The sequence below is a fragment of the Methanoculleus horonobensis genome (assembly GCF_001602375.1).
GTDB classification, from domain to species: domain Archaea; phylum Halobacteriota; class Methanomicrobia; order Methanomicrobiales; family Methanoculleaceae; genus Methanoculleus; species Methanoculleus horonobensis.
Genome location: NZ_BCNY01000013.1, coordinates 226,268 through 422,072 on the forward strand (window position 1 = coordinate 226,268; position 195,805 = coordinate 422,072).

General features: G+C 60.6%; 191 protein-coding genes, 3 tRNA genes and 1 pseudogene (1 of these 195 only partly in view). 111 read left to right on the plus strand and 84 right to left on the minus strand.

Features of this window, described 5'->3' with window-relative positions; translation table 11 throughout:
• Both surE and rpiA read left to right on the plus strand, forming a co-directional pair.
• A protein-coding gene (gene surE, locus MCUHO_RS04105) for a 5'/3'-nucleotidase SurE (RefSeq protein WP_067073747.1) crosses the window boundary here: on the plus strand, nucleotides 1-228 show its final stretch. It extends 564 nt beyond the left edge of the window; the window shows 228 of its 792 coding nt (coding positions 565-792); the start codon falls outside the window, past its left edge; it ends in the stop codon at nucleotides 226-228.
• Between the two features lie 21 nt (nucleotides 229-249).
• On the plus strand, nucleotides 250-948 hold the full coding sequence (gene rpiA, locus MCUHO_RS04110; protein WP_067073751.1) for a ribose-5-phosphate isomerase RpiA: 699 nt from the start codon (nucleotides 250-252) through the stop codon (nucleotides 946-948).
• On the opposite strand, the gene MCUHO_RS04115 is transcribed toward rpiA, so the two are convergent.
• The 3 genes from MCUHO_RS04115 to acs form a co-directional block, all read right to left on the minus strand.
• Complete coding sequence (locus MCUHO_RS04115; RefSeq protein ID WP_067073753.1) at nucleotides 937-1,317, minus strand: ArsR family transcriptional regulator; 381 nt, start codon at nucleotides 1,315-1,317, stop codon at nucleotides 937-939. The two genes, rpiA and MCUHO_RS04115, sit on opposite strands and share 12 nt — an antisense overlap.
• Nucleotides 1,318-1,674: 357 nt before the next feature.
• Nucleotides 1,675-2,238 carry a TATA-box-binding protein gene (locus MCUHO_RS04120; RefSeq protein ID WP_067073756.1) on the minus strand — a complete coding sequence of 188 codons (564 nt, stop codon included), beginning with the start codon at nucleotides 2,236-2,238 and terminating at the stop codon, nucleotides 1,675-1,677.
• A 42-nt stretch (nucleotides 2,239-2,280) separates the two neighbouring features.
• Nucleotides 2,281-4,179, minus strand: a complete 1,899-nt coding sequence (gene acs, locus MCUHO_RS04125) for an acetate--CoA ligase (protein ID WP_067073759.1) — start codon at nucleotides 4,177-4,179, stop codon at nucleotides 2,281-2,283.
• 366 nt (nucleotides 4,180-4,545) lie between these two features.
• Between acs and MCUHO_RS04130 the strand changes: the two genes are divergently transcribed.
• Complete coding sequence (locus tag MCUHO_RS04130) at nucleotides 4,546-5,601, plus strand: hypothetical protein (RefSeq protein ID WP_161485878.1); 1,056 nt, start codon at nucleotides 4,546-4,548, stop codon at nucleotides 5,599-5,601.
• Nucleotides 5,602-5,696: 95 nt separating this feature from the next.
• On the opposite strand, the gene MCUHO_RS04135 is transcribed toward MCUHO_RS04130, so the two are convergent.
• The gene (locus tag MCUHO_RS04135; protein ID WP_011844235.1) at nucleotides 5,697-6,011 is read right to left on the minus strand and encodes a transcription factor S; all 315 of its coding nucleotides are present in this window, start codon (nucleotides 6,009-6,011) and stop codon (nucleotides 5,697-5,699) included.
• Nucleotides 6,012-6,136: 125 nt separating this feature from the next.
• On the opposite strand from MCUHO_RS04135, the gene artA reads away from it, so the two are divergent.
• Complete coding sequence (artA, locus tag MCUHO_RS04140; RefSeq protein WP_067073766.1) at nucleotides 6,137-6,961, plus strand: archaeosortase A; 825 nt, start codon at nucleotides 6,137-6,139, stop codon at nucleotides 6,959-6,961.
• A 592-nt stretch (nucleotides 6,962-7,553) separates the two neighbouring features.
• Here artA and MCUHO_RS04145 read toward each other — a convergent pair.
• Complete coding sequence (locus tag MCUHO_RS04145) at nucleotides 7,554-8,186, minus strand: CDP-alcohol phosphatidyltransferase family protein (RefSeq protein ID WP_067073770.1); 633 nt, start codon at nucleotides 8,184-8,186, stop codon at nucleotides 7,554-7,556.
• Nucleotides 8,187-8,328: 142 nt separating this feature from the next.
• Between MCUHO_RS04145 and MCUHO_RS04150 the strand changes: the two genes are divergently transcribed.
• Complete coding sequence (locus MCUHO_RS04150; RefSeq protein ID WP_067073775.1) at nucleotides 8,329-9,015, plus strand: RibD family protein; 687 nt, start codon at nucleotides 8,329-8,331, stop codon at nucleotides 9,013-9,015.
• 18 nt (nucleotides 9,016-9,033) lie between these two features.
• Here the strand turns inward: MCUHO_RS04150 and truD are convergent, their stop codons facing one another.
• Together truD and pth2 are read right to left on the minus strand one after the other, a co-directional pair.
• Nucleotides 9,034-10,305 (minus strand): tRNA pseudouridine(13) synthase TruD, encoded by a 1,272-nt coding sequence (truD, locus tag MCUHO_RS04155; RefSeq protein WP_067073778.1) that lies wholly within the window; start codon nucleotides 10,303-10,305, stop codon nucleotides 9,034-9,036.
• A complete protein-coding gene (gene pth2 / locus MCUHO_RS04160; protein ID WP_067073791.1) occupies nucleotides 10,302-10,664 on the minus strand; it encodes a peptidyl-tRNA hydrolase Pth2 in 363 nt (120 codons plus the stop codon). The genes truD and pth2 overlap by 4 nt, the downstream gene beginning before the upstream one ends.
• A 644-nt stretch (nucleotides 10,665-11,308) precedes the next feature.
• Here pth2 and MCUHO_RS04165 point away from each other — a divergent pair.
• The 13 genes from MCUHO_RS04165 (at nucleotide 11,309) to MCUHO_RS04225 (ending at nucleotide 23,896) form a co-directional block, all read left to right on the plus strand.
• Complete coding sequence (locus tag MCUHO_RS04165) at nucleotides 11,309-12,460, plus strand: NAD(P)/FAD-dependent oxidoreductase (RefSeq protein WP_067073795.1); 1,152 nt, start codon at nucleotides 11,309-11,311, stop codon at nucleotides 12,458-12,460.
• Nucleotides 12,461-12,523: 63 nt separating this feature from the next.
• Entirely contained in the window at nucleotides 12,524-13,162 is a 639-nt protein-coding gene (cbiM, locus tag MCUHO_RS04170) for a cobalt transporter CbiM (RefSeq protein WP_067073798.1), read from the plus strand.
• Nucleotides 13,162-13,512, plus strand: a complete 351-nt coding sequence (locus tag MCUHO_RS04175; protein ID WP_067073803.1) for a PDGLE domain-containing protein — start codon at nucleotides 13,162-13,164, stop codon at nucleotides 13,510-13,512. Before cbiM ends, MCUHO_RS04175 begins: the two co-directional genes overlap by 1 nt.
• A 30-nt stretch (nucleotides 13,513-13,542) precedes the next feature.
• The gene (locus MCUHO_RS04180; protein WP_067073807.1) at nucleotides 13,543-14,376 is read left to right on the plus strand and encodes an ATP-binding cassette domain-containing protein; all 834 of its coding nucleotides are present in this window, start codon (nucleotides 13,543-13,545) and stop codon (nucleotides 14,374-14,376) included.
• Nucleotides 14,373-15,188 (plus strand): cobalt ECF transporter T component CbiQ, encoded by an 816-nt coding sequence (gene cbiQ, locus MCUHO_RS04185; RefSeq protein WP_067073811.1) that lies wholly within the window; start codon nucleotides 14,373-14,375, stop codon nucleotides 15,186-15,188. The genes MCUHO_RS04180 and cbiQ overlap by 4 nt, the downstream gene beginning before the upstream one ends.
• Nucleotides 15,189-15,734: 546 nt before the next feature.
• Complete coding sequence (locus MCUHO_RS04190; protein WP_067073815.1) at nucleotides 15,735-16,049, plus strand: hypothetical protein; 315 nt, start codon at nucleotides 15,735-15,737, stop codon at nucleotides 16,047-16,049.
• Nucleotides 16,050-16,264: 215 nt separating this feature from the next.
• Nucleotides 16,265-18,235, plus strand: a complete 1,971-nt coding sequence (gene gyrB / locus MCUHO_RS04195) for a DNA topoisomerase (ATP-hydrolyzing) subunit B (protein ID WP_067073819.1) — start codon at nucleotides 16,265-16,267, stop codon at nucleotides 18,233-18,235.
• Complete coding sequence (gene gyrA, locus MCUHO_RS04200) at nucleotides 18,225-20,654, plus strand: DNA gyrase subunit A (RefSeq protein WP_067073823.1); 2,430 nt, start codon at nucleotides 18,225-18,227, stop codon at nucleotides 20,652-20,654. The genes gyrB and gyrA overlap by 11 nt, the downstream gene beginning before the upstream one ends.
• A 171-nt stretch (nucleotides 20,655-20,825) precedes the next feature.
• Nucleotides 20,826-21,395 (plus strand): DUF2178 domain-containing protein, encoded by a 570-nt coding sequence (locus tag MCUHO_RS04205; protein ID WP_067073828.1) that lies wholly within the window; start codon nucleotides 20,826-20,828, stop codon nucleotides 21,393-21,395.
• A 5-nt stretch (nucleotides 21,396-21,400) separates the two neighbouring features.
• The gene (locus MCUHO_RS04210; RefSeq protein ID WP_067073832.1) at nucleotides 21,401-21,619 is read left to right on the plus strand and encodes a helix-turn-helix transcriptional regulator; all 219 of its coding nucleotides are present in this window, start codon (nucleotides 21,401-21,403) and stop codon (nucleotides 21,617-21,619) included.
• Nucleotides 21,616-22,527 carry an ABC transporter ATP-binding protein gene (locus MCUHO_RS04215; RefSeq protein ID WP_067073837.1) on the plus strand — a complete coding sequence of 304 codons (912 nt, stop codon included), beginning with the start codon at nucleotides 21,616-21,618 and terminating at the stop codon, nucleotides 22,525-22,527. Before MCUHO_RS04210 ends, MCUHO_RS04215 begins: the two co-directional genes overlap by 4 nt.
• Nucleotides 22,524-23,582 carry an ABC transporter permease gene (locus tag MCUHO_RS04220; RefSeq protein WP_067073839.1) on the plus strand — a complete coding sequence of 353 codons (1,059 nt, stop codon included), beginning with the start codon at nucleotides 22,524-22,526 and terminating at the stop codon, nucleotides 23,580-23,582. Before MCUHO_RS04215 ends, MCUHO_RS04220 begins: the two co-directional genes overlap by 4 nt.
• A complete protein-coding gene (locus MCUHO_RS04225) occupies nucleotides 23,579-23,896 on the plus strand; it encodes a hypothetical protein (RefSeq protein ID WP_067073842.1) in 318 nt (105 codons plus the stop codon). Before MCUHO_RS04220 ends, MCUHO_RS04225 begins: the two co-directional genes overlap by 4 nt.
• A gap of 98 nt (nucleotides 23,897-23,994) precedes the next feature.
• On the opposite strand, the gene MCUHO_RS04230 is transcribed toward MCUHO_RS04225, so the two are convergent.
• Nucleotides 23,995-24,210, minus strand: coding sequence for a hypothetical protein (locus MCUHO_RS04230; protein WP_067073857.1), 216 nt, complete (start codon nucleotides 24,208-24,210; stop codon nucleotides 23,995-23,997).
• Nucleotides 24,211-24,338: 128 nt separating this feature from the next.
• Between MCUHO_RS04230 and MCUHO_RS04235 the strand changes: the two genes are divergently transcribed.
• Nucleotides 24,339-24,752: a secondary thiamine-phosphate synthase enzyme YjbQ gene (locus tag MCUHO_RS04235; protein WP_067073862.1), complete on the plus strand. Its 414-nt coding sequence runs from the start codon at nucleotides 24,339-24,341 to the stop codon at nucleotides 24,750-24,752.
• A gap of 118 nt (nucleotides 24,753-24,870) precedes the next feature.
• Here MCUHO_RS04235 and MCUHO_RS04240 read toward each other — a convergent pair whose 3' ends face one another.
• Complete coding sequence (locus MCUHO_RS04240) at nucleotides 24,871-25,134, minus strand: UPF0147 family protein (protein WP_067073866.1); 264 nt, start codon at nucleotides 25,132-25,134, stop codon at nucleotides 24,871-24,873.
• A 66-nt stretch (nucleotides 25,135-25,200) separates the two neighbouring features.
• On the opposite strand from MCUHO_RS04240, the gene MCUHO_RS04245 reads away from it, so the two are divergent.
• Nucleotides 25,201-25,575 (plus strand): Sjogren's syndrome/scleroderma autoantigen 1 family protein, encoded by a 375-nt coding sequence (locus MCUHO_RS04245; RefSeq protein WP_067073869.1) that lies wholly within the window; start codon nucleotides 25,201-25,203, stop codon nucleotides 25,573-25,575.
• On the opposite strand, the gene MCUHO_RS04250 is transcribed toward MCUHO_RS04245, so the two are convergent.
• Nucleotides 25,566-27,827: a DEAD/DEAH box helicase gene (locus MCUHO_RS04250; RefSeq protein ID WP_067073872.1), complete on the minus strand. Its 2,262-nt coding sequence runs from the start codon at nucleotides 27,825-27,827 to the stop codon at nucleotides 25,566-25,568. The genes MCUHO_RS04245 and MCUHO_RS04250 overlap by 10 nt on opposite strands.
• Complete coding sequence (gene glyS, locus MCUHO_RS04255) at nucleotides 27,824-29,554, minus strand: glycine--tRNA ligase (protein ID WP_067073876.1); 1,731 nt, start codon at nucleotides 29,552-29,554, stop codon at nucleotides 27,824-27,826. Before glyS ends, MCUHO_RS04250 begins: the two co-directional genes overlap by 4 nt.
• Nucleotides 29,555-29,861: 307 nt before the next feature.
• On the opposite strand from glyS, the gene MCUHO_RS04260 reads away from it, so the two are divergent.
• The 6 genes from MCUHO_RS04260 (at nucleotide 29,862) to MCUHO_RS04285 (ending at nucleotide 37,447) form a co-directional block, all read left to right on the plus strand.
• Nucleotides 29,862-30,470: a helix-turn-helix domain-containing protein gene (locus MCUHO_RS04260; protein ID WP_067073879.1), complete on the plus strand. Its 609-nt coding sequence runs from the start codon at nucleotides 29,862-29,864 to the stop codon at nucleotides 30,468-30,470.
• 62 nt (nucleotides 30,471-30,532) lie between these two features.
• On the plus strand, nucleotides 30,533-31,207 hold the full coding sequence (locus tag MCUHO_RS04265) for a metal-dependent hydrolase (RefSeq protein WP_067073882.1): 675 nt from the start codon (nucleotides 30,533-30,535) through the stop codon (nucleotides 31,205-31,207).
• A gap of 1,040 nt (nucleotides 31,208-32,247) precedes the next feature.
• Complete coding sequence (locus tag MCUHO_RS04270; RefSeq protein WP_084385918.1) at nucleotides 32,248-33,210, plus strand: sulfurtransferase; 963 nt, start codon at nucleotides 32,248-32,250, stop codon at nucleotides 33,208-33,210.
• A 777-nt stretch (nucleotides 33,211-33,987) separates the two neighbouring features.
• Nucleotides 33,988-34,962, plus strand: a complete 975-nt coding sequence (locus tag MCUHO_RS04275; RefSeq protein ID WP_067073886.1) for a TIGR00341 family protein — start codon at nucleotides 33,988-33,990, stop codon at nucleotides 34,960-34,962.
• Nucleotides 34,963-35,104: 142 nt separating this feature from the next.
• The gene (locus MCUHO_RS04280; RefSeq protein ID WP_067073890.1) at nucleotides 35,105-36,112 is read left to right on the plus strand and encodes a phosphate uptake regulator PhoU; all 1,008 of its coding nucleotides are present in this window, start codon (nucleotides 35,105-35,107) and stop codon (nucleotides 36,110-36,112) included.
• Nucleotides 36,113-36,193: 81 nt separating this feature from the next.
• Nucleotides 36,194-37,447 (plus strand): SLC13 family permease, encoded by a 1,254-nt coding sequence (locus MCUHO_RS04285; RefSeq protein WP_067073893.1) that lies wholly within the window; start codon nucleotides 36,194-36,196, stop codon nucleotides 37,445-37,447.
• Between the two features lie 5 nt (nucleotides 37,448-37,452).
• Here MCUHO_RS04285 and MCUHO_RS04290 read toward each other — a convergent pair whose 3' ends face one another.
• The gene (locus MCUHO_RS04290) at nucleotides 37,453-38,331 is read right to left on the minus strand and encodes a Clp1/GlmU family protein (RefSeq protein WP_067073898.1); all 879 of its coding nucleotides are present in this window, start codon (nucleotides 38,329-38,331) and stop codon (nucleotides 37,453-37,455) included.
• A 127-nt stretch (nucleotides 38,332-38,458) separates the two neighbouring features.
• Between MCUHO_RS04290 and MCUHO_RS04295 the strand changes: the two genes are divergently transcribed.
• Nucleotides 38,459-38,980 (plus strand): hypothetical protein, encoded by a 522-nt coding sequence (locus MCUHO_RS04295; RefSeq protein WP_067073901.1) that lies wholly within the window; start codon nucleotides 38,459-38,461, stop codon nucleotides 38,978-38,980.
• Between the two features lies 1 nt (nucleotide 38,981).
• Here the strand turns inward: MCUHO_RS04295 and MCUHO_RS04300 are convergent, their stop codons facing one another.
• Nucleotides 38,982-39,971, minus strand: coding sequence for a hypothetical protein (locus MCUHO_RS04300; protein WP_067073905.1), 990 nt, complete (start codon nucleotides 39,969-39,971; stop codon nucleotides 38,982-38,984).
• A 46-nt stretch (nucleotides 39,972-40,017) separates the two neighbouring features.
• On the minus strand, nucleotides 40,018-40,494 hold the full coding sequence (locus tag MCUHO_RS04305; protein ID WP_067073909.1) for a pyridoxamine 5'-phosphate oxidase family protein: 477 nt from the start codon (nucleotides 40,492-40,494) through the stop codon (nucleotides 40,018-40,020).
• 396 nt (nucleotides 40,495-40,890) lie between these two features.
• Here MCUHO_RS04305 and MCUHO_RS04310 point away from each other — a divergent pair, with 396 nt between their 5' ends.
• Nucleotides 40,891-42,276 carry a hypothetical protein gene (locus MCUHO_RS04310; protein ID WP_235808159.1) on the plus strand — a complete coding sequence of 462 codons (1,386 nt, stop codon included), beginning with the start codon at nucleotides 40,891-40,893 and terminating at the stop codon, nucleotides 42,274-42,276.
• 27 nt (nucleotides 42,277-42,303) lie between these two features.
• On the opposite strand, the gene MCUHO_RS04315 is transcribed toward MCUHO_RS04310, so the two are convergent.
• The gene (locus tag MCUHO_RS04315) at nucleotides 42,304-42,801 is read right to left on the minus strand and encodes a metallophosphoesterase (RefSeq protein WP_067073916.1); all 498 of its coding nucleotides are present in this window, start codon (nucleotides 42,799-42,801) and stop codon (nucleotides 42,304-42,306) included.
• 231 nt (nucleotides 42,802-43,032) lie between these two features.
• Between MCUHO_RS04315 and MCUHO_RS04320 the strand changes: the two genes are divergently transcribed.
• On the plus strand, nucleotides 43,033-43,224 hold the full coding sequence (locus MCUHO_RS04320; protein WP_011844272.1) for a hypothetical protein: 192 nt from the start codon (nucleotides 43,033-43,035) through the stop codon (nucleotides 43,222-43,224).
• An 18-nt stretch (nucleotides 43,225-43,242) separates the two neighbouring features.
• On the opposite strand, the gene MCUHO_RS12315 is transcribed toward MCUHO_RS04320, so the two are convergent.
• A complete protein-coding gene (locus MCUHO_RS12315) occupies nucleotides 43,243-44,481 on the minus strand; it encodes a GNAT family N-acetyltransferase (protein WP_084385919.1) in 1,239 nt (412 codons plus the stop codon).
• 9 nt (nucleotides 44,482-44,490) lie between these two features.
• Complete coding sequence (locus MCUHO_RS04330; protein ID WP_143706451.1) at nucleotides 44,491-45,906, minus strand: ATP-binding protein; 1,416 nt, start codon at nucleotides 45,904-45,906, stop codon at nucleotides 44,491-44,493.
• Between the two features lie 170 nt (nucleotides 45,907-46,076).
• On the opposite strand from MCUHO_RS04330, the gene MCUHO_RS04335 reads away from it, so the two are divergent.
• Both MCUHO_RS04335 and MCUHO_RS04340 read left to right on the plus strand, forming a co-directional pair.
• On the plus strand, nucleotides 46,077-47,666 hold the full coding sequence (locus MCUHO_RS04335; protein ID WP_011844275.1) for an NAD+ synthase: 1,590 nt from the start codon (nucleotides 46,077-46,079) through the stop codon (nucleotides 47,664-47,666).
• On the plus strand, nucleotides 47,666-48,346 hold the full coding sequence (locus MCUHO_RS04340; protein WP_067074534.1) for an endonuclease III domain-containing protein: 681 nt from the start codon (nucleotides 47,666-47,668) through the stop codon (nucleotides 48,344-48,346). The genes MCUHO_RS04335 and MCUHO_RS04340 overlap by 1 nt, the downstream gene beginning before the upstream one ends.
• 733 nt (nucleotides 48,347-49,079) lie before the next feature.
• On the opposite strand, the gene MCUHO_RS04345 is transcribed toward MCUHO_RS04340, so the two are convergent.
• Entirely contained in the window at nucleotides 49,080-49,259 is a 180-nt protein-coding gene (locus MCUHO_RS04345; protein ID WP_067073920.1) for a hypothetical protein, read from the minus strand.
• Nucleotides 49,260-49,366: 107 nt separating this feature from the next.
• Here MCUHO_RS04345 and recQ point away from each other — a divergent pair, with 107 nt between their 5' ends.
• The 4 genes from recQ (at nucleotide 49,367) to MCUHO_RS04365 (ending at nucleotide 54,511) form a co-directional block, all read left to right on the plus strand.
• On the plus strand, nucleotides 49,367-51,184 hold the full coding sequence (gene recQ, locus MCUHO_RS04350) for a DNA helicase RecQ (RefSeq protein WP_067073925.1): 1,818 nt from the start codon (nucleotides 49,367-49,369) through the stop codon (nucleotides 51,182-51,184).
• Between the two features lie 66 nt (nucleotides 51,185-51,250).
• Nucleotides 51,251-52,237, plus strand: a complete 987-nt coding sequence (locus MCUHO_RS04355) for an endonuclease/exonuclease/phosphatase family protein (RefSeq protein ID WP_067073928.1) — start codon at nucleotides 51,251-51,253, stop codon at nucleotides 52,235-52,237.
• A gap of 136 nt (nucleotides 52,238-52,373) precedes the next feature.
• Nucleotides 52,374-52,778: a pyridoxamine 5'-phosphate oxidase family protein gene (locus MCUHO_RS04360; protein WP_067073931.1), complete on the plus strand. Its 405-nt coding sequence runs from the start codon at nucleotides 52,374-52,376 to the stop codon at nucleotides 52,776-52,778.
• Between the two features lie 1,058 nt (nucleotides 52,779-53,836).
• Nucleotides 53,837-54,511: a flavodoxin family protein gene (locus MCUHO_RS04365; RefSeq protein WP_067073936.1), complete on the plus strand. Its 675-nt coding sequence runs from the start codon at nucleotides 53,837-53,839 to the stop codon at nucleotides 54,509-54,511.
• Between the two features lie 52 nt (nucleotides 54,512-54,563).
• Here MCUHO_RS04365 and MCUHO_RS04370 read toward each other — a convergent pair.
• Together MCUHO_RS04370 and MCUHO_RS04375 are read right to left on the minus strand one after the other, a co-directional pair.
• A tRNA-Ser gene (locus MCUHO_RS04370) sits at nucleotides 54,564-54,648 on the minus strand.
• A 39-nt stretch (nucleotides 54,649-54,687) separates the two neighbouring features.
• A complete protein-coding gene (locus tag MCUHO_RS04375) occupies nucleotides 54,688-55,773 on the minus strand; it encodes a hypothetical protein (protein WP_067073941.1) in 1,086 nt (361 codons plus the stop codon).
• 28 nt (nucleotides 55,774-55,801) lie between these two features.
• Between MCUHO_RS04375 and MCUHO_RS04380 the strand changes: the two genes are divergently transcribed.
• Entirely contained in the window at nucleotides 55,802-56,788 is a 987-nt protein-coding gene (locus MCUHO_RS04380; protein WP_067073945.1) for an archaeosine biosynthesis radical SAM protein RaSEA, read from the plus strand.
• Here MCUHO_RS04380 and MCUHO_RS04385 read toward each other — a convergent pair.
• The 3 genes from MCUHO_RS04385 to MCUHO_RS04395 form a co-directional block, all read right to left on the minus strand.
• Nucleotides 56,785-58,014: an ornithine cyclodeaminase gene (locus tag MCUHO_RS04385; RefSeq protein WP_067073949.1), complete on the minus strand. Its 1,230-nt coding sequence runs from the start codon at nucleotides 58,012-58,014 to the stop codon at nucleotides 56,785-56,787. The genes MCUHO_RS04380 and MCUHO_RS04385 overlap by 4 nt on opposite strands.
• A gap of 209 nt (nucleotides 58,015-58,223) precedes the next feature.
• Nucleotides 58,224-58,829, minus strand: coding sequence for an NTP transferase domain-containing protein (locus tag MCUHO_RS04390; protein ID WP_067073953.1), 606 nt, complete (start codon nucleotides 58,827-58,829; stop codon nucleotides 58,224-58,226).
• Nucleotides 58,817-59,740: a pyridoxal phosphate-dependent aminotransferase gene (locus MCUHO_RS04395; protein WP_235808160.1), complete on the minus strand. Its 924-nt coding sequence runs from the start codon at nucleotides 59,738-59,740 to the stop codon at nucleotides 58,817-58,819. The genes MCUHO_RS04390 and MCUHO_RS04395 overlap by 13 nt, the downstream gene beginning before the upstream one ends.
• Before the next feature lie 272 nt (nucleotides 59,741-60,012).
• Between MCUHO_RS04395 and MCUHO_RS04400 the strand changes: the two genes are divergently transcribed.
• The 4 genes from MCUHO_RS04400 to MCUHO_RS04415 all read left to right on the plus strand — a co-directional run bounded on the left by MCUHO_RS04400 (nucleotide 60,013) and on the right by MCUHO_RS04415 (nucleotide 63,733).
• Entirely contained in the window at nucleotides 60,013-60,192 is a 180-nt protein-coding gene (locus MCUHO_RS04400) for a ribbon-helix-helix domain-containing protein (RefSeq protein WP_067073974.1), read from the plus strand.
• 12 nt (nucleotides 60,193-60,204) lie between these two features.
• Complete coding sequence (ftsZ, locus tag MCUHO_RS04405) at nucleotides 60,205-61,332, plus strand: cell division protein FtsZ (protein ID WP_067073978.1); 1,128 nt, start codon at nucleotides 60,205-60,207, stop codon at nucleotides 61,330-61,332.
• Nucleotides 61,333-61,692: 360 nt separating this feature from the next.
• Nucleotides 61,693-62,553 (plus strand): coiled-coil protein, encoded by an 861-nt coding sequence (locus tag MCUHO_RS04410; RefSeq protein ID WP_067073983.1) that lies wholly within the window; start codon nucleotides 61,693-61,695, stop codon nucleotides 62,551-62,553.
• A 55-nt stretch (nucleotides 62,554-62,608) separates the two neighbouring features.
• Entirely contained in the window at nucleotides 62,609-63,733 is a 1,125-nt protein-coding gene (locus MCUHO_RS04415) for a DUF373 family protein (RefSeq protein ID WP_067073987.1), read from the plus strand.
• Nucleotides 63,734-63,776: 43 nt separating this feature from the next.
• On the opposite strand, the gene MCUHO_RS04420 is transcribed toward MCUHO_RS04415, so the two are convergent.
• Nucleotides 63,777-64,469, minus strand: a complete 693-nt coding sequence (locus tag MCUHO_RS04420) for a TIGR04283 family arsenosugar biosynthesis glycosyltransferase (protein WP_067073990.1) — start codon at nucleotides 64,467-64,469, stop codon at nucleotides 63,777-63,779.
• A 91-nt stretch (nucleotides 64,470-64,560) separates the two neighbouring features.
• Between MCUHO_RS04420 and MCUHO_RS04425 the strand changes: the two genes are divergently transcribed.
• From MCUHO_RS04425 to MCUHO_RS04435, 3 genes are read left to right on the plus strand one after another with little or no spacing between them, the layout of a single operon-like run.
• Nucleotides 64,561-65,634, plus strand: a complete 1,074-nt coding sequence (locus MCUHO_RS04425; protein WP_067073992.1) for a radical SAM/SPASM domain-containing protein — start codon at nucleotides 64,561-64,563, stop codon at nucleotides 65,632-65,634.
• Nucleotides 65,635-65,641: 7 nt separating this feature from the next.
• On the plus strand, nucleotides 65,642-66,427 hold the full coding sequence (locus MCUHO_RS04430) for a methyltransferase domain-containing protein (RefSeq protein ID WP_067073995.1): 786 nt from the start codon (nucleotides 65,642-65,644) through the stop codon (nucleotides 66,425-66,427).
• Nucleotides 66,424-67,113, plus strand: coding sequence for a TIGR04282 family arsenosugar biosynthesis glycosyltransferase (locus MCUHO_RS04435; RefSeq protein WP_084385920.1), 690 nt, complete (start codon nucleotides 66,424-66,426; stop codon nucleotides 67,111-67,113). Before MCUHO_RS04430 ends, MCUHO_RS04435 begins: the two co-directional genes overlap by 4 nt.
• Nucleotides 67,114-67,163: 50 nt before the next feature.
• Here the strand turns inward: MCUHO_RS04435 and MCUHO_RS04440 are convergent, their stop codons facing one another.
• The 9 genes from MCUHO_RS04440 to MCUHO_RS04475 all read right to left on the minus strand — a co-directional run bounded on the left by MCUHO_RS04440 (nucleotide 67,164) and on the right by MCUHO_RS04475 (nucleotide 72,343).
• Entirely contained in the window at nucleotides 67,164-67,607 is a 444-nt protein-coding gene (locus tag MCUHO_RS04440) for a hypothetical protein (RefSeq protein ID WP_067073999.1), read from the minus strand.
• A 232-nt stretch (nucleotides 67,608-67,839) separates the two neighbouring features.
• The gene (gene albA, locus MCUHO_RS04445; RefSeq protein WP_011844294.1) at nucleotides 67,840-68,115 is read right to left on the minus strand and encodes a DNA-binding protein Alba; all 276 of its coding nucleotides are present in this window, start codon (nucleotides 68,113-68,115) and stop codon (nucleotides 67,840-67,842) included.
• A 13-nt stretch (nucleotides 68,116-68,128) separates the two neighbouring features.
• Nucleotides 68,129-69,145: an aspartate-semialdehyde dehydrogenase gene (asd, locus tag MCUHO_RS04450; protein ID WP_067074002.1), complete on the minus strand. Its 1,017-nt coding sequence runs from the start codon at nucleotides 69,143-69,145 to the stop codon at nucleotides 68,129-68,131.
• 47 nt (nucleotides 69,146-69,192) lie between these two features.
• Nucleotides 69,193-69,366 (minus strand): 4Fe-4S binding protein, encoded by a 174-nt coding sequence (locus MCUHO_RS12320; RefSeq protein WP_011844296.1) that lies wholly within the window; start codon nucleotides 69,364-69,366, stop codon nucleotides 69,193-69,195.
• Nucleotides 69,367-69,427: 61 nt separating this feature from the next.
• The gene (gene dapB / locus MCUHO_RS04455) at nucleotides 69,428-70,186 is read right to left on the minus strand and encodes a 4-hydroxy-tetrahydrodipicolinate reductase (RefSeq protein ID WP_067074006.1); all 759 of its coding nucleotides are present in this window, start codon (nucleotides 70,184-70,186) and stop codon (nucleotides 69,428-69,430) included.
• Nucleotides 70,179-71,054, minus strand: coding sequence for a 4-hydroxy-tetrahydrodipicolinate synthase (gene dapA, locus MCUHO_RS04460; RefSeq protein ID WP_067074011.1), 876 nt, complete (start codon nucleotides 71,052-71,054; stop codon nucleotides 70,179-70,181). Before dapA ends, dapB begins: the two co-directional genes overlap by 8 nt.
• A gap of 10 nt (nucleotides 71,055-71,064) precedes the next feature.
• Nucleotides 71,065-71,253, minus strand: a complete 189-nt coding sequence (locus MCUHO_RS04465; protein ID WP_067074014.1) for a 30S ribosomal protein S17e — start codon at nucleotides 71,251-71,253, stop codon at nucleotides 71,065-71,067.
• Between the two features lie 12 nt (nucleotides 71,254-71,265).
• A complete protein-coding gene (locus tag MCUHO_RS04470) occupies nucleotides 71,266-71,814 on the minus strand; it encodes a thiamine-phosphate synthase family protein (protein WP_067074018.1) in 549 nt (182 codons plus the stop codon).
• A gap of 40 nt (nucleotides 71,815-71,854) precedes the next feature.
• Nucleotides 71,855-72,343: an HD domain-containing protein gene (locus MCUHO_RS04475; RefSeq protein WP_067074032.1), complete on the minus strand. Its 489-nt coding sequence runs from the start codon at nucleotides 72,341-72,343 to the stop codon at nucleotides 71,855-71,857.
• 240 nt (nucleotides 72,344-72,583) lie between these two features.
• On the opposite strand from MCUHO_RS04475, the gene MCUHO_RS04480 reads away from it, so the two are divergent.
• Nucleotides 72,584-72,766 (plus strand): hypothetical protein, encoded by a 183-nt coding sequence (locus MCUHO_RS04480; protein ID WP_235808161.1) that lies wholly within the window; start codon nucleotides 72,584-72,586, stop codon nucleotides 72,764-72,766.
• Here the strand turns inward: MCUHO_RS04480 and priL are convergent.
• Both priL and MCUHO_RS04490 read right to left on the minus strand, forming a co-directional pair.
• Nucleotides 72,763-73,767: a DNA primase regulatory subunit PriL gene (priL, locus tag MCUHO_RS04485; protein WP_067074038.1), complete on the minus strand. Its 1,005-nt coding sequence runs from the start codon at nucleotides 73,765-73,767 to the stop codon at nucleotides 72,763-72,765. The genes MCUHO_RS04480 and priL overlap by 4 nt on opposite strands.
• A complete protein-coding gene (locus MCUHO_RS04490) occupies nucleotides 73,767-74,510 on the minus strand; it encodes a DNA polymerase sliding clamp (protein ID WP_067074041.1) in 744 nt (247 codons plus the stop codon). Before MCUHO_RS04490 ends, priL begins: the two co-directional genes overlap by 1 nt.
• A 245-nt stretch (nucleotides 74,511-74,755) precedes the next feature.
• Between MCUHO_RS04490 and MCUHO_RS04495 the strand changes: the two genes are divergently transcribed.
• The 4 genes from MCUHO_RS04495 to MCUHO_RS04510 all read left to right on the plus strand — a co-directional run bounded on the left by MCUHO_RS04495 (nucleotide 74,756) and on the right by MCUHO_RS04510 (nucleotide 78,550).
• On the plus strand, nucleotides 74,756-75,367 hold the full coding sequence (locus MCUHO_RS04495) for an RlmE family RNA methyltransferase (protein WP_067074045.1): 612 nt from the start codon (nucleotides 74,756-74,758) through the stop codon (nucleotides 75,365-75,367).
• Entirely contained in the window at nucleotides 75,345-76,223 is an 879-nt protein-coding gene (gene moaA, locus MCUHO_RS04500) for a GTP 3',8-cyclase MoaA (RefSeq protein ID WP_067074048.1), read from the plus strand. Before MCUHO_RS04495 ends, moaA begins: the two co-directional genes overlap by 23 nt.
• 638 nt (nucleotides 76,224-76,861) lie before the next feature.
• Nucleotides 76,862-77,371 carry a hypothetical protein gene (locus MCUHO_RS04505; RefSeq protein ID WP_067074053.1) on the plus strand — a complete coding sequence of 170 codons (510 nt, stop codon included), beginning with the start codon at nucleotides 76,862-76,864 and terminating at the stop codon, nucleotides 77,369-77,371.
• A gap of 12 nt (nucleotides 77,372-77,383) precedes the next feature.
• Nucleotides 77,384-78,550: a M20 family metallopeptidase gene (locus MCUHO_RS04510; protein ID WP_067074057.1), complete on the plus strand. Its 1,167-nt coding sequence runs from the start codon at nucleotides 77,384-77,386 to the stop codon at nucleotides 78,548-78,550.
• A gap of 54 nt (nucleotides 78,551-78,604) precedes the next feature.
• On the opposite strand, the gene MCUHO_RS04515 is transcribed toward MCUHO_RS04510, so the two are convergent.
• Genes MCUHO_RS04515 through MCUHO_RS13105 form a run of 3 tightly spaced genes read right to left on the minus strand, consistent with a single transcriptional unit; the run spans nucleotide 78,605 to nucleotide 81,217 of the window.
• Nucleotides 78,605-79,729, minus strand: coding sequence for a glycosyltransferase (locus MCUHO_RS04515; protein ID WP_067074061.1), 1,125 nt, complete (start codon nucleotides 79,727-79,729; stop codon nucleotides 78,605-78,607).
• A 6-nt stretch (nucleotides 79,730-79,735) separates the two neighbouring features.
• A complete protein-coding gene (locus tag MCUHO_RS04520) occupies nucleotides 79,736-80,734 on the minus strand; it encodes a hypothetical protein (RefSeq protein ID WP_328585625.1) in 999 nt (332 codons plus the stop codon).
• A 21-nt stretch (nucleotides 80,735-80,755) separates the two neighbouring features.
• Nucleotides 80,756-81,217, minus strand: a complete 462-nt coding sequence (locus tag MCUHO_RS13105; protein ID WP_328585626.1) for a glycosyltransferase family 39 protein — start codon at nucleotides 81,215-81,217, stop codon at nucleotides 80,756-80,758.
• 406 nt (nucleotides 81,218-81,623) lie between these two features.
• On the opposite strand from MCUHO_RS13105, the gene MCUHO_RS04525 reads away from it, so the two are divergent.
• From MCUHO_RS04525 to MCUHO_RS04545, 5 genes are all read left to right on the plus strand, one after another.
• The gene (locus tag MCUHO_RS04525) at nucleotides 81,624-82,256 is read left to right on the plus strand and encodes a hypothetical protein (protein WP_067074063.1); all 633 of its coding nucleotides are present in this window, start codon (nucleotides 81,624-81,626) and stop codon (nucleotides 82,254-82,256) included.
• A gap of 142 nt (nucleotides 82,257-82,398) precedes the next feature.
• Nucleotides 82,399-82,470, plus strand: a tRNA-Arg gene (locus MCUHO_RS04530).
• Nucleotides 82,471-82,645: 175 nt separating this feature from the next.
• The gene (locus MCUHO_RS04535; protein ID WP_067074065.1) at nucleotides 82,646-83,119 is read left to right on the plus strand and encodes a nuclear transport factor 2 family protein; all 474 of its coding nucleotides are present in this window, start codon (nucleotides 82,646-82,648) and stop codon (nucleotides 83,117-83,119) included.
• 763 nt (nucleotides 83,120-83,882) lie between these two features.
• Entirely contained in the window at nucleotides 83,883-84,293 is a 411-nt protein-coding gene (locus MCUHO_RS04540) for a hypothetical protein (protein WP_067074068.1), read from the plus strand.
• A gap of 77 nt (nucleotides 84,294-84,370) precedes the next feature.
• Nucleotides 84,371-85,156: a DUF1828 domain-containing protein gene (locus tag MCUHO_RS04545; RefSeq protein WP_067074070.1), complete on the plus strand. Its 786-nt coding sequence runs from the start codon at nucleotides 84,371-84,373 to the stop codon at nucleotides 85,154-85,156.
• 77 nt (nucleotides 85,157-85,233) lie between these two features.
• Here MCUHO_RS04545 and MCUHO_RS13055 read toward each other — a convergent pair whose 3' ends face one another.
• Nucleotides 85,234-85,368: a hypothetical protein gene (locus tag MCUHO_RS13055; protein WP_268872788.1), complete on the minus strand. Its 135-nt coding sequence runs from the start codon at nucleotides 85,366-85,368 to the stop codon at nucleotides 85,234-85,236.
• 203 nt (nucleotides 85,369-85,571) lie between these two features.
• Between MCUHO_RS13055 and MCUHO_RS04550 the strand changes: the two genes are divergently transcribed.
• Nucleotides 85,572-85,928, plus strand: coding sequence for a winged helix-turn-helix domain-containing protein (locus MCUHO_RS04550; protein ID WP_067074073.1), 357 nt, complete (start codon nucleotides 85,572-85,574; stop codon nucleotides 85,926-85,928).
• A gap of 74 nt (nucleotides 85,929-86,002) precedes the next feature.
• On the opposite strand, the gene MCUHO_RS12585 is transcribed toward MCUHO_RS04550, so the two are convergent.
• On the minus strand, nucleotides 86,003-86,272 hold the full coding sequence (locus MCUHO_RS12585; RefSeq protein WP_153020002.1) for a MarR family transcriptional regulator: 270 nt from the start codon (nucleotides 86,270-86,272) through the stop codon (nucleotides 86,003-86,005).
• Between the two features lie 86 nt (nucleotides 86,273-86,358).
• Here MCUHO_RS12585 and MCUHO_RS04555 point away from each other — a divergent pair, with 86 nt between their 5' ends.
• From MCUHO_RS04555 to MCUHO_RS04565, 3 genes are read left to right on the plus strand one after another with little or no spacing between them, the layout of a single operon-like run.
• Nucleotides 86,359-87,387 (plus strand): tRNA-guanine transglycosylase, encoded by a 1,029-nt coding sequence (locus MCUHO_RS04555; RefSeq protein ID WP_067074077.1) that lies wholly within the window; start codon nucleotides 86,359-86,361, stop codon nucleotides 87,385-87,387.
• Nucleotides 87,388-87,395: 8 nt separating this feature from the next.
• Nucleotides 87,396-88,226, plus strand: coding sequence for a hypothetical protein (locus tag MCUHO_RS04560; RefSeq protein ID WP_153020003.1), 831 nt, complete (start codon nucleotides 87,396-87,398; stop codon nucleotides 88,224-88,226).
• Nucleotides 88,219-89,394: a BREX system ATP-binding domain-containing protein gene (locus tag MCUHO_RS04565; protein WP_067074087.1), complete on the plus strand. Its 1,176-nt coding sequence runs from the start codon at nucleotides 88,219-88,221 to the stop codon at nucleotides 89,392-89,394. The genes MCUHO_RS04560 and MCUHO_RS04565 overlap by 8 nt, the downstream gene beginning before the upstream one ends.
• A gap of 59 nt (nucleotides 89,395-89,453) precedes the next feature.
• On the opposite strand, the gene MCUHO_RS04570 is transcribed toward MCUHO_RS04565, so the two are convergent.
• From MCUHO_RS04570 to MCUHO_RS04595, 6 genes are read right to left on the minus strand one after another with little or no spacing between them, the layout of a single operon-like run.
• Complete coding sequence (locus tag MCUHO_RS04570; protein WP_067074090.1) at nucleotides 89,454-91,112, minus strand: HEAT repeat domain-containing protein; 1,659 nt, start codon at nucleotides 91,110-91,112, stop codon at nucleotides 89,454-89,456.
• On the minus strand, nucleotides 91,109-94,291 hold the full coding sequence (locus MCUHO_RS04575) for a PD-(D/E)XK nuclease family protein (RefSeq protein WP_084385921.1): 3,183 nt from the start codon (nucleotides 94,289-94,291) through the stop codon (nucleotides 91,109-91,111). Before MCUHO_RS04575 ends, MCUHO_RS04570 begins: the two co-directional genes overlap by 4 nt.
• A gap of 2 nt (nucleotides 94,292-94,293) precedes the next feature.
• Nucleotides 94,294-96,339, minus strand: a complete 2,046-nt coding sequence (locus tag MCUHO_RS04580; RefSeq protein WP_153020004.1) for a DUF1998 domain-containing protein — start codon at nucleotides 96,337-96,339, stop codon at nucleotides 94,294-94,296.
• 1 nt (nucleotide 96,340) lies between these two features.
• On the minus strand, nucleotides 96,341-98,848 hold the full coding sequence (locus tag MCUHO_RS04585; protein WP_153020005.1) for a DEAD/DEAH box helicase: 2,508 nt from the start codon (nucleotides 98,846-98,848) through the stop codon (nucleotides 96,341-96,343).
• Nucleotides 98,849-98,859: 11 nt separating this feature from the next.
• Nucleotides 98,860-102,249: a P-loop NTPase family protein gene (locus tag MCUHO_RS04590; RefSeq protein WP_067074104.1), complete on the minus strand. Its 3,390-nt coding sequence runs from the start codon at nucleotides 102,247-102,249 to the stop codon at nucleotides 98,860-98,862.
• A complete protein-coding gene (locus MCUHO_RS04595; protein ID WP_161485879.1) occupies nucleotides 102,242-103,030 on the minus strand; it encodes a hypothetical protein in 789 nt (262 codons plus the stop codon). The genes MCUHO_RS04590 and MCUHO_RS04595 overlap by 8 nt, the downstream gene beginning before the upstream one ends.
• A 163-nt stretch (nucleotides 103,031-103,193) precedes the next feature.
• On the opposite strand from MCUHO_RS04595, the gene dpdA reads away from it, so the two are divergent.
• From dpdA to MCUHO_RS04625, 5 genes are all read left to right on the plus strand, one after another.
• The gene (dpdA, locus tag MCUHO_RS04600) at nucleotides 103,194-104,918 is read left to right on the plus strand and encodes a tRNA-guanine transglycosylase DpdA (RefSeq protein WP_067074112.1); all 1,725 of its coding nucleotides are present in this window, start codon (nucleotides 103,194-103,196) and stop codon (nucleotides 104,916-104,918) included.
• A 192-nt stretch (nucleotides 104,919-105,110) separates the two neighbouring features.
• Nucleotides 105,111-107,378, plus strand: coding sequence for a UvrD-helicase domain-containing protein (locus MCUHO_RS04605; protein WP_067074117.1), 2,268 nt, complete (start codon nucleotides 105,111-105,113; stop codon nucleotides 107,376-107,378).
• 9 nt (nucleotides 107,379-107,387) lie between these two features.
• Nucleotides 107,388-108,347 (plus strand): PD-(D/E)XK nuclease family protein, encoded by a 960-nt coding sequence (locus MCUHO_RS12325; protein ID WP_084385922.1) that lies wholly within the window; start codon nucleotides 107,388-107,390, stop codon nucleotides 108,345-108,347.
• A gap of 217 nt (nucleotides 108,348-108,564) precedes the next feature.
• Nucleotides 108,565-109,716, plus strand: a complete 1,152-nt coding sequence (locus MCUHO_RS04620) for an HNH endonuclease domain-containing protein (protein ID WP_067074138.1) — start codon at nucleotides 108,565-108,567, stop codon at nucleotides 109,714-109,716.
• Nucleotides 109,704-110,081, plus strand: a complete 378-nt coding sequence (locus tag MCUHO_RS04625) for an HIT family protein (protein ID WP_067074537.1) — start codon at nucleotides 109,704-109,706, stop codon at nucleotides 110,079-110,081. Before MCUHO_RS04620 ends, MCUHO_RS04625 begins: the two co-directional genes overlap by 13 nt.
• A gap of 560 nt (nucleotides 110,082-110,641) precedes the next feature.
• Here MCUHO_RS04625 and MCUHO_RS04630 read toward each other — a convergent pair.
• Nucleotides 110,642-111,094, minus strand: a complete 453-nt coding sequence (locus MCUHO_RS04630) for an Hsp20/alpha crystallin family protein (RefSeq protein ID WP_067074142.1) — start codon at nucleotides 111,092-111,094, stop codon at nucleotides 110,642-110,644.
• A 703-nt stretch (nucleotides 111,095-111,797) separates the two neighbouring features.
• Between MCUHO_RS04630 and MCUHO_RS04635 the strand changes: the two genes are divergently transcribed.
• The 3 genes from MCUHO_RS04635 to MCUHO_RS12830 are packed head-to-tail and all read left to right on the plus strand — an operon-like array spanning nucleotide 111,798 to nucleotide 113,912.
• Complete coding sequence (locus MCUHO_RS04635) at nucleotides 111,798-112,988, plus strand: ATP-binding protein (protein ID WP_235808163.1); 1,191 nt, start codon at nucleotides 111,798-111,800, stop codon at nucleotides 112,986-112,988.
• Nucleotides 112,989-113,038: 50 nt separating this feature from the next.
• On the plus strand, nucleotides 113,039-113,704 hold the full coding sequence (locus tag MCUHO_RS04640) for a hypothetical protein (RefSeq protein ID WP_067074149.1): 666 nt from the start codon (nucleotides 113,039-113,041) through the stop codon (nucleotides 113,702-113,704).
• A 46-nt stretch (nucleotides 113,705-113,750) separates the two neighbouring features.
• Nucleotides 113,751-113,912: a hypothetical protein gene (locus tag MCUHO_RS12830; RefSeq protein WP_162839708.1), complete on the plus strand. Its 162-nt coding sequence runs from the start codon at nucleotides 113,751-113,753 to the stop codon at nucleotides 113,910-113,912.
• Nucleotides 113,913-113,952: 40 nt separating this feature from the next.
• Here the strand turns inward: MCUHO_RS12830 and MCUHO_RS04650 are convergent, their stop codons facing one another.
• Nucleotides 113,953-117,198 carry a UvrD-helicase domain-containing protein gene (locus tag MCUHO_RS04650; RefSeq protein WP_067074157.1) on the minus strand — a complete coding sequence of 1,082 codons (3,246 nt, stop codon included), beginning with the start codon at nucleotides 117,196-117,198 and terminating at the stop codon, nucleotides 113,953-113,955.
• Nucleotides 117,185-120,343, minus strand: coding sequence for a PD-(D/E)XK nuclease family protein (locus MCUHO_RS04655; RefSeq protein ID WP_067074161.1), 3,159 nt, complete (start codon nucleotides 120,341-120,343; stop codon nucleotides 117,185-117,187). Before MCUHO_RS04655 ends, MCUHO_RS04650 begins: the two co-directional genes overlap by 14 nt.
• A gap of 115 nt (nucleotides 120,344-120,458) precedes the next feature.
• Here MCUHO_RS04655 and MCUHO_RS04660 point away from each other — a divergent pair, with 115 nt between their 5' ends.
• The 3 genes from MCUHO_RS04660 to MCUHO_RS04670 all read left to right on the plus strand — a co-directional run bounded on the left by MCUHO_RS04660 (nucleotide 120,459) and on the right by MCUHO_RS04670 (nucleotide 122,434).
• The gene (locus tag MCUHO_RS04660) at nucleotides 120,459-120,878 is read left to right on the plus strand and encodes a hypothetical protein (protein ID WP_067074165.1); all 420 of its coding nucleotides are present in this window, start codon (nucleotides 120,459-120,461) and stop codon (nucleotides 120,876-120,878) included.
• A 636-nt stretch (nucleotides 120,879-121,514) separates the two neighbouring features.
• Entirely contained in the window at nucleotides 121,515-122,009 is a 495-nt protein-coding gene (locus MCUHO_RS04665; RefSeq protein ID WP_067074169.1) for a winged helix-turn-helix domain-containing protein, read from the plus strand.
• An 8-nt stretch (nucleotides 122,010-122,017) separates the two neighbouring features.
• A complete protein-coding gene (locus MCUHO_RS04670) occupies nucleotides 122,018-122,434 on the plus strand; it encodes a hypothetical protein (protein WP_048184624.1) in 417 nt (138 codons plus the stop codon).
• A 128-nt stretch (nucleotides 122,435-122,562) separates the two neighbouring features.
• Here MCUHO_RS04670 and MCUHO_RS04675 read toward each other — a convergent pair whose 3' ends face one another.
• Nucleotides 122,563-122,769: a hypothetical protein gene (locus tag MCUHO_RS04675; protein WP_067074177.1), complete on the minus strand. Its 207-nt coding sequence runs from the start codon at nucleotides 122,767-122,769 to the stop codon at nucleotides 122,563-122,565.
• A gap of 117 nt (nucleotides 122,770-122,886) precedes the next feature.
• On the opposite strand from MCUHO_RS04675, the gene MCUHO_RS13060 reads away from it, so the two are divergent.
• The 3 genes from MCUHO_RS13060 (at nucleotide 122,887) to MCUHO_RS04685 (ending at nucleotide 125,326) form a co-directional block, all read left to right on the plus strand.
• Entirely contained in the window at nucleotides 122,887-123,021 is a 135-nt protein-coding gene (locus MCUHO_RS13060; protein ID WP_268872789.1) for a hypothetical protein, read from the plus strand.
• 235 nt (nucleotides 123,022-123,256) lie between these two features.
• The gene (locus tag MCUHO_RS04680; protein WP_067074181.1) at nucleotides 123,257-124,366 is read left to right on the plus strand and encodes a Fic family protein; all 1,110 of its coding nucleotides are present in this window, start codon (nucleotides 123,257-123,259) and stop codon (nucleotides 124,364-124,366) included.
• 279 nt (nucleotides 124,367-124,645) lie between these two features.
• Entirely contained in the window at nucleotides 124,646-125,326 is a 681-nt protein-coding gene (locus tag MCUHO_RS04685; protein ID WP_067074187.1) for an HD domain-containing protein, read from the plus strand.
• 184 nt (nucleotides 125,327-125,510) lie between these two features.
• On the opposite strand, the gene sugE is transcribed toward MCUHO_RS04685, so the two are convergent.
• The gene (gene sugE, locus MCUHO_RS04695; RefSeq protein ID WP_067074194.1) at nucleotides 125,511-125,840 is read right to left on the minus strand and encodes a quaternary ammonium compound efflux SMR transporter SugE; all 330 of its coding nucleotides are present in this window, start codon (nucleotides 125,838-125,840) and stop codon (nucleotides 125,511-125,513) included.
• Between the two features lie 127 nt (nucleotides 125,841-125,967).
• On the opposite strand from sugE, the gene MCUHO_RS04700 reads away from it, so the two are divergent.
• Complete coding sequence (locus tag MCUHO_RS04700; protein ID WP_235808164.1) at nucleotides 125,968-126,192, plus strand: ferredoxin; 225 nt, start codon at nucleotides 125,968-125,970, stop codon at nucleotides 126,190-126,192.
• Nucleotides 126,193-126,450: 258 nt separating this feature from the next.
• On the opposite strand, the gene MCUHO_RS04705 is transcribed toward MCUHO_RS04700, so the two are convergent.
• The 4 genes from MCUHO_RS04705 to hxlB are packed head-to-tail and all read right to left on the minus strand — an operon-like array spanning nucleotide 126,451 to nucleotide 129,801.
• Nucleotides 126,451-126,984, minus strand: coding sequence for a DUF421 domain-containing protein (locus MCUHO_RS04705; protein ID WP_084385925.1), 534 nt, complete (start codon nucleotides 126,982-126,984; stop codon nucleotides 126,451-126,453).
• 58 nt (nucleotides 126,985-127,042) lie between these two features.
• Entirely contained in the window at nucleotides 127,043-128,080 is a 1,038-nt protein-coding gene (locus MCUHO_RS04710; RefSeq protein ID WP_067074202.1) for a M42 family metallopeptidase, read from the minus strand.
• Between the two features lie 7 nt (nucleotides 128,081-128,087).
• Nucleotides 128,088-129,194, minus strand: coding sequence for a pyridoxal phosphate-dependent aminotransferase (locus MCUHO_RS04715; protein WP_067074205.1), 1,107 nt, complete (start codon nucleotides 129,192-129,194; stop codon nucleotides 128,088-128,090).
• Nucleotides 129,195-129,201: 7 nt separating this feature from the next.
• Complete coding sequence (hxlB, locus tag MCUHO_RS04720; protein ID WP_067074209.1) at nucleotides 129,202-129,801, minus strand: 6-phospho-3-hexuloisomerase; 600 nt, start codon at nucleotides 129,799-129,801, stop codon at nucleotides 129,202-129,204.
• A gap of 542 nt (nucleotides 129,802-130,343) precedes the next feature.
• On the opposite strand from hxlB, the gene MCUHO_RS04725 reads away from it, so the two are divergent.
• Together MCUHO_RS04725 and MCUHO_RS04730 are read left to right on the plus strand one after the other, a co-directional pair.
• Nucleotides 130,344-132,962, plus strand: coding sequence for an ATP-dependent helicase (locus MCUHO_RS04725; protein WP_067074214.1), 2,619 nt, complete (start codon nucleotides 130,344-130,346; stop codon nucleotides 132,960-132,962).
• Nucleotides 132,959-133,675, plus strand: coding sequence for a metallophosphoesterase (locus tag MCUHO_RS04730; protein WP_067074218.1), 717 nt, complete (start codon nucleotides 132,959-132,961; stop codon nucleotides 133,673-133,675). Before MCUHO_RS04725 ends, MCUHO_RS04730 begins: the two co-directional genes overlap by 4 nt.
• An 18-nt stretch (nucleotides 133,676-133,693) precedes the next feature.
• Here the strand turns inward: MCUHO_RS04730 and MCUHO_RS04735 are convergent, their stop codons facing one another.
• Nucleotides 133,694-133,981 carry a putative quinol monooxygenase gene (locus MCUHO_RS04735; RefSeq protein WP_067074221.1) on the minus strand — a complete coding sequence of 96 codons (288 nt, stop codon included), beginning with the start codon at nucleotides 133,979-133,981 and terminating at the stop codon, nucleotides 133,694-133,696.
• Nucleotides 133,982-134,088: 107 nt separating this feature from the next.
• Here MCUHO_RS04735 and MCUHO_RS04740 point away from each other — a divergent pair, with 107 nt between their 5' ends.
• Entirely contained in the window at nucleotides 134,089-134,409 is a 321-nt protein-coding gene (locus MCUHO_RS04740) for a DUF3784 domain-containing protein (RefSeq protein ID WP_067074224.1), read from the plus strand.
• A gap of 63 nt (nucleotides 134,410-134,472) precedes the next feature.
• Entirely contained in the window at nucleotides 134,473-135,630 is a 1,158-nt protein-coding gene (locus MCUHO_RS04745) for a PQQ-dependent sugar dehydrogenase (RefSeq protein WP_067074229.1), read from the plus strand.
• Here MCUHO_RS04745 and MCUHO_RS04750 read toward each other — a convergent pair.
• The 5 genes from MCUHO_RS04750 to MCUHO_RS04770 form a co-directional block, all read right to left on the minus strand.
• Complete coding sequence (locus MCUHO_RS04750; protein WP_067074232.1) at nucleotides 135,611-136,210, minus strand: DUF2179 domain-containing protein; 600 nt, start codon at nucleotides 136,208-136,210, stop codon at nucleotides 135,611-135,613. The two genes, MCUHO_RS04745 and MCUHO_RS04750, sit on opposite strands and share 20 nt — an antisense overlap.
• A gap of 549 nt (nucleotides 136,211-136,759) precedes the next feature.
• Nucleotides 136,760-137,401, minus strand: coding sequence for an ArsR/SmtB family transcription factor (locus tag MCUHO_RS04755; RefSeq protein WP_067074236.1), 642 nt, complete (start codon nucleotides 137,399-137,401; stop codon nucleotides 136,760-136,762).
• Nucleotides 137,391-140,138 carry an alanine--tRNA ligase gene (alaS, locus tag MCUHO_RS04760; RefSeq protein ID WP_067074240.1) on the minus strand — a complete coding sequence of 916 codons (2,748 nt, stop codon included), beginning with the start codon at nucleotides 140,136-140,138 and terminating at the stop codon, nucleotides 137,391-137,393. The genes MCUHO_RS04755 and alaS overlap by 11 nt, the downstream gene beginning before the upstream one ends.
• Nucleotides 140,139-140,199: 61 nt before the next feature.
• The gene (locus tag MCUHO_RS04765) at nucleotides 140,200-140,517 is read right to left on the minus strand and encodes an SWIM zinc finger family protein (RefSeq protein ID WP_067074244.1); all 318 of its coding nucleotides are present in this window, start codon (nucleotides 140,515-140,517) and stop codon (nucleotides 140,200-140,202) included.
• Nucleotides 140,514-141,224 carry a Nif3-like dinuclear metal center hexameric protein gene (locus MCUHO_RS04770; protein WP_067074247.1) on the minus strand — a complete coding sequence of 237 codons (711 nt, stop codon included), beginning with the start codon at nucleotides 141,222-141,224 and terminating at the stop codon, nucleotides 140,514-140,516. The genes MCUHO_RS04765 and MCUHO_RS04770 overlap by 4 nt, the downstream gene beginning before the upstream one ends.
• Nucleotides 141,225-141,456: 232 nt before the next feature.
• Here MCUHO_RS04770 and MCUHO_RS04775 point away from each other — a divergent pair, with 232 nt between their 5' ends.
• From MCUHO_RS04775 to MCUHO_RS04790, 4 genes are all read left to right on the plus strand, one after another.
• Nucleotides 141,457-142,755: a PEGA domain-containing protein gene (locus tag MCUHO_RS04775; protein WP_067074249.1), complete on the plus strand. Its 1,299-nt coding sequence runs from the start codon at nucleotides 141,457-141,459 to the stop codon at nucleotides 142,753-142,755.
• 137 nt (nucleotides 142,756-142,892) lie between these two features.
• Entirely contained in the window at nucleotides 142,893-144,401 is a 1,509-nt protein-coding gene (locus MCUHO_RS04780) for a homocysteine biosynthesis protein (protein ID WP_067074252.1), read from the plus strand.
• Nucleotides 144,398-144,796: a 4Fe-4S binding protein gene (locus tag MCUHO_RS04785; protein WP_067074256.1), complete on the plus strand. Its 399-nt coding sequence runs from the start codon at nucleotides 144,398-144,400 to the stop codon at nucleotides 144,794-144,796. The genes MCUHO_RS04780 and MCUHO_RS04785 overlap by 4 nt, the downstream gene beginning before the upstream one ends.
• A complete protein-coding gene (locus tag MCUHO_RS04790; protein ID WP_067074259.1) occupies nucleotides 144,793-145,524 on the plus strand; it encodes a UPF0280 family protein in 732 nt (243 codons plus the stop codon). The genes MCUHO_RS04785 and MCUHO_RS04790 overlap by 4 nt, the downstream gene beginning before the upstream one ends.
• A 68-nt stretch (nucleotides 145,525-145,592) precedes the next feature.
• Here the strand turns inward: MCUHO_RS04790 and MCUHO_RS04795 are convergent, their stop codons facing one another.
• On the minus strand, nucleotides 145,593-145,985 hold the full coding sequence (locus tag MCUHO_RS04795) for a hypothetical protein (RefSeq protein WP_067074264.1): 393 nt from the start codon (nucleotides 145,983-145,985) through the stop codon (nucleotides 145,593-145,595).
• A 116-nt stretch (nucleotides 145,986-146,101) separates the two neighbouring features.
• Here MCUHO_RS04795 and MCUHO_RS04800 point away from each other — a divergent pair, with 116 nt between their 5' ends.
• The 5 genes from MCUHO_RS04800 (at nucleotide 146,102) to MCUHO_RS04820 (ending at nucleotide 149,100) form a co-directional block, all read left to right on the plus strand.
• Entirely contained in the window at nucleotides 146,102-146,383 is a 282-nt protein-coding gene (locus MCUHO_RS04800; protein WP_067074268.1) for a hypothetical protein, read from the plus strand.
• A gap of 5 nt (nucleotides 146,384-146,388) precedes the next feature.
• Nucleotides 146,389-146,913: a tRNA (cytidine(56)-2'-O)-methyltransferase gene (locus MCUHO_RS04805; RefSeq protein ID WP_067074271.1), complete on the plus strand. Its 525-nt coding sequence runs from the start codon at nucleotides 146,389-146,391 to the stop codon at nucleotides 146,911-146,913.
• On the plus strand, nucleotides 146,910-147,983 hold the full coding sequence (locus MCUHO_RS04810; RefSeq protein WP_067074274.1) for an ATP-grasp domain-containing protein: 1,074 nt from the start codon (nucleotides 146,910-146,912) through the stop codon (nucleotides 147,981-147,983). Before MCUHO_RS04805 ends, MCUHO_RS04810 begins: the two co-directional genes overlap by 4 nt.
• 117 nt (nucleotides 147,984-148,100) lie before the next feature.
• The gene (locus MCUHO_RS04815; protein ID WP_067074277.1) at nucleotides 148,101-148,622 is read left to right on the plus strand and encodes a transcription factor; all 522 of its coding nucleotides are present in this window, start codon (nucleotides 148,101-148,103) and stop codon (nucleotides 148,620-148,622) included.
• Complete coding sequence (locus MCUHO_RS04820; protein ID WP_067074280.1) at nucleotides 148,615-149,100, plus strand: HD domain-containing protein; 486 nt, start codon at nucleotides 148,615-148,617, stop codon at nucleotides 149,098-149,100. Before MCUHO_RS04815 ends, MCUHO_RS04820 begins: the two co-directional genes overlap by 8 nt.
• Here MCUHO_RS04820 and MCUHO_RS04825 read toward each other — a convergent pair.
• A complete protein-coding gene (locus MCUHO_RS04825; protein ID WP_067074283.1) occupies nucleotides 149,093-149,596 on the minus strand; it encodes a regulator of amino acid metabolism, contains ACT domain protein in 504 nt (167 codons plus the stop codon). The two genes, MCUHO_RS04820 and MCUHO_RS04825, sit on opposite strands and share 8 nt — an antisense overlap.
• Before the next feature lie 176 nt (nucleotides 149,597-149,772).
• Here MCUHO_RS04825 and MCUHO_RS04830 point away from each other — a divergent pair.
• Both MCUHO_RS04830 and MCUHO_RS04835 read left to right on the plus strand, forming a co-directional pair.
• A tRNA-Leu gene (locus MCUHO_RS04830) sits at nucleotides 149,773-149,857 on the plus strand.
• A 272-nt stretch (nucleotides 149,858-150,129) separates the two neighbouring features.
• The gene (locus MCUHO_RS04835) at nucleotides 150,130-150,660 is read left to right on the plus strand and encodes a YkgJ family cysteine cluster protein (protein ID WP_235808165.1); all 531 of its coding nucleotides are present in this window, start codon (nucleotides 150,130-150,132) and stop codon (nucleotides 150,658-150,660) included.
• A gap of 76 nt (nucleotides 150,661-150,736) precedes the next feature.
• Here MCUHO_RS04835 and MCUHO_RS04840 read toward each other — a convergent pair whose 3' ends face one another.
• Together MCUHO_RS04840 and MCUHO_RS04845 are read right to left on the minus strand one after the other, a co-directional pair.
• Nucleotides 150,737-155,074 (minus strand): HEAT repeat domain-containing protein, encoded by a 4,338-nt coding sequence (locus MCUHO_RS04840; RefSeq protein ID WP_235808166.1) that lies wholly within the window; start codon nucleotides 155,072-155,074, stop codon nucleotides 150,737-150,739.
• A gap of 380 nt (nucleotides 155,075-155,454) precedes the next feature.
• Complete coding sequence (locus MCUHO_RS04845; protein ID WP_067074293.1) at nucleotides 155,455-156,060, minus strand: helix-turn-helix domain-containing protein; 606 nt, start codon at nucleotides 156,058-156,060, stop codon at nucleotides 155,455-155,457.
• A 293-nt stretch (nucleotides 156,061-156,353) separates the two neighbouring features.
• On the opposite strand from MCUHO_RS04845, the gene MCUHO_RS04850 reads away from it, so the two are divergent.
• From MCUHO_RS04850 to MCUHO_RS04860, 3 genes are read left to right on the plus strand one after another with little or no spacing between them, the layout of a single operon-like run.
• Entirely contained in the window at nucleotides 156,354-156,881 is a 528-nt protein-coding gene (locus MCUHO_RS04850; protein WP_235808167.1) for a hypothetical protein, read from the plus strand.
• Entirely contained in the window at nucleotides 156,878-157,885 is a 1,008-nt protein-coding gene (locus tag MCUHO_RS04855) for a PIN domain-containing protein (RefSeq protein ID WP_067074297.1), read from the plus strand. Before MCUHO_RS04850 ends, MCUHO_RS04855 begins: the two co-directional genes overlap by 4 nt.
• Nucleotides 157,849-158,544, plus strand: a complete 696-nt coding sequence (locus MCUHO_RS04860; protein WP_235808168.1) for an HAD family hydrolase — start codon at nucleotides 157,849-157,851, stop codon at nucleotides 158,542-158,544. Before MCUHO_RS04855 ends, MCUHO_RS04860 begins: the two co-directional genes overlap by 37 nt.
• Here MCUHO_RS04860 and MCUHO_RS04865 read toward each other — a convergent pair whose 3' ends face one another.
• Complete coding sequence (locus MCUHO_RS04865) at nucleotides 158,545-159,402, minus strand: methanogenesis marker 8 protein (protein WP_067074305.1); 858 nt, start codon at nucleotides 159,400-159,402, stop codon at nucleotides 158,545-158,547. It lies immediately after the preceding gene.
• A 136-nt stretch (nucleotides 159,403-159,538) separates the two neighbouring features.
• Here MCUHO_RS04865 and MCUHO_RS12835 point away from each other — a divergent pair, with 136 nt between their 5' ends.
• The 3 genes from MCUHO_RS12835 to MCUHO_RS04875 all read left to right on the plus strand — a co-directional run bounded on the left by MCUHO_RS12835 (nucleotide 159,539) and on the right by MCUHO_RS04875 (nucleotide 161,784).
• Nucleotides 159,539-159,697: a hypothetical protein gene (locus MCUHO_RS12835; protein WP_162839709.1), complete on the plus strand. Its 159-nt coding sequence runs from the start codon at nucleotides 159,539-159,541 to the stop codon at nucleotides 159,695-159,697.
• Between the two features lie 9 nt (nucleotides 159,698-159,706).
• Entirely contained in the window at nucleotides 159,707-160,456 is a 750-nt protein-coding gene (locus MCUHO_RS04870) for a heparan-alpha-glucosaminide N-acetyltransferase (RefSeq protein WP_067074311.1), read from the plus strand.
• A 254-nt stretch (nucleotides 160,457-160,710) separates the two neighbouring features.
• A complete protein-coding gene (locus tag MCUHO_RS04875) occupies nucleotides 160,711-161,784 on the plus strand; it encodes a TerC family protein (protein WP_084385926.1) in 1,074 nt (357 codons plus the stop codon).
• A 30-nt stretch (nucleotides 161,785-161,814) separates the two neighbouring features.
• On the opposite strand, the gene ade is transcribed toward MCUHO_RS04875, so the two are convergent.
• Nucleotides 161,815-163,371 carry an adenine deaminase gene (gene ade / locus MCUHO_RS04880; RefSeq protein ID WP_067074315.1) on the minus strand — a complete coding sequence of 519 codons (1,557 nt, stop codon included), beginning with the start codon at nucleotides 163,369-163,371 and terminating at the stop codon, nucleotides 161,815-161,817.
• A 98-nt stretch (nucleotides 163,372-163,469) separates the two neighbouring features.
• Complete coding sequence (locus tag MCUHO_RS04885; RefSeq protein ID WP_067074317.1) at nucleotides 163,470-163,829, minus strand: hypothetical protein; 360 nt, start codon at nucleotides 163,827-163,829, stop codon at nucleotides 163,470-163,472.
• Between the two features lie 467 nt (nucleotides 163,830-164,296).
• On the opposite strand from MCUHO_RS04885, the gene MCUHO_RS04890 reads away from it, so the two are divergent.
• From MCUHO_RS04890 to MCUHO_RS04910, 5 genes are all read left to right on the plus strand, one after another.
• Nucleotides 164,297-164,911, plus strand: coding sequence for a M48 family metalloprotease (locus tag MCUHO_RS04890; protein WP_235808169.1), 615 nt, complete (start codon nucleotides 164,297-164,299; stop codon nucleotides 164,909-164,911).
• Between the two features lie 214 nt (nucleotides 164,912-165,125).
• A complete protein-coding gene (locus tag MCUHO_RS04895; RefSeq protein WP_067074322.1) occupies nucleotides 165,126-166,007 on the plus strand; it encodes a ParA family protein in 882 nt (293 codons plus the stop codon).
• 3 nt (nucleotides 166,008-166,010) lie between these two features.
• Nucleotides 166,011-168,872, plus strand: a complete 2,862-nt coding sequence (locus tag MCUHO_RS04900; RefSeq protein WP_067074325.1) for a methyl-accepting chemotaxis protein — start codon at nucleotides 166,011-166,013, stop codon at nucleotides 168,870-168,872.
• Between the two features lie 10 nt (nucleotides 168,873-168,882).
• Nucleotides 168,883-169,362, plus strand: a complete 480-nt coding sequence (locus tag MCUHO_RS04905; RefSeq protein WP_067074328.1) for a chemotaxis protein CheW — start codon at nucleotides 168,883-168,885, stop codon at nucleotides 169,360-169,362.
• 42 nt (nucleotides 169,363-169,404) lie between these two features.
• The gene (locus tag MCUHO_RS04910) at nucleotides 169,405-170,199 is read left to right on the plus strand and encodes a CheR family methyltransferase (RefSeq protein WP_067074333.1); all 795 of its coding nucleotides are present in this window, start codon (nucleotides 169,405-169,407) and stop codon (nucleotides 170,197-170,199) included.
• 3 nt (nucleotides 170,200-170,202) lie between these two features.
• Here MCUHO_RS04910 and MCUHO_RS04915 read toward each other — a convergent pair whose 3' ends face one another.
• Entirely contained in the window at nucleotides 170,203-170,460 is a 258-nt protein-coding gene (locus MCUHO_RS04915) for a hypothetical protein (protein ID WP_067074337.1), read from the minus strand.
• Between the two features lie 184 nt (nucleotides 170,461-170,644).
• Between MCUHO_RS04915 and MCUHO_RS04920 the strand changes: the two genes are divergently transcribed.
• Nucleotides 170,645-171,244 carry a hypothetical protein gene (locus MCUHO_RS04920; RefSeq protein WP_067074341.1) on the plus strand — a complete coding sequence of 200 codons (600 nt, stop codon included), beginning with the start codon at nucleotides 170,645-170,647 and terminating at the stop codon, nucleotides 171,242-171,244.
• Nucleotides 171,245-171,286: 42 nt separating this feature from the next.
• On the opposite strand, the gene MCUHO_RS04925 is transcribed toward MCUHO_RS04920, so the two are convergent.
• From MCUHO_RS04925 to MCUHO_RS04970, 10 genes are all read right to left on the minus strand, one after another.
• Entirely contained in the window at nucleotides 171,287-171,472 is a 186-nt protein-coding gene (locus MCUHO_RS04925; RefSeq protein WP_067074345.1) for a hypothetical protein, read from the minus strand.
• Between the two features lie 29 nt (nucleotides 171,473-171,501).
• The gene (locus MCUHO_RS04930; protein ID WP_011844389.1) at nucleotides 171,502-171,753 is read right to left on the minus strand and encodes a DUF7123 family protein; all 252 of its coding nucleotides are present in this window, start codon (nucleotides 171,751-171,753) and stop codon (nucleotides 171,502-171,504) included.
• Between the two features lie 247 nt (nucleotides 171,754-172,000).
• On the minus strand, nucleotides 172,001-172,615 hold the full coding sequence (locus MCUHO_RS04935) for a hypothetical protein (protein ID WP_153020008.1): 615 nt from the start codon (nucleotides 172,613-172,615) through the stop codon (nucleotides 172,001-172,003).
• Nucleotides 172,616-172,862: 247 nt separating this feature from the next.
• Nucleotides 172,863-174,698 (minus strand): DHH family phosphoesterase, encoded by a 1,836-nt coding sequence (locus tag MCUHO_RS04940; RefSeq protein WP_067074355.1) that lies wholly within the window; start codon nucleotides 174,696-174,698, stop codon nucleotides 172,863-172,865.
• A gap of 14 nt (nucleotides 174,699-174,712) precedes the next feature.
• Nucleotides 174,713-175,915 carry a potassium channel family protein gene (locus MCUHO_RS04945; protein ID WP_067074358.1) on the minus strand — a complete coding sequence of 401 codons (1,203 nt, stop codon included), beginning with the start codon at nucleotides 175,913-175,915 and terminating at the stop codon, nucleotides 174,713-174,715.
• Nucleotides 175,916-175,947: 32 nt separating this feature from the next.
• On the minus strand, nucleotides 175,948-177,144 hold the full coding sequence (locus tag MCUHO_RS04950) for a magnesium transporter (RefSeq protein WP_067074361.1): 1,197 nt from the start codon (nucleotides 177,142-177,144) through the stop codon (nucleotides 175,948-175,950).
• Between the two features lie 21 nt (nucleotides 177,145-177,165).
• Nucleotides 177,166-178,119: a ribonuclease Z gene (locus MCUHO_RS04955; RefSeq protein ID WP_084385928.1), complete on the minus strand. Its 954-nt coding sequence runs from the start codon at nucleotides 178,117-178,119 to the stop codon at nucleotides 177,166-177,168.
• Nucleotides 178,107-178,880, minus strand: coding sequence for a sugar phosphate isomerase/epimerase family protein (locus MCUHO_RS04960; RefSeq protein WP_067074366.1), 774 nt, complete (start codon nucleotides 178,878-178,880; stop codon nucleotides 178,107-178,109). Before MCUHO_RS04960 ends, MCUHO_RS04955 begins: the two co-directional genes overlap by 13 nt.
• Complete coding sequence (locus MCUHO_RS04965; protein ID WP_067074369.1) at nucleotides 178,877-179,428, minus strand: dephospho-CoA kinase; 552 nt, start codon at nucleotides 179,426-179,428, stop codon at nucleotides 178,877-178,879. Before MCUHO_RS04965 ends, MCUHO_RS04960 begins: the two co-directional genes overlap by 4 nt.
• A 146-nt stretch (nucleotides 179,429-179,574) precedes the next feature.
• Complete coding sequence (locus tag MCUHO_RS04970) at nucleotides 179,575-180,273, minus strand: anaerobic ribonucleoside-triphosphate reductase activating protein (protein ID WP_067074372.1); 699 nt, start codon at nucleotides 180,271-180,273, stop codon at nucleotides 179,575-179,577.
• Nucleotides 180,274-180,448: 175 nt separating this feature from the next.
• Here MCUHO_RS04970 and thiC point away from each other — a divergent pair, with 175 nt between their 5' ends.
• The 8 genes from thiC to MCUHO_RS05010 all read left to right on the plus strand — a co-directional run bounded on the left by thiC (nucleotide 180,449) and on the right by MCUHO_RS05010 (nucleotide 189,309).
• Nucleotides 180,449-181,723 carry a phosphomethylpyrimidine synthase ThiC gene (thiC, locus tag MCUHO_RS04975; RefSeq protein ID WP_067074376.1) on the plus strand — a complete coding sequence of 425 codons (1,275 nt, stop codon included), beginning with the start codon at nucleotides 180,449-180,451 and terminating at the stop codon, nucleotides 181,721-181,723.
• Nucleotides 181,724-182,573: 850 nt separating this feature from the next.
• Entirely contained in the window at nucleotides 182,574-182,990 is a 417-nt protein-coding gene (locus MCUHO_RS04980) for a carboxymuconolactone decarboxylase family protein (protein ID WP_067074381.1), read from the plus strand.
• A gap of 61 nt (nucleotides 182,991-183,051) precedes the next feature.
• Nucleotides 183,052-183,627: a 5-formyltetrahydrofolate cyclo-ligase gene (locus tag MCUHO_RS04985; protein WP_235808170.1), complete on the plus strand. Its 576-nt coding sequence runs from the start codon at nucleotides 183,052-183,054 to the stop codon at nucleotides 183,625-183,627.
• Between the two features lie 63 nt (nucleotides 183,628-183,690).
• A complete protein-coding gene (locus tag MCUHO_RS04990) occupies nucleotides 183,691-186,117 on the plus strand; it encodes a CDC48 family AAA ATPase (protein WP_067074387.1) in 2,427 nt (808 codons plus the stop codon).
• Nucleotides 186,118-186,201: 84 nt separating this feature from the next.
• Nucleotides 186,202-186,654 (plus strand): Hsp20/alpha crystallin family protein, encoded by a 453-nt coding sequence (locus MCUHO_RS04995; RefSeq protein ID WP_067074551.1) that lies wholly within the window; start codon nucleotides 186,202-186,204, stop codon nucleotides 186,652-186,654.
• 436 nt (nucleotides 186,655-187,090) lie between these two features.
• Nucleotides 187,091-188,188: a fructose-1,6-bisphosphate aldolase/phosphatase gene (fbp, locus tag MCUHO_RS05000; RefSeq protein ID WP_067074391.1), complete on the plus strand. Its 1,098-nt coding sequence runs from the start codon at nucleotides 187,091-187,093 to the stop codon at nucleotides 188,186-188,188.
• 537 nt (nucleotides 188,189-188,725) lie between these two features.
• Nucleotides 188,726-188,962 (plus strand): LSM domain-containing protein, encoded by a 237-nt coding sequence (locus tag MCUHO_RS05005; protein ID WP_067074554.1) that lies wholly within the window; start codon nucleotides 188,726-188,728, stop codon nucleotides 188,960-188,962.
• A gap of 5 nt (nucleotides 188,963-188,967) precedes the next feature.
• A complete protein-coding gene (locus tag MCUHO_RS05010) occupies nucleotides 188,968-189,309 on the plus strand; it encodes a helix-turn-helix transcriptional regulator (protein WP_067074395.1) in 342 nt (113 codons plus the stop codon).
• A 56-nt stretch (nucleotides 189,310-189,365) separates the two neighbouring features.
• On the opposite strand, the gene MCUHO_RS05015 is transcribed toward MCUHO_RS05010, so the two are convergent.
• Together MCUHO_RS05015 and MCUHO_RS05020 are read right to left on the minus strand one after the other, a co-directional pair.
• Entirely contained in the window at nucleotides 189,366-190,085 is a 720-nt protein-coding gene (locus tag MCUHO_RS05015) for a PP2C family protein-serine/threonine phosphatase (RefSeq protein WP_067074558.1), read from the minus strand.
• Nucleotides 190,086-190,153: 68 nt separating this feature from the next.
• Nucleotides 190,154-191,092, minus strand: a complete 939-nt coding sequence (locus tag MCUHO_RS05020) for a radical SAM protein (RefSeq protein ID WP_067074399.1) — start codon at nucleotides 191,090-191,092, stop codon at nucleotides 190,154-190,156.
• Nucleotides 191,093-191,365: 273 nt separating this feature from the next.
• On the opposite strand from MCUHO_RS05020, the gene MCUHO_RS12595 reads away from it, so the two are divergent.
• The 3 genes from MCUHO_RS12595 to MCUHO_RS05035 all read left to right on the plus strand — a co-directional run bounded on the left by MCUHO_RS12595 (nucleotide 191,366) and on the right by MCUHO_RS05035 (nucleotide 193,370).
• Nucleotides 191,366-192,277, plus strand: coding sequence for a hypothetical protein (locus MCUHO_RS12595; RefSeq protein WP_067074403.1), 912 nt, complete (start codon nucleotides 191,366-191,368; stop codon nucleotides 192,275-192,277).
• A gap of 118 nt (nucleotides 192,278-192,395) precedes the next feature.
• The gene (locus tag MCUHO_RS05030) at nucleotides 192,396-192,854 is read left to right on the plus strand and encodes a type IV pilin (protein WP_235808171.1); all 459 of its coding nucleotides are present in this window, start codon (nucleotides 192,396-192,398) and stop codon (nucleotides 192,852-192,854) included.
• Nucleotides 192,855-192,908: 54 nt separating this feature from the next.
• A complete protein-coding gene (locus MCUHO_RS05035; protein ID WP_067074408.1) occupies nucleotides 192,909-193,370 on the plus strand; it encodes a universal stress protein in 462 nt (153 codons plus the stop codon).
• On the opposite strand, the gene MCUHO_RS05040 is transcribed toward MCUHO_RS05035, so the two are convergent.
• Nucleotides 193,329-193,922, minus strand: coding sequence for an endonuclease dU (locus MCUHO_RS05040; protein ID WP_067074413.1), 594 nt, complete (start codon nucleotides 193,920-193,922; stop codon nucleotides 193,329-193,331). The two genes, MCUHO_RS05035 and MCUHO_RS05040, sit on opposite strands and share 42 nt — an antisense overlap.
• Nucleotides 193,923-193,961: 39 nt before the next feature.
• Here MCUHO_RS05040 and aglJ point away from each other — a divergent pair, with 39 nt between their 5' ends.
• Complete coding sequence (gene aglJ / locus MCUHO_RS05045; RefSeq protein ID WP_067074417.1) at nucleotides 193,962-194,888, plus strand: S-layer glycoprotein N-glycosyltransferase AglJ; 927 nt, start codon at nucleotides 193,962-193,964, stop codon at nucleotides 194,886-194,888.
• Here the strand turns inward: aglJ and MCUHO_RS05050 are convergent.
• Both MCUHO_RS05050 and MCUHO_RS12600 read right to left on the minus strand, forming a co-directional pair.
• A complete protein-coding gene (locus tag MCUHO_RS05050) occupies nucleotides 194,859-195,401 on the minus strand; it encodes an aldolase (protein WP_067074421.1) in 543 nt (180 codons plus the stop codon). The genes aglJ and MCUHO_RS05050 overlap by 30 nt on opposite strands.
• 283 nt (nucleotides 195,402-195,684) lie before the next feature.
• A pseudogene (locus tag MCUHO_RS12600) lies at nucleotides 195,685-195,805 on the minus strand (formyltransferase family protein); the annotation flags it as partial.

Consider the following 195,805-nt stretch of genomic DNA (forward strand, 5'->3'; position numbering starts at 1 on the left):
ACCCGCCTTGCCGAGAAACTCTTCTACACCGGCGTTGAGGAGCGCCTCGACCCGCGCGGCCGTCCCTACTACTGGATCGACGGGCCGCTGTACGAGGATGCGGAGGAAGGCACCGATGTGCACGCGGTGCAGAGAGGCAACGTCTCCATCACGCCGATCACCCTCGACTGCACGGCGTATGCCGCCGCGGACGAGCTCAAGGGCATCTTCGACGGCATGCATATCTGAGCGGGAGGAGAAGAGTACAGCATGAGTGCAGCAGAACAGGCGGCATCGAAGAGGAACGCAGGCTACCGCGCGGCAGAAGAGGTCGAGGACGGGATGGTCGTCGGGCTCGGCACCGGGTCGACCGTCTTCTTCGCGATGGAGCGGCTGGGCGAGCGGATAGCAGAGGACGGGCTCACCATCGTCGGCGTCCCGACCTCTTACCAGGCGGCCATCCGGGCACGCCGGTACGGCATTCCCCTCGCGAGCCTCGACGAGCACCCCGAACTCGATATCGCCATCGACGGGGCCGACCAGATCGATCCCGCTCTCCACCTGATCAAGGGGCGCGGTGCCGCGCTTCTGCGGGAGAAGTGCGTCTGCGACGCGGCGCGGAGGGCGCTCATCGTCGTTGATGGGACAAAGATGGTGGAGACCCTGAACGCGCCCGTGCCGGTAGAAGTGCTCCCGTTCGCCGTGGAGGCGGTCTCCCGCCGGCTTGCGGCGCTCGGTGCCGACCCGGTTCTCCGGGAAGGGGTGAAGAAAGACGGCCCGGTCGTAACCGACAACGGCAACTTCATCGTCGACTGCAATTTCGGGACGATCGCAGACCCCGGGCGCCTGGAGGCGGAGATCGCCTCGATCCCCGGTGCGCTGGAGTGCGGCCTGTTCACGGCCTACACGGAAAAAATAACGGTTATTATCGGTGAGGAGAAGGGTTGCAGCGTCATATCACTGCGTTGAGATGCATTCCCGCATCTTCTGGATGAGGTCTAACTGATGCCGGGCTTCCTTCTTCTTTTCTTTCTCGATTGTATCCATGATCTCCGTTATTGAGCGCGAGAGCGTGTAGATCTTCACCGGCCTTCCCTTGCTCTCCGACTTGCTCTCGCGGGTATCGATCCAGTCGCATTCTTTAAGGTAGCGCATGGCGATGCTGACTTCGGGCTGGCGGAGATCGGTGCCGCGCTCGATGTCCCGGGATGTCGCCTCCTCGGTATTTGCCAGGTATACGAGCACTTTGGAGACGTTTCTTTTGATGCCGATGCCCATCAAGAGCTCGGCGAGTTCTTCGTCGCGTGGCGTAAAATACCGTACCTTATCGGACCTCATCCATTCACCATCAGATAGTTATCTAGTGTTTTAAATCTAACTATAAAAATATTATTATTTCAATGGGAGATCTGGCGATTGTATCTGTTTAAAGTGAATGAATGAACCATCAAACCTTCGAGAACAATCTTTTATCCACCGGATCGCGCTTCCGCACGCGGCAGGAGGGTGCCCTCCGGAGAAGAGTGATGGCGATCGAAAGGACGGGGAAGTCCGAAAACGGCCAGCCGTGCCATCGGTCTGGGAGACTGTGGTTGCCCGGCTCCGCCGGAGATTCGAAACGGCCCTTATGGAAAACCAACGGCCCAATGGCCCTTATGGGTTGGGGAAAAAGAGAGAAGGATTATCAGACGGGTTTCAGATGAGCCCGAGACTGGAAAGTTCGGAGAGGATCCGCCGTACCGCACGCTGCGCATCCTCGGGCACCTTGCCGCCCGTGATGATCAGTTTGCCGGACCCGAAGAGGAGGACGACCACCTTGGGGTCATCGAGCCGGTACACGAGCCCGGGGAACTGCTCGGGTTCGTACTCGATCTTGTCCAGGTTGAAGCCCACGGCGATCTTATTGAGGTTGATTGGCGTCCCGAGGTCTGCGGATGTGACGATGTTCTGAATCTTATACTCCGGGTTCTCGGGGATGTCGATGTCGAGCGCCCGCAGCTGGTCGGCGAGGATATCCAGGCCGCGCGAGAGGCTGTCGATGCTCTTTGCGCCCGTCAGGACGACCTTGCCGGAACCGAAGACGAGCGCGGCGATCTTCGGGTCCTGCATCCGGAGAACGACGCCGGGGAACCGCTTCTTATTGTATTCCGCGTCCTTAAGCCGGGACGCAAGAGAGGGTAGATCAAGAGACTCCGTCACTTTCGCGGAAGCGACGATATTTTCTATCTTGAGGGACTCCTCTGGTCTGTGCTCATTCATATATATAGCATGCTTAAAAAAGGTATATAAAGAGTTGGTTTTCTACTCTTCCAATGTCGAGATATCACCGGGGTCCATACCCAGCTCCTGTGCTTTTAAGACCCGGCGCATGATCTTGCCGCTCCGGGTCTTCGGGAGCGAATCGACGAACTCAATCTCGGACGGTATGGCGATGGGACCGAGTGTCATCCTGACATGGTAGACGAGATCGTTTCTCAGCTTCTCACCGGGCTCCCGGCCGTTTCTGAGGATGACGAAGGCTTTGATGGTGTTCCCCTTCAGGGCGTCGGGTTTCCCGATGACCGCGGCCTCCGCCACGGCCTCATGGGAGACAAGCGCGCTCTCGACCTCGGCCGTCCCGATGTTGTGCCCGGCGACGACGATCAGGTCGTCGGATCGCCCGATCACCATGATGTAGCCGTCCTTGTCCTTCACCGCGAGGTCGGCCGCAGTGTAGCATCCCGGGACGGTGTTCCAGTACTTGCGGTATCGGTCGTCATCGTTCCAGATCGTCCGCATCATCGACGGCCAGGGCTCCCTGACGACCAGGAGGCCGCCCGTCCCCGGCGGGCACGGGTTGCCCGCCATATCGACGACGTCCGCGACGACGCCCGGGATCGGTTTTCCCGCAAACCCGGGGCGCATCGGCTCGCCGATCATCGTGGTCACCATATGCATCCCGGTCTCGGTCTGCCACCAGGTGTCCACGATCGGGCACCGGTCTTTGCCGATGGTGCGGTAGAACCACTCGAACGCCTCGGGGTTGAGCGGCTCGCCGACCGACCCGAGGACGCGGAGCGACGAGAGGTTGTAGCGGTCCGGCCACTCTTCACCCACCCGCATGAACATCCGGATGGCGGTCGGGGCGGTGTAGAAGATGGTGACGCCGTACTCCTCGATGAGGTTCCAGTAGGTGCCCGGGTCCGGGTAGTCCGGAGTTGTCTCGGCGATGAGGCAGGTTGCGCCGTTCAGGAGCGGGCCGTAGACGCCGTAACTGTGGCCGGTGATCCAGCCGGGATCGGCAGTGCACCAGTAGATATCGTTGTCCTTGACGTCGAAGACGTGGCGGGTGGTGTAGTAGGTTCCGACCATGTAGCCGCCGCAGGTGTGGACGATGCCCTTCGGGGATCCGGTGGTGCCGCTCGTGTACAGGATGAAGAGCGGGTCTTCCGCATCCATCGGTTCGGCCGGGCACTCCCGCTCGACGCCCTCCGTCAGGTCGTAGTAGTCCACCTCCATCTCGGGATGGAGTTCGACGGGCTTGTCGAGATCCCGCCGGAGAATGACGATCCGCTCGACGGAGGGCGCGTTGACGACCGCCTCCTCGACGATGTTCTTGAGCGGGATTGCCTTGCCCCGCCGGTAGGTGACGTCGGCGGTGATGACCACCTTAGCATCGGTGCCCGTGATGCGCTGGTTGAGCGCGCTGACGCCGAACCCGCCGAAGACGACCGTGTGGATCGCTCCTATCCGGGCGCAGGCGAGCATGGCGACGATCTGTTCGGGCACCACCGGCATGTAGATGCAGACCCGGTCGCCCTTCCCGACTCCGAGACGCTTCAGGCCGTTTGCGAACCGGCAGACGGCCTGGAAGAGCTGGCGGTAGGTGAAGATCCGCTCTTCCTCCTCGGTCTCTCCCCGCCACATGATCGCGACCTTGTTGCGCCGCTGGTTGTGGACGTGGCGGTCCAGGCAGTTGTGGGTGATGTTGAGTTTGCCGTTCAGGAACCACCTGGCGTAGGGATAGTTCCACTCCTTCACCCGATCCCAGGGCTGGAACCACTCGAGTTCTCTGGCGACGGTGTCCCAGAACCCGTCGGGGTCTGAAAGGAACTCCCGGTAGGCCTGGTTGTAGTCCCCGACCCAGGACTGCTCCCTGCAGTGGGCTTCGGGGGTATAGTACTTCGCCTCCTCGAGTTTGACATCAAAATTTTCCGCCATCCGTATACCTCGATTATACATTATTAATAATGTATATTATATCAACATTCTGGTTGAGGGGACGGATTCGCCTGAGGGTAAGCGGCAGGGAACGGTTGCCGAAACCGCACTGGAATGGCCGCGTCTGCGCCGGAGCATGTGGCGCCCGCGCCTATACTGGGGAATCGAAACCCGGGAGGGCCGGGCCGGCGGGCAGAATTGAGGTTTTGCCGGGGACGGGCGCCGCGCAACGAGAGTGTCCCCAGTATGGCCGCCGCACCACGAGAGGCCGCCGGAAGATCGTGAAATCGTCAGCGGCGGCCTTCGATACGCAGGGATAAATGCCAACCTTTTTGCCGGGCTCTTTTCCATATTCCATTGATCGCCATGCCCACCAGGGTGATTTCAAAGATCCTCTCCTTCCGGCACCACGACCGCATGGTTACCTTTGCGGAGCAGGCGCTCGACCAGAACAAGCGCCCCGCGGCGGTGAAGACCGCGCACGAGCGCGGGGTGCTCGCCGGGATGAACGATGCGGCCGACCGGCAGAACGATAGGCAGGCCTGCGAGTTCAACGGGCTCGCGGAGGGCGGGGGTGACGGGATGAAGGACCTGGAAGGGATCGGGCGAACGATAAACGAACTCGAGACCACTGCAATCGAGATCGAAAAGGTTGTAATCGGACTGCTCCGAACCACAAACCTGATTCAACGGCCGGATCCCATGGGAGTGATATTCTTCGCTCCAAATAACCAGTGGGACGAATTGTCCGACCAGGAACAGCAAAAACAGCGGGACGCGCTACGGAAGTATCAACGGTGGTACACGGTCGCCCACAGGTATGTCAGGGAGTATGTCCCCGAGAGGGTCGATGAGTTCAACCTGTGCTATTCCGGCGGTACGCAGGGGAGGTACGGCGTTATCGATTATATTCAGCTGGAACGGCTGCAATGGTCCCGCAATAAGTCTAGGATCATCGATGATTTCTGGCGTATCTTCGAGATTCAGAGGAGTATCCTCCTCTCTATAACGGATTTGACCGAAATAGAGCGAATAAACGTCCGGGAACTCATATCTTCGGATTTCATCGACCGCGAGATCGACGAAGCCGAGAATCTCTACAGGCTGGGCCACCATCGTGCCGCGGGGGTTCTTGCAGGGGTTGCACTTGAACGACACCTGAAAATGCTCTGCGACAGGTACGGCCTTGAGTACCTGAAGGAGGATATCGTCGAACTTCTGGTCCAGCGGTTGTATGAGACCGATTGTATCGATCGCGGGCAACTTGTGACCATTCGGCACCTTGCCGATATAGGGGAGAGATGCAGTCATCCAGGCGATATCACCGGCGAAGAGGTCAAAGAATCGATTGATCGGTTCAAAGAATTAATACGACAGAGTTCTCCGGCCGAACCCGTGCGGCCGCAGGATCAGATAGCGTAGTGGTGACAGGCCTTCGTGGAGTTGAAAAGAGCCCGCCAAAAAACGACAGAAAGAAATGCGCCCCAAAGGGGCATCAGAACAGTAACGTTGCCGAATCAATCGTACTCGCGCCAGGTCTTGCCGCAGGCGGTGCACCGGAAGAACCGAACTTCGCTCTCATCCGCCGCACGCAGCTGCCGCAGCCACCAGAATGCCGTCGTGCAGTCGCACTCCGGGCACTTGATGCTCGCGGTCGGGAGGGTCGCTATCTTGTCCTCTTCGTCGACGATGGTGATCTCTTTCTCCACGCGTTTGTCTGTCTTCTTTAACCGGTCGGAATCGTCGATCTCACGGATATAGCCGCATTTTTTACATTTCAGCTGACCACCGGACGATATCATCAGACCTTTGCACTGCGGACAGAACATCATTGTAATGAATGGGGTGGCAATCGCAATTAATTCTTGGTCATGCCGCATGATCGTTCCACACGAGAGGCGACCCGGACAGAACGGGTGCACAAATAATTATAGCCGGATACGCCGAAGGGTAAAGGATGAAGGACTACCTGGTGCTGATCTCCTGCATCTGTTTTCTCGCCTTTCTCATCCCGGGCAGGTACCGGAAGTACTTCGCACTCGGCGGGTGGATAAGCATCGTCGGATACCTCTTCCTCGAGCTCCCCCACTACTTCTCACTCAATAACTTCATGTACCCGGCGATAGCCGTCCTTTCGGTACCCTTCCTCTATATCACCGCAAAATACCTGCTCCGCGACGACCCCCGGGTGATGCAGGTCTCGATGATTGCCGCCGTGGCATTCCTGATCTACGCTCCCTTCGGTTACATGCCCGCACTCGGGAACTGGCTGATTGCAGCCGTCGCCGACCAGACCGCGGCGGCGCTCGCGGCGGTCGGCTACCCCGTAACCTTCCAGGCCTGGAACCTGATGGAGCGCAACGGGTTCCAGACCGAGATCATCCTCGCCTGCACCGGCATTCAGAGCATCGCGATCATGCTCGGGGTCGCCTGGGGCGTGCAGTCGACGCTGAAGCAGAAGATCGTCGGCTTCTTCATCGTATTCCCGACGATCTACATCCTCAATATCGTGCGGAACGTCTTCGTGATCGCGGCCTATACCGAACAGTGGTTCCCCTACCTGCCCGAGATCGCCGGCAACGGCGAACTCGGGTACGAGAGTTTCTTCTGGGCGCACAACGTCATGGCAGAACTCGGGGCTCTTGTCTTTCTCGTGGTCCTCGCCTACGCCCTCTTCATGATCGTGCCCCAGCTCGGCACCCTCGCGGAAAACCTCTACCGCCTCTACCGCGGCGAAGTGGAGCGGGTTGTCCGACCGAACGCGGGAAAGACCGAACGCTGACGCCGGGCGGGGAGTGCCCGGCAGCCGCATCCTGAGTGTCGTTCTTCGAAGACCTTCGGTCTTCTCATGCTCCTGCCCCGAAAACGCTTCGCGTTTTCTCATGCTCCTGCCGTTCCGGCAGTCGCACCCTTCGGCCAGTCGCACTTCGCGTGAGACTTCAGCTCAGGGAGAACTGAGGATCTCACGCGAAGCCGAGAAGAACGGTAGGAGGTTTACCTGGAACACCCTTCGCGGCTTCGCGCCCTTCGCGTGAGACTGTATTGTTATCCTTCGCAAGCAACTCACGCGAAGAACGGCACGAAGTCCGGTTGACAGGTAGAGTAACTTCCCTTCTCGGCTTCGCGTGAGTCGGCAGTAGAGGGTAATGACCGAGCCTTACGCGAAATGCAACTGCCCTACGGGCAGGAACTTGAGCACCACAAGGTGTGAAAGATGCGAAGCCGGGAAGGCCGAAGGGCCGGAGTTTGAGAAGCCATCAGGCTTTGAGGGACGACGCCCCGAAGGAGCACAGTTTGAGGCACCGTCAGGACGCGGACCGTGACGCCCACTCGCCACGCTTCACCTCAAGACCCGAAAAAGAGATACGAACCGGTCAGGAGTACCGGCGGTAGAGGTAGAAGACCCGCTGGGCCGCGGAGAGGTTCGTGCAGATCGCGATGAGGAGCACCGCAACCCAGAGGAGCCCGGTCACACCGCCGAGCACCAGCACGAGGATCGTCTCGGGCCTGCCGAAGAAGCCTACCCCCTCGAGGGGATCCTCGATCTTCCCGGCGACCCTCTCGGAATACCCGATCTCAGCATACGTGACCGGCTTGATGAAGGTGTTCATCAGCGACCCCGCGAGCGCCAGCCCCACGACACCGAAGTCGGCGACCGGCGGGACGTTCACCAGGTGGCTGATGATGGGGATGCCGGAGAACCCCACGCCGAGGATGACCGCCGCGTCGACGTATTTGTCGGCGATCCAGTCGAAGACCGCCCCGAACCGGCTCTCCGCATGATTCTTCCGGGCGACGTTGCCGTCCACCAGATCGAGGATCGCCGAGACGAACAGGAGCAGGCTGCCCGCAATGAAGTGGCGCCCGGCGAAGGCAAGTGCGCACGAAAAGCCGAAGAGCACGGAGAGCACCGAGACCTGGTTCGGCGTAACGCCCAGGCGTATAAAAAACGACGCGATTGGCTCCGTATATTTGATGAATTTCGGCCGCAGGGAGGTTATATTCATCGCATATTTTATCAGCCTGTATGGAGTTTAACCTTTGCTCTGCAGAGTGAAGCCGCAACACTTCACCCGAATACCGTTTACCGGCTAAAATCACCAGATTCATAAACGCTCCCGCCAGATAGATCACCGGGAACGAATTTCAATGCCAGAATACGACAGGCCGCACGTCCTCATGATGTCGGAGATCACCGTCGACGGGAAACTTACCCTGAAGCGCGGGGCTTCGAGCAAGATCCTCATGAAGTACATGGCCCCCGAAACCGAACTCCTCCTCCACAAAACCCGGGCGGAATACGACGCCATCATGGTCGGGGCGAACACCATCAGGATCGACAACTCATTCCTGACGGTCAGGCTGGTCGAGGGAAAGAGCCCGCTCCGCGTCATTCCAAGCAGCCGGGCGGATATCCCGCCGGACGCAAACGTCCTCGGACCTGACGCGAGAACCGTCATCGCCGTCAGCGAGGCCGCGCCGGCGGAGAATGTCGCCCGGCTCCGGGACTGCGGCGTCGACGTCGTCGTCGTGGGCGAGAAAGACATAGACCTGCCGGGACTGATGCGGGTCCTGAAGAGAGACTACGGCGTCGAGCGGATGATGATCGAGGGGGGGCCGACGCTGAACTGGTCGATGCTGAACCACCGCCTCGTTGACGAGATACGCCTTATTCACCTGCCGTTCATCGTCGGTGGCGCCGACACCCCGTCGCTCGTCGGCGGCATGCACATCGAGACCGAGGAGGAGATGTTCCGGCTCTCCTTGAAGCGCCACTACATGTGTGGGAGCAACCTGGTCACCGAGTGGGATGTTCTCTACCATCCCCGCGAATAATCCTTTTTCACCGAACGTCTAGATCATCACGTACGGGTCGGCCTTCATATACTCCCGGCAGACCGTCGTCGCGTAGTGGCCGGGAGGGAGCGTGAATCTGAGCCGGACGTCCGCACCGGATACGTCCGCCTCCACGTCGGCGGAGAGGCTGATCGGTCTCAGAACGCCGGCAAACGCCGTCTTCACGAACCGGGAGGCGCGCTTGAAGTCTCCGGCGTCGATGCCCGACTCGGCCATCAGTTCCTGCATCATCTCGTCCATCGGCCCGTGCGACACTATCGGTTCCGAACCCGGGATGAAGAGGGCGATCCGGCACCGGCCGCGGCGGATCTGCATCAGGGCCGCCTGCCGGTTTCGCGCGGAGACGATATCCTCGCGACCATCCAGAAAGAGGAGCCGGTCGCCGACTTCGGGATCGGTGAGCGACATTCCTGCGTCGATCCGGGAGGAGAGCGCGCGGTTGAAGAGGTAGGACTGGTATGCGCTCACCAGGAGCGAGAGGAGCTTCGGGGGGAGCGCCCGGAGCGCGCCGGCATAGTCGCCGGGGTTCGCGACGAGGTGGTTCGCCATCGCCCGCTCGTAGGTCATCCGTATGGGTAGGTCGGCGAGCGCCGCCCGGGCATCGTGGGTCTCGGTGAAATGAGTCCGGGCGCGCTGTCCCTCCTCCGACTCCCGGGGGTAGGCCCGGCCGATGTATATGGTCACGGCGCCTTCGTAGTCGCCCTTGAGGATCTTCTCGCCGACGAGGTGCGTGACCGGCCGGACGACGCCGAACCGCTGCAGCCCGTAGTAGTTCGGTATCCCGGCGGACGCCACCTCCGTCGCCGCCTGCACCCGCGCCGCGAGGCCGTCTTCGATGCAGTCGCGGATGGCGATATCGAACCGGTTGCCCGCGAGGCTGCCGAGGGAAAGCGAGTGCTGCGACCGCCCGACGACCTCAAGCGTGATATCCGCGAGGTGCACCTGTTCGACCGCTTCGGGCGGGACATCGTAGATCGATATGAACTGGGTGGTCACCGCGTTCTTGTCCTTCGTCCCCGCCCAGGCGATCCTCCGGTGGCTGATGCCGAGCCGCTTTGCAATCTCCTTGACCGCCCGCTGGAGTTCCCAGTTCGTCTTGATGAGCCGGCAGATGAGGTAGGGGCCGTCCGGGTCGGCGATCGGAAGCGGGAGTTCTTCGACGGCGAAGTCGGCGGGGCTTGCGCGGAGCCGCCCGCCGATACCGGGATCATCGGATGCGTAGTAGCGCATCCCGAGATCCACCTCAAGGGGATGGGGCGAGGGCATCATAGCAACGAGAGGTCTCCGGTGATACGGTCGAGGTCTTCGGAGCGAGCGGGGCCGAGGCCGAGCGCCGTCACGGTTCCCGGCGGAATCTCGGTCATCCCGGCGTCCTGGATGATCGACGCGGGGATGCCCGCCCGCTCCGCGATCGTCTTGAGTTCAAAGAGCTGCCGCTCGGACGAAGCCTTCAGCACCACTTTCTTCTGCCCTTCGTCGAACCAGGCCTTCTTTGCAATCTTGTCGGCCTTCTCGTACGCCCCGATGGCGGCGTGGGCGATCTGCGCACACTTCTTGCCGCAACTCATCTTGATGTCGGCGCGCACGACCAGGCACTGCTTCCACTTGAACTCCCGCATATCCGGCATTTCGTACTACCTGGGGCATGATCCGTCAAATACGCAGCTGTGGGAGCGAGGTTGGCAGGCCATGGGGTGCGATGGGCCGAAGGGTGCGACGTTCCGACGGAACGGAGCAGGAGCACCGAAGGGTGGGAGCAGGAGTTCGAGCACCGAAGGTGCGGGGGCGGGGGGCACACGATCGCACCTCTCTAGGCCATGTGGAGAGCCGTGCAGCGAGGAACCAGAGGGGGTTGTGTCTATTTACTCCAGCCGTTCGTTGGAACATTGCAAACCCCAGTACACGGATTTCCATTGGATATCGCCATAGGGGAGGGGCTGACGGGGAGGGGGGGCATGCTCCCCTCCCCTGTCCCCACCCCCCAACTGCGATATTCCCACGGTCCACTCTACGGGATTTCTCACGGTTTATCCTCCCGCTAATACCCACAAAAAAACGAAGATCTCCTCCTATTTCGGGCGACCGGTCTATTGCGTTCCCAGGCGTCGCACTCCCTATGGATCGCATGCCTGGATGTGACATGTAACGTTCCCACCATCCGCTCCCTTTTAAGTCACCGAACGTCCACTCTACTCAGGAACCAGCCCCCCGGCCTGCACCACAGGGACAGGCAGCCGGCGGCCGGAAACCAACTCGTGCGGGGCATGATACTCTGGTCTGGGATGTAGTCGTTGTGGGCGCAGGGCCTGCCGGGAGCGCGGCGGCGCGGGCGTGCGCGGAGGAGGGGCTTTCAACGCTCTGTATCGAGGAGCACGGGACGATCGGCTACCCGGTGCAGTGCGCGGGACTGCTCTCGGTCTCCGCTCTTGCCGAGTGCGGCGTCTCGAACCGCTCGATCCTGAACGAGGTAAGCGGCGCACGGATGGTCTCGGGTCTCGGAGGGGAACTCCTCTTCGATGCGGGGGTCACGAAGGCTTACGTCGTCGACCGGGGCATCCTCGACCGGGAGATGGCAGAGAAGGCGGTGGACGCCGGTGCGGAGTTCCGCCCAAAGACCAGCGCGTCGGGGATCAGCGGCTCCTCACTCCTGACCCGGGGCGTCCGCGGGCGGGAGGAGATCCCGTTTCGCCTTCTCGTCGCCGCCGACGGGCCGCGGAGCTCCGTCGCCCGCATGCTCGGCCTGCAGCGGCCTGCGCTCTACCTCGCCGGGGTGCAGGCGGAGGTTCCCTATGAGATGGATCCGCGCTACGTGGAACTCCACCCCAATGCCGCTCCCGACTTCTTCGGGTGGGTGATCCCGATCTCGGCGACCCGCGCCCGTGTCGGCCTCTGCGCCCGGGAGCATGCAAAAGACCACTTCGACCGGTTCATCGCCCGCTACGGGGGTAACTCGCTCCACCTCGCGAGCGGGGTCATCCCGCTCGGGGTCATGCCCCGGACATACGGACGGAGGGCGCTCTTCGTCGGCGATGCGGCGGGGTTCGCAAAACCCACATCGGGCGGCGGGGTTTACACCGGCGTTCGGTCGGCAAAACATGCGGCCGCCGTTGCCGCGGCCTGCTGTGCGCGCGGGGAGTTCGACGACGAGAGCCTCCGGGACTATGAGCGGCGCTGGAAGGAAGACTTCGGGAAAGAACTCGATATCGGTATGAAGGCACTCCGGATGCGCCAGAAGATGACGGCGGAGGATATCGACCGCCTCTGCCGGGCTCTCGACGATCCGGATCTCATCAGGACGATCGTGGAGCACGGCGATATGGATCGGCCGGGCACCCTGCTTCGCAAACTTGCCCTGAAACCCGCGCTGGCCAGGGCAATGGGCATACTTTTCGCATCGGGAGTACGCCGGATTCTTACCGGCTGAGATATGCGATGTGCTTAGTAATACATTTATACCAATACGTAATACAATCGCATCAGGTGTGTCATGCATATACCTGACGCGTTTATACCGATGGGGCAGGCCCTGGTCTACTGGGTCATCGCCCTCGTCTTCATCGCCCTCGCCCTCCGGTGGGCGCGGCGTTCGATGGGAGAGGAGAAGATACCGCTGGTCGCCGTGCTCGCCGCAGGCATCTTCGCCATCCAGGCGTTGAACATCCCCATCCCCTGGGGGACGAGCGGCCACATGGTCGGTGCGGCGCTCGCGGCAATCGTCCTCGGGTCGCCGTTCGCAGGAGTCTTCGTCCTGACGCTGGTGCTCCTCGTGCAGGGTATCATCTTCGGCGACGGCGGCATCACCGTCATGGGCGCGAACATCATCAACATGGGCGTCGTCGGAGGGTTCATCGGCTACTACGGGTATACCGCCATCAAACGCGTGATTGGGAATGCGTATGCCGCCGCCTTCATCGCCGCATGGGCGGCGCTCTTCATCTCCGCAATCCTCTGTGCCGTCGAACTCGCAATCGCCGGAACGTTCCCGCTGGTTCCAGCACTCACCGGCCTTGGGCTCTACCATGCGGTCATCGGGCTCATCGAGGGAGGCATCACCGCGGGCGCCCTCTACCTGATCGCCTCGGCACGCCCCGACATCCTCGAACACCCGACGGGGGTGAGCGTGTAATGGAGAGGAAGCAGTTCGTCGTCATCGGTATCGCGATCGCCCTCGTGATCGCGATTGCCGCGCCGTTCCTTGCGTCCGGAGACCCCGACGGGCTTGAGAGCGCGTTCTTCAGCATTTACGGCGCAAAGCCCTTCATGGGGAGCGAGCTCGATGAAGATGCCGCCGGCGCCGCAGAGGAGCAGGTAATAGCCGCTACCGGGAACGACTTCGCGTACGAGGCGCTCATGCCGGACTACAGCATCCCCGGCATGGATAAGGCCGGAGAGGTGCTTGCGGTCGTTATCGGCACGCTTCTCATGTTGATACTGGTCTTCGCCGTCGCGAGGGTCTCTGCACGGCCCGACAACTAGATACCTGAAAAACTCTCACTTTTTGCCATCATGCACCTGCTCGAGACCCGCAGTCTCACCCATATCTATCGCGGCAACGTCCACGCTCTCGAGGGCGTGAACTTCACCGCAGAGAGGAAGTCCCGCATCGCCGTCATCGGGCCGAACGGTGCCGGGAAGAGCACGCTCTTCAAGCACTTCAACGGCATCCTCAAACCCACGTCAGGCGAGGTGCTGATCAAGGGCGAGCCGATCACGAACGCGAACGTCCGCGAGGTCAGGAAGTTCGTCGGGATCGTCTTCCAGAATCCCGACGACCAGATCTTCTCCCCCACCGTGGAGCAGGATGTCGCGTTCGGCCCGATCAACCTCGGCCTCGACGAGACGACGGTCGCCCACCGTGTCGAGGAGGCCCTGCACCTCCTCGGGATCGAGGATCTGCGCGAGCGCGTGCCGCACCACCTCTCGGGAGGTGAGAAGAAACGGGTCGCCATCGCCGGCATCCTCGCGATGGAGCCGGAGGTGCTGGTGCTCGACGAACCGACCGCGGGGCTCGATCCCCAGGGCGTCACCGACCTCGTTCGCTTCGTCAACCGGCTCCCCGAGGAGTACGGCATGACGGTGGTCTTCTCGACCCACCACCTCGACCTCGTGGCGGAGATGGCGGACTATGTCTACGTGATGGATAGGGGAACGATCGTGGGCTCCGGGACGGTCGGGGAGGTCTTCGCCCGGCCGGAACTCCTCACCCGGACAAGGCTCGACGTGCCGCCCATACCGAAACTGATCCGGTCGCTCCGGGAGAACGGCGTCGCCATCGATATGGCCTACACCTACGAGGACGCGAAGAAGGCGTTCCTCGAAGCCTACGCGAGTCGAAGATGATCGACGACCTCTACTTCATCGAGAAGTACGCTTATCGGACAAGCATCGTCCACCGGCTGGACGCAAGGATAAAACTCCTCATAGCCCTCGCCGCCATCGTGACGATCGTGGCCGTGCCCTACTCGACGAGGGTCTACGCACTCGGCGCCATCCTCTTCGCTTTCGTCGCCGCACTCTGGGCCGCATCGCGTCTCCCGCCGACGGTCTACTTAAAGCGGCTCGCGCTCATCCTGCCGTTCGGGATCTTCCTGGTCGCGTTCCAGGTATTCGTCAAAAACCCTTATTATGATGTTTTCCATACGATTGCCGTCCTGCCGTTCGGGATCGAGGTCTATGCGGAGTCGGTAAAGTTCGCGTCGGTCCTCCTCGTGAAGTTCATCGTCAGCGTATCGTTCATCATTCTGCTCTCGTCGACGACGAAGATGCAGGACATGATCGAGGCGGCAGGAAGGCTCGGCCTGCCCCGGGAGTTCACCCTCACGCTCGCGATGATGGTCCGCTACATCTTCGTCTTTGCCGAGATGTTTACCCGGATACGAACCGCGATGGCGACCCGGTGCTTCGATCCCCTCGACCGCACCCTCCCCTACCGCTACCGGCTGAACCAGCTCGGCTACACGGTCGGGACGATCTTCATCCGGTCGTACGAACAGGGCGAACGCACCTTCACGAGCATGCTCTGCCGGGGATATGGGGCGAATGCCGGCCTGTATGTCAGGAAAAAACCCCTCCGCACCAGGGAGACCGTCTTCTTCGTCATGACGCTCGGCTTCATCGTCCTCTCTGCAGTTCTGATCTATGGGTCGGCGTAGGTCTGGTTGGGTGGGTCGGAAGCCTACGGGTTTCTCATACACCGGACGTTCTATCCGGTGTATCTTTGGCCAGTCATTCTCCGGCACATCATGAAGCCGTGCACGGATTTCCACCGAATATCGCGACTGGGGGTGGGGCTGACGGGGAGGGGGGGTGCCCCCCTCCCCTGTCTCTGTCACATAATAGGATACCTGTAACCCCCACCCCACCCGGCCTCCGGCCTCCTCCCCCACCCCCAGGGGTGGGGGCAGTTCATGGCGATAGGCGATGTCCCTATGGGACATCGCTGGAGAAGACCAAAGGTCTTGGACTGGCGATGTTCTTTCAGGAACAAAGTTTGAGCACCGCAAGATGCGAGATGTGCAGCCCCCACGACCCACTGATACGGGATTTTCCCTCGCTTCGGTTGATCAGCTCATCATAACTCGATACAAACCAATGATTGGGTTCAGACCAGCCAGATCCACAGACCCGGAACCGTTTCCTTGGCACCACCGACACGAGAAACCAGATCGTTCATATCCCCCGGCGGTGCATAGGGTGGTATGCCCCCAAAGAGCGAATTCGGCAGAGGGTTCGTCGTCAACCTGATGCTGCTTTCACGGCACTTCGGCCTGCCTCCCGAGCGAGCGTTCTATGGCGCCGCAGACCACCTCAACGACTTCACCATACCGGAACAGTTCCGGGGAACCGAGATCGAGGAACTCGTCGGGCGGCTCCGCAAGATGGTGATCTGGCACCAGCCCGGCACGCTGGACAGGGAAGATGCGGCCGACGTAAAACGGATCCTCAACCGTCTCGCGATCGCGGTCGATAAAGAACTCGGCATACCCGATCCGGATACGGGAAAGTACGATTGACGGGAGCGCATGCCTCCCGCCCCATAGCCGGGATGACCGGGAGGTCGGGGCTTCCCGGGCACGCCGGTATTGGAGCCCTGCCAATCCGTAAAACAACAGGATAACCCCGAAACAGGGAATTCCCCGGAGCCATATAATATAAGTGCTTATAAAACCAATATATACTGTGAATTTTGCTGCGATTCAGGACACCGCTTCTTCAGCGGAGGTCACAGATGACTGATACCTACGATGCCTCCCACATCACGGTACTGGAAGGCCTGAGGCCTGTGCGGGAGCGTCCCGCCATGTACATCGGCAGCACGGAGAGCCGGGGGCTGCACCACCTGGTCTACGAGGTCGTGGACAACTCCGTAGACGAGGCCCTCGCCGGGTTCTGCGACCGGATCCTCGTGACCATCAACCGGGACGGCTCGGTCACGGTTGATGACAACGGGCGCGGCATCCCGGTCGACCTCATGCCCCAGTACGGCAAGAGCGCGCTCGAGATCGTCCTCACCGTGCTTCACGCCGGCGGAAAGTTCGACAAGAATACCTACCAGGTCTCCGGCGGGCTGCACGGCGTCGGCGTCTCGGTCGTCAACGCCCTCTCAAGCTGGCTCGATGCAACGGTCTTCAAGGACGGCAACGTCTATGCGATGCAGTTCCGGCAGGGTCTGGTCGCAAAACCGCTCGCAAGCCGCCCGGAGACCGAACACGAGATGGAGGCCCGGTACGAGGAGCGCTACGGCGCCCTTGACGGAAAGCAGCTCGACTACAAGCGGCTCCAGGGAACCCGGATCACATTCCAGCCCGACCGCTCGATCTTCGAGACCGTCGAGTTCGATTACGATGTTCTGGATCACCGGCTCCGCGAACTCGCCTACTTAAACAGCGGCCTCACCATCGTTCTGCGGGACGAGCGCACCGGCGACTGCGTCACCTACTGCTTCGAGGACGGGATCCGGCAGTTCGTCGCTCATCTCGGCGAAGGGAAGGGGAGCCTCCACGACGATATCATCTACTTCCAGAAACGCGATCCCGAGAGCATGGTCGAGGTCGAGGTCGCCCTGCAGTACAACGACTCATACGCAGAGACGATCCACACCTACGTCAACAGCGTCAACACCCGGGAGGGCGGCACCCACCTCGAGGGGTTCCGGAGCGCCCTCACCCGGGCGATCAACAGCGCCGCCCACAGAAACAACCTCCTCAAGAACAACGATGCCCAGATCAAGGGTGAAGATGTCAGGGAGGGACTCGCCTCCGTCATCAGCACCCGGGTAGCGAACCCGCAGTTCGAGGGGCAGACCAAGATGCGCCTTGGAAACAGCAACGTCCGGGGCATCGTGGACTCGCTTGTCTACTCGTCGCTCACCGAGTACTTCGAGGAGCATCCAAAAACCCTCCAGGCGATCGTGGACAAAGCGATGGCGGCGGCCAGGGCCAGGGAGGCCGCCCGGAACGCGCGCGAACTCGCCCGGCGAAAGAGCACGCTCGAGTCGACCGGCCTCCCCGGGAAACTCGCCGACTGCCAGGAGCGGGATCCGGCGAAGAGCGAGATCTACATCGTGGAAGGAGACTCTGCAGGGGGTTCCGCAAAACAGGGCCGGGATCGGAAGTTCCAGGCGATCCTCCCCCTGCGAGGGAAGATCCTCAACGTCGAGAAGGCGTCGGAGCACAAGATCCTGAAGAATGCCGAGATCCAGGCGCTGATATCCGCTATCGGCACCGGAGTCGGCGACAACTTCGATGCGGAACGGGCCCGGTACCACCGGATCATCCTGATGACGGATGCCGATGTCGACGGAGCCCACATCCGGACGCTCCTCCTCACGTTCTTCTACCGCTACATGACGGGGCTCGTCGAGCACGGCTACATCTATATCGCTCAGCCGCCTCTCTTCCGGGTCGCCAGGGGCAAACAGGAGCGGTACGTCTACCGTGAGGAAGAGATGCGGGAGATCATCGCCGAGTGGGGCGAGAAGGGCGTCTCGATCCAGCGCTACAAGGGTCTTGGTGAGATGAACGCCGGCCAGCTCTGGAGCACCACGATGGATCCGGCCAACCGGATCCTCAAACAGGTCAAGATCGAGGACGCGATTTATGCAAACGAGATATTCGAGAAACTTATGGGAGAGAACGTGGACGCCCGGAGAGATTTCATCCGCAGGCATGCAAAGGAGGTGAGCAACCTTGACATCTGAAGGCGTCGTCCCGATCAACATCGAAGAGGAGATGAAATCATGCTACATCGACTACGCGATGAGCGTGATCATCGGGCGTGCCATCCCCGACGCGAGGGACGGTTTGAAACCGGTTCACCGCCGCACCCTCTTCGCGATGTGGGAGATGGGCAACACGAGCGACAAGCCCTACAAGAAGAGCGCCCGTGTTGTCGGAGACGTGATGGGTAAGTACCACCCTCACGGCGATTCGGCCATCTATGATACGATGGTGAAGATGGCCCAGCCCTTCTCCTACCGCCACACGCTGGTGGACGGCCAGGGGAACTTCGGTTCGATCGACGGGGACTCCGCTGCCGCCATGCGTTACACGGAGGCCCGGCTCACGAAGATCTCGGAGGAACTGCTCGCCGACATCGACAAGAAGACGGTCGACTTCGTCCCGAACTTCGACGAATCGCTCCAGGAGCCCAACGTCCTTCCGGCACGGGTTCCAAACCTCCTCGTCAACGGCTCAAGCGGGATTGCCGTCGGCATGGCGACGAACATGCCGCCTCACAACCTCAGAGAGGTCTGCGAGGCGACCTGCCGCGTCATCGACGAACCCGGCATCTCAACCGAGGAACTGATGCAGGTCATGCCCGGACCGGACTTCCCGACCGGCGGGATCATGATGGGCAACGCAGGCATCCGCGATGCCTACCTGACCGGGCGCGGGAAGTGCGTTGTCAGGGGCGTCGCGGAGATCGAGGAAGAGGGGCGGACACCGCAGATCATCATCACCGAGATCCCCTACCAGGTGAACAAGGCGCGCCTGATCGAGCATATCGCGAGCCTTGTTCGCGAGAAGAGGATCGAGGGGATCGGCGATATCCGCGACGAGTCCGATCGCGACGGCATGCGGGTCGTGATCGACTTGAAGAAAGGCGCCGCGCCCCAGGTGATACTGAACTTCCTCTACAAGCACACGGCACTCGAGTCATCCTTCGGCATCATCAACCTCGCGATCGTCGACCGCCAGCCCCGAACCCTGAACCTCAAGGAGATCGTCCACGAGTTCCTCAAGCACCGGGTGGACGTGGTTCGCCGGAGGACCGAGTTCGATCTCACGAAGAACGAGGAGCGGATGCACATCCTCCGCGGCCTCCTCGTCGCGCTCGACAACATCGACGCGGTCATCGCGACGATCCGGGGTTCCGGGACGACCGAAGAGGCCCTGAAGGCTCTGGTAGCGAAGTTTGCGCTCGATGAGGTGCAGGCGGACGCAATCTTAAAGATGCAGCTTCGGCGGCTTGCGGCGCTCGAACAGCAGAAGATTCTCGACGAGCGCGATGCAATTGCGGCGGAGATCGAGCGGTTGTCCGCGATCATCGCAAGCGAGGCAAGCATTCTCGCCGAGATCAGGAAGGAACTCGTCGATATCAGTGCGCGCTTCGGCGACGAGCGGAGAACCCGGATTGCGCAGGCAGCCGAGGCGTTCGACAGAGAGGACCTCATCGAGGACAAACCGATGCTGGTCTCGCTCACCTCCTCGAATTACGTAAAAAGGATCGATCTCGACACTTACCGGAACCAGCGGCGCGGGGGCCGCGGCGTCATCGGCATGGCAACGAAAGACGACGACGGGGTCGAGAAGGTCTTCGTCGCGAACATGCACGACAACCTCCTCTGTTTCACCGACAAAGGGAGGCTGTACTGGCTGAAGGTCTACGACCTCCCCGAAGGGCAGCGGGCAAGCAAGGGCAAGGCCCTTGTCAACCTCTTAAACCTCGACGGCGAAGAGCGCGTGACCACGGTGATCCCTGTGCGGGAGTACAGGCCCGACCACTACCTCTTCTTCGCGACGAGGGCCGGGACGGTCGCGAAGGTGGCGCTCGACGAGTTCTCGCGGCCACGGCAGACCGGGATCAACGCCATCAACCTCCGCGACGGCGATGCGCTGGTGGACGTGAAGGCGACCGACGGCAACCAGGAGCTGATCCTGACGACGAAGTTCGGGCAGAGCCTCCGGTTCCACGAGGAGGCCGTCCGCCCGGTTCACCGCAACGCCATGGGCGTGCGGGGGATCAAGCTCCGCCACGCCGATGCGCTCCAGGCGGTATCGGTGGTCGAGGAGGATCATCTCCTCACCCTCACGGAACAGGGCTACGGGAAGCGGACGGAGTTCGATGAGTTCCGCGGACACGGCAGGGGCACGCTCGGCGTCCGGAACATCGTCGTCGACGCCCGGGCAGGCAACGTCGTCGGGTCGATGGCGGTCTCCGACGACGACGAGATCATCGTGATGAGCGCGTCGGGCATCGTGATCCGGACGAAAGTTTCCGAGATCTCGATCCAGAAGCGGGGCACCCGCGGTGTCCGGATCATGCGGCTCGACGACGGCGACCGGGTCATCGGGTTCACGATCCTGGATTCCGAGGAAGAGGGGGAAGAGGCGTAAGCGCCCGTCCTCTCCTCTTTTTACACCATTTTTTCGGATCTCTGCGTGTCCTTCAGCCTCAGGACTGGCTGCTTTGATGCCCGGAACATACCGGCCCCCATAGAGAAGCGTGTCGCACCATATGGGAAGTTATTTACACAATAAGAGAAGTACTCGTTACATAGTGGAAGCATGAAGCAACGAACCTATCTCATCTGCGTCGTCCTGGTGGCAATCGGCCTGATCCTCGCTCTCGGGTACGGCCTGACATCCGCAAACATGATCATCCCGGTCATCGCCGTCGTCGTCGGTATCGGTATCCTGGCTCTCTGCCGCCGCAGCGTGACCGAGGTCACGGAAGACGAACTCTCGACGGTCCTGCACGGAAAGGCGGCGCTCAGCGCGCTCGAGGTGACCATCCTGGTCACTGCGATCGGGTTTGCCGTGCTGATGATCTTCTCGTTCACCGGCGGGACTGGTTCGACCCTGTCCAGATGCGAGAACGGGTCGATCCTGGTCGTCTACGGCGTACTCACCGCTCCTCCGGACCCGGAGTTTCTCTACAAGAACACCTACCTCATCCCCGACCCGGCGAACCTGACCATAGACGATATCGTCGCCCTCGACGATCTCTTTGCGGAAGGTCACCGCATCCGGGATACGACCCGCGCGTTCGGTGCAGCGCTCGGCGTGGTCACGGTGCTGCTGACTGCACTGTATGGTGCGTTTTTGTGGTACTACAACAGAAGGTATGGGACGTAGAACCGATGAAAAACAAGATCAAGGTCTTTCGCGCGATGCACGACATGACCCAGGAGGAACTTGCCGATGCGATCCGGGTCACCCGGCGGACGATCAACTCCATCGAGCGGGGGAAGTACAACCCCTCCATCGAGGTCGCCTACAGGATCGCGAAGACCTTTAACGTCACCATCGAGGAGGTCTTCTGCTTCGAGGACGGCGAGGATGCGGAGGCCGGGCGATGATCCGCTGCGACCGCCTGACCAAAGTCTACAACGGCATCGCTGCCGTGGACGACCTCTGCCTTGAGATCCCCGACGGCGAGGTCTTCGGGCTGCTCGGCCCGAACGGCGCCGGCAAGAGCACCACCATCCTGATGCTCGTCGGGCTCATCCAGCCGACCTCGGGCGCATGCTCCATCGGCGGGACCGAGGTCGCCGCCCACCCGATCGAGGTGAAGAAGAAGATCGGCTACATGCCTGAAGACGTCGGGTTCTACGCCGACCTCACCGCAGAAGAGAACCTCGACTACGCGGCGAGGTTCTACGGGCTCAGCGAGGCCGAGCGGAAACGGCGGGTCGACGACCTCCTCGCCCTCGTCGGGCTGGACGGTGTCGGGACGAAGGTCGGCGGCTACTCGAAAGGGATGCGGCAGCGGCTCGGCCTCGCCCGGGCCCTCGTCAACGATCCCGCCGTCGTCATCCTCGACGAACCCACGGCGAACCTCGACCCCCGGGGAGTGCTGGACTACCGCCGGATCGTCAGGGAACTTGCCGACCGGGGAACGACCGTCCTCGTCTCCTCGCACATCCTCTCGGAGGTGAGCAAAGTCTGCACCTCCGTCGTGATCCTCGCACGCGGCAAACTCATCGCGTCCGGCGACCGGGAGATGCTCTCGCGCGCCGCGCTACAGGACCGGGTGACGATCGACGTCGACACCATGACCCCGATGCCCCGGCTCACGAACCCGGAGATCCTCTCTGCGGAGTATTCGCAGGACGCCTGTTCCGCCCGGATCGTCGCGAAGCATGATATCAGCGGTTTCATCGCAGAGACCCTGTATGCCGAAGGTATCCTCCCCCGGCGGCTGGCGGTCGAGATGCCCGACATGGAGGATATCCTGCTCTCGTATTACGCGGAGGGGACCGCATGACGCAGGCGGCCTTGCGTATCATCGCGGGCAAGGAGTTCTCCGACCATCTCCGGAGCAGGCGGTTCCACCTCCTCTTCGCGATCCTGGCCGTCGTCGCCGCCGTCGGCATGATCACCGGAGCGGTCCAGTACTCGAAAGACCTCTCCGACTACAACGCGGTCCAGATGATCGCGGAGAGTGACGACGACCCGACGCTCGCCGGCAACCTTGCCGGGATGAAACCCTCCATCCTCTCGGCATACTCCCAGATGGGAATGCTGATGGCCGGTATCGGCGTGGTGCTCGGGATCGCGATGGGGTTCGACCTGGTGACCCGGGAGAAAGAGAGTAAATCCCTCAAAAGCCTGCTCGCCTACCCGGTGTTCCGCGACGAGGTGATCAACGGAAAAGCCCTCGGGGGCGTCGGCGCAATCGCGCTCGCGATGGGGGTCGTCCTGGTCGTCTCCGTTGCAATCATGGCCCTGTTCGGCATCGTCCCGAACCTCGACGAACTGGTACGCATCCTGGTCTTCGGGGTGACGTCGTTCCTCCTCGTCTTCACGTTCTTTGCCCTCGCCCTCCTGATGTCGACGGTCTCGAAAGACAGCGGGAGCGCCCTGCTATACTCCCTGATCGTGATGATCGTCCTCTCTTCGTTCGTCCCGATCTTCGCGTACACCCCGGTGTACTCGGCCGTCTTCGGCGACGTCCCCACCCCGCCGGGCATGTCCACCTACTCCTACCAGCAGAGTTCTTCGGCCTACACGGTGACATCGGTCGCGGTTTCATACAAATCCAACGATGCCGTAGACCCGGAAGCCCTCGTGGAGTACGAGCGGGCATCGAGAGAATATATGAACCAGAAACGGACGATCACCGATATCGTCACGCTCGTCTCGCCGACCGGCAACTACCAGACGATTCTCGGCGCTGCATCACAGCCTGCAGGGGATAATACCCCGGGACTCGGAAACCTCCTCGGCGCCCTCGCCTGCAACATCATCGCCCTGCTCGCGATGCCGGCGGCCTTCTTCGGGCTGGCATGGGTCCGGTTCATGCGGGAGGATATCCGATGACCGGAGCCCACTCATGGCTGGACAAGCCGGGCGTGGTGCTCATCATTCTCCTTGCCGGACTGACGGCGGCGACGGTCTCGAACATCGGCGGGAGGGAGGTCGCCGTCTATCTCATGGCGGTACTGGCGGTCGCGAGCGCAATCGTCGTGTACTTCGATGCGACGGCGATCGGTGCCGGAACCCGGGTAAAGACCGAACGGCTCCGCGATATCGAGACATGGAAGCCGGCCTCGTGGGCGATCTGGGTCGTCATCTTCTGGCCGCTCTTCCTGCCGTATTATCTCTGGAAGCGGAATGTGGTAAAGAACCCCTGAACCCCCACCCGGGAAGATGCTCATCCGACTGCAGGCCGGGGCCACGGGCCTGCTGACGCTCACGTCCCGCAGAGGTTCGCCGGACGCCTTCATGGAGCTCAGAACGCCGGTTTCGTGAAGTACCTGAGCGCCTCAGGCCGGTGCCGCTTGAGTTCCACAAAGAAGTACCGTGCGAGCTCTGGGTCGGAGTCGTCGATAGCCTGCTGCAGGGCGTGGAGCAGCCACCCCCGGATCTCCGGGTCCGCATCAAGCGTATTCATCACGACAACGATTGCCTCGTCTACATCCTGTCCATCGTTCCAGCGATAGGGCACCCGACACCATCTCCGGAGAGGAGATACCTGTCTCGCGCATAAAGCGTCTCCGGGATGTCCCGGTTCCGCAGGAACACGAGGTTTAAGTGACCCACAGGACAACAGGAGGTGCGGATGAGGTGTCCATAATGTTTCGTACGACAATCCGGGTAGATACGCACGGGGAGGGGGAGATCATCGACCTCACGCCCCAAATAGCACAGGCGGTCGCCGAGAGCGGTGTTCGGGAAGGGCTCGCGAACGTCTTCGTCGCGGGCTCGACCGCCGCCGTCACCACCATCGAGTACGAGCCCGGCGTCCTCTCCGATCTCTCCCGGGCGCTCTCGGTCATCGCCCCGGCCGATATCCCCTACGCCCACGATGCGGCGTGGGGCGACGGCAACGGCCGCTCACACGTCAGGGCGGCGATCGTCGGCCCGTCGCTCTCGGTCCCGGTCATCGCCGGTGCGCTCGCGTGCGGCACCTGGCAGCAGATCGTCCTCCTGGAACTCGACGTTCGATCGAGACGTGAGCGGACGGTATACGTCACCGTCATGGGCTGAGACGTTCGGCCCGGTTGCCGCACGACGGGTAAAAGGGGTCGGTGATCGGGCCGGTAACCCGGATAGTATCGCCCTGCTTCCCGGTCTTCACCGGAATCGCTCGGGAAGAATGAGTGATTTAGTCGAGAGGTACCGTCTCGAGTTGCGATACCAGCTCCCAGATGCGGGTCCGTGCATGAACCGGCATGTTCGGATCGTTGCTGATCTCGTCGATCATAGAGATTGCGGTTGCGGCGCGAAGACCGATGCTTCTCGATTCGTCCTGGAGAACCGATCTGGTCGAGTCTGCGACGCGCCTGATATTTCTTGGAATGGTGGAATCCTCACTGATATTCTGCAGCATCTGGATGCAGATCCGTATTGTTTCTTCTGGACTTGCCATTAGAATTACCCCTCTATTATTAATGGCATCCAGACATATATAAGTTCATTAAGGGAGTTCAACGAAATGACGGCTGATCAGGCTGACGAAGTCATGGCCGAGTATCTCCTCAAGGGAGGAAAGATGCTCGCTAAATCCTGTAAGGTCTGCGGCTATCCCCTGTTTGAGTATAAGGGAGAGACACAGTGCGTCGTCTGCCCGCTTGCTGCGCAAAAAGAGCCTCTTCCCGAAGCGGAGCCTCCTGCACCCGCACCGGAGTCCGGGCAGTCCTCTGCGCCGGCCGCACGGAAGGTGCAGGGCGAGGCCGCCGCCGAGATCGAGCGGACGATCGTCCACCTCTGTGAGCGGATCAGGGAAGAACAGAGGCCCGACGAGTGCCTGACCCTGATGAAGGCGGTCGAGCGGGGCGCGAGAGCCCTCGCACGACTGGGTCAGCGGTAAGATCTCCGGGCCAGATCCCATATCGCACGGGCGGTCTTCTCCCCGATCCCGTGCACCGCAGAGAGCTCCTCCGGTTCGGCATCGACGATCGCCTTGAGCGACCCGAAGTGTTCGAGGAGGAGCCGGGCGCTTTTCAGACCGACGTTCGGGAACGCAGAAAGCGCGTACTCCTGCTCCTCGCGGACCGAGCGGTACGACTTCTTCGGGTGCACCTTCCGCTCTCCCCGCTCGCTCCCCTCTCGCTGTGCAAGCACATAGAGCGTCTCGGCGGTGTCGTCCGCATCCCGCGTGCGTATCAGCGCGACACCCATATCGACCGTGATGGCCGCGAGCGTGCCCCGGATAGCGTTCGGATGGATATTCCTCACCGAATAGAGGTCGTCCTCCCCCTCGATGATCAGGACGGGACGCAGCACCGCGTCGGCCATCGCCTTGATCTGCCCGAAGAGGTCGCGCTCGACGAGGGTGTTCATGAAGTCCTGCACGGTCTTCCTCTCCACGAGGATGCGGTCGCCGACGGCGTAGTCGCCGACCTCGAGGCGTTCGAGGGTGATCGCCGTCCCGAGTTCGTACAGGCGCCCGACGACCCTCGACGACGTCTCACGGTCATCAACGGTGATCGCCGGCCCCGCAGGGGCAAACGAGAGAATGTCCGCCTGTCTGGTGACGGACGGAGCGGACGGGGCAGGTGCGGGATCGGGTGGGGGCGTGGGTGCAGTGCTCATCCCTTTGATCCCCGTCACCATCGCCCGCTCCCGGCTCTGGCTCACATACCGGAACGTCTCATCGGACGTGCCTTTCGTCACCAGCACGACGATCGTGCCGCTGCCGCTCCTTCCCGTCCGTCCCTTCCGCTGGATGCTCCGGATCTCCGAGGGGACCGACTCGTAAAAGATCACCATATCCGTCGAGGGGACGTCGAGCCCCTCCTCGCCAACAGAGGTCGCGATCAGGCACTTGAACTCGCCCTCCCGGAATCGGGCGAGGCTCGCGATCTGCTCCTTCTGCGAGAGACCCCGCTCCGCGTCCCGGGACGCCTGGCCGACAAACCGCTCGCAGGCGATGCCGGCAGCGGTGAGCGTATCCACGAGCGTCTGGACGGTGTCGCGGTAGGTGGCGAAGACGATGATCCGGCTCTCGGGGTGCGCCGCAAGCTGCGCCCGCACCAGTTCGCGGACGATCGAAGCCTTGGGGTGCAGTTCCTCCTTCCAGCCGGCGGCGGCCTCGACGAGGCTTATGTAAGCGGGATCGGCGACGAGGCGCTTGCTCGCCTTGCTCCCCGAGCTCGAGGCTCCTTCTGCGCCGAGCCGGGCGAGGTAGAGTTTGAGCGCCTCGCTTCCTTGCGTCTCGGCAAGCGATATGGCGTGCCGGAGTTTCATGCACTCGGCGTGCAGGGATGCCGCGATGAATGCCGAGGGATCGCGCGTCCGTATACGCTGCTGGATCTGGGCATTTAAGGCATTAAGCGCCTTCATCGAGAGCTTGTCGGGTTTCGGGACGCGGAAGTTGAGTTTCGCGAGCCGGCCAAGACGCGACTCCACGAGCCCCCGGAGGACGACGAGGGCCGCCTGCAGTTCTTCGGGCAGGTAGACGTCGACGTACTGGATATCGCGCTCGTGAATGTAGGGGCGGACGTCCTCGTCGGTCTCCACCCTCGTCTCGACCGCCTCGATCTGCAGGTTGTTGCAGACCTCCTGCACCTTCACCGGATCCCCGCCGGGCGAGGCGGTCATCGCGAGCAGCAGGGGATCTTTTGCCGCGGTGCAGTAGTGCCCGGCAAGGAAGACGTAGGCGTAGTTCCCCACCCCCCGGTGGCACTCGTCCACGACCAGCAGCACGACGTCGGCAAGGCTGTACCTTCCTGCCAGGCAGTCGTTCTTGATCACCTGCGGAGTGGCGAAACAGATCCGGCACGCCTCCCAGGCCCGCGCCCGCTCCTCCGGGGAGGTGTCGCCGGTGAACATGACAAAATCGGACTCATTCGGCTCGGAGCCGTCCCGGATGAGCAGGAACTGTTTGAAGAAACGAAGGTGCTGCTCGACCAGGGGCTTTGTGGGCGCAAGCACGAGGACTCTCCCGGGGTGAGAATAGAGGCGGGACGCTGCAACGATGAGCGCAACGGCCGTCTTCCCGAGCCCCGTCGGGAGGACGACCATCGTGTTCGCATCAAGCGCCCGGAGCGCGATGGAGAGTTGGTACCGCCGTTCCTCGATGCTCTCTGGCCGGATCAGCGGGTGGGAGACGTAGTTCATGCCCTGAGTTCACGAAACGTGGTGGTGCCGGAGATGAGTGCGGAGAGGATCTCGGACAGCCGCTCTATCGGTACCCGAACCTGCTCCATGCTGTCGCGGTCTCTCACGGTCACGGTGTTGTCTTCGAGCGTATCGTAGTCGACAGTGACGGCAAAGGGTGTCCCGATCTCGTCCTGTCTCCGGTAACGCCTGCCGATGGCGCCGGAGTCGTCATACTGGGCGAGGATGCGGCACTGCGTGAGCCTCTCAGTGATCGTCTGCGCGACGGTATCGAGGCCGTCCCGGTTCATCAGCGGGAAGACGGCGACCTGGATCGGTGCGACCGCCGGCGGGAGCCGGAGAACCTTCCGGATCTCGCCTTCGACCTCCTCTTCGGCGTAGCTGTGCTCCAGCGCAACGTAGATCATCCGGTCGATGCCGTATGACGGTTCGATGACGTGAGGCATCACCTCTTCGCCGCGAACTTCGACCTCCTCTTCCCGGATCTGGTAGAGATCGGCGGGGATGAAGAACTCCTCGCCGTCGACGGTGACCCGCGCACCGTCCTCTCCCGGCTCAGAGGCGGCGAGAGCGTCCGCGATTGCCTTCGCCTTGCCGCGATACCGGGGGCCGAGCACGCCCATGTCGGCCACGATCCGCCGCTTTACGACCCGTTTCGGCTCGTCGTAGGGGATGAAGACCGTCATCGAGGTGCCGGAATGCCCGGCGTGCGAGCGCAGGTCATAGTTGGTGCGGTCGGCGATGCCGACGATCTCGACCCATCCGAACCGGCCGGAGTAGACCTCGGCGTCCCAGCAGTCGGCCGCATAATGTGCCCGCTCATCGATCAGGTGCTGGCGGAACCGGAGTTTTGCCGGGTCGACACCGATGCCGGTCAGGATCTGGTGCGTGAGCGCGATGTAGTAGGCGACATACTCGTTCGCGACGAGGCCCTCGTCCACGGCCTCGCGCATCGTGATTGCGGCCGGCTCCTGGCCGTCGAGCTGCCGCGCGATGGTGAGGAGGGGTGCCATGTAGTCCGCGTAGCGGTGGAAGGCAGGGTGATCCTTACACTCCGGATGTACGAAGATCTCGGCTTCCGCCTGGGAGAACTCCCGCAACCGGATCATGCCCTGGCGAGGAGAGATCTCGTTTCTGTAGGACTTCCCGATCTGGACGGCGCCGAAGGGAAGTTTGTCCCGGTAAAAGCGCAGGAGCCGGGAGAAGTCGGTGAAGATGCCCTGGGCGGTCTCTGGCCGCAGGTAACCTTTCCGCTGCGAGCCGGGGCCGATGGTCGTCTCGAACATCAGGTTGAACGCAAAGACGCCCGTTTCGCCCAGGGGTTCCTTGCACGACGGGCAGGGGAGTTGATAGAGCGCCGCCTGAAGCGCTTCCGCCGAAAGCGTGCCCGCGTTGTGGATGCCGTTCTCCTCCGCGATGTGATCGGCGCGGAGATACTCGCCGCAGTGCGGGCACTGCACCATCTTGTCGGCAAACTCTTTCACATGACCGGATGCGACGAAGATTGCTTCATTCCCGACGGTGGGGCACTCGATCTCGTAGTAACCTTCCTGGAAGACGTAGAACGACCGCCAGAGATTCTCGACGTTTCGCTTCAGCATCGCTCCGAGCGGGCCGTAGTCGATGAACCCGGCGATCGACCCGTATATCTCGGATGAGGGCCAGACGAAACCACGTCTTCTGGCTACTTCCATGACTTTTTCGTAAATATCGCTCGTCTCGGCCATAGTCTTGCAGTACAGTTGAGCGGCGGTGCTAATAAAGAATAGTCCTCACCTCGCGCGGGATCACGATCCTTCGAGAAATGGGCGATGTGACAAAGGTTTTTTTCACGGCGGGGAATATCCCGGAAGATATGGTTACATCCACTGAAACGATCCTTCTGTTTTGAGAGTTTATATGGTAATGTTTAAATGTTAGCAGTTGTAATGTAGGGAACGTTACGCCCCGGCCCGGGGAAAACCTTTATATAAAGGGTCGTCATGGGTGACCCTCAGAACCAGACGGTGGAATACAGAACTGAGAGAGACGGACATGGCAGAAGATACCCGCAAGCAGCAGCTCCTCGAGCTGTTCACGACCATCACGAACAAGAAGACGATCGTCGAACCGATGAGAAAGGTTCACGGTACGCTCCGGGATCGCGACGCTGTGGAGCGCGAGATTGCCCTGATCATGCGGGAGATCCTCGATCGGGGGTATTTCAAGACCAAACTCGCCCCGCGGCAGCTCGCGAAGCTCGTGGTTGCGTACTACGACGGTAAGAACGACACCGAAATCGCGAGGGCGCTCGGCGATGAGAAGCTGAGCAAGACCGTGGCACGTGCTCGGGTTCGCCTCAAACTCTTCCGGGAGCTCGATTTCAAGATGCCGTTCGACCAGGCGGCGATGGGGGAACTTCTTGATTCGGGAAAGACCATGAAGGAGATCAGCGAGGAACTCGATATAAGCCCCTCGACCCTTCGTGAGTACCGCCACGTGATCGAGCAGCAGAGAGACACCACGCTCGACCCGTTCCTGGAACGTATCAGGGACGTCATGGAAGACCGTGATCTCTCCGAGATGATGACGCGGGGTGTCGCGAACGACGGCCTTAGCGAGGCGATCGACATCACCGAAGCGATCGACATGGGGGAGTTCTGAACCCCCGTCCATCCCCATAACCCACTGAACACTTTTTTAGTATTCGTGACGATCTCTTCTTCATGAGGTTGACCTGGCTTGGCCACGCGTGTTTCTTGCTTTCCGGATCGCGGACGGTCATCATCGATCCTTTTATCCCGGAGGGCTCTCTTGCCGTGGAGCCCGATATCGTTGCCGTGACGCACGCCCACGCCGACCACCTGGGCATTGCCGCGGAACTCTCGAAGAAGACGGTCGCCGTCAACGAGGTGGCGAAGTACCTGAAAGCAAAGGGCGTTCCCGCCGAAGCAATGAACCTCGGCGGCACCATCACCGTCGACGGCGTCCGGTTCACGATGACGCCCGCGCTCCACTCGTCGTGGCTGGAGGACGAGGGGGCCGGGTTCTACGGCGGTGCGGCCGCCGGATTCGTCATCACGATGGACGGCGTCAGCATCTACCACGCCGGCGACACGGCGCTCTTCTCCGACATGCAGCTCATCCGCGACCTCTACCGGCCGGACGTGGCGCTCCTCCCTGTCGGCGGACGTTTCACGATGGGGCCCGATGAGGCGATGATCGCGGCGCGGTACGTCGGCGCGCCGCTCGTGATCCCGATGCACTACGACACCTTCCCCGCCATCCGGCAGAACCTGGAGGAGTTCAAGCGAATCATCGAGCGGACGACGTCGATCCGGGTCACGCTGCTCTCCCCGGGAGAGAGCATCGAGGTCGGCCCGGAGGGGAGCGGGGAGTGAGAGGGGCCCGCGTATCTCCCACGATACTTTGCGGTTACAGAGAGTGAATACGGGGGGAAAGACACCTTCCAGCGGCATGCATGGCAGATGAGCAGAGGCTAACGGTTCACGCCCATAGTGCTCTCACGCTCCCGTCCTGCAGACAGTCGCGACCCGCACCTAACAGTGCTCACGCTCCTGTCCTGCAGACAGTCGCGACTGCAACGTCGCTTACGTACACGGATTTCCATCGAATATCGCCAATAGGGGGAGGGGCTGACGGGGAGGGGGGAGCATCCCCCCTCCCCTGTCTCTATCCCATAAAGCTCTACTTGTGACCCCACCTCACCCGGCCTCCGGCCTCCTCCTCTGCACCTGCGGTGCTCAAACTCCCGCCGTCCGCTCCGCTCCCGGCAGTCGTTCCCCGCCCCAGAGGGGCGGAGGCAGTGCGTGGCGATATGCGACTGGCCGAAGGTGCGATGTTCCGGAGGAACGGAGCTGGAACACCATTAGGTGCGAGGTGCGACTGACCGTAGGACAGGAATTTGATAAGACCGGAGGTCTTCGAGGCGTGAGCGATAGCGAACGTAAGCACCGTCAGGTGCGAGGAACGGAGCATGAGCACCGTCAAGGTGCGATACCCAATGGAAATCCGTGCACAGGCTTTGCAACAGAGTGAAGAAAAATCGTCCGTACGAAGATGCTTCGCACATCCAAACCCCCACCCTTCGGCGCCTGTTGAACCAGCGCACCAGCCTCCAGGACTCACCGCTCTAGCAAATGTGCTCGCCGGAGCGCAATACTTCTCCTCACCAGACCCCGCCCCCTCGAAGAACTTCGTTCTTCTCGTCCTCCTGCCCCCGCACCTCACACCTTCGGTGCTCGAACTCCGTTCCCATGGAACGTCGTTCCTAACGGTGCTCCAACTCCGTTCCGGAGGAACGTCGCACCTTCGGCCAGTCGCACACCCAACCCTGCACAAGGTATATGTGCTCTCAAGCCTCGATTGACGCGGGCTCACCGCCCCCCGGTGAGAGTATCCAGCATGAGGTGAGGGAAAAATGGAAGAGAAGATGTTTACTCCCGGCGGCATGGATCGCCTGCAGGCCACGAGCGACCGGGAGAATATCCCGTATCCCCGTGGGGACGGGAAGGTCAAACTGGTGAACTCGGAGTGGCTGGACCGCCACTTAAACGATGCCAACCTGACGGTCGTCGACGTCCAGCCGAACATACACGACTATATCCAGGAGCACATCCCCGGTGCCGTCCACCTGACCGAAGGCGTGCTCCGGGTATCCAACCGCGGTTTCCCGGGATCCTACAGTCCGAACGCCTGCATCCAGGAGTCGTTTCGGCGTGCGGGTATCGACGCCGACTCCCCGGTCGTCGTCTACACAGGGAAAGGCGCGTTTTCCGGCGCGGGCGACGGGCTCGGACAGACGATGATGGCCTACTCCCTGGCAAAATACGGCCACAACACCGTGTATATCCTCGACGGCGGAATTGATGCATGGAAGAGCGAAGGAAGGGAACTCTCGCAGGACTACCCCGCGGTCGAGCCGTCCACCTTCATCGCCGAGGTTCGTAACGACTACCCCATCGGATACGAGGAGTTCGTGCGGATCAAGGACAACGACGATGTGGTCGTGCTCGATGCACGCCCGGCAAAGGTCTATGAGGGGAAGGGGCCCTGGCGGAAGGCCGGGCATATCCCCGGTGCCGTCAACCTGCCCTGGAAGAGCCTGATGCACGAGGCGAATCCGGCACGGCTCAGATCCAACGACGAACTCGACATGATCCTGGAAGAGCACGGCGTCGACCGGAGCAAGACGGTCATCTGCTCGTGCGGAACCGGCCGGGAAGCCACGAACGAGTTTGTCCTCTTAAAATGGCTCTACCTCTACCCGAACGTTCGGATCTACGAAGGATCGTTCACCGAGTGGGTCACCTATCCGAATAACCCGGTCGTAGAGGGGCCGGAGCCCCGAGGGGCGAGCGTTGAGGCGGCTCCTGCACGATAACCCTTAAATGCCCGGGCAACCGGCCAAAACCTTTATTTTCTACATTTCCAAAACAGAAACCATTAAATGATAGAATGCACTAGATAGACCTAGAGAGATTTGGATCCACACAAGACACTTCCCCCCTTGACGTCGTCTTTTCGTGTATCCTCTTCTCTCTAAATGCGACGGGCCGAAGGGTGCGACGCTCCTTAGGAGCAGAGCATGAGAAGGCCGAAGGCCTTCGAGTCCGGAGCTCAAGAAAACACGAAGTGTTTTCGAGTTGCGAGGTTCCGCAGGAACCGAGCAGGAGCACCGTTCGGTGCGACTTGCGACGGGTCGGATCATCACAGGCACAAAACCGCATTTCTTCAAAAATCGCGCTCCACCGCAAGGCAGGTCTCCACGACCCATCACCGCGCTCTGCCGGGAAAACCGTCATTGGGACAAGCGGTGCCGGTTCGCCTCTTCTCCACTGTACTTCCGGGAAAACTTAATCTCATCCGCCGCCACTACTCTCTTCGTGGATAGCACTGTCGCCGGGATCGCTCCCGTGGACGACGAAGATCCCGCCGATCACACGACGGGGAACGCCTTGTCGACATTTCTCACCCCTAAAGACTCGTATTGTCACATAGCGGAGCATTGTCTCCATGCGCCTGCCGGCTGCCATGGTGCAGCACCCGCCTTTCTAGGATCGGCTCCCGGGGAGAGCCTCTGGCCGGGCACACGGCATGAAACAGATCGGGCACGGGAACTTGCGCGCATCGGCGGAGCCGCCGACGGCCGGACGGAGAGATGAAGAAGATCGTCGTTCACGTGCGCGAAGACGGGCACGAGAAGATAGAAGAAGTTCTCGAGGGGCTTCACTATACGGTATCGCTCGTCCAGGACGTCTACCAGATCACCATATACACGCCGAACGAGAACCTCGACGAACTGATCGAGAAACTCCAGGATGCACTCGATCTCCGGTACAACGAGAACATGATCGAGGTATCGGCGCCGGAGTTCGTCATCTCGTCGCTCCTGAAACGTGCCGAAAAAAAGGTCGAGGAGAAGGAAGAGAAGACGCCGGTCGAGAAACTGCTCGACACCATCCAGGGTTACGCCGAACTCGATCTCGAAAAACTCGCGCTGACCTCCATCGCCGGACTGGTAGCCCTCTCCGGACTGCTGCTCGACAACCAGACGATCATCATCGGGGCAATGCTCCTCTCCCCGATCATGGGCCCGATCTACGGGTTCTCCGTCTATGCCGGCCTCGGCAAGATCGAGAACGCCCTGCGCTGCCTTGGCGTGCTCGCGGCGCTGCTCCTGGGTGTCTTCATCCTCTCCGCAATCGCCAGCTTCCTGATCAACCTCGTCATACCGCTCACGATCACCGAAGAGGTTGCCACGCGCCTCGTCTTGAATCCAATCTACAGCCTGATGGCGGTCCTCCTCGGCTTCGCGGCGGCGGTGGCATTCAGCAAGGGTACAGCGGAGATCATCGCCGGGGTCGCCATCGCCGCCGCCATCATCCCGCCGACGGTGGTGGCCGGCCTCGTCCTGGTGATCCAGCCGATGAGCCTGATCACGTCCGGGGTGCTGGTTGCCGGACAGATCGTCGGGCTGATTGCAGGCGCACTCGTCGCCGTGGTCATGATGAAGATAGAGCCCCGGACTCCCCAGGACAAGGCCGTCGCACGGCGATACCGGATCGGGTCGATCGTAACCACCGTCATCCTCTTCACCCTGCTTCTCTGGATCACGGCGCTCATGTGGATGTAGCGGCGGCATCTGCCCGCCGATAACCGTACGGGCGGATATTCCCGAGAACGGCTATATCACTATAGTTACCCCCCGAACATATCGGGGGCGAATATAGTCCAGAGAACACATATGTCCTCCCGGCGCCAACGCCCACCAACCCATGGAGATCAGAAAAGTCCAGATCACCGGCGGTTTATCCTACATCGTATCCCTGCCGAAACAGTGGATCAGGGACGCGAAGATCCAGAAGAACGATCCGGTGGGACTGGTCGTGCAGCCCGACGGATCGCTCCTGATCACCCCGAAGATCGGCGGCGAGTCGGCCCAGCGAACCAGGGTCTTCGAGGTCGGGGCCGCGACCGACCGCACCTACCTGCTCCGCCTCCTTATAGGTGCGTACATTGCCGGCTTTGCGATCATCCGTCTTGATTCGAAAGGAAGGATGCCGCCGTTCATCCTGCAGCTCGTCCGGGAGTTCACGCAGATGGCGATCGGGCAGGAGGTGATCGGCGAGACCGACACCTCGATTACGATCAAGGATCTCCTCAACCCCGCGGAGATGCCGTTCGAGAACACCATCAGACGGATGCACCTTCTCGCGCGGGGCATGCAGCAGGACGCAATGGTCGCGATACGGGGGCACGATGCGGCTCTTGCGGACGATGTCGTCGCGCGGGACACGGAAGTCGACCGGCTGCACTGGCTCGTTGCGCGGCAGGACAATCTCATCATGAGCGACGCCACGCTCGCGCGCCGGATGGAGATCCCGGTGGCCCGGGCGGCGTACTGCTTCCAGGTGAGCAGGATCATCGAGCGGATCGCCGACCACGCCACCCGGACCGCGCACAACGCCCTCCTCCTGATCGACCGGGATATCGAGGCGGCGACGCTCGACCGCATGGACGAGGCAAGCGCGCTTGCCCTGCAGATCTTCTCGTGGAGCATGGAGGCGTTTCACACGGGAGAGATCGAGAAGGCGAACACGACGCTTGAGCGGGTGCGCGACCTCGAGGAGATGACCCGCGAGATCGATACCCGGGTGCTCCGGTTCGAGGCGGTGAAGGCGATCCCGACAGGGCAGGTTGCAGACAGTATCCGGCGGATCGGGGAATATTCCGGCGACATCTGTGAGAGCGTCATCAACTATACCGTCGGGCAGACGGCCTGAGGGCTCTTCGGCTCAGGGAGATCCTTTTTTCCGGTAGAGAGCAAACCAATCGGTTGCACACAGTTCTTCGCCGGCGATATCATGGGCACACTCATCCCGCTCGTCGTTCTCGTCATCGTCTTCCTCCTGATCGCGGTCAGAAAGATCGGGAACGTCGACTTCCGCATCTGGCAGGTGATGCTCCTCGGTGCGGCGGCCGTCCTCGCGACGGGATCGATCGCGCCGCTCGACGCGCTCGCGTCGATCAACCTCGACGTGATGCTCTTCCTCTTCTTCATGTTCGTGATCGGGGAGGCGCTCGCGTCGAGCGGCTATCTCCACCATCTCTCCTTTCGCCTCTTCTCACGGGCGGGGTCGGTCCGGCACCTGGTCTTGCTCATCCTCATCGGCGCAGGAGCCCTCTCGGCGCTCCTGATGAACGACACGCTCGCGGTCGTCGGCACCCCGCTGATGCTCTACTTCGCACGGCGGCACGGCATCCCTTCAAAACTCCTGCTGCTCACCCTTGCGTTCGCCGTCACGACAGGAAGCGTCCCAAGCCCCATCGGGAACCCGCAGAACCTCCTCATCGCGCTCTCGGGTGATGTCGCAAACCCGTTCATCACGTTCCCCCTCTACCTCGCCGCCCCGACGGCGATCTCCCTCCTGCTCGCCTATGCCTTCCTCTGCCGGGCGTTCCCGGACGAACTCAACTCCACCGTCCCGCTGGTTCACCGCGAGGAGACGATCTGCGATCCCGCTCTCGCGGCCCTCGCCCGTCTCTCGCTCATCCTGCTCGTCCTCATGATCGCAGTCAGAATAGCGGCGGTGATGCTCGTCCCGGGCCTCGATATCCCGCTGACCTGGATCGCGGCCGTTGCGGCCATCCCCATCCTCGCCGGGAGCGGGCAGCGGTTCGAGATCCTCCGCCGGATCGACTGGCCGACACTGGTCTTCTTCGCCGGCCTCTTCGTCCTCATGGCAAGCGTCTGGGAATCGGGGCTCTTCCAGCCGCTCGTAGAAGGGAGTTCGCTCGATCTCGGCGCCGTCCCGGTCATCGTCGCAACCGGCGTCGTCGTCTCCCAGTTCATCTCGAACGTCCCCTTCGTCGCCCTCTTCCTCCCGGCCCTCTCCCACCTCGGGACGTCCACGGTCGGGCTGATGGCGCTTGCGGCCGGCAGCACCATCGCCGGGAACATGCTGATCCTCGGCGCGGCCAGCAACGTCATCGTCATCCAGGGTGCGGAGAAGGAAGGCGAGACGCTGACGTTTGCCGAGTTTGCGCGGGTCGGCGTCCCGCTCACCCTCGCCCAGGCGGCGGTCTACATACTCTGGCTCTCGCTCATCCCGGCGTGAGGGACTCACCGCCGGAACGACTCGATCGACCCCGGAGCCGCCCCGAGAGCCAGGGAGACCGAACCGAACCGGACCGACGCGACGGCGTCCGGGTCGAAGGGCGGGGCGAAGATCTCGAGCCGTCGTCCTCCGGGATGCAGGTCTTCGACGATGCCGAGGGCGACGACGAAGTTCTCGGGGTCGTTGAGGGAGACCAGCCTTCCGCCGATCCCGCGGGGGTTTCCGAGGTCGGGCACCCTGCCCTGGAGACCGAGCCCCCGGAGCGAGATCTCCTGCGACTCTGCACCGGCAAAATAGACCCTGAAGCGTTCCTCGCGGTAACGCCGCCGGGCAGCGGCAGGCCGGACGACGACCGCAGGGGAGACCGCGATCCGGTGGACCGCAACCCCCGGATTGCGGGTGAAGTTCGCGAGCAGCCGTTCGAGCTCCCGCCCGCGCTGGAGGGCGACGATGCGGGTGGGGCGGAGGAGGTCGATCATCTGGAACTGGAACTCGACCCCTACCCCGCCGGAGACGAGCCCGGGCGAGTCGATGACGGTGACGCGAGCGGAGAGTTCGTCGGCCTTCTCGACGAGACGTTTTGCTCCCGTGATGGTCTGGACGAAGTGGCCGCCCGGGGACGTCGAGCCGACGAACCGGAGGTAGGGTTCCGACGGGTCGGGATAGACGGCCATCCCCTCGGTCGTCGGCGGCCCGATCCGGGACTGCCCGGTGTCGCAGTCGACGTATGCCGTCCTCGCCTGCACCGCCGCCGTATCGACGAGATACCGGCAGAGCGTCGTCTTCCCGCTGTCCGTCGCCCCGACGACGTAGACGCGTTCCCCGGCGTCCGACCCCCGGAGCGCCGAGGCGAGGTCTTTCCACCCTTCCCCGATGCTGATCAAACCGGTACGCCTCCCTGGAGGAACTGTTGCGCTCGAGAGTTATAGTGCTTGGCGCAACGCCTCCCGCACGAAGGCCGCATCCCACCCGGGAGAGGGTTTATCTTAAGGGGGTCCCTACCCGCAGGCCATGGACAGAACGCCAACAACCACCGAACCGGTGCCCGCAGCCCTCGGCAGGACGTTTCCCACCCTCATGGCAGCGTCCCTCTCCGGCAGGGTCGTCACCCTCCCCGACGACGCGGGAGGCGACGTCTCGCTCGTCGTCCTCGTCTTCCTCGAGTCCGCCGGGCCGATGGCGGAGTCCTGGAGCGGCCCCTTTGTCGGAGCGTTCACCGAGAATCCCCGGGTGAAGCCCTATCTCGTTGTGGTCATCGGGGACAGCCTCATCGGGAGTTCCCTCGCCGACAGAATCCGGCAGGGGCTCGCGGGCGGCACCCCGCCTGCAGAGCATGACCGGGTGCTGATCTTCCCGGAGGATATCGAGCGGTGCAGGCGGGCCTACGCAATCGGCGACCCCTCGCTCGCCTACATCTACCTCCTGGACGGGCGCGGGATCATCCGCTGGATGGAGAAAGGAACCGCAACGCCGGAAGGGCTCGCCGGCCTGCTCAATACCGCCGGAACAATGATCGAGCCGCTCTTCACGTAATTCACGGCGGGCGACGGCGGGCCGGCAGGACAGCGGCAACGAAGGCAAGCACGGGGCCAAGCACGAGCCCCGCCCAGGTGACGAGGCCGATAGCCCCGAGCGCCGCCATGGCAAGCCGCTCCCCGGTTCCGATCTGCCTGCGGAAGGCCACCAGGAGCGCCCAGATCCCGAGGAGAACGGGGATGACCGCGAAGGCACGGGTCAGGAGGAGAGCGGCCCCGGCGTCCGTTCCCACGGCCGCGATGGCCATCTGCATCAGGGTCATGGCGCCGCTCCCGATGGAGAGGAGACCGGCGATCGCTCCAGAGAGCGCGAAGGGAGAGAGGGATCGGCGGCGCCGGAGGAGCAGGGCGGCTCCTGCGGCAAGGACGGCGATCATCGGTGCGAAGATGAGGAGGAGAGGCTGCCCCTCGTGGCGGTGGATGGCGACGACGTCGATAGGCACCCGCACCCATTCTCCGGGGGTATAGGACTCGACGTAGCCGAGCGCGAGAGCGTAGTTTCCTCCCTCCCCGGGGGTGTAGACCGCGAGGATATAGTCGCCGGCCGCCGGCGCCGGCGTGTCGATCCGGCCGAGTTCGTAGAGTTTCGACGGCGTGAACGGTTCATACTCCGGCTGTTCCGGAAGACGCCCCGGCACCGCCGTCGCGCCGGCACCCTCCGGGAGAGCCACGTATGGCGGAACGGTGCCCGAGCCCTCGATCCCCGGCCCCGCGAGCACCATGCCCGGCACAAACCCGCCTGCATAAGGGACCTGAAGCGTCGCATATATCCGCTCCCCTTCCTCCATTCGGAACCGGTAGTACCGGGCGGCGGGGCCTTCCGGCAGGGTGCCGTAGATCACCCACGACTTCGTCGGATCTTCGACGACGAACGCCGCATCAGGCGACGACCCGTCCCGGGCGAAGAGCGGAACGTGAGCAAGGGCAGGGGTTGCGATCAGTAGCGCGATAAGAAGAACGGAGAGCGCCGGACGGCATCCCGGGGCCATAGCCGTCCCGTGTCTTCCCGGCTCATAAGGGTTCCGTCAAAAAAAGTTAGAGGTTCTTTAAGGCAACGATATCGGTCACGCCGGTAAGTTTCCAGATGTTCGAACGCTCTTCGGAGGCGATCGCCTCTATCGGCTCCTCCGGCTTGTGGCCGAGCGCTGCGAGGATGTTCTTCGAGAGGTTGTGCTCCTTGATCATATTCACGAACTTCTCTCTGATGAGCTTCTTCTCGATCGCGTCCTCGAGTTGCACCAGGTAGCCCTGCATCGTCACGAAGGTGTAGCAGGAGAGGTCGCCGGAATACCGCTCGACCTCAACGGAGACATACGGGTGCTGCCGGAAGAGGTCGTTCTTCCTGCCGTACTTGGTCGCCAGGAAGTAGAGGAACTTCCCGTCGAAGACATACAGGAACGGGGCGATATACGGGTATTTACCGCCCTGGAATGCGATACGGCTGAGAAAACCCTCCTCGATGAGTTTATCGTACTCCGCTTTATCCATATTCGGTATCTTCACGATCTCCATCAGGTATCCTCTTAACCCGGTAACCCGCGAGAGTACATATAGGTTTCCAAGGGAGAGAAGGCGGCGTCCCCCGGGTTCACCGTGACTGACCGGCAGCAGGCGCAATCACTATGAGATCAGACTCAAGAGCCGAGATCGAGGCTCGTGACCCAAACTGGAGCAGAGCCATCTGCTCCTCTCCATCGCAGGGCTTTCGCGGCTCAGGAGAGGCCGGGAGAGGTTCGCCTGTCGGCCGGTTCCGGCCCGGGTCTTCTGTGACGGCTTCGGTGCTGCCGGGTGCGTAGTCAGGCGATGGCGGATCTCCGGCGGTAACGGAAACGGTTTTGCCGGAGCGGTGTTTTTTCAAAACACGCAATATAATAATATTTATATATATTTGTTGAAAGAAAAATGCTCATGAGCAAGCACCATGAGAACGTCCTCATTTTCCTGGGAATTGCCGTTTGCGCGGGGTTCCTCCTTGCCATACCCGCCGTTGCCGGCTCAGGCCAGGGGCTCACGGCACTTGAGTCGGGAGAGTTGCTACCGTTCTCGCCCGGCAATCTGTCGGCGATAGGGGACGAGCTGGAGCCATCCGACCTTCCGAAACTCCCCGAAGAGGGGAACGCAACAGATGCAGCCACTGTACTCCCGGAGGAGAACGACACAACCGGGACCTTCCCGGTGCTCATGGATGAGAGGGACAACCCCGATCCGTTCACAGAGTTCCGGAACGGGGAGAACGTCTCCTCAGTCTCTGAAGAACCCCGCTTCGAGAGCGAACCGGAGCCGGTGACGCCTGTCAGTACCGGCAGTCCTGCTCCTGTGGTCGGGGCACTTCACGAGGGAACCGGCGGTTATGACGACGAACGGCTGGCCGGACTGGTCGACACCGCCAGCATCCGCCTGATGAGACTCTCGATGGCGCATGCCCACGCCCTCTACCTGCAGGACGCAGATGCCGCCGCCGCCACGGCCGACGAGCTGCACGCATTCTCCGTCAGGTTGCTACGCGAGGTGCAGCCGCTCCAGGTTTCACCGGAACGTCAGCCCTTCAAGGACGAGTTCGTCAGATCGCTTGAGGCCTACTCCGCAGCAAGCAAGACGCTCCTCGCCCCGGTAGATGCCGGCGATGATGCCGTCCCGATGGCGTTCAAGGATCTCGCCACGGCATCGGAGGGGCTTGAGAAGGTTACCCGGCAGGCCGCGGAGATACAGCCGGCAGATGCAGGTATCTCCACGATGAACGCCGCCCCCCTCGCAGCCCGGGCATCCGGGCTCCCGGCCGGCACAGGACCGGTCGTGGTCGCACCGCCCGAGAAGATTCTCCCGCTCATGGACCGCCACACCTACGACGATCCGGGCGCCGAGAACATGGTTTCGCTGCTCGCCGAGTCCACCCGAACCGCAACGGCATACCGGGAGGTTCCCGGCAATGAGTCGACGCCGACCGTCGAAGCGGGCGAAGGGCATAGGTTCCTCCTCGTAGCCGTCAAGTCGACCAACCTCGGGCACAAGGGCGACTCCGACCTCTACACCATCGAGGCGCCCGCAAGGGACGCGTTCGTCCTCGAATACGGGGGAACCACGGTTGCCCCCCTGGATGTTCCGCCCTTCACCACGCTCGGGGAGTCGTTCGACAAAAAGCCGCTTGAGCGGTACGAATCGCTGAAAGGCTACCTCTACTTCGATGTCCCGGATACGTTCGAGGTCTCGGAAGCGACGCTCAGGGCGGATCTCGGGTATGCCGGCACCCCGGCCTGGAGACTCGAAGAGAGATCCAGCGACGCGGAAGCGGTATAACCCGCACCACCTCTCTTTTTACCCCCCTCAGAGGGAGAGCAGTTCCACGTTCCGGGTTCCCGTATCCAGCACGGCAACGGTCGGCCGCCCGGTCAGGTACCCGCAGGCCTCTCCGGGATTGACAACCAGCGTCCCGCAGAGCGTTCTGACCTGCGCCTGGTGGGTATGGCCGTGAACCATGACGTCGAAGGCCTTCCGCACGATGAGCGCCTGCAGGAGTTCCCGGTCATCGCCGTGGAGCAGCCCTATCGTCATGCCGCCTGCGGTGACGGCGGCAAACGTGCCCCGCAGGCTGAGCCGGTCGTGCTCGGCGAACCGTGCCGAGAGGAGACGGTGATCACCGTCGTTGTTCCCGAGGACGCCGATCATGGGCGACTGCAGGTTCGCAAGACGCGGGATGGCAAACGGCGAGACGTAGTCCCCGGCGTGAAGCACCAGATCTACCCGTTCCCCGTTCAGCTGTCGTACGGCTGCGTCCACCATCTCGAGGCAGTCATGTGTGTCGGAGAGGATCCCGATGCGCATGTATGCATCCTTGGGCACCGTCACGATATATATGGCTGCCCATCGCCGCAGGGGCAGGAGAATGTATCCCTCTATTACGACCCTCAAGGATGCGCTTCTATACACATCTCCCCGGAAATCAGGAATATTAATACCTAATCCTGCTATTTAAAGCGCAAAATCTTTATAACGATGCCATCCGATACTGGAATGGGAGCATGCTCCCGGAATTATGCCGGGAGCACAGAACGAATGGATCTGCAGAGGGACAGCATGTGGGCGTACATCAAGTGCTCTGACGGCAGAACAGAGGAGCGGGAGTTTCCTGCAGGGGTATACATCGAGATCGGCGACATCCTCGAGGACGGGTCGGTCGTCATCGACGTCCCGTACCCCGACGAGATCGAAGAGGACATGGATTTTCCGGATCTCTACGACGACTGAAACTGACGGGGAGAACCGTTATCGCCGGAACCAGCCTGCGGCCCGGCGCATCGGCTGGACGTTCGCCCCCTCCATCTCCCCCAGGGCAAATGCGAACCTTGCCCGGATCGTCGGCGGAAGGTCGCTCTCGGGTATCGATATGAATCCATACTCCCCGTAGAAGTCGACGAGGTTTCTGACCGAGTGCATGTACAGGGTGTCGTGCTGGCACGCCTCGACGAGTGCGTCCATCGCCCGCCGGGCATATCCCCGCCCCCGGAACCTGGCGGGGGTGAAGACGCCGTCCACCTCATAGCCGTCCGGGTGCCGGCGGCACCGGGCGACGGAGACCAGCATGCCGTCGACAAAGACCCCGAAGATTCGATCCGTCTTCGGGTTCGCCTTCAGCTCGTGGTAATCGAGCCAGATCTCTTCTGCGAGCCCGAACTCTTCGCTCCTGAGTTCCCGGGTCTCGATCACCAGGCGGATAGAGACCGCCAGCACCAGCACCGGCTGTTTTACACACCCTATAACGGCACTCGTGACGCTCCCGAGCGGTGCGGCTCCTGCAGCGTCACGCCTCCCTATGCGCGGGATGGCAACCAGGGATGTGCCAAGCTCGTCCGCCACGGCGCAGATGGTGTGCGCCGGATCCCCGGCTCGTACCAGCGGCTCGAGTTCCCGCCCGGGGGCAGAAAGATTGTTTTTCAGGGCGGCGATCCGGCCGCCGGCCTCCCGTTCGGCCTCCGAACGCCCGGGTTCGACGACGTGCAGGAGCACCGCCGTTCCGTCCCCGGCAGCGCCCTTGAGGAGCGAACGGACTTCAGGTGCCGGATCCGCGAGATCGGTCGGCACCAGCAGCCGCGAGAAGAGCGCCTGCCTGTCACCTGCCGTCGATTGCGGTACGATCAGGACGTGCACCCGGGCGTCCCGGAGCACGGTGGCCGCAACGTTGCCGGAGAAGAGGTTCCGGAGAAGCCCCTGGTCTCTGACTCCCATTGCTACCAGGTTCGCCCCCGTCGCCAGGGCGGTCCGGAGGATCCTCGCCGGGAGATCAGTCCCGTCATCCTCCGCAACCACCACCTCGACGGGGAAGCCCTGCCGCTGCACCAGTTCCCGCATCCGGCGGAGCGCATCCTCATCGGCAGACGAGAGGGCTGCCGATCTTTGGGCGTGGACGAGGACGACCTCGCGGACGCCCGGAACCTCGCCGACCCGCTCCGCCATGGTGACGGAGGCCGCGGAGAAGTCTGTCGGAATAAGCACCTTTGCAAACATTCTTCTGCCTCAGATTATCCGGTATCCAGCCGGGGGCACGTGTATCTCGAACCTCGCCCCCCTGCCGGGCGTTCCGGTCTCCCGGATTGTCATGTTCGTGATGGCAAGGATCTCCCGGACGAGGAAGAGCCCGAGCCCGCCCTCGATGCCGACACCGTAGTCAAAGATCTGCTCCTTCTCCGCTTCGGGAATTCCCACGCCGTCATCCTCGATAGAGATCACGAGCCCGTCGTCCAGGATCCGGTAGGTGATGACGACCGACGATACAGTCTTCCCGTGCCGGGCGGCGTTCTCCAGCAGGTTCGAAAAGACCCGGTCGAGCATCGGATCGGCGAAGACCTCGAGCCGCTCTACCCAGGAACGAACCGATATTCCGGGAAGCACCAGACGCGACGTCACCTCCCAGATCACCTTCTGAACTGGCTGCCAGCCCGACGGCCGGAGGCCGAGATCCTGGTAGTCCCGGGTGATCTCTGCACGCCGCTGCACCACCCGAGCGTCCTCTTCCAGGCTCCGGAGATACCGGTGGATACCAGGGTCGTCGAACTCCCGCATCCCTCCGGCGATCCGCTCGAGGAGTCCCGATACTGCCGCGGCGAGATCGCTCCGGGTGAGATGGCCCAGCATATTCAGTTTGGCGTTCGTCCGGCGGAGTGCGTCTTCGGCGTTCTTCCGGGCGGTGATATCGACGAGCGTGAGGACGATCCGCTCGCCCGGGAGCCGGCCGGCTGATACGAGCACCTGGACGGCTGTTCCGTCGATTCGGAGAAGCACTGTCTCGTAGTCATAGAGGGTTCCACTGCGGTCGATATCCGCCGCTAGCGTTTCCCAGGCTTCTGGATCTTCGAAGAACCCGGCGACGTGCTTCCCGACCAGATCCTTCGTCGTGAAGCCGAGGAGCGCGGCGCCCACGTAGTTCGTCTCCTCGATCTGCGGCCCGGACTCGCCGGGGGCAATGATGAACGTTCCCGCCTCCGAGTTATCGAAGATCCCCCGGTACCGTTCTTCCTGCTCCCGCAGCCGGAGAGAGAGGAACGACACGACGGTGCCGACGGCGGCGAAGACTACCGCCCGCGAGAGCGCCGAGACGACCGCTCCGGCCTCTCCCCCGGTGAAGGGCAGGGCCAGCGCCAGGTACCCGAGAGCCAGGGCAAGCGAGAAGAGGATTCCGCGGCGGGGGAACCAGTAGGCGGCAAGGACGATCGGCAGGTACAGCAGGTGCGGGAGGACGATGGTGACGCCGGCAAGGAGGCCGGCGGCGTTTGCGATGAAGGCAACGAGAACCGATGCGGCAACCAGGAGGAGCCGGGTATCCCGGATTGCGGATCGGCGGCTGTACGAGGTCAGGCTGACCCCCCCCGGATACAGGTGCGCCACGCAACCGATGCGCCGGATCTCCGGCCGGGTGAGATCGCTCCACGGCATGCTCTCTGCATAGTCCTCTATAAGGCGCATTGACTTCCGGCCATTAAAAGGGGTATGGTCGGCGGGCGCGGGCAGTCAGGTGCCGGGAGACTTCCGTCCCGCGAGAATACGGCCATGCAAAGACATATGCCATCCGTTTCGCCATTACTGATCATAATCGGGGAAGTACCATGAAGATCTCACTCCTCCAGGTGAACACAGTCGTCGGCGACCTCGCCGGCAACGCCGGCCGGATTGCGGCGGGCACACGCGAGGCGGCCCGCCACCGACCGGACCTGATCGTCGCCCCGGAACTCTCCCTGACCGGCTGCCCGCCCCGGGATCTGCTCCTGCAGGCGGGGTTCATAACCCGGAGCCTCGCCGTCCTGGATGACCTGGCCGCCGGGCTCGCGGATGCCCCACCGGTGCTCGTCGGTTTCGCCGAGCCGAACCCCGCCGGAACCGGCCGACCGCTCTTCAACGCCGCCGCCCTCCTCCGGGACGGGGAGGTGCGGGGGACGTTCCGGAAAACCGCAATCTCCGGCAGCTTCGATGAAGGCCGCTACTTCGAGCCGGCGGCCGGGAGCCCCGGGACATTCCACCTCGGCGAGAGAACGGTCGGGGTCGCCATCGGCGAGGAGATCCGGTGCGGCGGAGAGGTGCCGGACGTGATCGTGAACCTCTCTGCGTCGCCGTTCGTCATCGGAAGACAGTGCCTGCGCGAGGAGATGTTCTCCCGGGCCGCGAAGGAGAACCGGGTCGCGATCGTCTCGGCAAACCTCGTCGGCGGGAACGACGACCTGGTCTTCGACGGCCGGAGCGTTGCTTTTTCCGCAGACGGAACCCTCATCGCCCGCGGTGCGGCTTTTGCCGAGGAGATCGTAACCATCGATCTCGCCCGCCCCGCCCCGCAGGCGGTCGCTCCCGACGACCAGGGGCCCGAGTCCGAGATCTGGCGGGCGCTGGTGCTCGGCACCCGCGACTACGTCCATAAGTGCGGATTTAGATCCGTCCATCTCGGTCTCTCCGGCGGGATTGACTCCTCGCTCGTGGCCGCCGTCGCCGCCCGGGCGCTCGGGCAGGAGAACGTCCTCGGGGTGCTCCTCCCCTCTCCCCACACCTCCGCGGAGAGCATCGAGGATGCCCGGGAACTTGCGGCGAACCTTGGTATCCGGGTGCAGTGCATCCCGATTGCTCCTATGATGGAGGCGTTCGACAGCGGCCTCGCGGACGTCTTCGCGGGGCTTGCCCCCGACATCACCGAGGAGAACCTGCAGGCCAGGATCCGGGCGACGGTTCTGATGGCACTCGCGAACAAGTTCGGCTCCATGCTCCTCTCGACCGGGAACAAGTCGGAGGTCGCGGTCGGCTACTGCACCCTCTATGGGGATGCGGCGGGGGGGCTCTCCGTGATCGCGGACGTCCCGAAGGGGATGGTCTACCGGATTGCCCGGTGGCTGAACGCCGAACGCCCCGTCATCCCCGAGAGGGTGCTCAAAAAACCCCCCTCAGCGGAGCTCCGGCCCGGCCAGACCGACCAGGAGATCCTTCCTCCCTACGACCTCCTCGACGCGATCCTTCACCGTCTTATCGACTGTCTCGAGTCGCCCGACGAGATCATCGCCGCCGGGTATCCCGAAGAGACCGTCCGGGAGGTCGCCGGAATGGTCGAGCGGGCTGAGTTCAAGCGCAGGCAGGCCCCGCCCGGGATAAAAGTGACCGACAGGGCGTTTTCCACCGACTGGCACATGCCGATCGCCGCGAAACCCTGGTGGCGGTGATGGCGGCGACCCTCACCGAGGATCTCATTCAGATCTACGACGCCCTCTTCGCGGCGTTCGGCCACCAGCACTGGTGGCCCGCAAAGACGCCGTTCGAGACGATGGTCGGCGCGATCCTCACCCAGAACGTCTCCTGGACGAACGCGGCGCAGGCCATCGCAAACCTCGAAGACGCCGGGATGCTCGACCCCCATCTCCTCGCCGCGGCCGATGCCGCCGATATTGCTCCCCTGATCGTCCCTTCCCGGTACTACAACCAGAAGGCGGAGCGGATCCGGGAGTTTTCCCGAGTCTATGTCAGGGAGTTTCGCGCCGACCCGGCGGCGATGGCGGCCATGGAGACCGGCGAACTCCGCGAGCGGCTGCTCGCCCTCCGCGGTTTCGGGAAGGAGACAACGGACACCATCCTGCTGTATGTCTGCGAAAAGCCGGTCTTCGTCGTCGATGCCTATACCCGGCGGATATTCTCGCGCTACGGCTTCCTCCCCGAAGGGGCGTCCTACGACCTGACGCAACGGCTCTTTGCCGAGAACCTCGAGCCGGACGCGGAACTCTTCAACGACTACCACGCCCAGATCGTGCGCCTGGGGAATACTATCTGCAAAAGATCGCCGCTCTGCGACCGCTGTCCCATCCGGGAGGTTCACGGGACGCTCCGGTGCGCCGTGGGGCGGGGGTGAAGGGTGTTAGGCCTTCTGTGGCGCGAAGGGAAGGGAGACGCGTATCACAGACTCTGCTGAAACCCTTTTTCGCTCTTCCCCTACCCCGACGGGGTTGATGCTGGGCCCGGCAGTCCCTAGGATCAGCCTTTTTCCTCGAACATCCCCATGCAGTGGACCGTGGTTGCCTGCGCACCTTCGCACCTTCGGTGCGAGGTGGGGCTGACGGGGAGTGCGATGGGCGGAACGCCCGGAGCTCGAGCACCCGGAGGGTGCGGAGTGCGAGCGAAGCGAGCTTGAGCACCGATAGGTGCGAAGGGGGCGTGCCCCCTCCCCTGTCTCCACCTTATGTAGCAATATCTGAAAATCCCACCCCGCCCGGCCTTCGGCCTCCTCACCCGCACCTGTGGTGCCTCAACTCCGCTCCTAACGGAGCGTCGTTCCCCGCCCCAAGGGCGGGGGCAGTCATGGCGATAAGCGACGTTCCGAAGCGCGACGGTTCGTAAGAACCGGAGCGTGAGCACCGAAGGTGCGAAGGAACGGAGCTGGAGCACCGTTAGGTGCGATACCCGGTGGAAAGCCGTGCTCTTGGATTGCAATCATCCGGGGTAAACAGGTAGGGATTCAGTAAAGCCATGTCGCACAGATCTCGCGGCTTCACACGAACTTGCAGAGCGTGGATGGTGATACGGTTCACGCAAAATGAGCGGGGGCTCTCCCGGGCCACCAGCGCCGGGAGAAGATCAATGCCCGCTCACTTCTTCCGGTAGATGTTCAGCCCGATCTTGATATCCTCGTGCCCCGGCACCGAGACGTTGCCCTCGGTCGAGGCGATCGTGATCGACTTTCCGCTTTTGGACACCCCGAACTCCTTTGCGAGATCCACCCGTATGGTGAGGACGCTGCCCTCGACCGTCATATCGACGTTCTTCATGCGTATCAGTGTGCGTCTCCGGGGAATATGCACATCGGTGCGGAGAAACAACAAACACTATCCCACCCCCCGCCCAACCGTACCAGCACATCGGGTATCGTGGCGCAATGGATGCGAAATACAGTGTTCTGGAGAAATATTTCGGTTACACGTCGTTCCTCCCCCACCAGGAAGAGATCGTCGACGCCGTCCTCGCCGGGCGCGACGTCCTCGCCGTCATGGCGACCGGAGGCGGCAAATCCCTCTGCTACCAGCTCCCCGCCCTCGTCTTCGGCGGGCTTACGGTCGTCGTCTCGCCGCTCATCGCCCTGATGAAGGATCAGGTCGACGGTCTCCGGGCAAACGGCATCCCGGCGGCGACGATCAACAGCTCGCTCGGGTATGGGGAGCAGAAGATCGTCGAGCGGGTGATCCTCGAAGGCCGCATCCGGATCCTCTACGTCTCGCCGGAACGGGCAGTGCAGCCGTTCTTCCTCTCGCTCATCGCAAAAGCGGACGTCCGGCTCATCGCCATCGATGAGGCGCACTGCATCTCCATGTGGGGCCACAACTTCCGCCCCGAATACCGCCGGCTTCGGGTGCTCAAAGAGCGGTTCCCCACCGTCCCCGTCATCGCCCTGACCGCGACCGCCATCCCCGCCGTCCAGAACGACATCGCGGTCGAGCTCGCTCTCTCGAACCCTGCCCGGTTCGTCGGGAGTTTCAACCGCAAAAACCTCACCTACCGGGTGGTGCCGAAGGCACGCTACTTCCCGAGGCTGGTCGCCTACCTGAATGAACACAAAAACGACGCCGGCATCATCTACTGCTTCTCCCAGAAAGCAACGGTGGAACTCGCGAAGAAACTGCAGGATAAAGGGTTCTCGGCGCTCCCCTACCACGCCGGCCTCCCCGACGCCGTCCGCGCGGAGCACCAGGAGGCCTTCTCCCGCGGCGACGTTGCGATCATCTGCGCCACCGTCGCCTTCGGCATGGGCATCGACAAACCGGACGTCCGGTTCGTCATCCACACCGACCTCCCGAAGGATATCGAGTCCTACTACCAGGAGACCGGCAGAGCAGGGAGGGACGGGGAGCCGGGCGACTGCATCCTCTACTACTCCCGTGGCGACTACGGCACGATCCGCTACATCATCGAGAAGGAGGGCGCCGATGCGACACAGAAGGACGTCGCCTACCGTAAAGTGGGGGCGATGCTCGACTACTGCGAGACTCCCGGATGCCGGAGGAAGTTCCTGCTCGCCTACTTCGGCGAGTCCTACCCGGAGGAGCGGTGCGGCGCATGCGACCGCTGCGAGACGCCGGTGAAGGTATTCGACGGGACGGAGGTGGCGGCGGCGGTCATCGCGTGCATCCGCGAGACAGGGGAACGGTTCGGCGCTTCCTACATCGCCGACGTCCTCGCCGGCTCGAAGAGCGCGAGGGTTCGCGAGAACGGGCACGACCGGCTTTCTGCCTACGGCTCCGGCAGGGGCTACACCCGCGACCAGTGGCTCCTCTTCATCCAGGAGATGGTCGGGAAGGGGTTCGTCGCGTCGACCGGCGGCCGGTACCCCGTCCTCGTTTCAAACGACCGGAGCCGGGCGGTGCTCGCGGGGAAGAACCCGGTGCCGCTCGCAGAGCCGCGTCCGGAGGGCGTCGTCGCGCCGGAAACCGGGGAGAAGGACTACGACGAACCCCTCTTCCTCCGGCTCCGCCGGCTCCGGAAAGTCGTTGCCGACCTCGATCACGTGCCGCCGTTCGTCGTCTTCCACGACCGGAGCCTCAAGGAGATGGCAACGTACTACCCGACCACCGGCGTTGCCCTCCTCGAGATCTACGGCGTCAGCGAGGCGAAACTGAAGCGTTACGGCAGGAAGTTCCTCGACGCCATCGATAAGCACTGCGCCGAACACGGGATCGGGCCGGAGCAGCGGAGAGGGTGACCCCCCCTCCCCAAACACCCCAAATCCATCCTCAACTCGATGTATTAATGAACGAGGAGCGCCAATATGCCAGGTACAAGGCATATGCGGCTCATTTCATGGAACATAGATCTCTTCCGCTCCGGCCTTAAGAGCGTGGAGAAGAAAGTCGAAGCGGTCTGTCGGCACTCGCCTGATATCGTCGCTTTCCAGGAGGTGACGGATCGGGCGCTGCCGCTCTTCCGGGAAGAACTGGAGAAGTTTGGACTGCTCCACTCCATCGACAGCCTTGCGCTGGTGGAGATCGCGCGGGTGGCCTATATGGCCGAACGACTGAACGACCTTCGCGCACGGGGCGCGAACGATCCCTTCCAGTTCGCGTATAACGTCTCCCGGCTCTCGGAACAGTACTATCCTCCCGGCGAAGCAAAGAGCTGCGGATGCCTGATCGCGAGCAGGTACCCCCTCACGCCGTTAAACCCGCTCGACTTCGATATCCCGTGGAAACAGCGGGTGGTCTCTGCCGTCGTCAGCGCACCGGCGGGCGAGTTCGAGGTTCACAACGCCCATGTGCCGACGGCGATCGGCACCCGGAGGAACGAGATCGTCAAGGCCGAGACGCTGGTCGGGATCTACCGGCACCTCGCCGTTCAGTCGGAGCGACCGCGGATCCTCTGCGGCGATCTCCATATCCCGGAGGCGGAGCTCCCCGACGGAACGATCGTTCCCTTCTACCGCGACATCATACCGGACAGAAATTACAACACCACGATCTCCGAGAGTGACGAGTACCTCGGCCGCCCGAGGAAGTGGTGGTACAACGCCGAGATGAACGTCCTCCCCGGTCTCGCGGAGTACGACCTCCCCGACGTCTTCCGGAGGCTGCACGGCTACCAGGCGAGGGAGTACAGCTGGTGCCCCGACCGCGGGCCCGAGGACGTCCCGAAGTGCAAACGCTACGACCACATCTTCGCGTCCGTGCGCCTCAACCCGACGGCGTGCTGGTATCTCCACGACCTCCGGGGGCAGGGGTTGAGCGACCACTCCGCCGTCGTGATGGACTTCGAACCGTGAGCGGGGGCGGCCGTCTACGGCACAGCCCCGGCCCGCATCGCACCTCACCGTAAGCCCTTCCAGCTTCACTGCAACCCCCGTTTTCGATAGGGCCTTTTTTAAACCTGCAGTCGAGAGATTATACCGGTGAAAATCGATGGTTGCACTTACTGAAGAGATGAAGACGGCGTTTCGCACGATGAAGGCCTTCCCGGTCGCCACGGCCTCGAAGGACGGCTGGCCGAACGTGGTGCCGATCGGGTTCGTCGAACTCGCCGACGACGAGACGATCTGGATCGCGGACAACTTCATGAAGAAGACGCTCGCCAACGTCCTGGAGAACCCAAAGATCTCCATCTACGTCTGGGGCCCCGAGACGAAGGGCTGCTTCCAGGTCAAGGGCGACGTCGAGATTCGGTCGAGCGGCCCGGAGTTCGAGAAGATGCAGTTCACCGTCCACTCGAAGATGGCGAAGGCCCCGGCAAAGACCCTCTTCATCGTGAAGATCCGCGAGATCTACGAGTGCTCCCCCGGGCCGAAGGCCGGGGAGAAGATCCTTTAACTTTTTTTTGGAATCCTGCCGGGATCTGCTACGGGCAATATCCACGGCCTTCTCCCAGGTTCTCTTGCGCCGCAGGTGGCAATCCATACACAGCTTTCCGTTGGCTATCGCCACTGGGGGAGGCGGCTCGCGGGGAGTGCGACGGTTCGTAGAACCGGAGCTCGAGCACCGGAGGTGCGAGGTGCGATGTTCCGACAGGAACGGAGCACGAGAAGGCCGAAGGCCTTTGAGGTGCGAGCGAAGCGAGCTTGAGCACCGGAGGTGCGAGGTGCGATGTTCCGACAGGAACGGAGCACGAGAAGGCCGAAGGCCTTTGAGGTGCGAGCGAAGCGAGCTTGAGCACCGGAGGTGCGAGGTGCGATGTTCCGACAGGAACGGAGCACGAGAAGGCCGAAGGCCTTTGAGGTGCGAGCGAAGCGAGCTTGAGCACCGGAGGTGCGAGGTGCGATGTTCCGACAGGAACGGAGCACGAGAAGGCCGAAGGCCTTTGAGGTGCGAGCGAAGCGAGCTTGAGCACCGGAGGTGCGAGGTGCGATGTTCCGACAGGAACGGAGCACGAGAAGGCCGAAGGCCTTTGAGGTGCGAGCGAAGCGAGCTTGAGCACCGGAGGTGCGAGGGGGGGAGCATTCCCCCTCCCCTGTCTCTCCCTCATAAGACTATATCTGTAACCCCCACCGCCCGCGCTTCGCGCTCCTCACTCGCACCTTCGGTGCTCAAACTCCTTCCCCAAAGGGGAAGTCGTTCCGCCCCCGGAGGGGGGCGGGGGCAGTGCATGGCGATAAGCGACGTTCCGGCAGGAACGACTGCCGCAGGACAGGAGTTTGAGAAGCCATCAGGCTTCGAGGAACGGAGCTCGAGCGCCGGAGGTGCGCAGTCCCCACGGTCCACTGCACGGGACTTTTCACGAACCCAAACGGTTCTGTCGATCGCCCACATAGGCTAGGATCACCAACCATCTCCCATACGTTCGCGCACCGCCTCACAGAGGGGACTGCCTTCCCGGTTCTAAACTATTTTCCCACACCGCCGCCAACGCTTCCTCAGGATTTGATGAAAAAATGAAGATTGCCGCAGTTGTGGGAAGCCCGCGGGGAGTGCAGAGCAGAACGAGAAAACTTGTGAACTTCGTGCTCGCCGGGGCTAAAGAAGCCGGTGCCGAGATCGATATTATCGACCGCGCCGATCTGCAGATCGTCGCCTGCACCGGCTGCGAGAGTTGCAACCTGGATGGGACGTGCGTCTTTGGCGACGACTTCCCCGCCGCGTACGACCGGATGCGGGATGCCGACGGGCTGGTCTTCGCCTCGCCGGTCTATGTCGACAACGTCAGCGGGCAGATGAAGGTCTTCATCGACCGGCTGGCGGACGCGATGCGCTACCAGAAGTTCGCCGGCAAGTACGGCTGCAGCGTCGCGACCACCGGGATCTCGGGAGGCGACGCGGTCGTCGGCTACCTGAACCACGCGCTCAACTACCTCGGGGTGACGACGGTCGGGGGGATGAGTGTCGCACTCGATGACGACCCGGAGGCGCTCGACCGGGCTGAACCGGCGGCACGCGATCTCGGGCGGCAACTCGTCCTCGCCGTCAGGGACCGGCCGCGCTATCCCGAGCAGGAGGTCGGGATGGCGGAAAATCGGGCGTACTTCGCCGGGATAGTCCGGGCGAACCGGGACTGGCGGCCGGACGAGTACGAGCGATGGGTACGGGAGGGCTGGATCGGGGAGGAATAATGTAACCGGCGAGGCTTCGCCGTAAAAGAGCAGATCCGTTCTTAACTGAATACGCCGGGAGGGAGATTTGAACTCCCGAGGTGCCAGGCACCAGTGGCTTTCAAGGCCACCGCCTTCCCGGACTAGACTATCCCGGCTCGCCTTAACCTATAGGTCACCGGACAAAAAAAGGTTGTTCATCCCCTGCGCGCGAAGACAACGGCAAGAAGCGCGAGGAGTGCGAGAGCAGCCGGGAGCGGTGCGGCCTGTGCAGGGGTGGGGGTCGCGTCTCCGAAGAGACCGGGCGCGGTCTGGCTCACCCGAACCGAGTCGGCGTTCGAGGCCGAGACCTGCACCGTGCCGCTGTCGGTGTAACTCTTAGGGTAGACCTTGACGTAGACCGGGCCACCCCGTGCGGCTACCTCCACGGATTCGGGATCGAGCATGCCCGTCTCGTCCACTTTATGGAGATTATTGTCCTCATCGATGTACTCGATCACCCAGTTGATACCGGCCGAGGTCACGATCTTCACGGTGCCGCTTCTGGTGTCGACCTCGAAGTAGGCCGGGGCGGCCTGGGTAGCGGGGGAACTCGCGGATATCATCGCCTCAGTCGGCATCGGCCCGGGTGTCCCGGCTACGACGAATACGGCGTCGCCGATGTAGCCTTTGGTATCGGAGAAAGTGACCTCGTACGAACCTCCTTCGGAGACGGGCACCTCAACGGAGAATGCTCCGTTCTTGTCGGTCGCGACAAACTTCGGCCCGTAGACGGTAAAGCCGACTCGTTCGACCCGGACCTGTACTCCTGCGTCACCGAGATCCGCGATCGAACCCCGGAGGTCGAGCGTGCCGTCGAAGTCCTGGTTGCTTGGAGAGTCGATCTTGAGCGTCCCTGACCGGTCGACCAGGTTGACGATCTGCTGTTTCTTCGAACTGCTCCCGAAGGTGGAGAGCGTGGGATCGACGATCTCGATCGAGTACTGCCCCGGTTCGAGGCCGTCCGTCTCGAACGACGTGGAGAACGACCCGTCATCCTGAACGACGATCGTCTTGCGGGCAATCTCGTGCTTCATGTACTGGGCACGGTATAGTATAACCTCCGTGCTGAACCCGGGATTGACCGTCGGTTTGGGAAGTCCCTCCACGGTCGTGGTGCCGGTGATCTCGAGTGTATCGCCGACATTCACCGTCTGCGGGGCACTGAATGAGATATATGCGGCCGATGCCGTACCGACGAGCATCATCGCGGCGATGATCGTCAGCCATGCGATCCTTTTCATATCATAACATCCTCGAATATGAGGTATAATGGTATCCAAATTAACCGAGAAGCCGCTGGCGTCCTGGCGGGGGAAAGACCGCTTCGAAGGGCGGATCCTCGATACGCTGACGGTTATCTTTCGAAGCGGCGGGTGCTCCTGGAACCGGTGCAGGATGTGCGGCTACCGGCACGAGCGGTATCCCGACCTTCCCCGGGACGAACTCGCCGAACGGATGATCCGCCAGGTCCGCTGGGTGAAAGAGAACTTCCGCGACGAGGACTACCAGGTGCTCAAGATCTTCACGTCGGGGAGTTTCTTCGACCCCGGCGAGGTTCCCCCCGACGTCCGGCGCGCAGTCGCGGAGGCGTTCCGGGGCAAGGCCGTGATCGCCGAGACGCGCCCCGAGTATGTCGAGGCCGACGCGGTTCGCGAGTTCCGCGAAGGGATCGATACCGGTGACTGGGACAAACCGCTCCACGTCGCCGTGGGCCTCGAGACCACGAACGATCTCATCCGGGAGAGGAGCATCGACAAGGGGTTCTCGTACGCCGACTTCCTCCGCGCCGCAGAGGTCGCCCACGCCGCCGGTGCGGGCATGAAGGCCTACCTGCTGATGAAGCCGCCGTTCCTGACCGAACGCGAGGCACGCGACGATATGATACGCTCGATCAGGGACGTCGCTCCCGTTGCGGACAGCATCTCCATGAACCTCTGCACCGTCCAGAGCAGAACCGAGGTCGAGCATCTCTGGAAGCAGCACGCATACCGGCCGCCGTACCTCTGGAGCGTCCTTGACGTGCTGATAAGTTCCCCGGTGCATATCCTCTGCGACCCCGTCGGCGGCGGGCAGATGCGGGGGCCGCACAACTGCGGTGCCTGCGACAGCACGATCGTGAAGGGGATCGCCGACTACTCGCTCTCCGGCGACGTCGGGCTCCTGCGTGCCCTTGCGGAGACGGAGTGCAGGTGCAAAGAAGAGTGGGAGTTCGTGCTGAACCAGGAAGAGCCGTACTGTATGCCGCTCACCCGCTAGCACTTCTCCTGTTTTTCAAGCTGCTCGCAGAGCAGCGGGAGGAACGTCCCCGCATCGCTCACGACACCGATCGCCTGCGTCGTGCCCCGGTCCATCAGTTTCGTCACCGATGCGGGGTTGATGTCGACGCAGACGGTCTTGACGTACGAGGGGAGGCAGTTCCCGACGGCGATCGAGTGCAGAAGCGTCCCAACCATCACCACCATCCCGAGATCGTGGATATGCCGGCGCATGACCTCCTGCGCCTCGACGACGTCCGTGATCGTGTCGGGGAGCGGGCCGTCGTCCCGGATGGAGCCGGCGAGCACGAACGGGATGCCCTTCTTCACGCACTCGTACATGATCCCGCCGGTGACGACCCCCTGGTCGACCGCGTTCTTGATGGAGCCCGCCCGCATGATCTCGCTGATGGCGCGGATGTGGTGCTTGTGTCCGCCGGTGACGAGCGTGCCCGTCTTGACGTCCATCCCGAGCGACGTGCCGAAGAGGTTGGACTCGATATCGTGGGTGGCGAGCGCGTTCCCCGCAAAGAGCACGTCGATGTAGCCTTCGCGGATCATCTTCGCGAGGGCGTCGGCCGCTCCGGTATGGACGATGGCGGGGCCGCCGACGAGCGCGATCTTCTCGCCTTTCTTCTTCGATATGAGGATCTCGCGAGCGATCTTTGCGATGATCGCCTCGCTCGGCCGCTCGGACGAGACGGTTCCGTGCATGAACTCGAACGTGCTGACCTTCCTCGGCCGCTCGGGGTAGACCACGCGGACCCCGGTCTCGCTGACGACGACGGCATCCCCCACCTTTATCTTCGATATCGGGGTGCAGAACGCCCGTTTCTCCGTCTCGTCGACGACGATGTGGCAGTCCATCTCGATACGCTCGACGGGCAACCATTCGTCCCGGTATTTTACGAAGGTCGGGTGGTTGGTGGTCGAGTAGAACCCCTTCGGCAGGATCCGGTCGCCCTCTGCCGGTACGAGGGTGACGTCGCCGATCTCGGGGGCGCGTGCGCCGAGCCGGTGCAGCTCGGAGAGGATGGCGTCGAGTTGATGATCGTTGGGCGCCGTCACGCGAAGCCGTGCGTAACTCGTGTCCGTCTTCAGTCTTCCGACGTTGAACGTGAGGATCTCGAATTCTCCCCCCATATCCATGATCCTGTCAAACACCAGGGTCATGACGCCCGAATCGATGATATGGCCCTCTAGTTCGATTTCCCGGCAGGATTCCATATGTAAGAGTTGGTGATTGTCCGATAATACAGTTTCCCCGGAGGATGCCGCCGTGCAACACGGTGCTCCCGCCCTCCGGCCGGCCGCCCTCCCCGCGTGGCGGCACGCCGCCGGGACTTTTGGGATACGCGCCAGAGCGGCGGTTTTCAAGAAGAGAATAAAGCTCCTGATGTCTCCTCAAACCACAGACCGGCCCGCCCCCCGGAGCCTTACTCGCCCCGCTTCCGGCAGAGGTACTCCTGCACCAGCGCCAGTTCCTCGCGGGTGTTGACGTTGAAGGCAAGCCGTCTGTCGTGCAGGAGAAGCTGCAGTTCATCCTGGGCCGCACCGGAACCGCCCGCCGTCAGGATGTTGATCCCGGCGGGACAGGCCGGGACGCCGTCGACCGTTTCCGTGTACCGCGTGCGGCAGCCGTGCTCCTCGCAGAGGTCGCGGGGCACCCACGTCGAGCATGCCGGCACTCCCGCCCGGCGCCAGGCCTCCTCGACACCGGCGACGATATCGGGCGCAAGGCAGGGGAGGTCGGAGACGCAGGTGAAGAACGGCGTTCCTTCCCCCTCCAGGTCTGCCGCAGCGGCGTTGATATCCTCAATGTAGCCGAGCCCTTCCGCCTCGTACAGGCCGACCCCCTGCGCCCGGCACCAGTTCTTGGTGAACGGCGTCCGGTACGAGGCGACCACGACCACCTCGTGGCCTGCGGCCGTGAAGGCGTCGGTGACGTAGGAGAGCATCGGCCGCCCGCAGATGGTGACCAGGGGCTTCTCGCCCATCCGGAGACGGGTGCCCTCTCCCCCGGCCATGATCAGGGCAAGCATGTTTCGAGCGCCTCGATGAGTTGCCGGTTCTCATCATGCGTCCGGACGGCCACGCGGATGTGGCGGGGAAGCCCGAACGACCGGCAGTCCCGCACCAGGATACCGCGGGAGAGGAGCCGCCCAACGAGCACCTCCGCCTCCATCGGGACTTCGATAAGGATATAATTCGCGGACGGCGGCGCATAGACGAGACCGAGAGCGTCCAGACGGCTGCAGAGCCAGGCCCGCTCCCGGGCAATCCGCTCCCGCGACGCCTCAAGGAGGTCGTAGTGCCGGAAGGCCTCGATCGCGAAGGACTCGGCGAACGCGTTCACCGTCCAGGGAAGGCGCATGGTCTCCACATTCTCGATGAGCTCGGGCGTGCCGAAGGCGTAGCCGAACCGGATGCCCGGCACGGCGAAGCTCTTTGTGAGGGAGCGCAGCAGAAAGAGGTTCTCGTCCGAGACGTCGACGACGCTCTCGCGCGGGTCGGAGAGTTCGATGAAGGCTTCGTCGAGGAAGAGGCAGGCACCCTGCCCGGCGACTCCATCAAGCACCCGGAGGACTTCCGCCCGGGCCAGAAGTTCCCCGGTGGGGTTGTTCGGGTTGCAGAGGAACCGGACGGTAGCCCCGCTCTCCTCCGCCGTGCACCGGGCACCGGCGAGCCTCACCGCCATCCCGTACTCGGCGAACGTCGGCGACTCGATACGGGCGGTATCGCCGGGTCCGAGCACGGCAGAACAGAACGCGCGGATCAACTCGACGGATCCGTTCCCGACGGCGACCTCTGCGGCATCGCGCCCGAATGTTCTGCCGATTTCCTCTTTGAGCGTCTCATAACGGTCGTCCGGGTAATCTTTCAGCGCCGAAGCGTCCGGAATCCAGGGGAACGCCGGAGGATACGGATTCACGTTGGCACTGAAATCAAGCACCTCGCCCCTCTTCCGGGTGCGGTGCCAGCGCACCCGACCGCCATGTTCCGCCCTTTTAGGGAGATTATCTCTCATATTCGTGGCAACTCTTTGAGGATACGTTGTCGGCTGCTATCCATAAAACCGTTATGTCGGGTAGAATTGCATATCGATAGGTATATATACCATCCGAATATTATTATGGCTTATCTGATGCAGTCAGACGAAAAGGTTACGATTGTCTGACAAATGACCGACAAGGGGCAGTCACATGTCAGATATGAGTGATTGAAATGATGGATCGGATTACAATCAGATTGCCACGGCAACAGGTCGAGATGCTCGAGAGGCTGGTGGAAGCCGGCGAATTCCCCACGGTATCGGAGGCTGTGCGGTATTCGGTCAGGGCGCTTCTTGAAAGGCATGGAAACCGTGTTCTACGTGAGGCCGACCAGATTTCATTCAAAGTTTAGGAGGTATTATTGATGCAGACGATCATCAACGAAGCGTTAAAACACGCAGAACGTGAGAAGTACCTGAAGACGGACATAGCAGAGGGAGAAGAGGACATCATCGGCCAGCCGCGTATTGTCATCGTAGGTTGCGGCGGTGCGGGCAACAACACCGTCAACCGGCTGTACCACATGCAGGTCAACGGTGCGGAAACGATCGCGATCAACACGGACAAGCAGCACCTGGACATGATCCAGGCCGATAAGAGAGTTCTCGTCGGCAAATCACTCACCAAAGGCCTTGGAGCCGGCGGGTTCCCCGATGTCGGCAGACGTGCAGCCGAGATGGCCCGGCCGACCCTGGAGAGCCTCCTCTGTGACGCCGACCTTGTCTTCATCACCGCAGGCATGGGTGGAGGCACCGGTACGGGTACCGCCCCGGTCGTTGCGCAGATCGCAAAGGAGCAGGGCGCCATCGTCGTCGGCATGGTCAGTTACCCCTTCCAGGTCGAGAAGGCCCGGCTTCTCCGTGCGGAAGAGGGGCTTGAACAACTCTCAGCCTCCGCCGACTCGGTGATCGTGCTCGACAACAACCGCCTCATCAAGTACGTGCCGAACCTCCCGCTCGGCCAGGCGTTCTCGGTCATGGACCAGCTCATCGCGGAGACCGTCAAGGGCATCAGCGAGACGATCACGGAGCCTTCGCTCATCAACATCGACTACGCCGATGTACGTGCCATCATGAGCAAGGGAGGCGTCGCCGTGATGCTCGTCGGCGAGAGCAAGCAGCAGAACAAGGCCGAGAGCGTCGTCCACGAGTGCTTGAACCACCCCCTGCTCGACATCGACTACCGCGGAGCCACGGGGAGCCTCATCCACATCACGGGCGGGAACGACCTGACCCTCCAGGACGCCGAGGAGATTGCAAGCTCCCTGACCTATGAACTCGACCCCCACGCGGACGTCATCTGGGGAGCGAGGGTGAACAGCGATTACGAAGGGAGAGTTCGCGTCATGGCGGTCATGACCGGCGTAAAAAGTGCACAGATCCTCGGAAGCCACCGTGCCTACGAACCGGTGTCGCAACGGTCCAGCAGCGCACCCACCGGCAGGCGCATAGCAGGGGACGCCCCGAGCGGGCACCTCATTGACTTCCTCTAAAATTCTCTACCCTCTTTCATACCTTTCTTAAATCGGAATCGTTCCACGGAGGCGTCTTCTACGCCCCTACGAAATACTTAAGAGTACAGATGACGTTTGAAATATAGACGTTCTTGTATAATCCCTCCAGCACGGGGTGTATTGTGCAGGGCACAGACCCACCGGGTCTGCGATTGCCAAAGTACCGGGGTTGAACACATGAGCAGACAGATGAACGACGGCCTCGATTTCCGAGTCCGGGAAACGTCTTTTCTTGTGGTGTGGCCGCTACACGAGCCTCCGGCATCTTGCAGCATACGGGAGCGGCCTTTTGCTGGCGGGGATATGAGACAGGTACCGAATGTCGAGGATTGGTAAAGAATGCTGAACGATCTGATTGAAAAGAGAAAAAAAGTCCTTGCGGAGTCTGAGCAGCACAAAGACCGGCGCAATGAGTTGAACGCGCTTGCCAGCAAAAACGCCCGTGAACGCAACACCTTAAACGCCCAGACCCGCGAGTTCGTCGAGGAGGCGCAGCAGCACAAGGAGCAGCGGGATAAGATCAACGAAGAAGTCCAGGCGCTGAAAGACCAGAGAAACGAGTACAACGACAAGGCAAACGCGCTCTTCGAGGAGATCGAGTCCTTCAAAAGAGAGCATGGCAACCTCCAGAACCGGGGCATCAAAGAGCTGCAGAAGCAGATCGAGCACCTGGAGTTCAAGCAGCAGACCGAGGTCTACAGCACCGATAAAGAGCGCGAACTTATCGAGAAGATCAAGCAGCTCAAGGCGGCGGCGAAGGACCAGGAGGCCGAGCTCGAACAGAACAAGGAGATGCGGACGAAACTCACCGATGCCCGTGAGTTTCGCAGGCTGGCTTCCGAGATCCACAAGGATGTCACCGAGAAGGCCGAGGCCGCACAGCAGCACCACGACCTGATGGTGGAGTCTTACAGGAAGGCCGACAAGTCCCGCGAAGAGGCCGATCAGGCCCACCAGCAGTTCGTCGAGGCCCAGGAGGCTGCGGACGAGGAGCACAAGCAGTTCATCGCCTGCCAGAAGGAACTCCGCGACTACGACAAGGTCATCTCGGGTCTCCGGAAGAAGACCAAGAAGACCAAGGTCACCAAAGAGCAGAAAGCCGTCCGGAAAGAAGCGGAACGTGTCTTCCAGCAGTTCCGTGACGGTGAGAAGATCACCACCGACGACCTGCTCCTGCTTCAGCGTGCAAAACTCATCTAATACTTTTTTATCGCGCTGCAAATCATTTAATAGATCCGAGGCGATGTTCTATTGAATGCCGAAAGAGCGGACGCTTGTCCTCTGTGTCGATCGCGATGACGATCTCGGGTTCAAAGCCGGGATCGATGGCCCCACCGTGGGCAGAGAGGCATGCCTCCATGCGGCGACCTCGCTTGCCCTGGTCGATCCCGAGGACTCCGACGTCAACGCCATCTTCGAGACGATCCGGCTCTACGACGAACTTGCAAAAAAAGGGGAAGAGGTCGCCGTCGCCGTCATCTGCGGCAACCACATGAACCTGCTCGAGGGTGACCGGCGGGTCGCGTCCGGTCTCGATGCAATTCTCTCCGCAACGGATTCTACATCCTGCATCATCGTGACGGACGGTGCCGAGGACGAGTACGTTCTCCCCATCATCCAGTCCCGGGTGCCGGTCAGCAGCGTGCGGAGGGTCGTGGTCAACCAGATGCCGAACCTCGAGGGGACGTACTACATCTTACGCAGGCTTCTCGACGACCCGAAGGTCTCGAAGATCGTGCTCGTCCCGCTCGGCCTTGCCATGCTCCTCTATGCCGTGGGATATCTGCTCGGGTACCCGGAGGGTGCGACCATCGTCGTCGTCGGTGTCATCGGCACCTACCTGCTCTTCAAGGGCGTCGGGATAGACGAGGTCTTCGGTTACCTGATCACCTCGCTAAAGGCGTCGCTCCACGGCGGGAGGTTCACGTTCGTCTCCTACATCGCCGCGATACTCCTCGGTATCGTCGGGGTCATCCTCGGGCTCATAAGCCTCCTCGAATACTACTCCCCGTTCGGGATCATCATCCAGCTCCTGGCGTTCATCTACGGTTCCGTTGCCTGGTTCATCGCCGCCGGCCTCGTGGCATCGGTGGGAAAGATCATCGACGTCTTCTTAAACGAGCGCGAGGCGATCCAGCGGGTGATTGCCCTGCCGTTCTTCGTTCTGGCGATCGGAGGCATCGCCTACGGGGCAAGCATCTACATCCTCTCGATCAGCAGCGAGATCTCCGGGTTCCCCATAACGAGCACGAGCGGTGCGCTGTATATCCTCTTCGCGATAATCGGAGGCCTCTTCTGTGCCTTCTTCGGCGTTTACCTCCAGTCGTTCCTGGGCCGGTGGGTCGATGAACGCGAACCCGTCCCGAACCGGTCGCACTGAAGGCGTAGAGAGGGGCCTTCGGACCCGGGACCGTCTCGTCCCCTCACTTCTCGACGACGTAGCGGATGAACCGCTTCGGCCTGATACCGACCGTATTAAGGAGCATAACCAGGATATAGACGGCACTCAGGCGATACTTCCCCATCAGGAGGTATCGCCGCGGCGATACGACGATGGGGAGGTCGAGCCGGACAAGCCTCCCGTGCCGGCGTGCCGCCCGCGAGAATTCCACGTCCTCCAGATAGGGCAGCGGCTCGTACCCCCCGATCTTAAAGAACGCCTCTCGTCTTACGAATATACCAAAATCCCCGAAGAACGTCTGCGTCTCCGCTGCCAGCAGGTTCCCGAACCGGCTTGTCAGGCGGAGCAGGGGGTCGCGGCTCGCGAACGCGTGCAAAAAGCCCCCGCCGATGACCCCCTCACGCTCCAGTGCCCGGCCGATCGCGTCCGGAGCACTCCGGGGGATCCTGCAGTCGACATGAAGGAAGAGGAGAGCGGTTCCCGTGGCGTGCCGGGCTCCGACGTTCATCTGGACGCCCCTTCCTGCCGGCGAGGAGAGCACGACGATCCTGTGGGCGAACGAACCCGCTCCCGCTTCGAGTGCACTGCACGTACCGTCCGTGCTCCCGCCGTCGACGACGATCAACTCGAACGAACCCTCGAGGTCGTCGATATGCGCCAGAAATTCAGGGATGTTCTCTTCTTCGTTGAGCACCGGCGTGATGATCGAGAGCATGCGTGAAGACCCCCTCCCGCAAAGGGCGCATCTCCGTCACCCACTTATATGATGATGCTTATGGTAGGGCGTGTTCTTCAGGGCTGCTGCCATGGATGCGGGAGGACGAGATCTCGATAGGATCGCCACCCGGGGCTGCCTCCATCCTGCAACGGATGAGGCGGTGCGATACTTCGAAGAGGAGCGGGTCTACTCGCTGCAGATCGAGTCGACCCTCGCCTGCCCGCAGGAATGCCGCTACTGCTACGCTCCGGCCGATGCCGCCCGGGTCAGGGATCTCCCCGCCGGGGATATCGCCACTGCTCTCTCTTCGGCGGCAGAGATGGACGTGAAAGCCATCGACTGGCTGGGGGGCGACCCGCTGGTCCGTAGGGACTGGTACTACCTCGCACAGCATGCCCGCGATCTTGGTTTTGTCAACAATATCTGGTCGAGCGGCATCCCGCTCGCCGACCCGAAGGTCGCGGAGCAGGCTGTCGCCGTGGCCGAAGGGGGTTTCATCTCCGTGCACCTGGACACCCTCGATCCGGGTATCTATGCCCGGCTCCACGATGGGGATGCCGGGGAGAAGATCCGGGCCATCCGCCGCGGCGTCGAGAACCTTGTCGCCTTCGGCAAACCCGCGGGCGAACTGGTCAACTGCATCACGTTCACGCGGCCGCTCGCGGGGGACGACCTTGCGAAGACGATGCGCTACTTCTGCGAGGAGGTCGGGACGGCGATCTGCCTGACGCAGATCTGCACGGTCGGCAGGGCATGCCGCCATCCGGAGTGGGTGCCGGAACCCGGGCAGATCCGGGACGCCTGCCGGGCACGGGATGCCATCTGCTACCCAGGTTCTCCCTGCTCGTTCGAGACGATGGACGTCAACAAGTTCTACTGCGGCAGCATGGTCTGCCTGACGGTGGACGGCGACGTCACGCCCTGTTCGGTCATCAGGAAGGGGTTCGGGAAGATCAGGGATCAGCCGCTCTCCCGGATCGTCGAAGAGCATCGGAGCGAGCTGCTCTTTTCGGGTATGCGGCAGCCGGGGCCGAACGCATCCTCCTGCACCCGGTGCGAGCAGAACACCGTCTGCTGGGGATGCCGGGCAACGGCATACTACGAGACCGGAGACCTCCTGGGCCCCGACCCGAACTGCTGGCGGGCGGCACAGGGAAGGTGAAGGGAATATGCCTGATATCACTATCGACGACGTCACGGCTGCCTACGAAGGAGCGGTCGGCGTCATCTGGGAGATGCTGATGGGGGAGGAGATCCACGTCGGCGGCGAACGGGAGACGGATGTCCTCGCGGAGTTAGCAGGCGTGAGCGCAGGTACCCGGGTACTGGACGTCCTCTCCGGTCTCGGAGGGCCGGCACGCCACCTGGCACACACCTACGGCGCGACGGTGACGGGGCTCGATGCGACCGGGCGGATGGTGAACGAGGCGGTCTTACGCACGGCAAACGTTGGCCTTCACGATCGCGTCACCTTCCGGCTCGGTAACGCTCTCGATATGCCTTTCAAGTCGGGGCTCTTCGACGTCGTCTGGGGGCAGGATTCCTGGTGTTACGTCACCGATAAGGACCGGCTGATACGCGAATGCCGCCGCGTGGCGGTGCCCGGCGGCACGATCGCCTTCACCGACTGGATAGAAGCCGGGACCATGAGTGCGGAAGAACGGCACAGCCTCAACGCTTTCATGCTCTTCCCGTACATGGAGACCCGGGACGGTTACCAGAGACTGCTCCGGCGGCACGGGTTTGCCCTGAAAGAATACGACGATCTCAGCGAGGATTTTGCGTCGCAGATGCACCGTTACCGGGACGCCCTCGCCGGCGGCCTGAAAGGCCGGATCGTCGAATACTTCGGGGCAGAGACGTTTCGGGATATGGAACGCGGCATCGGCCTCTGGGTGGATGCCGCCGACGAGGGGAAGGTAGGAAGGGGCCGGTTCGTGGGCAGAAAGGTATGATGCGGGCGGCTGCCGTCATGGCCCGGATGCCGGTTCCGGGAGAGGTGAAAAGAAGGCTCGTCCCGCCGCTCACGCCCAGCGAGGCAGCCCGGTTGTATGCAGGGTTCCTGCAGGACACCATTGAGCGGCTCGCCGGCCTCGAGGGGGTCCATCCATTCGTGGCCTACACGCCTCCTGCTGCAGACGGCTTCTTCTCCGGGGCTGCCCCCCGCGGGTTCTCCACCCTCCCCCAGGCCGGCGAAGACCTGGGAGAACGCCTTAGAAACGTTACAGCCACGCTCTTCTCACGGGGGGCAACGGCGGTCGTGCTCTGCGACAGCGACAGCCCCACCCTTCCCGGCCGGTACATCGAGGAGGCATTTCTCAGGCTCAATGAGACCGATCTCGTCATCGGACCGTGCGACGACGGAGGCTACTACCTGATAGGGATGCGGAGGCACCTCCCCTGCCTCTTTGACGGCATCCCCTGGAGCACGGCTCATGTGACGCAGCGGACGGTCGAAGCCGCCGAACGCCAGGATCTCTCTGTCTCCCTGCTCAAGCCCTGGTACGACGTCGACACGGCGGCCGACCTGGATCGCCTCTGCCGCGAGATGGCGACGCCACCGAAAGGCTCGCATCGTGCGCGCCATACCCGCCGGGCGCTTGCCGGGATCGGGCTGCTGCCGGAACGCCGCACCCGATAGACCCCCGGGTAGGCACCAGAAGATCGCCATCGCATCCGGCTTACCGACGGTTACGCAAAATAGCCGAGTCCGTCGGGGAACTCGCTGACGTCCTCGTAGTGTTTGACGTCCTGGGGGGTGATGATGGTGAGCGAGGGCACGACCACGCCGAAACCGTGCGCGGGGAACCAGTAGGATCCCTGCCCGTAGTCGTTCGACGCGTCCTTCACGCGCACCTCGATACGTTCGAGGTCGAGATACTGAACGGTGGCGTTGTTGAAGTTCAGTATCTCGAGTGCCTTCTGCCTCAAGTCGGACTTTCCAAGGAGGAGAACGAGGAACCCGATGCCGTCGTCTATCGTATAGTTCATGGTGACGACGGCATCCGCCTTATCCAGCCGGACGGTGACGTCTTTGACGGTGATGTAACTGTACCGCTCCTCGCCCGCCGCCGCCGCGGGAGCAACGAGGAGGGCCACCAGCATCAGCACCATGCCGACCGCCAACCGTTTCATAGTATAGCATATATGGAGCGGCTCTTAAAGCCTTTATGGTCGATCCGCACAAAATCAGCCGTATATGAGGCTGTCAGACATATAGGGCGCGCAGGATGGATTTTACCGGAGCGCCGAAGACTCCGGCTCACCGTGCAGGGCCGCCGCTGGAAACACCTCTCGAACGGAGAGATTCCATCGACACCCGGCCGCTACGCTCTCAGGGCGGGTATCAAAAAAGTGCTTCGGGATCTCACTTCGCATGAGTGAGAACGATCTCGATGCTTGATACGTTCGTTTTGCCGGTATCGGTGTCGATCATCTCGGTCGACGTGAAGATCTCTTTCTTGTCCACGTTTGCAAGGAACCGGTTGAGCGCGATCTCCGCCGTATCGACCGCACGTGAAATTGCCTTCCCCCGGGCCTTAATCGCGACTTCCTCCGCTCCGTTATTGAACTGGGTGACCACCGCAAGAACATAGTTCATGACCGGTTTGTTTCCCACGAATACTGTGTTGTCCTTTATCATTAGCCCACCTCGTCTAAAGGTACTTCCTCGAACATATCAGTTCTGCGTTGAGAACGGATGCGCCTGCGGCCCCACGAATGGTGTTGTGGCCGAGGGCAACGAACCGTAACCCTTCACGGATTCTCCCGACGGAGACCGTCATGCCCCGTCCGCGGTTACGGTCGAGCCGCGGCTGCGGACGGTCGGACTGGTCGAGGATCTCAACGGCCTTCTCCGGCTGTAAGGGTAGATTGCTGAAAGGGGACTTAAAGTTTGCGTAAGCTTTTTTCACCTCGGCAACCGGCTCCTTCACGTCGATCCAGACCGCAATGGTGTGTCCGTCGATGACGGGAACCCGGTGGCAGCTTGCGCTCACGCTGAACGGAGCCGGGGTTACCTCGGAACCGTCGAACGACCCCATGATCTTCAGTGTCTCGCTCTCCATCTTCTCCTCTTCGGAGCCGATATAGGGGACGACATTGTCGTAAATATCCATGGCGGAGACGCCGGCAAACCCGCCTCCCGAGATAGCCTGCATGGTCGCCGCACGCACGTCATGGAACTCGAACGACCGGAGGGGTGCAAGGGCCAGTGTAAGGACGATCGTCGAGCAGTTCGGGTTCGTCACGATGAACCCCTCACGTCCGCGATCCCGCTGGACGTCGATCAGGCCGAGGTGATCCGGGTTGACCTCCGGGATCACCAGCGGAACGTCCGCATCCATACGGTGCGAGCGGGCGTTGCTGCAGACGCCGATGCCTGCATCGGCGATCTCCGTCTCAAGGGACGCCGCCACCTCGGGAGGCAGCGCCGAGAAGACGAGGTCGCAGTCCTTCAGACTCTCGACGGTTGTGGGAGTGACGACGATATCACTGACGTTGTCCGGGTACGGCGCATCGAGGCGCCAGTTGACCACCTTGCCGTACGGTTTTCCCGCACTCCGCTCAGATGCGGTCAGCGTCTGGAGATGAAACCAGGGATGATCCGCCAGCAACTGAACAAAGCGCTGTCCCACCGCTCCTGTGGCACCAAGCACTCCTACATTTATCATAGACAAAAATATCTGTAGTGTAGGTGGTATTAAAAGAGTTGGTTTCTTTATTCCATGGAGATTGCTTCCGACGGGCACTCGTCGACGCAGGTTTCGCAATCAACACAGAGATCGACGTCTACTTTTGCCTTGCCGTCTTCCATGGTGATGGCTGAAGCCGGGCAGACGTCCACACAGGTTTCACAGCCGGTACACTTCTCAATATCAACAACTGCTGCCAATTTGGTTCCTCCGAACGTACATAGGTTACGACTACACCAAAAATAAAGTTCGCGTTCCGCATCACAGCCCGAGGACATCCTGCATCCCGTAGATGCGCGGCTCCCTGCCGACGACCCAGCGTGCGGCCCGGACGGCGCCCTGGGCGAAGACCGCCCGGTCGTATGCCCGGTGGGAGACCTCGATGCACTCGAAGTTCCCGGCAAAGAGGACGGAGTGATCCCCGACGATATCGCCGCCGCGGACGACATGAACGCCGATCTCTCCTTTCCGCTCGGTCTCGCCGACGCGGCCGTAGACCTTCTCGCGGCCACCGAGTTCCTGGTCGAGGATCTCGAGGATGGTCTTTGCCGTTCCGCTCGGGGCGTCCTTCTTGTAGCGGTGATGGGCTTCGGTGACCTCGATGTCGTAGTCGCCGAGCTCGCGTGCCGCTTCCCGCACGAGTTTCCAGAAGATGTTGACGCCGACGGAGAAGTTGCTCGATATCACCGCCGGGACGGTTCCTTCGACGGCACTCGCGATCGTCGCCCGCTGCTCGGGGGAGAACCCCGTCGTCCCGACGATGAGCGCCACGCCGTTCCGGGAGGCTGCTTTGATGTTCTCGACCGCAGCGGCCGCGACGGTGAAGTCGATCAGGACGTCGGGCTTCTTCTCCTTCAGGAACGCATCGATCTTCGCCGCCGGGACGACCTCGGTCTTAAAAAGCATCCCTTCCCGCACGTCGATGCCTCCCACGAGTTCCATATCGGGGGCTTCGTCGACGATCCGGCCGATGTTGGTGCCCATACGCCCCAGGGCACCGGACACGACTACCTTAACCATGGTTTACCAGCACCTTTCTCAGTTGTTCCGTCTTTGCTTCGTCGAGTTCGTCGAGCGGCAGCCTGACCGGTCCCGCGGCCATCCCGAGGAGTTCCACCGCCTTCTTCACGGGGATGGGGTTCGTGTCGATGAACATCGCCCGCATGAGCGCTGCAAGTTCGTAGTGCAGAACCCGTGCGCGGGCAAGGTCGCCGGCCCGGAAGGCCTCGTACATCCCGACCATCCGGCCGGGGTCGACGTTTGCCGCCACCGATATCACGCCCGCACCCCCGATGGCGAGGACGGGAAGAGTCATTGCGTCGTCCCCGGAGATCACGCTGAACTCCTCGTCCCGCGTCTCCTCAATGATCCGTGAGATCTGGGTGATGTCGCCGCTTGCCTCCTTGATCCCGACGATGTTCGGGTGCCTCGCGAGCTCGGCCACCAGGTCGGGCTGGAGGTTCTGCCCCGTCCGGCCGGGGACGTTGTAGAGGACGATCGGGATATCGAGGTCGGCAAGTTTCGTGAAGTGCTTGATGAGCCCGGAGCGGTTTGGCTTGTTGTAGTACGGGCTGATGACGAGCGCGCCGTCCGCACCCGCGTCCTTCGCCGATCGGGTCAGGCGGACGGCCTCTTCCGTGTTGTTCGATCCCGTCCCGGCAAGCACCGGCACCCGTCCGTTGACGACCTCGACGGCCTTGCCGATCACCTGCTCGTGCTCTTCGAACGTGAGCGTCGCGGACTCGCCGGTCGACCCGCAGGGCACGATGCCGTGAACCCCGCGCTGCAGGAGTGATTCTATGTTGGACTGTAATCCTTCAATATCGGGACTCGTTCGCGAGTCCCGGTAAAAAGGGGTAATGATTGCCGGAAGGATTCCCTCAAACATACAGTTTGGTTTAACGTCTCTTTGTATTTATCTTTCTTGAGATGTACCCGGCTACCCGGTTCCGGACGGTTTTGCTGTCGATCACGGCAACCTCGGCGACCGCGTGCTTATTCTCTTCAAAGTCTCCACTGAATCTGTCGCGGTGCTTGACGATCAGTTCTTCGCCGAGGTTCTTGATATATGACGGTTTTATTCCCATGTGGACCTACCCTTACAATTGTGCATAGATTATGCGATTCGACAGTTTAAGAATATTTTGTGCGACCGCGACCGGATCTTCCCCGAGAACCCGGATCATCGGCTCTTTCCCCACGGCCCCCCGATCGTAGATGACGTCGGGAACGCTCTCCCTGCAGCAGGAGGCGACGCCCCAGTCCATTGTCTGTACGCCCGGCGGTTCTTTCTCCCGGTCGAACGAGCAGACTTCGAAGAGGAGGTTATCGAGCTCAGGGAGGATTGCTTCCGAGAAGCGGATGTTTGCGGCGCTCCGGATGCGCGGGTCGAAACGCATGGCCGTGATGACGATCCGGGCCACGTGGTCGCTTGCCCCGAACGCGATCTCCCCGACGGGGTGCACCGCCTCGCCGAGCCTGACGATCCGGCCGAGGACTCCCGCCACGTCCTCTTTGCTCCGCGCATCGGGCAGGGCGTAGACGATGTTCATCCCGACCTCCGGGATGAGCCGGGCGTCCATCCGCTCGACGAGCAGCGCTACGGCCTCTTCCACGCGATCGATAACCTTGCCGCGCTCTTGCATCATGCCTTCTATCCTCGGTCAGGGAGCCATATATGGGTTGCGCTCAGCCGAGATCGAGATCGCCGCGGCCTTCCGTGAGCCCCTCGATCGCGATGCGGTAGAACGTCTCGAGATCCATGAGCGGTTCGATCATCCGGATCCTCTTGCGCTCGCAGCCGGCGGCAAACGACTTCTCCTTGAACTTCTTCTTCACCGTCCGGGGGGTGACCTCGTCGATCGCACCGCCCTTCACCAGGGCGCAGGCGATGATCAGGCCTGACGCGCTGTCCGCCGCCTGGAGCACAACCTCGACCGGCCGGACGTAATCCCCAAAGAGCATGTGGTTGTGGCGCCTGACGATATCCGCGATCTCTTCGGATACACCGTTCTCGATCAGAATCCGGTAACCCTCGACACCGTGCCGCTCCTTATCTCCGCCGACGATGTCGTAGTCGATGTCGTGCAGAAGGCCGATCACCTCCCACGTCGCGGCATCCTCGCCGAGATGCTCCGCGGCCTTCCTCATGACGGCGGCCGTGGCATGGCTGTGCATCGGGCCGAACGCGACCGGCCGAAGGGGGGAACGTGAGCACCGTTAGGTGCGAAGGGCCGTAGCAGCAGCACCGCAGGTGCGACTTGAATGATGTGGGACGGCGATGTCACGTAACGCCGGAGCAGGGCCAGTGCCTCGTCTCTCTCCATGCGTGCGGGATTGTCGGTCGGCCCGGATAAGCGTGTGGGTCGCCCCCGCCCTATGGATAGAGATATACCTGCACATCCCCCACCTGTTTACATGAATCTACGGGTTCTTGAGGTGCTGGCCGCATTCGGGTGTCTTGCACTGTTTGTCGTGCTGCTGGTGACGCTGCCCAATCTTATGGTCGGGATGGAGGGGCTCGCATACGTCGTCGCACTGGTCGCCTTCATTGCCGTGCTCAGTATCGCCGGCTACCTGATCGATAAAAAGGTCGCTTAACTCCGCTTTTTCTTTATATTTTTCTTGAGCCGGTAGTAACTCAGCGGATGGTTGACCCGGTCGCAGTCCTTGTCCCGGTTGGCACAGATCCCGAACGTGCGCATGGTGGCGCACGACGGCGGGGTATACTCGGTGCCGCCCCGGCCGGAGATGTGCTCCACCTGATACATCGTCATATCCGGGTCGAAGTCGGGAGCCCGCGCGAACACGTCCGCTATCTGCGCGACGTTCATCCCGATGGTATGGAGGAACGACGTGATGGCGAACCGGCCCATGTGCGTCAGGTTCGTCCCCGCGGTGATCGCCTGGATGAGCGCATTGATGCAGGGGGGGAACGCCTCCTCCCTGACCTCGCCGAACTGCTCGAGGGCCTGCTGCTGTTGCAGCGCGGCAATCTCGCCCGTCACCGGACTGAGGCGCTCGCAGATCCCCGTCGGAACCCGGAGCGGCAGCTGGTCGACGATGATTGCCCGGATCCGTTCCCGGACGAGTTCGTCGATCTCGCCCGCCTCAAGGTTCACGCCTCCCTGCCGGACGTTCCTGTTGACGAGCCGCCAGCGCTTGTCGCGCAGGTGCGGAACCAGTTCGACGTACCGGGTGACCGGCATCACGGCCGCCCCGGTATCGATGCCGACGCTCCAGGCAACGAACCGCCGTATCTCCGGCTCTTCGGTCGCGAGGAAGAAGGATGCGCGTTCGGCCTCGTAGCGGGCAAGGCGATCGATGAGCGACCGGTCGCCGACGCAGGAGACGAGCATCCGGGCAAGGGCGTAACTCGCGATCTCGAGCTCGGGCTTGAGGTTCCGGGTATCTTCGTCCCCGAACTCCTTTTTGAACGTGAGCGCGGCAACGACCCGTTCCTTTGCCCGCTCGAGCGCCCCTGCGCCGGGGCTGCTTGTGAGAAATTCCTCGAGCGACTCCACGTGCCGGCGGGCCAGCTCCTGCGATTCTTTCAAAAAGGGATATTTGATGAGTTCTTTGCGATCGAGTACGATACCCATCAATCGGCCTCGATCCGAGGAGCAAGGAGGTACTCGACGCGGCCGTTGCCGCCCGCAATGTCAAAGACAAACCGTACCGGGTGATCGATGCCGAGGTAGACCTCCACCTTCTCCGCGCGCGCCATGACGCGGCCCATGTCCTTCAAGTAGTCGATCGAGAAGAGAGAGCGGGCCCGCACCGGGTTTAACGCGACGAGTTCGTCCTCGCCGAGCGCGAGTTTGATCTGGTCGGTGTCCCCCTCCGCCTCCATGTAGAAGGTCATGGCATCGGGGTCGATCCCGAGCGCGATCTTGTCGGAGATGACGGCAGCGGCTTTGATGGCGTTGTTCAGCGCGTCGCCCGGAACGACCGCCTTACCGGGGAGGTCGATTCCCGGCGGGTTCGGATCCTTCCGGATGGTGTTGACGTCAAGGAGCGAGATGGAGTAGCGGTAGCCGCCGAAACTCAGTTCCAGTTTCCGCTCTTCATCGAGCAGGTTCAGGGTCACCGCGTCGCCCTTCCCCATCATCCCGATGATGTTCTTCATCTTTGCGATATCCAGACCCAGCTCCCCGGCCGTCGCCGAGAAAGAGTTGAACGCCGTGCTCTGGAGCTCCAGGGAGACCATGGCCACGTTTGCGGTATCGACGGAGCGTGTCCTGATCTGATCCTCGGCCGTGTGCAGGCGGCACTCCGTCACCAGTGCGGCGATCGCATCGATGGATTCCCGAAATATTTCTGCGTCAATCGTTGCCTTTAACATTGTGACCCCTTATTAAACTCTCGTTGAAAGTATATAATTACCCTATTCATTATAGTGCTTTACGATCAAAATCGGCAGACGGCTCATGACACCGGTCGCGGAGACGGTCGCGGCAGACACGGATCGCCCGTACTCCGGAACCGTATCATTGATGTTTAACAGCACCGAATACTAGACATAATCTTCTTGATCGTGCCGGCGGTGCAGACAGTTATCCGTCGACCTCAGGTGGAGGGTATCTTCCAATGGGTTCTCAATGGACTAAAGACAGCGTCTATCGAAAGGCGATGAAGGCAGGGTACCGGGCACGTGCCGCCTACAAACTGCTGGAGATCCAGCAGCGAAACGGTATCATCAGGCCCGACGATAACGTCGTCGACCTCGGGGCGGCGCCGGGCAGCTGGCTGCAGGTGCTCCGCGACCTGACCGATGGGAAGGTCATCGGCGTGGATCTCAATCCGATCGCGCCCATGGAAGGCGTCACCACCGTCGTCGGGGACTTCACCGACCCTCTCATCCAGGAGCGTATCCGCGAGGAGGCCGGCGGCGTCGTCAATGTCGTGGTCTCCGACGCATCGCCGAAACTCTCCGGCCAGAAGAGTTACGACCAGGCCCGTGCTATCGGGCTCGGCGAGGACGCACTGGCGTTTGCCTGCACGGTCTTGAAACCCGGCGGCAATATGGTGATAAAGTCGTTCCAGGGCGAGCTCTTCGGTGAACTGATCGCCGAAGTGAGAAAGCATTTCTATTCCGTCCGGGGCTACAGAACGAAGGCGTCGCGGAGAGGGAGCGCCGAGACCTATATTATCGCAAAGAACTTCAAAGGAACATGCGATGGTGCTGAAAGATCCTTATAACCGAACCGTAACCAACCTCCGGATCAGCCTCACCCAGCGGTGCAACCTGCGGTGCATCTACTGCCACGCCGAGGGAGAAGTGAGCCCGGAGGAGCAGATGAGCGCCGAGGATATCGCCGAGCTGATGCAGGTGGGCGCGCAGTTCGGGATCAGGAGCATCAAGTTCACCGGCGGGGAGCCGCTGCTCCGCCGCGACCTCGTCGATATCATCCGCTCGGTGCCCCCGGGAGTGGAGTCGTCCCTGACGACGAACGGGACGCTGCTTGCAGAGATGGCCGCGGATCTCAAAGAGGCCGGGCTTGCCCGGGTGAACGTCAGCCTCGACACCCTCCGCCCGGACCGCTACCGCGAGATCACGGGCAAAGACCGCCTCGCGGACGTTCTTAAGGGGATCGACGCGGCGATCGAGGCCGGGCTGACCCCGGTCAAGCTCAACATGGTGCTCCTCGACGGCATCAACGAGGACGAACTGGACGACTTCATGGCGTTCGTCCGGAGCAAGCGCGACGTCATCCTCCAGGTCATCGAGTTGATGGAGTTCAACGAGTGCAAGTTCCACGGGGACGTGGACGGCGTCGAGCAGGACTTAAACGACCGGGCGAAACGGGTCGTCACCCGGCGGATGCACCACCGCAAGAAGTACTGCCTCGACGGCGCCGAGGTCGAGGTGGTGCGCCCGCTCCACAACACGGAGTTCTGCGCATTCTGCAACCGCCTCCGCGTGACCTCGGACGGGAAACTCAAGCCCTGCCTTCTCCGGAGCGACAATCTGATCGATATCCGGGGCAAGCACGGCAAGGAACTCGAAGACGCCTTCCGCGAAGCCGTCGGCAGGCGGAAGCCGTTCTTTACATAACGATGTCTGCCCCGTTAGGGCGCGACGGACGGAACGTTCGGAGCGCGAGCACCGTAGGTGCGAAGGCAGGCGGAGTTCGAGAAAATTGCGCCGCAATTTTCGATGACGATGTTCAGCCCGCAACGCTGAACGGAGTTTGAGAAAACGCGAAGCGTTTTCGATGGCGATGTTCTGCCCGCAACGCTGAACGGAGTTTGAGAAAACGCGAAGCGTTTTCGATGGCGATGTTCTGCCCGCAACGCTGAACGGAGTTTGAGAAAACGCGAAGCGTTTTCGATGGCGATGTTCTGCCCGCAACGCTGAACGGAGTTTGAGAAAACGCGAAGCGTTTTCGATGGCGATGTTCTGCCCGCAACGCTGAACGGAGTTTGAGAAAACGCGAAGCGTTTTCGATGGCGATGTTCTGCCCGCAACGCTGAACGGAGTTTGAGAAAACGCGAAGCGTTTTCGATGGCGATGTTCTGCCCGCAACGCTGAACGGAGCTTGAGAAGCCATCAGGCTTCGAAGGCGACACGTGCCCCGTAAGGGTGCGACGCGTGCCCCGAAGAGGCAACCAGAGCCCCTCACCGCCCCGTATCACCGCCACTGTTGCGCGGAAGGAATACTTTTTGTACCTCTCTCCCCAATAGGAGAGAATATGCTGGAAATGAACGAGTACGTCCGCGTCATGCAGAAGCTGTACAGCAAATCGCTGATCCTGGAGAGCCCCACCGAGTTCCATCCGGTTCTGCACTTCTACTTTACCGACGCCCTCGCCCACATCGACTACACGCTCGGCATCCTCGCCTACAACTACATGTCGCCCCGGAATATCATGAGCATGGAATACATGCGGTGGCGTCTGGACGAGGAGAAGGTCGGCGACCGGGTGCACTTCCCGGGGTTCGTCAACTGGCTCAAAGAGGAGCAGCCGGAGAAGTACGAGGCGCTCCCGATGCTCTGGACCGGCGTCTACGGCGACGACGACCCCGCCCAGTACCGGAGCTTCCGGATCGTGCTCAACCCCGACGACAAAAAAGCGATCCCGGCCGATTACCTCTCGACGTTCATCGACGAGTTCTTCGAGCCGAAGTTCGTCAAACAGCTCTATAAGACCTCGTCGCTCGCCCGGCTCTTCGACGAGTATGTCCGGAGCAGATCGGCATAAGGAGACCACTCCATGGATGTCGCCCGACTCGCTTCATCGCTCATCCGGATACGGAGCGAGAACCCCCCGGGGAGCACGGCGGATGTCGTCGCGTTCATCGGGGAGTTCCTCGACTCCCTCGGGGTGAAGAACCGCATCGTCTCCCATCCCGGCGGGCGGGAGAACCTCGTCACGACCGGAGCCGGTTCCCGGCTCCTCCTCTGCGGCCACGTCGACGTCGTCCCCGCCATCCCCGACGACTGGACGCACGATCCCTACAGCGGAGAGGTTGCCGACGGTTACGTCTGGGGAAGAGGCGCCACCGATATGAAAGGGGGATGCGCCGCCCTCCTTATCGCCTACCGTGACCTCATCGAGAGCGGGGTGGAGCCGGACGTCCAGTTCGCCTTCGTCTGCGACGAGGAGACCGGCGGGGAGCACGGGATCCGGTCGCTGCTTGCACAGGGCCTGCTCGAGCCCCGCGAGTGCCTGATCGCCGAACCGACCCCGGAGACCAGCCCCGCGGTCGGCCAGAAAGGGCTCTACCGGGTCGACCTCTCCTTCCGCGGCAGGCCGGGCCACAGTTCGCTCTACCCCCTGGTCGGGAAGAGCGCCGTCATGGCAGCGTTCGATCTCATCGGCTACCTCCAAGAGGTTCACGCCCGCCCGTTCCCCGTCGGCGAAGACCTGCAGCCGCTCATCGACCAGTCCGCCCGGGTCTTCTCCGAGATCTTCGGGATCGAGGGAGGGGACGAGATCCTCACACGGGTGATGTTCAACCCCGGCCGCATCGAAGGCGGCGAGAAGGCGAACATCGTGGCGGAGCAGTGCCGGATGGAACTCGACCTCCGGGTGCCGTGGGGCTGCTCCCTCGACGAACTCCGGAAAGGCATCGCGGAACATGCGCCGGACGCCGTGATACGCGAGACGGACGTGGCCGAACCGACCCTGACGCCCCCGGATGCCCGGATCGTCCGGACGATCTCCCGCGAGGTGGAGCGGGTCTACGGGACGGTGACGCCGTTCCTCCAGTGGGCGGCAAGCGACGCGAAGTACCTCCGCGACGAGGGGTTCGATGTCGTGGAGTACGGCCCGGGAGAGATCCCGACGCTGCACGCGGTGGACGAGCGGGTCGGCGTGGAGCAACTCGAGAGGGTGGTGGATGTCTACCGCGGGGTCATCCGGGCGTACTCGGGGTGACCAGAGCCGCCGTCGACCTTAACCCGTTTTTTGTTCAAGCGGCGGGCACCCGCCTCAGTATGCTTCTGTCCACGTGTAGCGCCGGTTCACCATATAGTTCCAGGCAAACGCGACGAATATCCCTGCAAGGTTCGCGGCGAGGTAGTAGACGCCGGCAATATCCGCAAGGATATAGAGAACCCCCATATTGATGATGAGTCCCCCCATCGAAACCGCCTGGAACGATAGAATGCGCTGGATTCTTCGCCCGAACCTGAGGTTCCGCGCGGATTTGAACGTCCAGACGTCGTTCCAGACGAAGTTGTTCACGATGGAGAGTTCGATCGCGATTGCGGCAGAGACGAGGTAGTAGAGGCCGGCAACCTCGGTCAGGGCGTAGAGGAGTCCCATGTTGACGAGGATGCCGGAGAGCCCGACGAGCCCGAACCGGACGACCTTTGTCCACTCGTTCCAGACCGATCCTGTTCGGTGGGCGACCGCAAACCAGGCGATACCGCCGCACTGCCGGAGGTAGTCGATCATCGTGCCGGCCTGGAGTTTGCTCTCCCCCTCCTCGCGGTCTTTAAACACAAACGGGATCTCGACGAACGAGTCCCACCGTCCTTTGCCGAGAACCTCCATCAGGATCTTGTAGCCCCGAGGGGCAAGCGGGGCGCCGTCGACGACCTCGCGCCGCACGGCAAAGAACCCGCTCACGGGATCGGTGACCTCCGGGAAGAGGATGCGCCCGAACGCGGTGGCCCCAAGCGATATGATCCTCCGCTTGAGCGGCCACGCCTCGATGTCTCCGCCCTTCATGTACCTGCTCCCGATGACGATATCCGCTCCGCCCCGTATCGCCTCGTAGAACCGGGGGATGAGGTCCGGCGGGTGCGAGAAGTCGGCGTCGATGACCTGCAGGATATCCGAGCGCGCCGACCGGAATCCCTCGACGACCGACTGGGAGAGGCCGTGATCGTCTCTCCGCACGACCAGGCGCACGTTGTCGCACCGGTCGGCGATCTCCTGGACGATCGGGATCGTCCGGTCTTTCGAGGCGTCGTCCACCACCAGAACCTCGCCGCGGATGCTGCTTTGCCGGAAGACTTCGTTGACCGCTCCGATGATCGCGGCGATGTTCTCCTCCTCGTTGAAGGTCGGGATGATGACTGTCAGGTTGTAGGTATCGGTCGTTGCAATTCCCCCTTAAGCCAACACAAAGAGGTAGATCCCCATGCGCTGCCCGGCGAACTCTGTATTCTTATCAAGCCAGCCCAGCGCATCCCCGGTTGGGTCCACGGCGAGGATGTCGGTGGTCACGATGTAGAACGCACGACGGTCTGGATACTGCTCCCGGATCGTCTCAAGATCTTCTCCGGTATTCGCCCCGAGTTCGAGGGTTCCGTCGGTCGCGTTGCGGTAATAATAGTCGAGCGGTTGCGCCATGTAGGGCGGCAGCACGACGACGAGATCACTCTCTTCCGTCACCCCGCTTAAGTCCGCGGAGAATCCCCGCCAGTCGTTCTTCTGCGGCGTCGTGTAGTAGGTGGCAAGGAAGGGGGCGCTGACGAGAAATGCCGCTGCAATAGCAAGGTAGACCGCTCTCCGGTCCTTGACGAGGGCATGGAGTCCAGGATACGCCGACGCAATCCCGATGAAGTAGACCGGGAGGAGGTAGATGAGGTAACGCGGGATCATCGGCATCCGTGAGGAGAGGATGAGGCTCGCCGCCAGCGGGAGGACCATCATGAAGACGAGGAGGAGCGCTCCGTTCCGATCCTCGCGCCAGGTGAGGATGACGCCCACCAGGAAGAGAATGATGAACGGTACCAGGATGATATCGCTGAATCCCGATAACTGCTGAAGCGTCTGGTAAACGACGTCGGTCCCCTGGATACCATAGGTTGGAGCGGACGAAGTCCGAATAAGGAAGAGGCCGATGGTGACGATGAGGAGAGGGAGGGCGGCAACGATGAAGGCACCAAGCCCGATAGCCAGGTTTCTCGCGCTCCGTGGGTCACGCCGGATCTCCCCGGCTCGGGCGACCAGGGCATGGAGAACGAGGACGGCGACCGGCACGACGGCGTAGAAGTGCATCCAGAAGGCGACTGCGGAGAAGAGGCCGAAGAGAGCCCAGGAACGGGTCTCGTTCGATCTGCTCGCCCGCACGTAGAAGAGCAGCGCGAGGGAGAAGAAGAAGAGCATCGGGGCGTATGCCCGGGCATCCTAGGAGTAGTAGATGTGAAAGGGTGAGAACGCGAGGAGGGCGGCGGCGATGAGCCCGACGTTTCTGTCCCGGAACTCGGAGCCGATATAGTATACGACCGGGATCGTCAGGACGCCGAGGAGCGCGGGGAGGAACCGGAGCACGAACTCGCTCTCCCCGAAGACGAGCATCCCGTGCTCCAGCCAGTAGAAGAGCGGCGGGTTGAACTCTCCGCCCGCAGTGCTCTCCCAGATGCCGAGGAGCGACTGCCGGGCAAACGAGAGGGTCGAGGCCTCGTCGAGCCAGAGCGAGTTTCCGGCGAGGTTGTAAAATCGGAGGAGGAAACCTATGATGGTCAGCCCGAGGAGGGCCTGAACGTACCTGCTGGTTTTGATGGACGTCGCGATCGTATCGAACGGGGATGCATCCGGGCGTGCCGAAGTGGAAACGCCGGAATCAAGATCTCTTTCGTTATCGTGCACGTCTGCTTTGCGTTTGTTCTGTTTCCCCTGATTTTTGCCCATCGTTATCATCAACCGTTGGCCTTGTGCGCTGATATACGTTACTGGATTGATTCGCAAACGGGTCCAGGGGCGGGTAAAGATTTTCACATCGATTACTGCATGCTGCATCCGTTTCTACATGTAGTATCCAGAATGTAGCAGACGCATTTTGGCGGATATAGCATTTTTTGCCGGCAAACTCCCCTAAAATTAGCACGACCATCCTCTTTGAGTCTGTTCCTTTGGAGGCCGGGCTGACATAATCCCTAATCCGGCCGGGGTCCGGGTTATAGTACCCAGCTCGAATCCATATCGACCGTAGATAATATTTCACCGGGAATTCAAGCATAAAAACATATATATCCCCCTGGATAATCCCTCTACGATGAGCAAGGTGTATAAATCGCTCTTTGCAGCTGCAGTGATGATCCTGGTCCTTGCATCCGCGGGGTGCGCGGAGATGCCGGCGAGCAACGATCCGGGCTGGTCCGGGGGCCTTTCGCCGGAAGAGCAGGCCGGAGATGATGACGATCCCGGGTACCTGACCCCGGCAACCCCGTATCCGACTGCAACAGGCAGTATGGCCGGCCCCACGCTCAGCAGGCCGACGGAGACCCAGCCGACGCAGGACCCCTACGTGACGCTCTTCAACAAAACAATAGAGTTCAGTCCCGCTCACCCGAGAGACGCCTACTCCTTCAACCTGACCGCGCCCCCGCTCATCATCGAGTTCGACGTGGAGCCGAAGATGATCACGCGGGAGAAGCGTACCACGAGCGATTACGGCAGTAAAAAGGACATAGTCGTCAAACAGGAATATCCGAGCGAGGACTCATGGTTTTTGGTGACCGTCCGGGAGCGTGAGTCCGGCAAGATCGTGGCCGAGGACGGGTTCGGGAAAGGTTTCGGCACGGCGACCGATAAGCGGATGTACCTCGGCAAGTACGGGGACTACCTGATCGAGCTCTCGGGGAACGAAGCGAAGGTGCATGTAACGATGCGCGCCGGGGGCGTGTAGCCCCCCCGGGCAGATCGTCGAACGGGTTTTGCCGGGCGGATTCCGGCACCTGCAGCCGCCACCACGGCGTTCGGATCGCCTGGTGAGCAATCCTTTTTAACCTGAACAACCTAGTTGTTAGGGGAAAGACACTCATTCTTGTGTCCCGGTAGGGTAGTGGATATCCTAGAAGCCTGCGGAGCTTTTGACCCGGGTTCAAATCCCGGCCGGGGCGTTTTTCGATTTTGTGTTAAACCATTCATTTCAGGCCGTTTTTCGGATTTGGGGCTTCTTCGACAGGCCATCCCGAACCGGGTTCGGTCGCCCGGGGTTCATGGATATGGCTATCCGCCCGCAGCCAGTCCTGCCGCGACCATACTTTTATCAGCACCGCGGGGAGGGATACCCGTATGGCTGAGGAGAGTCGTCCCCCGCTGCCGCCGTTCACGTACGAAACGGCGGTACAGAAGGTTCGTATGGCCGAGGATGCCTGGAACTCCCGGGACCCCGCGAGGGTGTCGCTCGCATACAGCGTCGACAGCGTCTGGCGCAACCGGGCGGAGTTCGTGAACGGCCGCGAGGAGATCGTCGCGTTTCTGCAGCGGAAGTGGGCGAAAGAGCTCGATTACCGCCTGATAAAAGAGGTCTGGGCTTTTTGCGAGGCGCGGATCGCGGTCCGGTTCGCATACGAGTGGCACGACGACTCGGGGAACTGGTTCCGCTCTTACGGGAACGAGAACTGGGAGTTCGACCGGCAGGGCCTGATGCGCATTCGTCATGCCAGCATCAACGATCTGCCGATCACTGAAGGAGAGCGGAAGTACCGCTGGCCGCCGGGGCGGCGCCCCGACGATCACCCCGGGCTCTCCGACCTGGGGCTGTAGGGTTGTCCGGTAGAGGGCGGAACGGGGTCTCCGGGACCCGGACGGGCCATCGGCGCCGGAGCCGGCGGGGTCGTGGGCGGGGTGGTGGCGGTGATCGTGAGGGTGCTCGGCGGGGGTGAGCCCAGAGAGCCAGGATGAGTCACTGTTCCATACGATGTTTCCGGTGCATTGTTACATCCCGCCGGAGGAATGTGAGGTAGAAGGACAGTGCGTCTTCGCCCTGCCGTTCGGTCTCCGGTCTGCCAGGAGTACGGCACAGGCATACCGGCTGCAGTCGGCGGGAGCCGTGAGCCCATTACAACACGGCTATAATGGTAGTTTTAGGAGATTGGATGCACTTGCTCTGGTTTCGAGCATTCCCTGCAACCATGGATGAGCCCATTATGAGCCAATTGTGATTCATTTCGATCCCTTAGCGCAATCTGACGATCCCTCGCATTTTGTGTACCTCAACGAGTAGCACACGCCCGCTCCTGCCGTTCCCTCTTTACGGAAAATGCCGGTTTGAACCATCACTTTAAGATCTCGCGTTGCGGTCGCCTTCTTCGCATTATTGAGTTGTTGGTACACCTGGTTTGAGATAGAACCCTCTCTTCAGGTAGTGTACGGCAGCAATCTGCCGTTCATTCAGCCCGAGGGAATCAAGTCGCTCTCCATACGCGGAGGACGGTTCTCACACCCGTGATTATGGAAATAGTTATCTTTCTTTCCGGCGACCGTAGAATCATTGAAATGAACTAGTACTCCGGTGGAGGCTACCTGAATGAATTTGCGGCTCACTGATGATGAGATCGATGCGTTACTCAGAGAGGCCAAGCCGCTGCCGGGAGATTTCTCCAGGAGATTTCGCCCTAAAGAGAAGGGCGGCCATAAGGAGTACGAGATCGGTATAGAGGGTGCGAATCAATCCCGGTTCAGGTTGATATTCCGGCAAAGTCTATTCAATTCGCTGGACTTCTCCGTGATCCTCGGCTATATCATTCCAAACACAAACCAGGTGTTCCGGCTACGCCGATATACGGGAAAAGTCACGAACACACGAACAGGCTTGAGCAGGAGAAGTTTTATGATTTCCACATCCATACTGCAACAGAGCGCTACCAGACCGCGGGCTGGAACGAGGATGGGTATGCGGTTCCGACAGACCGGTACCCGGATCACCACGGCGCGCTGAAGAGCATGTTCAACGACTGCGGGTTTGAGGGTTCAGCGGTAACCACGAAGGATCTTACCGACTGGGGGATATAACCGATGGCAATCGAGGCAATCGAAGAGGAGTTTCGGAGGAAGGTCTGCAGCCAGATCCATCTCCGCCCGGAGGGTATCAACCGGTATCGGGTCTTCACACCGTTTGTCTTTGATGATGGGGATAACCTCGCGATCGTCCTGAAGGATGAGGACGGCGCCTGGACGCTGACGGATGAGGGGCATACCTTCATGCACCTGACCTACTCGATCGACGCAAGGGAGTTAGAGCGGGGAACCCGCCAGAAGGTGATCGCGAGTGTGCTGTCCCGGTTCGGGCTGGAGAACAACCGGGGCGAGCTCGCTATTCGCATCACGGGCGACCGGTTTGGGGACGCCCTCTGGAGTTTCATCCAGGCGCTGATCCGGATATCGGATCTTACGTATCTGTCGAGATCGCGCGTTTACTCCACGTTCCAGGAGGATCTCCGTGCGCTCATCGAGGAGGCCGTCCCTGAGGGGCGCAGGGAGTTTGACTGGCACGATCCCGAGCATGATCCGGAAGGGAAATACACCGTTGACTGCAGGATCAACGGCATGCAGAGGCCGATCTACATCTTTGCGCTCGCGAACGACGACCGGGTCCGTGACGCGACGATAAACATCCTGCAGTTCGAGAAGTGGGGGCGGCCCTTCGTCTCGGTCGGCATATTCGAGGATCAGGAGGAGGTCAACCGCAAGGCCCTCGCGAAGTTCAGCGATGTCTGCGATAAGCAGTTCTCAAACCTGCCGGGGAACAAAGACCGGATTATGCAGCACCTCCGGGATATGGCCGGGACGGCTTCCGGCTGAGGTTGCAGCGGCGTCCCGCTCTGCCCGGGGGAGGAATCCCCCTTTCGTCACGTGATAATACCCCCTGACCCGGAACGTCAGGCCGTCCCCTCCACGATTGCGATCTCCTCCTCGGTGAGCCCGTAGAGTGGGTACGCCAGTCGGCCGTGAGCGGCGGGGTGGTGGCGGTGATTGTGGGGGGATGGGCGGGGGGTGAGAGAGTGGAGAACCAAGCATTGCACCTCTGGAGCTACCCCAGTTACCGAACTACTGACGAATGTCCCATACTGCAGTAGGCATCCTCGTCATTAGTATGCAGTTGCAGGATAATAGGATGAAGGTTCCTGCCTTTGCCATTGCTAAGAGATATGATATGAGAGGGGTTTTCGGATTGATCAGGAAAAATTAAAGAGTCCTTTTATCAATAGAGGCAGTCATGCACAAGACGTTCTTTAGGCCAACCCGCAATGTTACCAAGAAGCAACCGAAACCGCATTTCGGAAAAGTCGATGCTCCACATTTTACGGCGAGCGAGCTTGAACCCATTCTGATCGATGTTTTACAGGGTTTCAGTGGTTCTGCCTCAAAAAGAACCATTGAAGCTGAGATTGAACGGAGGTTACTGAATGAGTTTAACCCAGCTGATCTCGAAAAGGTGGGTGAGGGGATCTCCAGATGGAAGAAGAATGTTCAATGGATCCGCTTTGATCTGGTTGAGAGAGGTATCATGAAGAAGGACTCTCAACGTGGTGTCTGGGAATTGAGTGAATTATCTTCATTAAAAACTGCTTGAAGAACAATCATCAGGTGGAACTGCCGAGAAGAGTTAATACCACTAAGGAGATCAGATAAAGGATTGGCCTTGAGTTATCGCGGGCCATCTTTGAGTTCTTGCCCAAGGCGCTGCAATATTCTGTTTGGATCAACAACTCGGTATATCTTTCGTCGGCTATCCTCTGGATCAACCTTCTTCTCCAACCACCCAGCTCTTACAAGATTCGGAAGAATCTGACCAACATACTTCTCTGTTTCACCAAGAATCTCTTCTGCTTCCTGAAATCGAAACTCTGAGGTGCCTCTCTCAGCATAGAGACGCGCAAATTTTTCGAGAAGATTTCTGGGAAGACTGCTGACCATTTCTTACCTTCATTGATTCGAAAAATACTTATATCTATGAGTAGTCTATTGCATAGTTAGACTATCAATACAGTGGAGTATTTGTTATGGCTCGGATATTTGTCATCGATACACCAACACGGCCGATTGAAACTCCAGTTCTCTTTCCGGTTAATAACACCGGACACCGGGGAGAGGGGAACGGTCCTGAGTACTGGACGGAAATACCAGACATGAAGACAATGTTACTGAATGCACATCTCCTGTACAAGAGTTCCATTCTCCAGACCCTTATGGCTGAGGGCCTCCACCGCCATTATACGCAGGACGGCGTCTTCTTCATTGATAGCGGAGGTTTTCAGAACCGAACATCTGATCTCACTATCGATCCGATTGAGATTCTCCGGATCCAGGAGAGCATCGGCGCAGACATTGCAGCAACATTGGACATTCCTGTTCTACCCCAGGAAAATACACTAACACAGAAACATGCCGAGACCCTCAGAACGTGCGTAAAAAACGCCCTAATTACCCTAAAACATCGAGAACGAGAGGATATGCTAATTTACGCATGCATTCAGGGAGGAGATATCCGGGCGATGCTCAATATGGTCGATTACCTGCAGAAGAGAGGTCAATTTGATGGATTTGCAATAGGTGGGCTCGTTCCAAAGCGTTCTAATTTCCAGCAGATAGTAGATACCATCTGGGCTGTCCGCAAACGGATCAGGGATGCACCACTCCATGTATTTGGGTTGGGAGGTCCATCCTACATCCCGCTTTTGGTTTACCTCGGTGTTGATACCTTCGATTCTTCATCATACTTAAGGGCCGGTTCGAAGAGAGTATACTTTGTTCCAGGGCAGGGGTCGGTAGATTTTCAGGACATTGGTAAATGCACATGGCTCCCCTGTGTTTGCCCGGTTTGTAGTGCACACCCATATAATGAAGTTCGTGAAGACCGGCGGTTGATTGCGTTGCATAATCTGTGGATGATCACTTATGAGATACGTAAGTTGAAGATCGCGATTAGTGAAAACTCGCTGGAACCGTATCTTGAACAGAGGTTGAAGCCAAATCCCCTTATTTACGGGGCATATCACTACGCGAAAGGAAAGATCCGAGGTTTTACATGAGAGCAAGCATGAGACCGATAACCTTAGGGAGGGTTGTCGAAACAGTGTATTTGAGTGAATCACAGGGCGACCTTGATGGTTCGCTGCTCCAGGAAAAATATGGAGTATCGCAACGCCGGGCAAAAGAGATCCTGAATGAAGTTGTCCGTATGGGGCTACTTCAAGGGGTGGCCGACCAATTTCAACCAACGTCGCTTGGGAAAGACCTGACCATAGCCGTACGCAAAGGAGCGTGGGAACAGGTGCATCAGGTTTTGCTGGAATATACCTTCTACTCTGACTTCTACAAAACACTCGTTCAGTATGGGCCGATCGAACCTAAACAGTTGCTGCCTCACCTCAAGGAGACCCCCTCCTCATTTAATCAGACGTCACTATCCGTTTTATGCGACTGGGTTGAGCGGGTCGGTTCGGCCCAGAGGAACGTGTTCACCAACGTCTACTATCCTGTATACGCGATGACCGCACCCATGCTTCCCGAGTTCCTCTGTGTTTACGGGGAGTTGAACACGAGGGCAGGGGCCTCTCTGCACCAGCGATACGTCGAAATTCCGAAGATCCGTGAGTTAGTGTGCGAAAGGCTGAAGATTCGGAGACGTGACTTCAATGAAGAATTTCTCCGACTTTACAGGAATAATATCGGAACTATTGAGCTGAGCGGAGCACCAATTACGACGCATGCCAAGGCTACATCAAAGCACATAAAATCTCTCATTTTCACAGAAATGCCCGACGAGATAACTATGAAGTTGACTTCCGAGCGTTTTTTAAAGGGAGTAGTGTGCGACTCAAAACAGTATTACTTTGTTGCGATACACGGGGGCGACATCATTGAATAACCCTCTGTTCCAGTCCCAAACGAAAAACTACAGCCGATTCGGACTTCGCGCAAATCCGTTTCCATATGCAGGAGTTCCTGACGATGAACCGAAGATCTACGTAGGGCAGGATGAAGTGCTCTTGACTATCAACTCTGTTCTCTCAACCACTATTCTGACAGGCCGTGCAAATCACCTCATCCTAACCGGTTCGTACGGGAATGGGAAGAGCCACACACTCAAATACATACATTCACAAATCTCTGCTCAATCTACCACATACGAGACACGGCCCTGTATCGGATACGTTGCGCAACCGGGCGAGACCTTCTTGGACATATACCGGGACTTTGTCTATGATCTGGGCTCGGACTTTATCCAAAGACGAGCGCAGGAGTATATCGGAAAAGTCGCGGTAGATCTTGTCGAGCAGGGCGTCATTGAAGGACCTATCGATCCCACCAACGGTTGGAAGAGTATCGAAAACGGCAGCATTCTTCTCTCCGAAGTGGTTCCGCATGCCTTTACCCGCCTCTCAAAGCATGTTCGGTTTCCGGATTTCGCCCGTGCGTTCATCAATATGGCTTATGAAGAGAATTCGCTGACATCCTGGGAATGGTTAAGTGGAGAGCCGATTGAGTATACGCGAAGAAGGGAGATGAGCCTGACATCGAATATTGATAAGCGGCATGCACCGCGGGCATTTAGTGCGTTGAAAAAATCTCTTGAACTCCTCGGGTATGCTCCTGTAATAATGCTTGTCGATGAGTTTGAGCATATCGAGAACCTTCAGGCGCGAACAAAGCAAGACGTCCTAAACTCGTTTAGGCACTTGATTGACATGAATCCAACAAACTTCTCTCTGATTATTGCATGTGCACCTGAGGTCTGGGAGAAGATGGTTTCGGAATATCATGCCTTTTCAGAACGAATTGGGAAAGAAGTCAATCTCAAGCCGCTTACTGCAGAAACTGTCAAGATACTCATCGTAGCATATCTCAATCGTGAGCGGACTACTCCCGCGAGGACAATCGAGCCATTTACTGATGAGTCGATCGAGCAGATCTTCAGATCTGGAAACGGAAATACACGCCGTATAATCACATTATGCGGCCAGGCGATGGATCTCTTCGCCAGTTTGGAGTGCGAAACAATTGATTCTACAGTGCTCCAGAGAGTTGTACGCTGACTTGTTCATTAGAACCGATCGTTTCTTTTTACAAGTGCCAGCAGGAAATACGTCTTCTTTTAAGTCATAGATAACAGTTCAAGGCTTTTTATCACTTCGTCCCGAACCGCTTTAGAACGGTCATCGCACAACTGTTGCAGCACAGGGATTGCCTGAGTGTACCCTATTTTTACTAATGTCCGTATTACCTCGACTCGAACTACTGACGTAGAATTGTGTAAGAGAGCGATCAGCGCAGGCCCGGCTGCGGTGTCGCCTATATCTCCAAGTGCTATGGTCGCATATCTCTGGATCTCACCTCTCGGATCGAATAAATGTTGAATCAGCGAGGGTGTTGCCCGTGAGTCTCGTATCTGTCCCAGAGCCTTTATTGCTGCAATACGATTTTCAAGCCGCTTTTGGTTAAGGACTTCAAGTAAGAAGGGCACTGCCTCATGCGATCCGATAGAACCAAGGGCACGGATAACATCCACCGACAGGATGACACCAACCTGCCCATACATGGTGATAAGCGACTCAACGGCTCGGTCATCCCTCAGGAGTGCAAGGGTTTTAATAGCTTCTTTCTGGACATTCGTGTTCTTTGAGGAAGTGAGGCAGTAGACGGCAAGATCGAAGACACCCGAACTATCAAGATAGTTCCTCAAACTCCTGAGTACATTCTGTATCTCCGTTGTTTTTGCAGTCTGTGACATAATGACGGTGTAGAATTCTGCAATTGCCTCATCCACCGGGCACTGCGAGACTTCCCGACTCGTGGTGGCTGTCCCTTCTGTATCTTGGATGCCCGATTGACCCGCTTCTGTAGGCACAATCGGTACTTCGTCGATCGATACGGATGTATCTGGAACAGGCATTGGCTCCGTCTCACGCACCAGAATAAACAGTGAATAAAAGAAATCCTCAGAAATTTTGAGCAATTCTGCATATTCCGACATGCGGTCACTATATTTGCAGAACCGAGTAAGATCCGAGAGAGCAATCACAGTATTATGCACATCAGTGAAGTCGAAAAACCCCTCACTGAATTTCCGCCGAATCACTTCGATGTCTTCATCGATCTTCTTCCGGGTAAAGCGATGAATAAGCAGGGTTTCTCCTTCGAATAATTTATTTCGAATCTTTTCATATACTCTTCTGTCCTTCGGAATAAATAGGGGGCCAAGCGCAGAAAGTATACAATCAGCATCTTGTTTGCTAATGAATTGATCAACCTTTTCTTTGCTAATGTCCCAGCAGTCAGCAACGGTCTCTCGAAAGGCATCCAACCCCTCAGTATATGGAAGAAATTGCAGTTGATCTGCATGCTGCGTGAGAAGAGAATCAAAATGCAAGAGGCTTAATCCAAGTGTGAGATCAAAGATTCGTGCCTCGATGGGGATGGGTAACAGTGCATATTGGACATTCCGGCCCTTACCATTTCGCTTGACACGTCCCACCCTGCGGGGTACAAATCCTTCGGCAATAAAAACAGGGTCTCGCATAGCGATCATGAGCGGTTCACGGATATCTTCTTTCGCGATGCCATATCTCCTTGAGAGTTCGTCAATAGTCCATGATGATGTCTTTAAATCGTCGATAAGCAGCTCGTATATCGGCTTCTCTAATACACGATAACTCTCGATCTCACTTACCTGCTCGGGTAAGACGATCCGATTGTTGGACACTAATTGTCGATTATATGCCAGTTTTCGCAGATCTCGCGTGCCTTCGATCATCTGTTTGAAATACTCCCAGATTGTACAGTCTCCTGTGGCGATATGATATCCCGAAGTATTCTGCTCTGAGAAAGAGTGTTCAGTTCACCGATCAGGATAAGGTGCTCCCGTGCTGCTGTGAGTAGCGTATAGAGAACTTTTGGATCCGTCAGCGGCCACCGAAGAACCCTTTCGGGATTTGCATTGACGAAACTGACAATGGCAGTCGTATATGACTGCCCGTTTAGCTGATGAGGCAGCCACACAGGAACATCTGTTATCCCATGCTCAACAAGTAATGACCGAATTAATGAAGCCTGACTGATGTAGGGTGTGAGTACTACACAGGATTCCCGATCTTGGAGGGCAGAGACCACATCTGCAACTCGTTCTGCCTCTGCCTGATTCACAAACATAAGATCCTGAAGTGCCTCAAGGAAGTTTGCCGGGATTGTGATCGCTACCGTTACGTTCTCATTCTTCCCGGCTGCAGGGCCAATCGGTTCCGACCGTTTGACGGTCAGTGTTCCTGATTTGACCGGAACTACAGACCCAACTGGATAATCACGGATCTGTTTTCCAGAAAGCCGGTTGATGGCAGTTTCAAGATGTTTGAGATCGATCTCTGTTTTGGGCTCCATTGAAAGTCGATATTCTGTCGTTACAGGTTCCATGGCAATCGTATACTGCGCATAGATCTTTGAACCGCTATCTTCCTGCCCGTGGACAGTCGTGAAACAGACATCCCCACCGTCTGCATCAGCATCGACGCGAGTTCTGGTCTGCCTCAACGCTTCTGTAATTTGACCTGGAAGATAGGGGAAGTGCTCTGAAAAAACGGCATACTCTCTCGACTCGAAGAAAGCATCGAATCGGATCAGTTTTTCAAACGTGCTGACACCGAGTCCTGCATTGCGTGCTTCCTGGCTCTTTAACGGAGATGCGACACGGTTCGCATCACCGATGAGGATACTCTGCTCTGCAAATGACTGAATATAGTGGCTAAGCGGTTCAAAGAGTTGTTCGGCACCGTCTGCAAGGACAAAGTCAAAGTAACGCTTCCTATCCGGGTCTCTCAGTAACTCGAAAACCCGTGATTGGAGCAGGAGATTGCGATCTGTAAGAATAATCGGCGAGAGGCGAATCCGCTCTTCAATCTCTTCAATGCTTTGCTGGTTGCCGATCTCCCATGAGCCGGGTTCTTCGGTAAACCCTGCTTCTTTGTTAATGACCAGGATCAGGTGCCGTTTCTTGAAATTCTGAACAAATTCCTCAATCTCCTGTAAGTTCCTCAGAATGACAAGAGTACGCTTCCCTGCATCCAGAGATGCGACCAGATCGACGGCGCATGCAACCTCTGAGTGGTGAGCAGGCATCTGAATAGCAATGACCTGTGCTCTTTCTAGAGCGGCAATTACGGCCTCTTTATTGTAGCGGGGGATGCGGTGTTCGGGAAGAAGCCTTCCTTTCTGGTAGGAGAGGGTTACCACTCTTTGAGAGCGTTGGATGAAATCAATGACACCAAGAAGTTTCCGGAAGATGGCGATCTCTACGTAATCTTTGACCAGTGTATAACGGTGCTCTGAGTTCAGGAATTCATCGGGGAGAGAGGCCAGAGTGGCAAGCTCGATCGTTGTTAGACCTATGGCATGCACCACTACGCGATACGAATACGCCCCACCTGCAGTCCGCAGCAAGGCATAATCACCAGGAGCAACATCAAGATGTGGAAGTGCTGAAACTGAATTCAGGTGCAGTATACCCTTTTCGTATCGACCTAACCTGAGATCCCCCGCTTGTTGACCTGCCAAGACACGCTGTTCTTCAGGAAGGGACCTCAGGAGCGAACCAAGAGAAGAAAGGAGTGAATGCTCAGCCTTTATTGCACCTCGGATCTTGTTGAAGTAGTCGATCTCATTGATATCAAAGTATGTCAACTTGGTCGGACACGTATTAATGAGCAGACACCTAGTAGATACAGTACCGCTCTCGTCTGACTCATAACACTCCCAGAACCGCTCGGTTTGGCAGTAATACTGACACGGTGGAAGGTTTTTTGAGAGTGCGTGGCCGGGATGGCGCTGGTGGGGGCATTCGCTACACCACTTGCTATGTGTGGTCGGTAATTGCATCCCTTCGCGCTGCAGGAGGACTTTGTTCCGTGCATTTATGATCTGGTCAATATCCAAGTCGCTCAGCGTAATCTCATGTAAATGACAGGGGTCCCCATCCTGCTCATCAAACCGAGCGGGTTGCGTGTACAGGAGGTATCCAGTGCGATTTCCCGAATTGAGATACGATGCAAAGAGGTATACCTGGAGCTGCATCGTATGCTCAGGCCGAACGTTCCACGACGTCTTCACCTCAACTGGGCGATTGTCGACAACAAGATCGATAATCCCGCCAAGACCGTATACATTGTTAATCTGTACTTCACTCCGGACCTCTTTCCCGGAGATGAGGGAGGATAACTCTTCTCGATATAAGGGCGTAGCGAGGTGATGGAAGACATCTTTTTTAATAGATTCAAGGGAGACCCCCGCAATAAGATGCAGTGCTGCATCCAACCGGAACTCTGTCCGGATCGCCTCATCAATTCTTTCCCGTAATATATGTTCCCGCTCTGCTGGGGGTTGATTACCGAGTAAACAATATGTCCCGTCACAAAGCATGGCAGCGAGGATGTGATGGACGAGATTGCCACGAGTTATATACTTGTCTGGGTATTTCAGGATGCTGTGCTTGACACTCTTAACGTAATCGAGATAGTATTTCCTCGGACACGTCCGGACGCTGATGATCTCCCTTGGCCCGACAGGAACAGACGGTGCAGGAAGGAGTATTCGCTCAACATTGATCCAGGTTGTCTGTCCCTGCTGGATGACGTAGCCTTCGAAGAAAACCTCTCCACCCGGGGCAAATAGGCGTTTAAAAGCTCCCTCATCTGGATTCTGACTATCAAAGAGATCCCAGAGCATCGGTGAAGTTGAGGGGTAGGGGATCCATTCGGGAACCATCCGCCAGACGGTAATTTTTACGTCAGTTCCTGGTGGAGATTCGAGATCAAGGACATACTTCGGGCCACCCCGGGTAGGCGAATAATAAGGGCCAGATGCAAGTGTAGCAGTGCTCTGAATGAAGTTTCTGTTGTATCTTGCCGGATCTGCATACAGATCAGCAGAGTCAACGTACGTGCTCATAATCACTGAACCTCCAGAAGCCGCGCTAAGAGGCGTTTATTGAGTAAGGTGGATTCAAACAGGTCTTGTCCATAGGAGGATGAGATCTCAATACACTCTGGACAACCGTTGATGCATGAAGGCATCATCTCCTCAATCCGGACGACTAGTTCACTGAGATCTCCTTTCTTTCGAGTACGATATTTCTCAAAGGCTGCAGTCGCTCGAGGATCGTAGAACATATCACCGGAGCAGTAGAGTAGAAGATCGATAGTTGTCGGTGTTCGATGGAGTTTTTTAAGAATATCGGTGTACCCTCGAATCAGCTCAGAGTAGAATGCCGCAATGTCCTCTGATGATACCAACCTATTTATATCGATTTTACAGAATGCAAGAAGATCCTCTCTCTTCTTTGCATGCAAGTTAAACCCATATTGCCTCTCGAATTTTTCTAGCGCCAGACGGAGGATAGTATCCTGATCAGAATCCAACCCGTTAAACCCCGCAGCAAGGAACTCGGGATCATATACCCGGAAGAGATCGTGTATGATTGATTCCGTGATATTGACATCACACAGCAGACTCTGTTCCAATGCTTTTCGGACGTCAAAAAGTTCTGGAGAAATACCCTGAAACTTCCGGAAGAGTTCTTTTGCAATGCCTGACCCTCCCTGGTAGCGATCATATGCATAGAAGGTCATGGTTTCCCCGTCAGACTCTTGCCAGTACGTCAACCCGTCTCCTGCAGATCCAAAGAACTGTTGGAGCCAGACTTGGATAGTTTTCTCCAGCGTTGCACAGAGGGTTCGTCTGCAGAACGCCTCCAGTTCATTGATGTCAAATGCACGGTTAAAAATATCCTCAAATAAAGCGTGGTTCTCGGTTAAGAGAGAGATCAGATCCTCCCTTCGAGCCGGATCGTATCCTGCTAGCCGTAATCGGGTCTCGTTACTGTTGGGGATCAGTTCCTGAAGGAGCAGTTCGATGTCAGGTGTCTCTTGGTCGAAAAGTTCTTTGAGGTTCTCTGCACGCCCTGTTTGGCGTACCCAGTAATCAAGGGCGACCAAGAGTTGATAAAGTCCATCAATGTCGTAAGTGCTGTCAAGAGGGGTCTGCTGGTATAGGACTGATTCATACAGTTGTAAGAGGACATACTGCATTCTAAGATCGTTCTGCAGGATTTCGTCTTCCTGCAGGATATCTGGTATCCTCTCAAAGAGATGTTTGAGAGAGAACTCGAAGACAGTGGCCTGTGAGAGGTGCTCGGTTCCAAGAAGCGCGTAGGTATTATCATTGTCGTGATAAAACCGTACCAACCGAGTAAGGGTATTTGTGGCTTTCCCAAAAAGATGGATGCAGTTTGCATAGTAACAACGTGCAAGGACAAACTTCTCCATATAGCCGATGGTCTTTATCAGGCTCTCTCCGGGGAACTCGATCACGCGTTCCGCAGGCCCTCCATAAGTCATGATATTTGTATAGAGGGGTGTTGAGAGGGGGTCTCGCGCAACCTCGATAGCGTTCCCGGTATCAGCGTGAGTGAGCAGGTGCTGCTCTTCATCCCAATAATACTTGGCATTTGCCAGGACTTTTTCAACTTTGACCTGATCGGGGAAGTAAATCTTTGCTTGTTGGACTGGGATATTGAGTGGGGAGAATGTCTCTGATTCTGCATAGATCTGACTGAGTGGCACTGACTTTTCGAATCGAAATGTCGGGTGAATATTTGCACATTCCAAGTGCTTTTCGCTCGGCGCCCAGATTGCTCTGTAGTGATGAAATCCCCAGCGTTTCTTATAGCCACCTGGCAGGAAGTTTGCAAGAATGAACTCCTTTGTTTCAGAACCTTCACTCTTCACCCGGCCACCGGACACATCGTGGATCTCAATGTTCCCTCCGACGTAGATTGGGATGAATGTTCCTGGGACATAATATGGTTTAACAACACACGGATCAACTGCGAAGAGATTTGGAGGGTGGAAGTAAGGATATGCATAGGATCTTGCCTGTAATGCTTTCCAGTATGTCAGAGCACCCAGTGCCCGTTCGTGATTATGCCTGCGCTCCATATCAGTTCTCCTCGAGGTAGTATGCGATCCGGTTCAATCGGTCGATAATGTCATCGACCGTCGTTTTGTTCTTGAGGTACCTGACTGTACAGTAGTACTTGCTTGTGGGATCTTCCACTCTCAACGGTTCAGAGCAGGAGGCAAAGTACTGCTTGATCATGTGGAGTTCCTGTTTCGCCACATCATACCGAAGGTTGAAGGTCTGACAGATGTCTATCAGTAAGTTCTCCTCCGTCTGCTCAATGAGACTGAGGGTCTCTTCCGTATCTACCTGATAGTAGACCTGGTCGAGGACTTCGATCGCATAACGGGTGCTGATATAGTCGTAGATGAACGACGTGATATGCATCGCTTTGATGTACCTATTTTCCGGGTCAATGGGGATCTCAAGTTTACTGTCGTGGGGATTGGTAAGGAACGAGGTGTGGTGAAAATAAAAATTATCTATCGGACGTGATCCAAGTACCACAACCGCAATGGGCATGTCGGCCGGTGATCGCCCACCCCGACCGATGCGTTGGATGAAACCCGGAATGTTCATCGGGGCCATATACTGGAATGTTCCGATAATACCCGGATGATCAAAACCAACCTCAAGGGCGGATGTCGTGATCATCATGTCCCATTCTTCTGAGTTTGGTTGCCCGCCTGCACAGTCCTGTGTTGTGCCGGATTTGTGAATCTGGATGCTCATCGGCCTATCATCGGTTTCCTGCATGACCCACCAGCACTCTCCATCGAGGTATGTCTGGCATCGGTTGATGTAGGGGTTCGGAGGCAGAGATCTGCATCCGACATGCGGGCACTGGCGGTTTCGAGATGTTTCCAGTCGTGCATCTGGGGTCCTTAACTGATAGAGGCGCCGATTCCGCTCGGCATCACATAACTTTTCCCCGAGTCGTTTTATAATATCGATGGAGTCAACGAATCCAATGATCCGGTTTTTCTCACTTGTTTTCAGCATGGTGTGGAAGAAACAGAAGGCAGTCTGAATCATTGCCGAGAGGTTTGTGGCAATGGTATAGTTTGTCTGTTCTTCCTGGCTTGCCTCCGGACTGAGCAATATCTTCCGCGGATGTGTTGCTTTTAAAAATACGATATACTCTCGACCCATTTCTTCTAATTCAACTTCATTCGGACAGATTACTTTTGCATCCTCAGTCGAGAAGAGGTTACAACAGAACTCCTTGGGTTTACCGACCGTGGCACTCGAGGCAATGAATATCGGTTCAGAACCACCCGAATGGCGGATCTTGTGGCGAAGCCGGCGAACAATGTTTGCGACATGCATTCCAGATTGATTCGTATAGATATGGGCTTCATCAAAGACGATGTATTTTGGAAGTATCTGCTTATTCCAGATATTCAACTTCCCCTCACGGTCCATTAAACGGCGATGGAGCGAATCAGGAGTGGTTATGATGATATCGGCTGTAGCAGTTTTTTTCACCACAAAATTAACTGTATGTGTTGCATCATCACAGCACACGAAACCATTTGGACCGGCCTGCAACGATCCGCTACACCCTTGATGCGGGCATTTTAGGGGAAGGTCTTCGGTCTTACCATGATGAATCCCTATACGGATTGGGTTCTGAAGGGTGGCGTTGACAGCATACACGTATTCGATAAGTCTTTGCAGTTGATCATTGCAGAGATCGATGCGTGGATAGACAAGGATTGCTTTGGTACCACGCTTCTCCTGTGTCAGCAATGCATACAGCAGGATTGGGAAAAGAAAAGCTTCTGTTTTTCCTGAGCCGGTACTTGATTGAATGATATATGAAAGAATTTCCGATGAAAAATCCTTAGATATTGCCGCTTGGAATAATTCTTGAAACCCTCTGAGCTGGAATGATGAAAGATTTATCTCATTATGCTTTTTATTGAACCGATTCTCAACCATCGATCGAAACGAAATGAGTGAATCTCTCGAATTTTTCTGTAAGAACGGACGAATATTTTCGTCTATCTGAACGGCATTCTTTACCATCGAAAGAGTTCGGATCGCCCGTACCAGAGGGATGTCCCTTCGTGGCCGAAGGCGACTTTTTACCTCTAATTTAACCATGTGCGCCAAACCGGGACTTGCTGTATAGTCCTCGTCAAACCTCTGCTTTAGATACGACAAGTAGCGAACCAGTTCTGCAATTCTGCTCCTCACCCGCTGCCTGTCATAAATGTATAAGAGATACTGCTCATCGACAAGTTCCTGGACGCAAGTGGCAATGATCCAGGTCACCGTCTCGGGTGAGGGAGCTGTCGGCGAACCCTTCATGTCAATGAATAGCGAGGTAATTAACGATCCGTGATTTTTGGTGAGATGATTTATGATATTCTTGAGACTGACAAAGCAGTCATAGTCTCCCCGATTGATATCATCCGCATTTCTGTCCTCGACATATTTGATGATCTGATACTTGACTGCCTCCCTGTTGCTCTTTGCCACCTCTGGTGTGCAGGGATGGGTCCATAACTTCTGAAGATCTTCGATACTTGTGAAGTCCACGACCGCTCGCCTCAGTGGCTCTTCTTTATTCGAATCTCAATGGCTTCGATATCTCCACGGACATAGAGACTCTGGAGGAATTTGAACGCCTTATCGACCGTGTAACTTTCAAGAATTGTATCAAGTGTCACACTACTCTGGGCAGAAAACTTCTCCATAAACTCATCTTCAGGCGTTTTTACCGGTTGCTCTCGTTTCTTAAGAGCATCCTGGAACTGTGAAACTTTCATTTCTGCTGTGGCAAAGTCCCACTCTCGAAGTGCCTCTTCCGCTTCATCCAGATACAGAAGGGTTTGTGGTTCTTCGGGCACTGACGCTCTATGGGCTGCAATCATTTGTTCATAGTTCTGGTAACTGTTCTTCTGCTTTACCAAGTTTCCTTTCAGTGTGATCAGCCCGGCATGAATCGACTCAATTATTCGGAGAGCATCTGCATATTTTCCATCGTTAAAGAGCGGTAAGTATTCGTGCGATTGTTTATTATTAAGATCAGCAAAATTCTCCAGATATCTGGGATTGCTGTATCCAAGTTCCTCAAGATCCGCTAAGAGTTCTCCTATTGCATTTTTAAGATCGTCCACTTGTTTTGCATATGAGATACAGGGTTCTTTGCTCGTCTCCCTGTCGCGAATCTCGCGTGTATTGATCTTGATAACGTTCTCGAGTTGATTCAAATAAACAGTGAGAGCACTAAAGTTTCCTTCCTTCAGTTTCTCTGAGGCCTGAGTGTAGAGATCGTCGATATGAGCCTGCCACTCTACATGCTCGTTATCGGTGATGATCCCACGCTCAAATGCCCCACGGATTCTCTCTTTAGTGAGATCCATTTGCTCTTTGTAGTTCGATAGAGTGGATGCATGCAACGTCCGTGTGCTTTTGATCTCATTGTTCACTGCGCTTTTGACATTCCCGATATCATCGAGAATGTTCTTCGCTTTGATGATATGATCGCTGCCGGGTTCAGGTTCAACAGTGAGTGGGTCGAGTCGTCCTTCCAGAGTCTCGACCTTTCGCTCGTAATCGCTTATTGCAATATTTAACCTCTCAGCATCGGTTAGAAGCGACCCCAAATCGCGTAGGGCTTCTTCACACTGTGTGACAAGCACATCGAGTTTTTGAGAGTGATCAAGAAGTCGGTACACGACGGAGGCATCTTCTTTGGCACCGGCGATCATCTCGAGTCTGACCAGCAGATCGATGTACCAATTGAGAAGTCTGAGTTCTTCTCCCGGAGAGCATTGCAATGTATACTGGCTCTCAAGATACTCCTTGATCTCGTCGAGAGTGGCATATTTTTTCTGAACAATGAATCCATAAATCAGTTTCCAGATGGGGTCCAAGTCCAGTGATGCAATCTGCCACCGTGTCCCATCCTTCTTGACAAAATGTTGCTTTAACAGACCATTAAGGGTTTCCGAGTCCAGATACGGCGCACTGCATTCTGTCCTCAGATCTTTCAGGGAGTAGGTCCGGGTCTGATCTTCAGCGAGCTTTTCGATAACTCGCCTGACACCCGGATCGTCGGGGAAAGGAATTACCTTTGTCAACACGAGCTGCTCCATCTCGTTTGCTATCCCAATGGAAGAGAGGAGACTTGACGTATCGATATCATCCGTTGTCTCCACCTCCGGATTGCCAAGGAGTTTGATCTTCCCCATCAACTGCTCATCAGGTATGGGAAGTTTTGTAGCCTCAATGGTTCGGATACTCTCTAAAAAGACGCTTTTCCCTGCATCTCTGAGATCGCGGCGGAACTTCTGATAGATAGGATCGTTTTCAAGTCTGTTCCCAAACTTCTTCTCAAGTGTGGTGGAATCGTACAGGACAGCACTGAACGTTGCCTGTTTTGACTCTATGAGGTTGATGAGACCATTATACAGACTCTCTGGGAATTCAACTCCTTTAAACGCCGTCAATGCAATGCTGTAGGGAATTGGTGAGTTCCCTATTCTACATTTTCCGATAATCACCAATTTATCATCAAAAATATGCCTTGACTTGAACTCGGCGTTCATTTCCTTCTGCAATATCTTCCAGAACCCTTTAGTCAACTGGTCTTGATATCGGCCTGGATTTGTCATTAAATCAATTAATTCGTAGTCTAGAGCCAGTTCTGTTTCAGAATCATATCGCTTGCCCTTAAAGATCTCGCTAATGACTTCCGGACTGATCGTGTAAAAAGTTTCTCCATCCTTATTCGTTTTCCGCTCGAGAATACGGGTTCCATGAATGGGTCGTGTGAGTGCTTCAGCAAATGCCGGCTCAGTAAAATCATCTTCCGTAACACTTTTCCCTTCTCCGATGAGAACGCCCATCAGAGTTGCAAAATCCTTTTCGAGCGCTTCATTCTCTGCTGCGATGTTCTGTCTGATCGACTCCAGGCGATTCCAATCAAGCACAATTGTCTTGTTAAAGAAGGACTCATGCTTCGCAAGGACCTGAATAATTCTGTTGCCATTAACCTCTTTTGTCCCACTTCGCAGCGTTTCACGAAGAGCTCTGTTAAATATTGCCAAGATCTCACGGGGATTTCCACCAACATTTCTTGTGACAACAGATATGACCTCTTGCTTGATTGGATAGAGCGAATCGCTCGGAACAACCCGGGCACTGTTCAGGCGATCAAGTATCATCGAGGTGGTGTCTTTTTCTCGCAGATTACCGAGCCGAATAGGTTCTTCTGGAGAGAATCGTTGCCAGAAGGCGTCGCCAAGTTTTCGATCGCCACCCTGCGAAGAGTCAACAATTGAGATCTTGCTCACGGCTTCCCGCGAGAATCCCATGATTATATGAAGCGGGGTGCCCAGCAGTTTATTGATCAGGTGAAGCAAGCTCTGAATGAAGTACTGTACCTGGTCATTATCGTCTGATTGGACAATATCCTCCGCCTCATCGATGAGGAGAAAGATTCCATGAATATTGTTGATCCTGGCATCCGCCATGATTCGGTTGAGGTTAGCGATGATATTCTCGCGGAGTTTCTCAAGTGCATAGGTAGGTTCCACGCTCTGGGCGGGTTCCACATCAGGAAGATTCTCAAGAGTTCCTCGTAGAGCTGGGACATTTTGTTTCAGCGTTTCAATGATATTTTCGTAGAGTTTGCGAAAACTGATGCCTAGATTCCCAAGATATATTGCAGTGACACCACTGCCGTACTTGCCGCTGATGATTTCCTCACGAAGTTTGATAAGGTGATGCGTTTTCCCGGTGCCATATTCCCCCATAATGAAGATCCGTTTCTGGAAATCCGCTTTTACGGCAGAGCGCACAAATTCATCCAATCGTTCAATCTGATCCTCCCGACCATACAACCCATACTGGATTGCCAATCGTTCATCGGCAATGATCGTCTCAAAAGGGTTCCGCATCAACCCAAGGTCTTCATATGATGTTTCAGGCATAGAAATTCAACCTCTGTGCAATATCCATGTTCATGGAGTACTTCCCATAACTCCCCGTCACAATTAACTCAGGAAGGAGCAACCGTACTGTTGAAAAATTGTTGTCAAATACCTCATAACTTACCGCATACTTTAAATCAAAGAGATCTCTCATGTCACTAGAACTCACAGTTCCGTCAACTGGGTTTACGTTTGCCTGATATTCTTCCACAAGGAGTTGTGCAAACAGAAGTGGGTGGATATATGTGAGTGAGTAACAATTTTCCTGCAGTTCAATCAGTTCTAAACGGAGCAAAGTTTGCAGGGCGAAATCAATTGTCGCCTGATTAAAGGTATGTCCATATACCTGTTTCTTGAGATACTCGGTTCCAACTTCCGCCCTGCGCGCCTTCCTTTTCTTGAATATAAATGCTAACATATCTCGGATTTCAGGAGAGAAATAGAGACTATTGGTCTGCAACATAGTGTAGACCATCTGGAGGTCATCCCTAACTTTTGCGGCATATAAGTCCTTCCCGGAGTATAGGTTGATTCCGGGATTCTGTATCGAAGAGGTGAGGATGAGTGCTGTGTCCTCCCCCTCTACAAACCCAAGTATCTCACGGATGTAGTACAGAACGTCATTTGTTGCCCCATCCCGGGACTTGACCTGCGCGTCCATGTCAGGATTAGTAAAATTCACAAGATGGTCAAACAGTATCTGCTTTGCGACGGGACCGTTCTTTCCGATGAACTCAATCGCAATAAGCATCTGCCGAGGATTTGCAGTCAATCTTCTCAATATTACTCCTCTATTCCGCTAATAGATGCGTATAAGTCAAGAACTTGTAAATACCTTTTGGATTACCGATCGGCAATGTAAAGCGGTCAATTTTGAGAGGAAAATACAGTTTCACCCCGCGTTGCTCTATTTTATCTGGAAGCACTACTAATAATAAAAGAAGATGAGATACTTCATCCCTGAATGGGACGATCGAGTTGACCCGGGGTTTGACTTTATCCGGGATCAGCACTCCCAGGCTCACAAAGAGGATGCGCTCAATAACGATACGTATATGTGGGATATCTTCGGCATTGAGAACGTTCCGTTTGATGGTGTCCTCGTCTCGATTGCGACCATACAGGAAAAAAAATCAAAATATGCTAAAATATTAGAGAATGGGATTCATCGCTTCTTCGGGCTTCCTCAGAACTTTGAGATTATGGCCGATTGTGGTGCTTTTTCGTATATCGATGAGCCAGTACCCCTCTACTCAACTTCTGAGGCTCTCCAGTTATATAGTGATCTCGGGTTCAACTATGGGGTGAGCGTTGACCACCTTGTTGTTCCAATGTATCGAGATCAGAACGGAGAGCGGATGCGGATAACATACAATAATGGGTTGGCAGCGTTTGAAGAATGGTCGAGAAAGTATCGGAATGACTTTCAGCTGATTGTTGCGGTTCAAGGAGAGACAGTCTCCGACTATCTGACGATGTATAACGACTTCATCAGACATGGTATCTCCCACCTTGCCTTTGGAGGGCTTGTTCGCTCACCCACAATTTTCCTTATCGAACTGCTGGACGCGTTGATCGACGAGATTCGAGATGCAAAAATCCGCCCGGAATACCTTCATTTCTTTGGACTTGCTCGATGTGACCTCTTCTCCAGGTTCCAGCAACTCGAAGAGTTTGGTATTCGGGTCGCGTTTGATTCAGCTTCATATCTCCGGAAGGCCTGGCTCTCATCTGCGAGCACCCAACTCAATTATATCACTCCGGATTGGAAAGGATACTCTGCAATCCGGATCCCAGAGAAATTGAAAGGGAAGAAGAAAGACCTTGTCCAGCAACCCGTGCTCGATATGGTAGGGCAGGAATGCTTACGAGCACTGCGAAGATACGATCAGGGATCGATTGATATTGAGGATGTGCTCAAGCCACTGACCCGCTTTAACTCTGCTATTCAGGAGAAGCCACGGGTGCTTGAATACTACCGACGGGTGCTAGAAGAGAAGCCCTGGAAGGCATGTCCATGTCCAATATGCAGGGAACACGGGATTGAAGTGATTATCTTCCGGGGAAACAACCGCAACCGTCGCCGAGGCTTCCACAATACCTGGGCATTTCACCAGATACTTCGGGATCCATCTTTGTGGACGAATTGTATCAAAAAAAAGCGGCCGGATGACGCATTCCAGTATGTCGAGTCGCTTGACTTCCTGCAGAAGGGGGATAACGTTCTGGTGATAACCGGGTGCACGAAGAAGAAGCTTGACTCACTCGGGAATGTGACTGCTCCTGCAAAGGAGATGTATCAGGGGATGGTATTTCGGAAAGTGCGAGAGTATGCCGAGAGCATGGGATTTGATTACGCCATCATCTCTGCAAAGTACGGACTACTCTTTCCGGATGACATGATTGAGGGGTATGAACAGGTCCTGCGGTCAAAGGCAGATATCAAGAGTCTCCAGCCTGCGGTTGAGGACCGTCTCGGCGAGATCATCGATCAGTACGATCAGATTATGGTCATTGCCGGAATGACTTATCGGATGGTGCTTGAAAATATCTGGGATGACAGATTTGTATTCCTCAAGGCGCGTGGCATCGGAGATCTCTGCAGCATTGTTGCACACTCCATTCCACTGCGGGATCGTTCGCTGGACGAGTTTGTCTCATCCTCATGAATACAATAACCTTTCTTCACGCTTAAAGTAGTAAGAGGGAATCCACGAATCCACTCTAATCTTACACGAGTTAACTACCACAGGAAGTTCTATTTGAATTGTAGCAGTAGTTAATGATACCAATGTTAAAACAAAAAGGGTAATAAGTTCCTCATCAATGTGTTGTCATAAGATACACTATAAGTGGGTGACATGCACTTCGACGAATTTCGGACGATCCTCCAACCGCATCTTGACTACGAGCTAGATCCGGGAAGCGAGCAGGGTCGCGTGATTATGCATGGTGAAAATCCAATGCAGGTGATTGCTGGACCGGGTTCAGGGAAGACTGAAACTGCTGTTCTCCGAGTGCTCGTCCTCATGTTCGTAATGGAAATCAATCCTAAATCGATCATCATGACTACCTTCACCGAGAAGGCAGCTAAGAACATGCGGGATCGGATCCTGACCTATGCAGGCTTCCTCTTCGATCAGTATCCGGACCTCCGCCACCAGATCAACATCTATGATCTCAGGATTGGAACACTTCACAGTCTATGTGCCGATATAATGCAAGAATACCGGTATACCGGCTACCAAAACTTCAGGCTCATGGATGAGATGGAGCAATATCTTTTCATTATGCAGCACTCGGACTTCGTTCAAGATCCTGACCGTTATTCCCCAATTTTCGAACAGTTCGATTATCTTTTCCTAGGGTATGACCCTTTAAGTGGAGTAAGAGGGTGGCGGGATCACCGTTACCCTCCAAATCAATGGCAGCGCACTCGAGCAGCTATGCTCCTTTTCAATCGGATCACCGAGGGTGTTATTGATAAGGATCGAATGAAGCGGGCAGGTCCTGCATGGGATCTTCTCACCGAAGCATACGATCAGTACCACCAGCAGATGACTCTGCACCAACGATGTGACTTCCCGACAATCCAGCAGATCTTCCTCGAATTTCTTAACTCACAAGTCGGCAGAAGGTTTATCGAAGGTGATTCTTCAGAACCAGAGATCCACCCGGGAGTCGCTCATGTCATTGTCGACGAGTATCAAGACACAAACCCAATCCAGGAGGTCATCTACTTCACACTCGCTCACAATACACGCAATCTCTGCGTCGTCGGCGACGATGACCAGGCGCTCTATCGTTTCCGTGGTGGAACAGTGGAATGCATGGTAACTTTCGATCATGCATGCCAACATTATTTGGGAGTGAGGAGCACCCCACGCTACTTGGGCGTGAACTACCGATCACATCCAACCATCGTCAACTATTGCGACGAATATATCCGTTCGTTCCCAGTGATGAGGATAGAAGGTGCACGAGTAGAAGGGAAACCACAACTAAGTGCAGGGAGTTCAATAACCGGAACTTATCCGGCGGTTGCGTTCATACGTGGGAGAACGATTGAAGACACTGCCCAGAATTTTGCTCGTTGTATTCGCTACCTGCTCGATAACCATATCATCGAGAATGCAAACCAATGCGTGCTCTTGATGCGCTCAGTGAAGGAGTCCCCAAGGAACGCCGGACATTTTGCTGATGCTCTTAGAGATCAGGGGATCCTCCCCTACAACCCGCGATCCCGGCAATTTCTTGAGCAGGAAGAGATTACCGTTGCGCTCGGAGCGTTCGTGAGTATTATCGACCGAAATCTCCAAGGCATTGGGGGCGTTCGGGGGCAGCATGTCAGAGATAACATCGGCCGCAAAGTTGAGGAATGGATCCGAGCCTACGATCGAGTCGCCGCGACCTCGCCTGCACTCCGAGATTATGTGGATGAGGCTCGGCAAGCTATCCAAACGAAAACCCAAGAGATATTCCAGAGAAGAGATCGGAAGACCAAGATCGGAGTGTCAATAGGTGATGTATACTATCACATCCTCGCTCACGAACCGTTTGGAGGTTGGCAGGAAGATCCTGAACGGACTTATCGTTTGGGACAACTTTCGGTTATCTTTGAGCAATACGCCTCGATCCCGTATCTGGATAGTCCGGGGTCATATCGCGGAGATCTGCGAGCCAGTCGAGACCGTCCAGCGATAAGCTTTGGTTGGTTAAAGGACTTCTACAACCACCTTGTGGGACGCCTTATCGCCTCAGGGATGAACGATCCTGAAGAGGAGGATATCATTGCCCCTCCGAACCGGTTGCCCATTATGACGGTTCATCAGGCGAAAGGTCTCGAGTTCGACTTTGTCTTTGTGTATGGTCTCAATCGGGATGTGGAGGTTGAGGAGGCAATCCGTTTGGAGGATGACTTCGAACCATTTCGGCAAACACAGTCGTACATCCACATGACCCAAGAGCAGCGGGCTGCTCAAGATATTGTACGGTTCTATTATGTTGCATACTCCCGGGCAAAATGGGCGTTGATCCACTTAGTACCAGAGGCTCACCTTCGAGGGACCCCGGGCTTTGGTATCATTGGTAGAGACCGGCAAAGATTCAGGATTGTACATCAACTTTAGGAAGAGATCATGCCGTGGGATGAATATAGGGATCTTTCAATCCAAGTACAACCAAGTAGAACAGCCTTACCGAAGTATAGTGTGACCGGAGATATCCTCTCATACCGGCGGTGCCCCCGCCAGTACGGCTTTTTTACGGTTCGCGGATACAAGTCGGCTCACCAAGTTCAACTCTGGTTTGGAACTATCATCCATCAGACGTTAGATAAACTCCACCTGCAATACAAGGGACTTGTCGATCCGACGATGCAAGGTAAGGTACCCACTGAAGACGATGTCGAAAGATACTTCAGACAGGTCAACATGAGCCTTCGAGCCCGAGGAATCCGTGGATATAACGATGATAATGAAATCCATGCTCTTGCAATTCTGCGTCGATTCAACGAATTGGAAGGTGCTCGGCTCTATCCGCATATCATCGACACGGAATGCGCGTTCCAGACTCAGCAAGAAACCTACGTCCTTGAGGGTGTCGTCGATGTCCTTCGTGATCTCACGCATGAGACTGTGCCACAAGGATATGAACCTGTTGAGATCTGGGACTATAAGGCCGGATATAACCCCTCTTCCAACAGGACCGAAACCAGGTCAAGATTATATGAGGATTATGAATTCCAAATGCTTGTGTACGCTGAACTTTATCGACTTCGAACCGGAATGTACCCCACGCGGGGGATCTTGTACTTCATGAACGAACTTGTGCAGAAGCGGGGGAAAAAGTCTGCTTGGGTTTCAGTTCCCGACAAACAGGCTCAGCAGCGTGCAATGTTGGTGTTTGATTTCACGGATCCAAAGATACTAATACGGATACAGGAAGCTATGGCTCAATATGGTCACATTGTTGCCGAAATCGAGCAACGCAAATTGACTAACCTGTGGCCTCCTTCAGACCATCCAGACAGGGATACCTGCGCCACCTGCGATAAGCGGTGGGATTGTGAGCATGGGACAACGCTGACTCCACCATGAAAGGAACCCCTCTATTTTATTTTTGCTCAACATGAATTTCGCTAGAACACTGAGGCGAACCCATCCGACAAAAAAGCGGCCACTGGCATCACGCTGAAGCCGAGAAACTATAACGGTTTCTCCCGGAACAACGGTGCTTGCCAGTAGAACCCCCTCCCCCTCCCCATCCAAAACCAACACCCATATCTCCCCGCCCCCTCAACCTCTCCCTCAACCAATGGATCTCGCCCAGTACCGCCGGATCAACACCATCATCGAGCGGGACAGCGCCGACGCGACCTACAAGTACGCCCTCCTCCGGGGCGTCATCGAGATCTGCCAGCAGTCCTCGCACCTGCGGGAGGACGACGGCGATCAGGTCTCGTTCCCCCTCGGTCTGCTCATCGAGAAGTGGCTGCTCTACTACTATCCCATCTTTGCAGCCCCGGCGTTCATCCCGCAGAAGAACGGGGAGACGCCGGACCCGGAGACCGGCAAGGCCGTCTCGTTCCGGAAGCACTTCGTGCCGGTCATCGACTACTACCGGGACCGGGGCGGGATCTCGGTCTTCTACAACGACTATGCCCGCGGCACCATGCCGGCCGGGATCCAGCCCGCGTTCCGGACGCTCGTGAAAGCGATCCGGAAGACCATCACCGAGATGCCGATGAAGCACCTCGGGTACTCGCAGTCAAAGGAGCACTACTCGGTCTTCGACTACGACCGGCCGCTCTACCGGATCTCCGGCGACGGCCCCATCGACCGGGCCTCCCTGATCGAGAACTCCGGCCGGTTCTCCCTCTCCCGCGACCTCTGCACGGTCTTCGAGCACTTCGGGGGGTTCATCTCCGGAGAGGAGAGCCTCTTGAAGAAATGGGCCGAGTTCACCGCGGCCGCGGACAAGACCGGGACCGTCACCGAGGAGTGCATGCTCTCCCTGCTCACGAAGACCCCGACAACCGAACGGGCGATCGCGGATGCACGAAACTTCTACCGGTCGGTCTTTGCGGAGGAAGGGACGCTCACCTGCGTCTGGTCGGGGAAGGCCATCTCCTCGCCGGAAGCGATGCACATCGACCACGTCCTCCCGTTCTCGGTCTGGAAGAACAACGACCTCTGGAACCTCCTCCCCGCTCTTGACTTCATCAACACTAGAAAACGCGACCGCATCCCCGACCCTTCGCTCCTCGAATCCCGGCGAGACTGCATCATCGGCTACTGGGACATCCTCCACGACCACGCTCCCCGCCCGTTCGAGCGGGAGATCGCGGTCTCCCTCCTCGGCCTCGAAACACCGGGGAGCGACTGGCAGGACCAGGCCTTCGACCACCTCGCCGAAAAATGCGCCTACCTCATCCACGTCCGGGGGTACGAAGCATGGGTGATATAGGCTGTCCCTTCTGCAACCCGCCTCCCGAAGACATAGTCCTCTCAAACAACCTCTGCTACGCCCGCTATGATAAGTATCCAGTCAGCCCCGGCCACCTCCTCGTCATCCCCTTCCGCCACGTCGCGGACTTCTTCGACGCGACCGACGCGGAAGAGATCGCCCTCCTCGCCCTCGTCCGCGACGCGAAAACCCTCCTCGACGACCGGTTTCATCCCGACGGCTACAACGTCGGCGTGAACGTGCGAGCGGCCGCCGGCCAGACGGTGATGCACCTCCATATCCACGTCATCCCCCGGTATGCCGGGGACGTGGAAGACCCCCGGGGCGGGGTGCGGGGGGCGATCCCGGAGAAGAGAGCGTACTGAGGAGCTGAGCGGAGATACCGGGAGGAATTTCACCACATCAAAAGGCAGATAGAGTGTTCAGCAGGGTCCGATCGAGAGGCTGCCCTACCCGGATTCAAGGGGGAGCGAGAGCAGCAAAGATGTTGAGGAGAAGCGCCTCCAGTCATCGTGGTCGTCCGGCCCTCCAGTATCATGGATAGCATCACTATCTCCAATCATTCTCCAATCATTCTCCAATCATTCTCCAATAGTGACTCTAAAATATTAACTCACAGGCGCCCGATGTGCCATTCCAGGCAGTATATTTGGAATCAATTCTCCAATAGACACCAATCATTTCTCCAATCAACAGTAGCCGGGTATAACATCCAACGCAATGTCCATCCAATAACGCAATGTCCATCCAATCGTCTCCACAAGGTCCTCGACCACGTCACGGGTGGCATCTCCCTCGCTGGACGAATCCGAACACTCTCCGGTCAATCCGATGCAACCGTTCCCGTCGGGCAATCAATCGCGCAGACAGTGCCTGCGTAATCCGCCCGGTTTGCTCTCCACCCCTCCCCCCGGTCTCCGCCGCCCTATCCTTCCCTGACCGGGATCTCGACCCCCTGACCGGGAGCCTTCCTCAACCGCACCGCCAGCACGCCGTTTCGGAGGGTGGCCGCCGCAGCCTCGTCCGTGACCTCCGCGGGAAGGTTCACGACCCGGGTCATCTCGCCGGAGAGCCGCTCCCTGACGGCGTAGCCTTCCCGTTCTTCCTCCTCCCTCTTTCGGACGGTGATCCGCAGCGTCATTGGGCCGGTGAGCCGTATCGCGACATCGCTGCTCTCCACTCCCGGGAGGTCGGCGACGACCTCGACCTCGACCTCGTCCTCGAGGTTCCGGATATCGACCGGGATCCCCGCACCCCGGATCACGGGCATCACCCGCTGCCCGGGCGCCGCCATCATCTCGTGGAGCCGCCGGTGCATCCCGCAGATCCCCGGGCCGAACGCCTTCTGAAACGGGCACGACAGTTCTCTCTCTTCCATACTCTCAACTCCTCCAGGTGCCATGCAGTCTGGATGCTCCCGCTCATATAAGTTCTTCCCGAACGTCCTCATGAGAACGCCGGACATGCCTCATTCCTCACTGCCCCCGGACTGGGAGGTCGTTGAAACGGCTCTCGGCCGGAACCGCGGCGAGCGAAGGCGCTTCTACGATCTTCCGCCGGGCGTCAACGGGCGCATCCGGGCCCGGGTTCCTCGCAGACGTCCAGCGGGAAGGCAGAAGCGCTCGCGGGTATAGTTATCGTCCCGGACATGCTCCACCTTCCGAGAGAGGCGCGTGAGCACGTCGCGGGCCTCCCTCTCCGCAAGGCTCCCCCACGTACACTCTGCAGAGACTGGGTTCTCGCCCGCCGTCTCGCCGCCCTGTAGGGCACGCCCGGCATCGCGGTGGAAGAAACCCTAATCGTGATCAGTACTGAGAACCCCGTATAATCCGTATCCATACCGGCCCGAACCGCCGCAGGAATTGCTGCTCCTCCAAAAGGTTGAATGCGTTCGGCCCATAGAGATCAAGACTCGGCGACCTGATAATCACCCGGCCGTATCGCCCGGCTCTCGCGAAGGCATCAGCCGCCAGGTGTGGTTGACGACGGCATCCTCTACCTCATCCAGGACTATTGATACCATCAGTCCACAGGTATATTTATGTGGACAAATTATAAATCCAATTTCTAATATGTCCATCATGATGCAGGGAATGATCCGGCGGGATGCGGAGGCGCAGATCCGATCGCTCGCTCTCGGCTTTCCGGCGGTAGCCGTCATCGGCCCCCGCCAGTCAGGCAAGACGACGCTCGTCCGGTCGGTATTCCCGCAGCTGCCCTACGTCTTGCTCGAGGATCCCGACACCCGCGCCTTCGCAGAGGAGGATCCCCGCAGCTTTCTTGCACAGTACGAGAAGACCGGGGCGGTTCTCGACGAGGTGCAGAGGGTTCCGGAGCTCTTCTCGTACCTCCAGGGAGTCCTTGATACGAACCGGAGGCCGGGACAGTTCATCCTCACCGGATCCCAGAACTTCCTGATGATGGAACGGATATCCCAGTCGCTTGCCGGCCGGGTCGGGATCGTCAAACTCCTCCCCCTCTCGATGGGGGAACTTGTCCGTGCCGGGATAGGGATTGAACGCTACGAGGATCTCCTCTACGCCGGCCTCTTCCCCCGCCCCTACAGCAGCAGCATTCACCCGCGAGACTTCTACTCGTCGTATATCCAGACCTACATCGAGCGCGACCTCCGCCTTCTCAAGCAGGTGCAGAACCTCTCGGCGTTCCAGACGTTCCTGAAGATGTGCGCCTACCGGTCCGGCCAGGTGGTGAACTACTCGTCCCTCGCCCATGACTGCGGCATCACCTACAACACGGCAAAAGAGTGGCTCTCCCTCCTGGAGACATCGATGCTGGTCGTCCAGGTCAGGCCCCATCACAAGAACTTCAACAAGCGGCTTATCAAGGTGCCCAAACTTTACTTCACGGACCCCGGCCTTGCTGCGCATCTGGCCGGGATACAGGGTGCCGACGACCTCGTTTACCACCCCCTGAAAGGAGGGCTCTTTGAATCGCTCATCATAACGGAGTTCCTGAAGTCCCGGTTTAACCGGGGCAAAGAGTCCAACCTCTACTTCTGGCGGGACAAACTCGGGCATGAGATCGACTGCATCATCGAGTATCAGGGGTGGGATCCCGTCCCGGTCGAGATCAAGTCGGGCAGAACGGCAAGTGCCGACTTCTTTGACGAGATCACGTACTGGAACGGGCTCTCCGGCAACGCCCCGGATCGCTCGTTCGTTGTCTACGGGGGCGACCGGTCCCAGCGCCGGGCGATGGGGCAACTGATCGGGTACCGGGATCTCGAGCCGATCCTGCAGTACCTGGCGTGATCGCCACCCTACCGGATCACTCTTTACCCCCCGGTCCCATACCCACTCCAATGCCCGACGACCGGGAGATCATCAGGAAGGCTCTCCATAAAGCCCGCGAACTCGGGGCGGACGTAGCAGGCGCCGTGACGGCCAAAAGGCTCGTCGACTGCCCCTCGGCGGTCGCGGACGGCCAGAGAGGCTCGCAGACCGACCGGGGCACCTACATCGTCTTCGGCCTCCACCACGGCCCGGAGCACCCCGAACTCGACCTCTGGGAAGCGGGCCGGGGGACGCCCGGCGACAGGATCCTCGCGAGAATCGGCAAAGACCTCGCCCGGTGGCTGCAGGAGACCTACGGCATCCGGGCCCGTCTCATCCCCTACCGGATCAGCGACGGCGGGATCTACCTCAAAGACGCGGCATGCATGGCGGGGATCGGGCGGATGGGACGGAACAATCTCGTCATCGTCCCCGGCTACGGGTCAAAAATCCGGTTCCGGGCGGTCTGGGCCGACCTGGACTGCCCCGAAGAACCATCACCGGAGGGAGAAGATCCCTGCACCGGCTGCGAGGGCTCCTGCATCCGTGCCTGCCCGATGGGCGCCTTCTCTACCGGCAAATTCAGCCGGGCGCGGTGCCTGGCGCGGATGGACGCCGACAAGAGCTCCGGGAGGGAACGGATCGACCACTGCCGGGCCTGCGAACTCGCCTGCCCCGCCGGGGACGAAGGATAGATCACCCGAAACACTCCGGGTGGAACCGGACGCTACAGAGGATACCATGAAGGTGCTCGTGAGAACCCCGGACGGGGTTGAAGAGGTCAGGGAAGTCGACTCCGACTGGGTCATCCCCGGCGACGTCCTGGACGACGGCTCGCTCGTCCTCGAACTCTGGGACGAACTCTCGGACGACGACTACCTGGCTATCGGCCTCTACGACTGAGCGGTGGGGCCGGGCTCGTTTCGGCAGGCGCCGGCCTCCATCACTCCGCCGGCCCCTCTTCAATCCCCCGGACCGCCCGCCCGATCTCGGCAAAGACCCGCTCCTCGTCCACCTCGATCTCCGCCCAGCGGTCGGCATCGACGAAGTAGAGGTAAGGAATGACCGGACCCCCGACGATCCGGGCGGCGGCGCAGCGGTAGATCGTCATCTGGATCGCATACTCCCCGGCGTCCCCCGGTGTCCCGGTCTTGTAGTCGATGAGCATCCAGGTGCCGTTCACCCGCTGCACCAGCCGGTCGATGACCCCCCTGAACGCAATCCCGTTCACCCGCACCGAGAACGGCACCTCGCGGTGGTCGCGGACGATCCCCCGCATCAGGGGCGATGCAAGGAACCGGGCGTAGAGATCCCGGTACTCCGGAGCCCGGGCGGGATCCAGCCCGTACCGCCGCAGCACCGCGGCGGGATCGCGGCCGCGGAAGACCTCGTGGACGGCGAGCCCGCGGGTCAGCGCCTCCCCCCCGGCGGCGAACCCCGGCAGCCGGGACTCCGCCGGGCCGCGGAGGTACGCCTCAAGCTCGCTCGCCGAGTAAGCCCGCCCCTTCTTCCCGTTGGGAGGAATGCCCGCCGAGACCTCCGCCGCGGGGACGTCGTCCGGCACCGGCAGCCGGACCGGGGCGGTCTGTGGCACCTCTACCGGGATCGCCGCGGGGTCGAGGGTGAGCGGGATGCGGAGCGCCCCGAGGACGGCTTCGCCCCGGGCGTAGATCTCATCGCAGAGCCCGAGAGAGTGCGCGAGCCAGGCCATCCGGGTCTTGCCGCCCGCGAGGCTCTCCGGGGCCGCGTCCGGCGTCTCCCCGCAGAGGATCAGGTGATCTTTTGCCCGGGTGACCGCGACGTAGAAGAGGCGTTTGCGCTCCGCCTCCTCCTTCTGCCGGTGCTCGTCCTTGAGGAGCCGGAGGATCGGCGTCTCCTGGCGCTCGTGATCGTCTGCCGGGTTCAGTATCGAGACCCCGAGCAGCAGCCCCTCCCCCACCATGATCGTGCCCCCGCCCGACCGCGGCGTCTCCGCGAGGTCGGGGACGACGACGACCGGGAACTCAAGCCCCTTCGCGGCGTGCACCGTCATGATCGAGACCGCGTCCGCGGCTGCAAGGTCGAGGGGGGCATCTCCCTCCCGGTCTCCGGCATCGATGGAGCGGCCGAGTTCCACGACAAAACCGGCGAGCGTGGAGGAGTCGGCATCCCGTGCAAGGGCGATCAGTTTCTCGACGTTCGCCGCGGCCTGCTCGCCCCCGGCCATCCCGCCGAAGACGAGGTAGATCCCCGATGTCTCGACGATCCGGCGAATGAGGCGGGCGGGCGGAAGCCTGCGGGAGAGCGAGAGCCAGTCGCGGAGAGTCCCCGCCGCCGGCTCCTCCGCCGCCTGCACCCGCTCCCAGAGAGAACTCCCCGACGATCGGGCGATATGAAAGAGCCGGGCGTCGGAGAACCCGAAGTAGGGCGACCGCAGCACGCCGTAGAGCGCCGCGTCGTCCAGGTGGTTTACGAGGAACCGGAGGATGTTGTAGAGGTCGTAGACCTCCTGACGCTCGTAGAACCCGAGGCCCGCGTGGACGTGGTAGGGGACGCCGTAGCGGGCGAGCGCCCACTCGTAGTAGGCGAGGTTCGTCCGCCGCTCGAGGAGGACGGCGACATCGCCGTAGCCCGCCGGCCGGACTTCCCCGTCGCGGCAGACCTGTTTCTCCCCCCGCTCGACGAGAGAGCGGATCTTTCGTGCCGCCATCTCCGCCTCGGCCCGGCGGCCGGCCGCCCGGTCTTTGATCTTTGGGGAGAGAAGGAGTTCGACCGAGCCGGTGTCGCTTCGGCGGAACGCACGCAGCGGTTCGTAGAGGAACTCCCAGGGGCGGCCGGCCTCCGCCATCAGGGCGGAAAAGACGGCGTTCGTGAACCCGACGATCTCGGGCGTGCTCCGGAAGTTGACGTCGAGCGCGACCGTCTCCCCGCCGAGACCGCGCTCGATCAGGTCGCGGGTGTGCGAGAACTGCGTGACGTCGGCCTCCCGGAAGAGGTAGATGGACTGTTTCGGGTCGCCGACGACGAAGAGGTTCGCGGAATCGCCGAGGACGGCGCGGATGATGGCGATCTGGACGGGATCGGTGTCCTGGAACTCGTCGACCAGGATAAACCGGAACCGGTTCGAAAAGTGCGCCGCGACGATATCCTCGCGGTCGCAAAAGAGCCGGTGGGTGCGGTTCACCAGGTCGTCGAAGTCGAGGCCGTTCCGCCGCCGTTTCTCGGCCTCGATCGCGTCGAGGAAGGCCGAGAAGACCGCGCCGAGGTCGCGGAGGAAGTCGAGCGTCGCCCGGGTGAAGGGGTCGGACGGACTGAGGGTGAGCAGGCAGGCGTCCGCGTGGTCGTTGAGGCACCGGTCGAGAACGCCGTAGGCCGCCCGGAGGTCCTGGAGATCGTCCCCCGCCCAGTTCTTCTTCTGTCCCATGTTCCTGCGGAAGCGCGACTCGTTGTGAACCCGGAACAGTTCGGCGACCGCGATCCCGCCGGCGAGGCAGGGCTCGATCGCCCGGAGGTAGGCTCCGGCAGTGTCCCGTTCGTCCGGGTAGCGGGCGGCAAGGTCCCGGAGGGTTGCGATTGCCCCCCCTGCGCGGGGGAAGAACTCCCCGGACGCCGCCTCCCGGTGCCGTTCCACGGCCGCCTGCCAGGCGTCGAGTACCTTCTCCTCGCTCTCCGCGAGCGCGGCAAAGAACGCTTCCGCAGCCCCCCGGCGGGAGTACAGCGCCTCGATGTAGTTCTTCAGTTCGTAGACCCCGACGGCACGGAGAGCGCCGATCACCGCGTTCCGGCACGATGCAGGCGGATCGCCGTGGATGAGATCGTCGATCGTCTCCTCACGGAGCCGGAACGCCTCCCGCTCGTCGAGGACGGTGAAGGACGGCCCCACGCCGGCCTCGAGGGGGAACTCCCGGAGAACCGAGGCGCAGAAGGAGTGGAAGGTCGATATCTTCGCCCATAAAAACTCGTCGCGAACCGCGTCCCACCGCTCGCCCTCCTTCTCCGCAAGCGCCTGGCGAACCCGGACCTTCATCTCGCCGGCCGCCTTCTCGGTGAAGGTCAGCGCGAGGATCTCCCCGACGTCGAGACCGGATTCGAGCAGGCTGAGGTACTTCTGCACCAGGACGTGCGTCTTCCCCGTCCCCGCACCGGCGGTGACACACTTGCTCGTCGCATGATCGAGCGCGGCCCGCGCCTGTCGTTCAGTCAGTCCCATCGATCTGCACCTCCGCGTTGAGCAGCCGCAGGGCGTCGAACCGGCAGACGGTCTTGAACCCGCAGTAAGCCGGGCAGGGGCCGGCGTCCGACCGGGGCGGGAAGCACCCGGCGCGTATCCCGGAGAGATACCGCTGTGTCCACGCGAGAGCGGTCCTGACCACCTCCCGGACGTCTTCGACCCCGTTTCGCTGCGAGCCGGGGAAGCAGGCAAAACAGTCCTGGAGCCCCGCGTCCCAGAAGACCGGCTGGTTTTTGACCTCTCCGCGCCGGAGGGTGTAGTAGGTGCCCGCGACCCCTTCCATCCCGGTCAGCCTCTCGACCGCGAGGAGGTAGAGGGGGAGCTGGAGCGCTCTCCCGGCCTCGATATCCCTGAGCCGCGGGTGCGAAGACCCGGTCTTGTAGTCGGTGATCATGAACCGCCCATCGGTCAGCACGTCGACCCGGTCGACCCTGCCCCGCAGGCGGATGGTCTCCTCGCCGAGCGGGATCGCGATCGCATCAGGCGTCGATAGCGCATCGACCTCCCCCGGCACCAGCGGGAGGCCGAACGAGACCTCGAAGGCGTGCGGGACAAAGCGGGAGGCCGCGATATCGGTCTCGTGCAGGAGGAACCGCTCGAGCACCCCTTTCCCCGCCGCGGGCGACCCGAGGAGGTGCTCCTTATCCGCGACCCATGCAGGGGTCTCGAACCCGAAGCGGCCGGTCTCCTCCCGGCCGGCATCGAGGAGCTGCTGGAGGGCGCCCGCGTAGCACGCCCCGGTGACCGGGCCGTTGCCGTCACACTTCCAGCCGGAATAGAACCGGTAGGCGATCCTGTGGACGAGGCTGCCCCGCTCCTGTGCCGTCAGGTCGGGATCTGCCTCGGGCAGCGGCGCAAGACCGAGAACCCGCTCCAGGTAGAACCGGAACGGGCAGTCGGCATAGGTCTCGAGCGCCGTCGGGGAGAAGACCGCTCCGTCGCCGAACCGTCCGGCGAGCGCCGTGACGATCGCCGGATCGTCCTCGAGCATCCCGTCGTAGGGGGAGTCGTAACCGGCTCTCCGGTGGTAGTTCTCGATGTTGAGCCGGTTGACGGCCTCGCGGACGGGGAGGGAGCACGGCATCCCGACGGGGAACTCTCCCCGGGCAAGGAGGGCGCCTGCCCGCCGGGCTGCCGCGAGCCCGGAGTCGGGGAACTCATCGCTCCCCCACGCCTCCGGGGAGAATGCCTCACGAACGGCGTCCACGAACCCGGAACACACCAGCGGTGTTGCTCCGTCGGCCGCGGGGTAACTCAGGTAGACCCTGGAACGGGCGGAGAGCAGGGCAGCGGTGAAGTAGTAGCGTTCTTCCCGGAGGATATCCTCTCTCGACCGCGTCCCGAGGCGCCGGGTCTCGGCGTCGGTGGTGAACGGGAGCCGGGTGGTCAGCCGCGGCATCGCACCCTCGACGAGACCGCCGACGAAGAGATAAGGGACGGTGAGGTGCGCAACCTCCCGGACACCGATCACCTGGACGCCGCCGCTGTTCCGGCGGCTGGCTGTCCGGGTGCCGGCGGCAACCTGCTCGAGCAGGGAGGAGAACTCCATAAGGGGCATCTTCTCATCCGGCAGCAGCCGGGCGAGGCGTTCGAGCGCCGTGAGGGTGCCGGCGAATCCCCCGAGATCCCGTGCTTCCTCCTCGAGGAGAGCGGGATCGCCCTCTTCCGGCATGACCGGTGCCTGCCACCGCTCGATGAGCGAGCGGTAGGCGGCGATATGGTCGGCAATCGACTTCGTCCCTTCGAGAGCCGAGAGGTCGGCGAAGAGCGTCCCGACGATCTTTTGTGCCGACTCTATCGAGGCCGCCTTTTCGGCGAGCCGGGACTTCGCGGACTCCGGGGTGTCCGGCCGTTCTCGCTCCTCACCGGCGGCGCGGGCGAGCGCGGCGAGCCGCTTCTCCCAGGTGGCTGCTCCGGCGGTGATCCGGGCCTCCCGGGAGAGTACGTCGAGCTCGCAGCCGCAGGTGATCGGCAGATAGGGGGAGGTCGCGAGAGCGACGACGCCCTCTCGCCGGTAACCGCGGGCAGGAACCGCGGCGACGTCGAGCAGCGCCCGGACGAGCGGCGATGTGGAGAGCGGCCGGCCATCGGACGCGGCGTACGGAACCCCGAAGTCGGGGAAGACCTCCTCCACGTAAGGCAGCGCCGATGCGAAGTCGGGGAACGCGACCGCGATCTCGTCCGGCCGCACGCCGGCGGCGACCAGATCGCGGATCTCCTGCGCGATCGCCCGGACCTCATCGAGCCGGTCACGCCGTTCTGCGAGGCGGATCCAGCCGCCGCAGTCAGCAGGCTCGAACCGGGAGAAGAGGGCGGCGAGGCGTGAGCGGTGAGTGCCCGGCGCATCGCCGGAGATGACCGCATCCGGACGCAGCCACTCGCCGTCGTCGGCAAAGACCGCCGGGTTCCCGGCGTAGGGGATTGAGTAATGAAATTCTTCTGCAGACTCCCGCAGAGCAAAAAGCAGGTCGCGTTCGAGCGGCATCGGCTCGAAGAGGCCGTAGACGAAGACCGTCCGTTGAGGTCGGACGTGATGGCTGCCGCCTGCCCGCGGCATCGGCTCGAAGAGACCGTAGATATAGACCGTCCGGAACCAGCCCGTGTCGGAGAGCATCCGGACCACGCGGGCAAGGAGCGTGCCCTCGTCGGCGAGGTCGTGCTCGTCGAGGAACAGGCGGTAGGCGTCGAAGAGGCGGGCGATCTCGACGCATTTGGCGGTCGCGAGGTCGCCGAGAGCGGTCGGGTAATCGACCTTCCGCATGAGGATGACTTCAAAAAGGGTCGCGAGGTCGTCGACCGCTCCCGTGCCGGAAAGAAGCGGATACCTGCCGGAGGCAAGGAGGCGGGCGAGAATGAGCCGGGACTCGGTTCCGGAGATCAGCGTCTCCGACGTCGCATAGTCGAGAAAGACCTTCCGGGCGAATCCCGGGAGGGTCGTGACCGTGTCGGCGACGACCGGGACGCCCTCCTCTCCGAGGCGGCGGACGATCTCCCGGGCAAGGTGAGAGGTCGGGACGATGAAGACGGTGCCGAACGGGTCGCGGGTTGCGGCTTTCCGGAACTCCGCGATGAACGCGTCGAGACCTTCTCCGGGCAACTGGCGGTACAGAACGGCGGGGGACATCCGGTGATCTTCCTAGGGAGAGTTTTGGGGTGGAGGAGGGATGAGTGTTGTTATTTGGGTCTGCGAGGCGACCGGGATCGTCCGGTTTAAGTGCGGCCAGAGATAATGAACGCTCATGGATCCGAACTTCTGCCGCCGCTACGCCGGCGACGGCACGCCGCCGTCGAACCGCTACTGCCGGGTCTGCACGGAGGTCGCCTGCGACCGGCTGTGGCGGCGGGTCCAGAGTCTCGCCGCATCAAACGGGGGGAGCCCGATCCCGCTCCCGGGGACACGGGCAGTGCTCTTCCCGAACAAGAACCCGGATTTCGTCCGGCTGCAGGTCAACTGCCGGTGGGGCCTCTCGAAGGAGGACTTCCTGCACTACGTCGCCACCGGCCACGCGGGGATGGGGCGGCGGGGGCAGCGGAGCGATCCCCGCGCATCCCCGAGCTGCACCCGGCAGGAGCCCTACGTGCAGGCGATCGTCGAACTGCTTGGCGGGATGGATACTCCGGAGATACAGGCGGTGCGAGAGGTGCAGAAGGGCGGATGAGCCGGGGGTGGTTCGTTGAGAAGCAGCCGCGTTCATGAGCGATGCAATCTGCAGGGCCACCTGTATGCAATGAAACCGGATAAGGCGAGGCAACAAGGCTTTCCGTGCAGCCCAAAAAAAGCCGCCGCCAGAGCGTATTTATGATCCTGATGAAGGAGGGAAACTGATATCGGCCCCTCAAAAGCAACGAGGCACAAACCGCCACATTATATATCACAACGAAAAGAACTGTAAATCAGTGTCTTATGTCATGCGATCTCCCTGATGAAGCGCTCTTTATTCTCAATGTTTTATACAAGGGAGGCACTTTCGGACGGATGCAGGCTACCATTCCGAAAAACTGTACAAAATTTATATAAAGAAATTCACGGGACGATCCAGTCTGTCCATTGAAGATACACTTCAGATCCTGATGAAGGACGGATATGTGGCACAGATCAGGAAAAAGAAAGTGAAATACTACATAGCCGACATGAAGAGCGCCATCTTTGCCCTGAAAAGCCATGGGTATAACGTCGTTGATGGGCGATATCGTAAACTCTGACATGATGCAAAATATTTTTATCACTTGCGACAATATCAGTTATCAGTACGCGTATAGCATTCTTGATCACTGCATGAGATTATGTGAGATCTATGGCACGCCCGTTTGAAGGATTGTTTGGAAACACCTGCGAGTTGAGAATTCTCGAGTTCCTCCTGCCGCTATCCGACCTGGAATTTAACGTTACCGAACTCGCAGAAGAGGCAGGCGTTTCGCGTGTCACCGCAGGCAGGGTCGTGAAAAAATTTGTTGCATGGGGCCTCCTGAACGTGGGTGCTGGAAAGGTCCCTCTCTACTCGATTAATACGGATTCTTCGATTGTGCGGCGCATTGATGACCTGAACAATGCCCTCATCGAGAAAATGCTCGGTGAAGAACGGCTTAAAGAAATCCACGAGTATATTCAGGACAGGGATGTCAGCGCACCCCCGAACATCTCCGCAGAGGAGGGCTGGATCTCCGGGTATGCGCCTTTTGAGGGTGAAGCCTGGGGGGGCAGTGTCATTGGAGCGACATCTGTGCTCGTCCCACCGTGTGCGGCTGCAGATAGCATCTATGGCGATGAGCATCCGAGATATTTCCAGTGAGGGAAATTATGTCAAGGCAAGATTTCTTTAGAAAGGAACTCGTCACCGAATTGCGGCGGGTAGAAGCGATGATGCGAAAGGAAGAAAACATTGAGAAAAAAATTTACTATTTCTCTGCAGCATATGGCATTACTAATCGCACGCTCCGCTATGCATTCACTGATGACTACCTCATGGCTGATTTCGTCCTCAATACTTGTTATACGGGATTGATGGATCGGTTTAAACGCATTCGTTCCGGCGATAGCACAGTCCCACTTGAAGCGAGGCATTTTGAAAAAATTCAAGAAGGAATGAGGTTGCTTGCCGATGCTTTCGACGAAGGTACATCGATCCTCAAACCTCTCGAAGCCATACTGACCGCTACCTTCGCAACATCAGGCCCGGGGAATTATCTGCGGGAGAAAGGAGATCTACAGATCTAATCCAATAATCCCATTTTCAAAGATTTCCACTCCGTCAAAGATCTTTTTTTACAGCACCAGAAGAACGAAGCAGCCTGCTAACACATCCCGACGCTTGGCCCAAGAACGCCACCCGCCACGCCGCACCCTCACCCCCAGCCCAGGCAGTACGCCAGCACGACGACCAGCAACACCACGGTTCCGTTCCGGAGCACCGTCGAGACGAGCATGATCTCCGTTCCCGTCCGCACCCCGAAGATCGCGACGTAGGAAGAGCCGAGCCAGCGGATGCTCCGTGTCACGCTGGTGAGGACGTTGCCGACGAGCAGGGTGAGGAAGATCTGCTGCCAGGTCATATCCCCCGCGGCGAGCAGGGCAGTTTGCGCTGTACTCCGAGATGTTCATCCGGAGGACGTAAACGTCCTCCCGCGGGCCCGGCAAAACCTATATCTCCGGGCGGGAAAGGGGTCTTTATGCCGACCTGCAGCGACTGCGCCCTCTATGCGAAGAAGACCGGAACCGACGGAGAGTGCAGCATCAACGGCCCCGTTCCCGCCAACCGGGATGCCGGGCGGTGCCCTTCCCGGACGTTTCGGCCACGCGGATGATGTCGTGAGGCTTTGACTGATCGAACGGCATGCCTGTATCCACCGGGAGCGGATGCCTTTGCGTAGCCCGGCCGGAGTGACCGTTAGAATAGCGCCGGCATACGGCGAACGCTGCAATCGCAAACAATCAACGTTAATACTCCTCCGCACCACCGGATAATTATATGAAGGATCTCCGGCAGATCGCCAGGTCTCCTGTTCATGGGGGGTTCAAAGCCATCCGTGAGGAGGCGGCATGACGGCTGCACCCTACGTGCCGGAACCGCTGCCCCCGGCCGGCATCGACTGGGAGATCCATATCCCGCAGATTGCGTCGGCGAACCGCGCTCTCGCCCGGTACGACGGCATCCTCCAGGCGATCCCGAACCCCGAACTCCTCCTCTCGCCACTCCTGACACAGGAGGCGGTGCTCTCCTCGAAGATCGAGGGGACGCAGGCCTCGCTCGAGGACGTCCTGAGGTTCGAGGCGAATCCGCGGGAGCGGATCAACGACAGAACCCTTGCCGAGATCCAGGAGATCATCAACTACCGGGAGGGGCTGAACGTTGCGGTCGACGCCCTCAAGGCCCGGCGACTGGACACCGCTCTCGTCTGCAACCTGCACCGCATCCTGCTCGCCGACAGCCGGGGCATGGACAGGGAGCCGGGGTGCATCCGCACGATCCAGAACTTCATCGGCCGGGACGCTCACATCGAGCGCGCGATCTTCGTTCCGCCCGCACCGGAAAGGGTTCCCGGGGCGCTCGCGGACTGGGAGGCCTACCTGCACCGCGAGGAGAAAGACATCCTCGTCCAGCTCTCCATCCTGAAAGCGCAGTTCGAACTCATCCACCCGTTCTGCGACGGCAACGGGCGTATCGGGAGGATGCTCGTTCCGCTGATCATGTACGAGAAGGGGCTGATTGGAAGCCCGATGTTCTATATCAGCGCCTACCTCGAGCGAAACCGGCCGGTCTACTACGAACGGCTGCTCGCGGTCTCCCGCGAGGGGGACTGGAACGGCTGGATAACGTTCTTCCTCCACGCCATCGAGGAGCAGGCGGGGGCAAACGGCCGGAAAGCAAAGGCGATCCTCGACCTTTACGACGAGATGAAGCGGACGGTGCCGGAGGTGACCCGGTCGCAGTATGCCGTCGCCGCGATCGACGCGCTCTTTGCGACGCCGATCTTCATCCCATCCGAGTTTTACGAGCAGACCGGGATACCGAAGAAGACGGCAAACCGGCTCCTCCAGCAACTCCGGGAACAGGAGATCATCACCGTCGTCGCCGAGGGCGGGGGACGGCGTGCCACGACCTATATGGTTTCGCGCCTGCTTGCCATCACCGAAGAAGACCGGTTGTGAGTATTCTGATACCTGCAAACCCGGTTGCGCATATCAAAACCCCGATCCGGTATACACAAACCATAGTTCCGGGAACGTTTGTGGGTCATCTACGATCCGCAACGGCGTTTTTGGGACATGAACTCCGCAATATGGCCCACAAATGTCGTTGTGGGACACCGGCGACAGACAACGCCCGGCCGCCGGAACCGGGATCTGCAGCGCGGGGATGGCTGCATGAGGGTGGGAACAGGACAGCCGAAAGCGAATCTTTTCGATCCCGGAAGATAAAGATCTGCCATGGATGAAGAGACGGCCGCGATGCTCGACCACGTCAGAACAGCGCTCCCCGAATCCGGTGCGCATGGGTTCGACCACACCCTCCGGGTCGTGCGCCTCGCTGAAGAGATCGGTGCCCGCGAAGGTGCCGATATGGCGATCCTCATCCCGGCCGCCCTCTTCCACGACATCGCCCGGCCCCTCGAGGAGGAGACGGGCGCCCCCCACGAAGAAGAGGGAGCGCGGATGGCGGAGTCCTACCTCCGCTCTGTCCGCTATCCCGAAGACCATATCCCGGGCATCGTCCACGCCATCCGTGCGCACCGGTACTCCTCGGGCATCGCCCCACAGACACTGGAGGCCCGGGTGCTCTCGGATGCGGACAACCTGGACGCGATGGGTGCGGTCGGGATCGCGAGGACGTTTATGCAGGCCGCGACGCTCCGGCAGGAGGGGAACGGGAGCACCCGGAAAGGTGCGACTGGCGACCTCCCCGAAGGGGAGGGAGTTCAAGAAACCCGAAGGGTTTCGACTGGCGGCATCGCGGACGCAACCGCTCACTTCCACGACAAACTGCTGAACCTCAAAGACCGCATGTACACAACGACCGCCCGGAACATCGCCGGGGAGAGGCACGCACTCCTCGTCGCGTTTCTCGCGGCCCTGGAGGACGAATCTTCCCCCTGGAGGATAAAGGGATAATTAACTCATATCCGGGCAGAATTCTCCCACAGATACCGAATCAGCGCCACATTCCTCATCGGAGCCGTAATCGCCGCCGGTGTGATCCTCCTCGCGACCGGCATCCCGGCAACGGCCCGCCGAATGGCCGGCATTCGTCGCCTGGGACTGGCCCCTGGCCTGGGTGCCGCCGGAACCGGCTCCCTCACGCATCCGAGCAGAACTTCAGTCCCACGATCCCTGCCACGATCAGGAAGAGGCAGAGGAGGCGGGCGACACTCCTCGACTCGCCGAAGATCATGATCCCGGCGATGGCCGTTCCGACCGCCCCGATGCCCGTCCAGACGGCATAGGCTGTCCCGATCGGAAGGCCGGAGAGCGACCGCGAGAGGAGGTAGAAACTTCCGACCATCAGGATGATGGTCGCCACCGACGGCCCAACCTTCGTGAACCCTTCGGTATACTTGAGGCCGAGCGCCCAGCCGGCCTCCAGGAGCCCGGCAAAGAAAAGGGTTATCCAGGCGGTACTCTGCATGATTCCTCTTTCATTTGGTTCGGAAAACGTTATACTTTCTCTGCGAAGATCATACGGGCCGTCCGCTTCCGTCACGTTTAACATGGAGGAATACCCTCCCGGAGATCCAAAGGAGGTATGGAGTGTGGTGAAAATAACCATCGACAGACCGGGATGCATCAGCTGCGAGTCGTGCTGGACGCTCTGTCCGGACGTCTTCGAACAGGATCCAAACGACGACCTGAGCTCGGTCACGGAACAGTACCGGGTCAACGGCAACCCCGCGGAGGGGGAGGTGCCCGACGACCTCACCGACTGCACCGTGGAAGCCGCCGATTCGTGCCCGGTCACGGTCATCGTCGTCGAAGAATGAGACGAACCGGGCGCCGGCGGGTGTATCGGCGCCGAACAATTGTTATGCTCATGGCCGGACAAGAACTATAACCTTCGAGAGCTATGACGGGTTTTGCCTGAGAGTGGGGTCAACCAGAAGGCACATCATCATATGGTGCAGCGGGTTCACAGGTCAGAACGGTTACGGCCTGCGAACACAAAAAAACACTGCACCATGAACCGAAATGTGCCCGGGCGTAAGGCCTTATCTCTCGGGCACACTGTTTTCACCGACCCGTTACCTGCGTGGCCGCGCCACATCGACGAGTGATCCCATGCCGTCGCTCTTCTGAAGCACCGAGAGGTTCCCGTTCGTCTCGAGGACGATCGCGTGGACGCTCTCGAGGGATGCAACCCCCTCCGACCGCAACGTCTGCCGGATCTCGCCTTCGGTGATCCGCTCCTGCAGCATTGCGTCATGCAGGAACTCTCCGTCATAACAGAGGAGGCGGGGCTCCGACTTCACCGCCTTCTGCACCCTCTCCGACCGGACGGACGACCAGGAGACGGCGTACTGCAGCACGACCAGGATGCCGAGGGCGAGCACCCCCTCTGCAAGCGAGACGTCCCTTGAGACGATCGTCGAGGCAAGGATCGAGCCGACGGCCACGTTCACGATGAAGTCGAAGGCGTTCATCGACGAGAGCGTCCGCTTCCCCGAGAGGCGGACGATGATCACGAGAGCCACATACGCGCATACCCCGACGATCAGGACCCGCACCAGGAAGGCAGGGTCGCCGAAGAAGATCTCCTGCAGGAATCCGTCGCTCATACCCCGCACTGCACGGGGGACGGCATAGCACTTTCTGCAGGCGGGCAGTCAAAAAAAGTTAGAGCGCGGGTCTGCTCTTCAGCGCCTCGACGAGGAGCCGGATCCCCGCCTCGACATCGGCGGTATCGACCACCTCGACCGGGGAGTGGATGTAGCGGGCGGGGATCGAGAACGGGATGCTCGGGATACCGCCCCGCTCCAGGTGGATGATCGTCGCGTCGGTGTTCCCGCCGGTCCCGACCTCGAGCTGGCAGGGGATGTCGTTCTTCTCCGCGGTCTCGCGAAGCCACGCGGTCATCCTCGGATCGGCCATCAGCCCGCGCCCGCTCGCGCTGACGAGAACCAGAACCGGGCCCTTGCCCATCTCGACGCTCGCGTCCTTCTTCTCGATCCCGGGATGGTCGCCGGGGATGGTGACGTCGGTCGCGATGGCGCAGTCGGGGTTTAAGGAGTAGGCGCTCACCTTTGCTCCCTTGAGCCCCAGTTCCTCCTGGACGGTGAAGACGCCGTAGATTGTGTGAGGCGACTCGGTCTGCTGCAGTGCCCGGATCAGCATCGCGACACCGACCCGGTTATCGAGCGCTTTGCCCGTGACGCGGGTGCCGGCGAGTTCCGTGAACTCGCGGTCGATGGTGATCGGGGTGCCGATCTCGATCCCGAGGTTCTTCACCTCCTCCTCGCTCACCGCGCCCACGTCGACGAACATGTTCTCGATCTTGACCTCCTTCTTGCGCTCCTCCTCCTTCATGACGTGGGGAGGCTTTGCGCCGAGAACGCCCATGACCGGGCCGTTCTTCCCGTGCAGGATCACCCGCTGGCAGTAGAGCACCGGCCCGTACCAGCCCCCGATGGAGACGACCCGGATGAACCCCTTCTCGTCGATGTACTGCACCATCAGGCCGATCTCGTCCATGTGGGCGGCGAGCATGATCGAGAAGTCGCCGCCGCGCTTCACGGCAACCAGGTTCCCCATCGTATCCTCGCGGAACTCGTCGACGACACCTGCAAGCTCCGCCCTGACGATATCCCTGATCTTTCCTTCGCTGCTCGAGACGCCGTGGGCGTCGGATAGCTTCCTGAGTAACTCTTTCACCATGCTTCTCTCACCCCATCAGTTCCCCGAGACGCCCGACCGCACGGGAGAGATTCTCCCGGGAGGTCGCGTAGCTGAATCGCGCATATTCGGGTGCCCTCGAGCCGAACGCCGAACCCGGCACGATGATGACGCCCGCATTGACGGCCTTCTCGATAAGGTTTCGCCCCATCGGGACGAACATGTAGAACGCGCCTTCCGGCCGGGGGAAATCGAACCCGAGACCGGTCAGCCCGTCGTAGAGGAGATCGCGCCGGGCGCGGTACTCGTTACGCATCCGCACGACCGGCTCCTGGTCGCCGGTGTATGCGGCGAGCGCAGCATACTGCGAGATCGAGGTCGCGCACGCCTGGGCGTACTGGTGCACCTTGAGGAACTCCGGGATGTAGTCCTCGGGTGCCGCAAGGTAGCCGACCCGCCACCCGGTCATGGCGTAGGTCTTGCTCGCGGCGTTGACGGTGATGACGTCCTCGCCGAACCGGGCCGCACTGACGTGCTCTTTCTCGTAGATGAAGTGCTCGTAGACCTCGTCGGAGACGACAGTGACCTTACGATCGTTTGCATACTCCACGAGGGCGCGGATCGACTCCTCGCTCTCGACCGCGCCGGTCGGGTTCGCGGGAGAGTTCAGGACGAAGACACGAGCACCGTCCATCTGCTCCTTCGCCCGCTCGACGTCGATGTGCAGGGTCGCGTCGAGCCCGACGCCCTCGGGCTTTCCGCCGGCGATGGCCGCAAGCGCGGCGTAGGAGACGAAACCCGGGTCGGTGAAGAGGACGCGGTCGCCCGGGTCGACGAGCGCCTCCATCACGAGGTGGAGCGCCTCGCTTCCCCCCGCCGTGACCAGGATCTGGTCGGGCCGGCAGGCGAGGCTGTTCTCACGCGCGAGTTTCTCGCAGATAGCCTCACGGAGTTCCACGATTCCAGCGTTCGGGGTGTACCCGGTCCTCCCCTCCCTGATGGCGGCGATCGCGGCCATCTTGATGTGGTCGGGGGTATCGAAGTCCGGCTGCCCGATGCCGAGGTTGATCGCGTCCGGCCCTCCGGCTTCGAAGAGCTTGCGGATCCCCGACATCTCCACCCCTTTGACCCGGTCGGCATATCTGTGTTCGGTCATAGTAATCTCACTCGATGTTCGCGTGGCGGCACTGAAGGTCTTCGGGCCGGCACTGGGTGATCTCCATCAGCCGGGATATGATCGCGTCCGCAAAGACCATCGCGGTCGTCTCGAAGATGGTGCCGAGCGGTGCGAACGACTTGTGCTCGCCCATCATCTGCCGGATCTCGAACTCCGCAGACTCGTCGGCCACCTTATCCCGCTGGCTCTCGATGATGACGATGCAGTCGGCAATCCGGCCGATCCTCGAGTCTTTCTTCGAGGTGATGAGGCAGATCCTCCCGCCGATCTCCTTTGCGGTCTCGGAGATATCCGCAACCGTCTTGGTCGCGCCGGATCCGGAGAAGACGATAATGACGTCTCCCGACTTCATGGCAGGAGTCACGGTCTCCCCGACGACGAATGCAGAGAGCCCGAGGTGCATCAGGCGCATGGCAAATGATTTCGCTACAAGCCCGGAGCGCCCGGCGCCCATGGTGTAGATGCGGTTTGCGTTCAGGATCTCGGCGAGGAACGCATCGATCTCGTCGTCGGACATTACGTCCGCAATCGTCCTGATCTTGGTCGCCATCAGCCGCATCATATTCTTAACCGGGTGATTTGTCATCGTAGTTCAACTGTTAGGTTTCACCAGATCATACATTAGAATATCCCAGACGCCCCGGAACAGGGGTGACCGCCCTCTCCCCCCCGGGGTTTGCCGGAACCCGGCACAGGAAGGGAGAACGATTGCCGAAAATGACGACAACACGCATCATCCAGCCGGGAGGGGGACGCGGGTTGCGCCCGGCCGTTCCGGGGGATCCAATATCACTTAAATCGGGCAATAAATCCAATATTAGCGCAATAAACCCGCAGGATATCATCCACCCACCACGACCTACCGCTCCAAAAGATGCAAAAGGCTATTTCTGATGATTGCAAAATAGATACAAAATTCGGCACAACGCTCCGGCCGCAACAGGAGCAATATAGCTGCCAGAACTCATTTCTGCAGCATCATACACCCACTTCGACGCCATATCGCGCTGATGTTGGTAAATTCTTCCGGACAGAGAGCGGATCAGGGATTACGCAGGTCTGCCGGTCCCCGCATCGATATGCGGGAGGGCGCACGGCGGGACTCAAGGGACGACAAGAGGTAACAGGATGGAGACGCGGCCGGAAAGGCATTCGAACGAGGAGATCCTCGAACTCCTCGACGAGAACGTACAGGAATGGTGCATACGAAGACTGGACGGGCGGTTCACCCCGCCGCAGCAGATGGCGGTCCCGTTCATCCACGAGCGAAAGAACGTCCTCATCTGCTCGCCGACCGGATCGGGAAAGACGCTCTCGGCGTTTCTTGCAATCATCGACGACCTCTTCGTCCGGGCACGGGCGGGGGCGCTCGAAGACAGCGTCTACTGCCTGTATGTCTCGCCGCTCAAGTCGCTTGCAAACGATATCCACAAGAACCTCAGCCAGCCGCTCGAGGGAGTCGCCGAGATCGCCCGCGAGCGCGGGATCGATCACGCCCCGCTCCGCCATGCCATCCGGCACGGGGACGTCTCGCGGGCGGATAAGGCGAAGATGGCGCGAAAACCCCCGCACATCCTCAACATCACCCCCGAGACCCTCGGGATCCTCTTAAACTCCCCGAAGTTCCGCGAGAGCCTCCGGACGGTCCGCTGGGTCGTCGTCGATGAGATCCACTCCCTCGCGGGCTCGAAGCGCGGCGTACACCTCTCGGTGAGCCTTGAACGGCTCGAGGAACTGGTGAAGGAGGCGGGCGGCGGCTTCACCCGGATCGGGTGCTCGGCGACGATCGAGCCCCTCGCCGAGGTCGGCCGGTTCCTGGTCGGCGCCGGGCGCGAGGTGGAGATCGTCGATACACGGTTCGCGCGGGAGTTTGACTTGAAACTCCTCTGCCCGGTCCCCGACCTGATCGACACCACCCCCGAAGACCTCGCGCGGCACCTTTACTCGACGATCCACCGTCTCGTCCAGGGGCACAGCAACACGCTCGTCTTCACGAACACCCGGAACGGCGCCGAACGGATCCTCTACAACCTCCGCGCCCGTTACCCCGAGTGCTACACGGAGGAGAACACGGGCTGCCACCACGGCTCGATGGGAACGGACGGGCGGCTCTCCGTCGAGGAGCGGCTCAAGTCCGGGAGGGTGAAGGTGGTGACGACCTCGACGTCGCTCGAACTCGGGGTCGACATGCCGCACGTCGACCTCGTCCTCCAGGTGGGCTCCCCGAAATCCGTCGCGGCGCTCCTCCAGCGGGTCGGGCGGGCCGGCCACCGCCTCGGCGAGGTGGTGAAGGGGCGGATCGTCGTCCTCGACCGCGACGAACTCGTGGAGTGCGCGGTGATGCTCCGGGAGGGGCAGAACGGGTTCGTGGACCGGATCCACATCCCGGAGAATTGCCTGGACGTTCTCGCGCAGCACGTCTTCGGGATGGCGCTCGATGGGGAGACGCGGATCCAGGGGATGCTCGAGGTGGTCCGCCGGTCGCACTGCTACCGCGACCTCGAGGAGGAGGACCTGATGAGCGTCGTCCGCTACCTCGCCGGGGAGTACGCGGGGCTCGAGGAGCGCCGGATCTACGCGAAGATCTGGCACGACGCGGAGGAAGGGACGGTGCGGAAGCGGGGGCGGAACGCCCGGATGATCTACTTCCTGAACTCCGGGACGATCCCCGACGAGTTCTCCTGCGACGTCCTCACCCGGGACGGGGTCTTTGCCGGAAACCTGGACGAGAAGTACCTGGAACGGATGAACAAGGGCGACGTCTTCGTCCTCGGCGGGCGGCGCTACCGGTTCGCCTACCGGCGGGGGGGAAAACTCTACGTCGACCCGACGACCGACCGGCCGACGATCCCGAGCTGGTTCTCGGAGAAACTCCCGCTCTCGTTCGATCTCGGCCTGCACGTCCTCCGGTTCAAGGAGATGATGCTTCGCGCGATGGAGACGGCCGGAACAGAGGAGATCGTCGAGACCCTCCTCGCCGACTACCCCATCGACGAGAACAGCGCCCGGAGCATCTGCGCGATCTTCGAGCAGCAGGTGCTCTATATGGGCGACGAAGCCGTCCCGACGTTGAAGCGGATCGTCGTCGAGGAGCAGATCGACCGGGAGAACCATCGCCGGCTCTACTACTTCATGACCAACTACGGGCTGCGGTTCAACGACGGGTTCTCCCGGATCGTCGCCTTCACGATCGCCCGGGACGTGACGACGAACGTCTCGGTCGGGATCAGCGATACCGGGTTTCTGGTCTCGATCCCGCTCGAGAAGCAGGTCGATCCCGCACGCATTCTCCAGGGCATCCGGGCCGACGAGTGCAACGAGATCCTTAAGGAGGCCGTCGGGGATACCCAGCTCCTGAAGCGGGTCTTCCGGATCAACGCCGCACGGTCGTTCATGATCCTCCGTAACTACATGGGCCGGCGGAGAAGCGCCCGGCGCCAGCAGGTGAGCGCCGATATGCTGATCTCGTTTGCCAAACGGCTCGACGGCTTCGCCGTGATGCGGGAGACCTACCGGGAGGTGATCGATGACCGGTTCGAGGCGGAGAACATCCGGCGGATCGTCGACGGGATCGGTGCCGGCGAGATCGAGGTCGCCCTGACCCGCGCCGCGTCCCCGAGCCCGCTCGCGTTCGGGATAGCGACGCTCGGCGTCTCCGACGCGGTCTACGCGCAGGACAAACTCTCGATGCTCCGCGAGTTCCAGCGCCGGGTGATGAGCAGCATCGGAGGCGAGGCGGCGGCATGAACGCGGTCACGGAGGCCGACCTCCTCTCCCGGTTCGGCTTCTACAAGGGCGCGCTCTACGTCAGGGAACAGTCTCTCTGCGTCGTCTCCGACGTCCATATCGGACTTTCCGAGGCGCTCTACCGGCAGGGCCTCCACTTCCCGCTCCACGAGGAGGAGACGCTCCTCGAACGGTTCGAGGCGATCCTCGGCCGGTTCAAGCCGGAGGTCTTCGTCCTCGACGGGGATATCTTCCACGCCTTCGACCGGGTGAGCCGGGACGTGAAGGAGACGTTCGAGACGATCGTCGCGACTCTGAAGGCCAGGTGCGAGGTCGTCCTCGTCCGGGGCTCGCACGACGTCATGCTCCCCGCGATAGCGGGAGGGTCGGTCGAGCGCTACGACCGCGGCGGCTACACGGTGGTTCACGGCGATCAGGCGGTCGACGACCACGGGACGCTCATCATCGGCCACGACCACCCGGCGATCGAGATCGATATGGCCCGGTTCCCCTGCTTCCTCTATGGCCGAGCCGTGGCCCGCGGGAGGGATATCATCGTATTGCCCGCATTCAATCCGCTCTCCCCCGGCGTCATGATCAACTATGTAAAGAGCCGGGACTTCCTCTCGCCCATCCTCCGCCGCGTGGATGCAGGAAGCCTCCAGCCGGTGGTGGAGGTCGACGGCGAGGCGGTCGTCCTCCCGCCGCTCGCCGGCATCCGGCGGTTCGCGTGAAGAGAAGGGGGAAGAGGCTCAGACAACTTTCCGGTACAGACCGATATCGAGCGGCCCGGCAAACAGGGGCCCCGCTCTCTCCCCGAAGCCTTTGAAGTGCGCCGTCTCGTTGTGGGAGTCGATTGCGGCCCGATCCTTCCAGACCTCGATGAACGCGAACTTCGCGGGGTCAGCGAGATCCACGTAGAGGTCGTACGAGATATTTCCGTCCTCGCGCCTGCTCGCATCGACCAGGTCCCGGGCTATTTCCATGAACTCATCGCTCTTCCCGGATTGTATGCTGCACCGTGCAACGATCGTGATCATACAGTGTCCCTCCGCGCCCGTGGTGCTGCCGCAGAGATGATAAATCTGCGCATCTGCCGGCGAATACCGGAACGCTCTAGCATCCGCCCCTCAAACAGGATCATCGTGTGGATCGCAAACATTCTCGGGGGAGCGGTCGTGCTTTTTTTGGGATCGTCGTCCGGGCCTTCAACGCGAGCGGCCTCATTGCAGGCTACAATACCGCCCCTGCAGAGGAACGGGCGAGATACGACGAGAAGGTGCTGGCGAGGTTCACAGGCAACCTCCTGATCGCCGCATCCGCCCTCCTTCTTGCCGGAGGGGTGCTGCCAATCGTTCCCGGTATGTCGGCCATTATGGCCGGCATATCGTGGCTGGTATTTCTCGCGATCGTCATCGGGGGCGTCGTCTCCATGAAGACCGGAGACCGGTTCAAACGTCAGGCATAGCGGCCGGGCTGCGTGAGTAACCCCTATATATCCTCCCCGCCATCCGGAGTCCGGAGATGATGTATGTCACGCCGGACCATTCTCATCCTTGCCGCGGTTGCGACGATTGCCCTCCTCGGGATCGCCGTGGCCGTCGTGATGCCGCCGGGCGGCGGCACCGCCGGAACCCTGCCGCTCGATACGATCGCCCTCCCCGCAGGGTTTGCGATCGACGTCTATGCCGGAAACGTCACCGGGGCGCGGTCGATGACCATGACCCCGAACGGGACGCTCTTTGTCGGGAGCCGCGGCGCAGGGAACGTCTACGCCATACCCGACCGCGACGGCGACGGGAGAGGCGATGAGGTGATCACGATCGCAAGCGGTCTCGACTCCCCGAACGGCGTCGCGTTCCAAAACGGCTCCCTCTACGTCGCCGAGATCAGCCGCATCCTCCGCTACGACGGGATCGAGGCGAACCTCGATAACCCGCCGGAGGCCGCGGTGGTGAGCGACGCCTTCCCGGACGAAGCCTCGCACGGGTGGAAGTTCATCGCGTTCGGCCCCGACGGGAACCTCTACATCCCCGTGGGCGCCCCCTGCAACGTCTGCGACCCCGAAGACGAGCGGTTCAGTACCATCTTCCGGATGAACCCGGACGGAACCGATCTCGAGATCTACGCCCGGGGCATCCGGAACACCGTGGGGTTCGACTGGCACCCGGAGACCGATGAGTTATGGTTCACCGACAACGGCCGCGACTGGCTCGGCGACGATATCCCGCCGGACGAACTGAACCGGGCGCCGGAGAGCGGGATGCACTTTGGGTTCCCCTACTGCCACGGCACGGCGATCCCCGACCCGGAGTTCGGGGAGGAGCGGTCGTGCAGTGAATTCACGCCCCCCGAGCAGGAACTCGGCCCGCACGTCGCTGCACTCGGGATGCGGTTCTATGACGGCGGGCAGTTCCCGGAAGAGTACCAGAACAGGATCTTTATCGCCGAGCACGGCTCCTGGAACCGGGCGGAGCCGATCGGCTACCGGGTGACGATGGTCAAACTCGAGAACAACACTCCCGTCGCCTATGATGTCTTCGCGGAGGGCTGGCTCCAGGGAGGCGACGCCTGGGGTCGGCCGGTGGACGTCGAGATCGCGAACGACGGCTCAATCCTGGTATCGGACGACCGGGCGAATGCCATCTACCGGATAACCTACGGAGAGGTCACTTCCCCCTCCGGATGACCCTTCCGAAGGAGAACGGGGTCGGGCCCGGCAGGGTTGCCGGGAACGTCCCCTCCGCCGCTCGCCGGACGTCCTCGATCGAGTAGAACGCCTTGGGGTTGAACTCGTGGATGGCGTCCTCCACGTCGCGCATGTTCTTGCGCTTGACCACCGAGAAGATCACCTTGCCCGGCCCCTGCTTCCCGTGTGCGTCGAGGACGGTCACCCCGTAACCCGCGGCGCGGAGGTAGTCGATGAGGTTCGTCGCGTCGCGCTGGGTGATGATCCGGATGAGGGCAAGCCCCATCGCCAGCCGCTCCTCGACGAGCATTCCGATGTAGTTTCCCGTGGCGAACCCGGCCGCGTAGGCAAAGTAGTTGAGGGGGTTCGTGAGGTTCTGAAAGATCTGGCCGACGGCGATGATCCAGATGAAGACCTCGGCGAATCCGAGGATAGGGGCGACCACCTTCATCCCACGGGAGACGAAGATGATCCGCATCGTCCCGATGGTGACGTCGCAGATGCGTGCGAGGAAGATGAAGACCGGGACGACGACCAGGGAGAAGATCTCCGGGTCGATATCCGGGACGACGCCGAGCATGGATCATGGTTGACGAGCAGGTGATATATTATTATCCATATTCAAATATATGTCGGACACAAAAAATTTCATAGAACCAATATCTTGGGATATCAGATGAAATTGTCGGGATAAAAGGAGAGTATACCCCGCAGATGTTACGGAGAGGCGCGGTATCGGGATCGTCGCCCGCTCCCAGATAGGGGTTCCTCTCCCGGGAGCCCCTGAAGCAGCCGGAACTCGGCCCGCCGTCCGTGCGAGCGCAGGATGTCATGAGACCGTCGTAAACCGCATTCCGGCCACGTTCCCGGGCAGATTCGCCCTTCAGCCCGGAATATGGCCGGAATCGCCATGAGATAGCCTTATGGTATCAGGGTCCAATCAGGCACAGTGTGGTGATATACCATGCCGAAATGTTACAGCTGCGGAGCGGAGATCAACCCGAAGAAGACGCGTTGTCCGAGATGCGGAGCAAAAGTCGAAGCAGGAACCGGAAAACAACCGGAAGCGGGAGTTGCAAGGGGGCGGCGATAAAGACCCTCTAAACCCCCTCATCTGACCCTTTTTAGATCATTTCTCTTCTTCTTGGTAGCGCGGGGATGTGCGCCACCAGTAGTAGACCTCGTAGGCGAGCAGCGCAAGCAGCACCACGCAGGCGCCGAAGAAGAAGCCCATCACGATGTCGTGGACCGGCAGCGCCCCGGCACCGTCCAGGGCAGGGACGGGAGACTGGAGCGTCGAGGCATCCTCGCCGGTCCCGCCGGCGTATTTATCCCCGTTCTCGGACATTACCCGTGAGACGGGCGTAGAGCCGCCGAACGGCAGCAGCGCCGGGAGGATCGACCAGAGCCCGATGCTCGCGAGGACGACGATCCCAAAGAGCGTCGCGTATTTCTGCAGCACCGACCGGAGATCGCTTGCCGGCGATGCGATGATGAAGACCTGGTTCGCAAGGCCGTAGACCTTCACCTCGCGTCCCTTCTCGCTCCAGCGGGTCTCCATGACCTCGAGAAGCCCGGCGTCGAGAAGGTTCTCGATGTGGTAAGAAGCGGTGGTGATGGGGATCTTCATCCGCCGGGCGACCTCCGACGACGTCAGCGGTCCGCCGCCGAAGGCCTGGATGATCGCGTTTGCCGTCTGGCTCGCCATCGCCCGGGCGATCTTCTGTGTCTGTTCATCGCCCGGCTGGATAACTACAACATCATTCGCCATGGAGTGCTTCGATGATTCTGTTGCGCCCGTGCTCGAGCGCCTCCTCGAGCCGGGAGGCTTCCGGGCCTGCGCCCTGCGCAAGGTTCGGCTTGCCGCCGCCCTTCCCGCCGAGGATGCCGCAGACCTCCCGCACGATATCAACGGCGTTCACCGCCGGGGCGCCCGACGTCGCCACCACCTTCGCGGTACCGTCGCCCGACGCAAAGAGCGCCACGCCGCCCTCTTCGGCGACGGTCGTGGCGAGTGCGACGAGTTCCTTGTGGGTCGCATCGAGCGTTCTGACGACGACCCGGACACCGTCCACCATCTCGCCGTCGAGATTCTGCATCTCGAGGTCCACCACTTTCTTCTGGAGACGCTCGATATCTTTCTTCTGTTCCTTCCATTCCGAGAAGAAGCGCGTTACCGTCGCCGGCAGGTTCTCGGGCTGGACGCTCACCACGTCGGCGGCCTCCTGGAGGAGGTCGGCCAGGTGCTGCACGGCATGCACGGCGGCGATACCGGCCGCAAAGACCAGCCGCTCGACGCCGTCCTGGATATGCTCGACGCCGAGAACCCGGATCGACCCGATCTCGCCGGTCGTCCGGACGTGCGTTCCAGCACACGCCTGCACGTCGGCGCCGACCTGCACCGTCCGGATCTCCCGGCCCGGCGGGACGCCGCCCTGGTAGAGGCCGAACCCGTACTTCTGCTCGGCCTTCGTCCGCTCCTCGACGTGGATGTAGACCGGCGTATCGGCCATGACCAGCCGGTTCGCCTCAATCTCGATCCTCTTGAGTTCGTCGGGCGTGATATGCTTGTAGTGCCGGATATCCAGGCGGGAAACCTCGCTTCCCTTCTGGGCGCCCGCCTGATGCACGTGGACGCCGAGCACCTCCTTTGCGGCGCGCAGGAGGACATGGGTCGCCGTGTGGTGGCGCATCAGCGACCAGCGGCGTTCCTCGTCCACCATGCCCTTCACCCGTTCGCCGCGCTTCAGGCAACCGCCGGTGACCCGGTGGAGGATCACCTCGCCGAGTTTCGTGACCTCCTCCACCCGCACCATGTTCTCGGACGTCACCAGGGTGCCGGTATCGGACGGCTGACCGCCGCCCTCCGGGTAGAAGAGCGTCTGGTCGAGCACCGCTATCCCGTCGAAGTAATCCAGCACCATCGCCTCGAACTCGACCTCGTTCGGCAGTTCGTAGTAGAGTTTCTTCGTCGGGGGGAGGGAGACCGCACGCTCGCGGTAGGCGTCGAGCGGGTCTTCCCCTTTTGCCTCCTTCTGCGCCTCCGAGTGCGTCTCGGCGATCAGCGAGTAGAAGTTGTCGGGGATCTCCACGACGGCGCCCTCGGCGGCAGCGACCTCCTTGACCATCTCGGGCGGGATGCCGTGCGAGTCGTAGAGGGTGATGACCTCCTCGAGGGGAACCCGGGAACTCTTTGACTTGTAGTTCCGGGCAAGCTTCTGGACGATCCGGGCTCCGCGCTCGAGCGTGCTTGCATACCGCGCCTCCTCGCTCTCCACGATCTCCCGTACCGCGTCCGCTTCCTGCTCGAAGTTCTCGACCCCGACAACCTGCATCTGTGCTTCGATCAGGTCGGCGAGATCCTCGTCCATCGAGAGGTCGTTCATCATCCGGAGCGTCCGGCGGAGCACGAGTCGTGCAAGGTAGCCCTCGCGAACATTCGAGGGGACGATGCAGTCCCCGAGCATGTAGGCGAGGCAGCGGGTGTGGTCGGCGATCGAGTAGACCTTCTCGATCGGCACGACGATCCGCTCAAGCCGTTCGACCGGCACGCTGATCGCATCGGCGACCTTCCTCCGGAGGTTGTAGAGGTTCGTCCCGGAGATGTCCATCACACCGGCGAACCGGGCGCTGAGCCCCATGATCTTCGTGAACTCCGGGTTGTCGAGGAGATCCTCGAGATGGGCCGACCGCATCAGGCGGCTCACCATCTCCGGGAAGACCGCATCGTAGATCGTCGGCGAACCCTTCGAGGCCCAGACGAACCGCTCAAGGCCGTAGCCGGTGTCCACGATATTCAGCCGCATCGGGTAGTACGGCACCCCGTTCACGTCGACGGGCGGCTGGTCGGTCTTCTGCCGCCCGAGGTTCATGAAGACCAGCGTCGCGACCTCAAGGCCGCCGATGAGCACCTCAACGGATGCCCCGGCGTTGCCCCCGCCGTACCAGGGATGCTCCTTGTAGCTGACCCGGGCGGGATCGCCGCCGATGGACTTGATGAACTCGTCACAGAGAGCGACCGTCTCGTCTTTCCAGTAGATCTGCTCTTCCGGGGTGTTGAAGGCGTGGTGCGCCATCATCTCAAAGAGCGTCAGGTGGCGCCCGGATCTCCCTACCGAGTCGAGGTCGTTTAACCGGATGCAGGGCTGGGAGATGGTCAGCGGGTTCGCCGGCGGAGGAACGACCCCGCTCGTGACGAACGGCTGAAAATCGGCGATGGATGCGATGGTGAGGTAGATGTCGTCTCTCCACCGGGCGGCTACAGGATATCGTTCGAGGCGTGTATGACCGTGCCGCTCGAAGAACGAGAGGAACGCCTCCCGCATCTCACTAACATTATGGGGTTTGAAGACCGGGTTGCCGATGAAGTTATACGTCACGCACGGGGCGTCGCCGCAGAACTCCTGTTCGGGGTCCCGGGTCCAGAAGGCTGACCCGCAACTCTTGCAGACCTTCCGCTCAAACCCCTCAGACTTGAAATAATCGAGCGTATATTCTTCCTCGAGCATTGAAAATCACGCAGCATAAATTGGTATGATTGTGACCGATATAGTTGTTTGTGCGTATTGTTTAAGTTTTCCAGGTATCCTGATACCAGAGGTCATAGGATTCATATAATCCCGTCCTCTCGGCGATGCGCACCGCAAGGATGTGCCAGCATTCGCGCCCCCGGAAGAGGAAATCGCTGCAGGTGCAGAAGTCGCCTTCGACGATGTACTCGCTGCTCCTGCCCACCACGACGAAGAAGTCGAGATAACGCTTCACCTGCCCGGCATCGACGGCTTCGAGTGCCTTTCTCCCTCGCTCGCCGTATACACGCTCGATGCAGGTGCGAAACTCCGGCGTCAGCGCCCGGTCGCGCTCGATCTTTCCCCAGATACCCCTCATGAAACTACCACTACGTGTGGCGGATCAGGGATATAATGCCACCCCATGCGGGACGCGAGAGCCTCCATGGCCGGAGCCTCGAGCGCGTAGTGAGTGGCCTCCAGGCAGGGGATGGGCGACGCACGGACAACGCTGTGCTTCAATTCCGCCGAGAGGAACGCCTCCGCCCCGAGACCGACGGCCTCCCGGATCAGGTCGGGGTCGAACCCGCTCCCACCCACGACGGCGAGGCGCCGGATCGTTCCCACCTCGCCGTAGACCCGGATCCCTCCGCCCGGAAGTCGGCGGGCGATCTCTTCCGCGTCGAGGGAGCAGTTGCCGACGAGGCCGGCGGTCATCCGCTCCATTCCGGTGAAACCGAGCCGGGCCGCGAGGACGTCGTTGACGCCGCCCTCGGCATGGTCGAAGTTCGTGTGCATGACGTAGAGATTCATCTCGGCGGCAAGGAGCGTCCGGAGCAGGCGCGAGGTCGGTCCCCGGACCGCCGTGACCGGGCTCCAGAGGGGAGTATGATGGACGATCAGCACGTCCGCGCCGGCACGGGCGGCGGCATCCACCACCTTCTGCGTGGCATCGAGCGCACAGCAGACGGTTCCGATCTCTTCTCTTCCCTCGACGACGAGGCCGATCCTCCCTGTATCGTACTCCTCGGCCAGTTCGGGCGGGGCAACCTGCTCCAGTGCGGCGATGAACCTCTCGATATCCATACAGTACCTCGTATGATTCTCACAAAAATAAAAGGGTGGACGAGAACACCGCCCTGCACTCCCGGCCCGGTTCCTCCCGTCGAATAAATTTTCGTTTCCCGGGAGGTTTTGGATATTATTCGAGAGCAAACGGGTTATAATCATATAAAGGAGGCGGGCAGGGAATAGATCAAATCGAAATAATTATCCCTGAAAAAAACGAGATTCAATCATCGTCTTTCGGAGACAGAACATGCTGAGACCTCTTATTATCGGAACAATACTCCTCGTTCTCTGCGCCGGCATCCCCGCCGTTTCCGCACTGGGAGGAGATGAAGGATGGTACCGCGTTCACTGCAACGTGGACGGTGCCGACGTCTACTTTGACGGACAGTACAAAGGAACCACCTACGGAGGGGCGCTCGACGTCCCGGTCTACACCACCGGGTCGCCCTACAACACCTTCCGGGTAGAGAAGAGCGGCTATCAGTCCTACACCGGCAGCCTGGCCTCTGACCCCGCAGCCGGGGAAACCGTGGACGTCTACGCGACGCTGCAGCCGGTCGAGACCGCCGGTTCGATCCATGTCACCTCGAGCCCCTCGGGTTCGGCCGTTTACTTAAACGGGAACTACCGGGGTACTGCACCGCTCACGATCCAGAACCTCGTCCCCGGCACCTACTCGCTTGAAGCCGATCACACGGGCTACCAGTCCGATTACGCCACCGTCACGGTCAGGGCGGGGCAGCAGTCGAACGTGCAGTTCACCCTGACCCCGATCGAGCAGTACGGCTCGATCAAGGTCACCTCCAGCCCGTCGGGTGCATACGTCTACATGGACGGCACCTATAAGGGCAAGACGCCCCTGACGCTCACGAGCGTCTCGGCGAAGAAGCACAACATCGAACTCGATCTCTCCGGCTACTACGACTGGATGTCGAGCGTGACCGTGAGCCCCGGCGTGACCAGTTACGTCAACGCCCACCTGACGTCCGTCCCCTCCGAGACCACCGGCGCCATCGACGTGGTCTCCTACCCGGCAGGCGCGGACGTCTTCCTCGACGACAAGTACCAGGGCAAGACTCCCACGGCAGGAGTGTATGCGATCTCGAACGTCGCGGTCGGATCCCATACCGTGAGAGTCGCCCTCTCCGGCTACCTGGACTACACGACGTCGGTCGTCGTCAGCGGAGCGACCACGAGCCATGTCACCGCGACGCTCCAGCCCGGCCAGCAGCCGACCTCGACGGGCTCGATCTCAGTCACCTCCTCCCCCTCCGGAGCCGAGGTCTACATCGACAACGCCTATAAGGGCATCACCCCGCTGAACCTCGACGGCGTTGCCGCCGGCACCCACGCGGTCAGGGTGGCGCTTGCAGGCTACGGCGACTGGTCGACCACCGTTCAGGTCGGTGCCGGAAGCACCGCCTCGGCCTCGGCCTCGCTCTCGCCCGTGCCGACCCAGGCACCCCACGCGGGCGTGGCTCCCTTCGCCGTGATAGGCGCGCTCGGCGTCCTCGGACTCCTCGTCGCGCTGCACAGGCGGGACTGAACCACAAAGAACCCACACTTTTTTTGGGAGGTGCAAACCTCCCCGGGTTATCGCTGCCGGTAGCGCTCATACCCCGACCCGATATTACCTAAAGTAATAATCAACACCTATAAATATTCCAAAATGAATATACGTTCATGGAAAAGTCCCTCGACCTCATCAATGCCCGGATACGCGACGGTACTGCACGAGTGGTTACCGCCGAGGAGATGCCGGGCATCGTCGACGAACTGGGAGAGGAAGGGGCACTGGCGGAGGTCGACGTCGTCACGACCGGGACGTTCGGGGCAATGTGCTCTACCGGTGCCTTCTTCAACTTCGGGCACGCCGACCCCCCCATCCGGATGGAACGCGTCTGGCTCAACGACGTGGAAGCATACGCAGGAATCGCGGCGGTCGACGCCTACCTGGGCGCAACCCAGGAGGCCGACACCAAAGACCGGTTCTACGGCGGCGCCCACGTCCTCGAGGAACTCGTCGCCGGAGGCACCGTCGAACTGCGGGCGACCTCCCGCGGAACCGACTGCTACCCGCGCCGGAGCATCACGACGGAACTGCTGCTCGAGGACATGAACCAGGCGATCATGGTCAACCCGAGGAACTCCTACCAGAGTTACAACGCAGCCTCGAACACCACCGACCGGACGCTCAACACCTACATGGGGACGCTCCTCCCGCGGTGCGGCAACGTCTCCTACTCCGGCGCAGGAACCCTCTCGCCGCTCGCGAACGACCCCGGCTTCCGGGTCATCGGGAGCGGTGTCCCGATCTTCCTTGCCGGGGGAGAGGGCATGATCGTCGGAGAAGGCACCCAGCACTCCGCCGGAGGCGGGTTCGGGACGCTGATGGTGTCCGGGGACATGAAGCAGATGCGCCAGGAGTTCCTGCGCGCCGCGGTGATGAACGGCTACGGCGTGACGATGTACGTCGGTGTCGGCGTCCCGATACCGGTGCTCGATACCGGGATTGTCCGGGGCACCGCGGTCCGGGACGAGGATCTCATGACCAATATCATCGATTACGGCACGCCCCGGCGCGACCGGCCGTCGCTTGCGAAGGTCAGTTACGCCGACCTCAGGAGCGGCTCGGTCGAGCTTGGCGGTGAGACGGTCAGGACGTCGTCGCTCTCCAGTTACCGGCGAGCACGGGCGGTAGCGACGGAACTCAAGGACTGGATCGAGCGGGGGAAGATGGAACTTGCGCTCCCCACCCGCCGGATCGACACGACGAAGCGTGCGAGGCCGATGCGGGAGACGGCCGTCACCCCCCGCGTCCGCGACATCATGAACCGGCAGGTGATCAGCATCACGGAGGACGAGGAGATCCGGGTGGCAGCAAAGCGACTCCTCAAAGACGAGACGAACCACCTCCCGGTTCTCGACGGGAACGGCACGCTGGTCGGGATCATCACCACCTACGACGTCTCGAAGGCGGTGGTGACGGACGGGAAACTGCGGCAGGTGAAGGACATCATGACCCGGAAGGTGATCAAGACGACGCCCGACGAGCCGGTGGACGTCGCCGCCCAGAAACTGGAGCAGAACAATATCAGCGCCCTTCCCGTAGTGGACGCGACGAACCGGGTGGTCGGCATCCTCTCTGCGATCGATCTCGGGAAACTCTTCGGCGGGAGGCGGCGGCGATGAAACTCCTGCTGATCTTCTCCCGGAAAGGGAAAACGGATCCGGGAAGAGAACCGGTGATCGCGCAGGTGGTGAAGGAGACCGGCGTCCTCATCAACGTCGAGAAGGCCAACATCGACTCGATGGCCGGCGAAGTGCTGATCGACGTTCCGGACAGAGACGCCGACCTGATCCGGCGGCGCCTCGAGGAGATGGGGGTCACCGTCCGCGTGATGGAGAATGCCGTCGTCCTCGACGAGGAGGAGTGCATCGACTGCGGGGCGTGCATCGGCGTCTGCCCCCAGGAGGTCTTCTCCTTCGACGCCGAGTGGCGCCTTTCCGTGAGCGCCGAACGTTGCGTTCTCTGCGGCAAGTGCATCCGGGCGTGCCCGCACGGCGCCCTCTCGCAACAGGGATGATCCGGGAGCACTTCGAGTTCCGGCAGACGATCACGACGATCCTCGCGGACGATCCCCTGCATATCGAGGCGGCGAAATCCGGGATGCTCACCGCCCGGCGGGAGGTCGAGCGGCAGATCGCCGGCGACCCCTATTTTTCGGCAACGCTCGAGCCGTATACTCCAAAAAACCCTGCTAACGTCCCGGCCAGCATGGCCCGGGCCGCTGCGGAGGCCGGGGTCGGGCCGATGGCGGCGGTGGCGGGCGCCATAGCCCGGGCGGGGGTGGAGGCGATGGTCGAGGCCGGCGCGGCGTTCGGCCTGGTCGACAACGGGGGCGACATCGCTCTCGTGAACGACCGCGAGGTGACGATCGGCATCTATGCGGGCGGATCACCGTTGAGCGGACGATTTGCGTTCCGGGTTCCTCCGGGCGAGGAGATCCTCGGCATCTGCACCTCGTCGGCGACGGTGGGCCCGTCGATCAGTTTCGGCACCGCCGACGCCGTGACGGTCTTTGCCCCCGACGTCGCCGCCGCGGACGCATGGGCGACGGCGATCTGCAACAGGATCACGGCCGACGACACCTCCGTCCTCGACGACCTTCCGGGAAGAGGTATCCGGGGCGTGCTCGCCGTCATCGGCGATGCAGTCGTCCGATGGGGAGACCTCCCGCCGATCGTCCGGGCAAGGGTGGACGAACGACTGATCACCGCCGGCAGCGACTGGCAGTATTATGGCAGGAGCTGAAGAAACCCGCAGGGTTTCTGGCCGATCGCCGGTCTAGTGCGGGTTTCAGTTCGCACGAAGCCGACGCATCAGAGGCACTCCTCTATGTAGCGGGCAATCTCCGCGTATGCTCCCGCGCCGCTGAACCGTGCGAGCGTCCTCTCCCCGTCGGTGAGGAGAACGACGGGCTTCCCGCCTTCCATCAGAAAGATCACCTCGTAGAGGTCGACCTCGTCGATGACGAGCCCCCGTGCGAGGTCGGACGCCGCGTGAAGTTGCAGCCGCTCCATCGTCAGTTCGTCCGGCGTCTCCCGGAAGTAGTAGTAAAAGACCTGATATGCATTGAGGAGGTCGGAGGAGAGCAGCGCCTCCCGCGTCTCGTCATCAAGCGTATCCAGTATCTTCGCGAGAAGCTCTTCGTCGTCGTCGCTTGCCTCAAAGAGGCTCTCGGCAAGTTCCGCCAGTTCCTTATAATCGACCATACCCGATTTCCACCTGCAGATCCAATCTCTCGCACCGGCAAACCGCGCCGATAACGGCCGGCAGAGCCGGAACGGTGCAATAAACTATATCGGTCTCCCCGGAAAAAAGAATAGGTGTGCGTGAGGAAGATCTGGACTGGGCCGTATACCACCGGATTCCCGAAACCGGCGATATCACGGTCGAAGACCTGGTAGAAACCACCGGATTCGAGTCCGGTGCGGTGACGGCATCGCTCGAGCGTCTCGAACATCATCTTCTCATCAGAAAGTCGGGGGAGACGGTGCGCCTCCTCTCCATCCAGGAGTCGCTGATCGAGTGCCAGTGCCGCCATACCAGAGAAGACCTGCCGTTTGTCATCGAGAACGGCGTCATCCGGGCGAAGGGGAGAGAGGAGTGAGCGGCATGCCCGAAGTAGCCGTGCTCCGGATAGGCCACCGGCCCGAACGCGACCAGAGGGTGACGACCCACGTCGGGCTCGCGGCGCGGGCGCTCGGTGCCCGGGGGATGTACCTCGCCGCAGACGATCCCGGTGTCGCTCTGAGCATAACGGACGTGGCAGACCGGTGGGGAGGAGACTTCTTCATCGAGAACGACGTCAAGTGGCGGCGGTGTATCCAGGACTGGAAGGCCGCCGGCGGCAAGGTCGCCCACCTCACGATGTACGGGCTCCGGATGACCGACGTCATCGACGATATCCGCACAGAGGAGCGGGTGCTCGTCGTGGTGGGGGCGGAGAAGGTGCCGGGCGACATCTACGGGCTCGCCGACTACAACGTCTCGGTGACCACCCAGCCCCACTCGGAGATATCGAGTCTCGCCCTCTTCCTCGACCACCTCTTCGAGGGAAAGGAACTCAACCGGGAGTACCCGGACGCGAAGATCCGGATCGAGCCGACCAAGGTCGGAAAGAAGACGGTGGAGCGGTGAGGGGCCGGGTTCTGGTTGCAGGGTTCGCCACGCGGCACGTGGCGCAGTCGGCCCGCCGGGCCGGCTACACGGTCTACGCCGTCGACCACTTCTGCGACCAGGATCTCGGCTGGTACACGGAGGACTGCATCTCGTTCGACGAACTCGACGAACTCCCGGAGAAGATCGCCGAATTCGCCATCCGCCACCCGGTCGACGCGCTGGTCGTCGCTTCTGGTGCCGAGACCGTCGGGACGGCGATCCCGCTCTGCGGCACGCCGCCCGCGAAGGTGGAGCGGTTCCTCGACAAACTTGAGATCCAGCGGTTCTTCGAGGGGCTGGACGTGCCGGTTCCGCCGCTTGCGGAAGGCGACCGCTACCCGGCGATGGTCAAGCCGCGCCGGGGAGCGGGAGGATGGAGGAACGCGGTCGTGAGAGCGGAGGAAGAACTCCGCCGGTGGGAGGAGGCCTGGCCGGACGTGCCCTATATCGCGCAGGCCCTCGTCGACGGGATTCCGTCGAGCGTCTCCTGCGTCGCGGACGGCCGACGTGCGCGGGCGATCGCGGTCAACCGCCAGATCCTCCGGGGCGGGGGGGAATCCGCGCACGGGTTTGCCGGGTCGCTCACCCCGTTCTCCCATCCCCTTGCCGGGGAGATGATCGCGGCGGCGGAGCGGATTGCCGCTGCAAGCGGGTGCGTGGGATCGGTCGGGATCGATTTTGTCGCGGGAGAGAAGCCCTGGGCGATCGAGATCAACCCCCGGTTCCAGGCCACCCTGGACACCGTCGAGATGGCGACCCAGAAGAGCGTCTTTGCCATGCATATGAACGCCTGCCGCGGGGTGATCCCGGCAGCGGTGCCCGCGCCGCGGCAGGTCGCGATCAGGCGGATCCTCTTTGCCGACCGGGACATGCGGCTTGACGCCGACCTCTCGAACCTTGCGCCCCGCGTCGCCGATATCCCCTGGCCCGGAACCGAGTTCGAGGAGGGGCACGCCGTCGCGAGCGTCTACGGCTGCGGCGCAACAGAAGAGGAGGCGTATGCCGACCTCGAGAGGAACACCGCGGCCGTCCGAAGGCTGATCGGGTGATGAGCCTGCCGCCCGAGGACGGGAAAAGTGAATTAAAGGTTAAGAGCAGAGTATGGTAGACATCGATGCAGTATATATACTCTTATACGTTTATCCAATTACAGGAGAGATTTGACCATGGTATCCGTCACTGAACTGTTGAACGATCCGGCGATCAACGCCTATGTCCTGCGCATGATCGGGGAAGAGGGAATCGAACTTCTCAGACGGTTCCCCGAAGGAGGAGAGCACAGTGACGAGGAACTTGCCGAGATGACCGGGGTCAACCTCAACACCGTCCGTCACACCCTTTATACGCTCTATGAGAGGCGCCTCGCCGAGTACCGGCGGCTGAAGAACACCGAGACCGGCTGGCTCACCTACCTCTGGCACCTCCGCCTCGACCGCGTCCACGACGTGCTCGAAGAGCAGGTCCGGGACGTGCTCGAACACCTCGACACCCGGCTCGCCTACGAGGAGAAGAACGACTTTTACATGTGCAAGAACTGCAGCGTCGTCTACACCTTCACGGATGCGGCGAACTGGAACTTCGAGTGTCCGAACTGCGAGGAGATGCTCGAACATTTCGACAACGAGCTCATCGCCGTCGCTCTCAGGAAGAGAATCGACAGGATCAAGGAGAGCCTCGGGAGTGCGTGAAGAGGACTGCATCGGTCTTCTCAGGCGGGCGGGGTGTTCCGACGGGGTCATCGCACACTGCCGGGCGGTGCGCGACCTTGCGCTCGCCTACGCGTCCGATCCCCTCGTAAACCGCGACCTGGTCGAGACCGGCGCCCTCCTCCACGATATCGGCCGGGGGGTGACGCACGACCTCTGCCACGCCGAAGCAGGCGGCGAGATATGCCGGTCGTTCGGTCTTGACGAAGCGGTCGCCGCCATCGTCGAGCGGCACATCGGGGCCGGGCTGACGGCCGACGAGTCTTCGCTGCTGGGTCTTGCCCCGCGCGACTGCATGCCCCGGACGCTCGAGGAGAAGATCGTCGCCCACGCGGACAACCTGGTGAAGGGAACCCGCGCCATCGTGCTCGAAGAGCGGCTGCAGCACGCAATCGACCTCCCGCGCAGGCAGAGGAAGCGGATTCGCCGGCTTGCGCAGGAGATGGAACTCTTCAGATGACCAGCCGGTTTACCTGCGGGAGCGCCCGCATCTCTTCGTAGACCGATGCCGGGATCCGCGGTTCGTCGACGATCATCACGAGTTTCGGCTCCTCCGCGAGGTAAGGGTCGGTGACGAAGATCTGGCGGATGGAGAGGTTGTGCTCGACGAGGACTTCCACCGCCGCGCCGACGATCCCTTTCTGCTGCGCGTCCTTCGGGTAGAGCGTGATGACCGAGAGGCCGAGAGCCTCGGCGACCCGGGTGAGGTCGGGGGCGGCGCGCATCCGGAGGAAGACCTCGCGCAGTTCGGGGTTCTCGAGGATGCGGCGGGCGGTGGCGTCGACGACTCTCCGGTCGGTCTCGATCGCCCTGCCGATGTGCGTCGCGGGGATCTCGATCCCGTTGCAGACGATGCGCCCCTCTTCGTTGATGCCGAACCCGTTCTCCAACAGGAACCGGACTACCCTGCCCTGGGACGGCGAATCGGCAAACTCCCGTGAGATGTCAGCCCACATGCGGGAGCGTTGGAACTGGACGCATAAATACACATCGAAGGCGGTTCCGGTGCGCTGGGGTACAGGTATCGCAGGAGGGATCCGCCCAAACAGTTCCCTGTCCCGCGCCCGCGGAAGCCCGGGTTCCGGCAGAGCAACCTATTTTATGTTGCAGCGCATTGTATAGAGAAGAACAGGCGAGGGTTGCCAAGCCAGGTCAAAGGCGCCAGGTTGAGGGCCTGGTCTCGTAGGAGTTCGTGAGTTCGAATCTCACCCCTCGCATTCGATTTTGCCAAAATGCAGTTTTGCTCCGATTTCGGTCCGAAAGAGATCTCCGTCGGAACCATGTAACCTGCATATCCCATGCATGTCCTTTCTCAGGCGTCTGGATCGCACTTTGGGCAATCCGGCAGACCCGCACAGGTTGCCGGGAACCGGGCGGCTTATCCGTGACCGGACAATTCTCCAGCAGGTATTTCATCGTTGCGACGCGTAATATCGAATAACGAGCATGTTCGCAGATCAACCGACCGGAATCCGGGGAGACAACCACCATGGCGTGTAGGTGCTGCCAGTGCGGCAGCTGCTGCAGCAATATGAGAAACGTCCACATGGTCATCGAAGAGCGCGGCGACTACACCTTCGTCGTGCGTAACGCCTACACCGGGGACGTGAAGGAGGTGCGGGTCGACCCGGACAAGATCGCGCTCTTCGAGGATACGAGCAGCATCGCGGAACTGCCGGACGCATGCCCCTTCCTGAGGTTCGAAACTCCCGGCGATTCTCCTGCTCCGTCCCACGGGAACGTCGCATTCGACGGGAAGAAGGGAAAGGCATGGTGCACCGTCCACCTGACACGCCCCGAGATCTGCCGCGATTACTGCTGCTGGCGTCTCCTCATCCTCGATTCGGAGGGCCGAAGGGCCGGGCGCGTGATGTACCAGACAACGTTCCTCCCGGACACCGATGAACTCCGCCGGCTCTGGGAACAGGTGCAACCGACGCTGAACGGGCTCACCGGCACCGAATGGGACGATGCCGTCATCGATATTCTCACGGCAGCCGGATACCGCGTCCGCCGGTAACTGGCGCGAGACTCAAAAAAAGCCGGGGGATGCTGCAAGTTTCCGCCGAAACCGTGGGAAAAGAGTCCGGGCCCGCCTACAGGTCGCCCGTCTCATCCCCCGCCCGCGCCCGGATCCGCTCCACAGCATTCTCGGCGGCTTTCCGGGCGTACCAGTCCTCGTCGTCGAAGATGCGCTCGAGAGGAGCGATTGCCCGTGCATCCCCGATCTCAGAGAGCACGTCCGCCGCACGTTTCCGGACATCGCCGTCCGGGTCGCCGAGTGCGGAGACGACCGGATCCACCGCCGGGGCTCCTATGGTGATGAGCGCCGCCGCGGCCTCCCGCCGGACACTGTAGTAGTCGTCGTGGAGGAGGTTCATGAGCCCCGGAACCGCACGCGGGTCGCCGATCTCGCCGAGGATCATCGCCGCCCGCCGCCGGATGCTGTCGTCGCGATCGTCAAGCACGCGCACCAGCAGTTCGACCGCGGCCGTTCCTGCCCGGGCGAGATCGCCCCATCGCTCCTTTGCGATCAGGTAGACGATCGTCTCCTCCTCCGGTGGCGACCATCCCAGGCGGTCGAGGGCGTCCGCGACCCCGGCACGGACACGGAAATGCTCGTCGGCGAGCGCACCGGGGAGCAGGCGTGCCGCGGGTTCGCCGATCAGCACGAGCGCCGCCACCGCACCCTTCCGGGACGCCTCGTTCCCGTCCCTGAGAAGACGCAGGAGCGGCCTGACCGCCGGTTCGCCCATCAGCCCGAGCGCCCGCACCACGACACGCTCCAGGCGCTGGTCGTCGTGCAGGAGCGCGTCGATCAGCGGCTCGATGGCCGCCGGGTTCCCGATCTTGCCGAGCGTCGCGGCCGCTCCCATCCGGATTGCCGGGGGAGCGACGCAGAGAGCCCGAACCAGCGGTTCGACGGCCGGATCCCCGATGCCGACGAGCGCCCGCGCCGCACCCAGGCGGATCTGCCAGTCGCGATCCTGGAGAGCGTCGATGAGCGGAATGACTGCCGGTTCACCGATCATCTTGAGCGCCTCGACCGCCTTTCTCTGCGTGCCGTCCTGCTCGGTGCGAAGCTCATCGATCAGCCTCGCGACTGCAGGAGCCCCGATCATCCCGAGTGCTCGTGCCGCGCCCACCTGGATTGCACTGTCGGGATCGTTGAGCGTCCGGATCAGGGGCTCGACCGCACCGGGCCCGATCCCGGCGACGGAAGCCCACTGCTCCTTCGCGATCAGGTAGCAGACGGTCTCGCTCTCGGTCCGCGGCTCCCATCCGGCCCTGCCGAGAACCTCCGCCGCGCCCAGCCGCACCAGGTAGCGTCCATCGTTGAGCGCCTGCGTAAGCAGATCGGTGACCGGGCTCCCGAGGCGGGTGAGGACGTCGATTGCCCCGAGCCTGACGGCATCGCCGGGGTTCCCCAGCGCCCCGATGAGGGGGGCCGCAACCGCTTCCCCGAGACCGACGAGTACATCTCCCGCCCGCTGCCGGATCAGGGCATCGTCGCTCCCGAGCGCCTCGACCAGGGCATCGAAGGCATCCTCCCCCATCGCCTCGAGGATCCCGGCTGCCGTCTGCCCGATCTCGGGGTGCCCGAGAACCGGGACGAGCGCGCCGGCCGCAGAACCCCCGATCCTGACCAGTGCTCCTGCAGCCGTCTTCCGGAGCCGGGTCTTCTCCAGTGCCCGGATCAGCGGTTCCACCGCCGCATCCCCGATCGCGACAAGCGTCTCTACCGCCGGATCGCGGAGCGCCTTTCTACCGAGCAGGAGGAGCAGCGAGGGAACCGCAGGGGCCCCGATGCCGGCCAGCGCCTCCATTGCTCCGGCCTGCACCGCCGGATCAAGGTCGCCGAGCCGGGGCACCAGGAGATCAACGGCGGGAGCACCGAGACCCACGACCTCCGGCCATCGCTGCAGCGCGATCAGGTGGACGATCTCCTCCTTCGTCCCCCCTTCGGGAACCCACCCGAACTGTTCGAGGACTCTTGCGGCTCCCATGCGGATCGATGAGTTCTCGTGGCCGAGCGCGCCGGCAAGTGGCTCGAGTGCCGGAGCGCCGATCCCGGTGAGCGCCGCTGCCGCCCCCGCCTGCCCGTCGCCCTCCTCGCCGAGGAGAGGGATGAGGGCGTCTACCGCAGGCGCACCGATCCCTACCAGGGCATCGACGGCCTTCCGGTGAAGGCGATCCCTGCCGGTTCTGACGAGTTCGACGATGGCCGGAACCGCCTCAGGCGTCCCGAGTCGGCCAAGAACCTCGACGGCGTTCTCCCGGGAGGCCCCGGTTCCATCTTCAAGCACCTCAAGGACGGGCGCCACGGCCGGTTCCCCGATGGCTACGAGCGCATCCGCCGCCGCCGGGGCGACGGCCTCATCGGCGAGGGCAGCCACGAGCGGCCCTACCGCCCCCGGATCGCCTATCTCGCCGAGCGTCGCCGCAGCCTCACAGCGGATACGGTCGTCGTCGCCGTTGATTACCCGGATCAGCGGATCGACGGCCGGCGAGCCCATCAGAGCAAGTTCCGTCCATTCCTCCCGGGCAATCAGGAACCAGGCCCGTTCGGCATCGCTCCAGGGTTCCCAGTTCATCCTGCCGAGAATCCCGGCGACCCGGGATCGGATACGGGACTGCCCGGACGTCAGTGACTGGATCAGGGCCGGTACCGCCGGCTCGCCGTGGGCACCGAGAACTTCACAAAGCGCCTCCACCGTCTCCTCGTCCGTGGAGTCCAGGGCGCGGATGCACCCCTCGGTCGCCGGTTCGCCGATCTTCGCCAGAGCCGCCGCCGCCGTTCTGCGGAGGGAGGGGACGGCGAGCAGCCCGATGAGCGGCTCGACCGCCGGAGAACCGATCTCCGTGAGCGCCATGGCCGCCAGGGGACGGATCTCGTCACCTGCTTCGTGCAGAAGTTCGACCAGGGGACCGACCGCGGCCCCGCCGATCTCCCCGAGAGTCCGGGCGGCGTTCCACCACACCCCCCTGTCGGGAGACCTCAGGATGTGAATGAGAGGTTCGACCGCGGTTTCACCATAGTCCGCGACATCGAGCCACGCCTCGTCGGCGATCAGGTAACGTATCGCACCGGCATCATCGGGGGCCTTCCATCCAAGTTCCCGGAGGACGGAGGATGACGACCTCCGGATGCTCCGTTCAGACGCACCGAGGGCCTCGATCAGGAAGGGGGCGGCTTCGTCGCCGATCTCCCGGAGCGCGTAGCGGGCACCGAACTGAACCTCGCCGTCGCCGTCGGCAAGTGCTGCAATGAGAGGCGGCACGGCGGGACTCCCGATGCGGACGAGCGTGGCTGCCGCCCCGATCTGCGCCGTAACGTCCCCGAGCGCAGCAATCAGCGGAGGGATCGAACCCTCGCCGATCAGGGCGAGGGCTTCGGCGATGCACCATCGCCGCCCGTCGTCCGCAAGAGCAAGCGCCCGGACCAGGGGATCCACGGCATCGGCTCCCCGCTCTGTGATGGCATCGACGGCTCGCCCGCGAACGTCGGCATCGTCACTCCCGAGGTCATCGATGAGCGACTCTATCGGGCGTTCATCGTCCCCCTCCACAGTCTCACGGGCAGGGAGAGAGGCGGTCACGGCCGCCGGCTCTTCGTCTGAGAGATCGAGATCGGCAAACCCGGAAGAGGGGTCGAGATCTCCGTCGCCGAACCCGAGCATCTGCATGAGTTCATCGTCGCTGAGGGAGTCGGGGTGCGGGGCAGGCAGGCCGTCCTGAACGCCGGACATACCGTCATCCGGATCATCCGGTTCTTCCGGTTTCTTCGGATCCTCTGGATCCTTCGGTTCCTTCGGATCCTTCAGATCCTCCGGTTCCTCCGGTTCCTCTGGTTCCTTCGGATCCTTCGGTTCCTTCGGATCCTCCGGATCCTTCGGTTCCTTCGGTTCCTTCGGATCCTCCGGATCCTCCGGAAACGAAAAGGCGGGGAGGGCTTCGGCCTCGGGGTTCTCCGGAGGGAGGGAAGCGAGATCCCCGGGGCGGTCCACGGGGGAAGGGGCGGTAACCGTTCCGTCCGGCGAAACGAGTTCATTGAATCGCTGGAGGGCATCGGGGATCCTCTCAAGCCTTTCAAGGATGTTCGTACCATCGTCGGCCGGGCCATGCCCGGTCGGAGGTGTCTCGACGGACTCACCGGCAACCGGGGATTCGGGATCGTCCTCACTACCGTTCTCTTCGGCACCCCTCTTCATCCAGCGCCGGATAAATGAAGAGCCGTTCGGCCCGAAAAGCCCGGCCAGGCTCACGATGGGGCATACGGGCTCGACCGCCGGTATACCCGGAACGTCCATACCGGGCTGGAGAAGGAAAAGGCATACGATACCGAAGATCACGCAGATCAGGGCATACGACGTCGGAAAAGGTTCACGGCCGTCATCGAGTCCGGGAACACTCCCATCCGCAGATGGCGACAACACCATCACCACATCGTGGATTCCGGCTGCCGGATCAGCGAATTGGCGGTCCGGGAATACTCGTCGGTCCTCGATGCACATAATGAAACCTTTACGTCTAAAAATTAAATATGTTTGTTTCTCTAGCCCGGGAAATAAAAAAATATTTAAATATTACCTGTTTCAGGAACAGATATTAGCTCTCCGGGCCCCAGGGACTCCGGGCCGCGCCCGCACCGAACCGATGAGGCGTATCAGATGGTGGTCACGGGTATGATGCTGCACGGAGCGTTGCAGCAACGTGACCGATCAACCGCTATCTGCGGCATGGGCATCCGGAGATGTGCGGCCCGGCTGCCGAATTGATCCCATGGCACCTGAATGTAACTACGAACGGCCGATCAGAACCCTTCGTTCATGATCCGGGTGAGTTCCGAGCGCTTGATCCGCCAGGTGCCTCCGCACTTGACCGCCGGAATCCGCTCCTCCCGGATGAACTCCCGGATCCGCCCGGGAGTGAAGTTCAGGGTCGAGGCAACGTCGTCGACGGTGAGCATTGCGTCGCCTGCATTATAGCGGTGGTCGCACCCGATCGTCTCCCAGTTCTCGTCGGGCAGCATGATGGTGATGACCGGTTCGCCGTCGTCCCCCGGGGAGACCGCGGCCTTGAAGGTCAGGGTGGGAACAAGGCCGTTCTGGTAGAGACTGACCTGAAACTCGAACACTCCCTCGGTCGTCGTGCAGGCTCTGGCCCTGAACGCATGAAGGGTGTCCCAGAGGTTCTCCGTAACAGTCTCCTGCGGGATATTCGGGAACGGAACCATGCTCTCTGCGACCCGTGCCGAGACCGCAAGGGGAAGGGTGATGCCCAGATCCCTTCCCATACGGGTGATCTCGATCAGATCGCCGTCCTCGATGGCGTCCTGGCGTGTCTTGCTCTGCTGTTCCGGGTCGGCAAGCCCCCAGATCTCTTCCGGTTTCCGCAATTGCACTCTTCGCATCTCCATGGGTCTATCTCTCCGGACTAATTTCGCGCTCTACTATACCACTATAGGGATATCGATCTTAAAATATTTACCAAATATTTCGCAGTATTTTCCGATTTCTTACGAGCTAAAGGCGTATTTAGGAGAGCCCCGGAGCGAAATGCAGCCATGATCCGGCAAGAACCGTCATGCAACTTCAGAGGACGGGACTACCTGACCAATAATCCAAAAATAACGAATACGGGGGCTCTAAATGGTTCCCGTGAAGTCCGATCCCGGGAGGGGTGCTCCGACAAAGCCTATATAGCATCAGGGTGAGTCTTGAGGCAGTGATTGCCCCCGTGACCACCGCTTCCGGCGACGCCTACATAGCACTTCTCGGACGCTCGACATGGGCGCTCGTCAACGCTTACCATGCAGTCTTGCGGGAGAAAGGGTTGCGCCCCGAACGGGTCATTGTCGTCACCGAAGAACCCTACGCGCAGGAAGCATCGATCGCGGCCGAAGCAATCGGAATCGTCTCGGAGGGATACGGGTTCGCCCCCGCGATCGCAACGGAGATCCTGCCGGAAGCGGACTTTGTGCGGGCCGGGCAGACGATCAGATCGCTCTCTAACGACCTCATCCGGCAGGGGCTCCGCGTGGCGATCGACATCACCTCCGGCAGGAAGGTCACGGTCGCCGGGGCGCTGATCGCAGTCTCGGTCGCGGGACTCGATATCCGGCACATCTATTACCTCGCCATGAAGAACACCGACGACGTTGCAAAACCCTACATGATGATCCCGCACCAGATCCAGCAGATCCGGGACATCATGGAGGATGCGGGTGCGAGAGAATGAACGATGCGGTCATCCGGGAGGACGAACTGCAGGTTCTCATCAACGGCCTCGACGAGATCCGCGTCACGTACCCGCTCTACGAGGGCGATATCCTGGTCGCACGTCCAGAAGGAGCCGGATATTCACTCGAACTGCCCGCGTCCCGCGAGACCTTCCAGGACTGGATCGCCGAATACGAGCAGATCTCCACGGAGCTTCCCTCTTATGGCGATCTCCAGGAGTGCATGTTTGCAAGCGGGGTCGCCCGTTACGTGAACCAGACCGCCTTTGATGCGATGCTCGCATCCTACGGACAGCTCAAGAAGGCCGTCTTCTTCGGCCTGGATACGAACCTCTTCTACCACGGGTTTGCATCGAACAACCCCCGGATCGATCACGCCTCGTACCTGATCGTCGATACCGTCCGGGACGAGATCGCGTATGCCATCAATCGCAAGTACCCGGCAAAGACGATCGGGGAGATGACGGCACTGGCGCCCGACTGCCGGGAATATATCGTGGAACTCGAGAACAAGCGGACGAAGCGGTCGCGCAAAGCGGCGTATCTCGCGCTGAAGGAGTACCGCACCATCCGCGACCGGGCGACGGAGATTGCGGCGCCGGGCCCGCATACGCACCTCTCCGAGGAGAACGACCATAACATCGTCCGGGCGCTCAGAAGGTTCGAGGAGGAGCGGTACGCCCTCCCGGTTCTCCTGACCGCCGACATCTACATGGCCGACCTCTGCATGGCCGAGGGGCTCGAGTACTTCTACTTCGACCGCCCATATAGGTTGGAGGCAACAACCTGCACGGCGTCGGCGTTCCGGCGGCTGCTCTTCAACATCGCCGCCGTCTTCGGGTTCGTCGACTGCAACGGCATCGCGATCTTCGGGGAGTACGGCGGGAAGGGCAACGACCTCGACGAACTGAAGGTCCGTTTCCGGGACGACGAGGCGTACCGTGCATTCATGAGGGAACTCAAGATATGCAGAAACCTTACGGCACTCGGCATAACGCGGTAGAGGCAATCCTCTGCGATATGGACAACACCCTCTTCGACCTTGTCGGAGCAATGCGGGAGGCGTGCCGGTGCGTGATCGATCATCTCGGAACCGGCGACCCGGAAGCGCTCTTTTCGCAATTTCTCCGGGGAATTCACGGGTTCGAGGATCACGAGAACATACGCGACTACATGAGCGAACTCGGGGTCTATGAGCCCGGAACGTTCGAGGTCTGCTGCCGCACCTACGAGGACGTGAAACTCGGTCTGGTCGAAGCCTACCCGGGCGTCGAGGAGACGCTCCGGGGCCTCCGGGACGCCGGGATCTCTCTCGCGGTCGTGACCGACGCGGAGGCGCCCCAGGCACGCCGGCGGCTCGATAAGACCGGGCTCATCGACTACTTCGAGACCGTGGTGACCCCGGAGGTCTCGGGCAGGCGGAAACCGGAACCCGACTCCCTCCTCTACGCTCTCCAGCGGCTCGATGCCTCCCCGGCGCGGGCGATGATGGTGGGGGACAGCCTGATCCGCGACATCGCACCGGGGAGGCATCTCGGGATGGTGACCGCGTTCGCCGCCTACGGCGACTGGCGCGACGGCAGCGTGACGGATATAAAGGCCGATATCGTTCTGGCCGAGTTCGCCGAACTCGCGGGCCACGTGGGCATTACGGGCCGGTGATCAGCGGAGCGGCGAGGGCGATTGCGATCCCGGCACCGGGAGGCGCGCTCCATGGACGATGACCTGCTGGTCGGTCTCCGCGACTTTCCCGAGGATGATTGCCTTCCCCGCGGCCGTCATCGCGAAGACCGGGATCGACGTCCCCGCCTGCAGGAGCGCGGTCTTCGCCGCCTCCTCCCGGACGTACCGCGAGGCGCAGGCGGTGAGGAGATCAGCCGAGCGGGCCATGAGGGCGGCGTCCTCCCGCGAGAGCCCGGTCGTGTGGACGGCGACGATCACGGCATCGGGGAACCGCTCCCGGATAGCCGCCGCCTCGACGGCAACGGCGGTGGTCACGGCTATCCGGCGATGGCCGAGTTCTGCCGCCAGGGCGACGCCGGCTGCCTGGTCGATCGCGGCGGTTGCCGGATCGAGGACGACGCCCCCGTTCTCCTCGATCCGCGCGATCACCTCGCGGATCGGGCTCGTCTTCACGAGCCCCGACATCCGGCCGCCGATCCCCTGGATGAGGGCGGGGTTCGTCGCAACGAGCGTTCCCGCCCCGTCGGAAGCGATCACCGCGGCGTCGAGGTCCCCCCGGCGGACGGCGCTGCTCAGGAGTTCCGACGCCCCGAAGATGACGAAGTCCGGCCCGGCAAGAACCTCGCGCTCCGGCGTGCACATCCCGAACGACCTGATACGCCCCTCGATGTTTCGTTTGATCGCCTCCGGCGTCATCTCCGGAACAGGACAGGCGAACCGCCGTGCCAGCGGGCAGTCCTGTATCTGCGGCGTCCCGACCTCGACCACCCGGCCGTCCCGGATCACGACCCGGCATCTGCCGGCGGCCTCTACGATATGTTCGTCACGTTCGCTCATGAAAAAAAGTGGAACCGGCAGGGGAATAATGGTGCCTCCCCCCCCGGCCCCGGGGTAAACTCTTATCAGATGAATCCACCATGAAATTGTAGGCAATTCATGATACGCTTACAGCATCAAGGCGGGGTGAGGGGAGATGGGCAGGATCTGTAGTCCGTTCGTCGTGATCGAGTGCAGCCGGCAGTGCGGCTTCTCCCGGCTCTACAACGAGCCCACCGAGGAGCAGGAGAGAGAGATATCCGATACGAAGACCTGCCCAGGCTGCGGCGCTTCCGTCCGGCGAAGGCTCTTCTGACGGAGAATCATGCCGGGAGAACGTTACTGGGAGATCGACCTCGCACGGGGCGTCGCCATCGTGACGATGATCGTCTTCCACTCGGCCTTCGATCTCAACTTCTTCGGCGTCCTGCCGCTCGACGTCTCCGGCGGATTCCTCCGGATGCTTGCCTACCTGACCGCATCGACGTTCATCTTCCTCGTCGGGGTCTCTTTCACCATCAGCTACGCCCGGACCTCGCGGCGGCTCGAGGGGCGCAGCCTCACGCTCAAGTACGTCCGGCGCGGCCTCACCATCTTCGGCTACGGCCTCGCCATCACCGCCGTCACCTGGCTCTTTCTCCCTGACGTCTACATCGTCTTCGGCATCCTGCACTTCATCGGGCTTGCGATCCTGCTCGCGCCGCTCTTCGTCCGGCTCGATCCGGAGAAACTCATCATCACGAGCATCGCCTTTCTCATCGCGGGCTACGCGGCAAGCCTCGTCTCCGGCCCGTGGCCGCTCCTCTGGCTCGGCATCCGGCCGGAATCCTTCGCGAGCCTCGATTACGTCCCGATCCTCCCCTGGTTCGGCCTCGTCCTGGTCGGGATGGCCTGCGGCCGTCTCTTCTACCCGGACGGAAAACGGAACTTCTCGATCCCGGTTGCGGAACCGGCGCTTGCCCGGCCGCTCGAGTTCCTGGGCCGGCACTCGCTCGTCATCTACTTCCTCCACCAGCCGGTGATTCTGCTCCTGATCGCGGTCCTCGCGCCGGGAGCGGTGACGGGGTTCTGGTGAGAAACGTATGGATGGTATCTCAGCACACCGCAGAACGTCCCGCGGAGGATATCGATGTCTGCAGTCTTAGGGTTCGAAGAGCCTCTTATCTCCACATGGAGAACAGGCCGCCGGCAGAAGGAATTAATCGCTGGAGCGGAGATGATCCGGGAAGACAGGGCACGGACAGACGGGCGAAAAGCCAGGATGCGGCCCGATCAGGGTAAAGTGAGCCAGGAACATCCAGAACGAGGCATTCTGAACCGGGTGAACTCATGACAGCAGTAACAGAGACAGCGTGGATCATATTCATCGCCAGCATAGTGGCGCTCCTGGCACTCGACCTCGGCGTCTTCAACCGCAGAGCACATGTCATAAAGCCGCGCGAGGCGCTCCTGCAGGTCGTCGTCTTCGTCACCGCCGCGGTGCTCTTCAATATCGGGATATATCTCTGGATGGGGCCCCAGTCCGGGTTGGAGTTCACCACCGGCTACATCATGGAACTGATGCTCTCCGTCGACAACCTCTTCGTCTTCGTCATCGTCTTCGCATCATTCTGCGTACCCCGAAAGGATCAGCACAAGGTGCTGTTTTACGGCATTATCGGGGCTCTGGTCTTCCGCCTGGCGTTCATCATGGCGGGTGTGGCGCTGGTGGAGACATTCTCCTGGGTGCTCTATATCTTCGGCGCCTTCCTGATCTTCACCGGCATCAGGATGGTGACCGGAAAGGAAGAGAAACCGGTCGAACCTGACAAGAACATCCTGGTTCGCGGATTCCGGAGGATCATGCCGGTTACCAGGGACTACGAAGGCGACAGTTTCTTCGTCAAAAAGCCTGATGCGGCCGGCAAGATGGTGACCTGGGCCACCCCCATGTTCGTGGCCCTGCTGGTCGTGGAGACCACCGACATCGTATTTGCGGTGGACTCCATCCCCGCCATCCTCGGTATCACCACCAACTCGTTCATCGTCTTCAGTTCCAACGCGTTTGCCATCCTCGGCCTGAGATCGATGTACTTCGCGCTGGCGCACTTCATGGCCGCTTTCTGCTACCTGAAGTACGGCCTGGCCGGTATCCTCAGTTTTATCGGCATCAAGATGCTGGCCGCCGATCTCTACCACGTCCCGGTGGAGATCTCGCTGGCCGTCATCATCCTGATCCTGGGGGTGGCCATCGCCACTTCCGTCATCAGGAACTGGCGCACAGGAACCTGCCCGGCGGTGATAGCAGCGCAGACCAGGGCCTGCCCTGCTCTGGAGAGCCTCCATGCGGACGACGCTCAGGCTCCCACGGCAGAGGCAGCACGCTCTGGACGGGATCCCGGGGAGGGTAAGAGAGACCGGTAAAAGAGCACCACGAGATGCTCTACGTCTCTCTCACTTCTCAAACAGCGGCACGTCCGTAAACGCCCCAACGTCGAAGACCCCGCGCTCCGTGACCCGGACTTCAGGGACGACCGTCAGGGCGAGGAACGAGAGATACATGAAGGGATTTTCGATCGCGCCGAGCCGCCGGGCATGCTCCTCGAGGGCCGCAAGCCGCTGCACGACCTCGCCGTAGGGAAGGGCCGACATCAGCCCGGCGCACTCGAGCGGGAGCGCGGTTATATCGTCCCCGGAGACCACCGCGAGGCCGCCGCCGAGCCGGACCACCTCGGCGACGGCACGGACGATATCGGCGTCGCCGGCCCCGACCGCGACGATGTTGTGGGAGTCGTGGGAGACCGACCCGGCAATTGCACCCTCCTTCAGACCGAACCCGTGCACGAGCCCGACGCCGGAGCCGCTTCCCCGGTAGCGGTCGGTGACGACCGCTTTGAGGATGTCGCGGCCGAGGTCGGGGATCCCGGCAGCGTCGACCGGGCAGCGCATATCCCGGGTCGTGATCTGGCCGGGCACGATCCCGATCACTCGCGCCTCCCCCCGCCCGGTTATCCGGATATCGGGCGGTTCCGGCACGCGGGCGTGCATGGGGGCCGCCGGACAGGCAGGGGGCAGGTAGCCGGCGTCGATGATCTCGACACCGCGCTTGAACGTCCGGATGACCGCGAAGCGGTCGGGATCGTCGACGACGCAGAAGTCGGCAAGCCTTCCCGGTGCAAGAGCGCCCCGGTCGTGGAGCCCGAACCTTCCGGCGGCGGAGAGCGTGGCCATACGGAGCGCCTGCTCGACCTCCAGGCCGCCTGCGACCGCAATTCTTACGCAGTCATCGATATGCCCCTCCCCGGCAAGCATGTCGGCGTGCTGGTCGTCGGTGGCAAAGCAGCACCGCGGCGCCGTGCAGGCGTCGACGAGCGGGAGGAGGTCGCGGAGGTTGCGCTCCGTCGAACCCTCCCGGATCATGATGTACATCCCCCGGAGGAGTTTCTCCCGCGCTTCAGAAAGCGTCGTGCACTCGTGGTCGCTCTGGACGCCGGCATAGATGTAGGCGTTCAGATCCATTCCCGAGAGGAACGGCGCGTGGCCGTCGACGACCTCGAAGAGATCCATCTTCGTCCGGAGGTCTTCGTCGCCGAAGAGGACGCCGGGGACGTTCATCACCTCGGCGAGCCCGACGACCCCCTCCCGTCCCCGGAACCGGGCGAGATCGGCGGCCGTGAGCACGGCGCCGCCCGCGTCAAACGGCGTTGCCGGGACACAGGACGGGAGCATGACCAGGATGTCGAGCGGCGTCCGCGCCCCTTCGGCAAGCATGTAGTCGATCCCCGGCGCCCCACAGACGTTTGCTATCTCGTGGGGGTCGGCAATCACCGTCGTCGTGCCGTGCGCGAGGACGAGCCGGGCATACTCCGCCGGCGCGAGGAGCGAACTCTCGATATGGACGTGAGCGTCGATCAGCCCGGGCACCACGCAGGTGCCCGAGAGGTCGTACTCCCGCGTCCCCCGGTACTCCCCGAAGCCGACGACGCGGCCGTCTTTCACCGCGAAGTCCACGCGCTCCCAGGAACACGCGAACGGGTTGAAGACCTCCGCTCCGAAGAAGACGGCATCCGCAGGCTCGAGCCCCCGCGCCGCCGCGAGTCCTGCAGGGGTCAGGCTGTTACCTCCAGATCGCGGATGACGGATGCTCTCCGCTCGCTCCCGACGAATACGGTCAGAAATACCTTGTATGAACCAGGCTGCAGGTCTACCCGGATCGTGTACTCGTTCTCTCCCGTATCAAGGTCGATATACCGCGCTTCGGAGAAGGCCTCGTGCTGTTCGAGCGCGCTCACCTCCATGATCGTTGTCTGGAGCACAGCGTTCTCGACGGGTTCGCCGGCGTTCTCCACCTGGACCTGCAGGGCGTCGCCGCTGTAGGTCACCCCACCAAACGACGTGGAGAGGCAGCCGGCAGCCCCGGCAATGGCAGCAAGGGCCAGTATCAAAAGGATCGTATAGTTTCTAGACATTCGCTCGGAGAACCGGGATCCGCATGCCGTGCCGGCGCAAGCACGGTCGTATGGCCCCTCCAGTCCTCCAGATTCACCTCCACTCTATTCATTCAGAATTTTGGTTGCTATTATTAAAATATTGTGAAAAAAACGGAGATTGCAAATGTTTCGGATTCCGGGCCTGCTACCAGAGAACACGATGCGGGATTCACCCGGTTCCATGGAGATCGTGCAGGCGTACGTCCGGGTTCGCCCTCCCCAGGTGGGCGGAGAGGGAGGACTGCTCAGAACCTGGCGGTGTTTCGCCGGGAAGAACCTACATCAGAGAGATTGCCGGAGGTAAAATCGAGAAATTGCCGGAGTGGAGGCGATTCATCCTGGAGCAACATTTAATATAAGATCATTATTATAATCAGTCTACAATGAGTGGGGCAGATCACAATTCCCGCCTGTACCGGATATTCCGGGAACTTCAGGAGAAGGGATTGATTGACCGTAGGACAAAGCTGGTGAGATGCCCCTTCACGATCTCCATACGGGGATGCCCGGCACTCAACAGCATCCGCTACCGGCATTCGTTCTACGAGAGAAACCTCTCGGAGGCAAGCGACGACACGCTCCGGTTCGTGCTGCTCCACGAAGAGGGGCACGTAAGGAAGGGGTCATCTCTTCTCTCAGCCCTTCCGACCCTCCCGGTACTCCTCTGTCTCGCCTTCTTCGGCCATCCGCCCCTGCTGATTGGAGGACTCCCGGCTGCAAAGCCGGTCTTCATCGCCCTCCTCCTCCTGATCGCCTTCCTCGCCTACCGGACGTACTACCACCGCATGTGCGATGAAGAGTTCATAGCCGATCGATATGCCGCCGATGCGATGAGGTGCTGCTACCGGGTCAGGGATCCGGGAACCCTCCTCCAGAACGTTCTTTCCGGCCTGCTGACAGGGGCATCGTCCCCCCACCGTAAAGGCGTGATCCCCGGACTTCTTCGTTCCGAGCCAGACTATCGGCCGTCGATCGCCGATCGCGTGCAGAAACTCAGGGCCGCAACCGATCCCGGCAACAGAAGACCTGTACGCCCCACTGACGGCGATCGCTCCAGCTGAGGTCTGCTCTCCCGCCCTGTGCAGGCTCCCCCGGGAACGATTGGTTCTGCAACTCTTTTCCCGTTCCCGGGTCCCCTGAAATATAACAGCAAAAAAACCTTCTATCCATCTTCTCAGGCGAAAAAATATTTCAAAAAACGGTGAGACGCTCAGAATATACATAGCAAAATAAAGTAGGTTTAATATTACCTATTTCAAATAGAGGTAGTGAGGGGTGCTGGACATTACGATTATAGCGTTCGCCCACCACAAGGGGGGCACTGGAAAGACGACATCGTGTCTCAACGTTGCAGGATACCTCCAGAAAGATGGGAAGGGCGTTCTGGTCGTAGACTGCGACCCGCAGGCCAATGCCACCACGGGTCTCGGGGTCGACCCCGGGACCCTCGAACTGAGCATGTATGACGTCTTCATGAGCGTCTTTGAGGGATTTCCCGATGTCGGGATCGCCGATGTTATCGTCTCAACGGCATCGGGGATCGATCTCGCGCCGGCAACACTGGATCTCGTTGGGGTTGAACCCTATCTCTACGGCATCGAGGACCGGGCGGGGCTGCTCAGAGAGGCGCTCGCGCAGGTGACGGACGCCTACGATTTCATCCTGATCGATACGCCCCCGAGCATGGGCCAGTTCGTCATCAATGGCCTCGTCGCAGCGGATCACACCGTCGTCACCCTCGATTCGGGCACGTTCGCCCTGAAAGGCATGGAAGCCCTGTCTACAGTCTTTGGCGACATCCGGGAGATGCTCGGAGAAGACGTCGCCGCAGACTTCGCCATCCTGACCCGCTGGAAAGGATCGGGGAACCCGGCGGCCGGAACAGGCGGGCTTGCGCTCTTCCTGAAGCGGATCTTCTCACCCACCTCATCAGCAGAAGAGGAGAGGGAGAGAGAGCGGCTGAAGGCGTTCGAGTCCGAGGTGAAAAAAGCGTTCAAGCAGGTATTCGCGGTTCCGTACTCTCCTGCAATCTACGAGACGCAGCAGAAGGGGCTCCCTATCTCCCACTATGCTCCTGAGAGCGATGCCGGCAGGGAATACCGGGCAATAGCAACTGCGCTCACCGAGCGGGACAACAATCATGGTGAGGATGTGTAATCGATGATCGACAAACCTGGAAGGAAAGCACTATTTACCGGGCCGATTGCGCCGGGTACGACAGGACAGGAACAGGGAACAGTGGTACTGCCCGAGGCGATCGAGGCTGCACTCCACGCGGCGCTTGAAGGCGACGACTCCGTGCAGATCGACCTTGCCGGCGTTCCGGAGAGTTACCGGCCGCTGGTCACCTCGATCAATGCGCTGCTCGAGAAGAAGCAGGAGGAGAAGGAGCGCTTGAAGCACCGGCTGGACGATGCCAGGATGCTCCTGAAGGGCGCCGATACGATCATTCAGCAGAATCCGATGCCCATCCTGGTCGTCGATCCGGACTTCACGGTGACGATGGTAAACGCCGCCTATGCCGAGATGAGCGGGATCCCGACTGATCAGGTGCTCGGCAAGAGCCTGAAAGACTTCAAGATAACGTCGCAGAAGGGTTCCGGCCTCCGGCAGGCAATCCAGGAGAAGAAGCGCGCGTATGCGGAGGTCATTGTCGAACTGCCCTCGGGCACCCATACGCTTGAGCAGTACGGCATCCCATTGCTCGACAACGAGAATGCAGTCGAGAGCATCCTCATCGTCTACAACGATCTCACCAGGCAACGGGAGGAAGAGGAAGAGATCCGGTCCCAGATGGAAAATATCGCCGAACTGCAGCGCAGGTCAGAGACGATCGTCCAGAAGAACCCGATGCCGATGCTGGTCGTCGACACCGCGATGAAGATCGTCACTGCCAACGAGGCATACCTCGAACTGACCGGGATCGATCAGTCGCGCATCACCTCGATGACCCTGCGGGACTTCAGGGTCCTCGACCAGAAAGGAGACGGGATCAAGAAGGTGGTCACCGAGAAGGTACGCGCTTCCGGCGAAGTGACGGTCGAGTTCCCTGCCGGCACCTACATCTTAGAACAGCACGGAATCCCGCTCTTAAACGAGAAGAACGATCTGACAGGGATCCTGAACGTCTATAACGACGTCACTGAGAAGCGGAAAGAGGAGGAAGAGATCCGGAAGATGCAGCATCGCATCGATACGATGATCAAGCAGAACCCGCTTGCCATCGCGCTCCTCCGCGCAGACAAGAGCCGGATCGACATCAACGATGAGTACGCCCGGATGTGGCGGGGTACCCGGGAAGAGACCCTCGCGAAGAAACTCTACGACTACGACATCACCATCATCGACGGCGATCACTTCTACGCCTGCTACGAGACGAAGAAACTCGCCCGGACCGACGTCATGGTCAAGTGGCCCGACGGTGCCAGGAAGTACCTCACCCTGAATGCCATCCCCATCCTTGATAAGAACGGCGAGATCGAGATGGCCTTCTACGTCTGGAACGACTGGACCGACCTCAAGATGAAGGAGGAGGAGGTCAAGGATACCGAGCACCGGGTGGATGCGATGATCAAGCAGAACCCGCTCGCGATCGCGACGCTCCGCCCCGACAAGAGCCGGATCGACATCAACGACGAGTATGCCCGGATGTGGCGCGGCACACGCGAAGAGACGCTTGCAAAGAAACTCTACGACTACGACATCACCATCCTTGACGGCGATCACTTCTACACCTGCTACGAGACAAAGAAACTCGCCCGGACCGACGTCATGGTCAAGTGGCCCGATGGTGCCAGGAAGTACCTCACCCTGAATGCCATCCCCATCCTTGATAAGAACGGCGAGATCGAGATGGCCTTCTACGTCTGGAACGACTGGACCGAGCAGCGGGAGAGAGAGGACCAGATCCGCGACCTGATGGAGACCGCAAAGCAGGAGAGCGAGAGACTTGGCGCGAGTGCCACAGAACTCGGGAACGCGCTTTCGGCCATGGCAAAGGGCGACCTGACGGCATTCGTGGACGCAGAAACCGACGACCCGCTCCACGAGGTCAAGAACGACTACAACGCCTCGCTGACAGCTATCCGGACGCTCCTCGCCGACGTGGCGAAAGCCGCCCATCAGGTGGACATGACGACGAAAGAGGTCAGCAAGAGCACCGACGAGATCATCCGGGCGACAGAGCAGGTCGCCGTCTCGACGCAGCAGTCGTCGGAGGACGCACGCCGCCAGCTCGAGAAGATCGAGGAGATCGGGATGGATATCAATGATCTCTCGGCATCCATCGAGGAGATTGCAAGCACGTCGCAGTCGGTCATGGAGCAGGCATCGAAGGCTTCCAAGGAAGGGAACGATGCGGCAACGCTCGGTGAAGTCGCGACGAAGAAGATGCAGCTCGTCGAGGAGATCTCCACGCAGACCGTGGGGGAGATCAGCACCCTCAACAACCAGATGCGGGAGATCAACAATATCGTCAAGTTGATCGCCGATATCGCCAACCAGACCAACCTCCTCGCGCTGAACGCCGCGATCGAGGCCGCCCGTGCCGGGGAGCACGGTCGCGGGTTCGCCGTGGTCGCCGGCGAGATCAGGAACCTTGCCGGAGAGTCCAAACGTGCGAGCCAGGACATCGAGGACCTGATCCGGACGATCCAGGCAAGCACCGAGAAGACCACCGACTCGATGCAGGCGTCCCACCAGGAGATCCAGGCGGGCATCGAGAGCGTCAACAAGGTCATCGTGGGCCTGAACCGGATCGTCGACGGCGTGGAAGTGGTCACCCGCGGCATCTCCGAGATCACCAAGGCCACCGAGGATCAGGCGAACTCCACCAACAACGTCATGCAGAAGATGGACGAGTCGACCCACATGACCAAGGAGAGCCTGAACCGCACCGAAGACATGGCGGCACTCGCCGAAGAGGTCAGCGCATCGACCGAGGAAGTCGGAAGCGCTTCCCACGAGCTGGCAGGCATGGCCGAACAACTCAAGAAGGTCATGACGCAGTTCAAACTGAACTGAGGAGGAGACGATGGCAGCATCCGTAGACGTGGTGGAGTTCCAGCTCGGGGCCGAGCACTACGCACTGGATATCCAGATTGCACGAGAGATCGTGGAGATGATGCCGATCACTCCCCTTCCCCGCGCTCCCGAGTACCTCGCGGGCATCATCAACCTGCGAGGCGAGATCACGAACATCATCGATCTCCGCGACCTTCTCGGGCTCCCTGCAGCGGAGGAGACCGAGAACCGGAAGATCGTCGTGCTGATGCCGGACGTAACGGCCGGATCGAACGTAGGGATCATCGTCGACGACGTTCACAGCGTCGTATCGGTCAGGAACGAACAGATCGAGCGCATCAGCGACGGCATCACGTCGTCTATCAGCAGTTACGTCAAAGCAATCATCAAGATAGGGGACGAGGAGGACGGGAAGGCCAAGACCCTTGTCATATGGCTCGACGTCCAGAAAGTAATCGGCGATCTCGGCGGCGATCTCGGAAACATCTAGATCGCTTCCGTAAATCAACACCCGACACGAGTAGGTTGTTCCATGGATGAATTCACATCGCTCCAGAGAAGCATCGAGAGACTGGTCCGGATCAAGTGCTCGAACTACAAGGAGGACTACATCAAACGGCGCATTCTCTCCCGGATGCGCCTGACGAACACGGAAGACTTCGAGGCGTATCACAAGTACCTCCTCTCGAATCCGCAGGAAGCCGACCTGCTCAGGAACGCACTCACCATCAACGTCACCAAATTTTTCCGCGACCCTGAGGTCTTCGAACTGATACGCCGGGAGATACTGCCGGATCTCGCCCGCCGCAAGGACTCAATCCGGATCTGGTGCGCCGGCTGCGCCACGGGTGAAGAACCTTATTCGCTCGCCATCCTCGCCTACGAACTGATGGCCCTTCATAAGAACGTCAGCGTAACGATATACGCGACCGATATCGATACCGTGGTGCTGCAGAAAGCCATGACCGGGGTTTACGACAGAAAGGCGCTCGAGAACGTCGACGAAAAGAGGCTCCGCAAGCACTTCATCAGCCACGACGACGGCACGTTCGAGGTTCATTCCCATATCAAAAGCCTGGTTAAATTCCGCGAGCACGACCTGATGTCGGGCGTCCCCATCTCGCGGTACCTCGACGCCGTCACCTGCCGCAACGTCACCATCTACTTCACCGAGAAACAGAAGAACGACCTTACGCATCTCTTTTACTCTGCGCTTGCCGCCGAAGGCTACTATGTCATGGGCAAGACCGAGTACCTGGCAAGAGAGGTGGAACACCTCTTTGTACCGTACAACAGCATGCAGAAGATACTGCGCAGGGCCGCCTGAGCGTCACCAGAGGTAACCGGATTCCACGTCGGTCTCGGTCTCCTCGAACTGCGACATCCGGTGCATGAAGGCTTTTTTAGCCTGGTAACGCTTCAACTCGGAGAAGAGCAGGTAGAAGTTGACACCGACGACGACGATGATGAGCATCAGGCTGATCCAGAGCTGGCTGCCGCTCTGGGTTGTGATGAAGGTCGCCGCAAGGAGCACGACGAAGGAGATCAGGTAAAATATTACCCACGTGCGCACCTCAGTGATATCCATGCTCTCACAGGACTGTGGTCTCGGTTTTATATTAACGGTTCCGTTTTAGAAGCTCAATCATAAAGAAGGGTCTGGAAAAAATCCGGTCAACCCGGCTCCACGGGCGATGTTCGCCGCCGGTCTCCGGCCGGGAGTCCGAGGTCAAACTCGAAGAATTTTTCACCCCGCACATCCATGTAAATCTGTGGATAAAGGCGACGTCTTCAGCATCCTTGCAGCCCTGCTCATCGTCTCCGCGCTGGCACTGGCCTTTCGGCCGCCCGTAGCGGAGGCCGGACCGGAGATCCCCGAGATCCCCACGCCGACGCCGCCCATCACCGTTACCCCCGCCCCGACGCCTGCCATGCCGCTCGAACCAACCAGGCTCTCCTACACGACCAACGTATGGGACTACCCCTGCTGCCATCTCCCCGGCAACCTCACGTATTACGGAGGTTCCGATCCCCCATGGAAGGGGACACAGGAGATCATCCCGTTCGCTTACATCGAGGAGGGGCGAGGCGGCATCACCGAGGTATTCCACGTGCCGTATGCGGTATGGAGGCTTAACTGCAGTATCTCCTCGACGATAAGGCCCCAGGCAGCAGATTTCAAGATGGCGCTCGTGGAACTCGAGAGCGGAACCATCGTAGAGGGAGCCGACCTGCACTACCCCGGCAGCATCATAAAAAACGTCGAGAGGGGAGGAAAGGACTTTTACCTCATCGTCAGTGTGGATGAAGTGGATTCATACCGCATCACCTTAGAGACGCTCCCCGAATACTTCTCGGCCCCTCTCGGATGAAACAGGGGGCATCGCGGCGATGCGGTTGTGGTTGAGGGATCTCTAGATCTTTTCGACGGTCACCCTGACCCGGTCCCCGGCCCGCACGCCGTGCCCCTTGGGGACATCGATATTGAACCAGAGCACCTTCGGGTTTTCGTGGTTCTTGTCCTGGGACATGAGGCAGTCCTTGTGATCGTTGATATCGGCCACAAACTCGACGGGTGCTTCGAACTCAATGATCTTCATGCTGTAGAATAGAGCATACCAGAATAAAATTATGATGCACGGGAGGTGACGCGCCACGTCGTACTGTTCGAATAACTCCAGCGCCGGATATCCAGCTCATCGCAGATCTCGGAGAGGATAGCAAGGTTGATGCCGACCTCTTTTGCGGAGAGGCCAAGATCGGTCGCGATGTACTTGGATTTAAAGTAAGATTTTCCGGCTCGCAACCCTGTCTTGAGATGGTACAGGATCTTCCGCTGGGTATCGCTATATTTCTCTTTGATACGGTCTTTTGTCGACATCGACTGATTCCCTCGTGAGCAAGTGCTTTTTGTCAAGATCAATATTTATATCTACCCATTTGCAATCGTAGAATATCCCGGCAGATATACTAATCATTGTATATAATTGAGCATCGTCGTGCCGATCGGTGGGGCAGGGAGTACCAAGTAAAGCCCGACAGCGTAGCACGGTCATCGCGAGCGCGGATGCCGGAGGGGGGAGGGGCACTTTCGACACCCCTGCCCCGGGCCTCAAACGGCGCCGCCGTCACCTTCGGTTCCTTCCTAACACAACAAAGATCCCGGCAACCAGAGCGGCCAGGATGACACCGGTGAGCGAGAGGGGAGCAGTCTGTGTCGTACTCCCGTTGACCTGTGCCGCCTGGATCGGCGTGAACGTCGGCAACTCGGCCGTGGCGGTGTCCGCCGGCGTCGTCTCCGGTGTCGCCTCATCCGTCTCGACTACGACCGGAGGGGCGCTCTCGTTGGTTGTATTGCCGCTCGGCCCGATCAGAGGCTCCCCGGACGTCTCGTTCTCCACCGTCCCAACCAGAGTACCTTCAGGGGTCTCGTTCTCCACCGTCCCGACCGAAGTCTCTTCAGGGGTCGCGTTCTCCATCGCCCCGACCAGGGTCTCTTCAGGAGTCTCGTCCTCTGTTACCCCGGGCGGGGTCTCCTCCTCCATCGTCTCGTCCGGCGTAACGTCAGAAGTCTCGTCATCAGGGGTCTCCTCCGCCAGGGTCTCAGCGGGCGTCGGACTGAGTGTCCAGGTCAGGGGTTCCATGGCTGCCGTGCTCTGGGCCGCTGCGGGGAGCACAACAGCCGCTGCCGTCATGAGCAGCACGACCATGAGCGCTCTCCATGCCCGTAGGTTTCCGGTCATGAGAGCCCCCGTAGGGAATAAACCTATTTTTATATTTCGGTCGCCGTTAAAATCGCATCGACAGTTAACTACCCGATGCGTCCCACGACAGAGCAATAACAGTCATCGCTCCATGACGGCGATAACCCGGGAAGAGAAGAAAACGACAGTGCTGCACCGGCGCCCGAAAGCCCTGTACGCGGCCGATCGCGGACGGGGCACCAGAAGAGATCGAGCCGGCCGCAGTATCACGGGAAAGTGGTAGCGATCAGATTGGCGCTTCGCCAATCTTCTTGATCAGACCGTCGATGACCACGTCGCGCATCCCTTCCACGAACTTGATGCTCCCGACGACAAGGTGGCCGCCGCCGTTCACGCCGCCGCCGACGATCTCGCTACGGAGTTCGCGCACCATCTGCGGGATGTTCATCATGACGCCCCGGGAACGCAGGACGGCAAAGTCCGGCCCGAACCCGATCGTGACGACCGGTTCTCCCGGGTGCTGGCGAACCAGCCGGTCATGTACCTCCCCGGAAGTCTTTCCGGGCGGCGGGAACGTGAACCGGTGAGCAAACATCTCCACGTCGAGCATGAAGAGATTGGCACCATTCGGGAGCATCCGGCTCTCGACGTGGGGCATGTTGGTCTCGATCTGCTCTTCGATCGCCCGGTTCGCCTCTTCGACCAGCAGGTGAACGAACCGTTCGTGGCGTTCGGGCTCGCCGGAGAGGTTCAGGATGTCTTTGACAATCTCTCTTCCGTCGCTGAACCGGAGCCAGAACTGCTCGTAGTCGAGCGCGAGCGCGATATCGCGGCAGTCATCCTCCGAGTACTCGGGCGCGGCGATCGCTAGGTAGCGGGCACGTTCCGGCGCTTCACTCCGGTCGCCGAGCCCCGCGATTGCCGGCAGGTGCCGGATCTGGTTCTCGACCGCCGGGTTGACCATGCGGGCGACCTCGGTGCCCAGCATTCCGGCCGTGATCCCGTAGTCGCCGCCCACATGGTAGGGGTTGACGTGCCCGATCAGGTAATCGTCCACGATCTCGTCGGGGTGGTGGTGGTCGACGACCATCACCGGGAGACCGAAGATCCGGGTCACCTTCAGCGACGGCATATCCTCCTCGGTCGACCCGTTGTCCATCAGGAGGATCATCGGCATCTTCTGCCCGTAGCGGACGTTGTCCTTGAGGGCGAAGTCGAGATCCCGCGTGATATCCTCGATCTCATAGAACGGAGCCTTGGACGGCGAACGCTTGAAGAGGAAATACTCCGCGTCGAAATCCCCGCCACTCTCCCGGATCAGCGCGGTCACCGCCTGCTCGACGGCAACGGCAGCGCATATGCCGTCCGCATCCGCGTGATGCCGGAGGATGATCGGCCGCGCGGTCAGGACGGCTTTTCTGATCTCCTTTGCCACTTTGCGCATCTGCGGCCGGAGGGCTTCGAGAACCTCGCTCTCCACCAGGAACGGGAGGTCGACCGGCTCCGCACGCTCATCGAGCGCCGCGTCGATCCGCTCCCGGACCCGTGCCGCATCCTCCGGCTCCATCACCGCCATGTACGAGGCCTCGACCTGGAGCTGGTTGTTGCGCTGCATCACCTCGCCCGTGAGGGCGACGATATCCCCGAGTTCCACCTCGGGATACGCGCGGACGCCCGCCTCGATGAACGCTGCAGCGTTCGCGGTGCCCGATTCGTCCACGACCGTGAAGATCGTCGGCCCCGACGTCTGCTTGATCTGGGCGATCTCGCCCTCGATCAGTACCGTCCTGCCGATCTTCTTCCCGATATCGGCAATAAGCACGGTCGTCGTCTTTCTGGTCACGGTCTCCGTCTGGTAGACGGTCGGCGTGACCTCCTCGAGATCGATGTTCCCGTTGCTCCGGATCTGGAGGACGTGAACGATGATCGGGTCGCGCTCGGTATGCTGCACCTTCACGTTGCTCTTATGAACGAGCCCTTTGACCCGGTCGTTTAACTGGACAAAAACACCGAACGGGGCAAATCCCTGCACCCGCCCGAGGTACATCTTTCCTTCCTCTACCTCGTCGAGACTGCAGTTCGCACCGAGGCGGTAAACAATTGTATCTTCCGTATCTTCCATAGTAATTCTCCAATTTATTCTTCGGACACCTCGGCGGCGTGCCCGGCAAGTTCGTAGAGCCGGCACTCACCATCCCGCCTGCCCTTTGCTATGATGCTATCGCCGCTCTCCAGCCGGACACTCTTTCCCGGGCGGTAGACCCACCGGTCGTCGTGCTTGATGGCGAGTACGACCATCCCCGTAACTGTCGCAAGCGACATCTCCTTGAGCGTTCTCCCCACAAGCGGAGACGACGGCGTCACGGTCATCCGCGTGATGATCTCGTCCGACTCCCGGACGATCTTCTTGAAGATCGGTGGGATCTCGATGTCGCGCAACAGGACGTCGACGATCGAGTGAGCCGAATCGCTGATCGCCTGTGCGAACGAAGACATATACAGGAGGCCGCGAAGGTAGCGCACGTCCTCGATCTTCCGTGCCGCTTCGAGGATCCAGAGATCCAGGTCGTAGCGCATATCATCGAGCGCTGAATCGAGAGCGACCACCTCGTGCGCCACCTCCATGTTGTTGAAGAGCAGGGAGGTGTACGCCAGCCCGACGGAGAGCTCAGAGAGGTTCTTCATCTCGATGATCAGCTGGACCGCGCGGTCGAGGTCGTCGACCTCCCCCGCGGGGGAGACCTCGACCCGGGGACGCTCCGCCGATCCTGCAATCTCGGAGAGGGCACCTTCTCCGGCTTCCGGCCCCCGGGCGATCAGGATGTCCCCGCTCTCCACCCGGGTGGTTCTGTCGGGGTCGTAGATCCAGCCCTTTCCGCGCCGGATAGCGATCACCTGCATGCCCGTCGTGCTCTGGACCTTGAGGTCGCCGAGCGTGCGGCCGGCAAACTCGCTTCCCTGGCTGACGATGACGCGGGTGACGATCTCCTCGGCCTCCGGGAAGACGCGCTTGAGTTTTGCCGGGAACCGGATGTCTTTTAAGATGAGTTTTGCTATATCCGAGGCCGAGTTCGCGATCCTCTCCGCTGCCTCGGCCACCTGGAGCATACCGCTCATCGCCTCGGCCTCTTCGATCCTTCTTGCGCCGAGGACGCTCTGGATCCTGGCCTGGTAGACCAGCTTGTTCATGCTCTCTTCGAGGTTGATCACCTCGAGCGCTATCTCCTTGCTGTCGAAGAGGATCGCTGAATAAGAAAGATCGACCATCAGCTCGGAGACGTCTTTCATCTCTATGAGGACGTCTTTGAAGCTGATCGGCTGATATTCGTGTTCCATCATGGTATGTTAACCGTCGTTCTCCATTCTTTTCACTACAGCAGCAGGCCTATCGCCGTCACGAGTGCGGCTGCACCAATCAGGTCGATCAGGCTTGTGATGACGGGGATTCCGAAGTTGTCGGGATCGAGACCATACCGGAATGAAAGGCTCGCGGTGATGTATGCCACGCCGTTCACCAGTGTCATGACGACCAGACCCGCCGCAAGGCTGATGATGACCAGCATCCCGAGACCCGGGCTGTTCAACCCCATGAGCACCGCCGCACCATGCGCGATGAGCGCCAGCAGTGGAAGCAGTATCAACGTATAGAGATAGGAAATAATAAAATGATGCACCACGTCGCGCTCGGGGAGGAACGAGGGGTTGAGCTCGCCGGTGTGCATCCCGGTCGAGAGGCGCGACCCGAGAATGCCGCCGATTGACCCGAGGCAGCCGGTGAACGGCGGGATCAGGATGAGGAAGACTGCGATCGCTACCAGCGCGTCGAGGTTGAGGGAGTAGGTCAGACCCGCCAGCGTGCCGAGGACGCTGAGCGGAATGAGCAGGAAGAGGTTCTCCCGGACGATCGGCCCGATACCCTCCGGGCGGTGCCGGGTGTAGACGATGGCGGCGACGGTAGCGGCGACGACGATGCCCCCGAGAACCATGCGCATTACAGGGGAGAGGAGCATGACGAACGTCGCCGAGAGCACGAGGATGGGAAGCGTAATGATGTCTCCCGAGGTGGTGACGGTCGGTGCGCCGATCATGTCGAGGTCGAGGCCGTAGCGGTAGCTTGCAAGGGCGATGAGCAGGGTGATCCCCGTCACCACGGCCCCCGCAATGATGCCGGTGACGACCGAGATCAGCACGAGGTCGAGGATGCTGATTACAGGATACCCGAAGATGCGGCTCGCCATATAGGAGAAGATACCGATGACGAGCGCGATGAGAATGGTTATCACGAACGACGCGCGGATGTTGTCACCGAGAACGCTTCCTTCCTCGAAGTCGATGGAGAACTCCCCGAGGTGCATCGCCGAAGAGAGGCGGGAAGCAAAAACCCCGGCGATGCTTCCCCGGATATGGATGATCGAGGGCAGGAGCACCATCAGGCCGGGTATCAGCGCGAGGACTTCACGTACTGAACCGAGATAGATCCCCGCAATGCTCGAGACGACGGCACTGACGAGCAGGGCACCGAGACCGGCAAGGATCAGGCGGCTCTGGCTGGATATGCCCTGCTCCATCACAATCACCGTCCATCTCGATCAACTCCGATAGGGGATCTCCTGCACGGCCAGATCGGCCGGCAGAATCACGTCTCCCTCATACTGTCGCTTTGCATCGCGTATATGGTTTGCTGTGCTTGCATAACGGGAGCTTATGTGCATCAGGGCAAGCATACGGGCGCCCAGTGCCGTTGCGGCCCCCCCGGCCTCTCCGGCAGTCGAATGCAGGACGTCGCGGGCACGATCGCTCTCCTGGTCGTCGAAGGTGGCGTCGTGGATCAGGAGATCCGCATCGCGGATCATCGCCGCGATGCCGGGCTGGTCATGGAGCGGCCGGGTGTCGCCGGTATAGACGATCTTCCTGCCCGCGCGAGGGTCCCCCATCACGTCGGCGGGACGGACGGCGATCTCGACGCCGTCGCGGACGACGCGGACCTCCTCCCCGCGCTGCAGCCGCCCGAAGAGCGGACCCGGCGGGACGCCGAGTTCGATCGCCCGCTCGCGGTTGAACCTGCCCGGCCGCTCGTCCTCCTCCAGGACGTAGCCAAGCCCGGGGATGCCGTGGAGCGTCGCGAACGCCCGGACGGTGTAACCGTTGAAGGGCACGACCGAACCGTGCTCGAGGGGGTGGGCGGTGACGGGGAAACCCCGGGCGTGGCGGCTGATCCTCTGCACGAGGTCCACGAACTCGCCGATCCAGGGCGGACCGTAGATCGGGAGCGGCTCGGTCCGTCCCATGAACGCGAGCGTCTCGACGAGCCCGAAGACGCCGAGGAAGTGGTCGGCGTGCCAGTGGGTGATGAAGACGGCGTTCACGGTAAACCCGGTCCGGGCACGCATCATCTGCTGCTGGGCGCCCTCCCCGCAGTCGAAGAGCAGGGTATCGGAGCCCCGCCGAACCAGGACGCAGGACGGGTTCCTCTGCGGGGAGGGGAGCGCCCCTGCCGTCCCGAGGAAGTGAACATGGAGGGTCTCGCCGGCTATACGAACCACTTCCTGAATGCCGCGAGGCTCCGTTTCGCCTCCTCAAGCGACCTGCCCTCGATGACGGCCGGCCCGGAGTAGTCGCGGGCAATGACCCGCCCGACCTTCTCCCAGGGGATGGTCCCCTCGCCGAGCGCCAGGTGTTCGTCCGACTGCCCGTGGTTGTCGTGGATGTGCAGGTGATCGACCTCCCGGACGTGCATAAGGAATGCATCCACAAGACCGTTGGTGTTGGCGTGCCCGAGATCCAGCGTGATCCCGATCCCCGCGATCCCTTCGGTGAGACCGAGGATCTCCTCGGGGTAGCGGCAGAGGAAGTCCTTGATGCTGATCATGTTCTCAACGCACGCAAGGACGCCGTGATCCTCTGCGCACTTCCCGATCTCGACGAGCGCGGTCTTCTGCATCTCCCAGACTTTCTCGGGGACGAGTTTGCCTACCGGGGATACGAAACCCGGGTGAACGGTCACCCGGTCGGTCAGTTCGGCCGCGTGCTGGATGCAGCAGCAGGTCTGGCGGATCGACTCGCGCCAGATCGGGTAGTTCAAGGACGCGAGGTTCAGGTCGCTGTAGGGCGCGTGCACGGTCGCGAGAAGGCCGGTGCTCTCGAGGTTCTCCCGGACGGCAGCGAAGTTCTCGGGATTGTCCAGGCGATACTTCCCGTCGGCGACGATCTCCCATCCGGTATACCCGATCTCTTCGAGCCCGTAGACCCAGTCGCGTGACTCCCAGATCTTCGACGAGGCTGAAAAATACGGGACAAGACTCATCCTTCCATACCTCCCAGGCGGCAGAGCAGGGTGCGAACCTCTGCGGCGAACTCTTCGAGCGATCCTTCGTTCGTGATCCGGCAGTCAGCCAGTTCCAGGGCACGGCCGAGGCCCCACCCGAGTTCCCGCTCGTCACGGGCCCGGAACTCGTCGGGGGTGAGGGAGTCGTCGGACCGGCCGCGGTTCGTGAGCCGCCGGTAACGCGTCTCGAACAATGACTCGATCCCGATGAGCGTGAAGTCGGGGAAGTGCCCCTTGAACGCCGTCACCTCGTAGTCTCCCCGGATGCCGTCCACGAGTACCACCGGGGCGCCCGTCGCCTCGATCCTCGGGATGGTGATCCGGGCGATGGCATCCATGCCGAGGTCTACGCGCAACTTGCCGGCGATTGCGCCGCAGTTCGCGTCGGTCAGGGGTAGCCCGGCTTCTTTCACCCGTTCCCGTATCGCATCTCCCATGACCACGACCGGTATCCCGAGCTCCCGGGCGATCCTTGACGCCTCTCCCTTCCCGCTTGCCGGCATACCAACGATTCCAATAACCTTCATCAGGTTCCTCCTATATCCAGAACAGCGGGCCGTGCCGGCGAAAGACCGGCTGCAGGGTCCCGGCGATGCAGGTTGCGGCGGCCGCCACAAATGTCTGCATAAACGTGCGTTCCCGTCGATATTATGCTTAACGTCACCCGAAAGGGTCAGACCTCTGGGCCGTAGACGACCTCGCCGTCCTCCCGGGTGCGTATATGGACCCTGCGGCCGAGCGGCGCCGCTGCCGCCTCGAGTTCCTGCCGGGTCAGGGGTACGAAGCCCGGGGCCACCCCCTGCTGGAGGACGAGGTCGAGTCCGCGGGTATCCTCCGCGATGGCCAGGAGGTCTTCCTCGCGGCCCCTAAAGAGGGTGACCACAACCTGGAAGGTCTCGAGGCTGCCGTCGGCCTTTGCCCGTTTGCAGGCGGCGAGCGACTGCTTCACCGCATCGACGGCGGTGAGTTCGAGGAGGGCGTCGTAACGCTCCCACGTTGTCTTGATATCGAGCGAGATCATGTCGACGAGGTGCTTCGCAAGAAGGTCCTCGATCACCCGGGGAAAGATGCCGTTCGTGTGCAGGCCCACAGAGAACCCCATCTTTCGGACGGCGGCGGCGAGGTGGGCGAGTGCCGGCCCCTGCAGGGTCGGTTCCCCGCCGGAGAAGACCACGGCGCCCGCAACCGTGCGGGACTCCCGGATCATCGCGATGATCTCGTCTGCGTCGCGCAGATCCTCCCCATCCTGGATGGCGATATTATGGCAGTAGAAGCAGCGGGCAGGGCACCCCCGGAGAAAGACGGTGCAGGCCGCCCGCCCCCGCCAGTCGACGGTGCTGATCGGGACAAAACCTCCGAAATTGATGTACAAATAATCACCAGGCGATAAAGAGATGCTCCTCAATCTCTTGTAAGTCTTGGCTTTCCGGCTATGAAACAAGATCTGACTAAGGTAAAGTCAAGTTTACTTGTTGAGAGAACAAGCCCGATTTAGCCCAGATACCAAAAACAAGCCTTTATCAACTCTTTTCTGCAAATATAGGGCCATGGGTCTCATAGAAGACGCCCGGCGCGGCGTCGTCACCGAAGAGATGCGGATCGTTGCGGCAGCAGAGGGCGTCACCGAAGATTTCGTCCGGCGCGGCGTGGCCGAGGGCCACATCGTCATTCCAGTCTCCCCCTACCGGAAGGTGAAGATCTGTGGTATCGGCGAAGGGCTTCGCACGAAGGTCAATGCAAGCATCGGAACATCGACGGATATGGTCGACGTCGATATGGAGGTCGAGAAGGTCCGGCAGGCCGAGCGCGCCGGTGCCGACACGTTGATGGAACTCTCTACCGGCGGCGATTTCGCGGAGATCCGGCGCCGGGTCGTCGAGGCGACCACCCTCTCGGTCGGGTCGGTTCCGCTCTACCAGGCGTTCATCGAGGCCGCCCGGAAGCGTGGGGCGGTCGTCCACATGGAGCCGGACGACCTCTTCCGGATCACAGCGGAGCAGGCGAAACTCGGGACCAACTTCATGGCGATCCACACCGGGATCAACTACGAGACGATGAAGCGCCTGCAGAACCAGGGGCGGCACGGCGGGCTCGTATCCCGGGGCGGGGCCTTCATGACCGCGTGGATGCTCCACAACGAGAAGGAGAACCCGCTTTATTCAGAGTTCGACTACCTGCTCGAGATCTTGAAGGAGCACGAGGTCACCCTCTCGTTCGGCAACGGGATGCGGGCGGGCGCCGTCCACGACGCGACCGACCGTGCCCAGATCCAGGAACTGCTCATCAACGCCGAACTCGCCGACAAGGCACATGCCGAAGGCGTGCAGACGATCATCGAGGGGCCGGGGCATATCCCGATCGACGAGATCCAGACGAACGTCGTCCTGCAAAAGCGGGTCACGAACCGGAGACCGTTCTACATGCTCGGGCCGCTCGTCACCGACATCGCGCCCGGCTACGACGACCGGGTGGCCGCCATCGGGGCCGCGCTCTCCTCCTCCTACGGCGCGGACTTCATCTGCTACGTGACGCCGGCGGAACACCTGGCGCTCCCTACCCCCGAGGAGGTCTACGAGGGCGTCATGAGCTCGAGGATCGCCGCCCACGTCGGGGACATGATCAAGCTCAGGAAGCGCGACGCGGATCTCGAGATGGGCCACGCCCGCCGCGACCTCGACTGGGAGCGGCAGTTCGCGGTCGCGATGAACCCCGAGCGCGCCCGGGCGATCCGGGACGAACGGATGCCGGCCGATACCGACGGCTGCACAATGTGCGGGGACTACTGCGCGCTGAAGATTGTTGGAAGGCATTTTAATTTCTGAGTGAGAGCGAGGGAGAGTCCGGCGGGACACTCCCACCATTTTAAATTACATTCGCTGAAGAGCAGGGGCTGTTTGTTCCCAGCAGTCCCGGTAAAGTGGACCGTGGGGGTATCGCCACTGGGGGAGGGGCTGACGGGGAGTGCGATGCTCCGAAGGAGCAGAGCTCGACCACCGTCAGGTGGGGAGGGGGGGTGCAGCCCCCCTCCCCTGTCTCCAACTCAGACTATTGTTGCTCAAACTCGCTATCTCGCACCTCCATCGCCCCCACCCCACCCGCGCTTCGCGCTCCTCCCCCGCACCTTCGGTGCTCAAACTCCGCTCCTAGCGGAGCGTCGTTCCCCCCCCCGCGGGGCGGGGGCAGTGCGTGGCGATAGTCGGGGGAAAGCCGTGCATGGTTCTTCTCCGGGGTCACCCCATGTAGTGGACCGTGGGACTATCGCCATTGGGGGAGGGGCTGACGGGGAGGGGGTGCAACCCCCTCCCCTGTCTCTACCCGTAAGGCTCTACCTGTGACCCCCACTCGAAGACCTTCGGTCTTCTCAAGCTCCGGACGTCCGTCCGTCGCACCCCGCCCGGCCTTCGGCCTCCTCATTCGCATCTGACGGTGCTCAAACTCCTGCTGTTCCAGCAGTCGTTCCCCGCCCCTCTGGAGCGGGGGCAGTCATGGCGATACCCCCACGGAAGCCGGGGATGGGACTATGCAACTGCAATATTGGCAGAGTTAAAGCCACCTTGCTTCAGAGCAGTTACCCAGGAGGCATGAGGCTCCATAAATTTCTCTTCTAGTCCCCGAACCAAAAACCGCACCATTATCGCCTCCCTCACCCACATCCCCATACAGGGACAGCCCATGAAGCCTGAAAACGAACAGTTAATCAATGACTTCCTCGCCCACGCCGACGACCTCGGCGACGAGATCGTGGCGGACGTAGAGGAGATGCTCGGCGTCGTGCCGTTCATCTTCCCTATCCTCCGCGACCGGCCCGAGTCTTTCGCACTCTCGACCCTCGCCGATTACCGGATCTCCCGGCCGGATTCGCTCGACCCGAAGACCGCGGAACTGATCGCCGTTGCGGCCGCCGCGAGTGCGGAGGCGGAGAGCTGCCTGAAGGTTCATATCGGGGCCGCCCTGAAGGAGGGCGCGTCCCGCGACGAGATTCTCGACGTCCTCCTCATCGCCGCGATGATCGGCAAGACCCGCGTTCTTGCATCCTCCCTCCGCCGGTTCCGGGAGGTCTGCGGCGACGGCCGCCGGGCGGGGGAGTAGGCGGTCTCCGGGCCTGCGGACATGCATGTTTTATGGTCTGATTGAGCAAAACTCATCCATAATGAGCCAGACAAAGGCAGCCCTTCGCCTGCGGGCAAAGGAGGCCCGGGCGCTCCTCTCTCCGGAGGATGTCGCCGCATACAGTGCAGACATCGAGCAGCGGCTTCTCGATCTCCTCGACGGGTTTACGACCGTCATGGTCTACGTTGCAAAAGCCCCGGAGGCCGAGACCATGGGTCTGATCGCGGCCCTGAACCGCCGGGGCGTGCGGGTCGTCGTGCCCATCATCGAACGGGAGACCTGCAGCCTCCGCCTCTCTTATCTCCCCGACCCCTCGCTCCTCGTCCCGAGCACGTTTGACGTCCCCGAGCCGATCGGTCACGAACTCCCGGCCCGGCCCGGGGACGTCGAGGCCGTCGTCATACCGATGCTCGCCTTCGACGCCGAAGGGAACCGGCTCGGTTACGGCGCGGGATACTACGACCGCTTCCTCTGCCGATATCCCCACCCGAAGAAGATCGGCATCGCGTTCTCCTGTCAGCAGGCAGAACGCATTCCTGCCGATGAAAACGACGTGAAGATGGATTACATCGTTACGGAAAAGGGGATCATCCGGCATAACGGAAGGGCGGTTTAGGGAAAAATATAAATAGTGGACAGCACTTACCTATGGTAAACCTCACAGGAGGAGATTGTTCACATGGCCAATACCGAATCCATTGAAGTGACCATCAAGGAGGCGGCTCACGAAGACGCCGGACGGGGAATTGCCAGACTGAGCATCGACACCATGAAGGCGCTTGGCCTCGTCAGCGGCGACGTCGTCGAGGTCGAGGGGCGCCATAAGGCAGCGACGCTCGTCTGGCCCGGTTTCCCCCAGGACACCGGCAAGGCGGTCCTGCGCATCGACGGCAACACCCGGAGCAACGTCGGGGCGGGTATCGACGATAACGTCCGGATCAGAAAAACCGAAGCGGGATACGCGAAGAAGGTGACCATCCAGCCGACCCAGCCCATCCGCCTGATGGGCGGCGAGCAGTACCTGGGGAGGATCCTCCGCGGCAGGCCCGTCACCGAGGGGCAGCTCATCCGGGTCAACATCCTCGGCAACCCGCTCACGTTCGCGATTGCCAGGGTGGCGCCGAAGGGCATCGCCATTGTCACCGACAGCACCGAGATCGAACTGAAAGAGACCCCATACGAGCCCAAGGAGGGGCGACGCGAGATGGCGGCGGCCGACGTCCATTACGAGGACATCGGCGGTCTCGACCGCGAGCTGCAACTCGTCCGGGAGATGATCGAACTCCCGCTCCGGCACCCCGAACTCTTCGAGCGCCTGGGCGTCGAGCCCCCAAAGGGCGTCCTGCTCTATGGGCCGCCCGGTACAGGGAAGACCCTGATCGCAAAAGCGGTGGCGAGCGAGGTGGACGCGCATTTCATCACGCTCTCGGGGCCCGAGATCATGAGCAAGTACTACGGCGAGTCCGAGGAGCGCCTGCGGGAGGTCTTTGAGGAGGCGCAGGAGAACGCGCCCTCGATCGTCTTCATCGACGAGATCGACTCGATCGCGCCCAAGCGCGAAGAGGTGAAAGGCGAGGTCGAGCGCCGGATCGTCGCCCAGTTGCTCGCCCTGATGGACGGGTTGAAGACCCGGGGCCAGGTCGTGGTGATCGCCGCGACGAACCTCCCGGACATGATCGACCCTGCTCTGCGGCGCGGCGGCCGGTTCGACCGCGAGATCGAGATCGGCATCCCCGACACGAAGGGGAGGCAGCAGGTCTTCCAGATCCACACCCGCGGCATGCCGCTTGCCGAGGACGTGAGACTCGACGATTACGCCCGTTCCACGCACGGCTTCGTCGGCGCCGACATCGCCCTGCTCGCAAAGGAGGCGGCGATGCACGCACTCCGCCGGATCATCCCGCAGATCAAGATCGAAGAGGAGATCCCCGCCGAGATCATCGACCAGCTCCGCGTCACGAACGAGGACTTCATCGAAGCGCACAAGCACGTTGAGCCGAGCGCGATGCGTGAGGTGCTCGTAGAGATCCCGGATGTCAAATGGGAGGACGTCGGCGGGCTCGAAGACGTAAAGGGAGAACTTGCGGAGGCCGTTGAGTGGCCGCTCAAATATCCGGAGATATTCGCGTCGCTCGAGACCGAACCCCCCCGCGGCATCCTGCTATTCGGCCCCCCCGGAACCGGCAAGACACTCCTTGCAAAGGCGGTTGCAAACGAGAGCGAAAGCAATTTCATCTCAGTAAAAGGCCCGGAACTCCTCTCGAAATGGGTCGGAGAATCGGAACGCGGAGTTCGGCAGGTATTCAGGAAAGCGAGGCAAGCAGCACCGTCGATTATCTTTTTCGACGAGATTGACGCACTTATGCCCAAACGTGGATCTTATATAGGATCGTCGCACGTAACTGAAAGTGTGGTAAGTCAGATCCTGACAGAGCTCGACGGCCTCGAAGAGCTCAACAATGTCGTGGTTCTCGGCGCTACCAACCGCCCGGACATGTTGGACGAGGCGCTGCTTCGCCCCGGCAGATTCGACCGGATCATCTATGTCCCGCCACCCGACAGGGAAGGCAGGAAGAAGATCTTCGAAGTATACCTGAAAAACAGGGAGATCCTTGCAAACGACGTGGACATCGGAGAACTGGTCGACAGAACCGAGGGCTACGTCGGCGCCGACATCGAGGCGCTGGTCCGCGAGGCAAAGACTTCCGCCATGCGCGAGTTCATCGCCGCAATGGGAGGGAAGACCGAAGAGGAACGGCGTCAGGCGATCGGCAACGTAAGGATCACGAAGAACCACTTCGACGACGCCCTCTCCCGCGTGAGAGGCACGCTCGATATCGACCGGCTTGAGGAGAACGAACGCCACTCCTGGCAGATCCTCTACAACCAGGAGCAGCGGTCGGCACTCGAAGAGGCCGTCTCGACGATCAACCGTGCCGGGATGCGGGAGACCGGAAAGGTCGAGCACGAAGTCAAAGATCTCACGCAGGCCCTCAAAGATGCGGTCTACCGGAGAAAGAAAGACTTCGGCGAGATCAAGCGGCTCACAAAGGAGTTGAAGGCAAAATTAGAACGTCCGCTGCCCCAGACGGGCATGGCGTTCTGACGGGAGCGCCCCCTGCCCGTGAGGCGCTCCCTCCCGGGGACATTCGACCCCATCACCAACAGGGATAGACAGAACGTGATGCACATGAGTGACAGTCCAGCAGATATCTTCGAGCAACTCAACGAACTGATGAAACGCCTCATGGAGCAGGGGCTCAAAGAGCAGGGAGATCAGAACAGGCCGTTTGCCTACGGATTCAAGATCGTTCTTCACGATGCCGGAAAACCTGAGATTCCGGCAACGGACGCGGCCCCCGTAGCAGAGCCGAAAGAACCCTCTTCCGAGGGGACCATCGAGCCGATAGCAGAGATGTACACGACCGATGACGACGTGACGGTGGCGATCGATCTCCCGGGTGCCGAGAAGGAGAGTATTCACCTGTCACTCATCAACGGGACGCTGACGATCATTGCCGGCGGCAATCAGCTGACTTCGGTGGAGGTGCCGACCGTGGACGCCGAATCCATGCAGTCGAACTACAAACACGGCGTCCTGGAAGTCAAATTCTCCCGGGGCAAGTCGATCCGGATAGACTGAGTCATCAGGGCGCCTGCCGGCCCGGCTCCCCGGCAGCGCCGCGATACTTTTCGCCGAGAGCGGCATTCGTCCGTGAAGGAGCCGGCTGAGTGCTCTTCACGACCCGTACTCATCATACTCAACGTCATCCCGGCAGTACCTCCCCGAGAAGACGCGCGAGCACCATCGGGGCTACCATGACCGATTTCCGGAAATGCGACTCAGGATTAGGCTCCGATCCCCATAATAACCACCAAAAAGGAGACAACACGTAAAAGGAAGCCCAATAGCATCGCCAAACCCATCGGGAGCATCGTCCGCGAAGGATCATCGGGAAGGACGAACCCGGAGACAGATTGCCGCAGCCAACCTTTTTTCAAGGCAACAACACCTACATATACAGTAATACCTATCTACTAGTCGTAAGGGCTACGCCCGTCCAGGTAGTGGTGATTATATGGTTAAGATCACCGTGTCCGTAATTAAAGCAGATATAGGCAGTTTCCCGGGGCACTCCCGAACCCACCCGAAGATCCTCGAGGTGGCCGCCCGGAGACTCAAGGAAGCAGAAGGAAGCATCCTCATCGACTCGTACGTCACCCACTGCGGTGACGATCTCGAGTTGATCATGACGCACACCAAAGGGGAGGACAACGAGGAGATCCACAAGCTGGCGTGGGACATCTTCATGGAGTGCGCCGGACTCGCCAAGGAGATGAAACTCTACGGCGCCGGTCAGGATCTGCTCGGAGATGCGTTCAGCGGCAACGTCAAGGGAATGGGGCCCGGTGTCGCCGAGATGGAGTTCGAAGAGCGCGGCTCCGACCCGATTCTGATCTTCATGGCCGATAAGACCGAACCGGGAGCGTGGAACTACTTCCTCTACAAGATCTTCGCCGACCCCTTCAGCACGTCCGGCCTCGTCATCGACCCCTCGCTGCACGATGGGTTCACCTTCGAGGTTCATGACGTCATAAAGAAGCGCAAGATCCTCTTCAACACACCCGAAGAGTCCTACAGCCTCCTCGCCTATATCGGAGCGCCGAGCCGCTACGTCATCAAGTACGTCTGGAAGAGAAACGGCCTGATAGGGGCGTCCACCAGCACCCAGCGGCTGAACCTGATGGCCGGGCGGTACGTCGGCAAAGACGACCCGGTCATGATCATCAGGGCGCAGAGCGGGTTCCCCGCGGTGGGCGAGGTCATCGACCCCTTCAGGACGCCCATCCTCGTGGCCGGCTGGATGCGGGGCTCGCACCACGGCCCGTTCATGCCTGTCGGCGTCTGCGACGCAAACTGCACCCAGTTCGACGGACCGCCCCGGGTCATCTGCCTCGGGTTCCAGGTCTGCAACGGGAAACTGATCGGGCCTGCCGACATGTTCGACGACCCGGCGTACAACCGCGTCCGCGACCAGTGCTGCGAGCTCTCCAGCATGCTCCGGGCTCACGGGCCGTTCGAACCGCACCGCCTCTCGCTCGAGGAGATGGAGTACACCACCCTCCCGGGCGTCGAGAAGCAGTTCAAGGATCGCTGGGAAGACCTTCCCGAGTAACTTTTTTTAATCGCCCGCGGCGTTTTATCAGATCCCGTAATGCTTCTTTGTTCGTGGATCTCTTGCTGTACCCCACGGTGTCTTCCGGAACCAAGCGTCCACCGGTCGCAACGGTACCTCCTACCGCCCGCCTCAGGCAACCCCCGAACGCAGCGGCACCTGCCGGTGCCGCGCCTCCTACCGCCCGCCTCAGACACCCCCCGATCGCAGCGGCACCTGACGGTGCCGCGCCTCCTACCGCCCGCCTCAGGCAACCCCCGATCGCAGCGGCACCTGCCGGTGCCGCGCCTCCTACCGCCCGCCTCAGACACCCCCCGATCGCAGCGGCACCTGAACGGTGCCGCGCCTCCTACCGCCCGCCTCAGGCAACCCCCGATCGCAGCGGCACCTGCCGGTGCCGCGCCTCCTACCGCCCGCCTCAGGCAACCCCCGAACGCAGCGGCACCTGCCGGTGCCGCGCCTCCTACCGCCCGCCTCAGGCGGGCGCTAGTCGGCCATAGGAAAACTTAATGCATGAACGTAACCATATTAGAACAGATGGTTAACGGTATCGTACTCCCCGTAAAGAAGGTTTTTTCGCTCGTAGACTCTAAAATCACCGTTGAAATCAAGGACGACGGCAGGAAACTCCAGGGACGGCTCGTGGCGGTGGATGAACACCTGAACCTGCACATGGACGAGACCACGGAGTATATCGAGGAACAGCGCGGTCGCACCCTCGGGACCGTCGTCATCCGCGGCAATAATATCCTGACCATTGCACCCCTGCTCTGATAGCCATGTCCGACCAGGAGGAAGAAGCACTCAAGGTTATCCAGTCCCATCGCCAGGGAGTTCTCCAGAGCGAGCTCTGGAAACATCTCGATATCGACAGCAGGAAGTGCTCGAGGATCGTGAAGCGGCTGCTTGATGCCGGGCTGATCGAACGCATCGAGTTCCGCAGCGACGGCATTAAAACGTATCTATTGCGGGCAAAGAAGCGCGCGATCGACCCCTGCATCATCCTTGCGGGAGGAGAGGTTCTCCCGTGCATCGGCTGCGATCAGGAGTGCACCCCGGAAGAGTGCGCGCTCCTTCTCGACTGGATGTACCAGCTTGCTCTTGAAGAGTATCAGGAGTAAGGCATCTCTTTTTTACCGGTTTTCGCGTAAGAGTATCACCGTTATCACCGGCGTCGTCATGCCCTGGCGACGATCACCGTGGTGTTATCGGTGCTTGCTGCGTCCCTGGCGGCATCGAGCAATCTCCGGCATGCCGTGTCGGGCGCGTTTTCGAGCACGATCTTCTGGATAGCGCTCTCCGGGACGTAATCGTGCAGCCCGTCCGAACTGACCAGGAGAACCCCGCCGGCGAGTTCCGCGATATCGAGGTCGACTCGCACCCGGGCCGAGAGGCCGAGCGCCTGGGTCAGGACGTTCTTTCGCGGGTGGAGCATCGCCTCTGCCGGGGAGATGGCTCCCGATTCGACCAGGCCCTGGACGTAGGTCTGGTCGCGCGTATGCCAGACGGAGGTCGGCGTGACGATATGGGTTCTGCTGTCGCCCACCGTGCCGATCCAGCACCTGCCCGACTCGCCGACGACTGCCGCCGAGAGCGTCGTGCCTGCGTTCAGAGCGTTATCTCCATTATACGCAAAAATAGCGGCGTTGATCCGCTCGAACGCACGGCCGAGCATCTCGGCGGGTTCGCTTTCGCTGAGTTCCCTGCCTGCAGCCTCCACGAGGATCTCAACCGCCATCCTGCTCGCGACCTCTCCGCAGGCATGCCCCCCGAGCCCGTCCGCGACGGCGAAGAGGTGATACCCGTTCGTCCGGCCGGCGAAATACGCGTCCTCGTTCTGCTTCCGCTTCCCGGTATCGGTCAGGGCCGCATACCGGAGCCCAGCCTCTCTCTTCACCTGCACTCCAGAGATTTCTCTCTGTCCGGGCGGATAGTCTTTTGGTGGCGGCATCTCCCGTCTGCCCCTCATGGGAACCCCCGGGTGAGGCCGTTCTCCTTCGCGCAACTGACGGCGTAACGGTAATCCTGCGCCGTTATCGGGCGTTGCAGCGCCGCAAGCGCCGGGCTCCTCCCTCCTTCGGACGCCCTCCATGCCGGGTGGTACTGGGCCATGACGTTCACGTAGGAGTCGCGCGAGATCTCCTCCGCGATGAACTTCATCACCATCTCGCTGTTCGCAAGGTTCCCCGGGAGCACCAGGTGCCTGATGATCATGCCCCGCACCGCAACGCCGTCCCTGACCTCGAGGTCGCCGACCTGCCGGTGCATCTCCTTTAATGCGGCCTGCATCCGGCCGGTGTAGCCGGGGGCGTGGGAGAGTTCCAGCGCCACGTCGTCCCGCCCGTACTTCGCGTCCGGCATGTAGATGTCGATGACGCCGTCGAGAAGCCGCAGGCTCTCCACGGCGTCGTAGCCGCCGCTATTGTAGACCAGCGGGATCTCGAGGCCCCGGGGGACGGCGAGGGAGACCGCACGGAGGATCTGGGGGACGACGTGCGAGGGGGAGACGAAGTTGATGTTGTGGCACCCGCGTTCCTGCAGGCGGAGCATGATCCCGGCAAGGTCTTCGCACGAGACCGCGTAGCCGGCCTCGCACTGGCTGATCTCGTAGTTCTGGCAGAACTCGCATCGCATGTTGCAGCCCGCAAAGAATACTGTCCCCGAACCGTTCCTCCCGACAAGCGGAGGCTCTTCGCCGAAATGCGGGCTGTAACTCGAGACCCTGGGCAGGAGGCCGGTCCGGCAGAACCCTTCCTCGTCCTCGATACGGTTCACGCGGCACTCCTGGGGGCAGACGACGCAGTCGCGGAGCGCCTCGTGCGCTCGCCGTGCCCGCTCCTCCAGTTCGCCGCTCCGGGATAGGCTCACGTATCCGGGTAGTTGTATTCGTTCTGCTTCGGCCATGATCCTCCCTGGGTGCGGAGGAGAAGAAAGTTTGTCCCCCCGATGCTTAACGATCCAGAGGGCAATTCCCGCCGGCCCAAAGGAGAACGCCGGAGCCGTCAACCACCGGGACCCGGTTTCCCGGACATTCCGGGTCTTTTCTTACATCTGCCATCTCTTCTGCGACAGAGGTCTTACATCTCCGGCCTCACCGTTCACTATCTCCGGCCCTCACTCATGCACATCGAATAATTTTGAAAATCTTTATCTACCAGGTAATGAATTTATCATCGTATGACCGGTGACCCTTACCATCCACACAGATTCCCTATCAAGGCCGTGATCGTCATTCTTGTCGTCATCGGCATAGCCGCTATCTGGGGCGGGCAGATCGCCTCGTCGGTAGGAACGGCGGTCACCGGGACGCTTGAAGCGTCGGGCCTCAGTTCACCGGAGGTCTCCACCGAGACCCTGGAGAAAGGATCGAAGACCATCAACTACCCGTATGTTCTCCGCGGCAAACCGGGCTCGATCCGGTTCGATGCCTACCGGGGTGTCAACGACTATCTATCCACGAAGTATCCGACTCCATTCCGTGTCGAACACGATTACTGGCTCCAGTTTATCGATGAAAGTATCCAGGACCGATACCTGAAACAGCTGGCCGGCAACATCCGGGCGGCCCAGCCCGAACCCGACAACCAGGTGCGCGCCGCGATCAGCATGGTGCAGCAGATCCCCTACAAGGGTTACTCGTTCGATACCGCGGCAAAGTACCCGTATCACGTGCTCTACCACCAGGACGGGGACTGCGACGAGAAGTCGCTTCTGCTCGCATATCTCCTCCGGGAGATGGGGTACGGCGTCGCGCTCTTCGAATTCGAGCAGGAGAGCCATATGGCCGTGGGCATCAAGGCTCCCGACAAATACTGCTACCGGGACACAGGGTACGCGTTCATCGAGACCACGGTGCCGTCCATCCCGACCGATGCCGGAGGTGAATATGGGGATGCCGGAGAGAAACTGACGTCGAAGCCGAAGGTCTTCGTCATAGCGGAAGGAGATTCCTTCGAGGGCATCTGGCGCGAGTATGCCGATGCCGCTGAGTGGAGCAAGATACGCGGCATGGGCCCCAAACTGGACTCATACAACTACGGGCGCTACCGGAACCTGGCGCAGACATACGGGATGCCATACGGCGAATAAAACTCGCTCGTCCGGTGCAGCACGGAGGGGAGAGCATCCCTCCGGCCCACCGGCAACTCCGGTGAGGCGAACCCCCAGGGGCGAGACCGCCCTTTCGAACACGCACGCCGTGTTTCTGATGGTTGCGGTCACCGTCATTCTCGCCGCAATTGTTCTGATCTGGCTGCTTTCGTTCTTCCCCGCCGGATCCGGGGTCGAGCCGGAACCATCGATCATCATCACCGAGATCTCCCACGTCAGCGCAGGTACCGGAACGCTGACCTATGCAAGCAGGGTCACCCTCAAGAACAACAGCAGCACGACATACGAGAACGATCATCTGCGGGGGGTCTTCTACGTGAACGGCTACAGGGCCTGCATCATCCAGACCTTAAACGGCTATCTCCTCATCCCGTCGCACCATTACGGGGTAAAGACCCTCGGCGGCGAGGGATGCCGCACCTCCTTCTGGGGCCCGGGCGAGGAGATGACGGCGGATCTCACCGACGGAACCTTCTACCCGGGCGCAGAGGTCACTCTGGAGGTCGTGGACAAACGTAGCGGAAGGGTGATCTCGAAGCATACGGTCAGGGCATGAGGGAGGCAATCGCAAAGACCATGTTTTTGTACCGGAACGCTTCTAAAGACTGTTATGTTCAGATCAATTCTCGTGGCGGTCGACGGTTCGGAGATCGGGCACCGGGCGCTCGGAGAGGCCCTGGCCGTCTGCAGCGCCATGGGGGCATCCATGCATGCCGTACACGTCGTCCAGACCGCCACATATCCCTCGCTGACCCTGAACGAACTCGAACCTCCCGCTATCGCCCAGCAGGCGCTTCTCGATGCGCTCGACCGGGAGGGCGACGAGATCCTCGCCGACGTTGGAGAGAAGGCAGCCGCCGCCGGTGTCGCGCTCACCATCTACAAACGCTGGGGACACCCGGGAGCGGAGATCACTGCCCTGGCACGGGAACTCGGCGCCGACCTGACCGTGGTCGGGTCGCACGGCAAGGGTCGGCTCGGCCGCTTCTTTCTCGGGAGCACCAGTTCCTACGTCGTCGACCACGCGGCGTCAACGGTCATGGTCGTCAGGGGCGAACCCGACGCATCCTGATGACCGGACGACGCCGCGAGCGATGAGCCGCGCCACCCGGATGGGTTCGGGCACCCTCCCTTCGTACGTGAAATCGTTGCAGAGCCGTGCGGCGTCCTCAGGGGAGATGCCGCAGGAGCGGACAAAAAGCGTATACCCCGAACGCAGCCGGACGGAGAGCCGGTCGCCGAGCCGCCGGTATGCCGCGAGCCTCTCGTCGTCGCCCGGGAAGTGGCGGCGGATATCCTCGTCGAGCCCCTCCGACTCCTCGTAGGTGGCGACGATGACGGGGAGACCGGTCGCGGCATGCACCGCCGCCGGGTCGATGATGTTGTACCAGGCGATGACGCTCCCGCCGATCATCAGGAGGTTGATATCCCGCCGGGCGAGACGGGTGAAGAGCCGGACGACCGCATCGGTGGCATCCGATCCGCCGACGGTCACCCGGGCGAAGGCCGCTCCGTCGATCCGGAGGTCCTTTCGCATGACGACGCCGGCAAGGGTGGACTGCTCCCGCCCCGAGTAACTCTCGGCGATACCAAGTGCCCGGAGCCCCGATTTGGCTACGTGCATGCGAAGTCCTTATGTTGCTCAATCAAATATAGTACATCAATGAGCGTCGAGCACGATGAGGTCTGCATCTTCATCCCCACGTTAAACGAGGCCCCGACGATCGGTGAACTGGTCGAGGGGTTCCGGAAGCGCGGTTTTCCCCATATCCGGGTCATGGACGGGAACAGCACTGATGGAACGCCCGATATCGCACGGGCCGCGGGAGCGGTTGTCCGGAGCCAGACGGGGAAAGGAAAGGGCAACGCTATCATCGAAGCCGTAGAGGAGATCGACAAGCCCTACGTGCTGATGCTCGACGGCGACGGCACCTACTCGCCGGACGACGCGGAGAAGATGCTTGAACCGCTCGGCCGGGGATTCGACCACGTCATCGGCGACCGGCTCGCCAATCCCGAGGCGGGAGCGTTCACCCGGCTAAACTTCCTCGGCAACCAGCTCCTCAACGTGATGTTTCGGATAGCGCACGGGAAAGACCTCAGCGATATCCTCTCGGGCTACCGCGCCTTTACCCTTCACTCGATCCGGCAGATGACGCTTAAAGAGGCCGGGTTCGAGATCGAGACGGAGATGGCGGTCGAGGCGGTGAGGAACGGGCAGCGGGTCACCGTTGTCCCGGTCAGGTATCTCTCGCGGCCCGGCACCGTCACGAAACTGAACCCGTTCCAGGACGGCTTCAGGATCTTCTCGACGATATACCGGCTCGCGAAGATGAACAACCCGATCTTTTACTTCGGGATCATCGGCCTCTTCATATCGCTTGTGGGGGGCGTCATCGGCATCTATGTCGTCCTCGAGTGGCTCAAGAACATCGAGCACCTCCCGCTCACCATCCTCACGGTCCTTTTGATCACGATGGGCTTTCAGATCTTCATGTTCGGCGTGATCAGCGACATGCTGCTCGGGTTTCACCGCGAGACAACCCGCCAGATCGAGCAGCTACAGAACCCCCCGAAGCCTCCCCGATAAGAAGAGGATCCGGCAGGCGTACTCGGCGATCGAGGTGTAGATGTACGCCTCGTCGAGCGTTTTTCCGGCTGCAAACGTCCCGTGTCCCCGGACGATGACGATATGGCCGCCGCGGAGCGCCCCGGCGACGTTCTCTGCGATCTCGTCGGTCCCGGGATTCCCGGCGACGACCGGGATCTCGGGGCAGAGCATCCCTCCCTCGTTGTCGGCCGGCCGGACGAGGTCGGTATCGAGCGAGGCTGCGACGGCATGAACCGGGTGGGCATGGACAATGGCGGAATGGGGCGTCTCCCGGTAGACCGCACGGTGGACACGGTACTCGCTCGATGCCTCGCGCGGGGCGTCGCCCGCATCCGGGACAAAGACCGGCGTCTCCCCCGCGTCGAGGTACGCGCCGGTCCGGGTGATATTAAAGCCGCCCGGTCCCCGGACGCTCATGTTCCCGAAATTCGCTCCGACGAGCCCTTCCAGAAAGAGCCTCTTTCCAATCCGTTCGAACTCCCGATCCAGCATTTAAAGCACCCTGTTTTTCGTATAGAATGGTTTGGCGCGCTCGGGGATATGTGCATGCCGCTTGGGGCACGGGGGCGGGGTCGGGTGTGCTGCAGGGGGGGTGGTAGTATGGCGGGAGAGCCGGGTGGTGGGGGGATTTTTGGGAGACCCGTTACAGTGGACTGTGGGGGGATTGTCTTTGGGAAACGACGCACTGCAGTGAGCGTGAGCACCATAAGGTGCGAAGAGGGTTCACAAGAGTAATGGATTGGCTGTTTCCCGGCATTCCCCATAAACTGGACCCGATCGCCTGCCGCTGTGCGTGCAGCCCGGAGAACGCCGGGAGCAGGGCGGGATGGATGTTCATCATCCGGCCCGAGAACTCGCGGACGATCCCGGCCCCGAGGATCCGCATGTAGCCGGCG

Bases quoted from the DNA above. Each gene is read 5' to 3' on its own strand.
- rpiA (WP_067073751.1), top strand. From the start codon at position 250: ATGAGTGCAGCAGAACAGGCGGCATCGAAGAGGAACGCAGGCTACCGC.
- MCUHO_RS04115 (WP_067073753.1), bottom strand. From the start codon at position 1,317: ATGAGGTCCGATAAGGTACGGTATTTTACGCCACGCGACGAAGAACTC.
- MCUHO_RS04120 (WP_067073756.1), bottom strand. From the start codon at position 2,238: ATGAATGAGCACAGACCAGAGGAGTCCCTCAAGATAGAAAATATCGTC.
- acs (WP_067073759.1), bottom strand. From the start codon at position 4,179: ATGGCGGAAAATTTTGATGTCAAACTCGAGGAGGCGAAGTACTATACC.
- MCUHO_RS04130 (WP_161485878.1), top strand. From the start codon at position 4,546: ATGCCCACCAGGGTGATTTCAAAGATCCTCTCCTTCCGGCACCACGAC.
- MCUHO_RS04135 (WP_011844235.1), bottom strand. From the start codon at position 6,011: ATGATGTTCTGTCCGCAGTGCAAAGGTCTGATGATATCGTCCGGTGGT.
- artA (WP_067073766.1), top strand. From the start codon at position 6,137: ATGAAGGACTACCTGGTGCTGATCTCCTGCATCTGTTTTCTCGCCTTT.
- MCUHO_RS04145 (WP_067073770.1), bottom strand. From the start codon at position 8,186: ATGAATATAACCTCCCTGCGGCCGAAATTCATCAAATATACGGAGCCA.
- MCUHO_RS04150 (WP_067073775.1), top strand. From the start codon at position 8,329: ATGCCAGAATACGACAGGCCGCACGTCCTCATGATGTCGGAGATCACC.
- truD (WP_067073778.1), bottom strand. From the start codon at position 10,305: ATGATGCCCTCGCCCCATCCCCTTGAGGTGGATCTCGGGATGCGCTAC.
- pth2 (WP_067073791.1), bottom strand. From the start codon at position 10,664: ATGCCGGATATGCGGGAGTTCAAGTGGAAGCAGTGCCTGGTCGTGCGC.
- cbiM (WP_067073798.1), top strand. From the start codon at position 12,524: ATGCATATACCTGACGCGTTTATACCGATGGGGCAGGCCCTGGTCTAC.
- MCUHO_RS04175 (WP_067073803.1), top strand. From the start codon at position 13,162: ATGGAGAGGAAGCAGTTCGTCGTCATCGGTATCGCGATCGCCCTCGTG.
- MCUHO_RS04180 (WP_067073807.1), top strand. From the start codon at position 13,543: ATGCACCTGCTCGAGACCCGCAGTCTCACCCATATCTATCGCGGCAAC.
- cbiQ (WP_067073811.1), top strand. From the start codon at position 14,373: ATGATCGACGACCTCTACTTCATCGAGAAGTACGCTTATCGGACAAGC.
- MCUHO_RS04190 (WP_067073815.1), top strand. From the start codon at position 15,735: ATGCCCCCAAAGAGCGAATTCGGCAGAGGGTTCGTCGTCAACCTGATG.
- gyrB (WP_067073819.1), top strand. From the start codon at position 16,265: ATGACTGATACCTACGATGCCTCCCACATCACGGTACTGGAAGGCCTG.
- MCUHO_RS04205 (WP_067073828.1), top strand. From the start codon at position 20,826: ATGAAGCAACGAACCTATCTCATCTGCGTCGTCCTGGTGGCAATCGGC.
- MCUHO_RS04210 (WP_067073832.1), top strand. From the start codon at position 21,401: ATGAAAAACAAGATCAAGGTCTTTCGCGCGATGCACGACATGACCCAG.
- MCUHO_RS04215 (WP_067073837.1), top strand. From the start codon at position 21,616: ATGATCCGCTGCGACCGCCTGACCAAAGTCTACAACGGCATCGCTGCC.
- MCUHO_RS04220 (WP_067073839.1), top strand. From the start codon at position 22,524: ATGACGCAGGCGGCCTTGCGTATCATCGCGGGCAAGGAGTTCTCCGAC.
- MCUHO_RS04225 (WP_067073842.1), top strand. From the start codon at position 23,579: ATGACCGGAGCCCACTCATGGCTGGACAAGCCGGGCGTGGTGCTCATC.
- MCUHO_RS04235 (WP_067073862.1), top strand. From the start codon at position 24,339: ATGTTTCGTACGACAATCCGGGTAGATACGCACGGGGAGGGGGAGATC.
- MCUHO_RS04240 (WP_067073866.1), bottom strand. From the start codon at position 25,134: ATGGCAAGTCCAGAAGAAACAATACGGATCTGCATCCAGATGCTGCAG.
- MCUHO_RS04245 (WP_067073869.1), top strand. From the start codon at position 25,201: ATGACGGCTGATCAGGCTGACGAAGTCATGGCCGAGTATCTCCTCAAG.
- MCUHO_RS04250 (WP_067073872.1), bottom strand. From the start codon at position 27,827: ATGAACTACGTCTCCCACCCGCTGATCCGGCCAGAGAGCATCGAGGAA.
- glyS (WP_067073876.1), bottom strand. From the start codon at position 29,554: ATGGCCGAGACGAGCGATATTTACGAAAAAGTCATGGAAGTAGCCAGA.
- MCUHO_RS04260 (WP_067073879.1), top strand. From the start codon at position 29,862: ATGGCAGAAGATACCCGCAAGCAGCAGCTCCTCGAGCTGTTCACGACC.
- MCUHO_RS04265 (WP_067073882.1), top strand. From the start codon at position 30,533: ATGAGGTTGACCTGGCTTGGCCACGCGTGTTTCTTGCTTTCCGGATCG.
- MCUHO_RS04270 (WP_084385918.1), top strand. From the start codon at position 32,248: ATGGAAGAGAAGATGTTTACTCCCGGCGGCATGGATCGCCTGCAGGCC.
- MCUHO_RS04275 (WP_067073886.1), top strand. From the start codon at position 33,988: ATGAAGAAGATCGTCGTTCACGTGCGCGAAGACGGGCACGAGAAGATA.
- MCUHO_RS04280 (WP_067073890.1), top strand. From the start codon at position 35,105: ATGGAGATCAGAAAAGTCCAGATCACCGGCGGTTTATCCTACATCGTA.
- MCUHO_RS04285 (WP_067073893.1), top strand. From the start codon at position 36,194: ATGGGCACACTCATCCCGCTCGTCGTTCTCGTCATCGTCTTCCTCCTG.
- MCUHO_RS04295 (WP_067073901.1), top strand. From the start codon at position 38,459: ATGGACAGAACGCCAACAACCACCGAACCGGTGCCCGCAGCCCTCGGC.
- MCUHO_RS04300 (WP_067073905.1), bottom strand. From the start codon at position 39,971: ATGGCCCCGGGATGCCGTCCGGCGCTCTCCGTTCTTCTTATCGCGCTA.
- MCUHO_RS04305 (WP_067073909.1), bottom strand. From the start codon at position 40,494: ATGGAGATCGTGAAGATACCGAATATGGATAAAGCGGAGTACGATAAA.
- MCUHO_RS04310 (WP_235808159.1), top strand. From the start codon at position 40,891: ATGAGCAAGCACCATGAGAACGTCCTCATTTTCCTGGGAATTGCCGTT.
- MCUHO_RS04315 (WP_067073916.1), bottom strand. From the start codon at position 42,801: ATGCGCATCGGGATCCTCTCCGACACACATGACTGCCTCGAGATGGTG.
- MCUHO_RS04320 (WP_011844272.1), top strand. From the start codon at position 43,033: ATGGATCTGCAGAGGGACAGCATGTGGGCGTACATCAAGTGCTCTGAC.
- MCUHO_RS12315 (WP_084385919.1), bottom strand. From the start codon at position 44,481: ATGTTTGCAAAGGTGCTTATTCCGACAGACTTCTCCGCGGCCTCCGTC.
- MCUHO_RS04330 (WP_143706451.1), bottom strand. From the start codon at position 45,906: ATGCCGTGGAGCGATCTCACCCGGCCGGAGATCCGGCGCATCGGTTGC.
- MCUHO_RS04335 (WP_011844275.1), top strand. From the start codon at position 46,077: ATGAAGATCTCACTCCTCCAGGTGAACACAGTCGTCGGCGACCTCGCC.
- MCUHO_RS04340 (WP_067074534.1), top strand. From the start codon at position 47,666: ATGGCGGCGACCCTCACCGAGGATCTCATTCAGATCTACGACGCCCTC.
- MCUHO_RS04345 (WP_067073920.1), bottom strand. From the start codon at position 49,259: ATGAAGAACGTCGATATGACGGTCGAGGGCAGCGTCCTCACCATACGG.
- recQ (WP_067073925.1), top strand. From the start codon at position 49,367: ATGGATGCGAAATACAGTGTTCTGGAGAAATATTTCGGTTACACGTCG.
- MCUHO_RS04355 (WP_067073928.1), top strand. From the start codon at position 51,251: ATGCCAGGTACAAGGCATATGCGGCTCATTTCATGGAACATAGATCTC.
- MCUHO_RS04360 (WP_067073931.1), top strand. From the start codon at position 52,374: ATGGTTGCACTTACTGAAGAGATGAAGACGGCGTTTCGCACGATGAAG.
- MCUHO_RS04365 (WP_067073936.1), top strand. From the start codon at position 53,837: ATGAAGATTGCCGCAGTTGTGGGAAGCCCGCGGGGAGTGCAGAGCAGA.
- MCUHO_RS04375 (WP_067073941.1), bottom strand. From the start codon at position 55,773: ATGAAAAGGATCGCATGGCTGACGATCATCGCCGCGATGATGCTCGTC.
- MCUHO_RS04380 (WP_067073945.1), top strand. From the start codon at position 55,802: ATGGTATCCAAATTAACCGAGAAGCCGCTGGCGTCCTGGCGGGGGAAA.
- MCUHO_RS04385 (WP_067073949.1), bottom strand. From the start codon at position 58,014: ATGGAATCCTGCCGGGAAATCGAACTAGAGGGCCATATCATCGATTCG.
- MCUHO_RS04390 (WP_067073953.1), bottom strand. From the start codon at position 58,829: ATGCTTGCCCTGATCATGGCCGGGGGAGAGGGCACCCGTCTCCGGATG.
- MCUHO_RS04400 (WP_067073974.1), top strand. From the start codon at position 60,013: ATGATGGATCGGATTACAATCAGATTGCCACGGCAACAGGTCGAGATG.
- ftsZ (WP_067073978.1), top strand. From the start codon at position 60,205: ATGCAGACGATCATCAACGAAGCGTTAAAACACGCAGAACGTGAGAAG.
- MCUHO_RS04410 (WP_067073983.1), top strand. From the start codon at position 61,693: ATGCTGAACGATCTGATTGAAAAGAGAAAAAAAGTCCTTGCGGAGTCT.
- MCUHO_RS04415 (WP_067073987.1), top strand. From the start codon at position 62,609: ATGCCGAAAGAGCGGACGCTTGTCCTCTGTGTCGATCGCGATGACGAT.
- MCUHO_RS04420 (WP_067073990.1), bottom strand. From the start codon at position 64,469: ATGCTCTCGATCATCACGCCGGTGCTCAACGAAGAAGAGAACATCCCT.
- MCUHO_RS04425 (WP_067073992.1), top strand. From the start codon at position 64,561: ATGGATGCGGGAGGACGAGATCTCGATAGGATCGCCACCCGGGGCTGC.
- MCUHO_RS04430 (WP_067073995.1), top strand. From the start codon at position 65,642: ATGCCTGATATCACTATCGACGACGTCACGGCTGCCTACGAAGGAGCG.
- MCUHO_RS04435 (WP_084385920.1), top strand. From the start codon at position 66,424: ATGATGCGGGCGGCTGCCGTCATGGCCCGGATGCCGGTTCCGGGAGAG.
- MCUHO_RS04440 (WP_067073999.1), bottom strand. From the start codon at position 67,607: ATGAAACGGTTGGCGGTCGGCATGGTGCTGATGCTGGTGGCCCTCCTC.
- albA (WP_011844294.1), bottom strand. From the start codon at position 68,115: ATGATAAAGGACAACACAGTATTCGTGGGAAACAAACCGGTCATGAAC.
- asd (WP_067074002.1), bottom strand. From the start codon at position 69,145: ATGATAAATGTAGGAGTGCTTGGTGCCACAGGAGCGGTGGGACAGCGC.
- dapB (WP_067074006.1), bottom strand. From the start codon at position 70,186: ATGGTTAAGGTAGTCGTGTCCGGTGCCCTGGGGCGTATGGGCACCAAC.
- dapA (WP_067074011.1), bottom strand. From the start codon at position 71,054: ATGTTTGAGGGAATCCTTCCGGCAATCATTACCCCTTTTTACCGGGAC.
- MCUHO_RS04465 (WP_067074014.1), bottom strand. From the start codon at position 71,253: ATGGGAATAAAACCGTCATATATCAAGAACCTCGGCGAAGAACTGATC.
- MCUHO_RS04470 (WP_067074018.1), bottom strand. From the start codon at position 71,814: ATGATGCAAGAGCGCGGCAAGGTTATCGATCGCGTGGAAGAGGCCGTA.
- MCUHO_RS04475 (WP_067074032.1), bottom strand. From the start codon at position 72,343: ATGCACAGCCATGCCACGGCCGCCGTCATGAGGAAGGCCGCGGAGCAT.
- MCUHO_RS04480 (WP_235808161.1), top strand. From the start codon at position 72,584: ATGAATCTACGGGTTCTTGAGGTGCTGGCCGCATTCGGGTGTCTTGCA.
- priL (WP_067074038.1), bottom strand. From the start codon at position 73,767: ATGGGTATCGTACTCGATCGCAAAGAACTCATCAAATATCCCTTTTTG.
- MCUHO_RS04490 (WP_067074041.1), bottom strand. From the start codon at position 74,510: ATGTTAAAGGCAACGATTGACGCAGAAATATTTCGGGAATCCATCGAT.
- MCUHO_RS04495 (WP_067074045.1), top strand. From the start codon at position 74,756: ATGGGTTCTCAATGGACTAAAGACAGCGTCTATCGAAAGGCGATGAAG.
- moaA (WP_067074048.1), top strand. From the start codon at position 75,345: ATGGTGCTGAAAGATCCTTATAACCGAACCGTAACCAACCTCCGGATC.
- MCUHO_RS04505 (WP_067074053.1), top strand. From the start codon at position 76,862: ATGCTGGAAATGAACGAGTACGTCCGCGTCATGCAGAAGCTGTACAGC.
- MCUHO_RS04510 (WP_067074057.1), top strand. From the start codon at position 77,384: ATGGATGTCGCCCGACTCGCTTCATCGCTCATCCGGATACGGAGCGAG.
- MCUHO_RS04520 (WP_328585625.1), bottom strand. From the start codon at position 80,734: ATGCTCTTCTTCTTCTCCCTCGCGCTGCTCTTCTACGTGCGGGCGAGC.
- MCUHO_RS04525 (WP_067074063.1), top strand. From the start codon at position 81,624: ATGAGCAAGGTGTATAAATCGCTCTTTGCAGCTGCAGTGATGATCCTG.
- MCUHO_RS04535 (WP_067074065.1), top strand. From the start codon at position 82,646: ATGGCTGAGGAGAGTCGTCCCCCGCTGCCGCCGTTCACGTACGAAACG.
- MCUHO_RS04540 (WP_067074068.1), top strand. From the start codon at position 83,883: ATGAATTTGCGGCTCACTGATGATGAGATCGATGCGTTACTCAGAGAG.
- MCUHO_RS04545 (WP_067074070.1), top strand. From the start codon at position 84,371: ATGGCAATCGAGGCAATCGAAGAGGAGTTTCGGAGGAAGGTCTGCAGC.
- MCUHO_RS04550 (WP_067074073.1), top strand. From the start codon at position 85,572: ATGCACAAGACGTTCTTTAGGCCAACCCGCAATGTTACCAAGAAGCAA.
- MCUHO_RS12585 (WP_153020002.1), bottom strand. From the start codon at position 86,272: ATGGTCAGCAGTCTTCCCAGAAATCTTCTCGAAAAATTTGCGCGTCTC.
- MCUHO_RS04555 (WP_067074077.1), top strand. From the start codon at position 86,359: ATGGCTCGGATATTTGTCATCGATACACCAACACGGCCGATTGAAACT.
- MCUHO_RS04560 (WP_153020003.1), top strand. From the start codon at position 87,396: ATGAGACCGATAACCTTAGGGAGGGTTGTCGAAACAGTGTATTTGAGT.
- MCUHO_RS04570 (WP_067074090.1), bottom strand. From the start codon at position 91,112: ATGATCGAAGGCACGCGAGATCTGCGAAAACTGGCATATAATCGACAA.
- MCUHO_RS04575 (WP_084385921.1), bottom strand. From the start codon at position 94,291: ATGAGCACGTACGTTGACTCTGCTGATCTGTATGCAGATCCGGCAAGA.
- MCUHO_RS04580 (WP_153020004.1), bottom strand. From the start codon at position 96,339: ATGGAGCGCAGGCATAATCACGAACGGGCACTGGGTGCTCTGACATAC.
- MCUHO_RS04590 (WP_067074104.1), bottom strand. From the start codon at position 102,249: ATGCCTGAAACATCATATGAAGACCTTGGGTTGATGCGGAACCCTTTT.
- dpdA (WP_067074112.1), top strand. From the start codon at position 103,194: ATGAGATACTTCATCCCTGAATGGGACGATCGAGTTGACCCGGGGTTT.
- MCUHO_RS04605 (WP_067074117.1), top strand. From the start codon at position 105,111: ATGCACTTCGACGAATTTCGGACGATCCTCCAACCGCATCTTGACTAC.
- MCUHO_RS12325 (WP_084385922.1), top strand. From the start codon at position 107,388: ATGCCGTGGGATGAATATAGGGATCTTTCAATCCAAGTACAACCAAGT.
- MCUHO_RS04620 (WP_067074138.1), top strand. From the start codon at position 108,565: ATGGATCTCGCCCAGTACCGCCGGATCAACACCATCATCGAGCGGGAC.
- MCUHO_RS04625 (WP_067074537.1), top strand. From the start codon at position 109,704: ATGGGTGATATAGGCTGTCCCTTCTGCAACCCGCCTCCCGAAGACATA.
- MCUHO_RS04630 (WP_067074142.1), bottom strand. From the start codon at position 111,094: ATGGAAGAGAGAGAACTGTCGTGCCCGTTTCAGAAGGCGTTCGGCCCG.
- MCUHO_RS04635 (WP_235808163.1), top strand. From the start codon at position 111,798: ATGATGCAGGGAATGATCCGGCGGGATGCGGAGGCGCAGATCCGATCG.
- MCUHO_RS04640 (WP_067074149.1), top strand. From the start codon at position 113,039: ATGCCCGACGACCGGGAGATCATCAGGAAGGCTCTCCATAAAGCCCGC.
- MCUHO_RS12830 (WP_162839708.1), top strand. From the start codon at position 113,751: ATGAAGGTGCTCGTGAGAACCCCGGACGGGGTTGAAGAGGTCAGGGAA.
- MCUHO_RS04650 (WP_067074157.1), bottom strand. From the start codon at position 117,198: ATGGGACTGACTGAACGACAGGCGCGGGCCGCGCTCGATCATGCGACG.
- MCUHO_RS04655 (WP_067074161.1), bottom strand. From the start codon at position 120,343: ATGTCCCCCGCCGTTCTGTACCGCCAGTTGCCCGGAGAAGGTCTCGAC.
- MCUHO_RS04660 (WP_067074165.1), top strand. From the start codon at position 120,459: ATGGATCCGAACTTCTGCCGCCGCTACGCCGGCGACGGCACGCCGCCG.
- MCUHO_RS04665 (WP_067074169.1), top strand. From the start codon at position 121,515: ATGGCACGCCCGTTTGAAGGATTGTTTGGAAACACCTGCGAGTTGAGA.
- MCUHO_RS04670 (WP_048184624.1), top strand. From the start codon at position 122,018: ATGTCAAGGCAAGATTTCTTTAGAAAGGAACTCGTCACCGAATTGCGG.
- MCUHO_RS04675 (WP_067074177.1), bottom strand. From the start codon at position 122,769: ATGACCTGGCAGCAGATCTTCCTCACCCTGCTCGTCGGCAACGTCCTC.
- MCUHO_RS13060 (WP_268872789.1), top strand. From the start codon at position 122,887: ATGCCGACCTGCAGCGACTGCGCCCTCTATGCGAAGAAGACCGGAACC.
- MCUHO_RS04680 (WP_067074181.1), top strand. From the start codon at position 123,257: ATGACGGCTGCACCCTACGTGCCGGAACCGCTGCCCCCGGCCGGCATC.
- MCUHO_RS04685 (WP_067074187.1), top strand. From the start codon at position 124,646: ATGGATGAAGAGACGGCCGCGATGCTCGACCACGTCAGAACAGCGCTC.
- sugE (WP_067074194.1), bottom strand. From the start codon at position 125,840: ATGCAGAGTACCGCCTGGATAACCCTTTTCTTTGCCGGGCTCCTGGAG.
- MCUHO_RS04705 (WP_084385925.1), bottom strand. From the start codon at position 126,984: ATGAGCGACGGATTCCTGCAGGAGATCTTCTTCGGCGACCCTGCCTTC.
- MCUHO_RS04710 (WP_067074202.1), bottom strand. From the start codon at position 128,080: ATGGTGAAAGAGTTACTCAGGAAGCTATCCGACGCCCACGGCGTCTCG.
- MCUHO_RS04715 (WP_067074205.1), bottom strand. From the start codon at position 129,194: ATGACCGAACACAGATATGCCGACCGGGTCAAAGGGGTGGAGATGTCG.
- hxlB (WP_067074209.1), bottom strand. From the start codon at position 129,801: ATGACAAATCACCCGGTTAAGAATATGATGCGGCTGATGGCGACCAAG.
- MCUHO_RS04725 (WP_067074214.1), top strand. From the start codon at position 130,344: ATGGAGACGCGGCCGGAAAGGCATTCGAACGAGGAGATCCTCGAACTC.
- MCUHO_RS04730 (WP_067074218.1), top strand. From the start codon at position 132,959: ATGAACGCGGTCACGGAGGCCGACCTCCTCTCCCGGTTCGGCTTCTAC.
- MCUHO_RS04735 (WP_067074221.1), bottom strand. From the start codon at position 133,981: ATGATCACGATCGTTGCACGGTGCAGCATACAATCCGGGAAGAGCGAT.
- MCUHO_RS04745 (WP_067074229.1), top strand. From the start codon at position 134,473: ATGTCACGCCGGACCATTCTCATCCTTGCCGCGGTTGCGACGATTGCC.
- MCUHO_RS04750 (WP_067074232.1), bottom strand. From the start codon at position 136,210: ATGCTCGGCGTCGTCCCGGATATCGACCCGGAGATCTTCTCCCTGGTC.
- MCUHO_RS04755 (WP_067074236.1), bottom strand. From the start codon at position 137,401: ATGGCGAATGATGTTGTAGTTATCCAGCCGGGCGATGAACAGACACAG.
- alaS (WP_067074240.1), bottom strand. From the start codon at position 140,138: ATGCTCGAGGAAGAATATACGCTCGATTATTTCAAGTCTGAGGGGTTT.
- MCUHO_RS04765 (WP_067074244.1), bottom strand. From the start codon at position 140,517: ATGAGGGGTATCTGGGGAAAGATCGAGCGCGACCGGGCGCTGACGCCG.
- MCUHO_RS04770 (WP_067074247.1), bottom strand. From the start codon at position 141,224: ATGGATATCGAGAGGTTCATCGCCGCACTGGAGCAGGTTGCCCCGCCC.
- MCUHO_RS04775 (WP_067074249.1), top strand. From the start codon at position 141,457: ATGCTGAGACCTCTTATTATCGGAACAATACTCCTCGTTCTCTGCGCC.
- MCUHO_RS04780 (WP_067074252.1), top strand. From the start codon at position 142,893: ATGGAAAAGTCCCTCGACCTCATCAATGCCCGGATACGCGACGGTACT.
- MCUHO_RS04785 (WP_067074256.1), top strand. From the start codon at position 144,398: ATGAAACTCCTGCTGATCTTCTCCCGGAAAGGGAAAACGGATCCGGGA.
- MCUHO_RS04790 (WP_067074259.1), top strand. From the start codon at position 144,793: ATGATCCGGGAGCACTTCGAGTTCCGGCAGACGATCACGACGATCCTC.
- MCUHO_RS04795 (WP_067074264.1), bottom strand. From the start codon at position 145,985: ATGGTCGATTATAAGGAACTGGCGGAACTTGCCGAGAGCCTCTTTGAG.
- MCUHO_RS04805 (WP_067074271.1), top strand. From the start codon at position 146,389: ATGCCCGAAGTAGCCGTGCTCCGGATAGGCCACCGGCCCGAACGCGAC.
- MCUHO_RS04815 (WP_067074277.1), top strand. From the start codon at position 148,101: ATGGTATCCGTCACTGAACTGTTGAACGATCCGGCGATCAACGCCTAT.
- MCUHO_RS04825 (WP_067074283.1), bottom strand. From the start codon at position 149,596: ATGTGGGCTGACATCTCACGGGAGTTTGCCGATTCGCCGTCCCAGGGC.
- MCUHO_RS04835 (WP_235808165.1), top strand. From the start codon at position 150,130: ATGGCGTGTAGGTGCTGCCAGTGCGGCAGCTGCTGCAGCAATATGAGA.
- MCUHO_RS04845 (WP_067074293.1), bottom strand. From the start codon at position 156,060: ATGGAGATGCGAAGAGTGCAATTGCGGAAACCGGAAGAGATCTGGGGG.
- MCUHO_RS04855 (WP_067074297.1), top strand. From the start codon at position 156,878: ATGAACGATGCGGTCATCCGGGAGGACGAACTGCAGGTTCTCATCAAC.
- MCUHO_RS04860 (WP_235808168.1), top strand. From the start codon at position 157,849: ATGCAGAAACCTTACGGCACTCGGCATAACGCGGTAGAGGCAATCCTC.
- MCUHO_RS04865 (WP_067074305.1), bottom strand. From the start codon at position 159,402: ATGAGCGAACGTGACGAACATATCGTAGAGGCCGCCGGCAGATGCCGG.
- MCUHO_RS12835 (WP_162839709.1), top strand. From the start codon at position 159,539: ATGGGCAGGATCTGTAGTCCGTTCGTCGTGATCGAGTGCAGCCGGCAG.
- MCUHO_RS04870 (WP_067074311.1), top strand. From the start codon at position 159,707: ATGCCGGGAGAACGTTACTGGGAGATCGACCTCGCACGGGGCGTCGCC.
- MCUHO_RS04875 (WP_084385926.1), top strand. From the start codon at position 160,711: ATGACAGCAGTAACAGAGACAGCGTGGATCATATTCATCGCCAGCATA.
- MCUHO_RS04885 (WP_067074317.1), bottom strand. From the start codon at position 163,829: ATGTCTAGAAACTATACGATCCTTTTGATACTGGCCCTTGCTGCCATT.
- MCUHO_RS04900 (WP_067074325.1), top strand. From the start codon at position 166,011: ATGATCGACAAACCTGGAAGGAAAGCACTATTTACCGGGCCGATTGCG.
- MCUHO_RS04905 (WP_067074328.1), top strand. From the start codon at position 168,883: ATGGCAGCATCCGTAGACGTGGTGGAGTTCCAGCTCGGGGCCGAGCAC.
- MCUHO_RS04910 (WP_067074333.1), top strand. From the start codon at position 169,405: ATGGATGAATTCACATCGCTCCAGAGAAGCATCGAGAGACTGGTCCGG.
- MCUHO_RS04915 (WP_067074337.1), bottom strand. From the start codon at position 170,460: ATGGATATCACTGAGGTGCGCACGTGGGTAATATTTTACCTGATCTCC.
- MCUHO_RS04925 (WP_067074345.1), bottom strand. From the start codon at position 171,472: ATGAAGATCATTGAGTTCGAAGCACCCGTCGAGTTTGTGGCCGATATC.
- MCUHO_RS04930 (WP_011844389.1), bottom strand. From the start codon at position 171,753: ATGTCGACAAAAGACCGTATCAAAGAGAAATATAGCGATACCCAGCGG.
- MCUHO_RS04935 (WP_153020008.1), bottom strand. From the start codon at position 172,615: ATGACCGGAAACCTACGGGCATGGAGAGCGCTCATGGTCGTGCTGCTC.
- MCUHO_RS04940 (WP_067074355.1), bottom strand. From the start codon at position 174,698: ATGGAAGATACGGAAGATACAATTGTTTACCGCCTCGGTGCGAACTGC.
- MCUHO_RS04945 (WP_067074358.1), bottom strand. From the start codon at position 175,915: ATGATGGAACACGAATATCAGCCGATCAGCTTCAAAGACGTCCTCATA.
- MCUHO_RS04950 (WP_067074361.1), bottom strand. From the start codon at position 177,144: ATGGAGCAGGGCATATCCAGCCAGAGCCGCCTGATCCTTGCCGGTCTC.
- MCUHO_RS04960 (WP_067074366.1), bottom strand. From the start codon at position 178,880: ATGAGTCTTGTCCCGTATTTTTCAGCCTCGTCGAAGATCTGGGAGTCA.
- MCUHO_RS04965 (WP_067074369.1), bottom strand. From the start codon at position 179,428: ATGAAGGTTATTGGAATCGTTGGTATGCCGGCAAGCGGGAAGGGAGAG.
- thiC (WP_067074376.1), top strand. From the start codon at position 180,449: ATGGGTCTCATAGAAGACGCCCGGCGCGGCGTCGTCACCGAAGAGATG.
- MCUHO_RS04980 (WP_067074381.1), top strand. From the start codon at position 182,574: ATGAAGCCTGAAAACGAACAGTTAATCAATGACTTCCTCGCCCACGCC.
- MCUHO_RS04985 (WP_235808170.1), top strand. From the start codon at position 183,052: ATGAGCCAGACAAAGGCAGCCCTTCGCCTGCGGGCAAAGGAGGCCCGG.
- MCUHO_RS04990 (WP_067074387.1), top strand. From the start codon at position 183,691: ATGGCCAATACCGAATCCATTGAAGTGACCATCAAGGAGGCGGCTCAC.
- MCUHO_RS04995 (WP_067074551.1), top strand. From the start codon at position 186,202: ATGAGTGACAGTCCAGCAGATATCTTCGAGCAACTCAACGAACTGATG.
- fbp (WP_067074391.1), top strand. From the start codon at position 187,091: ATGGTTAAGATCACCGTGTCCGTAATTAAAGCAGATATAGGCAGTTTC.
- MCUHO_RS05005 (WP_067074554.1), top strand. From the start codon at position 188,726: ATGGTTAACGGTATCGTACTCCCCGTAAAGAAGGTTTTTTCGCTCGTA.
- MCUHO_RS05010 (WP_067074395.1), top strand. From the start codon at position 188,968: ATGTCCGACCAGGAGGAAGAAGCACTCAAGGTTATCCAGTCCCATCGC.
- MCUHO_RS05020 (WP_067074399.1), bottom strand. From the start codon at position 191,092: ATGGCCGAAGCAGAACGAATACAACTACCCGGATACGTGAGCCTATCC.
- MCUHO_RS12595 (WP_067074403.1), top strand. From the start codon at position 191,366: ATGACCGGTGACCCTTACCATCCACACAGATTCCCTATCAAGGCCGTG.
- MCUHO_RS05030 (WP_235808171.1), top strand. From the start codon at position 192,396: ATGGTTGCGGTCACCGTCATTCTCGCCGCAATTGTTCTGATCTGGCTG.
- MCUHO_RS05035 (WP_067074408.1), top strand. From the start codon at position 192,909: ATGTTCAGATCAATTCTCGTGGCGGTCGACGGTTCGGAGATCGGGCAC.
- MCUHO_RS05040 (WP_067074413.1), bottom strand. From the start codon at position 193,922: ATGCACGTAGCCAAATCGGGGCTCCGGGCACTTGGTATCGCCGAGAGT.
- aglJ (WP_067074417.1), top strand. From the start codon at position 193,962: ATGAGCGTCGAGCACGATGAGGTCTGCATCTTCATCCCCACGTTAAAC.
- MCUHO_RS05050 (WP_067074421.1), bottom strand. From the start codon at position 195,401: ATGCTGGATCGGGAGTTCGAACGGATTGGAAAGAGGCTCTTTCTGGAA.